Below are 229,141 nucleotides of genomic sequence, written 5' to 3'. Positions count from 1 at the left end.
CGCCTCGCGAGCGAGCTCGGTGTCGACGCCATCGGCTTCGTCTTCGCACGGGGCAGCACGCGCCGGCTCCACGTCGCCGAGGCCCGCGTCCTGCGCGAGGCGCTGGCGCCGCTGGTCGATGCGATCGCCGTGTTCCGGGACAACTCCGCCGACGAGGTCCGCGAGGTGGTGAAGCAGGTGCGGCCGAGCCTGCTGCAGTTCCACGGCGATGAAGACGATGCCTTCTGCCGCCGCTTCGGGCTGCCCTACCTCAAGGCGGTGGGCATGGGCGCCGGGACCCCGGTGGAGGGGCCGGCCCTGGCGGCCGCGTTCCCGGGCGCGTCGGCGTTCCTGTTCGACAGCCATGGCGGCGGCCATGACGGCGGCAGCGGGCGCGCATTCGACTGGTCGGCCCTGCCGCGCACGCTGACCCGGCCGCTGCTGTTGTCCGGTGGGCTTTCGCCCGGCAACGTCCATGATGCCGTGGCCGCGACCATGCCGTGGGGCGTGGACGTGAGCAGTGGCATCGAGTCCGCCCCCGGTCAGAAGGACGGTGACCTGATGCGCGCCTTCGTGGCCGAGGTGCGCCGCAGCGATTGCCGTACGGATGATGATGAAGCAGCAGTTCTGGAGGAGATGCGCGATGAGTGACATGCCGGCCGATTTCCACGCCTTCCCCGACGCCCGCGGCCACTTCGGTCGCCACGGCGGCCGCTTCGTCGCCGAGACCCTGGCCGGGCCGCTTCAGGAGCTGGCCGCGGCCTACGACGCGGCGCGCGGCGATCCGGCCTTCATCGCCGCGTTCGAAGCCGACCTCGCCGACTACGTCGGCCGGCCGAGCCCGATCTACGAGGCCGTGGGCCTGTCGCGCCACGTCGGTGGCGCGCGCATCCTGCTCAAGCGCGAGGACCTGAACCACACCGGCGCGCACAAGATCAACAACACCATCGGCCAGGCGCTGCTCGCCAGCCGCATGGGCAAGACCCGGATCATCGCCGAGACCGGCGCCGGCCAGCACGGCGTGGCCAGCGCCACGGTCGCAGCGCGGCTGGGCCTGGAGTGCGTGGTCTACATGGGCGCGACCGACATCGAGCGCCAGAAGATCAACGTCTACCGCATGAAACTGCTGGGCGCGACGGTGGTGCCGGTGACCAGCGGTTCGGCGACGCTCAAGGACGCGCTCAACGAGGCGATGCGCGACTGGGTGACCAACGTCCGCGACACCTTCTACATCATCGGCACGGTGGCGGGCCCGGATCCGTATCCGCGCATGGTGCGCGACTTCAACGCGGTGGTCGGCAAGGAGGCGCGCGCGCAGATGCTGAAGCGCCACGGCCGCCTGCCGGACGTGGTCACCGCCTGCGTCGGCGGCGGCAGCAACGCGATCGGCATCTTCCACGCCTTCCTCAACGACCGCGACGTGGGCCTGGTCGGCGCCGAGGCCGCGGGGGAGGGCATGGACAGCGGCCGGCACGCGGCCTCGATCTCGGCCGGGCGCGTGGGCGTGCTGCACGGCAACCGTACCTATGTGCTCTGCGACGACGATGGCCAGGTGATCGAAACCCACTCCGTCTCCGCCGGCCTGGACTATCCCGGCGTCGGTCCTGAACACGCTTTCCTCGCCGATACCGGCCGCGCCACGTACGTCGGCGTGAGCGACGACGAGGCGCTGGAGGCATTCCATCTGCTGGCGCGCACCGAAGGCATCCTCGCCGCGCTGGAATCCAGCCACGCGGTGGCGCAGGCGATCAAGCTCGCACGCGACATGCCGAAGGACGCGCTGGTGCTGTGCAACCTGTCGGGTCGCGGCGACAAGGACGTGCACACCATCGCCGCGCGCGAAGGAGTGGAGGTATGAGCGCCGTCGAGGTCGCGCCGCGAATCGCGCGCCGCTTCGCCGCGTTGCGCACAGTCGGACGCAAGGCCCTGGTGCCCTTCATCACCGCAGGCGATCCGGGGCTGAAGGACACGGTGCCGGTGATGCACGCGATGGTCGAGGCCGGTGCCGATGCGATTGAGCTCGGCGTGCCGTTCTCCGACCCGATGGCGGACGGCCCGACCATCCAGCGCAGCTCCGAGCGCGCGCTGGCGCGCGGCGCCGGCATGGCCTGGGTGCTGGAGCGCGTGCGCGAGTTCCGCGAGCGCGACGACGACACCCCCGTAACGCTGATGGGTTATCTGAACCCGGTGGAGATCCGCGGTGCCGCGGCCTTTGCCGCCGCCGCCGCCGATGCCGGGGTGGACGGCGTGCTGCTGGTCGACCTGCCCCCGGAGGAGGCCGCGGAGTTCCGCGATGCGTTCTCCGCCCGCGGCGTGGCGCTGGTGCTCCTGGCATCGCCCACCACGGATCCCGAGCGCGTGGAGATGCTCTGCTCACTCGCGCAGGGCTATCTGTACTACGTCAGCTTTGCCGGCGTGACCGGCGATTCCGCACGCCTGGACTCTGCTGCCGCGGCCGCGCACCTGCGCGCCATCCGCGCCCGCAGTCCGGTGCCGGTGGTGGCCGGCTTCGGCATCCACGACGCCGCCAGCGCCGCGGCCATGGCAGTGGATGCCGACGGCGTCGTGGTCGGCAGCGCCCTGGTCAAGGTGATGGAGGCTGCCGGCAGCGGCGCGGCCGCGGCGGCGGCGGCCGCCTTCCTGGCGCCCCTGCGCCGGGCCCTGGATGCCGGCGCCGGCGGGGCAGTGGGCTAAACTCCACGGGTTCGCGGCCCAGTCCGCAAAGGATCACAGCAAACGCATGTCCTGGCTGAAGAAAATCATGCCCGCCCGCATCCGCACCGAGGGCAGCCCCGCACGCAAGCGCAGCGTGCCCGAGGGGCTGTGGGAGAAGTGCGACAGCTGCGGGGTGGTGCTTTACCGCCCGGAGCTCGAGGAAAACCTCGAGGTCTGTCCGAAGTGCGCCCACCACATGCCGATCCGCGCCCGTGCGCGCCTGGCGGCCTTCCTCGATGCCGGCAGCGGCCGCGAGATCGGCGCCGCGCTCGGCCCGGTCGACGTGCTCCGCTTCCGTGACCAGAAGCGCTATGCCGACCGCATCAAGGCCGCGCAGAAATCCACCGGCGAGCGCGACGCGCTGATCGCGATGGAAGGCCGGCTGAAAGGCAGCCCGATCGTTGCCAGCGCATTCGACTTCGCCTACATGGGCGGCTCGATGGGTTCGGTCGTGGGCGAGCGCTTCACGCTGGCTGCCGAACGCGCGCTCGAGATCGGCTCGCCCTTCGTGAACTTCTCAGCCAGCGGCGGCGCGCGCATGCAGGAAAGCCTGTTTTCGCTGATGCAGATGGCCAAGACCTCGGCCGCGCTCGGCCGCCTGCGCGCGGCGGGGCTGCCCTATATTTCGGTGATGACCCATCCGACCACCGGCGGCGTCTCGGCCTCGTTCGCGATGCTCGGCGACATCAACCTCGCCGAGCCCAAGGCCCTGATCGGCTTCGCCGGCCCGCGGGTGATCGAGCAGACCGTGCGCGAGACCCTGCCCGAAGGCTTCCAGCGCTCCGAGTTCCTGGTCGAGCACGGCGCCATCGACCAGATCTGCGACCGCCGCGAGCTGCGCGGACGCATCGCCTCGCTGCTGGCGATATTGATGCGCCAACCCGCGCCGCCCGCGGAGCAGGCCGGCGAGGTCGCGTCATGAGCACCCAGCGCAGCGCGACTGCCGGCGGCGTGCGCCGCTGGTTCGGCACCGACGGCATCCGCGGGCGGGTGGGCGAAGGCCCGATCTCGGCCGACTTCATGCTGCGCCTGGGCAATGCCTACGGCCACGCGCTGACCGCGCGCGTCAAGGACGGCGGCGAGTGGCGCAAGCCGATGGTGATCATCGGCAAGGACACCCGGATCTCGAACTACATGTTCGAGGCCGCGCTGGAGGCCGGCCTGGTCGCTGCAGGCGTCGACGTGCAGCTGATGGGACCGATGCCGACGCCGGCGGTCGCGCACCTCACGCACTCGATGCGGGCCGACGGCGGCATCGTGATCTCGGCATCGCACAATCCGCACCACGACAACGGCATCAAGTTCTTCTCGGCCATGGGCGAGAAGCTCGACGACGCCACCGAACTCGCCATCGAGTCGGCGCTTGACCAGCCCTTCCGCACCGTGGCTTCCGACAGGCTCGGCAAGGCGATCCGCACCCGCGATGCGGTCGGCCGCTATGTCGAGGCCTGCAAGGGTTCGGTGCCGCGCAGCTTCGATCTCGACGGCATGCGCATCGTGGTCGACTGCGCGCACGGAGCCACGTACCAGATCGGACCGATGGTGCTGCGCGAGTTGGGCGCGCGGGTCGAAGCCATCGGCGTCGACCCCAACGGCCTCAACATCAACGATGGCGTCGGCTCCACCTGGCCCGAAGGCTTGGCCGCACGCGTGCGCGAGTCCGGCGCCGAACTCGGCATCGCCTTCGATGGCGACGGCGACCGGGTGGTGTTCGTCGATGCCGACGGCCAGGTGCGCGACGGCGATGACCTGGTCTACCTGCTGGCCTGCGACTGGAAGGAAAGTGGCCGCTTGCGCGGCCCCGTGGCAGGCACGCTGATGACGAACTTCGCGCTTGAGCAGGCACTTGCCGCCCGCGACATCGGCTTCATCCGCACGAAGGTCGGCGACCGTTACGTCCACAAGGCGCTGGTGGAGCGCGGTGGCGTCCTGGGCGGCGAGGCGTCCGGCCACCTGCTGTGCCTGGACAGGTCCACCACCGGCGACGGCATCGTCAGCGCCCTGCAGGTGCTGGAAGTGCTGCACCGGCGCGGCATGTCCCTGGCCTATGCACTGCGCGAACTGCGCAAGGTGCCCCAGCGCACGATCAACGTGCGCGTCGCCAGCGGTTCGCGGCCGGTGGAGGTCGACAGCGTCAAGGCGGCGCTGGCAGAGGCCCAGCGCGCGGTGGAGGGGCGGGGCAGGGCATTCCTGCGCCCCTCGGGCACCGAGCCCGTGGTCCGCGTGACCGTCGAGGCCGACGACGAGGCGCTGGTGACGGCGACCCTGGAACAGCTCGCCGCCGCGGTGCGCGCCGTCGCCTGAGCAGTGCACATGTGGGAACAGCTATAGCTGCGACCGATCACTCCACAACCGCCTCCCAACCGCGCATGACCGCGCCCACGCCCGCCCGATCCGCTACTGCGTGCGCGGGCGCTATCATGCCCGTCCAGCATCCCCGCCCCGGGGACAATGCGCTTCCGAGTGAGCCATGGCACCGCGAATCCCGACCCTCGACATCCGCCGCTTCACAGATCCCGCCAGCCCCGAAGACCGCCAGGCCTTCGTTGACGAGCTGGGCGCCTCGTACCGCGAGTGGGGTTTCGCCGGAATCCGCAACCACGGCATCCCGCAGGGCTTGATCGAAGAGGCCTACGAGGCCTTCAAGGCCTTCTTCGCGCTGCCCGAGGAGGCCAAGAAGGCCTACCACGTGCCAGGCGGCGGCGGCGCCCGCGGCTACACGCCCTTTGGCGTGGAGACGGCGAAGGACTCGAAGCACTTCGACCTGAAGGAGTTCTGGCACATCGGCCGCGAGATCGCCGACGACTCCGGCTACCGCGACGTGATGCCGCCCAACCAGTGGCCGGCCGAAGTGCCGACGTTCCGCGAGAAAGGCTATGCGCTCTACCAGGCGCTGGACGGCCTGGGCTCGCAGGTGCTGCGCGCGCTGGCCCTGCACATCGACCTGCCCGAGCACTGGTTCGCCGACAAGACCGATTTCGGCAATTCGATCCTGCGCCCGATCCACTATCCGCCGATTACCGCCGACGACATCCCCAACGTGCGCGCCGGCGCCCATGGCGACATCAATTTGATCACGCTGCTGGTCGGGGCCAGCGCCGCCGGGCTCGAGGTGCGTTCGCACGAGGGCGAGTGGGTGCCGTTCACCGCCGACGCCGACACCATCGTGGTCAACATCGGCGACATGCTGCAACGCCTGACCAACCACGTGTATCCGTCCACGATCCACCGCGTGGTCAATCCTCCGGGCGAGCTCGCGCGCCAGCCGCGCTATTCGGTGCCGTTCTTCCTGCATCCGAACCCGGACTTCCTGATCGACGTGCTGCCTTCCTGCGTGACCGCCGACAATCCCAGCCGCTACCCGGAGCCGATCACCGCCCACGGCTACCTGGAAGAGCGGCTGCGCGAGATCAAACTGGCCTGAGTGCGGGCGCTGCGCGCGCATGCAGGAACGCGCGCGAACGCCTAGACTCTGCGGCCCCGCCATATCCCGAGGTTTGAAAATGCGCGCACGCATCGTCGCCGGCAACTGGAAGCTCAACGGCAGTCGCAGCTCCGCCGCAACCCTGCTGGCCGACATGGCCGCGGGCCTGCCGGCCGCTGGCGTGGATGTGGTGGTGCTGCCGCCGGCGACCCATCTGGAAGGCCTCGTGTCCGCCTGGGGCGCGCGTGGCATCGGCTTCGGCGGACAGGACGTGAGTGCCCATGCCGAAGGCGCATACACCGGCGAAATCTCGGCCGCGATGCTGGCCGACGTCGGCGCGCGCTTCGCGCTGGTCGGCCATTCCGAGCGCCGCCAGTACCACGCCGAAGACAGCGCGCTGGTAGCGCGCAAATTCGCCGCGGCGCTGGCTGCCGGCCTGCGCCCGATCCTTTGCGTCGGCGAGTCGCGCGAGGACCGCGAAGGCGGCTCGACCGAGTCGGTGATCGCCGGCCAGCTGCGCCCGGTGCTCGATCTCGTGGGCGCGGAAGGCTTCGAGACCGCCGTGGTCGCCTACGAGCCGGTGTGGGCCATCGGCACCGGCCTGACCGCCACGCCGCAGCAGGCGCAGGATGTCCATGCGTTCATCCGTAGCGAGGTTGCCGCGCGGGGTGCTACCATTGGAAATTCACTGCCGATCCTCTACGGCGGCAGTGTGAAGCCCGCCAACGCCGCCGAGCTGTTCGCCATGGCCGACGTCGATGGAGGCCTTATCGGCGGAGCCTCGCTGGTGGCCACGGACTTCATGGCCATCGTAGCCGCGGCGGCGCACTGACCGCCCGGCTCAAGAGAACGGAACCATGCTGCAACTCATCCTCAACATCGCCTTCGTGCTCGTTGCCCTCTCGCTGATCGCGCTGATCCTCATGCAGCGCGGTGCGGGCGCACAGGCCGGATCGGGTTTCGGCGGCGGCGCATCCGCCACCGTCTTCGGCGCGCGTGGCGCGTCCAACTTCCTCAGCAAGTCCACCAAGTGGCTGGCCATCGTGTTCTTTGCGCTGACCCTGTTCATGGCCTGGCAGGCCACGAACATGGCACGCGAGGTCGGTCCATCCGCGGTGGACCTGGGCGTGATGTCCGAAATCCCGGCCGCGCCCGCGGCCCCCGGCGAAGTGCCTGCGGCTCCGGGCACGGCGCCCGCGGCGCCCGGCTCCGCGGTCCCGGCTGCGCCCGAGGCCCAACCGCCCGCCGCACCGCCCCCCGCACAGGGGGAAACGGGGCAGGAAGTCCCGCAGGGCGGCTGATAGCGATTACAATGTCGCGCCTTCGTACAAGCGTACGGAGAGAGTGTAAAAATTTGCCCAGGTGGCGGAATTGGTAGACGCACTACCTTGAGGTGGTAGCGGCTTAGGTCGTGGGGGTTCGAGTCCCCCCTTGGGCACCATACAAGCGTCAGGCGCGGCCGGTGACGGTCGCGCCTGGCACCAGCTAGCAAAGGGGCGTGCATGTGCCCCGTAGCCGAGGGAACACCGTGCTGGCCGAATATCTGCCGACCCTGCTGTTTCTGTTTGTCGCAACCGGAATCGGCATTGCCCTGGTCGTAATAGGCAATGCCCTGGGCCCGAAGTTCTACAACGCCGAGAAGCTCACGGCCTACGAATGCGGCTTCGCCCCGTTCGAAAATTCGCGGATGCAGTTCGACATCCGCTACTACCTCATCGCCATCCAGTTCATCGTCTTCGACCTGGAGATCATCTTCATCGTCCCGTGGGCCACCGTGTTCCGCGAGCTGGGCGTGCTCGGCCTGGTCGAGATGGGCATCTTCGTCGGCATGTTGCTGATCGGCTTCATTTACGTGTGGAAGAAGGGAGCGCTCGAATGGGAGTGATCCAGGCGGCCCGCAGCCTTGCGAATGCCGCAAGCAACCCGCTGCCCGAGGGGCGCGTCGACGACATCCTGCGTCCGGAAGGCGACAACCCGCTGCTGGAACAGGGCTTCGTCACCACAAGCTCGGACATCCTGCTCAACTGGGCGCGTACCGGCTCGATGTGGCCGGTGACCTTCGGCCTGGCCTGCTGCGCGGTGGAGATGATGCACGCCGGTGCGGCGCGCATGGACCTCGACCGCTACGGCGTGGTATTCCGCCCGTCGCCGCGCCAGTCGGACGTGATGATCGTGGCCGGCACCCTGGTCAACAAGATGGCCCCGGCGCTGCGCAAGGTCTACGACCAGATGCCCAACCCCAAGTGGGTGATCTCCATGGGCAGCTGCGCCAACGGCGGCGGCTATTACCACTACTCGTACGCGGTGGTGCGCGGCTGCGACCGCGTGGTGCCGGTCGACATCTACGTGCCGGGCTGCCCGCCGACGGCCGAGGCCCTGGTGCACGGCATCCTGCAGCTGCAGCGCAAGATCCGCCGTTCCAGCAACTTCGGCGATGAAAAGACGGGACAGCGCAATGTCTGAGTCCGCGACGGCGTTTGCCACGCGCCTGCACGCGCGCTTCCCGCAGGGTTTCGTCGAGGTCGCGCTGCCGCGCGGCGAAGTCGGGCTGGTGCTGGGTGCCGCCGAATGGCGCGAAGGCTGCCGCGTGCTGCGCGACGAGTTCGGCTTCGAGGTCCTGATCGACCTCTGCGGCGTCGACCACCTGGGCTACGGCACCGACGAGTGGGACACCAACGCCTCGTCGGAGGGCTTCAGCCGCGGCGTCGAGGGCAAGGGTCCCGGCCGCTTCCGCTACGGCGAGACGCCCAGCCAGCAGCTCGACGACCCCGATGGCGTTGGCGCGATCCCGCTGCCCGAGAATCGCTTTTCGGTCGTGGTACAGCTGCTTTCGATCGCCAACAACCGCCGCCTGCGCGTGACCTGCCATGCGCCGGATGATGCGCTGCCGATCGTCGATTCGCTGTGCGATGTCTGGGAGGGCGTGAACTGGTTCGAACGCGAGACCTTCGACCTGTTCGGCATCGTGTTCCCCGGCCACCCGGACCTGCGCCGGCTGCTCACCGACTACGGCTTCATCGGCCACCCGTTCCGCAAGGATTTCCCGCTGATCGGCAATGTCGAAGTCCGCTACGACGCCGAGAAGCAGCGCGTGATCTATGAGCCGGTGACCTCGGTCGAGCCGCGCGTGCTGGTGCCCCGCGTCATCCGCGACGACGCCCATCTTGCGACCGCGCGCGGCGAGGCGCGCGACCTGAAGGTCGGTCCCGTGCGCGGTGTCGCGCCGGCAGGAGACGCCAAGTGAGCATGCAGCCCCCAAGCGAACTGCTGGCCAGCAACCAGGCGGAAGCGCGCCAGGAAATCCGCAACTACACGCTGAACTTCGGTCCCCAGCACCCGGCCGCGCACGGCGTGCTGCGCCTGATCCTGGAAATGGACGGCGAAGTCGTGCAGCGCGTCGATCCGCACGTGGGCCTGCTCCACCGCGGCACGGAGAAGCTGGCGGAGTCCAAGCCGTTCAACCAGTCGATCGGCTACATGGATCGCCTCGACTACGTGTCGATGATGTGCAACGAGCACGCCTACGTGCTCGCGATCGAGAACCTCCTCGGCATCCAGGCGCCCGAGCGCGCGCAGTGGATCCGCACGATGTTCGACGAGATCACGCGGCTGCTGAACCACCTGATGTGGATCGGTTCCAACGGCCTCGACCTCGGCGCGATGGCGGTGATGCTGTACTCGTTCCGCGAGCGCGAAGAGCTGATGGACGTCTACGAGGCGGTCAGCGGCGCGCGCATGCACGCGACCTATTACCGCCCCGGCGGCGTGTACCGGGACCTGCCCGACCAGATGCCGAAGTACCGCGAGTCGCCGTGGCGCAAGGGCAACAAGCTCAAGCGCTTCAACGAGTGGCGCGAAGGTTCGATGCTGGACTTCCTGGAAGCCTTCACCAGGGACTTCCCGTCGCGCATCGACGAATACGAGACCCTGCTGACCGAGAACCGCATCTGGAAGCAGCGCACGGTCGGCATCGGCGTGGTTCCGCCGGAGCAGGCCATGGCCCTGGGCATGTCGGGCGTGATGCTGCGCGGCTCGGGCATTGAGTGGGACCTGCGCAAGAAGCAGCCCTACGCGAAGTACGACCAGGTCGATTTCAAGATCCCCGTGGGCACCAACGGTGACTGCTACGACCGGTATCTCGTGCGTGTTGCCGAGATGCGCGAGTCCAACCGGATCATCGCCCAGTGCGTGGACTGGCTGCGCGCCAACCCCGGCCTGGTCATGGTCGACAATTTCAAGGTCGCGCCTCCCTCCCGCGAGGAGATGAAGGACGACATGGAAGCCCTGATCCATCACTTCAAGCTGTTCTCGGAAGGGTATTGCGTGCCCGCCGGGCAGACCTACCAGGCCGTCGAGGCGCCCAAGGGCGAGTTCGGCTGCTACCTGGTCTCGGACGGTGCCAACAAGCCCTTCCGCGTCCACCTGCGCGCACCCGGCTTCGCGCACCTGTCGTCGATGGATGCAGTGGTGAAGGGACACATGCTGTCCGACGTGGTGGCGATGGTTGGCACCTATGACCTCGTCTTCGGAGAAGTGGACCGATGAAAGCAACCGGCAACTTCGAGAACGCGCGCAATGTCGACCCGATGGTCGTGCTCAGCGACGAGACGCGCGCGCACATCGACCATTGGGTGGCCAAGTTCCCGCCTGATCGCAAGCGTTCGGCCGTGATCCAGGGCCTGTTCGCCACCCAGCAGCAGAACGGCGGTTTCCTGACCGACGAGCTGATCGCCGGCGTGGCCGGTTACCTCGGCATCCCGCCGGTGTGGGCGTACGAGGTCGCGACCTTTTACTCGATGTTCGAGACGAAGGAAGTCGGCCGCCACAACGTCGCCTTCTGCACCAACATCAGCTGCTGGCTGAACGGCGCCGAGGACCTGGTCGCGCACGCCGAGAAGAAACTCGGCTGCAAGGTGGGTGAATCCACCGCCGACGGCCGCGTCTACCTCAAGCGCGAGGAAGAGTGCGTGGCCGCGTGCTGCGGCGCTCCCGTGGTCGTGATCAACGGCCATTACCACGAGAAGCTGGACACCGCGAAGGTGGACGAGCTGCTCGACGGATTGAAGTGAGGCTGGACGCAGGCATGGCGCATCACAACACCCACGTCTCGGAAGGCTACGGCCCCGTCGGCCCTGCGCCGAAGGAACACCAGGCCGTCTACACCACGTTGCATTTCGACAAGCCGTGGTCGTACGAGAACTACCTGAAGACCGGCGGCTACCAGGCGCTGCGCAAGGTCCTGGGCGAGAAGATCCCGCCGGCCGATGTCGTCGAGATGGTCAAGCAGTCGGGCCTTCGCGGCCGCGGCGGCGCGGGCTTCCCGACCGGCCTGAAGTGGAGCTTCATGCCCAAGGGCGACGTGCAGAAGTACATCCTCTGCAACTCCGACGAGTCGGAGCCGGGCACCTGCAAGGATCGCGACATCCTGCGCTACAACCCGCATTCGGTGATCGAGGGCATGGCAATCGCCTGCTACGCCACCGGGTCCACGGTCGCTTACAACTACCTGCGCGGCGAGTTCCACCACGAGCCCTTCGAGCACCTCGAGGAAGCGCTGGCCGAGGCCTATGCGCACGGCTGGCTGGGCCGTGACATCCTCGGCAGCGGCGTCGACATCGACATCCACAACGCGCTGGGCGCCGGAGCCTACATCTGCGGCGAAGAGACCGCGCTGATGGAGTCGCTGGAAGGCAAGAAGGGCCAGCCGCGCTACAAGCCGCCGTTCCCGGCCAACTTCGGCCTGTACGGCAAGCCGACCACGATCAACAATACCGAGACCTATGCCTCGGTGCCGGCGATCATCCGCAACGGCCCCGAGTGGTTCGCGGGCCTGGGCAAGCCGAACAACGGCGGCTGCAAGATCTTTTCGGTGTCCGGCCACGTGATGAAGCCGGGCAACTACGAAGTCCGCCTTGGAACCTCGTTCGCGGACCTGCTTGAGATGGCCGGCGGCCTGCGGCCGGGGCGCACGCTCAAGGGCGTGATCCCGGGCGGCTCGTCGATGCCGGTGCTTCCGGGCTACACCATGATGGGCCTGACCATGGACTATGACGCGCTGCAGAAGGCGGGTTCCGGACTGGGTTCGGGTGCCGTGATCGTGATGGACGACAGCACCTGCATGGTCCGCGCCTGCCAGCGCATCTCGCGCTTCTACTGGCAGGAATCCTGCGGCCAGTGCACGCCCTGCCGCGAAGGCACGGGCTGGATGTACCGCATGGTGTCGCGCATGGTCGAGGGCAAGGCCACGATGGCCGACGTCGAGATGCTGCGCGAGTCCGCCGGCCAGATCGAAGGCCACACCATCTGCGCCTTCGGTGAAGCGGCCGCATGGCCGGTGCAGGGCTTCCTGCGCCACTTCTGGCACGAATTCGAATACTTCATCGAGCACGGCCGCTCGATCGTCGACGCCACCCCGGAGATCGCCGCATGAGCGCGCAGCCGGTGAACCCGAACCTGCCGCCCGACCACGTCACCGTCTTCATCGACGACGTGGAAATGGCCGCGCCCAAGGGCTCGATGATCATCCAGGCCGCCGACAAGGCCGGCATCCCGATCCCGCGCTTCTGCTACCACGACAAGCTCGCGATCGCGGCGAACTGCCGCATGTGCCTGGTCGACGTGGAGAAGATGGGCAAGCCCGCGCCGGCCTGCGCCACGCCGGTGATGGACGGCATGCGCGTGCAGACGCGCAGCGAGAAGGCGCTGAGGTCGCAGCGCAACGTGATGGAGTTCCTGCTGATCAACCATCCGCTCGACTGCCCGGTCTGCGACCAGGGAGGCGAGTGCGAGCTGCAGGACCTGTCGCTGGGCTATGGCCGCTCGGTGAGCCGCTTCGTCGAGCGCAAGCGTTCGGTCGCCGACGAGGACCTCGGCCCGCTGGTGGCCACCGAGATGACCCGCTGCATCCACTGCACGCGCTGCATCCGCGTCACCGCGGAAATCGCCGGCACCTACGAACTGGGCGGCATGCAGCGCGGCGAAAGCCTCGAAATCGGCACCTACGATGGCAAGCCGCTGACCACCGAGCTCTCGGGCAACGTGATCGACGTCTGCCCGGTGGGCGCGCTGACCAACAAGGTGTTCCGCTTCCGCGCGCGTCCCTGGGAGCTGATCGCGCGCGAGTCGCTGGGCTACCACGACGCGCTCGGCAGCAACCTGTTCCTGCACACCCGCCGCGGCGAAGTGATGCGCACCGTGCCGCGCGACAACGAGGCGGTCAACGAGTGCTGGCTGTCCGACCGCGACCGCTATTCGCACCAGGGCCTGTACGCCGAGGATCGCGCGATGCGTCCACTGCTGCGCGTTGCAGGCAACGGTGACGACGCCGACTGGCGCGAGGCGAGCTGGGACGAAGCGCTGGCGAAGGCCGCGCAGATCCTGCGCGACAACGCCGCCGACGACCTCGGCATCCTGGTACACCCGGCGACCTCGAACGAGGAGGGTGCCCTTGTCGCCCGCCTGGCCGAGGCCCTGGGCACCGGCAACCTCGACCATCGCATCGCCCAGCACGACCTTTCCGACGGCGCAGTGGCCGAGGTCTTCGGCATGCCGGTTGAAGACATCGAGAAGGCCGACGCCATCGTCATTGTCGGCAGCAACCTGCGCACCGAGCTGCCGCTGGTCAACCAGCGCGTGCGCAAGGCCTGGCTCGCGGGCGCGAAGGTGCACGTGGTCAATCCGGTGGACTTCGAGTTCACCTTCGACATCAGCCACAGGTCGATCGTCGCGCCGTCGAAGATCGCCGATGCGCTGGCGTCCGCCGAGCTGGCCGATGCGCTGCAGGGCGCTTCGCGGCCGGTCGTCATCGTGGGCGCGGTTGCCGAGTGCGGCATTCACGCCGCGGCGATCCGCGCCGCCGCAGCCGGTTTCGCCGGTCGCATCAACGCCGCGCTGTGCCGCGTGCCGCAGGGCGCGAACGCGGTCGGGCTTGCCCGCCACGGCGTGCTGCCGGCCTCGCGTGACGCCGCTGCCATGCTGGCCCAGCCGCGCGCCGGCTACGTCATCTACGGCATCGAGCCGGGGCTGGACTTCGCCGACCAGGCGAAGGCGATGCAGGCTCTGGGTGGTGCGCAGGTGGTGGCCTTCAGCCACTTCGCGTGCGAATCCACGCGTCGCGTTGCCGACGTGATCCTGCCGATCGGCCTGCTGCCCGAGCTCGACGCCACCCTGACCAACCTCGACGGCCGCGACCAGCGCACCGTCGCCGGCGGCAAGCTCCCGGGCGAAGCACGCCCGGGCTGGAAGGCGCTGCGCGCGCTTGGCGGGCTCCTCGGCCTCGAGGGCTTCGACTTCACCGATTTCGCCGGTGCACGTGCGCTGATGGTGCCACGCCAGGTCGACGTCGCGCGCAGCGAAGCCGTTGCAATCGCGGGCGAAGGCCTCGAGCTGGCGGTGTCGCAGGCGATCTACCGCGTCGACGGCGTGACCCGCCGTGCGGCCGCCCTGCAGGCGCACCCGCTCACGGTCGGCCCGCGTATCACGCTCAACGCCGACGACGCTTCCGCCGCCGGCCTGCGCGAAGGCGCCATGGCGCGCGTATCCAACGGCGCCGGCACGGGAACCCTGCTGGTGGCCGTCAGCACGGGCGTGGCCCGCGGCGCCGCCCTGATCGAATCCGGCTATGGCGCCACCGCGGCGCTCGGCGCCGGCGCGGTGCGGGTGGAGGCCGCATGAGCACGACGACGACCAATACGAGCACCGTGCTCCTCGGCTGGCTCGAGCCCTTCCGCGCCTGGCTGGACTCGCTTGGCCCCATCGGCACGGTCATCTGGCTGGTGTTGCTGATCCTGACGATCGCGATGCCGGTGATCATCACCGTCGCCTTCTACGTGGTCTGGGAGCGCAAGCTGATCGCCTGGATGCACGTGCGCCACGGGCCGATGTACGTCGGCTTCGGCGTACTGCAGGCCTTCGCCGACGTCTTCAAGCTGCTGTTCAAGGAAGTCATCCGGCCAAGCGCCGCGCACAAGGTGCTGTACTTCCTGGCACCGCTGATCACCCTGGCCCCCGCGTTCGCGGCCTGGGCGGTCGTGCCCTTCGATGCACAGCTGGTGCTCTCCAATGCCAACGCCGGCATCCTGTACCTGCTGGCCATGGTTTCGCTGGGCGTGTACGGCGTGATCATCGCCGGCTGGGCCTCGAACTCGAAGTACGCGTTCCTGGGCGCGATGCGTTCGGCAGCGCAGGTGGTGAGCTACGAGATCGCGATGGGCTTCGCCCTGGTCGGTGTGATGGTTGCCGCCGGCAGCCTCAACCTCAGCGAGATCGTGATGGCGCAGTCGGGCAACTCGGGCTTCCTCGAGTGGTTCTGGCTGCCGCTGCTGCCGCTGTTCATCATCTACTTCGTATCCGGCGTGGCCGAGACCAACCGCGCGCCCTTCGACGTGGTCGAGGGCGAGAGCGAGATCGTCGCGGGCCACATGGTGGAATACTCGGGTGCGGTGTTCGCGCTGTTCTTCCTGGCCGAGTACGCGAACATGCTGCTGGTCAGCATCCTCACCGCGACCTTCTTCCTCGGTGGCTGGCTGTCGCCGATCCCGGCGGCGTGGATCCCGGACATCCCGGTGCTTTCGGTGCTGCTGGGGGACGGCTGGTGGTGGCTGTTGGCCAAGACGTTCTTCTTCGCCAGCTGCTTCGTCTGGTCCCGGGCGACATTCCCGCGCTACCGCTATGACCAGATCATGCGCCTCGGCTGGAAGGTGTTCATTCCGCTGTCCATCGCCTGGATTGCGGTGACGGCATTGATGGCGTACTTCGGCGTCTTCGAGGCAGGTGCGTGATGGGCAAATTCGTTTCCTGGGCCAGGAGCCTGCTGCTGATCGAGATCATCAGCGGCCTGAAGCTGACGTTCCAGTACCTCTGGCGTCCGAAGTACACGATGATGTACCCGATGGAGAAGATCCCGCAGTCGGCGCGCTTCCGCGGGCTGCACGCGCTGCGCCGCTACCCCAACGGCGAAGAGCGCTGCATCGCGTGCAAGCTGTGCGAGGCGGTGTGCCCGGCGCTGGCGATCACCATCGACTCCGAGCAGCGCGAGGACAACACGCGGCGCACCACGCGCTACGAGATCGACCTGTTCAAGTGCATTTTTTGCGGCTTCTGCGAGGAGTCGTGTCCCGTGGACTCCATCGTCGAGACCCACATCCACGAATACCACTTCGAGAACCGTGGCGAGAACATCGTCACCAAGCCGCAGCTGCTGGCGCTGGGCGATCGCCTCGAGGCGGAAATCGCAGAGCGTCGCGCCGCCGACGCCGCATACAGGTAAGCCATGGACTTCGTACAGCTCGCATTCCTTGCATTCGCGGCCGTCGCGGTGGCCGCCGCGGTCGGCGTGATCGGCGCGCGCAACCCGGTGCATTCGGCCCTGTTCCTGGTGCTGACCTTCTTCAGCGTGGCGGTCACCTGGATCATCGCCGGTGCCGAGTTCCTGGGCGTGGCGCTGGTGCTGGTCTACGTCGGCGCGGTGATGGTCCTGTTCCTGTTCGTGGTGATGATGATCGACGTCGACCTGGCGCCGATCAACGAGGGCTACGTGCGTTACCTGCCGGTCGGACTGCTCGTGGCGGTGGTGATGCTGCTGGAGCTGCTGTCGCTGATCGGGATCATGGCCTTCGTGGAGACTCCGTTCGCGGCGGATCCGATCGACGCCGAGGGCGCGTCCAACACCGCATGGATCGCGCGACGGCTGTTCACCGATTTCCTGCTGCCGTTCGAGGTTGCTGCGGTGATCCTGACCGTGGCCGTCATCGCCGCGGTCACGCTGACCCTGCGCCGTCGCGAGGGCACCAAGCACCAGGTTCCCGGTGAGCAGGTGCGCACGCGCCCCGGCGACCGCCTGCGCATGGTGGACATGCCGAGTTCGGTGCACGTCGCCGACGACGCACCGGCTGCCGGTGCCAGCACCGACGGGGAGGAGAAGTAATGGAGTTCCTCGGCCAGGGCCTCGCCCTCGGACACTATCTCGCGCTCGCCGCCGCGCTGTTCTGCATCAGCGTCGCGGGCATCTTCCTCAACCGCAAGAACGTGATCATCCTGTTGATGTGCATCGAACTGATGCTGCTCTCGGTGAACATCAACTTCGTCGCGTTCTCGCGCGAGTTCGGCGACGCCGCCGGGCAGGTGTTCGTGTTCTTCATCCTCACGGTGGCAGCGGCCGAGGCCGCGATCGGCCTCGCGATCCTGGTCACCCTGTTCCGTAACCGGCGCACGATCAACGTCGCCGAACTCGACACGCTGAAGGGCTGACGGAATGCCTGGCATGGAAATCGTTCTCTCCAAGACCGTACTGCTCGCGATCGTCCTGGCGCCGCTGCTGGGCGCCATCGTCGCCGGCCTGTTCGGCCGCCAGGTGGGGCGCGTCGGGGCGCAGTCGGTCACGATCCTCGGCGTGGCGATCAGCTGCGCGCTGTCGTGCTACGTGCTCTGGCAGCTGATGGCGCAGGGCGCATCGCCCTTCAACGAAAACCTCTACACCTGGTTCCAGGTCGCGGGCTACGAGATCCACATCGGATTCCTGGTCGACCGGCTGACGGCGATGATGATGGTGGTGGTGACCTTCGTGTCGCTGCTGGTGCACATCTACACCATCGGCTACATGGCCGACGACCCGGGCTACCAGCGCTTCTTCAGCTACATCAGCCTGTTCACCTTCTCGATGCTGGCGCTGGTGATGGCCAACAACTTCCTGCAGCTGTTTTTCGGCTGGGAAGCGGTGGGCGTGGTGTCGTACCTGCTGATCGGCTTCTGGTTCAAGCGCCCGACCGCGGTGGTCGCCAACCTCAAGGCCTTCCTGGTAAACCGCGTCGGCGATTTCGGCATGCTGCTGGGCATCGCCGGCGTCGCGTACTGGTTCGGCACGCTCGACTACGCGACCGTGTTCGCCAATGCCGGCCCCACCATCGGCGGCGGCCAGGTGGTCGAGGTCTTCGAAGGCCATGCCTGGTCGGTCGCGACCCTGATCTGCATCTGCCTGTTCGTGGGCGCCATGGGCAAGTCGGCGCAGGTGCCGCTGCACGTGTGGCTGCCGGACTCGATGGAAGGCCCGACCCCGATTTCGGCGCTGATCCACGCCGCGACCATGGTCACCGCCGGCATCTTCATGGTGGCGCGCATGTCGCCGCTGTTCGAACTCAGCCAGACCACGCTGCAGTTCATCCTGTTCATCGGCGCCACGACGGCCTTCTTCACCGGCCTGATCGGCATCGTGCAGAACGACATCAAGCGCGTGGTCGCGTACTCCACGCTGTCGCAGCTGGGCTACATGACCGTGGCCCTGGGCGTGTCGGCTTACTCGGCGGCCGTGTTCCACCTGATGACCCATGCCTTCTTCAAGGCGCTGCTGTTCCTGGGCGCGGGCTCGGTGATCATCGCCATGCACCACGAGCAGGACATGCGCCGCATGGGTGGCCTGCGCAAGTACATGCCGGTGACCTTCATCACCATGCTGGTCGGCACCCTGGCCCTGGTGGCGACGCCGTTCTTCAGCGGCTTCTACTCCAAGGACACGATCATCGAGGCGGCGAAGTTCGGTGCCGAGGGCATGGGCTGGGTCGGCACCTACGGCTATTGGGCCGTGCTGCTGGGCGCGTTCGTGACCTCGTTCTACAGCTTCCGCCTGCTGTACATGACGTTCTTCGGGCGCGAGCGTTTCCGCGAGGAGGCGCATGGCGAAGCTGCGCATGGCAGCCACGCGCACGACCATGGCGCGCACGAGCCGAAGGAGTCGCCCTGGGTGGTGACCCTGCCGCTGGTGCTGCTGGCGATCCCGTCGATCGCGATCGGCTTCTTCACCGCCGGCCCGATGCTGTTCGGCACGAGCTGGAGCGGCAGCGGGCAGGTGATGCCGTTCTTCACCGGCGCGATCGACCTGCTGCCGGAGAACGATACGCTCGCGCGCGTTGCTTCCGAGCTGTGGCATGGCCCGGTCGCGTTCGCACTGCACGGTTTCCTGACGCCTGCCTTCTGGCTGACCTTCGCCGGCTTCGTGCTCGCGACCGTCATGTACTGGTGGCGTCCGGAGCTGGCCACCAGGGCCCGCCGCTTGTTCGCGCTGCCGGTGAAGGTGTTGGAAAACAAGTATTGGGCCGACGATTTCTGGATCGGCGGCCTCGCAGGCGGCAGCCTGCAGCTTGGCAAGGCGTCGAGCGTGGTCGACAACCGCGTGATCGATGGCGTTGCGGTGAACGGTACTGCCGGCTTCGTCGGTCTGCTGTCGGGCGTTGTCCGCCGCCTGCAGTCCGGCCGCATGTACGACTATGCATTCGCGATGATTCTCGGCCTGATCGTGCTCCTGGCCGTGCTCATCCACTACTGGACCTGACGGAAGACGATACGTGTCGAATTTGCCTCTCCTCAGCATCCTCATCTGGCTGCCGATCTTCGGCGGCGCGCTGGTGCTCGCGCTTGGTAACCGTGCCGGCGCCGCGCGCTGGCTGTCGCTGGCGATCGCCCTGGTGGTGTTCGTCATCAGCATCCCGCTGCTCACCGGCTACGACGCTTCGGCGGCGGTGGCAACGATGCAGTTCGTCGAGGCCAGGGAGTGGATCCCGGCCTATGACATCCAGTACCACCTGGGTGCCGACGGCATCTCGGTCGCGCTGATCCTGCTCACCACGCTGGTCACCACGCTGGTGGTCATCAGTTCCTGGACCTCGATCGACAAGCGCGTCAGCCAGTACTACGCGGCGATGCTGATCCTCGAAGGCCTGATGATCGGCGTGTTCTCGGCGATGGACGCGATGCTTTTCTATGTCTTCTTCGAAGGCATGCTGATCCCGATGTTCATCATCATTGGCGTCTGGGGCGGCCCGCGGCGCGTATACGCCTCGGTGAAATTCTTCCTGTACACCTTCCTCGGCTCGGTGTTCATGCTGGTCGGCCTGGTCTACCTGTACCTGCAGGCCGGCAGCTGGCAGCTGGCCGACCTGTACGCGCTGCCGCTCAATGCCACCGAGCAGATGTGGCTGTTCTTCGCCTTCCTGATCGCGTTCGCGGTCAAGGTGCCGATGTTCCCGGTGCACACGTGGCTCCCGGACGCGCACGTCGAGGCGCCGACCGGCGGCTCGGTGATCCTGGCGGCGATCATGCTGAAGATCGGCGGTTACGGCTTCCTGCGCTTCAGCCTGCCGATCGTCCCCGACGCCGGCCACGAGTGGGCATGGCTGGTGATCGCGCTGTCGCTGGTGGCGGTGATCTACGTCGGCCTGGTGGCACTGGTCCAGCAGGACATGAAGAAGCTGATCGCCTATTCGTCGGTCTCGCATATGGGCTTCGTTACCCTGGGCATCTTCATTGCTTTCGCGCTGGTGCGTGACAGCAACCCGGAGGCCGCGCGACTCGGCCTGCAGGGCGCGATGGTGCAGATGGTTTCGCATGGTTTTGTTTCAGGCGCCATGTTCACCTGCGTGGGCGTGCTGTACGACCGCATGCACACGCGCAGGATCAGCGACTACGGCGGCGTGGCCAACGTGATGCCCTGGTTTGCAGCGTTCTTCGTGCTGTTTGCCTTCGCCAACTCGGGCCTGCCGGGTACCTCGGGCTTTGTTGGCGAGTTCATGGTCATCCTGGCCTCGTTCCAGAGCCATCCGTTGATCGCCTTCGTGGCCGCCCTGACCCTGATCCTGGGTGCCGGCTATACGCTGTGGCTGGTCAAGCGCGTGCTGTACGGCGAGGTCGGCAACTCGCACGTCGCCGCGATGAAGGACATCACCGGCCGCGAGGCCCTGGTACTGGGCGTGTTTGCCGCCGGCGTGCTCCTTGTCGGCCTCTGGCCCAGGCCCCTGACCGACCTGATGGAACCGTCCATCGCGCAGCTGGCGGGCATGCTCGCCAACAGCAAGCTTTGAGGAACACGACGCGATGATGCCTGGAGCTATGACCCCTCCCGTCCGGACACTGGCCGACCTCGCGCCGCTGGCGCCCGAGTTCGTGGTGGTGATCGGCGCGTTCGCGCTGCTGATGCTGGACCTGTTCATGGGCGAGCGCCGCCGCGTGGTGACCCACGGCCTTGCCGTGGTGGTGCTGCTTGGCGCCGCGGCGATGATCGTGATGGGCGTGGGCGGCCACGGCATGGTGCTGGCCGACATGTTCGTGCGCGACACGATGGCCGATGTGCTGAAGGTGCTGATCCTGGTGCTGACGGCCGTGGCGCTGGGCTATGCCTGGCCGTTCATGCGCGAGCGCGGCCTGTACAAGGGCGAGTTGCCGGTGCTGATGCTGTTCGCCACGCTGGGCATGATGCTGCTGGTCTCGGCGCCGAACCTGACCACGATCTACGTCGGCCTCGAGCTGCTGGCGCTGTGCCAGTACGCACTGGTCGCCTTCGACCGCGACAACGCGACCGGCTCCGAAGCCGCGATGAAGTACTTCGTGCTCGGCTCGCTGGCCTCGGGTCTGCTGCTGTTCGGCATGTCGCTGGTTTACGGCGCCACCGGCAGCCTCGACCTGGCCACGATCAGCAGCGCTGCGACCGTCGTCGACGGCGGCACCCGCACCCTGTTGCTGACGGGCACGGTGTTCCTGGTGGTGGGCGTGTGCTTCAAGTTCGGCGCCGCGCCGTTCCACATGTGGCTGCCCGACGCCTACCACGGCGCGCCCACGCCGATGACCCTGTTCATCGGCTCCGCGCCCAAGCTTGCCGTGTTCGGCATGGCCTACCGGCTGCTCGAATCCGGGCTTGGTCCGCTGCAGGACCAGTGGCAGGTGATGCTGGCCCTGCTTGCGGCGCTGTCGCTGGTGGTCGGCAACGTGTTCGCGATCGCGCAGACCAACCTCAAGCGCATGCTCGCGTATTCGACGGTGTCGCACGTCGGCTTCCTGCTGCTCGGCCTGGCCGGTGGCGGCGCCGAAGGCTATGCCGCTGCGATGTTCTACGCCATCAGCTACGCGATCATGGCGACCGCGGGCTTCGGCGCGATCGTGATGCTGTCCAGGCGCGGCTTCGAAGCCGATCGCATCAGCGACTTCAAGGGCCTCAACGCCCGCAGCCCGTGGATGGCGGCGATGGTGCTGGTGATCATGGCCTCGCTGGCGGGCGTTCCGCCATTCCTCGGCTTCTGGGCGAAGCTGGTGGTGCTGCGCGCGGCGATCGGCGGCGACATGCTGTGGCTGGCGATCGTCGGCATCGTGTTCGCGGTGGTTGGCGCGTTCTACTACCTGCGCGTGATCAAGGTGATGTACTTCGACGAGCCCGAGGGCGTGGCCATCGAAGTGCGTGACAACGGCCCGCTGAAGCTTCTGTTCGGTGCCAATGCGATCGCGTTGCTGGTGCTGGGCATTGCCTGGAACCCGCTCATGGCGTGGTGCCAGGCGGCGTTTGCCTGATCGAACGCAGGGCCCTGCCGCGAAGTGCGGCAAGGCTTGCAAGTAATCCGACTCTGCTCCATAATAGTCGGCTCTGGTGCGGGGTGGAGCAGTCTGGCAGCTCGTCGGGCTCATAACCCGAAGGTCGCAGGTTCAAATCCTGCCCCCGCTACCATTTACACCTGCGGCGGCGTTCCTGGAAACAGGGACGCCGTTTGCTTTTGTGCGTCCCGGTCCCTGCTGGAAGCCTCAGGCTTCCAGCACCATCCGCTGTCCGCGACCCTCGCCGACGATGGCATGGGGTACGAAGCGCGCGCTGTCGCGCGTGATCGGTGAGTCGTCTTCGCGGATACCCATGCCGCAGGCAAGGTCGCCAACCACCCAGCTGCCGACCAGCGGATACGCAGCGCCGTGTTCGGGCAGTGGATGCAGCGCCTGGCGGATCGAAGGACCTCCGTAGGGTCCCGGCTGCTGCAGGGTGCGGCCGTCGGCGTAGTGCATCTCGATGTTCGCGCCCTCGCGCGAGAACAGCGGTTTGCGAACCCAGCCCGGCGGCAACGCGCCGCCGTCGTCGAATTCCGCCGGCAGCAGGTTGGGGTGGCCGCGATGGCGTTCCCACAACAGCGGCAGCGCGCCCTTGTTGCTGAGCAGCAGCTTCCACGCCGGCTCCAGCAGCCGCAGGCCGGAGCCCGGCAGGGCCTGCGCGAACTCGTCGGCGAACAGGTCCTCGAGCGGATACAGCTTGAACAGGCTGGCGATCAGCACGTCGTCACCGGCGGTGAAGCGCCCGTCGGCGGAAAGGCCGATGTCCTCCATCGCCACCGAGCCGGATTCGATCCCGGCCTGGGCGGCGCAGTCGCGCAGGTAATCGACGGTGCCCTGGTCCTCGGGGCTGCCCTGCGAGGCCGCGAAGTACAGCGGCCTTGGAAGGCGGTCGCCGACCTCGATGAAACGCGCGACCAGCGCTTCATGGATCGCATTGAACTGGTCGGCACCGGGGGGCAGGGCGCCGGTCTCGCGCTGGTGCTCCAGCCAGTCCCACTGGAAGAACGCGGCCTCGAACAGGGATGTCGGCGTGTCGTAGTTGAGTTCGTACAGCTTTGCCGGCCCGCGGCCGTCGTACGCGAGGTCGATCCTGCCGTAGAGGTGCGGATCGCGCTGTCGCCAGCTTTCGGCGACCTGGTCCTGCGCGTCGGCGGGAATCGCGAGCCGCTCCATCAGTTCCTGGCTCCCGGCGGCTTCACCGGCGAGGTCCATCGCCATCGCGTGCAGCTCGGCGGTGGGATCCTCGATATCGTCCTCGACCTGTTGCAGGGTGAAGGCGTAGTACACGCTCTCGTCCCAGTAGGCGGCGCCGTCGATGGTGTGGAAGGCGAAGCCGCAGTCCTCCGCGCGCCGCCGCCACTCCGGGCGCGGCTCGATTGCGACGCGGCGCATCAGCCGCCGGCGCTGCGGCCGGCGCCGGCGCGACCGAAGCCGCCGCGGCGCACGGTGGGCGCACGGTTGGGCTGGAGCTCGGTGCGGGCCAGTGCGGTGGCGCCGCCGGCACCGGGCTGCGGGCGCAGCCATCCGGACTGGTTGGAGAGGAACGCGGGCGACGTGCGCGCGGCACCGGCCGTGGCCGCAGCCGGACCTGCGCCGGGTGCCGGTGCCATGGCGCCGCCGCGGCTGTTCAGCATCTGCGAGAGCACGAAGCCGGCCATCATCGGGCCGACGAAGCTGCCGCCGCCGGCCTGCTGCCGGGTGGCGCACTGTCCTTCTCCGAACTCGGCCTCGCACTCGGCGGTCGAGGCATAGCGCGGTGCCACCGCGTCGGCCTGCGCCTGCGCCTGGTCGAAGGCCTGGCGGCACATCGACGGGTTCATGGTTTCGGTGGCGCAGGCCTCGACGGACGTGAACAGCCCTTCCGACGTCTGCACTTCGGGCTGCTGCGCGCAGGCGACCAGGAGCAGCGGTGCCGAGCCCATCAGCACAAGGGCGGTCTTTCTGGAGCGTTTCATCAAGCCTGGTACCTGTTGCGGGAGACTGCGGCAAGATTACCCGATGCGCAGCCGGGCCGGACCCGCCGCTCAGGGCTGGAGGCGGCGCCCGGCTTGCGATACGCCGGGCCTGGGCATATACTCCAGCGGCTCAGCGGAACCTGCAGGACCATCGCATGCGCCTTCGGCGCCGGTCCGGCACCGCTGCAAGCTTTTCGCGGTCGACGGAGAGCCTCCCAGGAGGCTTTTTTCGATTGCGGGAATCGGGCTCGCGCGGTGCGCAACGAGGCGCGCCGGCACCGGATCCAGCAGCATCGGACAAGGGGCCCGCCGGGCCCTTTTTTATTTTTTGCGCCCGGCGCGGCAGGCAATGGACCAGGACAGAGGAGGCATCGTGGCCGACAAGTCGACCGACATCGCGGATCTCCTTTCGCCGACCGTTGCCGCCCTCGGCCTGGAGCTGCTGGGCGTGGAATACCTGCCGTCGCCCGGCGGCGGCGCGATGCTGCGCCTGTACATCGACCGTCCGGGTGCGGATCCGGCCGCCGATGGCCAGGGCGTCGGCATCGAGGACTGCGAGGCGGTCAGCCGCGAGGTCTCCGCCCAGCTCGACGTCGAGGATCCGATCAGCAGCAACTACACCCTCGAGGTGTCGTCGCCCGGCGTCGACCGGATGCTGTTCACGCTGGCGCACTTCGAGCGCTTCATCGGCGAGCAGGCGAAGGTCGGCCTGAAACTGCCGCAGGACGGCCGGCGCAGGCTGCTGGGGCGGATCGTCGCGGTGGAGGGCGAAACAGTCACGTTCGACATCGACGGCCGGCCGTTCACGGTCGCTGGCGACAACATCGACAAGGCGCGCCTGGTGCCCGACTGGGTGGCGCTTGGCTACGGGCCGGCGAAGGACGCCTCCGGGCGCGATGCGCGCCCGGGCAAGGGCAAGCCCGGTGGCAAACAAACAACCAACAACAAGCCGGCGGCGTCGAAGCCGTCCCGTGCGGAGTAATAGAGAAGATGAGCAAGGAACTGTTGCTGGTCGTCGATGCGGTCGCCCATGAGAAGGGCGTGCCGGAGTCGGTGATCCTTGAAGCCCTCGAGGCGGCCCTGGCCACCGCGGCCAAGAAGCGCTATCTCGAGCAGGACGTGCTGACCCGCGTTGCCATCGATTCCAAGGACGGCAATTACGAGACCTTCCGCCGCTGGGAGGTCGTGGCCGACGACGTGGTGATGGAGTCGCCGGACCGCCAGATCCGCATGATGGACGCGGTCGACGAGGCCGAAGGCGTCGAGATCGGCGACTACATCGAAGAGCAGATCGAGAACGTCGACTTCGGCCGCATCGCCGCCCAGGCCGCCAAGCAGGTGATCGTGCAGCGCGTGCGCGAGGCCGAGCGCCAGCAGGTCGTGGACGCGTGGAAGGACCGCGTGGGCGAGCTGGTCACCGGCGTGGTCAAGCGCGTCGAGCGCGGCAACGTCTTCGTCGACCTCGGCGGCAACGCAGAAGCTTTCATCCCCAAGGACAAGGCGATCCCGCGCGACGTCGTGCGCGCCGGCGACCGCATCCGCGGCTATCTCTATGACGTGCGCACCGAGCCGCGTGGCCCGCAGTTGTTCATCAGCCGCGCCGCGCCGGAGTTCATGGTCGAACTGTTCAAGCTCGAAGTGCCGGAAGTCGGCCAGGGCCTGGTCGAGATCAAGGCCTGTGCGCGTGATCCGGGCGACCGCGCCAAGATCGCCGTGGTCGCCTACGACACCCGCACCGATCCGATCGGCGCCTGCATCGGCATGCGTGGTTCGCGCGTGCAGGCGGTGTCGAACGAGCTCAACGGCGAGCGCGTCGACATCGTGCTGTGGTCGGACAACCCGGCGCAGTTCGTGATCAACGCGATGGCGCCGGCCGAGGTGCAGTCGATCGTGGTCGACGAGGACAAGCACTCGATGGATCTCGCGGTCGCCGAGGACCGCCTGGCGCAGGCGATCGGCAAGGGCGGCCAGAACGTGCGCCTCGCCAGCCGCCTCTCGGGCTGGCAGCTCAACGTCATGACCCAGGACCAGGTCACCGCGAAGTCGGACGCCGAGCAGGCCACGGCGCGCGCCCTGTTCCAGGAGAAGCTGGAGGTCGACGATGAGATTGCCGGCATCCTGGTGGCCGAGGGCTTCAGCACGGTCGAGGAAATCGCCTACGTGCCGGTTGGCGAGCTGCTGGCGGTGGAGGGCTTCGACGAGGACATCGTCGAGGAACTTCGCGCCCGCGCCCGCGATGCGCTGCTCAACGACGCGCTCGCGGTCGAAGAGGAGCTCGGTGACAACGTTCCGGCCGACGACATGCTGGCGCTTGAAGGCATGGATGACGAAACCGCCTTCGCGCTGGCCGCCAACGGCGTGTGCACCGCCGAGGACCTGTCGGACCTCGCGGTCGACGAGGTGCTGGAGTTCGGCATCGAAGGCCTTGACCAGGAGCGTGCCGCAGCCCTCGTGCTGGCCGCGCGCGCGGGTGAGATCGCGCGCCTGGAAAGCGAAGGCTGACAGGCTGGGGCCATCACGGCCCCCGAGCATGGCAAGCACCCAGAATTGATCCATCCATAGCGCGGCATGTGCCGACGCCAGAGGAACCGGAATCCGAATGTCGCAGCAAACCACCATCCGCAAGCTGGCCGCACTGGTGAACACGCCGGTCGAGAAACTGCTTGAACAGCTGTCCGAAGCGGGCATGCCGTTCAACGATCCCGACCAGGTCGTGACCAGTACCGAAAAGGTGAAGCTCCTGGGCTTCCTGCGCCGCACCCATGGCCGTGCCGAGAAGGGCGCCGTGGATCCGGTCGCACCCAAGAAGATCACCCTCCAGCGCAAGAGCACGCTCACCGTGGGCGGCGGCCGCAACAAGCCGACCGTCGACGTGGTCGTGCGCAAGAAGGTCACGCTGGTCAAGCCCCAGGCCGGCGGTGCCGTGGGCGGCGGAGAGGACGACGAGCGCGCCGAGATCCTGCGCAAGCTCGAGGAGTCGCGCCAGCGCAACCTCGACGAGCAGCAGCGCCTCGCCGACGTCGACCGTCGTCGCGTGGAGGAGGCCGAGGCAGCCAAGCGTCGCGAGGCCGAAGAGGCCGAGCGCGTGCGTACCGAGGCCGAGGCCGCGGTCGCCGCGGTCGCGACGGAAGAGGCTGCTCCGCGCAAGGCACACGGCCATGGCCATCCCAAGCCGGCTCCGGCGCGCGACGATCGCAGCGCGGCCAAGGGCAAGCACCGGGGTTCGCATGCGATGGCTGCCGGCCCCGAGGATGAGGAAGGCGCCGCCGCACGCTTCGCCGGGCAGATGCACCTGTCGCCCGCCGACCGCGCGCGCCGCAGCACCGCACGCCCCAAGCGTGGCGCGCAGCGTGGCCAGCAGCGCGACCAGTCGCGCACCGGCACCGGCTTCACCCGTCCGACCGCGCCTGTCGTGCGTGAGGTCGCGATCGGCGAGGCGATCACCGTCGCCGATCTTGCCCAGAAGCTGGCAATGAAGGGCGGCGACGTGGTCAAGGCGCTGTTCAAGATGGGCGTGATGGCCACCATCACCCAGTCCATCGACCACGACACCGCGGCGCTGGTCACCGAGGAACTCGGCCACCAGGCCGTGCGTGCCGATGCCGACGACGCCGAGAGCGAGCTGCTCGCACACGTCGAAGAGATCACCGGCGACCAGACGCCGCGTCCGCCGGTCGTGACCATCATGGGTCACGTCGACCACGGCAAGACTTCGCTGCTCGACTACATCCGCCGTACCAAGATCGCCACGGGCGAGGCCGGTGGCATCACCCAGCACATCGGCGCGTACCACGTCGAAACGCCCAAGGGTGTCATCAGCTTCCTCGACACCCCGGGCCACGCCGCATTCACTTCGATGCGTGCACGCGGCGCCAAGATCACCGACCTCGTGGTGCTGGTGGTGGCCGCCGATGACGGCGTGATGCCGCAGACGATCGAAGCGATCCAGCACGCGAAGGCGGCGAATGTGCCCCTGATCGTGGCGATCAACAAGATCGACAAGTCCGAGGCCGATCCTTCGCGGATCAAGAACGAATTGCTGTCCCATGACGTCGTGGCCGAAGAGTTCGGCGGTGACACGCAGATGGTCGAACTGTCCGCCAAGACCGGCGACGGCGTCGACGACCTGCTCGATGCGATCAACCTGCAGTCCGAAGTGCTGGAGCTCAAGGCGATCGGCGAAGGACGTGCCAGCGGCACGGTCATCGAGTCCTCGCTCGACAAGGGCCGCGGCCCGGTGGCCACGGTGCTGGTGCAGCAGGGCCTGCTCAACAAGGGTGACTTCCTGGTCTGCGGCGTGGAATACGGTCGCGTGCGCGCACTGTTCGACGAAACCGGTGGCCAGGTGCCTTCGGCGGGCCCATCCATTCCGGTGCAGGTGGTCGGCCTGTCGGGCGTGCCCGATGCCGGCGACGATTTCGTGGTCGTCGACGACGAGCGCCTGGCCAAGGAAGTTGCGCAGCAGCGCGAGTCCAAGCGTCGCGAGCTGCGCCTGGTGCAGGCCGCGGGCAACCGCATGGAAGACATCATGGCGCAGATGGGCGGCGGCCAGCAGCTCGAGCTGCCGCTGGTCATCAAGGCCGACGTCCAGGGTTCGGTGGAAGCACTGCGCCAAGCCCTGGTGGCGCTGTCCAACGACGACATCCGGGTGAACATCATCCGCTCGGGCGTGGGTGGCATCACCGAGTCCGATGCGAACTCCGCCGCCACCTCCAAGGCGACGATCATCGGCTTCAACGTCCGTGCCGACGCGTCGGCACGCAAGGTGATCGAAGGCAGCGGCCTCGACCTGCGCTACTTCTCGATCATCTATGACGTCATCGACCAGGTGAAGCAGGTCGCGTCCGGCATCCTTGGCGTGGAGATCCGTGAAGAGATCATCGGCACCGCCGAGGTCCGCGAGGTGTTCCGCAGCTCCAAGTTCGGTGCCGTCGCCGGCAGCATGGTCATCGAGGGCGTGGTCCGTCGCAACAAGCCGATCCGCGTGCTGCGCGACGAAGTCGTCATCTTCGAGGGCGAGCTGGAATCGCTGCGCCGCTTCAAGGAGAACGTCGATGAGGTGCGCGTCAACACCGAGTGCGGCATCGGCGTGAAGGCCTACAACGACATCAAGCCGGGCGACAAGATCGAGTGCTTCGAGCGCGTCGAAGTGCAGCGCACGCTCTGATGTCGCAGAAGACCTTCCATCGCACCGATCGCGTCTCCGCCCAGCTTCGCAGGGAGCTGGGCACCCTGGTGCGAGAGGCGGTGGCCGAGCACGGCCTGCCGTCGGTGAGCGTGTCCGACGTCGAGGTCACGCGCGACATGGCGCACGCCAAGGTGTTCGTGACCGCCCTGCAGTCCGAGCGCGCCGCCGAGGCGCTAAAGGGCCTGAAGGCGGTGGCACCGGAAATCCGCTACCGGCTCGCGCGCGCGGTGAAGATGCGCCACGTGCCCGAGCTGCATTTCCACTACGACGACTCGGTCGATCGCGGCGAACGCATCGACAACCTGCTGCGCGACCTGCCAGACGCCCCCAACGAAGACTGAGCGGCTTCCCGGCTTCTGTGGGAGCGGCTATAGCCGCGATCAATTTTCCAGACAGCGGCACAGTCGGGCGTAAGCGCAATCGCGGCTATAGCCGTTCCCACGAAAAAGGCTCTTCTCCCGATTGAGGGGGGCTTTCGGTCGATTGCTCCGGGAGGGAGTCCGGGAGGGTGCGCGCTACCCGCCGTGGACGCAGGGGCGGATGCCCAGCCGGATTATGCGCGTCCTGCTCCCAAATCCGGCCGCCGGCCATCCATGGCCGGCTTCGGGAATCCCCCTGCATCCACGGCGGGCCCGGACCTTCTTTGCGGTCGGGGGAGGGAGGCAGCGACGCCGACGTTGAAACCCGGTGGATCGTCCTGGATCAAGCGGCACAGCCACGCCAGGGCGACCCCTACGAGCGCGAGCGCGCCCGCTCTTGATCTCCGTCCCGAAGCCAAGAAACTCCACGGCCCGTCCCGTGCACAGGGGGGGGCGTACAGCCGGCCATGGATGGCCGGCGGCCGGCAGTGGTAGCAGGACGCGGAGACTGCCGGGGGAGCACACCCCCTGTGCACGGGACGGGCAACGCGCGCCACAACGGAGGCTCCCGTCGCAGGCTGTCCGCCGATCGCGGCTGTAGCCGCTCCCACGACGTGATCAGTCGCCGCCTTCTTCCTGTCCGCGCCAGTAATCGTTGGCTTCGGCGATCGTCCTGAACTCGATCGCGACAAGTTCGGCCGCACGCATGAGCATCATCGGATCCTCTTCGTACTTCTCGCGCACGCGCTGCTTGGCGTCGCCGTCCTTCTGGATGCTGCCGATGGTCTTCCTGACCAGGGTGATCGCCAGCTGCCGTCCCTGCAGCGGCGTGGCGGTGACCAGGCTGGGGACGTAGTCGGCGGCGGGTGCGGCCGCGGCGGCTTCCTGTGCATGGACGGGTACGGCCATCGCCGACAGCGCCAGTGCAAGGGCCAGGGTTTTCGTCTTCATTGAACGCTCCTGTTCGTGGTCGATCGGACGTGCAGCGGACGGATCCCTCAGGCTGCGCCGCGCATGGGCGGGCGGCCATGATCCACATCAAGTGCACGCCACCTACAATGGCGCGATGAAGCAACGATCGCGAACGAAGTTCCGCAGGCTTGACGGCATCCTGCTGCTCGACAAGCCCCGTGGACCGAGTTCCAACCAGGCGCTGCAGCGTGCGCGCCACCTGTTCCGCGCGGAAAAGGGTGGCCACACCGGCAGCCTGGATCCGCTGGCCACCGGCCTACTGCCGCTGTGCTTCGGCGAGGCCACCAAGATCGCCGGCGGGCTGCTCGGCGCGCGCAAGGCCTACGACACCGTCGCCCGCCTGGGCCAGGTCACCGATACCGATGACGCCGAAGGCCAGGTGCTGCGCGAGCGTCCGGTGCCGCTGCTGGACATCGCCACCATCGATGCCGCCCTTGCACGGCTTACCGGCGCCATCATGCAGCGGCCGCCGATCTATTCCGCGCTCAAGCGCGGCGGCGAGCCGCTGTATGCGAAGGCGCGCCGCGGCGAAGACGTCGAGATCGAGCCGCGCGCGGTCGACGTGCACGAATTCAGCCTGCTGTCTGCGGCCGACCTGCTGGATGCCGCCGACGGCGTGGCGCCCGGGAACATCCTGCGCCTGCGCGTGGAGTGCGGATCGGGAACCTATGTGCGCAGCCTTGTGCGCGATCTCGGCGAAGCCTTGGGCTGCGGTGCCCACGTCGCTGAATTGCGGAGGCTGTGGGTGGATCCGTTCAGGAACCCGAGGATGTGGACGTTCGCCGAGCTCGAGGCGCTGGCTGAACGGGGCGAGCGCAGCCTCGAGGCCTGCCTGTTGCCGGTCGAAGCGGGCATGGATGCCTGGCCGCGGGTCGAGGTGGATGCCGCCGGCGCCGCTCGCCTGGCGCATGGGCAGGGCGTGGATGGCGTATTCACGGGCGCAGGCGAAGTGGCCGTGTTTGGACCAGGGGCCCGGGTGCTGGGCCTGGGGACGACCGATGGCGAGGGCGGCCTGAAGCCGCGACGCATGTTCACATGGGCTTGTGCGCAGCCCGCTCCCGCCGCGGCGCCGGGCACGGACTGAAGGCCGCGCCTTGTCCGGGAGGCCTCCCGCGCGGTACAATTCCGCGGCTTTTTCCAAGCACTTCGGGTGCCCAATGACGGGCGCCAGACGTTCCCACAGCAAGCGGCGGTTCTCGTGGTGTGCGTCCGTGCCAACCGGCATGGGTGCGTTCCTGCGGTCCACGCATCACAGAAAGGCATGAAACGATGTCCATCGACACCAGCTCCATCATTGCAGACAACAAGCGCGGCGAAAACGACACCGGCTCCACCGAAGTCCAGGTCGCCCTGCTGACCGCACGCATCGTGCACCTCACCGAGCACTTCAAGATCCACAAGCAGGACCACCACAGCCGCCGCGGCCTGCTGAAGATGGTCAACACGCGCCGCAGCCTGCTTGACTACCTGCACCGCAAGGACATCGCGCGCTACAAGGCGCTGATCGGGAAGCTTGGCCTGCGTCGCTGATACATACCCCGCCGCGGCGCAGAAATGCGCCGCGGTTCTTTTTCCGGCGCGCCGCGGGCGCGCCACCCGGCAAGGGGCAAGGGTCCCGGCCGGTTCATCGCAAGAGACACCGAGGAATCACCAACGTGGCGAAAGTTACCAAGAGCTTCGAGTACGGCAGTCGCACGGTCACCATCGAGACCGGTGAGATCGCACGCCAGGCCGGCGGCGCGGTCATGATCTCGTGCGAGGGCACCATGCTGCTGGTCAGCGCGGTCGCCAACAAGACCGCACGCGAGGGGCAGGACTTCTTCCCGCTCACCGTCGACTACCAGGAGAAGTTCTACGCCGGTGGCCGCATCCCGGGCGGCTTCTTCAAGCGCGAGGGCCGCGCGACCGAGAAGGAGACGCTGACTTCGCGCCTGATCGACCGCCCGATCCGCCCGCTGTTCCCCGACGGCTTCCGCAACGAAGTGCAGATCATCGCCACGGTGATGTCGATGAACCCCGAGGTCGACGGCGACATCCTCGCCCTGATCGGCGCCTCGGCCGCGCTGTCGCTCTCGGGCGCGCCCTTCGACGGCCCGATCGGCGCCGCCAAGGTCGGCTACAAGGACGGCCAGTACCTGCTCAACCCGACCGTGTCGGAGCTGAAGGAGTCCGACCTTGAACTCGTCGTCGCCGGTACCGCGAACGCGGTGCTGATGGTCGAGTCCGAGGCCAACGAGCTGTCCGAGGACGTGATGCTCGGCGCGGTGATGTTCGGCCACCAGCAGATGCAGGTCGCGATCGACACCATCAACGAGCTCGTCGCCGAAGCCGGCAAGCCGAAGTGGACCTGGAGCAAGCCCGCCGCCGACGAAGGCATCGTCAGCGCGATCCGCACCGCGGTCGGCGAGAAGCTCGCCGAAGCCTTCCAGGTGCGCGACAAGCTCGAGCGCAAGGACGCGATCTCCAACCTCAAGAAGTCGATCCTCGCCGCCATCGCCCCGGAAGCGGAGACGAAGGCATGGGCGACCGGTGACCTGTCGAAGGAGTTCAGCGAGCAGGAATACCAGACCATGCGCAACTCGGTCCTCACGACCAAGGTCCGCATCGATGGCCGCGCGCCCGACACCGTGCGCCCGATCGCCTCGAAGGTCGGCGTGCTGCCGCGCGTCCACGGCTCCTCGCTGTTCACCCGCGGCGAGACCCAGGCGATCGTCGCCGTCACGCTGGGCACCGCCCGCGACGGCCAGATCATCGACGCGGTCTCCGGCGAGTACAAGGAGCACTTCCTGTTCCACTACAACTTCCCCCCGTACTCGGTGGGTGAAGCCGGCCGCATGATGGGCCCGAAGCGTCGCGAGATCGGCCACGGCCGCCTTGCCAAGCGCGGCGTGCTTGCCGTGATGCCGACGATGGAAGCGTTCCCGTACACGATCCGCGTGGTGTCGGAGATCACCGAGTCGAACGGTTCCTCGTCGATGGCCTCGGTCTGCGGTTCCTCGCTGGCGCTGATGGACGCGGGCGTGCCGATCAAGGCACCGGTCGCCGGCATCGCCATGGGCCTGGTGAAGGAAGGCGACGACTACGTCGTGCTGTCCGACATCCTCGGTGACGAAGACCACCTGGGCGACATGGACTTCAAGGTCGCCGGCACCGAGAAGGGTATTTCGGCGCTGCAGATGGACATCAAGATCCAGGGCATCACCGAAGAGATCATGAAGGTCGCGCTGGCGCAGGCGAAGCAGGGCCGCCTGCACATCCTCAAGGAGATGGAGTCCGCGCTGACCTCGCCGCGTTCGGAGCTGAGCGAGTTCGCTCCGCGCCTGATCACCATCAAGATCCACCCCGACAAGATCCGCGAAGTGATCGGCAAGGGCGGTTCGGTCATCCAGGCGATCACCAAGGAAACCGGCACCCAGATCGACATCCAGGACGACGGCACGATCACGATTGCATCCGTCGACGCCGCCGCCGGTCGCGCCGCCAAGGAGCGCATCGAGCAGATCACCTCCGACGTCGAGCCGGGCCGGATCTACGAGGGCAAGGTCGTCAAGCTGATGGACTTCGGTGCCTTCGTCACCATCTCCCCCGGCAAGGACGGCCTGGTGCACGTGTCGCAGATCTCCAACGACCGGGTCGAGAAGGTCAGCGACGTGCTCAAGGAAGGCGACGTGGTCAAGGTCAAGGTGCTGGAAGTCGACAAGCAGGGCCGCATCCGCCTGTCGATGAAGGCCGTCGAAGAAGGCGAGGGCACGCCGGCCGAGTAAGGGCTGACGGTACCCGACGCGCCTTCGGGCGCGTCACGTTTCATCAGGAAAGCGGGCTTCGGCCCGCTTTCCTGCGTTCGGCAGCAGCCCTTTGTCTGGTTCTCTCTCGTTGAGGGAGAGACGTACAGCCGGCACGGCGCTGTGGCTGGTTCTTGTCGAGGCTCAGCGGTGCTGACGTGACAGTTGGGGCCGGGAGCTGCTCCGTTGGGATGCGCGCTGCCCGTCCCGCACACAGGAGGTGTACTCCTCCCGCTGGCTGGCGGCCGGCCGGACTCAGGGAGCCGCGCGCGAAAGCAGGCGGTGCACGAGTTCCATGTGCCAGCGCACGACTCGCAGCGGAAGCGGCGGCGGGCGCCGCGGCCTTGCGGCCACGACCGGCGTGTCGGCAGTCGCAATGGTCGCCGGCGACGTGAAGCGGGACCCTGCTGTCGCTCCTGCGGGGCGGCGCGGCGGCAGCGACGACCCGTAAATCGGTTGTGGGTGCTGCGGCAGGGCTGCGACAGCCGCGGCGCCCGCCGCCTGCACGATCCCCAGCGGCGCGTGGCCCGTGTAGCCGGGGAAGACCGCCTGGGCGCTGGTGTGGCCCATGCGTTGCTGCAGGATGTCCCAAAGCACGCGCCGGAAATCGGTGGTCACCGGGACGTCGCCGAAGTGCGGCGACAGGATCTCCGGGTGCAGTCCGGCGAAGCTGCCATAGAACCGCCGGCCGTTGACCGGCCCGCCCAGCACGAGCATCGGATTGCCATAGCCGTGGTCGGTGCCGCCGCTGCCGTTCTGTCGCACGCGGCGCCCGAACTCGGACTGCACCACCACCGTCACCCGCGAGGCCTCGCCGCCGGCGTGCATCTCGGCGTAGAACGCCGACAGCGCCTGCGACAGCTCGGCGATCTTGTTCTGGTAGTAGTGGTAGCCGCTGCCTGCGGTGCCCTGGCCGTCGTGGGTGTCCCAGCCGCCGAGGTCCACGGTCGCATAGCGCAGGCCAAGGTTGAAGCGGATCGATTGTGCGACGGTCCACAGCTGGCGCGCGAAGGTGCTGGTGGGCCAGCTGGCCGGTGGCGTCGACTGGAAGTCCTGCTCGCGGATCAGGCGCAGCGACGCGTCGGCGCGCCTGCCACCCAGCTCCAGCGCGGTGGGCCCGTTCCACAGCAGCTCCAGGGTCTCGTTGACGCCGCGGGTGCCGGCCGGCATGCCCTCGCGCCAGGTCTGCCAGCTCCAGGCGCCCGAGTTGAGGCGGAACTCAGCGGGGCTGCCCATGGTCAGCGCCTGGGTGGCACCGAGCATGTTCGCCGGCGTGCGGCTGTTCACGGCAAGTGCCGGGATCGGCACCGAGTCACTGGCGCCGGGATGGTTGGCCCAGGCGCGTGCCAGCCAGCCGGTGCCGCCACCCTGCATCCCGGGCGTGCCCAGGTCGAGGTAGAGCTGCGCATCGAAATGGCTGCGGGTCACCGTGGTCTGCATGCCGCAGCCGTGCACGATGGCCAGGCGGCCTTCGTCCCAGAGTTCGTGCAGGCCGGACGCCGAAGGGTGCAGGCCGAAACCGGTGTTGCTGCCGTTTCCCAGGGTAAGTGGAAGGGCGCCGTAGGCACCGCTGGCCGCGATCGCCAGGTTCGGGCGAGCCTGCTCGTAGTGCGTGCGGTCGTCGCCGGAGACCGGCACCACCAGGTTGAGCCCGTCGAGGCCGCCGCGCAGGAACACGTGGACGATGGTGTCGTGGCTGTTTTCCGCGGCGCGCGCCACGGGTGAGAACAGCAGGCCGGGGCCGACGGCGCCGATGGCCGCGGTGGCGCAACATCCCTTGAGGAAGTTGCGGCGGTCGAATTCCATGGAGGGCATTCCGTGACTCCTCAACGCGCCAGAAATTCGGGTGACATCAGCAGCAGCGAGACCATGCTGCGCAGCCGCTGCTGGTTGTAGTGGCGCTTGAGGTCGCCCGTGGCCCACGCGTCGGTGTCGGTGATGACGTAGGTGTCGGGGTTTCCGTTCTGGGCCATGAATGCCACCAGCACCTGCAGGCGCGCAGGCTCGGGCAGATAGCCGAGGGTGCGCCTGGCCCAGAAGTCGACCAGTCGCCGCGCCGTCCACTGCGCCGCCGGCACCTGCGCGCGCGTGGTGGCAAGCACCGGCGCGACCGGCACGCTGTCGATGCCGGTCTCGGTAAGCCAGTTCACGAGATCCCAGGTCATCGCATAGCGGTTGCCACCCATCCATTCGCGGGCGGTGTCGGGATAGCCGTTTGGCGCCGGCCAGTCATAAGGCGAGTGCCCCGTGAAGCCCAGGCGCCACAGCAGTTCGTCGGAGCGCGCCTGTCCGACGCGCGGGGTCCAGTCGATGTCGAGGACGCGCATTGCGGCTGCCACGGCTTCGAAGGGGCGGCGCTGCTTGTATCCCCACGCGTTGCGGGCGAGGTCCGACAGCAGGATGTGGCGCAGGGTGCGTGCGATCTGGTCGGGTGCCTGCCAGTTCGCGCGGAACACCTCGGCTGCGCTGTCGACCAGGCCACTGGGTGGAGTGTCGGCGAAGAAGCGGCGGATGATCTTGCCGCAGATGAACTTCGCCACCCGCGGATGGCTGGCGATGCGGTCGAGGATGTCGCGGCCGTCCTTGAGCGCGGGCTGCTCGGGGTAGATGAAGCTGCCGAGCACGTACTTCGGCCCGGTGTCGTGCCAGGCGGCGCGATAGACGAAGGTGCCGTCATCCTCGGTCGGGTACTGCCAGTGCCCGTTGCGGACCGTCCAGCCGGTGAATGCGGCCGCGGTCTCGTAGACGTCGATGTCGGTATAGCCGATCGGGTAGGACGGATCTTCCGGGCAGGGCGGCACCTGGAAGGGATCCATGAAGCCCAGGTAGTTTTCGGCGCCGAAGGTGTGCAGCTCCAGCAGCTCGCGGGCGAAGTTCTCGTTCGGGCCGGAGCGGCTGTTGGAAAGGTTGTCGAGGTAGTACAGCATCGCCGTGCTGGTGGCGACGGACTCGAGCATGGCGCGGAAGTTGCCCGTCGCATGCTGGCGCATGACATCGCGGTGGTAGTGCACGTACACCGGGCCGGCGGAATAGTCACTCAGGGTGACGTTGAAGTGGTCGTGCCAGAAGGTGACCATCACTTCCAGCAGCTGGCGCTCCGAATGCACGGCGCGTACCAGGGCTGAAAGCTCCACCTCCCAGGCCGGCAGCATGCGCGTGTTGGAGCCGGTGGCGTTGATCACGTGGTCCTGCCAGAGCTGGGGCAGGCTCTTGCCCAGCGTCTGGTAGCCGGCTGCCGCCAAGCGGGCTTCGACCGCGCTGTCGTCGATGGTCGACCAGGCCAGCTGGCGGTCCACGTAGGCGGTGAGTCGGGCGGCATCGCTGCCGCCGAGCGCGTTGAACGCGGCGACCGACGCGGTGGTGGCCCCGTAGCCGAGGTTGTTGAGCACGCGGACCGCGAACGGTGGCTTCGCCATCTGCACGAAGCCCGGTCGCTGGTTGCCCCCCTTAGGCGGTGCGGCGCCGGCGCCGGTCGCGGCTGCGGCAGCTTGGGCAATGGCTGCAGGACCGTAGCGGGGCGGGCGTCGCAACTGGTAGCGGCGGGCGAACGCATCGCGGATGGCATCCGCCTGCGCGTGCTGCAACTTCGTGTTCATGCCGGGCTCCCCGGCGGCACGGATTGCCGCCAACCCCTGGGCTCAGGTTATCCGAACCCGTGGCGGCTTCCGTGACCGCATTCCCATATCCCGGGAAGGCTCAGCGCTGCGTGGTCGCATGTCGGCGCCAGTCACCGTTCGACGGCACGATCGGCGGATAACGGGCCTTCGGGTCCGCTTTTTTCGCGAGTGCGATGAGCATCCCTCGTGAACTGGCCGATGAGCAACGCTCATCGGAGCTGCAAAGTGCGGACCCGAGTGCAATCGCGCGCAACGAATCACAACTGATGCTCATATTGTTTTGTCTGCGAGCGGAAGTGACCGGTTTGACGCGTGAAGCGTGTGTTGACGTCTGCTGTCTCGTTTGGAGAAGGTTCGACCGCCAGTCCTGCTGGCCTGCTCCGACGACTGCCGGTACGCGTGCCGGCAAGCGGTGTGAGCGGATACGCGAGTGGATTCAATGCTCGGGGAACCGACGCTTCGAAGCCACCATCGACAATCAGACGAGAAGGAATTTGCGATGAACAACGACAAGATGAAGGTCCTGGGCCTGCAGGAGCTCGAGCAGGTCAGCGGCGGCCGCAAGGGCGACGTGGATGCGGCGGCGTGGAGCACGATGAGCCGTGACTGTGGCGGCGTCGGCGCCAGCGAGTGGAGCACGATCAGCGGTGGCTGTCCGAAGGAAGACTCCGCGAAGCAGCTGTAATCCATGCCGACCCCGGCTTGCCGGGCATGGGCGCCAGGGCCCGCCCAAGGGCCCTGGTGCTTGATACGGAACCAGCCCGTCGCCAGGAGCCGCCATGCGCGATCTGAACCTGCATCCGGATTTCTTCATCCCCTACAGTGCACGCAAGCCCTCGGACGATTATCTCCGGCGAGCACATGCCGCCCTGCCTCATGACTGGAGGCTCAGGCAGGACTACTTCTGGACACAGGCCATCCGCCCGGTTCCGACCACGACGGTGCAGGGCTGGAAGATCCACGTTTCGTCAACGGTCGACCAGGCCATGGACACCCTGGGGCTGGTGGCGCCGGTCTGCATCGCCCACGACACGGAGTTCAAGTTCGCCAGCGACCCCGGGATCCTGCGGCACTTGCTGGGCAAGAGCTGCAAGCGGTCCCAGTCGGGCAAGTTCATAACCATCTACCCGCAGGAGGAGTCGACGTTCGTCGCCATGCTGGAAGCACTCCACGCCGCGACGCACGGCATTGAGGGTCCCTATGTACTCTCCGACCGTCAATACCGGGATTCGACCGTCGTCTACTATCGCTACGGAGGGTTCATCGACATCTCCGGATTGAACGGTCGGGACGGGACGGCCTGCATCCTCAACGATCGCTTTCAGCTGATCGAGGATGTGCGCTCGGCACGCTTCACCCCGCCCGCGTTCGTCGGCCCGGTTCCGGGGATCGAAGACGAACCAGGCGCATGCACCGGGGAAGGCAGCCCGGTGGACCAGTCTACGCCGGACGTCTTTGGTTGCGCCTACAGGATTGATGCCGCGATCAAGTTCTCGAACTTCGGCGGCGTCTACATAGGGGAAACGTTCTCCGACGGTACCCCTGTCATCATCAAGGAAGCTCGCCCCTTCGTCGGCAGCGCCTCGGGCCCTTCGGCGGCCGACAGCCTGCGCAGGGAGTTCCGGTTGCTGACGCTCCTCGCCGGGAGCGGCATTGCACCCGAGCCCCTGGGGCTGTTCCAGGAGTGGACGCACCTGTTCCTCGCGCAGGAGCGGATCCCGGGACATACGCTCCGGGAGCATCAGGCCCGCACCAGCAAGCTGGTCCACTCCGGGACCACCGACGTGGCCATGCGAAATTGGATCCACCAGACCGCCACGATCGCACGGAACCTGATCGAGGTGGTCGCGAGGCTCCACGAACGGAGCATCGTTTTCGGGGATCTGTCCACGAACAACGTAATCGTCGATGCGGAAACGCAGCGCGTGCGCCTGATCGACTTCGAGGGCGCGTATGAGGTTGGCGTCGATCCCCCGGTTAACCTGTTTACGCCCGGCTTCGGTCGCCCCGAGCGGCTCGACCAGCCCGGAGCCGGTTTTGTCGACGACGTCTATGCCGTCGGATGCATCCTGGTGGCGATGATGATGCCGAACACGGCTGTCATGGCGCTCAAGCCCAGCTACGCACGCGAGCTGCTCGACGAGCTGCGTCGCGACATCGGGCTGCCGACCGGCTATGCCGAATGTGCACTCGGCCTGCTGTCCGGAAGCCTGTCTCTCGATGAGGCCGCAGGCCTGCTCGAACACCTATCCACGGACGGTGTCGTGGGATTCGAGCGGCCGCCACAGGTCGCGGCGGCCGGACTGGCGCACTTCTGCACGGTTGCCGCATCCGGTGTTGCCAGCTACTGCCTTGCGCACATGGACCTCTCGCGCAGCGAGCGTGTCTTTCCTGCGGGCTCCAGAATGGATGATGCGTTCGCGCTGGATCAGGGCATGGCCGGAATCGCCAGGGCCGTGTCCAGGATCACCGGCGCAGCGCCGTCGGGTTTCGAAGAGTGGTATCTGGGGAAAATGTCCGCGGGCGGTGGCAAGCGACGCGTCGGGCTATTGGACGGCGCCAGTGGAACGGCATGGGTCCTTGCCGAGTTCGGGCGTGATGCAGAGGCCAAGCGCGAGCTTCGCAAGGTTGGCCACCACCGGTCGCTGTTCGAGGACATGTCTTTAGGTCACGGCACGGCAGGTTACGGATATACCTGCCTGAAGTTCTGGCTGAGGTACGGCGAGGCATCCTGGCTGGCGGAGGCCGAGAAAATGGGTGAGGTCCTTTGTAGCCGCGCGATGGAGGTCGACTCCGGCGTCTGTTGGACGTCGCCGGATGACGACGATGGTGCGCCCATCGGCCTCCACGAAGGTGGGGCCGGAATCGCACTCTTCCTGCTCTACCTGCACTGCGTGACCGGAAAGCAGGCGTATCTGGACACGGGTGCCTCGGCGCTCGCATTCGATGTCGCCGCGGGCCGGATTTCAGAAGAATCTTTGGGCTTTCCTCGCACCAGCAAGGGGTCGATCCTGTATCCGTACATCGCGTTCGGCAGTGCAGGGGTCGGGACCGTGGCGCTGCGCTATTACGCTGTGACCGGGCGCACGGACTATGCGGATCTGGTGCGCCGCACGTTGCCGGCGGTGTCCAACAAGTACGCCGTCGGGGCAGGCCTCTATCTGGGCCTCGCGGGACTGGGCAACTACCTGCTCGACGCCGCCGAGTTCCTTGGAGACCCGTCGCTGGTGGACCGTGCGCACCGCTGCGCCTCTGGAATCCGGGTTTTTGCCGTGGAGCGGGAGGATGGGATCGCGTTCCCCGATGCCAACGGGCTGAAGCTCAACTGTGACTACGCAAGCGGCTCGGCTGGTATCGCGATGTTCCTCCATCGCCTCGCCAATGGCGGCGGCAACTTCGACCTGATGATCGACGAGGCATTGCGCTGTGATTCCCCCCGGCCAGCCGGGGACAGCGCCACGTCGATGACTGTCGCGCCAACGCCACGGCCGGCCCTGACCAGCCAGGTCTAGGAGGAGGCGTGGGCGAACTGTTCCGCAAGGAGGTCCAGCGTGCGCGGACGCCCGGGCTGGAGGGAAACGTCCTGCTGGCCCGTCCACTTCCGTTTGTCTGGGCCGCTTGGTCGATGTTCGTGGTCATCGCCTTGGCCGTGACGTTCCTGTCGATCTCGGAGTATTCACGGAAGGAGCGGGTGCGGGGAGTGATCGAGCCAGTCAAGGGGCTGATCCAGGTGCGCACGCAGGGGAGCGGGGTCGTGGAACGGGTGGCAGTGAGGGAAGGCGACCTGGTTGCCGCCGGGCAGACGCTCATGCTGACGCGTTCCGACAGCTTCGTACCGGGCGTGGGAGACATGAACCAGTCGATCGTGGCGGAGCTCGAGCGCATGCAGGCCGGGTTCGAGGAGCAGATCGACAACGAGCGGGGGCGCCACGTCATGCAGGTCGAGGCGATCACCGGTCGGCAGGCCCTCATCGAGAGGCAGCTTGACTCCATCGGCGGACAGCTGGCGACGAGCGATCGCAGGATCGTGATCAACCAGGACCTGCTGGCGAAGCTGACCTCGCTCGGGAGAGAGGGCTACGCGTCCCAGCTGGAGATCCGCCGACAGGAGGATGTCACGCTGGCACTGTCGCAGCAGCGCGAGGAGCTCGTGACCCGTGAAATCGATTTGCGCCACCAGCGGCAGGCCATTGCCGACGAGTACGCTGCGCTCCCGGGCGATCACCGCGATGCGGTTGCGCGCCTGGAGGCGCAGAAAGCGGATACCGCCAACCAGTTGGTACGCGTGCGCGGTGATCATGCGAGCGAACTGAAGGCCTCGGTTTCGGGGCGCGTGAGCGGCATCGTCGCACGCGAAGGCCAGCATCTCGCGATTGCCCAGGTCGTGATGAATATCGTTCCGGAGGACAGCTCGTTGCATGCGGTCCTCCACCTGCCCGAGAGCGCGGTGGGTTTCGTCGAATCCGGCCAACAGGTCCGGATCCGGCTCGACGCCTTCCCGTACCAGCGCTTTGGATCGCAAACCGCACGAGTGGTCCAGGTAGGGGACACGCTGGTCTATCCCGAAGCAGCCGAACGCCCGGGGCATGCAGGACAGACGGAGCCGTCGTACAGGGTCTTTGCCGAACTCACCGACGCGTCGGTCCGTGGATACGGGCGGAGTTTCACGGTCCGGCCCGGGATGGAGTTTGAAGCGGACATCATTACCGAGAAGCGGTCGCTGGTGCGCTGGCTCTTCGACCCTGTCTTCAGCATCAAGGGTCGATTCCAATGAGCGCGGCCGTGCCCGGGATCGGCTTCTTCGCGCGGCGAGAGGTCAGGCTCCTGCAGCAGTCGGAAGCGGCCGAATGCGGGATTGCCTGCCTGGGCATGGTGGCCGGATTCCACGGTCATCACGTCAGCCTGGTTGAACTCCGGCGGCTGTTCTCCGTGTCCATGGCGGGGACCACCCTCGCTGACCTGGTGGATTTCGCCGACAGGCTCGGCCTTGCCGCACGCGCACTCCGGCTCGAGCTTGACCAGGTTGCCTTGTTGTCCAGACCGGCGATCCTGCACTGGGACCTCAACCATTTCGTGGTTCTGGCCAAAGTGTCGCGGCGTGGCTTTCTTGTATTCGACCCGGCTTCGGGCCACAGGTGGATCAGCCGCGAGGAGCTGTCTGCGCGATTCACGGGCGTTGCATTGGAACTGACGCCGACCCGTGACTTTTCCGTCAAGGCACCGGGCCAAGCGTTGGGGCTGGCAGACTTCTGCGCCAACGTCGTGGGGTTGAAGCGCTACCTGGCGCTGGTGCTGTGCCTCTCGATCGTGTTGCAGACGCTCATGATCGCGGGACCCTATTACATGCAGCTGGTCGTGGACGATGTCCTCATGACGTCCGACATGCAGCTGTTGCTCGTACTCGCGCTAGGGTTCTCGATGCTGCTTGTCTTCGAGGTGATCGCCGAAGGACTTCGCGGCCTTGCACTGCTCCATCTTGGAAGCCTCATGAGCCTCCAGATGACCGTTAATCTGTTCCACCACCTGGTCCGGCTTCCGCTCGCATACTTCGAGAAGCGCCACATGGGTGACATTGTCTCGCGCTTCGGATCGCTGTCATACGTCAAGGACCTGCTGACCAAGGGCTTGGTGGAGGCGCTGATCGATGGAGTGATGGTGGTTGCGGTTGTGGTCGTGCTCTTCATTTACAGCCGTTTGCTCGCCTCCATCGTGGTCGTTGCCGCGATTCTCTATGCGCTGGTTCGCCTCATCATGTATCGCTCGCTGCGCGATGCCTCGATGGCTGAAATCATGGCCCGCGCGAACGAGAACACCAGTTTCATGGAAACCGTACGTGGTATCCAGACGATCAAGCTGTTCGGTGCTGAAGCGAAGCGCGAAGGGCTGTGGCGTAACCTCCTCACCAACGCGACCAACAAGAAGCTCAGGCTCGGCGTGTTCAACGTGTCCTATCGCGGAATCAACCGGCTGCTCTTCGGCGTGGAGAACATCGTGGTCGTGTATGTCGCGGCGAAGCTCGTCGTGGCCGGTGGATTCAGCGTCGGAATGCTGTTCGCGTTCATCGCCTACAAGACCCAGTTCATGGGCAAGTTCTCCTCGCTGGTGGAGAAGGGCATCGAATTCAGGATGCTCTCGCTCCATTTCGATCGCGTGGGCGACGTGGCCCTGTCCAAGCGGGAAGATGTTGGTGGTGGCGCCGCAGCCAATCATCGGGTCGAGGGTGCGCTGGAGCTGCGGAACATCGCTTTTCGCTACGCGGAGGCGGGCCGGGACCTTGTGTCTGGACTGTCGCTCGACATCCGACCGGGGGAGTTCGTCGCGATTGTAGGACCGTCAGGCTACGGCAAGACGACGGTCATGAAGCTCATGCTCGGTCTCCTCGATCCGACGGAAGGCGAGGTCCTCGTGGACGGTGTTCCGCTCCGCCAGGTCGGGCTTGACCGGTACCGGCGGCAGGTCGCGGCGGTGATGCAGGAGGACCAGCTGCTGTCAGGCTCGATCGTGGACAACATCGCTTTCTTCGATGAAAAAGTCGATATGGCGAGGACGGTGTCGTGCGCACGGATGGCGGCCATGGATGAGGCGATCCGGGCGATGCCAATGGGCTACAACAGTCTGATCGGTGACATGGGCTCTTCTCTTTCGGGGGGGCAGAAGCAGCGGCTGCTCCTCGCTCGCGCCCTGTACCGGCAGCCTTCGATCCTGTTCCTCGATGAAGCAACGAGCCATCTCGATGCGCGGACCGAAGCCGGTATCAACGTTGCACTCCGGCAACTCCGTATTACACGAGTGGTCATCGCACACCGCAGTGAAACCATCGCATGCGCGGACCGCGTCATCGACCTCTCGACCATCGACATCGCCGCGCGAGGGCGACTGGTGCATGAATTCGCGACTTGAACCGAGCTGGGAGCGTCCCGTTCCGTGACGGCTCTCGCGAAAGTGCAGCTTCCCCGTACTTGGCCCTGCCGCGGCAGCTGCCTAGGATGTCAGCAGGTGTTACGGACGACACTGGGGGAAACATGAGGGGAACACTGCCGGACCGGATCCGCTCGGCAAGGCGACGCAAGGGTTGGAGCCAATCCGAGTTGGGCGCGAGGCTCGGGGTGACAGCCAGCGCCGTCGGACACTGGGAGCGTCCCGCGGGACACGCACCTTGCCTCTCGCGGGTGATGCAGCTCGCCGGGACACTTGGGGTAGGCATCGAATGGCTGATCAGCGGACGGGCGGATGGGGGCGTCCACGCGCGCCTTGAGGGTGTGCCTCACACTGAGGTTCCGGACCAGCAGTTCGTTTTGGAGGCTTTGGCTACGCTCTCTCCGGACGCACGCCGGCTCGTGCTCGGGATGATGCGTGCGATCTGCACTTCGATGACCGAGCAGGCGTGTGGTTCGCGCGAACAGGCGGCTGGTGCGATGGCGCGCTACCTGGGCTTTGGATAGCTGACGGCGCCAGGATGGGCGCAATAGCGCGCAGGGCGCTGCTCAGACCAGCCCGGTCGCGTAGAACACGCCGATGATCACGAATACAGCGATGGTCTTGATGATCGTGATTGCGAAGATGTCCTTGTAGGCCTGGCGGTGGGTCAGGCCGGTGACCGCAAGCAACGTGATCACCGCGCCGTTGTGGGGCAGGGTGTCCATGCCGCCGGAGGCCATGGATGCCACGCGGTGCAGCACTTCCATCGGGATCCCGGCGGCGTTGGCGTTGGCGATGAAGGTGTCGGCCATGGCGGCCAGCGCGATCGACATGCCGCCCGAAGCCGAACCGGTGATGCCGGCCAGCGCGGTCACCGTGACTGCTTCGTTGACCAGGGGGTCGGGGATGGCTCCGAGGGCGTCGGCAACCAGCAGGAAGCCGGGCAGCGCGGCGATCACGGCGCCGAAGCCGTATTCGGACGCGGTGTTCATCGATGCCAGCAGCGCGCCGCCGATCGCGGACTTCGTGCCTTCGGCGAAGTGCTTGAACACCGTCTTCCAGGCAAACACCAGCACCGTCACGATGCCGATCAGCAGTGCGCCCATGACCGCCCAGATCGCGGCGATCTTCGCCACTTCCTGCACCACCGGCGCCGGGTTGCCGACCACCGCGGGGATGAAGCTGTGGCTGTCGCCGTACCAGCCCGGGATCAGCCGGGTCAGCACCAGGTTCGCAACGCCCACCATCACCAGCGGCAGCAGCGCGATCAGCGGGTGTGCGAGCCGGTCGCCGACGAAGGGCGCAGGTTCGTTGAGCAGGGTGGCCGGGTCGCCGTAGCCCTCGCCGGCGCGCTGCGCCACGCGTCGGCGCCAGTCGAGGTAGGACAGGCCGACGATGATGATGAAGACGCCGCCGATCGTGCCCAGTATCGGTGCGGCCCAGGTGTTGGTGCCGAAGAACGCGGTCGGGATGATGTTCTGGATCTGCGGCGTGCCGGGCAGCGCGTCCATGGTGAAGGTGAAGGCGCCCAGCGCGATGGTGCCCGGGATCAGACGCTTCGGGATGTCGCTCTGGCGGAACAGTTCGGCGGCGAACGGATACACCGCGAACACCACCACGAACAGCGAGACGCCGCCGTAGGTGAGCAGCGCACAGACGATCACGATCGACAGCATCGCCCGCTGCGCGCCGACCACCTTGATCGTGGCGGCGACGATCGACTTGGAGAAGCCGGAGATCTCGATCAGCTTGCCGAATACCGCGCCCAGCAGGAAGACCGGGAAGTACAGCTTCAGGAAGCCGACCATCTTGTCCATGAACAGGCCGGTGAACATCGGCGCCACCAGCGAGGGGTCGGTCAGCAATACCGCGCCCAGGGCCGCGATCGGCGCGAACAGGATCACGCTGTGGCCGCGGTAGGCGACGTACATCAGGAAGACCAGCGCAGCGAGCACGATCAGGAACGACATCGGCAACCCTTCGATCGTGCGGCGCACGACTCCACGGGCGACAGTGTTCCCGCCAGCCGCGGTCGCGGCCCATTGTCCGAAGGTACGATGCCGCCGCGTGCGCCGCCTCCCTAGTCTTGGCACCACGCGGCAATCGGCCGCGCGCTACCAGCATTTCCCGGGGACCCCATGAAGCCTGCCAAGATCCGCGCCACCTCACTCAGCCTGGCGATCGTCGTGGCCCTGGCCGCGCCCACCCTGCATGCGCAGGACGCCGTTCCGGCCCAGGCCCAGCCCGCGAGCAGCGCCACCGACCTCGACACCATCACCGTCACCGCCCGCCGCCGCGTCGAGTCCATCCAGGACGTGCCGGTCGCGGTCAGCGCGTTCGGCGAGGAAGAGCTGAAGGACCTCCAGGCCAGCGACGTCAGCGGCCTGCAGGGCGCGGTGCCCAACCTCAACATCGTCCAGGGCCGCGGCTCGGCGAACAGCGTCAACGTCTTCATCCGCGGCATCGGCCAGCCCGACGCGCTGCAGAGCTTCGACCCGGGCGTGGGCATGTACGTCGACGACGTCTACTACTCGCGCATCAACGGCTCGATGTTCTCGCTGTTCGACGTCCAGCAGGTCGAAGTGCTGCGCGGCCCCCAGGGCACGCTGTACGGCAAGAACTCCACCGGCGGCGCGATCAAGATCACCACCCGTGATCCCTTCGAGCACAGCGGCGGCGCGGCCGAGCTGACGATCGGCGACTACGGCCGCCAGGAAGTGCGTGGTTACGCCAGCGGCCAGCTGAGCGACACCGTCGCCGCGAGCGTCGCCGTGGCCTCGATCCGCAACGACGGCTACGTGCGCGACACGGTCACCGGCCGCCACTACAACAACGACGACACCCAGGCCATCCGCGCAAAGATCGCGTTCCAGCCCAGCGACACCTTCCGCGCCACGCTGTCGTTCGACCACACCGAGCAGGACGCCGCGCCGACCATGGGCCGGCCGATGGCACCGCTGCTGCAGACCGACCTGGGCTACCCGCTCATCGGTCTCCCGGGCACCGTGGTGCTGCAGCCGGGCGAGACCGGCGAATGGAACCACCGTTCGCAGACCTCGTTCCTGCCGCCCGGCCACGGCCAGAAACTTGAGCATTCGGGCGCCTCGCTGTCGATGGAATGGGATGTCAGCGAGCAGTGGCTGCTCAAGAGCATCACCTCGCATCGCCGCCTGAAGACCGACTCGTTCATCGACATCGACGCCAGCGAGTTCGAGCTGGGCGACGTGCTGGTGTCGCTCGACCAGGAGCAGACCAGCCAGGAATTCCAGCTGCAGTACGACAACGGTGGCAATCTGCAGGCGACGTTTGGTGCCTATTACATGCGCGAGGACGTGCCGTCCTACCAGGAAGCCTACGCCGACGACCTGTTCGCGCTGTTCGGCGCGCCGGTTCCCTTCCTGCGCACCATCGACGATGACCTGACCACCACCAGCGTCGCCGCGTTCGCCCATGCCAACTGGGAGTTCGCGCCGACCTGGAACCTCGCCGGTGGCGTGCGCTGGACGCGCGACGAGAAGGAATACGACCGCACGACCAGCACCTTCTGGGGCGGAGGCTTCGAGGGCATCAACGAGACCGTGGCATTCAAGGCCAAGGCCAACTGGACCGCGGTGACGCCGTCGGTGAGCCTGCAGAAGGCTTTCAGCGACAACCTGATGGGCTATGTGTCCGCCAACCGCGGCTTCAAGTCCGGCGGCTTCAACGGCCGCGCCAACACCGTCTATGACACCCAGAACGCGAAGTTCGATCCCGAGTACGTCTGGACCTACGAGCTCGGCCTGAAGGCGAGCTCCAGTGACGGCCGCCTGCGCGGCAGCGTCGCGGCGTTCAAGAGCGACTACAGCGACTTCCAGGCGCGCGTCTCGCAAGACGTCGGCACCTTCCCGGTGCTCAACGCGGCCGAGCTCGACATCATGGGCATCGAGTTCGAGGGCAGTGCGCGCTTCGGCGAAGCCACCGTGCTCAGCGCGCAAGTCGGCTGGCTGGATGCCGAGTACGACCGCTTCGACGATTTCCGCCTTGATCCGACGTATCCCGGCTTCGATCCCAACCTCAACCACGACCACGTGCCGTTCTCGCCTGACATGACGGCCCGCATCGCGCTGCAGCAGGGCTTCTCGCTGGGCGATGGCGGCCACCTCGGCGTCGGCGTGGATGCCTCCTACCGCAGCAAGACCTGGCTGTCGGTGGACAACCGCGCCGTGCTGAGCCAGGGCGCGTACACGCTGCTTGGTGCGTTCGGCGTGTGGGACTCGCCGCAGTACGTGTGGCAGGTCCGCGCCGGCGTGCGCAACCTGACCGACGAGGTCTACAAGACCGAAGGCCAGGAGTTCGCCAGCGTGGGCAACATCCAGACCGCCTACTACGGCCTGCCGCGCAACTGGTACATGTCGGTGCGTTACAACTTCTGATCGCCCTGTATCCAGGCGGTGATCACGGCGGCGGGCTTCGGCCCGCCGCTGCGTTATTCTGGGTCCGGTTGAGCGGGGACAGGCGCTTTGGGGACACAGGCTTGAGAGGCTGGCGGCAATGCTGAGCGTCGGCGTGGTGGTCGCGGCCGCGGTGCTGTGGCTTGCGCTGCTGTTCGGCGTCGCGGTCTATGCGGAGCGCCGGCCGGGAACGCTGGCGCGGCACTGGCGCCACGTCTATGCACTGTCGCTGGCGGTGCACTGCACCTCGTGGACCTTCTACGGCACGGTCACCCAGGCCGCGCGCTACGGCTGGCCGCTGCCGCCGACCTTCCTCGGCGCGATCGTGTTCTACATCGTGGCCTTCGCATTCATGCTGCGCCTGGTGCGACTGGCGCGCGAAAGCAATGCGACGTCGATCGCCGACCTGATCGCCACCCGCCTGGGCAAGGATCCGTGGCTTGCCGCGGTGGTCACCCTGGTTGCATTGCTGGGCATGGTTCCGTACATCGCGCTGCAGCTGAAGGCGGTGACGATGAGCTTCGCCACGCTGACCACGGGCGGCGAAGTCGGTACGGCGATCGCGCCCTGGCGCGACGGCGCGCTGTACGTGGCGCTGGCGATGGCAGTGTTCGCGATGGCCTTCGGCACCCGGCGCGCAAGCGCGGCCGAGCACAACCGCGGCCTGGTGCTGGCGATGGCTTTCGAATCGCTGTTCAAGCTGGTGGCGATGCTGGCGCTGGGTGCGCTGGTCTGGTTCGGCCTGGGCGAGATCGAAGTCGCGAAGGTGCCTTCGCCGCCGGCGCCGGTGGGAGGTTTCATCCCGCTGGTGCTGCTGGGCGCGCTGGCGATGTTCATCCTTCCGCACCAGTTCCACGTCGGCGTGGTCGAATGTCGCGACGAGCGCCACGTACTCACCGCACGCTGGCAGTTTCCGCTGTATCTGGTGTTGATCGCGCTGCCGACGCTGCCGCTGGCGCGAGCGGGCACGGCGTTGCTGGGCGACAGCGTGCCGCCGGACATGTACGCGCTGGCGCTGCCGGCCGCGCTGGGCCACCACGGGCTGGCGCTGTTCGCGTTCCTTGGCGGTCTGAGTGCGGCCACCGGCATGGTGGTGGTGAGTACGCTGGCGCTGAGCCTGATGATCGGCAACCACTTGTTCACGCCCGGCCTGCTGCGCGGCGCGTGGTCGGCCGGGCGCGGAGGCGACGACCGCCGCGGCGCGGTGCTGGCGTTGCGCCGCGCAGGCATCCTGGGCGTGATGCTGCTGGCCTGGGCCTACAGCCGGGTGATCGGCGGCAACCAGTCGCTCGCCGACGTCGGCGCGGTCTCGTTCTCGGCGCTGGCGACGCTGGCACCTGCGCTGTTCTGCGCCGTCTGGCGCACGCGCACGCCGGCGGTCGCGGCAACGTGGGGAGTGCTGGCCGGCTTCCTGGCCTGGGCCTGGGTGACGCTGGCGCCGATGCAGGTCGAGCTCGCCGGTGGCAGTGGCGACTGGCTGGCGGCCGGTCCCTTTGGAATTGCATGGCTGGCCCCGGACACGCTGTTCGGGCTGACCGGCTGGAGCCGGCTGGGGCGGGCGGTGGGCGCCAGCCTGTTCGTGGGTGCGGCGACCATGCTGGTGCTGTCGGCCTGGCTGTCCTCGCCGGATCGCGACGTGGCGCGCGGCTCCGACCTGCGTACGCTGCGCCAGGCCGGGCGGCGCTTCCTGCCAGTGCGTGCGGTGGATGAGTTGCTGCGCGGCGCGCCGCACAGCGGCCCGGTGCCGGTGCTGATCGAGGCGCGCTTCGAGCGCGAGCTGGCCGCGGTGCTGGGCAGCGCCTCGGCGCGATTGCTGCTTGACGCCGCGCGTCGCGAGGCTGGCCCCGACCTCGACACCGTGGCCGAGATCGTCGGTGAAGCCTCGCAGGACCTGCGCTTCAACCAGCGCGTGCTGCAGGCGGCGCTGGAGAACATGAGCCAGGGCATCAGCGTGGTCGATCGTGAGCTGCGGCTGGTGGCATGGAACCGGCCGTATGCGGAGCTGTTCGGCTATCCACCGGGGCTGCTGCGCATCGGAGTGCCCGTGGCGGAGCTGGTCTCGCACAACCTGGGCCGCGGACTTGTCGGCGATGTCGGTGCGCGTGTCGAGGGCGAGTCCGCAAAGCGCCTGGGGCACATGCAGGCCGGCACGCCCTATGTCAGCGAACGCGTGTTCCCGCACGGTGGCATGGTCGAGATCCGCGGCAACCCGATGCCGGGCGGCGGCTTCGTCGCCACCTTCACCGACGTCACCGCCTTCCGCCGCACCGAGGCCGAGCTCAAGCGCAGCAACGAGACGCTGGAGCAGCGCGTCGAGGAGCGCACCGCCAGCCTCGACCAGGCGCGGCGCGAAGCCGAGCGCGCCAACGAGGCCAAGAGCCGCTTCCTGACCGCGGTCGGGCATGACCTGCTGCAGCCGCTGCACGCGGCGCAGCTGTTCACCGACGCGCTGGCCGAGCAGGTGCAAGGTCGGCAGAAGGCTTCGCTGGGGCAGATCCGTGGCGCACTGGACTCCACCACCGACCTGCTCACCGGCCTGTTCGACATGGCACGCCTGGAGGCCGGCGGGCTGGTGCCGCAGCCGCGCGACTTCCCGTTGGCCGAAGTGCTGGAGCCGCTGGCCTCGGAGTTCCGCGCGCTGGCCGAAGACCGCGGCCTGCGCTTCGACCACGTCGCCAGCGATGCATGGACGCACAGCGATCCGCAGCTGTTGCGCCGCGTGCTGCAGAACTTCCTTGCCAACGCGGTGCGCTACACCGGGCAGGGCCGCGTGCTGCTGGGCGTGCGCCACGCGGGCGGCCAATTGCGGATCGAAGTGCACGACACCGGTCCGGGCATCGACATCGGGCAGCAGGCGCTGATTTTCGAGGAGTTCCGCCGTGGCGAAGGCGCGGGCGGGCAGGGGCTTGGTCTGGGCCTGGCGATCGCCGAACGCATTGCGCGGCTGCTGGGTTCGAGCGTCGAGCTGCGCAGCCGTCCAGGCGTCGGCACGGTCTTCGCCATCGCGCTGCCAACGGTCGCCACGCCGGCCGAAGCCGCCGCTGTCCCGGCCACGCGGGCGGGACTGGGCGGCGCCCACGTGCTGCTGCTCGACAACGACCCGATGGCGCTGGAATCGCTGGCAGCCCTGCTGCGCGGCTGGGGCTGCAGCGTCGACCTCGCCGCCGATGCAGGGGCGGCGCTCGCCGCGCATGCCGCGCGTCCCGCCGACCTGTGGCTGCTTGACTACCACCTCGATGACGGCCAGACCGGCATCGGCGCCTGGCTGCAGCTGTCGGCGCGCCATGGTGCCGTGCCCACCCTGGTACTCAGCGCCGACGCCACCGATGCGGTGCGCCGCGAAGTCGCCGAGCATGCCCTGGGCCTGCTGCAGAAGCCGGTGCGGCCGTTGGCGCTGAAATCGATGCTCGGCCGCATGCGGGTCAGGCCCGGGTCTGCGGGCTGAGCGCCTACAATCACCGGCTGTCCACAGTCCACAGCGCGCATTCCGCAGTCCGATGCCCTATACCCCGATCCTGGCCACGCTTGGCTACGTGCTTTCGCCCGACCGCCGCCGGGTGCTGATGGTCCATCGCAACGCGCGTCCCGGCGATCAGCATCTGGGCAAGTACAACGGGCTGGGCGGCAAGATCGAAGCCGACGAGGACGCGCTTTCCGGCATGCGTCGCGAGATCCGCGAGGAGGCCGCGATCGAATGCACGCAGCTGCAGCTGCGCGGCACCATCAGCTGGCCGGGCTTCGGCAAGCACGGCGAGGACTGGTTCGCCTTCGTCTTCCTGGTCACCGGGTTCACCGGCACGCCGCCGGCGTCGAACCCGGAAGGCACGCTGGAATGGATCGACATCGACCGCGTGCTCGAGCTGCCGCTGTGGGAGGGCGATCGCCACTTCGTGCCGCTGGTGTTCGACAACGACCCGCGCGCCTTCCACGGCGTCATGCCCTATCGCGAAGGACGCATGCAGTCCTGGGCGTTTTCCCGCATCTGAGCGCGCAGCTCAGTCGGCGCGTTCGACCTGGCGCGACGGGTCGCTGAGCTCGAGTTCGCGCAGTATCACGCCGGCCTGGGTGCGGTTGCGCACGCCGAGCTTCTCGAAGATCGCCGACAGGTGCGCCTTCACCGTGCGCTCCTGCACATCCAGGCGGTCCGCGACCTGCTTGTTGAGCAGGCCCTGGGCGACCAGTGCCAGCACCCGGAACTGCTGTGCGGTGAGGCTGGCCAGGCGCGCGGCAAGGTCCGTATCGCCAGGCGTGGATTGCGCGCGCGCAACAGCACCGCGCAGCGCCGGCGGCAGCCATTCCTCGCAGGCCAGCACGCTGCGGATCGCGTCGCGCATTTCGTCCAGGCCGGCGCTCTTGGGGATGTAGCCGGCGGCGCCGTGGTCGAGCGCGCGGCGCACCACGCGCGGGTCTTCGTTGGCCGAGACCAGCACCACCGCGACAGCCGGGAACTGCGCCCTGATCGCGGCCAGGCCGGCCAGCCCGTGGTTGCCGGGCATGTGCAGGTCCAGCAGCACCAGGTCGATGTCGGGGCGCGATTCCAGCGCCGCCAGGGTGGCGTCAAGCGTTCCGGCCTCGATGGTTTCGGTGCCGGCCTCGGCCTCGACCGCGGCGCCACGCATGGCGGCGCGGAACAGCGGGTGGTCGTCGGCGATGAGCAGGGTGGCCATGGGGCGCGGGTTCCGGGTCTGCTACTGCGCCGTCCAGCCCCCGTCGACCGGGAACGAGGCGCCGGTGACGTTGTGCGCCTCGCGGCGACACAGCCAGGTGGCGAGCGCGCCGATCTCGGCGGGCAGGGTCATGCGCAGGCTGGGCTGCTTCTCGGACAGCAGCGCGCGCACGCCTTCGTCGCGGCTGCCGCCGTTCCGGCGCGCCTCGATCTGCGGCTCGATCAGCGGCGTCTCCACCCAGCCCGGGCAGATGCAGTTCACGGTCACGCCGCCGCTGTCGCGGCTGCCGGTCGCGGCGTATTCCAGCGCCGCCACCTTCGACAGGCCGACGATGCCGTGCTTGCTGGCGACGTACGGCGCCTTGTCCTTCGAGGCCACCAGGCCGTGCACGGAGGCGATGTTCACCACCCGCCCGAAGCCGCGCGCCGCCATCCCCGGCATGGCCAGGCGCATGGTGTGGAAGGCGGCGCTGAGGTTGATCGCGATGATCGCGTCCCACTTGCCGATCGGCATGTCGGCCAGCGGCACCGCATGCTGGATGCCGGCGTTGTTGACCAGCACGTCGATGGGCGACCAGGCGTCGATGTCGGCCATCATCGTGGCGATGGCTTCGGGATCGAGGAGATTGGCGTCGAAGTGGCGGACGTCGCTGCCACCGGCGGCCTGCACGGCGTCGAGCGCCGCTTTGACCTGGGCGTCGTCGCCGAGGCCGTTGATCGCCACCCGCGCCCCGGCTTCGGCCAGCGAACAGGCGATGGCAAGGCCGATGCCCGAGGTGCTGCCGGTCACGAGCGCCGTGCGCCCGGAAAGAAAGGTGTCGGTCATGTCGGCGTGGCCTGGGGGAAGGATGTCCACGGTAGCAAATCCATGTGCCGCTCCACTGCGTACGAAAGTACGATGCCGGTCGGACCGGGCGCTGCTACGGTGCCTGCATTCCCTGCTCAAGAAGGTGGCGCGCGTGCGCAAGACTACGGACCCGACCCCGACCGCATCCGGGACGCGCCTGCTCGCGCTGGCGGCGCTGGCCGCCGCCGTGATCACCGCCGGCTGCGCTTCCACCGGCACGCGCGACATGGCCGGCGACGCGACCACGGAGACCCTGATGTTCGAACACCAGCGCAGCAGCACCCATCGTGACGGCGACGACCTGCTCACCGCCGGGCTGGGCATCGACGGCCTGCGCCAGATGGTGCCTCCGGCCTTTGCCGACGCCGAAGCGCCGACCGTCGCCGAGCTCCGTCGCCGCGCGCTGTGGAGCAACTGGCGCGGCATTGCCGACCTGGGGCCATCCGGTGGTTATGGCGAGCTCTACGGCAGCGTCGCGGCGGTGCCCGGGCGCGAGTTCTCGGGCTACGCCACCGTTCCGGGCGCGAAGCATCCGCACCGCGTCCTAGTGCAGCTGCCCGATGCCTTCGATGCCGCCAAGCGCTGCGTGGTGGTGACAGCCTCCTCGGGATCGCGCGGCATCTACGGCTCGATTGCCGTCGCCGGCGCCTGGGCCCTGCCGCGTGGCTGCGCGGTGGCCTACACCGACAAGGGCGCGGGCAGCGACTACTTCGACCTCGACGCCGGCATCGGCTTCGGCGCTGATGGTCGCGCGGTGGCCATCGGCACGGCCGATGACATCGCCTTCGTGCCCGATGCCGCGGGCGCCGCCACCGGCGTCGCCTTCAAGCACGCGCATTCGAAGGACAATCCGGAGGCCGACTGGGGCCGGCACGTGAAGCAGGCCGCCGAGTTCGCGCTGCAGTCCCTGGACGAGGCCCTGCCGGCGCAGGCGCCCTTCACCTTCGACAACACGCGGGTGATCGCGGTCGGTATCTCGAATGGCGGCGGCGCGGTGCTGCGCGCGGCCGAGATCGAGGGCGACTGGCTCGACGCCGTGGTGGCGGGCGAGCCCAACGTCCACGTCGATGCGCCCGGCGCGCGCACTCTGTACGACTACACCACCGAGGCCGCGCTGCTGATGCCCTGCGCGCTGCTGGATATGGAGAACCTGCCGCAGCCGCCGCTGCTCGACCAGGTCCGGCCGCTGTACGCGGCGCGCTGCGCATCGCTGGCGGCCGAGGGCCTGCTGCCGGGTGCCGATACCGCGAGCCAGGCGCGTGCGGCGCATGACGCGCTGCGCGACGCCGGCTGGAGTGATGAAGCGCTCCGCGCCGGCGCGCTGTCGGCGGGCTTCGACCTGTGGCGCGCGGTGGCTGCGACCTACGCCAGCGCCTACGGCCGCTACGGCGTGGGCGAGGGTCCATGCGGCTTCTCGTTCGCGGCCCAGGGCGCCGATTTCATGCCGCGCGCGGCCACGGCCGCCGAGCGCGCCGCCTGGTGGCCCGAGGCCAGCGGCATTCCCCCGGGTTCGGGCGTGGGCCTGGTCGACGCCGGCCTGGCGCCGCCCGACCTCACGCTCAAGGGCTTGCAGTGCCTGCGCGCGCTGTGGACGGGTGATGGCGCGGACGCCGAACGGGTCCGCTCCGGCATCGCGGCGACCCGTGCCGCGCCACCGCGTGCCGGGCTGCCGGTGATCGTGGTGCACGGCCTCGACGACGGCCTGATCCCGGTCGCGTTCAGCAGCGCACCCTACGTCGCCCAGGCCCGCGCCGCCGGCCGCGACGTGCGCTACTGGCAGGTGCGCAACGTGCAGCACTTCGACGGCTTCCTGCCGCTGCCCGACTACGGCGCGCGCTACCTGCCGCTCTTGCCCTATGTGTACGCGGCGCTGGACCGCGTCGACGCCCACCTCGATGGCGCGCCGCTGCCGGTGGATGCGGTGGTCGAGGCGATGCCGCGTGGGGCAGGGGTGTTGGAGGCTTCGCACCTGGCGGTTCCGCGCTGAGATTGATCGGGGGCAGGACGCACGACGGGGTGCGGTCACGGTGAATGAGCGGACCGGTCATACGATGGGGTGTCGGGCACACGATGCAGATGCCGGTCGCAGCTATAGCTGCTCCTACACAGCGCCCTGTGCCGGTGTGGGAGCGGCTATAGCCGCGACTCGGGGCTTCCGGTTGCGACTACTCCACGCCAACGGCGGATTTGGCATGCTGGCAGTCCTTTTCCCCGCGACGGAGCGGCGATGACCCGGCAGCGCCATTTCTCGATGATCCGCGACTTCCACCTCGCCGACTGGTTCACCCTTGCCAACGCCGTCTGCGGCACCGGTGCGATCTTCGCGGCCATGCGCTACCTGCAGGAGGGCGCGGGGGCGAACGGCATCCGTGACCTGATGCTGGGCATGGCGCTGATCCCGCTGGCCTTCGTGTTCGACGCGCTGGACGGCCGCGTCGCGCGCTGGCGCAAGGTCGCGTCCACCCTGGGCCGCGAGCTGGACTCGCTGGCCGACGTGATCTCCTTCGGCGTCGCCCCGGCCGCGCTCGGCTACGCCTGCGGCCTGCAGGGCGGCTGGGACTGGGTGATCCTGAGCTACTTCGTCGGCTGCGGTGTCAGCCGGCTGGCACGCTACAACGTCACCGCCGAGACTCTGGCCGATGGCGGCGACAAGGTGAAGTACTTCGAAGGTGCGCCGATTCCGAGCAGCGTCGGCATCGTACTGCTGCTGGCCGTGGCCGCCTGGCAGGGCGCACTGGGCAGCGATGTGTGGTTTGGGCAATGGCAGCTTGGTCCGTGGCAGCTGCACCCGCTGGTGCTGGTGTACGCGCTGTCGGGCTCGCTGATGATCAGCAAGACCATTCGCATCCCGAAACCCTGACCGCGCAGGCACCGCCATCCGCGGTTGCTATGATCGGAGCGAACAGACGGAGGCGCGTGATGTCGGGGAATCCACGGGACGATTTCGAATCACTGGCACGGCGCTATTGGGCCGCGTTGGGCGACGCGTTGCGGAATGCGGTGCCTGGTCCCGGTGGAGTGCCGGGCATGGGAGGAATCCCGGGCATCGGCGGCATCCAGGGCATGGGCGGCATGCCCGGCATGGGCGGTCCGCAGGTCGTGCCCCCGGGCGCGGAAGCGTGGCAGGAATCGCTGGACTGGTGGACGCGGCTGGCACATGGCGACCACACCGGGACCAACGATGCCCTCGCGCATTTCAACAGCCAGGCGCGGCAGTGGTATGCGCGGATGCAGGAAGTCGCGGCGCGCTTTTCCGGCCAGGAATCGAGCGCGGCCGACGTGGCCCGTGCCTGGAAGGAGGCGCTGGGAGCGGCCGGTGGGAACCCGTTCCCGGAGATGCTGCGCACGCTGCGCGGCAACGGCTTGCAGGGCCTTGAGCAGTGGATGGAGGACGCGTCGCCGTGGCTGGATTCGCTCCGCGACGAAGGCCTCTCCTGGCTGCGGATGCCGGCCTTCGGCGCCGACCGGGAAAAGCAGGAGCGCGCACAGGCGCTCGCGGCCCACGTGGCCGAATACCAGCAAGCGTCCAACGCTTACAGCGCGTTGATGCTCAAGGCCCAGCAGGAAGCGTTCGCCATCTTCGAGTCGAAGCTGATCGAACGCGAAGAGCCCGGCCGCCAGCTGCAGACCGCGCGCGCGCTGTTCGACCTGTGGATCGACGCCGCCGAGGAGGCTTATGCCGTGATCGCGCTGTCGCCCGAATTCCGCGAGGTCTACGGGCGCCTGGTCAACGCGCAGATGCGCGTGCGCGCCGGGGTGCAGCGCATGGTCGAGGAAGCCTGCGCGCAGTGGGGCATGCCCACGCGCAGCGAGCTTGATGGTGCGCACCGCAAGCTCGCACAGCTCGAGCGCGAGGTGCGGAAGCTGCGTGATGCGGTGGCACAGGGGCAGGGCAGCGGCGCACCGGCAGGCACTGTGAAGCAAGCTGCCAGGAGCGCGGCGTCGCCGGTCGTGAAGCGCGCGGCGGACAGCGTTGTCAGGAGTGCGGCGACGCCCGTGGCCAAGCGGGCTGCCAAGCGCACGAAGCCCAAGGTCGGGAAACGTCCCGCGGCCGCCGCCCCCGCGAAGGGCGCGAAGAAGGCGTCCCGGTCATCTGCCGGTAGCTTCGGCGGCGCGATAGCCGGTGCGGTGCCGCGCGCGCCGGAACCGATCGGATCGAAGCCGGAGTCAAAGTCGACGGCGACGGTCTCGAAGAAGGCGGCGAAGAAGGCCGTTAAGAAGGCGGAAAAAAAGGCGGCAAAAAAGGCGGCGAAGAAGTCCGCGAAAAAAGTCGCCAGGAAAACAGTGACCGGCACTGCGAAGAAGGGGAAGCGCTGACATGTACGGTCCGCTCAACATCACCCCGGCGGGACTCGCCGAAGAAGCGATGCGGCTGCAGCAGAAGCTCGCCGCCGGCCTGCAGGTGCTGCGCGAGGTCGATGACGTCGACTTCGGCGCCACCGAAAAACAGGAGGTCTGGCGCGACGGCAAGGTCGTGCTCTACCGCTTCATCGGTGATCGCGTACCCACCGCGAAGGTGCCGTTGCTCATTGCCTATGCGCTGGTCAACCGCCCCTACATGGTCGACCTGCAGGACAACAAGTCGCTGGTTCGACAGCTGCTCGCGCGCGGCGAGGACGTCTACATCATCGACTGGGGCTACCCGGACCGCTCCGACCGCTTCCTCACCTTGGAGGACTACATCGAGCGCTTCATCGGTGGCGCGGTGGACCACCTGCGCGCGGAGTACGGCCTGGATGGGGTCAACCTGCTCGGGATCTGCCAGGGCGGCGCGTTCTCGCTCAGCTATGCCGCGCTCAATCCCGGCAAGGTGCGCAACCTGATCACCATGGTCACGCCGGTGGATTTCCACACGCCGGACAACATGCTGTCCAACTGGACCCGCGGGATGGATGTCGACCTGTTCGTCGACACCCTGGGCAACGTGCCCGCCGACCTCATGAACATGTGCTACCTGACGCTGAAACCTTGGCGGCTGTTCGTCCAGAAGTACGTGGGCATGGCCGACATCCTCGACGACAAGGCGGCGATGGAGGACTTCCTGCGCATGGAGAAGTGGATCTTCGATTCGCCCGACCAGGCCGGCGAAGCCTTCCGCCAGTTCATCAAGCAGTTCTACCAGGGCAACGGGTTCGTCAAAGGCGGCATCGATATCGGCGGCCGTGAGGTACACCTCGGGCTGATAGACATGCCGGTGCTCAACATCTATGCCGAACAGGACCACCTGGTGCCGCCGTCGGCGTCCAGGCCGCTCGGCGGGCTGGTCGGCACCAGCGACTATTCCGAACTTTCTTTCCGCGGTGGCCACATCGGCATCTACGTTTCCGGCCGCGCGCAGAAGGAAGTCCCGGGCGCGATCCACGAGTGGCTGGGGCAGCGATGAGCGCGGACCGGCCCAGTCTCAGCCGTCCGCTTGACGACCGCGTGCTCGCCGGCGTGATCGGCGGCCTTGCGCGCAGGTTCGGGTTGAACTCTACCCTGCTGCGCGTGCTTTACGTGGTGTTTTCGGCGCTGTCGATCGCATTCCCGGGCATCCTCGTGTACCTGGTGCTGTGGCTGTTGATGCCCGAGGACGGCTAGCCGGCCCCGCAATGCGCGCGCTACGGCTGGTCGTGGGCGCAGTGGGCATGGCGTGGACGCTGCCTAATACCATGATCGGCTTGCTGGTCGGGATCGCCGCGCTTCCATTCGGCGCGCGCGGCAGCCTGCGCAGTCGCGATTTGGCGCTGGTCTTCGATGGCGTGCCGTGGGGCCCCGGCGGTGCGATGACCCTGGGCAACGTGATCCTGCATACCGGTGACAGCATCGACTGCGATTGCATGACCTACGCGCATCGTGCGGGACTGTGCGAGCAGCCCGCGGTGCGGCTCGCCGATCACGAGCGCGCCCATGTGCTGCAATACATGGTGCTGGGCCCGCTGTTCCTGCCGCTGTACTTCGCGTGCGGCGGGATTGGCGTGCGCAACCGCTTCGAGCGCGCGGCCGACCGCTATGCGCTCAGCGGCCGCGGCTGGTGGCCTTGGCCGGCACCGCCGACGAACGGTCGCCTCGATTGACGTTCCCATAACAGGAGCTGCGCTATCGTCGCAGGCGTCGAAGAAAAAGCGGAAAGGCTCCGGCCCGTACGCAATCGCTTCGACGACGAAAGGCTCAGCCGACCAGGGAAACCTGGACGACTGAGCCTTTCACATGTACGTCCCATACGGGTTTTCCCGAGGCGCGTCCGGGATGGTTGAAGCGCTAGTCTGGTGGCAATGGGATCTGGCCGCACGACTGGCCGGCCTGGCGAACCCGGAGAGCGAACGCCCATGAGTCCTGCCCGCCTGCGCGCCGACGTCACGCCCTGGTCGTTCCTGCTGCCGATGCTGCTCGCGGTGGCGGGCGGCATCCTGCTTGCCGACATCGTTCGTCACGTCACCGGTGCCGCCTTCGGTCCCGAGGAGCGGCAGCAGCCGACGGTCGCCGCCGTTGCAAAGCCGGATCAAGGCGACGGTGATGACCAGGACGACATGCATTCCGAAGAAACCGGGCGGGTCGAGGTCGGTGCCTCCAGCGGCGGTGGCGTGGTGCTGCTGCCCGGGCCGTCGACCGCGATGCGCGAAGGGGCCGATCGCGCCTGCATCAACGACACCATCGCCATGCGCCGGCCGAATGGTTGGGAACAGGGCCTGGAAGACAATGCGCCGCTGCGCTGCCGCGCAAGCTCGCCCTGACGCGCCAGGCCTTCAAGACCGCGGTCGCGGCACGAAGGCAAGGCTGCTGCCCAGCACGATCGCCCTGGGTCCGAAGCGGCGCTCCGCGAACACGAAGCCATCCTCGCCGGCCAGCACCAGCGTGCTGCAGCGCGTCCCGTAGTCGTCGCTGCTGACGAAGGGCGGCGACAGCCTCCGTTCCAGTTCCAGGCCGATGCCGGTGTCGGGCAGGGCATCGTCGGGCGCCAGCGTGGTATCGGCGAGCGCGGTGAACAGCGGTTCCAGCGACTCGGGGGCGGACAGCGGATCGAGCTTCGACAGTCCGGATTCCAGCCACGACGCCAGCGCGTGCGTGGCCAGCCCGCTCTTGGGCCAGGCGGCGTCGAAGGGACCGTTGGACATGGCGTGCAGGCCCGGTTCCACCAGCGCATGGGCGGCCGCCGGCCGGTTGCTCGCAAAGGCCAGGCGGGTGCCGTCGAATGCCAGCAGGTTGAATGGCCCGAACTCGTCCGCGCGTTCATCGAGCCCGGCGGTGAACTCCGGTGCGCCCGCGGTTCCACGTACGAAGTCGCGCACCAGCCAGCCGCGCGAGCGCGGCGCCGCTTCTGTTTGCAGGCCGTTGCGGACATTGGTGACCGCCGCCAGGCGGCCGGAGGTGGAGACCTGCAGCCAGCCGCCGCCCTGCACCAGGTCGCGGCCACCGTAGACCGCGGGATCGCCAGGGTCGAGGCCTGCGGCCGCAGTCGGCCGCGCGTGGGCCTCGTCGCGGTTGGCGGCGATGGCCAGCGGATAGCGGGGATGCTGGCGCCATGCGAGCGCAATCAGGCACATGCGGCCATGGTAGCGGCCTGGCGGATGCCGCGCCGGGCGCGTGGCCACGGGAGGCATGAAAAGAGGCGCCGGCCCAGCACCGTGGCCAATGGCCACGGCCGTAACTCCGTGTAGGCGGCGCTCCATCCGTTGGTGCGCTGTGCTGCCGGTCAGCACAGGATCGCCGCAAGCAAGGTTTGCCGGTATCGGCGTGCGTCCCGAATCAGGGTAGGAAAATTCCTACCCCTCCCTGGAGGCCGTGGGCTGCACCTCGTGGAACGCGCACAAGCAGTATCTGGTGCCGAAGGTGGGACTCGAACCCACACGGTTTTAAGGCCGGCGGATTTTGAATCCGCTGCGTCTACCGATTCCGCCACTTCGGCGCGGGCGGCAAGTATAGCGGCTGCGTGCCGCCTGCCGGTACGCCTGCGTCGCTCAGGCGGCCACGTCGGTGTGCAGCGCATTGTCGCGGCGCGCGTACCACTCGCCGGCGACAGGCTCGAAGCGCGAGCACAGCTCCAGCGGCGCCTCGTAGACGTGCAGGGAAATCGCGATCGCATCCGGATCGGCGTTGCGGATGGTGTGGTATTCGTGCGGCGGAATGAGGCTGCCGGCGCTGCCCGGGCCAGCCTGGATCCCGCCCGCGGAGCGGAAGCGGAAGCGTTCGCCGTCGCGCTCGAGCAGCTCGTACTGGTTGATCTCCAGCTGGCCTGTCCAGACGCCCTCCACGCACCAGCAGCCGGCATGGTCATGGATCGGCGTGCCCTGGCCCGGCCCCCAGGTCATTGCGACCACGCTGTAGCCGTGCCTGGCGCTGCGGTACAGCTCGCGGCGGGCGTAGTGGTCGGTGACCGGTTCATGGATGAAGGCGGGCAGGCGCACCGCGGGATCGCGGATCACCCCGCACATGAACTTGCGCAGCGCGGCAGTGACCGCATGGCCGTCGCCCGCGCCGACTGCTTCGTCGATGCCGGCGACCAGCAGCTCGCGGCCGGGGAAATCGATGTCGGGCAGCGCGTCGGGGGCGCGTTCGCTGGGCTGGGTCATGGCCCGAGTGTACGACGCCCGGGGCTGGCGGGTCGCCGCGCTGCAGCATGCGCGGCGTGTTCCGCAGGCGCGGTGCGCGGGCTCAGAGCCCACCCAGGAAGTCGCCGATCGCCGGGGAGAAACGCGCGAAGTCGACCAGGAAGGCGTCGTGACCCTGCGGCGACTCCAGCGGCAACAGGGTCGAATCGGCGCCGCCGGCGCGCAGGCCGTCGGCGATCTCTTCCTGTTGCTGCAGGGGGAACAGGATGTCGGTGTGGACGCCGATCGCCAGCGCGCGCTCGACGCGGATGCGCGCAAGCCCTTCCGCCGTGGTGCCGCCACAGGATTCGCCGATATCGAACCAGTCCATGCAGCGGCTGAGGTACAGATAGCAGTTGGGATCGAAGTTGCGCACGAAGCGTCGCGCATGCGCTTCCAGGTAGCTTTCGACCTCGAACTCGAGGCCGAAGGGGTCTTCGTCGTCGCGGCGGTCGGAATCCAGGCGCACGCGCCCGAAGCGGCCGTCCCATTCCAGCGCCGAACGGTAGGTGATCACGCCGAGCTTGCGCGCCATGCGCATGCCGCTGTCGGGATAGCGTTCTTCGCTGTAGTCGCCGTTGTTCCAGTGCGGGTCCAGGCGGATGGCCTCGCGCTGCAGGGAGCGGATCGCGATCGAAAACGGCAGCGCGCGCGCGGCGCCGGAGACGTTGACGTGGCTGCGGGCGATGCCCGGGTGGCGCGCAAGCAGCGCCAGCGACGCCATGCCGCCCATGGAGTTGCCGATTACGCAGGCCAGGCGCTCGATGCCGAGCGCATGCACCACGTGCGCGGCGCTGTCGGCAATGTCCTCGATGGCGACGTCGGGGAACGAGAGGCCATGGGCCCGACCGGTGGCGGGATCGATCGACGCGGGGCCGCTTGAACCTTTGCAACTGCCGAGCGCGTTGATGCAGACCACGTGCCAGCGGTTGGTGTCGATCGCCTTGCCCGGCCCAAGCATGGCCTCCCACCAGCCGGGCGCCGGGTTGTCGGCACTGGCGGCTGCGTGCGCGTCCGGCGACAGGCCGGCGAGGATGAGGATCGAGTTGTCGCCCGCGGCGTTGCGGGTGCCCCAGGTCTCGCAGGCGATGCGTCCGTGCAACAGCTCGCCCCCACGCTTCATGGCGAATGGCGAGGGGAGGTCGATGAAGCGCGTGCCGGGCGGGATGAATTCGGTCATGGCCGCAAGTTTAACGGCCGCCGCCGCGCGTGTCGGGCGGTACGGGTCCCATCCAGGGATGTCCGGCACGTCAAGCGCGGGTCACTCCGCGCCGAGAACCAGCTCGATCACCGCGGCATTTGGCAGGGAGACGCGGACGGGCGCGGATTCGATGTCGCCGGCACTGCGTTCGACGGTGCCGGACGCGGAGATGCGCGCTGAAACCAGGGCGGCGTCGAGCTGCGACAGAAGCTGCGTCGGCATCGGGCTGTCGGCGTCGTCGAGCACGATGTCCAGCGGCAGCGCAGACACGGGATGGCGTTCGGCGGCCACCGGCATCGGCGGACCATCGGGGTCACGCGCCATGACGAACACGATGCCTTGGCCGCCGAGCCGTTCCGCGAGCCCAGGGGCGAGCGAAATGCGCACGCGCAGGCCGCCGGATGATGCCCCCTCCGAGCCTTGGCCCGCAGCAGTTGCGACTGGCGGCGTGGCGGCGGCCGCGGTTGCCGGGGGCAGGCCCGCCGCCGCGCGCGCATCGGCGATCTGCGTGCGCAGGCTGGCGGCGGTGGCGGGGTCGACTTCGTCCAGCATGGCTTCCCAGGTTGCGACCGCTTCCGCATCCATGCCGCGCTGGCGCTGGGCAACGCCTATGAACCAGCGTGCGCGCTGGTTGGATGGCTGCAGCGTTGCGGCGCGCTGCAGCAGGACCAGCGCATCGTCTTCGAACAGGTGCTGCGGATGGGCCTGGGCGCTGGCCTGCGCGAACTCGACCATCAGCGCCGGCTCGTCGGGGACCAGCTCGAGCGCCTTTGCATACGCGTCGCGCGCGCCGGCCGCATCGCCCTGCACCGACAGCGAGCGGGCGAGGAGCGCCCAGCCTTCCGGCTGTCGGGGATTGCGTTCGAGCTCGGCGCGCAGCTGGTTCACGGCTTCGGCGAATTCGGCGGGATCGGCGTGGGCCGCGTCGCCGCCGGCCATCGCCACCGGCGCACGCGCGGCCGGATCAAGCGCGGCGGGCGTGCCCAGGAGCTGGTACAGGCCGACTGAAAGCAGGGGAACCACGGCCAGCACGGTGAGCCAGGTGCGCGGCGAATCGCGGCGCAGCGGCGCGGCGACCATTGTGGTGGCCACGAGTGACCCGAACAGCACGACAAGCATGAAGACAACGGTCATTACCACTCCTGTCCGTCGTCGACGGGATCCAGCGCGACGCGGTTGCGGGCCGCGCGCTTGCGCACCACCACCACCAGGACCACGGCACCGCCAAGCAGCACGATCCCCGGTCCCAGCCACAGCAGCAGCGTGCCGCCGCCGAACTGCGGGCGATAGAGCACGAACTCGCCGTAGCGATCGACCAGGAAGGTCTTGATCTCGGCGTCGCTGCGGCCTTCGCGCATCAGGTTGAAGACTTCGCGGCGCAGGTCGTGCGCGATCGGCGCGTCGGAGTCGGCCAGCGACTGGTTCTGGCACATCACGCAGCGCAGCTCGAGGGTCAGCTCGTGGAAGCGCCGTTCTTCGGCGCGATCGCGGAACTCGAGGGGCTGCGCAGAGCGCGTGGCCTGCGCCGAAACGGGTACGGGCACCAGTGCCAGCGACAGTGCGACCAGCAGCAGCGCCAGCAGCCCGCCGGCAAGCGTCATGCGCATGTTCATCCGCCGGCCTCCATGGCTTCGACCATCGGTGCAACCACGGTGTCGATGATTTCGTCGGTCACAGGGCCCACGTGCTTCCAGCGCACGATGCCGTCGGCGTCGACCAGGAAGGTCTCGGGCGCACCATAGATGCCCCATTCGATCGCAGCGTTGCTTTCGTAATCGGTGACCACGACCCAGTACGGGTTGCCGAACTGCTCCAGCCAGCGCAGCGCGTCCTCGGGCTCGTCCTTCCAGTTGTAGCCGACCACGCGGATCCTCTTTGTTTCCGCGTAGCGCGCCAGCACCGGGTGCTCGACCTGGCAGGCCGGGCACCAGCTGCCCCAGACGTTCATCAGATAGGGCTTGCCCTGCAGCTCCGCGGTACCGACGCGGTAGCTGGGGTCGTGCAGCACCGGCAGCGAGAACTCGGGCGCGGGCTTGCCGATCAGCGGCGAGGGCAGGGATTCGCGATCGGGGCGATCGGAGCGGCTCACGCCCCAGCCCAGCAACACCAGCAGCAGCAGGAATCCGCCGAACAGGGCCACGGTCAGGAGCTTGCGGCTACCGCCGTCGGCATCGGCACCGGGAGGCAGCGGCGCGTTCATCGCGCCTCTTCCTTCTTCAACGGCAGTCGGAAACGTCGGTCGCAGGCGGTGACCAGGCCGCCCAATGCCATCAGCAGCGCTCCCGCCCAGATCCAGCGGATGAAGGGCTTGATGTGCAGGCGGACTGCCCAGGCGTCGCCGCCCAGCGGCTCACCCAGGGCAACGAAGATGTCGGCGCGGACGCCGGCGTGGATGCCGGCATCGGTCATCACCTGGCCGCCGCTGGCGTAGGCGCGCTTCTCGGGATGCAGGAGCACCAGGGGCTTGTCGTCGCGGAATACCTGCACCAGGCCGCGGTCGGCCATGTAGTTCGGTCCCGGCACCTGCTCGACGCCGTCGAAGCGGAACGCATAGCGGCCGATGGTCTGGGTCTCGCCCGGCGACATCGGCACTTCGCGCAGCACGTTCTGCGCCTCGACCAGCATCGCGCCCAGCACGAACACCGCTACGCCGAGGTGGCCCAGCACCATGCCCAGCATTTCCGGAGTGAAGCTGCGGCCCTTGGCACGCACGCGCGTCCACGCGAAGCGCAGAGTGCCCAGTGCGACCCAGGCCGCGGCGCCCACGCCGAGGCCGGTCTTGAGAGCGCCCTGCGGCGCCTTGAACCAGGCGATGACGCCCAGAAGCACGGCCAGGCCGAGCCAGGGCGCAAGCATCGCCAGTGGCTTCGAGGCCTGTTCCTGCTGCCAGCGCGTCAGCGGCCCGAACGGCACCAGCATCACCAGCGGAGCCATCAACACCAGGAACAGGGTGCCGAAGTAGGGCGGCCCGACCGAAACCTTGCCCAAGTCCAGCGCGTCGGCGATCAGCGGGTACAGGGTGCCCAGCAGCACCATCGCGCAGGCGGATGCCAGCAGCAGGTTGTTCACCAGCAGAAGGGTCTCGCGGGAGGAGGCCGCGAAGGGCTTGCCCTGCGCCAGGCGCGGCGCGCGGGTCACGTAGACCAGCAGCGCGCCGCCGATCACCACGCCAAGGAACACGAGGATGAAGAGGCCGCGCGAAGGGTCGGCGGCGAAGGAGTGCACGCTGGTCAGCACGCCCGAGCGCACCAGGAACGCGCCCAGCAGCGACAGCGAGAACGCCGCGATCGCAAGCAGCATCGTCCAGCTGCCGAAGCTGCCGCGCTTCTCGGTGACCGCCTGCGAATGGATCAGCGCCGCGCCCACAAGCCAGGGCATGAAGCTGGCGTTCTCGACCGGATCCCAGAACCACCAGCCGCCCCAGCCGAGTTCGTAATAGGCCCACCAGCTGCCCATGGCGATGCCGACGGTGAGGAAGGCCCAGGCGACGTTGGTCCACGGCCGCGACCAGCGCAGCCAGCGTGCGTCCACCGCGCCTTCCAGCAGCGCCGCGATCGCGAACGCAAAGGGCACCACGAAGCCGATGTAGCCGATGTACAGCAGGGGCGGGTGGATGATCATCCCCGGGTCCTGCAGCAGCGGGTTGAGGTCGTGCCCCTCGGCGACCGCCGGCAGCAGGCGCTCGAACGGATTGGAAGTGAAGACCATGAACGACAGGAAGCCGACCGCGACCAGGCCGATCACGCCGAGCGCGCGCGCCCGGAAGCTCCACGGGATGCGGCCCGATGCCATGGCGACCGCCGCGTTCCATACCGCCAGCATCAGCGCCCACAGCAGCAGCGAGCCTTCGTGAGCGCCCCAGACCGCGGTATAGCGATAGACCAGCGGCAGCAGCGAGTTGGAGTTGTCGGCCACGTACTTGACCGAGAAATCCTGCATTACGAAGGCCAGGGTCAGCAGCACATACCCGGCCAGGACCAGCACCAGCTGCGCGAGCGCCGCCGGCCGCGTGACCGCGGCCAGGTCCTCGCGTCCGCGGGCCGCGCCGACGAGGCCGGTAATGCCCTGGAGGACCGCGAGTACCAGCGCCAGCGCGAGAACCGCCTGGCCGATCTCGGGCAGCACCTAGAGGGCGCCTTCGGGCTGCTGCGCGGGCACGTCGACGTTGTGCTTCTCGTGCGCCAGACCCATTTTGTCGGCCACTTCCTTGGGCACGTAGGTCTCATCGTGCTTGGCGAGCACGTCTTCGGCGACGAACGTGCCGTCGGCGCGCATGCGGCCGGTGGCGACCACCGATTGGTTCTCGCGGAACAGGTCCGGGAGGATCCCCGAATACACCACCGGCATCAGCGCATCGCCGTCGCTGACCATGAAGCGCGCTTCCATCGAGCCGGGCGTGCGTTCGAGGGAGCCGTCGGCAACCATGCCGCCGAGGCGGAAGCGGGCCTGCCCCGAGGCCACGTCGGTGCCGGCGCGGCCGTCGAGGATTTCGGCCGGAGTGAACAGGTAGGCGACATTGCGCTGCAGGGCCATGGCCACCAGCACCGCGACCAGCGTGGAGGCGGCGACGATAGCGAGCACGAACCAGAGGCGTCGGCGGCGGGTGGGGTTCATCGGCCAAGCTCCGTGGAACGGTCGGGTCGGGTGGGGCGCGCGGCCTTGCGCGCGGCAAGCCGACGCGCGGCGCGCAGCTGGCGTGCGATGGCGAGGCGCGGGGCAATGAAGTCCCAGGCCAGCATCAGGGCGAACACCGCGTAGGCGGCGATGACATATTCTCGATAGCTCATGCGTGCGCCCCGGCCTTGGCCGCCGCGGCGAGCCGGCGGACCCAGTCCTTGCCGCCCTCGCGCTGCAGGTTGTCGGCGCGTGCGCGCGCCAGCAGCGAACCGGCGAACCAGAGCTTGGTGCCGATCAGCATCCACACCAGCGGCGGCATCATGCTCGGGTCCATCGAGGACTCGCCGAACACGCGGATGGTCTGGCCCTGGTGCAGCGAGTTCCACCACACCACCGAGTAGCGGATGATCGGAAGCATCACCACGCCGACCAGGGCCAGCAGGCCCGCGGCGCGCGCGGCGGTGCGGCGGTCGTCGATGGCCTGGTAGAGCCCGATCACGCCCAGGTAGAGGAATAGCAGCACCAACTGGCTGGTCAGCCGCGGATCCCAGTCCCACCAGGTACCCCACATGGGCTTGCCCCAGATCGAACCGGTCACAAGGGTGACGACGGTGAAGGCGGCGCCGATCGGCGCGCAGGCCATGGCCAGGATCTCGCAGAGCTTGATCCGCCAGATCAGCGCGATCGCGGAGTAGAGCGCCATCAGCCCGAACACGAGCAGGCTCATCCAGGCCGCGGGCACATGGATGTACAGGATGCGGAAGCTGTCGCCCTGCTGGTAGTCGGCGGGCACCTGGAACAGCGCTCCGTACACGCCCCAGGCCATCACCAGTGCGCCCAGCGCGTAGCCCCAGGGAGACCATCTGGCGGCAAAGCGGTCAAAAGAGGGTGGTGAGCCGAGTTGATGGAACCAGCGGATCACCGGATTCATGTCGGACATCGTTTCCGCTGGGAGGAGGTGGGGCTGGCCCGCGATTCGCCGGCTCAAAGGGCCTGCCGGGTCTTCGCCAGACAGGCCATTCTTTCAGGTTTGGCCCCCCGGGCCAAGCACGCGGAACGGCATCGCGTCGTTCCGCGAAGGTACCCGGCGGCGCCTTATTTCAGGGTAATGGTGCCCTTCATGAGCGCCGAGTGGCCGGGGAAGCTGCAGAAGAACGAATTCGGGCCGGCGCCGAGCTTGGCGACCGGGAAGGTCACCGAAGTGCTTTCGCCACCGCCGATGAGCTTCGAGTGCGCAATGACGCGGCTGTCGCCGGCCTTGACGTAGTCCGCGGCCGCGCCGGCCTTGATGCCGTCGGCGTCGATGCCCTTCATGTCCGACGTGGCGGCGATCACCACGTTGTGGCCCATGGCGACCTTCGGCAGCTGGCCGGTGTGCTTGAGGTTGATGGTGAAGTCCTTGCAGCTCTTGCTGACGTCGATGTTGGCGACGTTGAACTTCATTGCGTCGTTGCCTTCGATATCGACCGCACAGGTCGCGGCCATGGCAGCGGGGGCGCCGAGGAGGAGGGCGGAAGCGAAGAGGATCTTGCGAAGCATGGTGAGACTCCAGGGAGTGCGGGGATGGTGTGTAACTGCCATTACATGATACCCCCGGACACCGAACGCGCCCTGACCTGGGTCAGCGCGGAAGCGATGACAGCCATGCCGCCACGGCCTGCACGCTGTCCTGGTCGAGGTGGTGGGCGGCGCCGCTCATGATGAAATCGGTGGTCAGGCTGGTGTGCTTGCCTTCCTGGTATTCGGCAATGCGCGCCATCAGGTAGGCGTTGCGCTGGCCGCGCAGGGACGGGTAGGCGGCATAGGGCGTAAAGCCTGCGGCGTCGACCTTGTAGGCGTCCGGATGCCCGCGTGCGTCCTCGCCATGGCAGGCCTGGCACGGCGGAATACCGGCCGCCGGGTCGCCGGAAAGGTAGAGTCGCTCGCCCCGCGCGAGCAGGGCGGGATCAGGCACTTCGGCGTCAGGCCCGGGTTCGGGTCCTTCGGTCGCGGCCGCAGGCGGGCCTGCCGCAGGGAGCCCGGCGTAGTAGATCGAGAGGTCACGCATGTCCTCTTCGCCGAGTTCGGCCACGATCGCCGCCATCACGCTGTCGCCGAAACCGGTGTCCTTGAATTTGACGAGCTGCCAGTACATGTAGTCGGCACGCTGGCCGGCGATGTCGGGGTACAGGGGCACGACGGAAATGCCGTCCGGTCCGTGGCAGGCGGCGCACAGCTCCGAACGGGCCTGGCCGCGCGCCGGGTCGCCGCTGATCGGTGTGATCCGCCGCAGGTCGAAATAATGCGGTGTCACGGCTTCCGGCATGCTCTCCACGGCGGCGGCCACCGCTTCCGGTGCGGGTTCGTCCGCCACCGGTTCCGCCGGCGCCGATGCGGTTGGCGCAGACGCATCCTGTGCCAGGGCGCCGGCCGCGGTGGCCATCACCACCGCCGCTGCAAGCATCAGTCCGCCCATCCTCGCGCGCGCGTTCACAGCTTCACCTCCAGCAGGGCTCCGACCATGTTCACGGAATAGCTTGAGGGGCCGCTGTCGAGGTAGACGCGGTTCGCGCTCACAAGGCTCTGGTCAAGGCCAAAGTAGTGCCAGTCCGCCATGCGCCCGGTCTCGTAGGTGTCGAACAGGCGCAGGCCGACCCGTTCGCTGATCGGGATCGCCCACGACAGGGTGAAGGTGTTGGTCCGATGCACCATCGGCGCGAAGCCGTTGCCCGCGGCCGCGGCCATGGCCGGGTAGGCCAGTGCATCGGGGGAGTTGAAGCGATAGCCGGTCTGGCCGCGTGAATCGGCGTAGTTCCAGCCGAGTTCGAGGTGGCTGCGGTCGAATTGGCGGCTGAAGTTGATGCCGGCGTAGTAGTTGCGCTGGTCGTCGTCGACCCACCAGCGGCCGGCGTCGATGTAGGTGTCGCCTCCAAGATCCGGGTCGTTGCCGAATGCCGCGATCTCGTTGATGTTGGCCATGCCAAGCTCGGAACGGTCGTAGCCGAGGAAGACGTTCGCCGTGGTGCGCTCGTCGGGCTGCCAGTCCCAGGACAGGCTGGCGCCGAGGCTGTCGTAGTCCTGGCGGCCGAATTCGGCGTCGTAATCGTTCCAGTCGCCGCGCAGCGTGCCTGACAGCGTGTGGTTGCGCGGCAGGGCCAGGGTGGTGATCAGGGTCGCCTTGTGCTGCTTGCGGCCGCCGACGTCGTACTTGCGCAGTTCGGAAAGGGTATGCGGCCAGATGTTGCCGTCGTCGATGAATCCGGGCAGGTCCATCGAATAGGTGAAATGGTAGGGGTCGTAGTTGTAGTCGCGCCCCTCGCGATCAAGATAGGAATAGTTGGCGCGCAGGGTCACGTCCTCGATCGCGCGGCTGCTCCAGGTGAGTTTGACCAGCATGTCCTCCTGGCGCTCGACCTCGCGGTGATCGCGGTCCGTGCGCGTGAAGCCGAGTGAGGCGCCCAGGGTGTTCTTGTCGTTCACCCGCCAGTCGACGCCGAAGCTGCCCTCGAGGATGTCCTTGTCCAGCGGCAGGTTGCGGATCCGCGTGATCACGCTCGGGAACAACACCGGGTCCCAGACGCCCATTTCCAGCGGCACCGAGCTGCCCTGGGCGCCGTTTTCCGCGATGTAGCCGTACTGGCCGGTCAGCGGGTTGTAGGCGAAATAGTCGCCCTTGTAATCCTGGCGGTGGAACTTGAGGTTGCCCTGCATGGTCACGCGTTCGGCCGGCTGCATCACCAGGCGCGCGTTGACGAGGGTGCTGTCGATGCTGAGGTCGGCGCTGCGCTGCGACAGCGCCGCGGTCGTGTTCCAGTCGGAGCAGTTGAAGGCGAACGGCGGCACGGTCAGGCCGAACTGGTCACCGCTGGCGCAGTTCATCGGCGGCAGCAGCTGGTCGTCCTGCCGCGAGGTCGAGAACGAGGCGGTCACGGAGAACTGGCCGTTGCCCTCGAGTTTGCGCGTCGCGGTTGCCTTGAGGTTGTGGTAGTCGTTCTCCGGCTCGTAGGCGAACTCCCCCACGGTCAGCGGGTAATTGCCGAAGCCCGGGACCAGCGACGGGAACGCGAACGGCACTTCATAGCTGAAGCGGCGGTTGCCGGTGCGGAACATCGAGCCGCTGTAGCCGACGTCGAAGTTCCATTCGTTGCTGGCGTAGCGCAGGCCGGCGTTGACGTTGAAGGTGCTGTCGTCGATCGGGCGCGGGGTTTCGTACACGCCACCGGAACCAGGGAAGATGAAGGCGAAGAAGAACGCGCCGCCGAACGGGCGCGCGCCCTCCCGCTGCTCGTGGCTGGCGCCGAAATAGGCGGTGAGCTGGCGGCTGAACATGTAACTGCCGGACATGCCGAACTTGTCGCGCACCACCTTGAGCACCTGCGGCATGGCAGCTGCGGAGACCGCGTCAACTTCGGCATGGGTGCTGCCCGCCGGCGTCAGGCCGGGTTTCAGCGCCAGGTAATCGCTGCCAACGCCGTCCCAGATCGAACGCGCCGCGCCGCTGGTGACGTTGGGCTGGCTGCGTGCAAAAGCTTCGAGGCGGTAGTGGCCGGCGCGGCCCCAGGTCGCCTTGATGAACTGGTTGTCGGAGTTGACGCGGGCGCCGCGGATTTCGGCGTGGCTGCCGTCGGTCGGGCGGGTATACGCCAGTGCCAGGCGGGCGACCAGTCCGTCGGACCAGTTGTTGAAGCGCAGCCAGTTGGTGTTGCGCTCGTCATTGATGTCGATGTAGCCGATGCCGAGGGTGCCGGAGAACAGCCAGCCGCCGGAAAGCTCTCGCGGCTGGCCGAAGTCGGGGACGCAGGGATACAGGTGGCCGCTCGGCGTACGCTTGCGCTCGGCGCTGAGCCAGCTCATGCCGTCGGCGTTGCAGCCGTACTGCGCCATACCGTCGGGATCGATGGCGTTGCCGAGCTGCAGGTCGACGCCGACGCCGCTGTCCTGGGCAAGCGCAGGGAAGACAAGCGCGCCGAGCAGGGCAAGCCATAGCGGGTGGTGACGTGCGATGCGGCGGTTACCTGGGTTCATGTCGGACCTCCTGCGCGTCGATGCCGTTATTTGTGCAGCCGTGGACCCGAGGGATGGTTGGATCCGTGGACCTGGGAATGGCAGCTGATGCAACCGCGCGCAATCAGGCGCTCATCCGCTCCGGGCTGGCCGGCCAGCGAGGTGCCGGTGTGCAGGTCGTTCGGATGGCGCACGTGCGAGTGGCACTGCTGGCACAGGAAGGGCACCGGTGCCACCAGCAGCGCCTGCTGGTTGGAGCCGTGCGGGGTGTGGCAGTTCAGGCAGCTGTCGCGCACCGGCGCGTGCTCGAACAACATCGGCCCGCGCTTTTCGGCATGGCACTGGTAGCAGGTCTCGTTGACCGTATCGGTCTTGAGCAGGCTGGCATTGATGGTGCCGTGCGGGTTGTGGCAGTCGGCGCAGCTCATCTGGCCTTCGGGCAGCGGCATGTGCGAGCGGCGGTTGAACTGCTGGCGCACGTCCTGGTGGCAGCCGGCGCAGGTCTCGCTGATCGATGGCTTGGCCAGCAGCCCTTCGGATGAGAACTTCGCCATGGGGTTGTGGCAGTCGCTGCACGACAGATCGTTGCGCTGGTGCACCGAGCCCGCCCACTGGTCGCGCTGGCCGCCGGAGTGGCAGCCGAGGCAGCTGGTGGCCTGGGTGTCGACGTCGGTGCCTCCGTCCTTGGTGAAGGCGATGATCGAGCCCGGCGTGGTGGGCGATTCGATGTGGCGCGAGCCGCCGCCATGGCAGGACTCGCAGGTCGCCGTGCCGGGATCGGCAGCCAGGGCCGCGCTCATGCCCAAGGCGTGGACGGTATGCGCGAAGTTCGCGGTCTCCTGCGTGTGGCAGGCGGTGCAGACCGTCTCGCCCACGGCACGCGCATCCGGGCTGTCCGGATTGTGCGCGACCGGGGCGTTGGCGAAGCCCGGGGCGGCGTTGAAGCCGTGCGGCGATACCGGCTGCTCGCTTCCGAAATGCGTCGAAGGCAGGCTGCTTTTGGGAGCCTGTTGTGCCGCGACCGGTGCCAGGAAACCGGCGCCTAGCAGGACGGCCGCAGCGAGTGCCAACAGACTTCCGATGAAAACCCGCATCGCCCTCTCTCTCCCTTTGGCTGGCCCGACGTGAAATCGGCTGGCGTGTAACCGGCGTTACAGGAGTGTTGTCTGGCGTTCAGCTTTCGTCAAGCTGCACTGCACACCAACTCAGCGGGGGAGGGCGCCGCGAAGGAACATATGGGCAGCGGACCGCGCCTCGGCACGCACCGTCGAGTGATCCGCGGGCGTGCGCATGCCGTTGATGCTGCGGATGATCGTGCCGCCGAAGACCATCATGTAGAACTGGTTCGCAGCTTCCTCGGGGCATTCGACCGCCAGCGTTCCCGCCTTCGCCTGGCGGGCGAAATAATCCGCCAGGCGAGCATGCGCCGGCTCCACGCCATGCTCGAAGAACCAGTCGCGAAGCTCCGGGAAGGCGAGGCCCTCGCCGATGATGATGCGATGGCTGACGGTGCGTTCCGGCGAAAGCATTTCCACGGCGAGGCGCTCGGCGGCAGCCGGCAGCGCGTCGGCAGGCGTGAGAGCGGGATCGTCGAGGATGTCGAGGCCTTCGCCGAACGAGCGGATGCTGCGCTCCATGACCGCGTGTGCCAGGCCCTCCTTGTCGCCGAAGGCACCATAGAGCGTTGACAGCGAACCACCTGCGCGGGCCACGATGTCCGACAGGCGGGCGTTGCGGTAGCCCTTTTCCATGAAGACTTCGGTGCCCACTTCGAGGAAGCGGTCCGCGCGTACCTTCGCGCGTCCCGTCGGCCGGTCCGGCCGGGGCTTGCGGCCCGGGACCTGCGCCACATCGTCGGATGGCGGGGGCGGTGGATTCACCATGGCCTGGTTCCGGTCGCCATGCCTAGGCCAGTGCGATCCGTATCGCCGCGGCGGCGGCGAGTGGGGCCAGAACGATCGCTGCGACGAGCCCCGCGGCAAGCAGCAACAGGCCGCCCACGGGATCGAAGCCCTGGGCGGCGGCAGTGACGCTGCCGGCGCCGAACACCAGCACCGGCACGTACAGCGGCAGCGCCAGCAGCGCGACCAGGATCCCGGAGCGACGCATGCCCACGGTGAGCGCTGCGACCACCGCGCCCAGCAGCGCCAGCAATGGCGTACCCAGCGCGAGCGCGGCGAACAGCACGGGCCAGTGCGCGCGCGGCAGCGCCATGAGCTCGGCCAGCAGCGGCATCGCCAGCAGCAGAGGCAGGGCCGTGGTAAGCCAGTGCGTGGCCACGCGAACCAGAACCAGCCAGGCCAGCGGCACCGGCGCCAGCAGCCATTGTTCAAGCGAACCATCCTCGGCGTCGCTGCGGAACAGGGTGTCCAGTGCGAGCAGCCCGGAGAGCAGTACCGCCACCCACAGCGCGCCCGGTGCCACCCGCGCCAGCATTGCCCGGTCGTTGCCCAGCGCCAGCGCAAACAGCACCAGCACCAGCAGCGCGAACAGCGCCGGCTGCAGGGCATCGCCGCGCCTGCGCCACAGCAGCTGCAGGTCGCGGCTGGCAAGCGCGCGCGCGGCCGACCACATCACGACGGCCGCTCCAGCTGCAGCAGCCGGGTGCGTACGGGAGGCGCGGCATAGGCACCGTGGGTGGTGACCATGGCGCCGCCGCCTTCGCGCAGGTGGGCCTGCACCATCCGGTTCACCAGTTCGATGCCCTCGAGGTCGAGGTTGGCGTAGGGCTCGTCCATCAGCCACAGCGGCGCCGGCGACAGCCACAGCCGCGCCAGCGACAGGCGTTTGCGCTGTCCGGCCGACATCTGGCGTGCGAGTGCGTCCTCGTAACCGGCCAGGCCGACGGTCGCCATCGCATCTTCAAGCGACATGCCGGGGCGGCTGCCATGCAGGCCGCACAGGAACCGCAGGTTTTCCAGCGCGCTGAGATCGGCCTTCTGCCCGGGCAGGTGCCCGAGATAGCCGATCACCCGCGCGCGCAGCGCCGGCAGCGCGGGCTGGCCCTGGAAGCGGATCGCGCCGCCGTCGGCACGCAGCAGCCCTGCCAGCACCTTGAGCAGCGTGGTCTTGCCGGCGCCGTTCTCGCCCTGGACCAGGAGTGCCTCACCGACACCAACCTCGAAATCGACCGGGCCGAACACCGGCATCTCATTGCGCGTGAAACGCAGGGCTTGGGCGGAGAGCAGGGCGGGTGCTGGGCTGGCGGCTGGGGGCATCGTGCGGCACGGGCCGCGACGGCGACCGGAGGGTCGCTATTCTAGCCAGTCGGCCGCGGCTGCGGGCCCGGGCTGTGCCGGCCGTTTCGCCTGCATGCGCAGGCGCACCGGATCGCCGCGCAGCCACCACAGGGCGCCGAGCTGGCCGAAGCGCTGGGCGAGGGCGTCGAGTTCGTCGCTGCCGATGTCGAAGATCACCCAGCCGGGTTCGCGCCAGCTGCGGTTGGTCGCGGAGGAGAATGCGGGGAGGTGTTCCAGGCCACGCCCGGTGAGTTCGGCCTCGAGTGCGGCATCCTCGAACCGGTTGGAGGCTTCGGCGCGCGGCTGCGAAAACGGATTCCAGGCCGACAGCAGCCCGAAGCTCCGCACCTGGGGGTGGAGCAGCTCCAGCCCCGGGGCCGGCAGGCCGACGCGGATGTCGTGCCAGTCACCATCGCGCGCCCAGCGGTATTCCGCCTGCAGGTACGCGACGGCAAGGCGCTCGGCGTCGGCGTCGGAGACGGGGGGCAGGGGCTTCGACATATCCGGGATTTAACGCGAGTCGGAGGCCTGCGTAAACTCACGGCTCCACCGGCAGGCGGCCGGATGCGGAGGATGCGATGCCGGGCACCAAACTCCCGAAGGTGGGGACGACCATTTTCACTTTGATGTCGCAGCTCGCGGCGGAACACGGTGCCGTGAATCTCGGGCAGGGCTTCCCCGATTTCGAGGTCCCGGCGCGCCTGGTCGATGCCGTCGACCGCGCGATGCGCGCCGGCCACAACCAGTATCCGCCCATGACCGGCGTGGCCGCGCTGCGCGAGGCGATCGCCGACAAGACCGCGGCGCTGTACGGGTATCGCCCGGACCCGGACGCCGAGGTCACCGTGACCAGCGGCGCCACCGAGGCGATCTTCAACGCCGTCCACGCGGTGGTCCGCGCCGGCGACGAAGTGGTGGTGCTGGACCCGGCCTACGACTGCTACGAGCCGGCGATCGACCTGGCCGGTGGACGCGCCGTGCACGTGCCGCTTGATCCGGCCACGTTCGCCCCCGACTGGGCGCGGGTGCGGGCCGCGATCGGCCCGAAGACGCGCATGCTGATCGTCAACTCGCCGCACAATCCTTCCGGCGCGATGCTGACTGCCGACGACATGGCCGAGCTTGCGGCCATCGTCGAGGACAGCGGCGTCTGGCTCATTTCCGACGAGGTCTACGAGCACATCGTCTTCGACGGCGCACGCCATGAGTCCGCGCTGCGCTATCCGGCGCTGCGCGAGCGCGCCTTCGTGGTATCGAGCTTCGGCAAGACCTACCACTGCACCGGCTGGAAGCTCGGCTACTGCATCGCGCCGCCGGGGCTGTCGCTCGAGTTCCGCAAGGTGCACCAATACAACGTGTTCTGCAGCTTCGCGCCGGCGCAGCATGCGTTCGCGGAGATGCTGAGCGAGGAACCGGAGCACCACCTCGGACTGGGCGATTTCTATCAGGCCAAGCGCGACGCGTTCCGCGAACAGCTGCTGGGCACGCGTCTGCGGCCGCTGCCGGTGCCCGGCGGTTACTTCCAGTTGGTCGACTACTCCGAAGTCAGCGATCTTGCGGACGTCGAATTCTGTCGCTGGCTGACGATCGAGCACGGCGTGGCATCGATCCCGCTGTCGCCGTTCTATGAAACCCCGCCGCCCGGGCAGCGCTTGGCGCGACTGTGCTTCGCCAAGGTGCAGCCGACGCTGGATGCGGCCATCGAACGCCTCACCCAGCTGTAGGAGCAGCTATAGCTGCGACCACGACGCCGCTCTACGGCCATCACGGCCTCACAGCGCCGCCATCTCTTGCGGCGGATATCCCAGTGGGCTGTATGGCATTTGGGGAAAGAGGCTGGGGATAGGTTCATGGAACCTGGGATCGGTCGCACGCGTCATCTGGGCGCGGCATTGTTGCTCGCTGTGTGCGCGTGCCTGCTTGTTCCATCGGGCGGACCTCTGACGAACGTCAAAGCGTCCATGTATGCCGCCGGTGACGGTGTCGGGCGCACTTCCACAATTCCCCTCGACCCGATCTCGGATTCGGTGGGTGCCACCGCCGCGGAATTTCGCGTCGATGAATCAGGGGCGGCGACGTATTCCGTGCCGCTGTACGCGGTACCGGGCACGGCAGGAGTCGTGCCGATGCTGTCGCTTGAGTGTCCAATACTCCGGCGTGTGCTGCCGTAGCCGGCATGACTGTTGTGCAACTGCGCACCGAGATCGAATCGTTTCAGCGCGTGTGTTCCTATACGCCATCCGGCGGCGCCAACGGTCCGGCGTTCTTTACCGTGGAGCGCAAGGGCGGCTCAATTTGGGAAGTTCAAGTTGGTCGACATAACGCGAGGATCGGCGACAAGGATAAATATTCCCGGAAACGCTCTTACGATCTATGACGTACATGCCCATCCAGTAGGCGGCGGCTCATTCAGCGGCACATTGTTCTACAAGAACGGCGAGCTTTCTGCCCCAGCCGATGGCGATTATGGTCAAAGCTGGAAGAATGGCGGACTGTCGTTTCAGTACAGAGGCAGTAAGCTACACGTCGCCGGAGCGAATCAGAGTTGGTCGTTCGACTTTATCGGCTTTCGAGGCGCGGGGGGCATTGCAAGGGCGTCCGGGGGGAACATTGGCGCGCGACAATTCACACGGAGAGTCAAATGACCAAGGCAATGTTCTGCGTAATTTTATTGATGTCCTTAACCGCCTGCTTGGGCGATATTGACTCCCCGGATCAACACAAGAGTGTGTGTTAACTCGTCGGCCAATGTCTGCATCGTGCCAGTTTTCGCGCTATTCACCCATTCACGTATCTTCGATGGGGAGAATGTGGCGACACAGGGGTACCTGAAGATCCAGGAAGATGGTATTTACCTTTACCCAACACTCGAGTCGATGAAATATCGCGAGATAGAGGCTTCGATAGAAATTCTTAGTTCCGAAGAGTATGTCCAAGGGATTGAACGCGAGGACGGCCGGCGAGTCTTGGTGGTCGGGAGATATGGGATCACCGCGCCAAGATCATGGGGGGCATTGACACTGGCGAACATACCCCATGAGGTTCCGATCGCATTGGATGAGAAAACCGAAGCATTGGATAATTGATTGCGAAGAGGGTGTCAGGAATTCCGCGTGAGGCATGCCATGATGCTGCCAAGGAGCATGTATGCCACGCGAGAAGACGCCGGCGGTGCTCGCCAGCCGCGGGATCAAGAAGCCGACCACGGATGCCGTCAACGCAAACTTGTAGTGGAGCGGCCGCGTCTGGCGGCCCACCGTCCGCACGATCCGCACCGCCACGGGCGTGATCGAGTCGCAGACCACCTTCATCTTCGACACCGCCGCCAATGGCCTGGGCCGTCCGGCCTCGGAAACCATCACAGGCACCTACGATGGGCTGGCAGGGCCTGTCGGGCGTGGCGCATGCCTTCAGCCGCAGTCACACGTATGACGTGCTCGGGCGTCCGAAATCCACGACCACCCTGATCGATGGAGTGAGCTACCCGGGCGAGATCATCTACGATGCGCTCGGCCGCGCCGCCCGCGTGCGCGATGCGACGGGCCAGTGGAGCAAGACGACGTACGACACCCGCGGCTTCGCCCGTGGCCTTTGCTACAGCAGCGCCGTAGACGCCGATCCGGCCTGCGCCACACCGTGGCTGACGACGGAGGAGGCCGACGCCTGGGGCAACGTCACGCGCGAGATCCGCAGTTGGACCGGCCAACTGCCGGTGACGCGCACCTACAACGCCCTGACTGGCCGCCTGGAGCGAATCTGCGAGGACAAGCCCGGCTCAGGTGGCGCCTGCGACCTGGTGGACGAAGGATATGCCTGGGACAAGGCCGGCAACCTGCATACGCGGCAGAAGGACACCCGCTACATCGAGAGCTTCCAGTACGACTGGCTCAATCGACTCTCGCACGGATATGCCTCGGTCGCCGGCGGGGCAGAACAGTTGACGCACTGGGCCCAGTACGACCGTTTGGGGAACACGTGCGCGCGGTTGTCCGACGATGCCGGCTATGGGGTGGCATTCGGCTATGTGGGCCGCGCCGGTTGCGGTGCCGAAACGCCCAACGGTGATGGCGGCGCCGGTGATATCGGCGCCCACCAGGTCAGCCAGGTCTACAGCGGCCCGCTGGCCGGCAGCTACCACTACGACAACCGCGGCAACCACACCCTGCGCGACGTCGCGGGAACGGCCAAGGACCGTCGCATCCGCTACTCCGCCGACGACCGGCCCTACGAGATCAGCCTGGGCAGCGCCGCGGCACCGAGCCAGCGTGCACGGTTCTGGTACGGCCCCGACGGCCAGCGCTACAAGCGCGAAGACCTGGGCGGGAAGCGGACGCTGTACCTGGGCAACGTGGAGGTGGTGACCCAGGGCGCGCAGACCACGATGCGTCGGATGATCGGTGGCAGCCTGCTGCAGTTGGTGGTGAACGGGGGCAACGAAAACCGGTTCCTGTTCCACGATCAGCTGGGGAGCCTGGTGAAGGCGACCGACTCCCTGGGCACCGTGGTGCATGCGCTGGACTACATGCCCAATGGCACGCGAAGGAACACCGGCAACCCGCAGCAGCCGGTGGACAACTCGCCGGCGCTGACGCCGCGGGGGTTCACCGGGCACGAGCACGTGGACGGGTTCGACGTGATCCACATGAACGGGCGGATCTACGACCCGACGCTGGGGCGGTTCCTGCAGCCGGATCCTGTCGTCCAGGCGCCGATGGGATCCCAGGGGTGGAATGCGTATACGTATGTGTTCAACAATCCGTTGGCGTATACGGATCCGACGGGGCTGTTCAGTTGGAAAAAGATATGGCGACCACTGGTTGCGATTGTGGCGTCGGTGGTGACATACGGGGCCGCAACCGGGTGGGCCACTGCATGGCTGGCGGGAACATCACTAGCGACGAATGCAGTAGCTATTGGGGCGATTGCAGGAGGTATCGCAGGATTTGCGGGCGGTGCTATTGCGACGGGCACATTCAAAGGTGGGGTCCAAGGCGCGTTCAGCGGATTGATCTTTGGCGGGATCGCTGGACACTTCGGCGGTGGGTTCAGTTGGGGGAATGTCACCGCCTCCGGTGTAGCCGGCGGTGTCTTGGCCGACCTGCAGGGCGGCAAGTTCGGGCACGGGTTCCTGTCGGCGGGCGTGGTGGCTGCGGCAGGGCCGGGGCTGAACAAAATCGATAACGGAGCGCTTCGGGCCACTACGGCTGCAATCGTGGGCGGCACTGTCTCAGAGCTGACGGGCGGGAAGTTTGCCAACGGCGCGGCAACGGCTGCGCTCATGGTCGCGGCAGCGTCGTATTACCAGGAAAACGTTGGTGGTCGTGCGACCTTGCGTCCCGGGGAAATCAGAGAGGGGCAGGCATCATACGAGCTTGATCGAATGACTGGACAACAGCGCGAGGCAGACCGATCAATGCTTGTAATTGGCCTGAACAGGGACATGGATGGCGGTGTGAAGGACTTCTTTGCCCAAGGTGGTCCGTTGAGCAGGGCCATGAACCGGATTCCCGGTATGAACTCGCTGGCACGTACGCATGACTACTGGTTGCGGGGGCCCGAACTCGGTGGGATGAGTTTCAACTCGATCACCAACTTTGGGACGATGCTCCCGGCTGCGGGGGGCAGCTACGGCGCGCTTTTGGGGCAGGTATTCCAACCGCTGAGCTATCAGCAAATTCTGGGCATCGCCATATCAAGCAGCCACGACCGAGATGGCCGCCGCAGCTATGCCTATCTTGGTGCGATGCTGGGAGGTGACTGAGATGAAGAGGCTGTCTGCACTACTGGTGGCCCTGCTCATTTCCGGATGCGCGAGTTGGGCGGAGTGGCCACATGAGAACTTCAAGCACAATTACGGAGGACAGGTTGGTAAGCGTGCGGATGATCCTTCCACGTCGATAGCTCGTTACCCCGAGGACATCGTTGCAAAGCGATCATTGCCGAATGGAAACGTCGAGTTCGAGTTGCTGAAAGTGGTCTCACAGATTCGCGATGCGAAGTGTTTGGTCTTCTACGAGGTCGATTCAACAACGAATGTGATCGTGGCGTGGCGATTCGAGGGGGACGAGAAGATCTGCGTGTGGACGCCGTGATTTATTTCTCATGAGAATCTGCGGCGCAGGAGTGAAGGTTTCCTTGACCGCCTACCACAACCTCACCACCGGCACGCGCGATGCGCGCAACAACTTCACCAACACCTTCCGCAACGGCGCCGGCGAGGTTGTCCAGGTGGTGGAAATCACCGGTCTCGGGACGTCCTGCGAGAACTCGAATATCGAACACTATATCGACAGCTGCATGTTCGAACCCGCCCCCTGGCGGTGGGCCTGTAATCAAAACCTACTCACGAAATGCGGAATTTTCGAATAGCACCTGTTGGAGGTAGGAGTATCTGCTTGGGGCTATATTGGAGAATCGACTGTGCCAAGTTTGCACCCCATGATGACAGTTGCAAGATTGACCGTGTTCGTTTCCATAATTCCGATGCTATATTTCGTGTCTATTGATATAGGCGCTGCCCGCGGTTTCGCCTGTGACCTCTGCTACAGCAGCGCGGCCGACGACGTCCCCAGTTTTGAGTAGCACGCCGATCTGGAGTCCAGTCCCCAGGCAGAAGGAGATTGGACGTGACGAAACGCTTAAGATCGGGCCATGGACAACCTGCGCATTTCCCTGGTCCAGGGCGAAACGCTCTGGCACGACCCCGCCGGCAATCGCGACTATTACGGCGGCCTGATCGCATCGCTGCGCGGCATCACCGACCTGGTGCTGCTGCCGGAAACCTTCACCAGCGGCTTCAGCAACGACGCCATCGACCAGGCCGAAGGCATGGACGGGCCGACCGTGCAGTGGATGCGCGACCAGGCTCAGGCGCTGGGCGCGGTGGTGTCGGGAAGCGTGCAGCTGCGCGACGGCGACAGCGTCTACAACCGCATGCTCTGGGCCACGCCCGACGGCGGGCTGCAGCATTACGACAAGCGCCACCTCTTCACCTACGCGCGCGAACACGAGCGCTATGCCGCGGGTCGCGAACGCCTGGTGGTTGAACTCAGAGGCTGGAGGATCAATCCGCTGGTCTGCTACGACCTGCGCTTTCCGGTGTTTGCGCGCAACACGCTGGATGCCGAGGGTCGGCCCGCGTTCGACCTGCAGCTGTACGTGGCGAACTGGCCGGCGGCGCGCGCCTATGCCTGGAAGACGCTGCTGCGCGCGCGCGCGATCGAGAACCTGTGCTACGTGGCCGGCCTGAACCGCGTGGGGCGTGACGGCAACGGCCTGGCCTACAGCGGCGACAGCGCGGTAATCGACTTCCTAGGCGCGCCGCTCAGCGAATGCGCGGACGAGGAGGTCGTGGTGACCACGACCCTCCTTGCCGACACGCTGGCTGCCCATCGCGAACACTTCCCGGCGCTGCTTGACGGCGACGCCTTCAGCCTCGCGACCGGCTGACCTTTCTCAGGCGCCGCGTCGCCCGCCGCCACCGCCGCCGCCGCGGGGGCCGCGATTGCCGCCAGGACCCGCGCCTGCGGGGCGACCGCCGCCCGGGCGTCCACCCGCCGGCCGTCCAGCGCCCGGCTTGCCGCCACCGGGCCTGCCAGGGCCGCCAGGCCTGCCCGCACCGGCAGCCCCGCCGGGACGTCCAGCGCGACCTGCGCCCGGGCCACGAGGGCCGGCGCCTGGCGTTGCGTGATCGGAGGGGAACGACGGTGCCTTGCCATAGGGATTCCCCGCGCGTGCTGGTCTGCCCGCGCCACCCGGGCGTCCGCCGCCGGCCGGCTTGCGGCCGGCAGGCTTGCCTGCGCCCGGACCGGCGTTGCGGTGCCCGGTCGGGCCGGTGTCGACGCCATCGGGCACGTACCAGCTGCGGAACGCGGCCGGGTTGCCCTCGGGCAGGGCGCGCTTGTCCTTGCGCTGCTTGAGCGGATTGTTCGACTGTCGCGCGGCTGCCTCGCCCGTGACCGTGAGGCCGCCGGATGGCTTGCGCGGTCCGCCGCCACGACGGCCGCGGTCCTCGCGCACGTTGTCGAAACGCCGCAGCTCGCGGCCTTCGTCGGCCGTGCTGTGGCCGCCGACATAGCCCTGGCTGCGGTGCTCGCCACCCACTTGGACGGTGGACTTGGCCGCCCGGCGCTGGCCGATCACCGGCAGCAGGGTCAGTGCGGCCGGTGCGCCGTCCTCGAGTCCGAGCTTGCTGCGCAGGGCCTGGACCTTGTCATCCACCAGCTCCTGCGACTGCCCGCGCAGCAGCGGCTGCGGCAGCTCGACAGGTCCGTAGCGGACGCGCTTGAGGCGGCTGACCTGGCAGCCCTGCGATTCCCACAGGCGGCGCACTTCGCGGTTGCGGCCTTCCTTCAGCAGCACCTGGAACCACTCGTTGGAGTCGGTGCCGCCGATGCGCTTGATGTCATCGAACTTCGCCGGGCCGTCCTCCAGCGCGACGCCGCGCCGCAGCTGGTCGACGCTGCTTTCCGGCACGGTCTCCTGGCCTTCGGGCGCACGCACACGGCAGACGTACTCGCGCTCGATCTCGAACGAGGGATGCATCATCGCGTTGGCCAGCTCGCCGTCGGTGGTGAGCAGCAGCAGGCCGGTGGTGTTGATGTCCAAGCGGCCGATCGCGATCCAGCGCGCGCCCTTCAGCGCGGGCAGCGAATCGAAGATCGTGGGCCGGCCCTCGGGATCCTCACGCGTGGTGACTTCGCCCTCGGGCTTGTTGTAGAGCAGCACGCGCGCCGGCTCGGTCAGCGCGCTGGCAACGAAGCTGCGGCCGTCGAGGTCGACGCGGTCACCGCCGCCGATGCTCATGCCGACTTGGGCAACCTCGCCATTGACCTTGACCAGGCCCTCGGCGATTCGCTGTTCCAGCGCGCGGCGCGAGCCCAGGCCCGCCTGTGCGAGCACCTTGTGCAGGCGCTCCTCCATGCGGGGGGCTTCGGCTCCGGTGGCCGTGTCGGTGGTGCGCTTGAGCGACAGCTTGCGGCCGCCCGTCTTGTCTTCGGTCATTCCTGTTCCACTCCGATGCTGTCGCCGTCAACGGCGAGGGCATCTTCTTGTTGCGCCGCGTCTTGCGGCAGGGAGGATGCAGATTCGGTGGGGTCCACGGCGTCTGCGTCTGGTTCGGTTGGTGTTTCTGCTTCTTGTTCTTTCGTTGCTTCCGCGCCGGCACCATCGTGCCCCGCGTTGATGTCGCCGACCGGCATCGCGCCGTCTTCGTCGTTTGCTTGCGGCTCGAAGCGGAGCTGCGGCTCGAGTTCGCCGAAATCCTTCAGCTCCGACAGCGGCGGCAGTTCGTCCAGGCGCTTGAGGCCGAAGTAGTCGAGGAAGCCCTTGGTGGTGCCGAGGAGCTCGGGCCGGCCCGGCATGTCGCGGTGGCCGACCACGCGGATCCATTCGCGCTCTTCCAGCGCCTTGATGATATTGCTGTTGGTGGCCACGCCGCGGACCTGTTCGATCTCGCCGCGGGTGATCGGCTGGCGGTAGGCGATCAGCGCCAGGGTCTCGAGCGTGGCGCGGGTGTATTTCACCTGGCGCTCGGTCCACAGCCGCGCGACCCAGGCGTGGACGTCGGCCTGCACCTGGTAGCGCCAACCCGAAGCGACCTCGACCAGTTCCACGCCGCGCATCGCGGACTCTTCCCGCAGCGCCTCGAGCGCCTGTGCCACGCCACCATCCGGTGCGGGCTCGTCCAGCGGGAACAGGCCGTTGAGCTGCACCACGGTGAGTGGCTGGCTGCTGGCCAGCAGCGCGGCCTCGACGATGCGTTTGATCAGTTGTGGATCCATGTGCGTCCTGTTGCGGAATGCGGCGTGTCAGCGTGCCGCGTCGTCATTGTTCGCGGCGATGCCGTCGTCGTCGAACTCGCTGGAGAACTCCAGCGGCCGGTCGTCCTCGCGGACCAGGGCCAGCGATTTGACGTAGATCGGCCCGAGGGCTTCCTCCTGCACCACCTCGAGCAACTGCTCCTTGGCGAGCTCGAGGATCGACAGGAAGGTGACCACCACGCCCAGCCGGCCTTCGCGCGCTTCGAACAGTTGCTCGAAACGGTGGAAGGCCCCGTCCTCCAGGCGGGCGAGCAGCTCGCCCATGCGCTGGCGGACGCTCAGCGCCTCGCGCTTGATGGCGTGGCCGGTGAACAGCTCGGCGCGCTTGAGCACGTCGTGCAGGGCCATCAGCATCTCGCGCAGGTCCACCGCTGGCGGTAGCCGCACTTCGGCGCGCTCGGGGACGTGGGCGCTGGCAACGCTGGTGTCCCGGTCCAGGCGGGGAAGGGTGTCGATGTCCTCGGCCGCCTGCTTGAAGCGCTCGTATTCCTGCAGCCGGCGGACCAGGTCCGCGCGCGGGTCGTCCTCCAGGCCTTCATCCGCCGGAGGCCGCGGCAGCAGCATCCGCGACTTGATCTCGGCCAGGATCGCGGCCATGACCAGGTATTCGGCGGCCAGTTCGAATCGCAGCTCCTGCATCACGTCGATGTAGGCGACGTACTGGCGGGTGATCTCGGCCACCGGGATGTCGAGGATCTCGAGGTTCTGGCGGCGAATCAGGTACAGCAGCAGGTCGAGCGGGCCCTCGAAGGCTTCGAGGATGACCTCGAGCGCGTCCGGCGGGATGTACAGGTCCTGCGGCACCTGCAGCACTGGCTGGCCATGCACCATCGCCAGCGGCATTTCCTGCTGCAGCGGTCGGCTCCCGGACGCGGGGGCGTCGGGCGCGGATATGGCGGCGGTGTCTGAACCGGCTTGGGTCATCGGGTCGCGGCCCCCTCCGGGCCACTGGAACTGTGGGACGTCACGCACCCGGCCCCGATATGGAACCGCGGAATACGTCTGTGCAGCGAAAGCCGCGGGTAGTGCAGCCCGACCACTCCGCCCGGGCGCGACGGCAGGGCCGTGGCGGCGCGTGGTGGCAGTGAAGTCGTGGGCGGGCCGGTGGGGGCAGGACGGGCAGGGACCGCACCGCCCCTGCGTTCCGGCATCCGGAACCGCGGCTCAGGGTACGGGCAGGGAATATCGATTGTCCAGCCCGCCGATGCCGTGGCTTCATCGCCGGTTGCGGCTAGGATGGCGGCCATTGCCGCGAGTGGAGCCGGATTGATGTGGTATGCGATCGAAGGGCGTGACGGTCCCGGCGTGCTGGACAGGCGCGCCACCGCGCGCGAAGCGCACCTTGCGCGCCTGCACGCGCTGCGTGACGAAGGCCGCCTGCTCGTGGCCGGCCCGTGCCCGGCGATCGATTCCGAAGATCCGGGTCCCGCCGGCTTCAGCGGCAGCATCGTGATCGCGGGCTTCGAGTCGCTCGAGGAGGCCCGGGCCTGGGCCGATGCCGATCCCTATGTCGCCGCCGGGGTCTACGAAAGCGTCGAAGTGCGCCCGTTCCGGCGCGTGCTGCCCTGAACAACGGCCGCGTGCGCACGGTTCGCTGCGCGGGCGGCCGGATTGGAAAACTGCCGTGGCGCAGCATGCGCGGCCTTTGCGGCGAGCGGATGTAAACGTTTACATTTGATCCCGTCCAGGAAAGAGTGAGGATCGATGGCGGTCACGATCAAGGACGTCGCGCGCGAATCCGGGGTGTCGGTGGCCACCGTGTCGCGCGCCATCAATGGCCACGGCAACGTTGCCGCGGCGGTGCGCGAGCGCGTGCTCCGGGTGGCGCGAGAGCTCGACTATGCCCCGCACCAGGCCGCGCGTGCCCTCAGCAGCCGGCGCACGCACACCGTGGGCGTGGTGCTTCCCGACCTGCACGGGGAGTTCTTCTCCGAGCTGATCCGCGGCATTGGCCAGGTGGCGCGCGCCAACGGCCTGCACCTGCTGGTATCCAGCGACCATGGCGACCCGACGGAGCAGGGCGCGGCGCTGCAGGCGATGCGTGGCCGCGTCGACGGCGTGCTGGTGATGGCGCCGACCGACGAAGGCTCGCGATTCCTGGCCGGTCACCTCACGCCGGCGCTGCCCGCCGTGTTGATCAACACCGTAGACCCCGGAGGCACGCGGCCGGGCGTGGGCGTGGACGGCTATGGCGGCGCGCGCACCATGGTCCGGCACCTGGTTGCCGGCGGCCGTCGCCGGATCGCCTTCGTTTCCGGCCCCGCGGACAACCATGATGCCCGCGAACGCCGGCGCGGCTACGAGGAGGAGCTGGCCGCCAGCCTTCCCGGCAGCACGCCCCACGTGCTGGCAGGGGACTTCAGTGAGGCGTCCGGGCTCCGTGCTTCCGGCCAACTGCTCGCCGGAGGCTGCCGTCCCGACGCCGTGTTCGCAGCCAATGACGCAATGGCGGTCGGCTGCATGCGCGGACTCGTCGATGCCGGGGTGGAGGTGCCTGCTGACATTGCGCTTGCAGGCTTCGACGATATCCCGTTGGCACGCCATGTCCAGCCCGCGCTCACCACGATGCGGGTGGACATCGCCGAACTTGGGGGCAGGGCGCTGGAGACGCTGATCGGGCGTCTGCAGGCGGGTTCCGCGGCCACGGCTGCGGCACCGCCACCGGCAGCGCTCTCGCCCAGCCTCGTAGTGCGCGCGTCCACCGGCACCACGCGTATTCACACCGCTGCCCGTGACAGTTCCTGAACATCCGGAGACGGCCGCGATCCCCGGCCGCCCATCGTGAGACCGCCCTGGGAGGGGACACGCATGAAATCGAACCACAACCATCCGCGGAGCCGACACCCGGTCCTTTCACCGAGGCGCAGCCTGCTGTGCTGCGCGCTTGCGGCCGCGATGTTGCTGTCCGCGCCGGCCATGGCCCAATCGACCGGCGCCACGCTGCGCGGCCAGGTCCTGGTCGATTCGGCTCCCGCGACCGAAGCCACGGTGACGGCCACCAGTACCGCGACGGGCCTGACGCGCAGCGTGCAGGCCAGCAACGGCAGCTACAGCCTGGCCGGCCTGCCGCCGGGCACGTACCGGGTCGACGTGGTCGCCGGTGGCGAGGCCAGCAGCCAGGAAGTGTCCCTGCGCATTGGCCAGACAGCGACGCTGGACCTGCGCGCCGGTGGCCTGGCCGAAGCCGCCCCCTCCGGCGAGGCGACGGAGTTCGACACCGTCGTCGTCACCGCCCCGCCCATGATTGAAACGCGCACCTCCGAAGTCGCGACCTACGTCTCGCAGCGGCAGATCGAGGCGCTCCCCCAGGCGTCGCGCAACTTCCTCGCCTTTGCCGACACCGTGCCGGGCATGATTTTCGAAACCGGCTCCGATGGCTCCAGCAAGTTGCGCGGCGGATCCCAGAGTTCGAATGGCATCAACGTCTTCATCGACGGCGTGGGCCAGAAAAACTATGTGCTGAAGGGCGGTGTCAGCGGCCAGGATTCCACCAGCGGCAACCCGTTCCCGCAGCTTGCGATCGGCGAGTACAAGGTCATCACCTCGAACTACAAGGCCGAGTACGACCAGATCAGCAGCGCCGCCATCACCGCGGTGACGCGCTCGGGCGGCAACGAGTTCGAAGGCAGCTTCTTCCGGGACTACACCTCCGACACCTGGCGCTCGAAGACCCTGCGCGAGGAGGCGGACGGCGCGAAGGTTCCCTCGAGCGAGGAGCAGTACGGCGTCGCGTTCAGCGGTCCGATCATCCAGGACCGGCTGTTCTTCTTCGTCACCTACGAAGCCAAGGAAATCGATCGCCCGCGCGACGTGCGCATCGGGGACACGGCGTTCAATCCCGCGCACCTGACGCCGGAGCTCGCGGCCAACCTCGGGTCGTACACCGCCCCGTTCCAGCAGGACATGTACTTCGGCAAGCTCACCTGGTACGTCAACGACGACCACATGGTCGACCTGTCGGTCAGGCGCCGCGACGAAGAGGAGCTGCAGGGGATCGGCGACGGCCCGAACACACCTTCGTACGGCACCAGCAAGACCAACGACAGCACCCGCATCGACTTGCGCTGGCAGTGGACCGGTGACAGCTGGATCAACGATTTCCACCTGACGTCCGAGGATGATTTCTGGAGTCCGCGCCCGATCACCATCGGCCCGGGCCTGGACATCCGCAACACACTGGTCAACGAGGACGGCAGCACCATCCTCAACCTTGGGGGCGGCCGCGATTACCAGAACAAGGGACAGAAGGGCTATTCGCTGCAGAACGATTTCACGTTCACCGGATTCGAGGCGCACACGCTCAAGGCAGGCATCAAGCTGAAGTCGGTGGATGTCGAATCACTGGAGCAGCTGCCCTACAACGCCCAGTACCGGATGGACTACTACGAAAACCTGGAGGCGGGACGCACCAGTGTCGATGCGTTCGTGCCCTGGCAAGTGGAATTTGGCGCGCCACTTGGCGGCGAGGACCGCGCGGTGAGGTCGAACAACAGGCAGTTCGGCATCTACCTGCAGGACGACTGGCAGGTGAACGACAAGCTGATACTCAACATGGGCCTCCGCTACGACTACGAGGAAACGCCGGCGTTCGAGGACTTCGTCACTCCCGCGGATCTTGCGGCCGCGCTCAGGGCATGGCCCAATCTGCAGGGCCCGAACGTGGATTACGACATCGAGGATTACATCAGCAACGGCCGCAACCGGAAGCCGGACAAGGACAACTGGGCGCCGCGGCTGGGATTCTCGTATGACCTCTTTGCCGACCAGCGCCACGTGCTGTTCGGCGGTGTCGGGCGGTCCTATGACCGCACTCTGTTCGACTACCTCGCGCTGGAACAGACCAAGAACACCTTTCCCGGCTACACCTATTTCTTCAATACCCCGGACCATGACTGCTCGGCAGCCGGACCGACCTGCCTGGAATGGGATCCGTCCTACTACGATATCCAGAACCTCTACGCCTTGGTCGCGGACAGTCCCAACCTGGGCGCCGAGGTCAACCTGATCAACAACGATCTGGAGACGCCGTACTCGGACCAGCTCAGCGTCGGCATCCGCAACAGCTTCACGCTGGGCGGCCATGACTGGAACACGTCGACCACGTTGTCCCATGTGCGCAGCTACGAGGGCATCCTGTTCACCCTGGGCAACCGCTGGCCGGACGGCAGCTTCCGCGACCCCGCCAATCCGGATGCGACCTGGGGCGGCCAGCCCTGGGGCCAGCCGATCCCGGGCTACGGCACGCTGGTCATCGCCGACAACGGCATCGAGACGAAGTTGAACTCGCTGCTGTTCTCGCTCGACAAACCATTCAGCCGTGATTCGCCCTGGGGCGTGACCGTTGCGTACACCTACAGCGACGCGAAGGAGAACCGCTTCAATACGGCCAATGGGGACGAGCACTACCTTTTCGATGGTCCCGGCCTGGACGGCCAGCGGTTCCTGACGGCGGTCGGCGTGCCCAGGCACCGCCTGGTCGCGACCGGCATCGCGGAGTGGGCCGGAGTCACCTTCTCCAGCAAGCTGACGTTGGCGAGCCCGTCGCCAAAGGATTCGGTCAACTGCTACAACGTCGACGCTCCCGGCAACTGCTACTTCGACGAGTTCATCCCGGATGGTTCGATCGGCTTCAAGCAGTTCGATGTCGCCATACAGAAGGTGTGGGAGACCGGGACCGACATCAGGTTCCGTGTCCGTGGCGACTTCATCAACGTGTTCAACTGGCAGAACTACCTCGACTACAACACGAGCCGCGGCGACCCGGGGAATCCGAACCCGGAATTCGGTCGGCGCAGCGGCAACGGCACCGTGTGGCCGCCGAGGATGTTCAAGCTGTCCCTTGGCTTCGACTGGTAGGAGCCAATCAAGGCAATGCGATCCGTTTCATTCCATCGTTTGAAGTACGTCGGGCCCTTGCTCGCCGTCCTTTTGTTCGCAGGCTGCGGGCGGGACGCGCCGGAGCCCGAGGTATCACCGCCGCGGCCGGGGCCGATCGAGGAGGTGGTGGTGACCGCACCACCACCCGATGCCGTGGCGCCGGCGGCGGCCGGACAGCTGCCGCCGTTGTTCGACGACATCGAGAAGCGCACCTTCCAGTTCTTCTGGGATACCACCGACGAGCGCAACGGCATGACGCCCGACCGCTTCCCGTCGCGGCCGTTCGCCAGCGTGGCGGCGATCGGCTTCGCGCTGACGGCGTATCCGATCGGGATCGAGAACGGCTGGATCAGCCGGCGGCAGGCAGTGGACCGGACCCTGCTGACGCTGGAGTTCCTGCTTGAATCGCCGCAGGGGCCGGAAGAGACCGGCACCATCGGGCACCGCGGGTTCTTCTACCACTTCCTCGACATGCGTACCGGCCATCGCTACGAGCCCTGGGTGGAACTGTCGAGCGTCGACACCGGCTTGATGATGCTGGGCGTGCTGTTCGCGCAAAGCTATTACGACGGCGACGATCCGCGCGAGCAGCGGATCCGCGAGGTCGCCGACGAGCTTTACCGGCGCATCGAGTGGCCCTGGCTGCAGCAGCGCCCGCCGTTGATCTCGATGGGCTGGTATCCCGAACGTGGCTTCATCGAGCACGACTGGACCGGCTACGACGAGGCGATGCTGGTCTACATCCTGGCGCTGGCCTCGCCCACGCATCCGATCGGGCCGGAGGCCTGGGAGGCATGGACCCGCACCTACGACGACAGCTGGGGCATCTTCCAGGGCCAGGAGTACCTCAGCTTCGCGCCGCAGTTCGGCCACCAGTACACGCATGCCTGGATCGACTTCCGCGGCATCCGCGACGCCTACATGCGCGGCCGCGGCATCGACTATTTCGAGAATTCGCGGCGCGCGACCTACGCCCAGCGCTCGTACGCGATCGAGAACCCGATGGGCTGGAAGGGCTACGGCGCCGACATCTGGGGCCTGACGGCGAGCGACGGGCCGCAGCGCACCGACCAGGAATACGAGGGCGTGATGCGCGAGTTCCGCCATTACAGTGCCCGCGGGGCGGGCATCGCGGTCGCCTTCGACGACGGCACCATCGCGCCCACCGCGGCGATCGCCTCGCTGCCCTTCGCGCCCGAGCTGGTGATCCCGGCCACGCAGGCGCTGGTCGAGCAGCATGGTGAGTACCTCTATTCCAGCTACGGCTTCCTGGACTCGTTCAATCCGAGCTTCGATTACGACATCCCGCTCAAGACCGGGCGCATCGTCCCCGGCAAGGGCTGGGTGGCCAGCGATTACATCGGCATCGACCAGGGCCCGATCCTGATCGGCATCGCCAACCACAGGCGCGAATTCGTCTGGAACGTGATGAAGCGCAATCCCTATATCCGCGCCGGACTGGAGCGCGCGGGCTTCACCGGTGGCTGGCTGGCGGAGCAGCAGGCGCAGGATGAGGCCGAGGCCCGGAAGGACGCGCAGGCGCAGACGCCTGAAGCGGCCGCCGGGGACAGCGCGGGCGCCACCGGCGGGGACGCGGTGGGCGACAGCACTTCGGATGCCGGTGCGCCAGCGGAAGGCCGCCGCGATGTGCCGGCGCGTGCGCCGTCTCCGTCGCTCGCGGACTGACCGGGGATGCCACGCCTTCGCGCCGGCCTTGCCATCGTCCTGTCGTTGGCGGCAGTGGCCAGCCTGGTGACGGGCTGCGCGCGCCCGGCCGACGGGGACACGACCACGATCCGCTTCTGGGCGATGGGCCGTGAGGCAGAGCTGGTCGCGGAACTGCTGCCCGGCTTCCGGCGTGAGCATCCGCACGTACGCGTGGAGCTGCAGGCGATTCCCTGGAGCGCGGCGCACGAAAAGCTGTTGACCGCCTATGCCGCCGACGCCATGCCCGACCTGCTGCAGCTGGGCAACACCTGGATCCCGGAGTTCGCGGCGCTCGACGCGCTGGAGCCCCTGCAGGCGCGTATCGACGCCTCCGATGCAATCGTCACTGACGATTACTTCCCGGGTATCTGGGACACCAACGTGGTCGACGACCGCGTGTTCGGCGTGCCGTGGTACGTCGATACCCGGTTGTTGTTCTACCGCAAGGACATCCTGCGCGAGGCGGGTGTCGCCGCCTTGCCACGCAACTGGGATGAATGGGCCGCGGCGATGGCCGCAGTGAAGCGCCACGTCGGCCCGGGGCGCTACGCGATCCTGCTGCCGCTCAACGAGTTCGAGCCGCAGCTGTCGCTTGCCCTGCAGCAGCCCGACCCGCTGCTGCGCGAGCAGGGCACCCGCGGCAACTTCGACAGCCCGGGTTTCCGCAGCGCGCTGGCGTTCTATGTGCGGATGTTCGATGAGGGCTGGGCGCCGGTGCTGTCGGAAACCCAGATCTCCAACGTCTGGGACGAGTTCTTCCGCGGCTTCAACGCCTTCTACCTGTCGGGGCCATGGAACATCCGCGAGTTCCGCAGGCGCGCGCCGGAGGAGCTTGCCGACCAATGGGGGACGATGCCGCTGCCGGGCCCCGATGGCCCCGGTGCCGGAATCGCGGGCGGAACCAGCCTGGTGCTGCCGCGCGGCGGCACGCATGGCGATGCCGCGTGGCTGCTGGTGGAATACCTCTCGCGGCCCGACGTGCAGCGCCGCTTCCACGCCCTCAGCGGCAACCTGCCGCCGCGCCGCAGCGCCTGGGAGCATCCCGATCTCGCCGGCGATCCGCTGGCGGCCGCCTTCCGCGACCAGCTCGAACGCGTGCGGCCCACGCCCAAGGTGCTGGAGTGGGAGCGCATCGCGCAGGAAATGCGCCTGGTGACCGAACGCGTGGTGCGTGGCGGGCTGGCGCAGGACCAGGCCGTGCGCGAGCTGGATGCCAGCGTCGACGCCATCCTCGCCAAGCGCCGCTGGATCCTGGCGCAGGAGGGCGGCGATGCGCGCTGACGCTGCGGGCTGGATCTTCGTGGCGCCGGCGCTGCTGGTGCTGGGCCTGTTCTTCGCGCTGCCGGTGGCTTCGGCACTGCTGCTGAGCCTGACCGACTTCGACCTTTACGCACTGGCCGACCCGGCGAACCTGCGCTTCGTCGCGCTCGACAACTACATCGACCTGCTGCGCACGCCGATATTCTGGAAGGCGCTGTGGAACACGACGTACTTCGTGGTGGTCGGCGTCCCCCTGTCGATCGCGGTGTCGCTTGCCGCGGCCCTGCTGCTCGACTCGCAGTTCGCGCGCGGCAAAGCGTTCTTCCGCACCGCGCTGTTCGCCCCGGTGGTGACCACCCTGGTCGCGGTGGCGGTGATCTGGCGCTACCTGTTCCACACCAGCTACGGCCTGGTGAACTGGGCGCTCGGGCACATCGGCATCGGTCCGGTCGACTGGCTGGGCGACCCGCTGTGGGCGATGCCGACGATCATCGGCTTCGCGGTCTGGAAGAACTTCGGCTACAACATGGTGATCCTGCTCGCCGGCCTGCAGGCGATCCCGCGCGAGCTCTACGAGGCCGCGCGCATCGACGGCGCCTCCACCTGGCGGCAGCTGGTGCACATCACGCTGCCATCGCTGGGGCCGGTGCTGCTGGTGGTGGCGGTGATCACGGTGTCGGGCTATTTCCAGCTCTTCGCCGAGCCTTATGTGATGACCCGTGGCGACCCGCTGCAGTCGACCGTAAGCGTGCTCTACCTCATGTTCGAGGAAGGCTTCAAATGGTGGAACCTCGGGCGCGCCTCGGCGGTGGCGTTCATGCTGTTCCTGGTGATCCTGGGGGTGACCACGCTGCTGCTGCGCGCCGGGCGCCGCCGGGACCTGGTATGAGCCGGCCGGTCGGCGGCACGCGCCTGGACACGCTGGTGGTCAACGGCGCGCTGGTGCTGTTCGCGCTGCTCGCGCTGGCGCCGCTGGCGTGGATGGTCTCGGTGTCGTTCATGCCGATGGGCGAAGCCAGCCGCTTCCCGCCGCCGCTGCTGCCCACCGCGACCACGCTCGACAACTACCGCGAGCTGTTCGCGCGCACCGGCTTCGGCCGCGCCTTCGCCAACAGCCTGGCGGTGTCGCTGGCGATCACGCTCGGCTCGCTGGTGGTGAACACCGCGGCCGGCTATGCCTTCGCCAAGCTCCGCTTCCGCGGCCGCGAGCGCCTGTTCCAGGTACTGCTGGCGGCGCTGGTGGTGCCGGCGCAGGTGGCGATGCTGCCGCTGTTCCTGCTGATGAAGGAGCTCGGCCTGGTGAACAGCCTGGGCGGGGTGGTGGTGCCGGCCCTGGCGGGCGTGTTCGGTATTTTCCTGGTGCGGCAGTACGCACGCTCGATTCCCGATGCACTGGTCGAGGCCGCGCGCATCGACGGCGCCGGCGAGATGCGCATCTTCGTGCAGGTGGTCCTGCCGATGCTGAAGCCGGTGCTGGTGACGCTTGCGATCTTCACCTTCATGGCGGCGTGGAACGACTTCATGTGGCCGCTGATCGTGCTGGCCGAGCAGCAGCAGTACACGCTGCCGGTGGCGCTCGCAGCGCTGTCGCGCGAGCACATCATGGACGTGGAGATGATGATGGCCGGTGCCGTGGTCACGGTGCTGCCGGTGCTGCTGCTGTTCCTGGGGCTGCAGCGCTGGTACATGCAGGGGCTGCTCATGGGTAGCGTAAAGGGATGAGGAAGATGTGCGCGATGGCGGTGCGGAGCGGAAATCGGCGGCCTTGGTGGGGCACGGCCGGAGCAGTGCTGATGGCGCTGGCGGCGTTGGCAGGCGGGTCCATGGCGACGCCGGCGTTTGCCCAGGAAGCGTTGACCACGCGCCTGCTCGACGGCTTCGACGAGCCGCGGGCATGGAGCGTGGTGGCATCCGACCAGGTCGACGCGGAGATCCGCGCCATCGATGGCGAAGAAGGTCGTGGGCTGTGTCTTGACTACGACTTCAACGGCGTCTCCGGCCACGCCGGCATCCAGCGCGCGCTGCCGCTGGAGTATCCCGGCAACTACCGCTTCGACCTGCGCCTGCGTGGGGACGCGCCCGCCAACGACCTGCAATTCAAGCTCGTCGATGCCAGTGGTGACAACGTGTGGTGGGTAAACCGCAGCGGGCAGGAACCGCCGTCGGACTGGACGCCGGTGCACTACAAGGCGCGGCACATCGTGAAAGCCTGGGGCCCGGATCCGGATCCCGTGCTGCGCGCCAGCGCCAAGCTGGAGTTCGTGGTCTACAACCGCGTCGGCGGCCGCGGCTCGGTGTGCTTCGACGAACTCGTCTTCAGCGAGCTGGCACCAAACGACGACAGCCCCCTGGCCGCGACTGCGCTCAGCACCGCGGGAGACGCCGCTGCCACGGTCGACGGCGATCCCGCCAGCGCCTGGCGCGCCCCGGTGGTCACCGGCGGGCAGCGCCTGGTGCTCGATCTCGGCAGCGTCCGCGAGTTGGGCGGCCTGGTTCTGGACTGGCTGCCTGCGGCGCAGGCTTCGCGCTACCGCATCCAGATGTCTGCCGACGGCATGGCCTGGCACGAAGCGCGCGAGGTGAGCGGCAGCGATGGCGGCCGGGACTGGATCGCGCTGCCGGAGTCCGAAGCGCGCTATGTCGCCCTGGATTTCCTGGCCGGGGCCGGCCAGGAATTCGGGCTGGCCGAAGCCACGCTCAAGCCGCTCGACTTCAGCGCCCATCCGAACGATTTCGTGCGCGCGGTGGCCGCCGACCTGCCGCGCGGCCGCTATCCGCGCGGCTTCAGCGGCGAGCAGCCGTACTGGACCATCCTCGGCCTCGACGGCGGACTGCAGCAGGGGCTCATCGGCGAAGACGGGGCGGTGGAAGTGGCCCGCGCCGGCTTCAGCATCGAGCCCTTCGTGATCGCCGACGGCCGCCTGGTCTCCTGGGCGGACGCCACGCCACGGCAGTCGCTGCAGGACGGCTACCTGCCGATCCCGAGCGTGGACTGGCGGCACGATGGTTTTTCGCTGCGGGTCACCGCGTTCGCCGCCGGCGATGCGGCGCGCTCGCAGCTGGTGCTGCGCTACCACCTGGCCAACACCACGGGGCGTGCGCAGGAGCTTCAGCTCGCGCTCGCCGCGCGACCACTGCAGGTGAACCCGCCGACGCAATTCCTCAACACCCTCGGTGGCGTCAGCCGGATCAGCGGCATCGCGGTGGACGGCGGAATGGTGTCGGTGGCCGGCGTGCCGCGGGTGTTCGCCAAACAGGTGCCCACGGTTTCCTTCGCCTCGGCCTTCGACGCCGGCGATGTCGTGCAGCACCTCGCCGCCGGCAAGCTGCCGTCAACCATGCGCGTCGTCGACGACCCGACGGGCCTTGCCTCGGCGGCGCTGGTCTACCGCATGAAGCTGGGCCCGGGCGAAGTCGGCAGCGTCGACGTGATGGTGCCGATGACCGGCGGCAGCGGCCCGGCGCGGCGCTGGTGGGATGCGGAGGAGCTGCAGCACCGGGTCGCGGCGGACTGGCGCGGCAGGCTCGACCAGGTGCAGCTGGAGCTGCCGCCGCAGGGGCGGGCGCTGGCGGACAGCCTGCGCACCGCGCTCGCGCACATGCTCATTTCGCGCGTGGGTCCGCGGCTGCAGCCGGGAACGCGCTCGTACTCGCGCAGCTGGATCCGCGACGGCGCGATGATTTCCGAAGGGCTGCTGCGGATGGGGCGCGCCGACGCCGTGCGGGATTACGTGGAGTGGTATGCACCCTTCCAGTTCGACAACGGCAAGGTGCCCTGCTGCGTCGACGACCGCGGCAGCGACCCGGTCCCGGAGAACGACAGCCACGGCGAGCTGATCTTCAACATCGCCGAGTACTGGCGCTACACCGGCGACCACGCCTTCCTCGAACGCATGTGGCCGCATGTGCTGGCCGCCTACGAATACATGGAGGTGCTGGCCCTGAGCGAACGCACCGAAGCCAACCGCGCCCTCGATCCCGCGTTCTTCGGAATGATGCCGGCCTCGATCAGCCACGAAGGCTATTCGGCCAAGCCGATGCACTCGTACTGGGACAATTTCTGGGCGCTGCGTGGCTACAAGGACGCGGTGCAGGTAGCCCAGGCGCTGGGCAAGGATACCGACGCGGCGCGCATGGCGGCGTCGCGCGACCGTTTCCGCGCTGACCTGCTGGCGTCACTGGACGCCGCCGCGACCCGCCATGGCATCGATTTCCTGCCTGGTGCGGCCGAACTTGGCGACTTCGATGCCACCTCGACCACGATCGCGCTGGCGCCCGGCGGCGAGCTCGCCAACCTGCCCGCCGATCGGGTGCGCAACACCTTCGGACGCTACTGGCGCGAATTCGTCCAGCGCCGCGACGGCGATCGCGAATGGAAGGACTACACGCCCTACGAATGGCGCAACGTCGGCGCCTTCGTGCGCCTGGGCTGGCGCGAACGTGCCTGGGAAGCTGCGCAGTGGTTCCTTGACGATCGCGCGCCGCCGGCCTGGAACCAGTGGGCCGAAGTGGTGACGCCGACGCCGCGCAAGCCGTTCTTCCTTGGCGACCTGCCGCATGCGTGGGTGGCGTCCGACTTCGTGCGTTCGGCGCTGGACATGTTCGCCTATGCGCGTGAGTCGGATGACAGCCTGGTGCTTGCTGCCGGCGTGCCCGCGGAATGGCTGGACCAGGGCGTCGCCGTGCGCGGCCTGCGCACGCCGCAGGGCACGCTCGCCTATTCGCTGCGACGCGCGGAGGACGTGCTGGTGCTGGAGGTGGAGGACGGGCTCGAGCTGCCGCCTGGCGGGCTGGTGCTGCCCTGGCCGTGGGCCGATGGCGCGCCGGGAGCCACCGCGATTGATGGACGCCCGGCCACGTGGGAGGCCGGCGAACTGCGCATCATGCAGGTCCCGGCGCGGATCGAGATCAGCGGCGCAGGTAGCGGGTCCTGAAGCGGCCCGGCATCGGCAGGGCCCGACGTTTCACGGACACCAGAGGATCCGCAGCGTCGCGCCGGGCGTGAGGAAGGCCATGCGTACCGGAAATTCCATCGGGTCGTCGCCGGCCAGCACGCGGTCGAGGAGCTCGCGCTTGCGGGCACCGCGGATCAGCAACAGCCGCGTGTGCGCCGGGGCCAGCCCCGCGGGCGTCAGGCTCACCCGGCGCGTCCATGGACCGGCGCCCGGGCAGCCGGTGGCATCGACGGCAACGTAGGATCGGGGCGAGGCGAGGGCGTCGGCAAGCCCGATCATGTTCGGGAACAGCGAGCCGACGTGGCCGTCCTCGCCCATGCCCAGCACGACGATGCCGGCCGGATGCGCGGCATGCATGTTCGCGATCGTCACCGCTTCCTCGATGCTTCGCCCGGGCCGGGTGATCGACTCGAAGCGCGCGGCCTCGGCGTGATCGACGAGCAGCGACTCCCGGACCAGGCGCGCGTTGCTGGCGGGTTCGTCGGGCAGCAGCCAGCGTTCATCGACCAGGGCGACATCGACCCGGTCCCAGTCCAGCGGCGCGCGAGCGAGCGCGGCGTAGGCCGGTCCCGGCGTGCGGCCACCGGAAAGCAGCAGCCGCGTCCTGGGTTCGGATTCCAGGCTGCGGCGCAGGGCCGCGGCAAGGGTCACGGCCGCAGCCCACGCCCACTGCGTGCTGTCCTGGAATGCCTGGAACTCGACCCCGGCGCGCAGCTGGATACCTCCGTTGGCGCCGGTCGCACTCATCCCGCGGCTCCGTGGCGCTGGCTGGAAAATGCATGCATGCCGGGCGCCAGGGTCGTCTAGTAAGGGAGCGGATCGGAGAGCGTGCGCCCGTTGCTGGCGATCACGTCGGAATACCAGCGCGCACTGTCCTTGGGCGTGCGTTCCTGCGTGCCGTAGTTCACATGCACGATGCCGAAGCGTTTCGAATACCCGAGCGACCACTCCAGGTTGTCCAGCAGCGACCACGCCATGTAGCCGCGCACGTCCACTCCGGCGTCGATCGCTTCGCGGATCGCGGTGATGTGCTTGCGCAGGTAGTCGATGCGCAACGGGTCGCGGATGCGCCCGCCCTCGGCCACCGTCTGGTCGAAGAAGGCGGCGCCGTTTTCGGTGATGTAGACGGGCAGGTCGCCGTAGGTCTGTTTGAACCACAGCAGCAGGTCGGTCAGGCCTTGGGGGAACACTTCCCAGCCGGTCTCGGTATAGGTGCCCAGCGGCTGCCGCACCACGTCGGTCTTCAGCGGGTAGCTGTCGCCGGCGGCGGTGACGCTGCGGGTGTAGTAGTTGATGCCGACGAAGTCCAGCGGCTGCCGGATCAGCTCGAAGTCCTCAGCCGGCCAGTCCGGCCAGGCGTCGCCGAAGATCTCCTTCAGCTCCGGCGGGTAATGGCCGAGCAGGGCGGGATGCAGGAACTGCTCGTTCATGTAGGCATGCGCGCGGCGCACGGCGGCGGCGTCCTCGGCCGAATCGCTGGCCGGATACTTGGGCTCGATGTTCACCACCAGGCCGATCTCGTGCTTGCCTTCGGCGCGATAGGCCTGCACCGCGGCACCGTGCGCGCGCATCAGGTTGTGCGCGGCGATCGGTGCTTCGTAGCGGCTGCGGTGGCCGGGCGCCAACGCGCCGTGCAGGTAGCCGCCGTCGGTGACCACCCAGGGCTCGTTGATCGTGGCCCACTTCTTCACCCGGCCGTCGAGCGCGCGGTAGAGCGTCGTGCCGTATTCGGCGAACCAGTCGGCGCAGTCGCGATTGAGCCAGCCGCCGCGATCGTCGAGCGCCGCCGGCAGGTCCCAGTGGAACAGCGTGGCCAGCGGCTCGATGTCGTTGGCCAGCAATTCGTCGACCAGGCGCGAATAGAAATCCACGCCCTTCCGGTTGACGCGGCCCATGCCCTCGGGATGGATGCGCGACCACGACACGCTGAAGCGATAGGCCTTGAGCCCGAGTTCGCGCATCAGCGCGACGTCGTCCTTCCAGCGGTTGTAATGGTCGCAGGCGACGTCGCCGGTATCACCGTTGAGGGTCATGCCCGGCGTGTGCGCGAAGCGCGTCCAGATGCTGGCGCCGGCGCCGTCGGCCAGCGGCGAGCCTTCGATCTGGTGGGCCGCGGTGGCGGCACCCCAGAGGAAGCCTTCGGGGAAAACGAGGTCTCTTGCAGGACCAGTGGAGTCGGACATGGACAAGGGGCTCCGGGCGGATCGGCGCGCAGGAATGCGTTGAAAACGGTTACATTGCGAGGATAACGCACAGGCCCCGCAGCCGCATGACGGGGAAACCCGGAGTGACGATGGCGCAGGTCAGGCTCGAACACGTCCGCAAGGTCTATCCCGACGGCTTCATCGCCGTCCACGACGCAAGCTTCGAGGCCGGCGACGGCGAGCTGCTTGTGCTGGTCGGACCTTCCGGCTGTGGCAAGTCGACCCTGTTGCGGATGATCGCCGGCCTGGAGACGGTCGACGGCGGAACGATCACCATCGGCGAGCGGGTGGTCAACGACGTCGCGCCGCGCGACCGCGACATCGCCATGGTGTTCCAGAACTACGCCCTGTACCCGCACATGAGCGTGGCCGGGAACCTGGCCTTCGGCCTGAAGCTGCGCGGCATGGACAAGGCGGCGATCGCGGAGCGGGTTGCGGGCGCGGCGAAGACGCTGGGGCTGGAGGACATGCTGGAGCGCAAGCCGGCGGCGCTTTCCGGCGGCCAGCGCCAGCGCGTGGCACTCGGGCGCGCACTGGTCCGGCAGCCGCAGGTATTCCTGCTCGACGAGCCGCTGTCCAACCTCGACGCCCGCCTGCGCGCGGCGATGCGGGTGGAGATCGCGCGGCTGCACCGCAGCCTCGGCACCACCATGGTCTACGTCACCCATGACCAGGTGGAGGCGATGACCCTGGGCCAGCGCATCGTGGTGCTCGACGGCGGCCGCATCCAGCAGGTCGACACGCCGATGTCCCTGTACGAGCGGCCGGCGAACCTGTTCGTGGCCACGTTCCTGGGCAGTCCGGCGATGAACGTCATTCGCGGTCGGCTGGTGTCGGTTGGCGACGCGCCCGCGCTGCTGGCCGATGGCGAGCTGCGCGTACCGCTGCCCGGGCTGCAGGTGCCCGGCGATTGGGAGGGCCGCGAACTGGACATGGGCCTGCGGCCCGAGCACCTGATGCGGGCGGACGCCCCGGCCGGCGTGGAAGCCGTTGGGAGTGGCGACGCCAATTTCGAAGCGCTGGTGGAAGTGGTCGAGCCGGTGGGCAGCGAGGTGTTCGTGAACCTGGACCTGGGCGGGCATGCGCTGGTGGCGCGGCTGCCGCCCGGCGACCTGCCACGTCCGGGCGAGTCACTGTCCCTCCGGGTCGCAGTCGCCCACCTGCACTTCTTCGATATCGGCGACGGACGCCGATTGCAGCGCTAATCCAGTCGAGGGAGGGCGCCTGCCTGGCGCTCGGGGCCGGCATCGGGCGGCGGCTCGCGCAGCCGCATGAAGCGTGCGAAGCGCGGCAATCCATTGATGGTCAGGCCGTTGTAGCGATAGGTCACCAGGCTGCCGAGTGGCGGCGGCACGTCGCGCTCGGCGTCGCTGAGGCCGCTGCCGAGGCGGAAACGCGCGCCGTCTTCGCGCTCCACCAGCAGGGCACCGACCATGCCGGCGTACTTGCCGCGGCCTGGCAGATGCGCGACCACGCGCGCTTCGGCATCGTCGTGCGGCTTGAGCTTCAGCAGGCCGTCGCTGCGGCCGGGCATGTAGTGGACGTCACGGTGCTGCAGCATCAGGCCCTCGCCGCCGGCGTCGAGCACAGCGCGCAGGCGGGCCTGCAGCTGCTTGTCGTCAGTGACCCTTGACTGCGCCACCGGCCGCAGCCAAGGGGGAGTGTCCGGGCCGGCGAGCGCGCGCATGGCCTGGACCCGCTGCTCGAAGGGACCGGCGTGGGCCGGCAGGTCGAACACGAGGAAGCGCATCGCGCGCCACGGCGCGTCATCGGCCGGCGGATTGCGTACCAGGCTGCTGGCCTCGTCGAAGCGGCCGCGGCCCAGCCACAGTTCGCCGTCCATCGGCTCCTCTGGCCAGCCCGCGGTGAACCAGGGCGGCGCGTCCACCGGCAGGCCACCGCGCGTCCACAGCCGCCGACCGTCCCAGCGCCCGCGGACGCCGTCGAGCTTTTCGCTCAGCCAATAGTCCGCAATGGGCCCGGCAGGTATCGCGCCGGGCGCAAGCACCGCGGGCGCGGCGTGCATGAGATCGGCTGGCTGCGCGTGAATGGCCGTGGGGGCGAAGGCCGGTGCGGACATGCATGCGCAGGCGAGCGCGCCGCGAAGGAACACGCCTGTTCCAAGTGCCGGAGCCGTGGTCATCGGTATGGTCCATCCTCGGGAAAGGCAGGCCAGCCTCCCGCCTCGTGCCCACCCTGCCTATCGGCGCGACGGCCAAGCCTGCATCGGTGAGTTGCCCGTGACGATGCCGGGTACTGCGCCGGGATCCGGCCAAGGGGCGTCGAATCGGCGATCATCGCAGCGTGCAGATCCGATCGAACCCATGAGCCCGCGCTACCGCTTCGGGCGCCACTTGCTGGACACGGCCACGCGCGAACTTCGGCGCGACGGAGAGCCGGTGGTGCTGCAGGCGCGCGTGTACGAGTGCCTGCTGTGCCTCATCGCCCACCGCGACCGCGCGGTGTCGCGCGACGAACTGGTGCGGGCGGCGTTCCGCCGCGCCGACGTGTCCGATGCCCAGCTCGGGCAGGTGATGGTGCGCACGCGGCGGGCGGTCGGCGACGACGGCCAGTCCCAGCACACCGTGCGCACGGTGCCGCGCTACGGTTTCCGCTGGATGATGCAGGTGGACGTCGAACAGGGCACGCCGACACCGGCCCCCGTTCCCGTTCCCGTTCCCGTTCCCGTTCCCGTTCCGGCCAGCATGGAGCCGCCCCCTCGACCTCCGCCGCCGGACCCGCCCCGCCCGGGCGATTCCGGCCGGCTACGCCAACGGTGGGCTGTCGGATCGTTCGCGCTCCTCCTGTTGGCGGTCTTCGCGGCCACGGCATGGTGGGCGACGCGCCAGCGACCTCATGCAGGACCGCTGGACGCGGTTGTCGCCGGCAGTGGGGCGACGGTGCCGGTGCAGGACGCGCTGCTGGTGCTGCCGACCCGCGTGGAGGACGGCGACGATGTCGCCTGGGTGCGGCTTGGCCTGATGGACTACCTCGGCGACCGGCTGCGGCGCAGCGGCCTCGTGGTGCTGTCGAGTGAGTCGGCGCTGGCGGCGGACGCACGCGAGGGGGGCGACGGGCCCGCCCAGTTCCGCGCCATGATGGGACGCGGCTGGCGGGTGGAAAGCGAGGTGGCGCGGAACGGCGCGGCGTGGCGTGTCCGCCTGACTGCAGGGGACGGCGGGGGCATGACCCACGCCGCGGCCGGAGAGGCCGGCGACCTGCTCGAAGCCGCGCGCCTGGCGGTCGACCGCTTGGCCCCGAGGCTCGGCGGAACGGCGCTGGCGGATGCCGAGGCCACGGACCTGGCCGAGCGCCTGCAGCGTGCGCGAGCGGCGATGCTGGCCAACGAGCTCGAGGCCGCACGCGGCATCCTGCTTGCCGCGCCCGAGCTGCAGCGCGCACAGCCGCGGCTGCAGTACCAGCTGGCGCGGGTGGATTTCCGCGCCGGCGAACACGCGCGGGGCCTGGCGCGCCTGGAGCGCCTGGAGCGCCTGCTGGAAGAGGATGCCGTGCCCGATCCGGTGTTCCGCGCGCAGGTGTTCAACGCGCGCGGCGCGATGCTGCTGCGCCTGGAGCGGCTTGACGAGGCGGAGGCGGCGTATGACACCGCGATCGCGCTGGCCGCGGAGTACCCGGCCGAGCTCGGCCAGGCCCTCAGCGGGCGCGCGGTGGTGTACGCGATGGACGAACGCTTCGACGCGGCCCTGGCCGACTTCGGCCGTGCCCGAGTGACGCTGCAGCGGACCGGCGATGCCCTGGCGGTCGCGAGGGTCGACGCCAACATGGGCATCCTCGAAGCCGATCGCGGCCGGCCGGCCCAGGCCCTGGCCTTCCTGGACGAAGCCGAACAGGCGTTTTCGGCAATGGGGGCGGTGAACGAACTGGCGACCGTGCTGGCAGCGCGCACCGACGCCGAACTCGGCCTGCTGCGGGTGGAGCAGGCGCTGGCGGCAAGCGGGCGCGGCCTGGCGCTGCGCGACCGCGTCGCCGACCCGGCGCAGGCGCGGGCGCTGCTGCAGGCGCGGGCGGGGGCGCTGCGGGTCGCCGGCCGGCTGGACGAGGCGGCGGACATCCTCGCGAGCCGTGGCCCGCCAGGCCCCGGTCTCACGCTGCAGCTCGAGGCGGCGCGGCACGAGGTTGCGCTGGCCCTCGACCGCGAACGGCCGGACGAGGCCCTTGCGTTGGCTGATGCGGCCCTCGCCGCCGTTCCCGTCGGCGTGCATCCGGAGGCCCGCGCCTGGCTGCTGCTGCGCCGCGAGCAGGCCGCGCTGCGCCTCGATCGGCCGGTGCGCATGGCGGCGGAGGCCGATCTGGGGGCGTTCGTGCCCGACCGGCTGCGGCGCGCACTGGGCGTGCAGCAGGCGGGACGGCCAGCAGCCGAGGTGGACGCCGCATTTGCCGACGCCCTGTCACTGGCCGAGCGCGAGGGCGTGCCGTCCGACATCGCCGACGTCGTACTCGCCTACGCCGACTGGCTGCTGGAGCAGGGGCGGCAGGCCGAGGCCGCGGCGCTCGCGGGGCGCGTGGCGATCTGGGCGCCCGCCGTCCCGTCGCTGGCGGAGCTGCAGGTGCGGGTCGCTGCCGCGATCGCCGGATGACGGTGGATTTCGCCCGCAAGTGTCTGATTTCAAGCGCAATGATCATGTAACAGTCATGCGTCTGGAGTGTCCGGCAGCAGGTCGGGTCCCAAGGTCGGTGATCCACCCCAGCAAGACAGAGGATCCGTACGTGAAGCCGAACCCGTTTCTCACTGCCGCGCTTGCGGCTGCCATGGCCTGCACCCTTGCCGCGGGCGCCGAAGCCGCCGAGCCGCTCACGCTCAACCTGCTGCGCGGCGGCGGGATCGCGGCTGCCCCGGTCGTTTCCGGCGCGCTTGCCTACGTCCCGACCGGCCGCGTGATCGCGACCTGGGACTACGCCCGACCTGATCGACCGGTGCGGCTGGACACCTCGGACGCCGTGGGTGGCCCCATCAACGGCCTGGTGCGCGTGGGCGACCACCTTTATGCCAGCTGGCGCGGCGACAACGGTCGCAGCGGCGTCGCCACCTGGTCACTGGCCGACCCGCGGGTCCCGCGACTGGTGCGCGATGACGAGGCCTACCTCGACAGCGATCGCACGCTGCGCGCCCTCGGCCTGACCACGGCCAACGACCATCTCTATCTGTTCGACGATGGCCACGGGCTGCTGGTCGGCAAGCTCGACGATCCGGAGGCGCCGGTCTTCGCGGCCAGCGCCGTGGGCAGCCTCCCGGCCGAATTCACGGACCTGGCGGTCCACGGCGACACGATCCACGCCAGCGGTCGTGGCTGGCTGGGCAATACGGTCTACACCCTGTACGACGTGTCCGCGCCTGGAGCCCCGGTGGTGGCGTCGAGCCACGGCCTGGACGGCCTCGACACATTCCGGGTCGTCAGCGGCCCGGAGACCGCGGTCGGCATCGGCAACAACCTGTCGGTCTTCGACACGGCCGCGGGCATGGCCCAGCGTGGCTCGATCGAGATTCCCGCCGCCACCGCCGGCGCCCGCCTGGGCGACCATGTCTACAGCTTCGGCTACGGGCCCGGGATGGGGATCTGGAACGTGGCCGACCCGGACGCGCCGCAGGCGGTGGCACAGTCCACGATCGATGCCTTCGCCGGCAGGCGGGCCGTGCCGCTGGGCGAACAGGGCATGTTGCTGCAGACCGGCACCGATCTCATGCATGCGCTGGACGTCGGCCAGCCCGGCAAGCCGCAGCTGGTGGCCACCGGCTGGCTCCCCGGCGGCGTCCGCGCCGTGGACGCCGCGATCCATGACGGAAAGACGGTGCTGCTGCAGGCGAACTACGGCCTGACGGTCAACGACCCGGATACGCTGGCGCCGCTGGCGCGCGTGGAGGCCGGCCTGCCGAAATTGCTGGAGGGCCGCAGTTTCGAACAGATGGCCATGGCGGGCGACATCGCCTGGATGGCGGCCTGGGGCTACGGGCTGGTGGCGGTGGATCTCGGCGCGCAGGGTGGGCCGAAGGAGGTCTCGCGGCTTCCGTACCAGTTCGCCGCGACCATCGCCATCGAAGGAACCCGTGCCTGGGTCGGCCGCTGGACCAATGAAGGCGGGCTGGCGACGGTCGACATCGCGAAGCCCGGCGCGCCGGCGCTGCTGTCGGAGATCCCGCTCGCCAACCAGCCGTACCGCCTGCATGCCGGCAATGGCTACCTCTACATGGCCCAGGGCGCGCAAATCGAATCCGGATACTCGGGCGGCATGATCGTCTTCGACGTGTCCGGCAGTGGGGCGCCGCGGCAGCTTGCCCACGTCGACGACGGCTGCGGCGCGGCCTTCGATCTCGCCGTCGACGAGGCCATGGACCTCGCCTACCTCGCCTGCGGAGAGGGCCTGCGCGTGGTCGACATCGCCAATCCGGCGGCGCCCGAGGTGATCGGGCGCTACTCCCCGGGCAGCGGCTTGGGGGACTACACCCGCGTGGCCCAGGCCGGCGAACTGGTGTGGTTCGCGGACGCGGAAGGCCTGCACGAGCTTGACGTCAGCGATCCCACCAGCCCGGAGCTGCGGAAGCTGACGTCCTTGGGCGGTGCCGCGCCGCAGCGCCTGCTGGCCACCGGAGACCAGCGCCTCCTGGCCCTGGGCGGCGACACCGGCGTCCACGTGCTGGGTCCGGATGCCCAGCTGCTGCGCGCCGGGGAAACGGTGCGGGGCCTGTCCGGTGCGGAAGGCGATTCGTTCCTGTTCGCCGTCCGGGTGCCGGCCGGCGTGCGCAACCTGACGGTGCTCAGGGGCGGTGGTGGTGGCAGTGGTCAGCTGCGCATCGAGTCCCGCCACCAGGCGGTGCCGGAGGATGGCGCCGCCGATGGTTCGACCAGCGGCCGTGGCCTGCGCATCCAGGCGCCGGAGCCGGGCCTCCACTACATCCGTGTCACCGGACTGCAGGCGTTCGCCGGGGTCAGCCTGTACGTCGTCTTCTGAGGCTTGGGGGTAGCGGCATCCGGCCCAGCCGGGTGCCGCTATACTGCGGTGCTGCTGCCTCCGGGCCGCATTCCCGCTGCATTTCCCCGAAACCGACCGCCGCCACGGCCCGCCCGTGTGCCGCCGAGGCAACCGACCGCCGCATGCGCCTGTCCACGATCAAGCTCTCCGGCTTCAAGTCATTCGTCGATCCGACCACGCTCCATCTGCCGACCAACATGACCGGCGTGGTGGGCCCCAACGGCTGCGGCAAGTCGAACATCATCGACGCCGTGCGCTGGGTGATGGGCGAGAGTTCGGCCAGCCGCCTGCGCGGCGATTCGCTGACCGACGTGATCTTCTCCGGCTCGACCTCGCGCAAGCCGGTCTCGCAGGCCACCGTCGAGCTGATCTTCGACAACAGCGACCACACCATCACCGGCGAGTTCGCGGCCTTCAACGAGATCTCGGTCAAGCGCCTGGTCTCGCGCGATGGCCAGAGCAACTACTACCTCAACGGCGCCAAGTGCCGCCGGCGCGACATCACCGACCTGTTCCTGGGCACGGGCCTGGGGCCACGCAGCTATTCGATCATCGAGCAGGGGATGATCAGCCAGATCATCGAGGCCCGGCCCGAGGATCTGCGCGTGTACCTGGAGGAGGCCGCCGGCATCTCCAAGTACAAGGAGCGGCGCAAGGAAACCGAGACCCGGATCCGCCACACCCGCGAAAACCTCGATCGTCTCAATGACCTGCGCGAGGAGGTCGGCAAGCAGCTGGGTCATCTCGCGCGGCAGGCGCGGCAGGCCGAGCAGTACACCGCCATCCAGGCCGAACGCCGGATCCGCGAGGCCGAGTGGAAGGCGCTGGAATTCCGGGCGCTGGATGCGAAGCTGTCGCGGCTGCGCGAGGGGCTGTCGCAGGAAGAAACCCGCCTGCAGCAGCTGATCGCCGAGCAGCGCGAGGCCGAGCGCGCGCTTGAAGAAGGCCGCGTGGAGCGCGAGGACGCGATGGAGGCCCTCAACCGCGCCCAGGCCGCGGGCTACGAGGTCGGCGGCACGCTGGCGCGCATCGAGCAGCAGATCGCCCACCAGCGCGAGCTGTCGCAGCGCCTGCTTCGCGCCCGCGAAGAGGCCGAGGATGCGATCGCCGAGCTGGCGCAGCACATCAGCGGTGACGAGGAGCGCCTGGCGATCCTGGAAGAGTCGGTGGCCGAGGCCGAGCCCGCGCTGGAAGCCCTGCGCGAGAGCGACGAAGCCCGCCAGGACGCCCTGCGCGAGGCCGAGGCCGCGCTGGCCGACTGGCAGGAGCGCTGGGACGCCCACAGCCGCGAATCCGCCGAGGCCGCGCGCGCGGCCGATGTCGAGCGCACCCGCGTCGACTACCTCGACCGCCAGTCGCTCGACGACGACCGCCGCCGCGGCGTGCTGTCCGCCGAGCGCGCGGGCCTGGACCTCGACGCGCTGGCGGAAGCCTTCGCCGGCGTTGCCGAAGAACACGAGACGCAGAAGCTCGGGCTGGAAGGCCTCAACGAAGGCCTGGACGTGCGCAAGCAGGCCGCGCTCGACCTGCAGGACCAGCAGCGCGCCAGCCAGCAGGAGATCTCCGACGTCCGCAAGCAGGCGCAGGAAGCCCGCGGCCGGCTGTCCTCGCTTGAGACCCTGCAGAACGCCGCGCTTGGGCAGGAGCAGGGCGCGGCCATGGCCTGGCTGCGCCAGCACGGCTTGGATTCCGCCACCCGCGTGGGCGAAGCGCTGGAGGTCGAGGCCGGCTGGGAGAACGCGGTCGAGGGCGCGCTGGGACAGATGATCGAAGGCGTGCTGGTCGAGAGTCCGGAGGCGCTGGTCGACGCGCTGGCGGATCTCGGCGATGGCCGCATCGCTCTGGTGTCGTCCGCGCATGCCGATGAAGGCGGGGCTACGTTCGCGCCGACTTCGCTGGCCGCGCGCGTGCGCGGGCCGCTGGCGATCCGCCGGCTGCTGTCGCGGCTGCACGTGGCAGATTCACTGGCCGAGGCGCGCGCGCTGCAGGCGCGGCTGGAGCCCGGCGACTCGGTGATCACTCCGGACGGCGAGAGGCTCGGCGCCGGCTGGCTGCGGGTGCTGCGCTCGGACGCGGCGCGCCAGGGCGCGCTGTTGCGCGAGCGTGAGATCCAGGCCCTGCGCGAAAGCATTGAAACGCTGCAGGCGCGCGAGGCCGAACTTGAAGAGGCGCTGGCCAACGGCCGCGAGCGCCTGCTGGCGGCCGAACAGGCGCGCGAGGACACCCAGCGCCAGCTTTACCACGCGCATCGCAGCGTGTCGGAGCTTGCCGGCCGGCTCCAGGGCCAACAGGGCCGGCTGGACGCCGCACGCAACCGCATCGAGCGCATCGATGCCGAACTCGCCCAGCTTGGCGAGTCCATCGCCGGCGGCGGCGAGCAGGCGCGCGAGGCGCGCGGCCGGCTCGAGGACGCCGTGTCGCGCATGGCCGAGCTCGAAGGCGTGCGCCGCGAGTTCGAGGCCGAGCGCGCGCGCCTGGCCGCCGCCCGCGACCAGGCGCGCACCGCGGCGCGTGAATCGCGCGAACAGGCCCATGCCCTGGCGCTGCAGCTGGAAGCCCAGCGCACGCAGGCGAACGGACTGCGCCAGGCCCTGCAGCGGATGGGCGGCCAGCGCGGCCAGCTCGACAGCCGCCTGGGCGAGATCAGCGCGCAGCTCGCCACTGGCGATACGCCGGTCGATGAGCTCGAACAGCAGCGCCAGGCCGCGCTTGCCCAGCGTGTCCAGGCCGAACAGGTCCTGGCGCAGGCGCGCACCGCGCTCGACGGGGTCGATGCCGCGATGCGCGGCAACGAACAGGTGCGCCACCAGCGCGACGAGCAGGCCATCGCCCAGCGCGAAACCATCGCCCAGCGCCGCCTCGACCAGCAGGCGCTGGTGATCCACGCCGAACAGCTCGCCGCCGCGGTGAACGAGGCCGGCTTCGTGCTCGACGAGGTGGTCGCCGGCCTGGCCGACGAGGCCGAGGCCGCCGCCTGGGGCCGCATGGTCACCGACTTCGACGCCAAGCTGCGCCGCCTGGAGCCGGTCAACCTGGCCGCGATCCAGGAGCATGCCGAAGCCGCCCAGCGCAAGGAATACCTCGACAGCCAGGACGCCGACCTCACCTCGGCGCTGGACACGCTGGAGGACGCCATCCGCAAGATCGACCGCGAGACCCGCGGCCGCTTCAAGGACACCTTCGACCGCGTCAACTCGGGCGTGCAGGAGATCTATCCGCGCCTGTTCGGCGGCGGCCATGCGTATCTCGAACTCACCGGCGAGGACCTGCTCGACACCGGCGTCGCGATCATGGCGCGCCCGCCGGGCAAGCGCGTGTCCAACATCTCGCTGCTGTCCGGCGGTGAGAAGGCGATGACCGCGGTGGCGCTGGTCTTCGCGATCTTCCAGCTCAACCCGGCGCCGTTCTGCCTGCTCGACGAGGTCGACGCGCCGCTGGACGAGGCCAATGTCGGCCGCTTCAGCGCGCTGGTCACCGAGATGAGCGAGAAGGTGCAGTTCCTGTTCGTGACCCACAACAAGTCGACGATGGAAGCCGCGAAGCAGCTTTCGGGCGTTACCATGCGCGAGCCCGGCGTCAGCCGACTGGTGTCGGTCGACCTTGCGGAAGCCGCACGCCTGGTCGGCGCCGCCTGAACCAACAAGGGAGAACACGATGAGCGACGTTTGGCTGCTGCGGATCGGGATCCTGGTCGCGGGCGTGCTGCTGTTTGGCGCGATCTGGTACTTCGGCACCAGGCCGCGCAGTCCGCAGGGACGCCGCGTGCCGGCCAGGTCCACCCCGGCCGCGCGCGAGGAGCGCTTGGAGCCGACCCTGGGCGCGCAGCTTGAGCGCGAACTGGGCGAGGGTGGCGAGACGCCGGTCGATGACGCCATGCAGGCCGAGATGGACCTGCTCGACGGCGCTGTCGGCGGCACTGCGGGCGCCACGGTCAGCCAGTACGGTCAGCGCGTCAGCGACGACTTCGACAAGATCGTCACCCTCTACATCGCGGCACGCGCGGGCCACGTGCTGCGCGGCCCGGACATCGTGGTCGCTGCCGAAAAGGCGGGGCTGACCTACGGCCACCTCAACGTCTTCCATCGTCTGGTGGCCGGCCATCCCGAGCGCGGCCCGGTGTTCAGCGTCGCCAACATCCGCCGCCCCGGCAGCTTCGAGATGGCCGAGATCCAGGCGCTGGAAACCCCGGCCATCGCCTTCTTCCTGACCCTGCCGGCGCCGGTGTCCGCGCTCGACGCCTGGGACGCGATGCTGCCCACCGCCGAACGCATGGCCGAGCTGCTCGACGGCGTGCTGCTCGACGAGCAGCGCAACGCGCTGGGCCGGCAGCGCATCTCGCACCTGCGCGAAGAGCTGCGCACCTACGACCGCGAGCAGGACGTCCCGATCACCCGCAGCCCCGACTGGTAAGCCCCCCCGGATCCCCCCCCCCGTAGGAGCAGCTACAGCTGCGACCTGGATCCGGCGCCATCTGCCGACGCAGCCGCGACCGCAGCTGCAATCGCCGCTATAGCGGCTCCCACAAAAGCCGCGACACGCAGCAGCCAGCTGCGATCCCTCACAGGAGCCATCGGCTGCGATCCCGCATTGTGGGAGCGGCTATAGCCGCGATCGCCGCCATGGCGGCTCCCACGTCAGCGGCTCCTCCAGTAGCGGCTCCCACAGCTTCCGGGGGACAATCCGGCCATGCCCGAAACTGCCCAGCAGCGCGCCGCTGAACTGCGCCACCTGATCGACGACGCCAACCACCGCTACCACGTACTCGACGACCCGGCACTTCCGGACGCCGAGTACGACCGCCTCATGCTCGAACTGACCGCGCTGGAGGCCGCCGACCCGTCGCTGCAGAGCCCCGATTCGCCGACGCTGCGCGTGGGCGGGCTGCCGTCGGGAAAATTCGCCGAGGTGCGGCACGCGGTGCCGATGCTGTCGCTGGGCAACGCCTTCAGCGACGACGAGGTCGCCGAGTTCGTCGCCCGCATCGTGCGCGAGACCGGGGAGGACGCGCCGGCATTTTCGGTCGAGCCGAAGTTCGACGGCCTCGCGATCAGCCTGCGCTACGAGGATGGCCTGTTCGTGCGCGGCGCCACCCGCGGCGACGGCGCCACCGGCGAGGACGTCACCGCCAATCTGCGCACGGTGAAGGCGATCCCGCTGCGGCTGCGGGATGCGGGCGGCCCTGATACGGGCGAAGCCGGCGCCGCCACCATCAGCCCCGGCGTTCCCGAAGTGCTGGAAGTGCGCGGCGAGGTCTACATGCCGCGCGCCGGCTTCAAGGCCTACAACGACCGGGCGCTCGCGCACGGCGCCAAGCCGCTGGCCAATCCGCGCAACGGCGCCGCCGGCTCGCTGCGCCAGCTCGATCCCTCGATCACCGCGAGGCGCCCGCTGGCGTTCTTCGCCTATTCGCTCGGCGAGGTCGCGGGCGTGCGCGTCCCGGCCACCCATTCCGGCGTGCTGGCCTGGCTCCGGGCCCTCGGCCTGCCGGTGTCGCCGCTGGTCGAATGCGCGACCGGCCTGGACGGCGTGCTCGATTACTACCGCCGCATCGGCGACGCTCGCGACGACCTGCCGTACGACATCGACGGCGTGGTCTACAAGCTCGACAGCCACGAGCTGCAGGCCGACCTCGGCTTCGTCTCGCGCGCCCCGCGCTGGGCGATCGCACACAAGTTCCCGGCGCAGGAGGAGGCCACGATCGTCGAGGCGATCGAGGTCAACGTCGGCCGCACCGGCGCGGTGACGCCGTGGGTGCTGATGCAGCCGGTACACGTGGGCGGCGTGACCGTCACCCGCGCCACCCTGCACAACGCCGACCAGGTCGCGCGCCTGGACGTGCGCGTGGGCGATTCGGTGATCGTGCGCCGCGCCGGCGACGTGATCCCCGAAGTGCTGCGGGTGATCCCGGAGCGCCGACCGGAAGGGACCACGGCCTGGAGCATGCCGGTGAACTGCCCGGTGTGCGGCTCGGAGATCGTGCGCGAGGAGGGCGAGGTGGTCGCCCGCTGCAGCGGCGAACTGGTGTGCCCGGCGCAGCGCGTGCAGGGCCTGTTCCACTTCGCCTCGCGACGCGCGATGGACATCGAAGGCCTGGGCGAGCGGCTGATCCAGGCGCTGGTGGACTTCGACTGCGCGAAGAGCGTCGCCGACCTCTATCGCCTGGGCGTCGACGACTTCGTCGAGATGAAGCGCCGCGCCGACGAACGCGACGGCACCACGCCGGAGACGGTGAAGTCGGGCAAGGTCGCCACCAAGTGGGCGGAGAACCTGGTGGCCGCGATCGACCGCAGCCGCGAAACCACGCTGGAGCGCCTCCTGTTCGCGCTCGGCATCGAGAACGTGGGCGAGAGCACGGCCAAGGCGCTGGCCGCATGGTTTGGTGATCTCGACCGCATCCGGCGCACGCCCTGGCCGCTGTTCAAGCGCGTGCCCGACATCGGCGACGAGGTCGCGCGCGCGCTTGGGCACTTCCTCGACCAGCCCGGCAACCAGGCGGTGATCGATGCGCTGCTGGACGCCGGCGTGCGCATCACCGACGCACACCCGCCTTCGCCGAAGCTGCGCGAAGGGCTGGTGCTCGCCACGCTGCTTGCCGATCTCGGCGTTCCAAAGCTGACGCCGCTGCGCGCGAAGCAGCTGGCCGACAGTTTTGCGGATGCCGCGACGCTGCTCGACCAGGAGCGGCACAATTTCGTGATCGCCGGGCTGCCCGACGAGACCGCGTACGCAGTGGCGGAGTGGCTGTCCGACGCGGCCAACGCGCGCACGCTGCTCGCCGCCGCGGCGATGCAGGCCGAGCTGCTGGCGGCGCTGCCCGAAAGCGGTGCGGCGAGCGCCGGTCCGCTCGACGGCGTGACGGTGGTGATCACTGGCACGCTCGACGTCATGGGTCGCGACGAAGCCAAGGCGAAGCTGGAGGCGCTCGGCGCCAAGGTCTCGGGCAGCGTTTCGAAGAAGACCGGTTTCCTGGTCGCCGGCGCCGAGGCGGGCTCCAAGCTGGCCAAGGCTACCGAACTCGGCATCGAAGTCTGGGACGAGGCGCGGCTGTTGGCGTTCCTGGGAGAGCATTCGTGAGCGAGGCGGCCGCGGGGACGCTGGCACTGCGCCCGGTCGGACGCGACGAACTGCCGGCGTTGCTTGGCATGCTGCGCTGTTTCTATGCCGAGGACCGGATCCCGCTCGACGAGCCGCGCGTGCGTCGTGGACTCGAACAGTTGGTGGCCGATGCCTCGCTCGGCGCTGCGCTGTTCGCCGAGGTCGGGGGCGATCGCGTGGGCTACCTCGTGCTGGGCTGGTGCTTCAGCATCGAGCAGGGCGGTCGCCACGTGCTGGTCGACGAGCTGTACCTGGAGCCGGCTGCCCGCGGTCGCGGCCTGGGTGGCGCGCTGCTGGCGGCGGCCTGCGACTGGGCGCGCGGGCAGGGCGCCGAGGTCGCGCGGCTGGAGGTGAACCGCCACAACCCACGCGCGAAGGCGCTCTATCTTCGCCACGGTTTCCGCGACGACGACCGCGACATCCTCAGCCTCGCAATCGCCGGAGGGGGCGCATGAGCCACGAGGCACTGCGCCTGCGCGCGCGGCTCAATCGCCTGGTGCGCGACTTCTTCGACGCCCGCGGCGTGCTCGAAGTCGAAACGCCGGTGATGTCGCGTGCCGGCAATGCCGATCCCAACATCGACTCGTTCACCGTCGCGTTCAGCGGCCGCACCGGGGGCGCGCCGCGCACGCGCTGGCTGCGCACCTCGGCCGAATATCCGATGAAACGCCTGCTCGCCGAGGGCATCGGCGACTGCTACGAACTTGGCCGCGTGTTCCGCGACGGCGAGGCCGGCGGCCGCCACAATCCCGAGTTCACCATGCTCGAGTGGTACCGCGTGGGTTGGGCGCTGGACCCGCTGATCGACGAAACCGCGGAGATCGTGCGCGCCGCACTCGCCCTGGTCGGACGCGACGCGACCCTGCGCAAGGCCTCGTTCCGCGAGGTCTACCAGGAGGCGCTCGACCTTGATCCGTTGACCGCGCCCATCGACCGGCTGCAGGCCGCGTTCCCGGGCCAGGTCGATCCGGAAGGCCTGACCCGCGACGACTGGCTCGACCTGCTGATGACCCACCGCATCCAGCCGGCGTTCCCGCCGGGGCAGCTGCTGGCGATGCATGACTATCCCGCCTCGCAGTGCGCGCTGGCGAAGGTCGTGCGCCGCGACGACGTCGACGTCGCCGAGCGCTTCGAACTCTATCTCGGCCCGCTCGAACTGGCCAACGGCTACCATGAGCTGACCGATGCCGCAGAGCAGCGCGCACGCTTCGAGCGTGATCGCGCCGTTCGCTCGCTGCGCGGTGCGGCGCTGCCTCCGGTTGACGAAGCCCTTCTTGATGCACTTGGCGCCGGCTTGCCCGAGTGTTCGGGCGTGGCCTTGGGCATCGACCGGCTGTTGATGGCCATGCTCGGCAGCGGCGCGATTGCCGACGTCCTCGCCTTCGATTTCGCCGGGGCTTGATCCGGCCATCGGCCGCGCTGGTCAGCGCTGCGCTCGGCGGGTCCAGGAAAAGCCGGGCGCACGGATCGCGAGCACGCTGCCGATCGCGGCCGAGGGCAGCAGTGCAAAGGCGATGAACTGCAGGGCTTGGAGGCCTTCGACCACGACGAGCCCGTAGCCCGGCGACATGGCCTGCGTCGTGGTCATCCAGGCCGCATGCACGCCCATCGGGACCCAGACGCTGCCGCCGACAGCACGGGCATAGCCAAGGATCAGCGCGAACCCGGGAAGCAGCATCTGTTGCGACGGCGTCGACATCGCGCCCAGCGCCCAGGCGAAGCCGAGGAACAGGGCGGCCTGCAGCAGCAGGGCCACCCATGGCGGGAACCGGGTCCCGAGCATGCCCTGCACGTAGCCGCGCATGGCGAGTTCCTCGGGGAAGGCTTCCACCAGAAATACCGCCAGGCCCACCAGTGCGAGCGTGCCCAGGCACTCCGCGGGCGATGCGCGCAGCGACACGGTGGCCCAGCCCAGTGCCACGCACAGGCCGATGCCGATCAGGGCGGGCACCAGCCAGAGGGCCACACCAAGCAGGAACGCGCGGGCATTGGCCGCCGCTCCGTGATGGCCCAGAACTGCGCGCGGCAGGCGGTCGAAGCGCGCCAGCAGCAGCACGGTGATCAGTACCGCGCAGGAGAGGCCGGCGCCGAGCGCGATGCGCGATTCCGGCGCGCTGCCGGGGAGTACCGTCACTCCGATGCGCCAGCAGGTCAGGACAACGACCATGAGTACGGCCAGGCGCAGTGCCAGCGACGCCAGGGACAGGGTTTTGCGCTGCGCTTGCATGACCGCATTGTTCTCGACAGGGGCGGCTTGGGGATAGTGACAACTGTCAGGGTTCGCGGATGGCGCTTCGCGGCAACAATGCACAGGCTGCGCCGGCTGCGGATATCCAAGTGGCCGCCGGTAGAATCCGGTGCATGACCGACACCATCGACTATGCCCGCTACGACCGCATCCGCCCGATCCGCTGGACCGGCGACGCGCTGGAACTGCTGGACCAGCGCAAGCTTCCCTTCACCACCGAATACGTCACCTGCGCCGACAGCGGCGCGGTGGCCGCGGCGATCCATGCGCTTGCGGTGCGCGGTGCGCCGGCGATCGGCATCGCCGCGGCCTGGGGCGCGGTGCTCGCTTCGCACGACATCGAAGCCGATGATGCCGCGCAGGCGGCCGAGCGGCTCGAACCCGCGCTGCAGCGGCTCAACGCGGCGCGGCCCACGGCGGTCAACCTGGCCTGGGCGCTGGGGCGCATGCGCGCCGCGCTGTTTCGCGCGCAGGCCGGCGAGGGCAGCGACTGGGGCGCCGCGCTCGAGGCCGAGGCACGCGCCATCGAGACCGAAGACCTGGCGGCCAACCGTGCGATGGGCGTCCTGGGCGCCTCGCTCATCCAAGCCGGCAGCGGCGTGCTCACCCATTGCAACACCGGCTCGCTGGCCACCGCCGGCTTCGGCACCGCGCTGGGCGTGATCCGCGCCGGCGTTGCCCAGGGCCGCGTCGGGCGTGTGTTCGCGGGTGAGACCAGGCCATGGAACCAGGGTGCGCGGCTGACGGTGTGGGAGCTGCAGCAGGACGGCATCGACGCCACCCTGATTGCCGACGCCGCAGCTTCGCACCTGATGCTTGGCGGCAAGGTGCAGTGGGTGGTGGTCGGCGCAGACCGCATCTGTGCCAACGGCGATGTCGCCAACAAGATCGGCACCTACCAGTTGGCGATTTCCGCGCGCCACCACGGGGTGAAGTTCATGGTGGTGGCGCCGTCATCGACGGTCGACATGGCCACCGCGTCGGGTGATCTGATCGACATCGAAGAGCGCGACCCCGGCGAACTGCTTGGCGCGGGCGGCAGCCGCACCGTCGCCGAGGGCGTGCAGGCATGGAACCCGGTGTTCGACGTCACGCCGGCCGCGCTCATCGACGCCATCGTGACCGAGAAGGGCATCGTCGAGCGCCCGGACGAAGCATCGATGCGCGCGCTCTTCGGGAACTGAGCGTGCGGCTCCCACAAGCCGTCTTCGTCTCCCCTCCGCGACACCCCATGTGTAGGAGCAGCTATAGCTGCGACCGCACCCAGGCAAAAAAGCCAAGAGCATCTTTGGCCACGGATTTACGCGGATCAGGCGGATCAGGCCGGGGCAAGCTTGTTGCCAGAAGCCACTCTGAAAGACTAGCCGGATCGGAGCGGACTGTAGGCATGGCCTCGGCGTAATCCGCGTGATTCGCCTGATCCGTGTAAATCCGTGGCTGAAAGGCTTTTCCCTGTCTTTGCGCTATCGCAGCTTTAGCTGCTCCTACAAAAGCGTCGGCGATGGCGGACGTGTCCGGTACGTTCGCAAACCATGCCCGATATCCTCGCAAGCCATTGATTTTCTGCGATATCGGCCGGGCAGGGAACGGTCCAGTGTGATAGAATCCCGAGGTTCTGCCGAGACATGCGCGCGGACTCCGGCGCAGCGTTTGGAGGCAGTCTTCCGAACCATTCTGAAGGGTCGCAATGGCTGAGCTCGCCAAGGAAATCATCCCGATCAATCTCGAGGACGAGATGCGTCGCAGCTATCTCGATTACGCCATGAGCGTGATCGTGGGCCGCGCGCTCCCCGACGTCCGCGACGGGCTCAAGCCGGTGCACCGCCGCGTGCTGTTCGCGATGCACGAGCTCGGCGCGCACAGCAACAAGCCCTACTACAAGTCGGCGCGAATCGTCGGTGACGTGATCGGTAAATACCATCCGCACGGCGACCAGTCGGTATACGACACCCTGGTGCGCATGGCGCAGCCGTTCTCGCTGCGCTACATGCTGGTCGACGGGCAGGGCAACTTCGGTTCCGTCGACGGCGACCCCGCCGCGGCGATGCGCTACACCGAGGCGCGCATGTCGCGCATGGCGCACGAGCTGATGGCCGACATCGACAAGGACACCGTCGATTTCCAGCCCAACTACGACGAGAAGGAACACGAACCGACGGTCATGCCGACCCGGTTCCCGAACCTGCTGGTCAACGGCTCGGCCGGCATCGCGGTCGGCATGGCCACCAACATCCCGCCGCACAACCTGGGCGAGGTGATCGATGCGCTGATCGCGCTCATCGCCGATCCGGACATCGACATCGATGGCCTGATGGAATATATCCCCGGTCCGGACTTCCCCACCGGTGGCATCATCAACGGCGTCGGCGGCATCCACCTGGGTTACCGCACCGGCCGCGGCCGCGTTCGCATGCGCGCGAAGGCGGATATCGAGATCGCCGACAACGGCCGCGAATCGATCATCGTCACCGAGCTTCCCTACCAGGTGAACAAGGCGCGGATGATCGAGAAGATCGCCGAGCTGGTGAAGGAGAAGAAGCTCGAGGGCATCAGCGAGCTGCGCGACGAGTCCGACAAGGACGGCATGCGCGTCTACATCGAGATCAAGCGCAGCGACTCCGCCGACGTGGTGCTGAACAACCTGTACCAGCAGACCCAGATGGAGTCGGTGTTCGGCATCAACATGGTGGCGCTGGTCGATGGCCGCCCGCGTCTGCTGAACCTCAAGGAGTTCCTCGAAGCCTTCCTGCGCCACCGCCGCGAAGTGGTCACGCGCCGGACGATCTTCGAGCTGCGCAAGGCGCGCAGCCGCGCCCATATCCTCGAAGGCCTGACTGTCGCGCTCGCCAACATCGACGAGATGATCGAGCTGATCAAGACCTCGGACAATCCGCAGGAGGCGAAGGAACGCATGCTCGCGCGCCTGTGGCAGCCGGGCCTTGTCGGCAGCCTGCTGGCCGCGGCCGGCGCCGAGGCGTCGCGCCCCGAAGACCTGCCCGGCGGCGTCGGCCTGCTCGAGGGCGGCTACCAGCTGACCGACGTCCAGGCGCAGCAGATCCTCGAGATGCGCCTGCACCGCCTGACCGGGCTGGAGCAGGAAAAGCTCACCGAGGAATACCGCCAGCTGCTCGAAGCCATCCGCGCCCTGATCGAGATCCTGGAAGATCCGGAAGTGTTGCTGGAAGTGATCCGCACCGAGCTGCGCAACGTCAAGGAAGAGTACGGCGACCCGCGCCGCAGCGAGATCCGCGCCAGCGAGGAAGACCTCGACATCCTCGACCTGATCGAACCCGAGGACGTGGTGGTCACCGTGTCCCAGGCCGGCTACGCCAAGCGCCAGCCGGTCAGCGCCTATCGCGCGCAGAAGCGCGGCGGCCGCGGCCGCAACGCCGCGGCCACGAAGGACGAGGACTTCATCGCGCAGCTCTGGCTGGTCAATACCCATGACACGCTGCTGGCCTTTACCAGCAGTGGGCGCGTGTTCTGGCTGCCCGTGCACCAGCTGCCCGAGGCCGGCGCCAACGCGCGCGGCCGCCCGCTGGTCAACTGGATGCCGCTGGAAGAGGGCGAGAAGGTGCAGGCCGTGCAGCCGGTGCGCGAGTACCGCGAGGACCAGTACGTGTTCTTCGCCACGCGCCGCGGCACGGTCAAGAAGACCCCGCTCACCGAGTTCGCCTACCGCCTGCAGCGCGGCAAGATCGCGATCAACCTCGAGGATGGCGATGCCCTGGTCGGGGCCGAGCTGACCGACGGCAGCCGCGACATCATGCTGTTCGCCAGCAACGGCAAGGCCGTGCGCTTCGACGAGTCCGCGGTGCGCGCCATGGGCCGCACCGCCACCGGCGTGCGCGGCATCCGCCTGGCCGGGGGCGAATGCGTGGTCGGCCTGATCGTGGCCGATCCCGCTGACAACGTGATCGAGCTCGACGACGAGGACGTGGCCGCCGAGGGCGTCGAGGGCGAGGTCGAGGGCGAGCGCGAGGGCGAGCCGGATGCCTACATCCTCACCGCCACCGCCAACGGCTACGGCAAGCGCACGCGCCTGGCGGAATACCCGCGCAAGGGCCGTGGCACCCAGGGCGTGATCGGCATCCAGACCACCGAGCGCAACGGCGCCCTGGTGGCAGCGGTGCTGCTCAGCCGCGACGACGAGGTGCTGCTGATCTCCGACGGCGGCACCCTGGTCCGCACCCGCGCCGCGGAGATCTCGGTGGTCAGCCGCAACACCCAGGGCGTGACCCTGATCCGGCTGGGCGAGGGCGAGCGCCTGCAGGCGATCGAGCGCGTGGATGGCTCGATCGTAGATGGCGACGGCGATATCGAAGTCGATCCTGATGCAGGCGTTGGCGTCGATGCAGTCGGGAGCGTTGAATCCCCGGTTGTGTCCGAAGAAGGCGGTGACGACACCAGCGACGCCGGCTGATACGGCGACGGCGGAACCCCGTTTCGCGCCCTGATGCGTTGCCGTCGGGACTGCCGGCGCTTCTATACTGCCGGTGACTCCTGAGGATGGACCGGCAATGAAGGGAAGCAACCGTTCGATCGAGCTGCGGCTTTGCGTCGCGGCCATGGTGCTGCTGGCGCTGCTGGCCGTGGGCTGCACGCGCAATGAAGGCGGCCAGCTTCCCGCGCCCAGCGGCGAGGCCATCGTCGCCGAGCGCGCGGAGGTGCAGGGCTTCGGGCTGGTACGGGCCTGGCCGGACCAGGCCGAAGGATCGCTCGCGCTGGCGGTCGAGTTCTCGCAGCCGCTGGTCGGCACCCAGGACTTCGACACGCTGCTGACCTTCGCCGAACCCGTGGCCGCAGACAGCGGCTGGAGCCTGGACGAAGAAGGCCGCGTGCTGCGCTTCCCCTTCGTCCAGGCCGATCGCGACTACACGCTGCGCATCTCTGCCGCGCTCACCGCCGCCGACGGCAGCACGCTTGGCCGCGACATCGAGCAGAAGGTCCATACCGGGGAGCTGGACCCCGCGGCCGGCTTCGCCTCTCAGGGCAGCGTCCTGCCCGCGCGCGAATCGCGCGGTCTGCCCGTGGTGTCGGTGAACGTGGAGGAAGTCGACGTCGAGTTCCTGCGCGTGCGCGACTCCGAGCTGGCGCGCTTCTTCTCCGAGTACCAGCGTGGTGGCCGGCGCAGCGGCTGGGAACTGGACAACCGCTACAACGGTGATCGCAGCGTGGCGCGGATGGCGGAGCCGGTGTACGTCAATCGCTTCGTGCTGGGCGGCGAGCGCAATGAGCGCGCGGTCACCTACCTGCCGCTGCAGGACATCACCGAGCTGCAGCAGCCCGGCCTCTACTTCGCCACCATGAAGCGCGCCGGCAGCTTCGAGGGCATGTACGACACCGCCTTCTTCACCGTGAGTGACATCGGCCTGCACGTGCGCGCGTACGCCGACCAGCTGTTCGTGCACACCGCTTCACTGCAGGGCGGCGGGGCGCTGGGTGGCGTTGAGCTGCGCGTGCTCGACGGCAACGGCGAAACCGTGTTCAAGGCCGAGACCGACGGCAACGGCAACGCCGTGCTGAAGCACAAGCTCGATGCCGCCCAGGTCCTGGTGGCAACGCGCGGCAACGATGTCTCGCTGCTGCCTTTCAACCAGCCCGCGCTGGATCTTTCCGAGTTCGCGGTGGCCGGCCGCAGGCAGGCCTGGTTCGAGGTCTTCGCATGGTCGGGCCGTGACCTGTACCGCCCGGGCGAAACCGTGCGCGTCTCGGCCCTGTTGCGCGACGCCGACGGCAAGCCGGTGCCCGCTGCGGCCGATGGCAAGGCGCAGCCGCTGTTCGCGCGCCTGAAGCAGCCCGACGGCAAGACCTTCGTGGAGTCGCGGCTGGACGCCGGTGCGCAGGGCTACTACCGCTTCGAGCGGGAGATCCCCGTCGAGGCGCCCACCGGGCGCTGGCAGGTCGAGTTCCGCACCGACCCCGCGGAGAAGGACGCGGTGCAGGGCATGGCGCTGCGGATCGAGGAATTCCTGCCCGAACGCATGAAGCTCGAGCTCGACAGCGCGCAGGCGCGCCTGGCCAAGGGTGACGCGTTGCGGCTGGAGGCCGCCGGTGCCTATCTGTACGGTGCGCCGGCCGCGGGCAACCGCTTCACGGCACGCCTCGCGGTCGCGGTGGAACAGCACCCGGTGGAGTCGCTGCCCGGATACTTCTTCGGCGACCCCACCGTGTCGCTGCCGCGCGAGGCGCGCGACGTGATCGATGCCACGCTCGATGATGCAGGCAAGCTCACGCAGGCGCTGCCGCTGCCCGCCGAGGTGCGCGGTGACACGCCGGTGTCGGTTGTGCTGGCCGGCAGCCTGTACGAGAGCGGCGGTCGCACGGTCAACCGCAGCCTGCAGCGCGTGCTCTGGCCGGCCGACGCCCTGGTCGGCGTGCGCCCGCTGTTCGACGACGAGGACGGCAGCGATGCCAACGCGCGGGCCGGCTTCGAGATCCTCCGCGTCGACGCGGAGGGCACGCCGCGCCCGCTCGCCGGACTCGAACTGAAGCTGGTGCGCGAGCATCGTGACTATCACTGGAATTTCGACGACGACGCTGGCTGGGACTACAGCCACACCAGCCGCTTCGAGGTGGTGGAAACGCGGGCCATCGATGCCGGGCAATCCGCCGTCCGCGTCGATCTGCCGGTGGAGTGGGGCGGCTACCGCGTCGAGATCCGCGACCCGGAGACGGGGCTGGTCACGCGCTATCCCTTCAACGCCGGCTGGAGCTGGAACGACGACAATCGCGGCCTGGATGCGCGGCCCGACAAGGTCAAGCTGGCGCTGGACCGCACCGGATATCGCGCCGGCGACACCATGGAGGTCACGGTCACGCCGCCGCATGCCGGCAAGGGCCTGCTGCTGGTGGAAAGCGACAGCCTGCTGTACGTGCAGGCGATCGACGCCAAGGCCGGAAGCAAGTACAGCATCCCGGTGACCGCCGACTGGGAGCGCCACGATGTCTATGTGACCGCTCTGGTGTTCCGTGGCGGCAGCGCGGCAAGCAAGGTGACGCCGGCCCGCGCGGTCGGCGTGGCCCACGTGCCGATGGAGCGTGGCGACCGGCGCGTGGCGGTGGGCCTGTCCTTGCCGAAGCAGGCGAAGCCCGATGACACCCTGCGCGTGACGCTCGCGGTGCCCGCGCTGGCCGGCAAGGCCGCGCATGCGACGGTCTCCGCGGTCGATGTCGGCATCCTCAACATCACCCGCTATCCGGTGCCGGACGCCAACCGCCACTTCTTCACCCAGCGCAGGCTGGGCGTGGACGCCTACGACATCTACGGGCGCGTAATCGAAAGCCTGGAGGGCGGCACCGCGCGCCTGCGCTTCGGCGGCGACCAGGGCCTGGAGGCGCTGCCGCAGGCGCGCCGGCCAACCGCGCGCGTGCAGACCGTTGACCTGTTTTCGGGACCGGTGACGCTCGACGGCAAGGGCAATGCGATCGTCGAGTTCAGGCTGCCGGACTTCAATGGCAGCCTGCGCGTGTCGGCGCTGGTGTTCAGCGACGAGGCATACGGCAACCGTGATGCGGAGCTGCTGGTGCGCGCACCGCTGGTCGCGGAAGCCGGCATGCCGCGGGTGATGGCGCCCGGTGACCGCGGCACGGTGACGCTGGACCTGGCCAACTTCACCGGCAAACCCGGCGACTTCCGCGTGCGCGTGGAGGGCGTCGGGCCCCTGGACGTGGATGAAGGCGTGCGCAACGCGAAGCTTGCCGCCGACGGACGCTCGACCCTGTCGTTCCCGCTGCGTGCGTTGGACGGGCATGGGGTCGGCAAGGTCCGCGTGCGGGTCGACGGACCGGGCGTGGCGGTCGACCGCAGCTACGACCTGCCGGTGCGAGCGCCCTGGCCGCAGGTGCTGCGTTCGCGCAGCCTGGTGCTCGATCCATTGGCGCCGGTGCTGCTTGATGCCGCGCTGGCCGAGGGCATGCTGCCTTCATCGGTGAACGCACGCCTGGCCCTCGGCGCCACGCCGCCGATCGCATTTGCCGCGGCGCTCGAGGGCGTGCTGCGCTATCCCTACGGCTGCGCGGAACAGACTGCCAGCAAGGGCTATGCGGCGCTGATGCTGGATGCGCCCACCGCCAGGGCCTACGGCATGTCGCCGCTTCCCGGCGACGACCGCCTGCGGCGAATGGAGGGCGCGCTGGGACGACTGGCCGCGCTGCAGTCCAGTTCGGGGCACTTCGCGATGTGGGGCGGCAGCGGCGGCACCGAGCCGATGTTGACGCCGTACATCGCCGAGTTCCTGCTGGATGCGCGCGACGAGGGCTTCCAGGTGCCCGACGCGATGCTGCAGAAGGCGCTTTCGCGCATGTCTGAAGACCTGCTCTCCGACGGCCAGCAGTTCTACGGCCGCGACAACCGCGACCATCTGCGTCTGGCCTACAAGGCACACGCCGGCTATGTGCTCGCACGCGTGAACCGCGCGCCGCTGGGGACGCTCCGCGCGCTGTACGACGGTGACCGCGACGCGGCGCGCAGCGCCATGCCGCTGGCGCATCTGGGGCTTGCACTGTCGCTGCAGGGCGACGCCGCCCGTGGTGGCAAGGCGCTGGATGCCGCCTTCGCCTGGAAGGGCGACCGGCCCGGATGGCTGGGCGACTACGGCACGCCACTGCGCGACGCCGCGCTGATGCAGGCCCTGGTGCGCGAGCACGACCTGGCCACCGCGAAGCGCAGCGCCGGCCTGCGCACGCTCGGGCTTGAGCTCGATGCCCGCCGCAAGGCGCGCTGGTTCCATTTGAGCACCCAGGAGCAGTCGGCACTGGCGCGGCTTGGCCGCGCGCTGGCGGGCACGCCCGGACGCACGTTCTCCGGCACCCTGGTCGAGGCCGGCGTGGAGGAGGCGCTGGAACCGATGCGCCGCTTCTCGCGGAGCTACGACCACCAGGCCCTGGCCGCGGGCGTGCGCCTGGTACCCGAAGGCGAAGCGCCGCTGTACGCGAGCATGGATGTCGCCGGCATTCCCCGCGCCGCCCCGGAGCCCGACGACAGCGTGCTGCGCGTCGAGCGCCGGTGGTACACCACCGATGGCAAGGCATGGACGCCGCGCGCGCTGCGCGAGGGCGAGGCGCTGGTGGTGCGCGTCACCGTCACCGCCGATCGCGACATGCCGGACGCCCTGGTCACCGATCTGCTGCCGGCGGGCCTCGAGGTCGAGAACATGAACCTGGGCGACGCGTCGGCGTGGGCCGACGTGGTGGTCGGCGGCATCCGCCTGGACGAACGCGGCAGCGCCGCCGAGCTGCTGCACGAGGAGTTCCGCGACGACCGCTACGTGGCCGCCATCAAGCTCGATGCCGGGCGCAGCGCGGACGTGTTCTACCTGGTGCGCGCGGTCACGCCGGGCGAGTACACCGTGCCGCCGCCGCTGGTCGAGGACATGTACCGGCCGGAGCTGCGCGGCGTGGGCCGCGCGCAGCCGGCGCGGATGAGCGTGGTGCAGCCGTGAGCGGGACCCCTGCGGCATGCCGCGATGCCGGGGCTGCGGCTGCAGGTGCGAACGCAGCGGCGCAGGGCGCGGCATAGCGCACGAGGATCCGACCAGTGAACGGGGTGCCATCGCCGAGGCCCGTCGGCGCGAGGGTCCGATTGTTGGCGGTACTGCGCTGGGGCACGGTGGCGTTGCTGTTGTCGCTGCTGGCGCTCGACTTCGCGTTCCCGCCGCCGCTGCCCGAGGCACGTGACCATGCCACCCTGGTCACCGCGCGCGATGGCACGCCGCTGCGCGCCTTCGCAGACGCCGACGGCGTGTGGCGCTACCCGGCGTCCGAAGCCACCGTCTCGCCGCTGTACGTCGATGCGCTGCTCACCTACGAGGATCGCTGGTTCCGCCGCCATCCAGGCGTGAATCCGGTGGCCCTGCTGCGCGCCGCCTGGCAGGCCGCGGGCAGCGGCCGCATCGTGTCCGGTGGCTCCACGCTGACCATGCAGGTGGCGCGTATCCTCGAGCCGCATCGGCGCACGCTGCCGGGCAAGACGCGGCAGATGCTGCGTGCGATCCAGCTCGAGGCGCACCTTTCGAAGGACCAGATCCTCAGCCTGTACCTGGAGCGCGCGCCCTTCGGCGGCACCATCGAGGGCGTAGAGGCGGCGAGCTGGGCCTACCTCGGCAAGCCCGCTGCGCGGCTGTCGCACGCCGAAGCGGCGCTGCTGGCGGTGCTGCCGCAGGCGCCCACGCGCCTGCGTCCCGACCGGGAGCCCGAGGCGGCACGTCGCGCCCGCGACAAGGTGCTTGAACGAATGGCCGCCAGTGGACGCTGGGGCCGCGCCGAAGTCGATGACGCGAAGGTCGAACCGGTGGTCGCGCGCGCCCTGCAGCCGCCGCTGTCCGCGGCGCTGTTGGCCCAGCGCCTGCGTTCGCGTGATCCGCACGCCGATCGCATCGAGTCGACCATCGACGCCGCCCTGCAGCGCACGCTGGAGGAGCGCCTTGGAAACTACGTCGGCCAGCTGCCGGAACGCACCTCGGCGGCGCTGCTGGTGGTCGAAAACGACACCATGCAAGCGCGCGCCTACCTCGGCACGGCCGCGTTCGGCGACGCCGCGCGCCTGGGTCACGTCGACATGGTGCGCGCGTGGCGCTCGCCGGGCTCCACGCTCAAGCCCTTTGTCTACGGCATGGCGATCGATGACGGCCTGGTGCATTCGCAGAGCCTGCTGGTCGACGCGCCGGAGTCGTTCGGCGGCTATCGACCGGGCAATTTCGATGCCGCATTCAACGGGCCGGTGTCGGTGGCCGATGCCCTGCGCCTGTCGCTCAACGTGCCGGCGGTGGACATGCTCGACCGCGTCGGGCCGGCGCGCTTCGCCGCGCGGCTGGACCACGCCGGGATCGGCCTGCGCTTCCCTCGCGGTGCGCAGCCGAACCTCACGCTGATCCTCGGCGGAACCGGCGCGCGGCTGGAGGACCTGGTCGGCGCGCAGGCCGCGCTTTCGCGCGGCGGGATCGCCGGGCGCGTGCGTTACGCCGCAGGCGAGCCGCTGGTCGAGCGCCGCCTGCTGTCGCCGGGCGCGGCCTGGATCGTGCACGAAATCCTCGCCGCCAACCCGCGTCCGGGCGAGCGCGCCGACACCTTCGACACCGGCCGGCGTCCGCGGGTGGCCTGGAAAACCGGGACCAGCTACGGCTATCGCGATGCCTGGGCGCTGGGCACCACGCGCCGGTATACGGTGGGCGTCTGGGTCGGGCGTCCCGACGGCACGCCGCTACCGGGCCAGTACGGCGCCGTGACCGCGCTGCCCCTGCTGTTCGAGGTGGTGGACAGCCTGCCGCAGCGGCCTGGCGACGGCGCGCGCATGCCGCCGCCGGCCAACGTCACCGGGCGCGAGACGTGTTGGCCGCTTGGCACTGCGGCGGAGGCCCAGCCCGAAGGCGCGTGCCATCGGCGGATGCAGACCTGGGTGCTTGATGGCGCCGTGCCGCCCACGCTGCCCGAGCGCGACGCGCGCAGCTGGGCACCGGTGCTCGAGCGGATCGAAGTGGATGCCGCCAGTGGCCGCCGGCTTACCGCCGGTTGTGCCGGGACGCACGAGCGACGCACGCGCCACGTCGCGCGCTGGCCGGCGCTGGCGTCACCGTGGCTTGGCGCTGCGGAACGCGAGGCCTCGCGCTTGCCGCCACTGGCGCCAGGCTGCAGCGACGATGGCCGCGGCCAGGCGGTGGCGATGCGCATCGAGGGTGTCAACGATGGCGCGCTGCTGCTGCGTGCCCCCGGCTCGGCCAAGCCGCCGCGGCTTGCCCTGCGCGCGGTGGGCATCGACGGCGACGTGCAGTGGCTGCTCAACGGCCGCTGGGTCGGTGAGACCCGCGGCCGCCAGCTGCTGTGGCGCGAATTCGGCGAACCCGGCCGCCAGCAGCTGACCGCGCTGGCCGAAGGCGGCGCCTGGGCCAGCCTGGCCTTCGACGTCGGCGGCTGAGGCCTCAGATCGCGCCGAGCACGTGCTCCGCGGACGACACCTTGAACTCGCCCGGGGCCTCGACGAACAGTTGCTTGACCACGCCGTCCTCGGCGTAGAGCGCGAAGCGCTTGCTGCGCATGCCCATGCCGAAGGCGGTGCCATCCATTTCGAGGCCGAGCGCGCGGGCGAAGTCGCCGTTGCCGTCGGACAGCATGCGCAGGCCCGCCGGAACGCCCTGGCTCTCGCCCCAGGCCTGCATCACGAAGGGATCGTTGACGGCCATGCACGCAACTTCGATCCCGCGCTCGCGAAATTCGTCGAAGCGTTCGACGAAGCCCGGCAGGTGGCGCTCCGAGCAGGTCGGCGTGAACGCGCCCGGCACCGCGAACAGCACCACGTTCTTGTGCGCGAACAGGGTGGGCGTGTCGATGGTCTGCACGCCGTCGTCGATGTGCTTCAGCGTGACCTCGGGGATGGCGTCGCCGGTCTGGATGGTCATGGGGATGGCTCCGTGTTCGCGCGGGTGGCGGGGAATCGCCGCCGCTCGCACCATGGTGCCACGCCGCGGCGGCACGGGCTTGTGTCACGGCCGGTCGCCCCGATATTGCTACCCTGCCGCGGCCGGCACGAAGGTCGCGCACGTGGAGATCGCATGCAGTTCAAGGATTACTACGCCGTGCTCGGCGTCGAGGCCAGCGCCGGCGAGGCCGAGATCAAGACGGCCTACCGTCGGCTGGCGCGCAAGTACCACCCCGACGTCAGCAAGGAGGCCGGGGCCGAGGACAAGTTCAAGGCCGTCAACGAGGCCTACGAGGCGCTGCGCGACCCCGAACGCCGCAAGGCCTACGACCAACTGCGCGGGCGTGGCTACCGGCCGGGCGACGAGATCCATCCGCCGCCGGGCGGCTTCCGCGGCAACGGCGGCGGCGGCCCGGACGTCGACTACGAGGACGTCTTCGGCGGTGGCGGCAACGGCGGCTTCAGTGACTTCTTCGAGAGCCTGTTCCGCCGCCAGGCGCAGCAGCAGCGCGGCGGGCCGGGCTTCGGCAACCCGCCGCGCGGCGATACCCGCGCGCGCCTGGCCGTGCCGCTGGAAACCGTGTACGGCGGCGGCGCGATGCGCATCGCGGTCAACGGCCGCACGCTCGAGGTCAAGGTGCCGCGCGGGATCCGGCCGGGGCAGGTGATCCGCCTGGCCGGGCAGGGCGGCCAGGGCAGCAACCTGCTGCTCGAGGTCGAGTACGCCACCCACGCCCGTTTCGAGGTCGACGGCCGCAACATCATCTACGCCCTGCAGGTCGCGCCCTGGGAAGCGGCGCTGGGCGCGGCCGTCAGCGTGCCGACGCTGGGCGGGCTGGTCGAGCTCAAGGTGCCGGCCGGCTCCGAGGCCGGGCGCCGGCTGCGCCTTCGGGGCCGCGGCCTGCCGGGAACGGGCGGGCAGGCCGATGGCGACCAGATCGTGGAGCTGGAGGTGCAGGCCCCGGTTCCGCGGGACGATGCGCAGCAGGCGGCCTACGAGGCCCTGCGCGAGGCGTTCTCGGGGGAATGGAAGCGCGAGTAGCGCCCGCGTGGCGGAGTGCGGCCCCGGCGCGAGCCGGCGTCCAGCGGCAGAGCCGGGGATCCGGCGCGCGGGCTCAGGCTGCGGCGGGCGGCGTCGGTTCGGTCGCGATCGCCTTGATGATCGTCGCCGACAGCTCGGTGTCGCTGAAGGGCTTGGTGAGATAGGCGCGCGCGCCCTGGCGCATGCCCCAGACCTTGTCGGTCTCCTGGTCCTTGGTGGTCACCAGGATTACCGGGATGTGCTTCGTGGTCGGGTCGCGGGTGATCGAGCGCGTGGCCTGGAAGCCGTTGAGGTTCGGCATCACGACGTCCATCAGGATCAGGTCGGGCAGTTCGCGCTTGGCGGCTTCCACGCCGGCGGCGCCGTCTTCCGCGGTCAGCGCCTCGTGGCCGAGGCTTTCGACGATGCGGCGGATGCCCATCAGCTGTGACGGCGAGTCGTCGACGATCAGGATGCGCGCCATGGTGTTCCCCGTTCAGTTCCCGCGATTGTAGCCCGCGGCGGCGGGCCTGCAAGCAGGGGCCGCCGCGCGGCCCGCGTCTTCAGAGCGTGACCAGCGTCCGCCCGCGGGAACCGCCGGCAAGCATGCCCTCGAATACTCCCGGCAGCCCGTCGAGCGCGACTTCGCGAGTGCAGATCCGCTCGAGGTGGCGCGGCTTCCAGTCGCAGGCCAGGCGGCGCCAGACCTCGTCGCGGATGTCGCGCGCCGTGCCGGCGGAAGCGACGCCCAGGAGCGAGACGCCGCGGATGATGAAGGGCATGACCGTGGCCGACAGCTCGTGGCTTGCGGCCAGGCCTGCGCTTGCGACGTTGCCGTAGGGCGCGGTCTGCGCGAGCAGGCTGGTGAGCATGGCGCCGCCGACGTTGTCGAGGCCGCCGCCGAAGCGGGCGGACTCCATCGGCCGCGTGGTCGCGAGCGCGTCGCGCCCGAGGACCTCGCTGGCGCCGATCTCCTTCAGGTATTCGACCTGGTCCGGCTTGCCGCTGATCGCGTGCACTTCGTAGCCCGCGCTGGAAAAGATGTCGACCGCAAGTGAACCGACGCCGCCGGTGGCGCCGGTGACCGCCAGCGGGCCGAGCGCGGGCTGCTGCCGGTTCTCGCCCATGCGCAGCAGCGCCAGTGCCGCGGTGAAGCCGGCCGTACCGAGGATCATCGACTCGCGCAGCGACAGGCCCGCCGGCAGCGGGATCGCCCACTTCGATTCCACGCGCGCGTACTCGGAGTAGCCACCGTCGCGGGTTTCGCTCAGGCCGCAGCCGGTGACCAGCACCTGGTCGCCTTCGCGGATGGCGGGGTCGGTGGAGGCGACCACGTGGCCGGCGACGTCGATGCCGCCGATCAGCGGGAAGCGGCGCAGGATCTTGCCCTGGCCCGTGCCGGCCAGCGCATCCTTGAAGTTGACCGATGAAAACGCGGTCTTCAGCACGACCTCGCCGGGCGCAAGCTGCTCGATGCCGACCTGCTCGATGCCGCTGCGGTAGCCGGCGTCATCGCTGTGGATGCGGAAGGCGCGGAAGGTGCTGGGAATGCTCATGCCGTCTCCTTGAAACGCCGCCAGGACTGCGGCCCGTTTCGATTATCGGCGATGCAGCTCGTGACAGACCGGCTGTCGCTCAACCGGCCGTTGCAGGACCGGCTTTCGTGGAAGCCGCTATAGCGGCGAAAGCCCTGGCAGCGCGATCGCCGCTATAGCGGCTCCCACAAGAGCAGTGGCGCTGCAGGAACGCTGGCGGCGACCAGGGGCGCGGCCAGTGGGGGCGGCCAGAGTGGGCGGCCGCGGGAGAGGGTCCGCGCTCAGCGCAGTTCGCGGCTTCGCTTCTCGTCGAGCCACTTCGAGGCCTGTGCGGGCTGGTAGCCGCGCATCCATTCGAACATCGCGTCGATGTCGTCGCCGGTCCACATGTCTTCGCGCTGGCCGGGATGCAGGAAGCGCTCTTCGACCATGCGGTCCATCATCGCGACCAGCGGCCGGTAGTAGCCGTTGATGTCGAGCAGGGCGCAGGGCTTCTCGCTGATGCCGAGCTGCCGCCAGGTGAACATCTCCACGATTTCCTCGAGCGTGCCGAAGCCGCCGGGCATCGCCACGAAGGCGTCGGCGAGGTCGAACATGCGCGACTTGCGCTGGTGCATCGAATCGACGACCTCGAGCTCGGTGAGGCCGCGGTGCGCGACCTCCATGTCGACCAGGTGCTTCGGGATCACGCCCACCACCTCGCCGCCCGCAGCCAGCACCGCGTCGGCGATCGTGCCCATCAGGCCGATGTTGCCGCCGCCGTAGACCAGGCGGATGCCGTCCCGCGCCATGCGCGTGCCGAGCGCGATCGCGCCCTCGATGTAGGCGGGATGGGCACCGCTGTTGGAGCCGCAGTAGACGCACAGGCTTTTCATGGGCAGCACTTCTTCCAGGATTGGAAAGGACGGCGCCGGGCAGGGCCCGGCGCTTTGCAGCAGCGTGAAGTCGCGGGCCGGGAAGATGCGCCGGCCCGCGCCTTCAGTTCGCCTTGTGGATCGCGCGCTTGTCGACCGCCATCGCGGCGTCGTGGATCGCCTCCGAAAGGCTCGGGTGCGCGTGGCAGATGCGCGCCAGGTCGTCGGCGGAGCCCTTGAACTCCATCGTCAGCACGCCCTCGTGCACCAGCTCGGAGACGTTGGCGCCGACCAGGTGCATGCCGAGCACGCGGTCGGTTTCCGCATGCGCCAGCACCTTCACGAAGCCCGCCGGCTCGACCATCGCCACCGCGCGACCGTTGGCGGCGAAGGGGAAGCTGCCCGCCTTGTACGGAATGCCTTCTTCCTTCAGCTGCTGCTCGGTCTTGCCGACCCAGGCCAGCTCCGGCTCGGTGTAGATGACCCAAGGGATGGTGTCGAAGTTGACGTGGCCCGGGAGGCCGGCGATCAGCTCGGCCACCGCGATGCCTTCCTCGAAGCCCTTGTGCGCCAGCATCGGCCCACGCACGCAGTCGCCCACGGCCCAGACACCATCGACGCCGGTGTGGCAGTGCTCGTCGACCTCGATCTGGCCGCGCTCGGTCAGCTTCACGCCGCTGCCCTCGGCCAGCAGGCCCTTGGACGCGGCCTTGCGGCCCACGGCGACCAGCAGCTTGTCGACGGTGATCGTCTCCTCGCCCTTCTTGTCGGCGAAGGTGACCTGCACTTCCTTCTTCTTGCCCTTGCCGGTGACCTCGGCCTTCGAGACCTTGGCGCCCAGGCGGATGTCCAGGCCCTGCTTCTTGAACTCGCGCGCGGCGAGCTTCGACACTTCGGCGTCGGCCGCGGCCAGGAAGTCGGGCAGGGCCTCGAGGATCACGACCTCGGCGCCCAGGCGCTTCCACACGCTGCCCAGCTCCAGGCCGATGACGCCGGCGCCGATCACGGCCATGCGCTTGGGCACTTCGGCGAAGTCGAGCGCGCCGACGTTGTCGACGATGGCGTCGCCGTCGAACTTCGCGAACGGCAGTTCGATCGAATCCGAACCCGCGGCGATGATGACGTTGGTGCCGGTCAGCTCGATCTCGCCGCCTTCGTGCTGCGCGACCTTCACCAGCCGGTCGGCGTGCAGGGTGGCGAAGCCGTAGTACGGCGTGACCTTGTTGGCCTTGAACAGCTGCGCGATGCCGCCGGTGAACTGCTTCACGATGGCGTCCTTGCGGCCGACCATCGTGCCGACGTCGATCTTCGCGTCCTTGGCGGTGATGCCGTGCTGGCCGAACACGTGCTGCAGGTTGTGGAACTGGCGCGAGCTGTCGAGCAGCGCCTTCGACGGGATGCAGCCCACGCGCAGGCAGGTGCCGCCCAGCGCCGGCTTGCCGTCCTTGCCCACGCCGGCGTCGATGCAGGCGACCTTCATGCCCAGCTGGGCGGCGCGGATCGCGGCGTGGTAGCCGGCGGGGCCGGCACCGATCACGACAACGTCAAATTGTTCTGCCATGTCTGTTCCTCTCCTTACATGCCCAGCAGCATGCGGTGCGGGTTCTCGAGCTGGTCCTTGATGTCGACCAGGAACTGCACCGCGTCCTTGCCGTCAATGATGCGGTGGTCGTAGCTGAGCGCGATGTACATCATCGGCGCGGCGACCACGGCGCCGTTCTCGACGATCGGGCGCTCCTTGATGGTGTGCATGCCCAGGATCGCGGACTGCGGCGGGTTGACGATCGGCGTCGACATCAGCGAGCCGAAGGTGCCGCCGTTGGTGATGGTGAAGGTGCCGCCCTGCAGGTCGTCGAGCGACAGCTTGCCGTCGCGCGCCTTGGTGGCGTAGTCGCCGATCGCCTTCTCGACGTCGGCGAAGCCCATCCGCTCGACGTTGCGCAGCACCGGCGTCACCAGGCCGCGGTCGGTGGAGACCGCGATCGAGATGTCGGCATAGCCGTGGTAGATGATGTCGTCGCCGTCGACCGAGGCATTGACCACCGGGTACTTCTGCAGCGCGTTGGCCGCGGCCTTGGCGAAGAAGCTCATGAAGCCGAGCTTGACGCCGTGCTGCTTCTGGAAGCTCTCGCCGAGCTCCTTGCGCATGGCCATGACCTTGCCCAGGTTGACCTCGTTGAACGAGGTCAGCATCGCGATCGATTCCTTCGACTGCATCAGGCGCTCGGCGATGCGCTTGCGGATGCGGGTCATCGGCACGCGCTCTTCCGGGCGTGCGCCGCCGGACACGCCCGGGGTCTTGCCCGAGGCGTAGTTGACCAGGTCTTCCTTGGTCACCGCGCCGCGGCGACCGGTGCCTTCGACCTGCGACGGGTCGATGCCGTCCTTGACGGCCGTGAAGCGCGCGCCCGGGGGCAGCTCGCCGGCGCCGCCCGAGGCGGGCGAGGGGCGGGTCGACGAAGGCGCCTTGGCCTCGGCCTTCGCGGCGTCGGCCTTCGGCTGCACTTCCTGGGCGCCCGCGGCCGGCTCGGCCTTGGCCTTGCCCGCGTCGCCATCGTCGGTCTTCGCCGGCGCGGCGCCTTCCTCGATCACCGCCAGCACCTGCTGGCTGGTGACGGTGTCACCTTCGGCGTATTTCAGTTCCTTGATCACGCCGTCGACGAGCGAGGGCACTTCGAGCACGACCTTGTCGGTCTCGAGGTCGACGATGTTCTCGTCGCGCGCGACGCTGTCGCCCACCTTCTTGTGCCAGGTGGCGATGGTGGCGTCGGAAACGGATTCGGGAAGTACCGGTACCTTGATCTCGGTGGCCATGTCTTGAGGCGTCCTGGTCGTTGCTGTAAGCGGTGTGGGGGTCAGTCGGCTGCGAAAACGCTGCCGGCCTTGGAAGTGAGGGCGTCGGCGACCAGCTGCTGCTGCTCGACGACATGGTCGGCGAAGTGGCCGACGGCGGGCGAGGGCGAGCGCGACCGGCCGGCGTAGTGGAGCTCCAGCCCGGCCGGCACGCAGGCCTGCAGATGGTGGCGGATCTGGTACCAGGCGCCCTGGTTCTGCGGCTCTTCCTGGCACCAGACCACCGACGTGGCCTTGCCGTACTTGCCGAGCTCGGCGACCAGCGCCTCGCGCGGGAAGGGATAGAGCTGCTCGACGCGCACCAGCGCCACGTCGTCCTGTCCGCGCTTCTCCTTGTCCTCCAGCAGGTCGTAGTAGACCTTGCCCGAGCACAGCACCACGCGCTTGACCTTCTTCGCGTCGGCCGATGCGTCGCCGATCAGGTGCTGGAATTCGCCATTGGCGAGTTCGTCCAGCGTCGAGACCGCAAGCTTGTGGCGCAGCAGCGACTTCGGCGACATCACCACCAGCGGCTTGCGGGTGGTCATGCGCATCTGCCGGCGCAGCATGTGGAAGGCCTGGGCGGGCGTGGACGGCACGCAGACCAGCATGTTGTCGAGCGCGCACAGCTGCAGGAAGCGCTCCAGGCGCGCCGAACTGTGCTCGGGGCCCTGGCCTTCGTAGCCGTGCGGCAGCAGCAGGGTCAGGCCGTTGATGCGGCCCCACTTGGCTTCGCCGGAGGCGATGAACTGGTCGATCACCACCTGGGCGCCGTTGGCGAAATCGCCGAACTGGCCTTCCCAGATGCACAGGGTGTTGGGATCGGTGGTGGAGAAGCCGTACTCATAGGCCATCACCGCTTCCTCGCTGAGCAGCGAGTCGATGATGGTGGCCCGCTCCGGCGAGTCGACCAGCTGCTGCAGCGGCAGGTAGTAGTTGTCGGTCTTCTGATCGTGCAGGATCGCGTGGCGGTGGGTGAAGGTGCCACGCCCCACGTCCTGGCCCACCAGGCGCAGGCCGAAGCCTTCGTCGAGCACGGTCGCGTAGGCGAGGTTCTCGGCAAAGCCCCAGTCGGCGGGGATTTCACCGGCCGCCATCCTGCGGCGGTCCTCGTAGACCTTGGACACGCGCGAGTGCAGCTGCACGTCTTCGGGAATGGTGGTGATGGCCTTGGCCAGTGCCTTGAGCTTCGCCGGCTCGACCAAGGTGCTGGCCTTGTCGGTCAGCCTGCCGGCCACGAGGGAGCCCCAGTCGACGAACAGGCGGCTCTCCGGCGACGTCTTTCCGACCTCGGCCAGCTCGGTCGTGACCTCGCCCGCGTCAAGCCGGTCGCGATGGCGGTCGACCAGCGCCTGGCCGCCCTTTGCGGGCAGCACGCCGGCCGATTCCAGCTGGTTGGCGTAGAGCTCGCGGGTGGTCTTGTGCTTGCGGATCACCTGGTACATCACCGGCTGGGTGATCGCCGGCTCGTCGGCCTCGTTGTGGCCGTGGCGGCGGTAGCAGACCAGGTCGATCACCACGTCCTTGTTGAATTCCTGGCGGAAGTCGTAGGCCAGGCGCGCGGCGAAGGCCACGGCCTCCGGATCGTCCGCGTTCACGTGCAGCACCGGCGCGCCGATCATCTTGGCCACGTCGGTGCAGTACAGGGTGGAGCGTGCGTCCTCGCGGGCGCTGGTGGTGAAGCCCACCTGGTTGTTGACGACCACGTGCAGCGTGCCGCCGACGGCGAAGCCGCGCGCCTGCGACATCTGGAACAGCTCCATCACCACGCCCTGGCCGGCAAACGCGGCGTCGCCGTGGATCAGGATCGGCATCACCTGGCGGCGGGCCGTGTCCTGGCGACGCTCCTGGCGCGAGCGCACGGAGCCGGCGACCACCGGGTCGACGATCTCCAGGTGCGACGGGTTGAAGGCCAGCGCCAGGTGCACCGGGCCGCCATCGGTGGCGACGTCGGCGGAGAAACCCATGTGGTACTTCACGTCGCCGGCGTGGGCGAGGTCGTTGTGCTCGAACTTGCCCTCGAACTCGTCGAACAGCCGGCGCGGGCTTTTGCCCAGCGTATTGACCAGCACGTTCAGGCGGCCGCGGTGGGCCATGCCGATCACGATGTCCTTGACGCCGTCGCTGCCGGCACTGCGGATCACGGTATCGAGCAGCGGAATCAGCGAATCGCCGCCTTCCAGCGAGAAGCGCTTCTGGCCGACGTACTTGGTGTGCAGGTAGCGCTCCAGGCCCTCGGCCGCGGTCAGGCGTTCGAGGATGCGGCGCTGCTCGTCGGCGGTGTGGCTGTAACGCCCACCTGCGGTTTCCATGCGCTCGTACATCCAGCGGCGCTGCTCGGCCTGCGGGATGTGCATGAACTCGGCGCCGATGGGGCCGGCGTAGGTCGCGCGCAGCAGCGCGAGCAGGTCGCGCAGGCGCATGCGCGGAGCACCGCCAAAGGTGCTGGTGCCGCCAGCGGCAGGCCCGGTGGCGAACTCGGTGTCGAGGTCGGCGTCGGACAGGCCGTGGAAAGGCAGGTCCAGGTCCGGGGCATCGATCTTGTCGGCCATGCTCAACGGATCGGTATCCGCCTGCAGGTGGCCGCGCGAGCGGTAGGCGGTGATCAGCTTCAGCACCGAGCCCTGCTTGCGCTGGGCCTCGAGGTCACCGCCACCGGAGGCCACCACCACGCCGGCCTTGGCTTCCCGGCCGGCGCGGGCGACCGCGTCCATGACCACCGAGTGCGGGACGTCGCCGGCCTCCCGGCCCTGGAAGCCGTCGAACCAGGCCTTCCACTTGTCGCCGACACTGTCGGGGTCAACGAGATACTGCTCGTACAGGTCCTCGATGAAGGCGGCATTGGCGCCGAGCTGGGAGGACTGCGCAAACTGCTTCAATAGATTGGCCACGATGGCGTCGGAAAACTCAGGAAATGAGGGGATGGTCCGCATATGCGGGACGAGTGCCTGTTCAGGCACTCGATCCGGGCAATTATAGCCCTCTGCGCGGGATTGAGGCGCCAGCATCCCGGTTCGAAACGCATTGTTGCCCAGGGGCGAAGGTCGGGCGCCGCGGCAGCGGCCTCGGGTCCCGGCGCGGGGCCAGCCCCTCAGATGCCGAGGGCGCGGTATTCCGTGCAGGGGCGGGCGCGCTCCCAGAAGGGGTCGAACACTCCGCGCAGGTGGCGCGCGCGGCCGGCGCCATCGAGCCGCGTCTCGCCCTCCCAGCGCTGGCCCAGAGGCCGGAAGAAATGGCCGCCGCCATCGTTGGCGACGAAGGCAGAGGCATAGGCGCGGTCGACCTGTTCCTCCACCGCGCGGAAGGCGATCGCGCTGGGCAGCCGCTGGCCAAGGGCGATCAGCGGTGCAAGCGCACGCTGCGGCACCGCCGGCTCCTGCAGCAGGATGCGGATCGCGCACTCGCCGCCGGTGGCGCAGCGGCGGATCGCGGCGACGATTTCCAGCTGGTCGAACAGGCCCGGATCGAGCTCGCGGCTGTAGATGTCGAGATGGCGGCGGGCGCCCGCGATGACGGCCCACGTGGCGGCGATCGCCGCGTCGCGCGAGTCGACCAGGTTGAGTGCGCCCGGCCGCAGGCGCATGGCCTGGTGCTCGATGCCGGCTTCCTGGAAGCGCTCGCCGACGGGCAGGAAGCCGGCGCGCGCATAGAAGCCGACCGCCGCGGCCTGGGCGTGGAGGGTGACTTCGGGCCAGCCCAGCGTCCGCGCCTGCTCCAGCAGCGCCTGCAGCAGCGCGTCGCCGACCCCGCGGCCGCGCCACGTGGGCAGGACCGCCATCCGGCCGATGCCGCGCGCGGGCGTGAGCCGGCCGGTGCCGATGGCATTGCCGGCGTTGTCGCGCGCGATGACGTGGTGGCACGCCGGGTCGAATTCGTCCCATTCGAGCGCCAGCGGCACGCCCTGTTCCTGGACGAACACCGCCTCGCGCACGCTGCGCAGGTCCGGCAGGCCTTCTTCGTAGCCGACCGCGTGGAGGGTGAATGCCTGCGCCGGGGCCATGCGCCTACTCCCCGTCGTCGCTGTCGTCGTCCCCGTCGTCTTCCAGCACCAGCTGGTAATGGCCGGCTTCCAGCAGGGCCAGCACGCAGCCACGCGCAGGCGGGGCCAGGGTGGCATAGGCCTTGTCGCCAAGCACGGGCGCATTGGCGATGGTCGCGGCGTCACCGGCAGGCATCGCGTGGGCCTCGCCGTTGACGTAGAGCCGCGCTTCGTCGCCGGACCGGCGCCAGGCCATGCGCGAATACGGATGGCGGTGGAGCTCGGCGCCGTGCTCGAGGTCCCACTCGACCTCGATGCGCGAGCGCGGCGCGGCGTCGCCCTCGTCGGGAGCGGCGACTTCGCCGCCGTTGCGATACATGGTGATGAAGCGGCCGAACCAGTCGGCCATGCGCTGCGGATCGTCGCTGCGCAGCAGGTCCAGGGCATGGACCACGCGCGCCATCGCGGCGTCGTCGATTTCCGCCGGATCGCCGGGCAGCAGGAGGTCGGGATCCGCGTAGCGCAGGTTGTCGTCGGCGTCGGCCAGCAGGCTGTCGGCAAGGTCACCGAGCAGTTCGGCCGCGGAGGGCGCGCGCATGCCGACCGAGAACGTCAGGCAGGCATCCTCGGCCACGCCGTGGTGCGGCACGTTGGGCGGCAGGTACAGCATGTCGCCGGGGCCGAGCACCCAGTCGTGGGTGACCTTGAACTCGCGCAGCAGCTTGATATCCACGTCGTCGCGGAAGGCGAGCGGCGGCTCCTCGCCGCCCATGGCCACGCTGGCGTCGATCATCCAGCGGCGGTGGCCGAGTGCCTGCAGCAGGAACACGTCGTACTGGTCGACGTGCGCGCCGACCGAGCCGCCCGGTGCCGCGAACGAGACCATGATGTCGTCCAGGCGCCAGCGCGGCAGGAAGCCGAAGTGCTGCAGCAGGCCGGCAATGTCCGGATCCCACTTGTCCACGTCCTGGACAAGCAGCGTCCAGTCCTGCCGTGGCATCGCCGGGAAGACTTCCTCGGCGAATGGACCCTGGCGCACGTTCCATGCGTCGGCGGCACGGTCGTGTTCGATGATGCGGGCCAGCACGCCTTCCTCGCAGGCCAGGCCGGCGAGGTCTTCCGGTGCGATCGGCGAGACGTAGCCGGGGATCGCGTTGCGGATCAGCAGCGGACGCTTCTGCCAGTAGTCACGCAGGAAGTCGGCCGGCGGCATGCCCAGCAGGCCTTTGCCGGTGGCGTCGATCTCGAGCGGCAGGTCGTGGGTGGCGGCCGGGGGCGTCGCGCCGGCGGGCTGCGATGCATCGGCAGCGCGGGGCGCAGCACGGCTGGCGGGCGCCTTCCCGCTGCTGGAGGCTTTGCGTCCGGAGGGTGCCTTGCGGGTGGTCATGGTGCGGGTCTCGTGCGGTTCGCGAGTGCGTGGAGAGGGCGTGGATCCGGCGATATGTGTGAGAGCGGCGATCTTTGTGGGAGCGGCTATAGCCGCGATTGAATCGGCTCAGACCTCGCGGGCAAGGGTGCCCGCGTGGCCCGTGTAGCTGCCGGGCGTCATGTGGAGGAGGCGCTGCTTCGCGTCGTCCGGCAGGTCCAGCCCGCCGATGAACGCGCGCATGGAGTCCGCGGTGATGCCCTGGCCACGGGTCAGCGCCTTGAGCTGCTCGTAGGGACTCGGCAGGCCATGGCGGCGCATCACCGTCTGCACCGCTTCGGCCAGCACTTCCCAGGACGCGTCGAGGTCGGCGGCCAGGCGCTCCGGGTTTGCGCTGAGTTTCCCCAGGCCACGCGCCAGCGCGTCAAAGCCGACCAGCGCGTGGCCGAAGGCGGTGCCGAGTGCGCGCAGCACGGTGGAGTCGGTGAGGTCGCGCTGCCAGCGGCTGATCGGCAGCTTGGTCGCGAAGTGCTCGAACAGGGCGACGCTGATGCCGAAGTTGCCCTCGGCGTTCTCGAAGTCGATCGGGTTGACCTTGTGCGGCATGGTCGAGCTGCCGACTTCGCCGGCCTTCACCGCCTGCTTGAAATAGCCCAGCGAGATATAGCCCCAGACGTCGCGCGACAGGTCGATGAGGATGGTCGCGATGCGCTTCTGCACGTCGGCGATCTCGGCGATGCAGTCGTGCGGCTCGATCTGGGTGGTGTAGGGATTGAAGTCCAGCCCCAGCGATTCGACGAAGCGGCGCGAGAACGCAGGCCAGTCGACGTCGGGATAGGCGGCCAGGTGCGCGTTGTAGTTGCCGACCGCGCCGTTGGCCTTGCCGGTGAGCGATACCGCGACCAGCTGCGCGCGCTGGCGCTCCAGTCGCGCGACCACGTTGGCGAGCTCCTTGCCGACCGTGGTCGGTGAGGCGGTCTGGCCATGGGTGCGCGAGAGCATCGGCAGCGCGGCAAACTCGTGCGCCATGCCGCGCAGGGTGGCCGTGACGCCGTCCAGCGCGGGCAGCATCACGTCGCGACGGGCGGCGTCGAGCATCAGGCCGTAGGAGAGGTTGTTGATGTCCTCGCTGGTGCAGGCGAAGTGCACGAACTCCAGCGCCGGACCCAGTTCGGCGTCGTCGGCCAGGCGTTCCTTGATGAAGTACTCGACCGCCTTGACGTCGTGGTTGGTGGTGCGTTCGATCTCTTTGACGCGGGCGGCGTCGGCGGGTGAGAAGCCATCGGCCAGGGCGCGGAGGCTGGCGGTGGCGCCTTCGTCGAAGGGGGCCAGCTCGGGAATGCCGGGTTCGGCGGCCAGCGCCAGCAGCCATTCCACTTCAACCCGCACGCGGGCGTGGATCAGTCCGAACTCGGAGAACACCGGCCGCAGCGCCTCCACCTTGCCGGCGTAGCGGCCGTCGAGGGGGGAGAGGGCGAGCAGCGGGTTGAGGGCGGGCATGGGCGGTGTCTGGATGCGGGCGGCCGGTCATTCTACCCGGCGTGTGCTGGGGGTGACGGGTGGTGGAGTCGCTTTCGGACACCGTGTGTTGCGGGTTGCGGGGTGTGGGCCGCGGGCTTCGTGGAGGAGCGTGCCCCTGCAAGGGGGGGCTGGACCGCCGCCTCAGCCATCCATGGCTGAAGCGGCTACCGCGCACGTCCATGTGCGCTGTCCATACCCACCCCGCAGTGTCCCGCGGCGCGGACCATCCAGATGGCATCTCTTTGGTGGCATCCCGTAGCCCCATCCATCATCAGGGAGCCAACGATCGCGGGCGTATCCTTCCAGCATCACCGAGTGGAGGACGTCATGGCTGCCAGGGATTTCCGGATCGAACACGACAGCATGGGCGAGCTTGAGGTGCCAGCCGATGCGCTCTGGGGCGCCTCGACGCAGCGCGCGGTGGAGAATTTCCCGGTCAGCGGGCGGCCGATGCCACGGGGTTTCATCCGGGCGCTGGGGCTGGTCAAGGCCGCGGCGGCCGAGGCCAACGCGGGCTTCGGGCTGCTGCCCAAGGGCCTGGCGGCATCGATCCGCAAGGCTGCCAACGAGGTCGCGGCCGGCGACCATGACGCGCACTTTCCGGTGGACATCTACCAGACGGGTTCGGGGACGTCCTCGAACATGAACGCCAACGAAGTGATCGCGACGCTCGCGACGCGCGCGGGCAAGCGGGCGGTGCATCCGAATGACCACGTCAATCTCGGCCAGAGTTCCAACGACGTGGTGCCGACGGCGCTGCGGGTGTCGGCGCAGCTGGCGGTGGTGGAGGAGCTGCTGCCGGCGCTGAAGCAGCTGCGCAAGAGCATCGACCGGAAGGGGCGCTCGCTGCGCAAGGTGGTGAAGACCGGGCGTACGCACCTCATGGATGCGATGCCGCTGACGTTCGCGCAGGAGTTCGGTGCCTGGTCCTCGCAGCTGGCCTCGGCCGAGGCGCGGCTGGGCGATGCGCTCAAGCGCCTGCGGCGGCTGCCGATCGGGGGCACGGCGATCGGTACCGGCATCAACGCCGATCCGCGCTTCGGCAAGGCGGTGGCCCGGGCGCTGTCGGCGGCGAGTGGAACGCGCTTCGACTCGGCCGATGACAAGTTCGAGGGCATCGCCTCGCAGGACGATGCGGTGGAGATGTCGGGCCAGCTCAACGTGCTGGCGGTGGCGCTGATGAAGATCGCCAACGATCTGCGCTGGATGAATTCGGGGCCGCTGGCCGGGCTCGGCGAGGTGGAACTGCCGGCGCTGCAGCCGGGCAGTTCGATCATGCCGGGCAAGGTCAATCCGGTGATCCCGGAGGCGACGGTGATGGCCTGCGCACAGGTGATGGGCCACCACGTGGCGGTGACGGTGGCGGGGCAGAGCGGCAATTTCCAGCTCAACGTGGCGCTGCCGCTGATCGCGGCCAACCTGCTGGAGTCGGTGGGGCTGCTGTCGGCGGTGTCGCGGCTGCTGGCGGAGCGGGTGATCGACGGCCTGGAGGTGCGCCGCGACGTGGTCGGGACGGCGCTGGAACGCAATCCGATCCTGGTGACCGCGCTCAATCCGGTGATCGGCTACGAGAAGGCGGCGGCGATCGCCAAGCAGGCCTATCGCGAGGGGCGGCCGGTGCTTGAGGTGGCGGTGGAGGCCACGGGAATGCCGGAGGCGAAGCTGCGCGCGCTGCTCGATCCGCTGGCGCTGACCCGCGGCGGGATCCACGACGGCGGTTGATGCGCTCGCTGCAGGAGCCACCCTCGCCTTTGTAGGAGCCGCTTTAGCGGCGATCGCCGCTACGGCTGTCCACGCGCATTCGCAAAGGCGATGGTGCGGGCGGTCGCGGCTAGCGCCCTTGCGGCGCCTGGTCCGTTGTTTCGGCGCGCGCCCTGGGTTCGGGAACCAGCAGGGTGTCGCAGGGGCTGGCGTCGAGGACTTCGCGGGCGACGCTGCCGATGAGCAGGTGGAACAGGGCGCCGCGGCCGTGCGTGGCCACGACCACCAGTCCGGCATCGATCGCCAGGGCGTGTTCGGCCATGCGGCGCGCGGCGTCGCCGTGCGCGGCGGCGACCGGCAGGCCGGCGTGGCCGTGGGCCACGACGAAATCGCGGGCCTTTTGCAGGACCGCTTCGTGCATGTCGCCCACGCCGCGTTCGCGGTCGCCGTCGCGCAGCCCGAGGTAGGGCGGTTCGAAGGCGGTGAACAGGCTGGTGGCGATTTCCGGGAAGAAGCCGCGCCCGACGTCGAGCGCATGCGCCGAGGACGTCGAGAAATCGCTGGCCACGACCATCCGTGCGTAGGGTGCGTGGACGCGGTCGCGCACGACCAGCAGCGGCAAGTGCCCGTGGCGCGACAGCCAGGTGACCGTCGAGCCCAGCAGGTGGCGTCCGAACAGGGCGTCGTGGGCGATGCCGGTCACCACCAGGCTGCAGCCGGCTTCGGTGGCCACGGATTCGACGCAGCTGCCGACCCGGCCTTCGCGCACCAGCAGTTCCAGCCGGACGTCGTCGGCGACCGGGCCGACGTCGCGGCGCAGGCGCGCGGCGGCGCGCAGCGCGGCCGGGCTTGCATGTGGCGACGGCGGCTGGTCGCGGCGCGGCGGCGGTTCGGGCGCGGGCTCGACCACGGTCAGCACGACGAGCCTGGCCTCCCATTCGCGCGCAAGCGCAACGGCGCGGTCCAGGGCGCGGTCGCAGCGCCCGTCCAGGTCGGTGGCGAGCAGGATGGCGCGCGGCGCATCGGGCTTCCAGACGATGTCGCTCATGTGGCTGAGGCCTCGCTCCGCGTGGCTGCGGCGTGGTCCATCCGAGTCTAGCCGCAAGCCGCCGCGGCGTCCGGCGGCCGCGGTTCAGCGCTTGCGGGGGATATCGACCTTGCCGGCCACGCCCTGGTGGTCGACCGAGCCGCTGCCCAGCGAACGCACGCGCAGGTCGCCGCCGATCACGCGGGCTTCTATGTCGCCCGAGCCGACCGAGCCCACTTCGACGCCGCCGCCGATGCGCTCGAGGCCGGCATCGCCGGAGCCGACCGAACCGATGTCGACCCCGCCGCCCACGTCGCGCAGCTCCAGGTCGCCGGAGCCGATGCTGCCCATGCGCGCGTCACCGCGGACCTTCCGGGCCGAGAGGTCGCCGGAGCCGATCGATCCGCCGTCCAGGCTGCCGATGTCCTGCAGCGTGATGTCGCCCGAACCGACGGTCGCCCTGACCTCGCCGCGGATGCCACGCGCCTCGGCATCGCCGGAACCCACGGTGAGGCCGAGCCGGGACAGGCCGTTCAGCCAGGCATCGCCGGAGCCGACCGTCACTTCGACCGGGATGCCGTCGGGCACGCTGCCGGACAGGTCGAACCAGGCGTAGTGGTCGCCGAAGAACGACCAGCCGCTGCGCTCCTCGCGGTTGAGGCGCACCACCAGGCGGTCGCCCTCGCGGGCCTGCTCCAGCTTCAGTCGCGCGAGCTCGTCCGCGCTCGAGGCGCAGGCGCGGCCCTGCAGGCTGCCGGCGCGCCCGGGCGTGCCGTCCAGGCGCAGCTTGCTGGCGCCAACGCGGAACTCCACCAGGCGTGCATCGCCGATGTCGAGCGCGAGCGACTGCGGTGCGCTGTGCTTGCAGGCGCGGTCGCCGTCGGCCAGGGCCGGGGTCGGCGCTGTCGCCAGGCAGAGGAGGGCGAGGGAGAACGTGGTGGCTGGAATGCGCATGGATAGCCTCGTGTCTTGGAGGGGCCGGAAGGCCCGGTTCGCGCCATGGGCGCGGCTGGCGGACCGGTCAGGCCGCGATGGTCTCGCCTGCGCCTGTACCGGGAGCGGCGTCGCCGGCGTGGTTCCCGCAGTCCTCGATATCTTCGGGCGTCATCGTCGCGTAGGGGGCGAAGGCCGGCAGCGCGCCGGCCAGCGACTGCTGGCTGTCGTACAGCGCCGGCAGCAGCGCGCAGAGCTTGAGCGCCTCGTCCTTGATCCTGTCCGCCTCGGCTTCGATCCGCGCTTCGTAGGCCTGGCGCCCCTCGTCGCCGCCAAACAGCGCCTCGCCGATCCCGGTCAGCGCGGTGCCCGCGACGTCCGCGCCCTGGGCGCCAATCGCCAGCCCGGCCAGCGCCACGTCCTCCAGCTGGCGGCGATGTGCAAGCAGCAGGGCGCGCTGTTCCGGAGTGGCCGGGACCGCCTCGCCTTCGATCAGCAGTTCGCCGTCGGGCGTGAGTTCGGCCTTGGGCAGCCCTTCGGCACCGTGCCCGCCGCCATAGCTGCGCCCGTTGATGGTGATCGCGAAGTCGTCGCCGATGCTCAGGTTCTTGGCCTTCAGGGCCTGGCTCGCCTTGGCGATCGCCTTGGCGGCCTGGCGACCGATGAAGGTCTTCCCGGCATCGGCATCGGCATCGGCGGCGCCTGGTGCGTCCGCGGCGGGCGGTGGGTCCGTTGCCGGGCTGCAGCCGGCGGCCAGCACGCAGAGCAGGGCGGCTGAAAGGGCGTGGGACGCGCGCATCCTGATGGTCATCGGTGTTCCTCCCGGGGTGGTCACGTGGGTCAGCCTTCGTCGCGCCAGCGGCGCAGGCGGGTGGCGATGAACAGCATGGCGATGCCGACCGCGGCGCCGATCCACAGCTCCGGCTGCAGCAGGTTGGAATAGATCGAGGAAGGCTCGATCAGGTGCAGCACTCCCTGCGATTCGATGTTGGCGTTGCCCAGGCGGCCGATGTCATCCCGGGTCAGCGGCACCACGCCAAGCAGCATGCGCGCGACGATGTTGCTCCAGAACCAACCGGCTTCCAGGCCGAGCATCCGCATCACGCTGAACATGCTGACGAAGACGCCGGCCAGCAGCGGGACCAGCACCGCCCAGAGGAAGGGCACGCTGCGTGCCCAGGCCGAGCACAGCATCAGCCAGCCGATGGTGGGCAGGGCCCAGAGCGCGTAGACCGGGATCGCCGCCAGCATCGACAGCGAGATCGCCAGTGGATTGCCCGGACCCCAGATCAGCTCCCAGGGGTTGCCGCCGTGGATCATCACAGTGACGCTCAGCAGGATCAGGAAGCCGAACATGGTGGCGATTGCGGCCAGGGTCGCCAGCAGCGGTATCACCACGATCGCGCTGAGCACCTTCGACAGCACGGTTTCGCCATCCGACAGCGGCAGCGACTTCCAGAACAGCACGCTGCGGTCCTTGCGCTCGTCATACAGCGCGCCCAGGCAGTAGAAGAACATCACGAAGACCATGACGATGTAGGGCCAGGCCGAGGACAGCATCATGGTCAGATCGATGCCACTGGCGAGCTGGGCCTTGTCGTCCGCGCTCATCTGCGCGGCAAGCAGGCCCAGGTCGAGGCCGTTGATCGACATCGAGCTGCCGTCGTTGAGGACGATGCCATCGCCGGTATCGGCATTGCGCATGCCGACCAGGGCGATGACGAGGAGCAGCGCGGTGAGCAACAGCGAAATCGCTCCGGCGATGAACGGTGCCCAGAAGAATCCTCCCCTGTGCTCCCAGTATTCGCGCCTGAGCAGCAGGCTGAAGCGCTGCGTATGGTTCGCCGGGGACTTGGCCACCGGCAGGCTGTCGGTCATGGCGTTCATCAGTAGGTTCCCTTCATGGTGGCGACGAAGAGGTCGGCGAGCCCCGGGGTGCGGGTTTCGCCGAAGGCGGCCAGCGCGCTGCGATCGGCGCGGTCGAAGAGCATCACGGTCTTGCCGAAGGGCAGGGCGCGTTCGTCCAGCGGACCGAGCGCGCGCGCGGCCTCGGCACGGCCGGCATCGACCAGCACTTCGGTGAAGCGTTCGGCGAGTTCGTCCATCGGTGCGTCCAGCACGATCCGGCCGTCGCGGATGAACAGGGCGTCGGTGAGGATGTGCTCGACCTCCTCGACCTGGTGGGTGGTGATGAGGATGGTCTTGTCCTCATCGAAATAGTCCTCCAGCAGGCGCTGGTAGAACTGTTTGCGATAAAGCACGTCGAGCCCGAGCGTGGGCTCGTCAAGCACCAGCAGGCGGGCGTCGATCGCCATCACCAGCGCCAGGTGCAGCTGCACGATCATGCCCTTGGACATCTCCCGTACCCGCATCTTCGGGGTCAGCTTGGTGTTGGCCAGGAAGCGCTCGCAGCGGGCGCGGTCGAAGCGCGGATGCACGCCTTCAACGAAGGCGATCGCCTCGCGCACCCGCATCCAGCGCGGCAGCACGGCGACGTCGGCGATGAAGCAGACGTCATTCATCAGCAGGTTGCGTTCGCTGCGCGGGTCGCGGCCGAGCACCGACAGCTCGCCCTGGAACGGGATCAGCCCGAGGATGGCCTTCAGCGCCGTGGTCTTGCCGGCGCCATTGGGGCCGACCAGGCCGACGATGCGGCCGCGTTCGATGCGGAAGCTGGTGCCATCGAGGGCACGCTTGCCCTTGTAGGCCTTGACCAGGCCGCGGGCGTCGATGACTGCGGATTCGTGTGCGTTCATGCGGAGTGTCCTTCGCGCAGCAGGTCTTCGGGCGAGAGGCCGAGCAGCCGGATACGCTCCAGCACCTGCGGCCATTCTTCGGTGAGGAATCGGTCGCGTTCGTTTCCGAGCAGCTTTTTGGACGCCTCCTCGGTGACGAACATGCCCAGGCCACGGCGCTTTTCGACCAGGGCCTCGTCGGCCAGCTCCTGGTAGGCGCGCGATACCGTGATCGGGTTGAGCTGGTATTCGGCGGCGACCTGGCGCACGGAGGGCAGGGCGTCGCCCGGCTTGAGCTGGCCATCGAGCATCATCGCGATGACCCGCTCCTTCAGTTGTCGGTAGATGGGAGCGCCATCGCTCCACTGGATGCCGGACATGGCTCAGCCTCCGATACGGCGCATGCCGTGCGCGAAAGAGAAATAGGGAAGCGCCAGTCCGCGGCGTGCACCCTTGGAGGCGCGAGGCCCGGAGAGGCCGGACGCGGAGTCATCGGCCGGCGCGTCGATGGCGGCCGCGGAAGGACCCGTTGTCCGGCTGTCGCTTTCGGCCGGGCTTGAGGCCAACAGGGCGGCGGCCAGGCATATGCCGGTGACGGACAATGCGATCAGGCTGTGGCTGAGCTTGCGGTCCATGGCGGAAGTCCTGCTCTGGATGACTGGTGTGGTATGAAACTATAACACCACCACACGCGTCGTCAAGCGTCTTCCCGCCCCAACTGATGGCAGGGGTTGCCGGCGATTGCCGGCGCCGGCCTCGCCCGCGACAATAGGCAGCTTGATGCCGCGGACCGCGGCCGGAGTCCAGGAGCATCCCCCGATGAAATCCACTCTGCGCGGCCTTGCCGCGCTGTCCCTCGCCGCGGCCCTGTCGCTGGCCCCCGCAATCGCACAGGAGAACGCCGTGCCGTCAACGGAACGTGAGAAGAACAGCTACATGATCGGCATGGACGTGGGACAGTCGATCGAGGCTGTCGGCCCGGACATCGACCGTGACGCATTCATGCGCGCGGTGACCCACGCGCTCGACGGCGGTGAGCCGCTCGTCACCGAGGCCGAGGCGGCAACGATCGCTCCGGCGCTGATGCAGCGGATTGCCGCCCGCAGCGGCCAGCAGGTTCCCGGCATGGCGCCGGGCAGCGAGCCGGCGGCGGTGGATCGCGACAAGGTCGGCCTGATCGTGGGCGCCGATGTCGGGCGGTCGCTGGCGCCGGTGAAGGACGAGCTCGACCTGGCGATGTTCGCCCGCGGCGTCGGCACGATGTTCGACGGTGGCACGCCGCTGCTGGCCGAAGCCGAGCTGGCAACGATCCGCGAGGCCTTCGGCAAGCGCATGCAGGAGCGCGCCCGCGCCGAGAGCGAGGCGGCCGCGCAGACGAACAGCGCCGCAGGCACCGAATTCCTCGCCGGCAACAAGACCGCCAAGGGCGTGGTGACCACGGGCTCGGGCCTGCAGTACATGGTGCTGCGCCAGGGGTCGGGTCCGCGGCCGACCGCTGATTCGCGGGTGCGCGTGCACTACGAGGGCAAGCTGCTCGACGGCAGCATCTTCGACAGCTCCTACGAGCGCAACGATCCGGCGACCTTCGGCCTCGGCCAGGTGATCGCAGGTTGGACCGAGGGCCTGCAGCTGATGCCGGTGGGCGCCAAGTACCGCTTCTGGATCCCGTCCGAACTCGCCTACGGACGCAATGGTTCCCCGGGTGGCATTCCCCCGAATTCCACCCTGGTCTTCGACGTCGAACTCCTGCAGCTGCACTGATCGCGGCTCTCCGCCCCCCTTTTCCCGAGGTACACCGATGAACACCGCCGTCCGCACCATCGCGACCAGCCTGCTGGCCGCATCGCTCCTCGTCGCCCTTGGCGCCTGCAAGAAGATCGAGCCCGAGGCCGACAAGGCAGAAGCCGCCGAGGGGACTCCCGCCGAGCTCGACATCAAGGGCCTGCCGACCGAGAAGCACCAGGCGGGCTATGCCATCGGCCTGCAGGTCGGTGCCACGCTTTCCGAGATCAAGGACGAGGTCGATTTCGATGCCCTGGTCAAGGCCATGCGTACGGCGATGAACGGCGAGGAGCCGCTGATGGACGAAGCGCAGGCGCGGCAGGCCTTCGAAGCCTTCGGCCAGCGCATGCAGACGAAGATGGCGTCGGGCAACCGCGAGGCCTCCGAGGCATTCCTCGCCGCAAACGCAGGTCAGGAAGGCGTCGAGGTCACCGCGTCCGGCCTGCAGTACAAGGTGCTGGAGCAGGGCGATGGTCCCAAGCCCGGCCCCGAAAGCCGGGTGAGCGTGCATTACAAGGGCACGCTGGTCGACGGCACCGTGTTCGACAGCTCCTACGATCGCGGCGAGCCCGCCGTGTTCACCCTGTCCAGCGTGGTCCCGGGCTGGCAGGAAGGCCTGCAGCTGATGCCGGCCGGCAGCAAGTACATGCTGTGGCTGCCCAGCGATCTCGGCTATGGCGACATGGGCACCCCGGGCGGCCCGATCGCCCCGGGCAGCGCACTGGTGTTCGAGGTCGAGCTGCTCGAAATCCTGGATTCCCCGACGGAGTAAGCGCATGCGCGTCAGCATCTTCGGCACCGGCTACGTTGGCCTGGTGACCGGCACCTGCCTGGCCGAGGTCGGCCATGAGGTGATCTGCGTCGATGTCGACGCGGGCAAGATCGAGCGCCTCGGCCAGGGGATCATCCCGATCTACGAGCCGGGCCTCGAGCCGATGGTGAAGTCCAACCATGCTGCCGGCCGGCTGGATTTCACCACCGATGCCGCGCGCGCCATCGCCCATGGCGAGGTGGTGTTCATCGCCGTGGGCACGCCGCCCGACGAGGACGGCAGCGCCGACCTGCAGTACGTGCTGACGGTGGCGCGCACCATTGGCGAACACCTCGAGCGCCCGGCGATCGTGGTCGACAAGTCCACGGTGCCGGTGGGCACCGCCGACCGCGTGCGCGAAACCATCGCCGCGGCTTTGGCCGCGCGTGGCGTCGACATCGCGTTCGACGTGGTGTCCAACCCCGAGTTCCTGAAGGAGGGCGCCGCGGTCGAGGACTGCATGCGCCCCGACCGCATCGTGCTCGGTGCCGACAATCCGGCGGCGGTGGAGCGGCTCAAGCGCCTGTATGCACCGTTCAACCGCAACCATGATCGTTTCGTGGTCATGGACGTGCGGTCGGCGGAGCTCACCAAGTACGCGGCCAACGCGATGCTCGCGACCAAGATCAGCTTCATGAACGAGATCGCCAACATCGCCGAGAAAGTCGGCGCCGACGTCGAGATGGTGCGCAAGGGCATCGGCTCGGATCCACGCATCGGCTGGCATTTCATCTATCCCGGCGCCGGCTACGGCGGCTCGTGCTTCCCCAAGGACGTGCAGGCACTGGCGCGCACCGCGCAGCAGGTCGGCCACGAGCCGCTGCTGCTGGACGCCGTGGAAGCGGTCAACGAGCGCCAGAAGGGCCACCTGCACGAGCTGGTGCAGCGCCACTATGGCGAGGCGGGCATCGCGGGCAAGACCTTTGCCGTCTGGGGCCTGGCGTTCAAGCCGGATACCGACGACATGCGCGATGCCTCCAGCCGTCGCCTGCTGGCGCAGCTCTGGGAGTCGGGTGCGTGCGTTCGCGCCTACGATCCCGAGGCCGCCAACGAGGCCCGGCGGATCTTCGGCGAGCGTGACGATCTGGAACTCAGCGAATCGGCGCAGAAGGCGCTCGAAGGTGCGGACGCGCTGGTCGTGGTCACGGAGTGGAAGGAGTTCCGCAGCGTCGACCTCGCGCAGCTGCGCTCGCAGCTCGCCGATGCGGTGGTCTTCGACGGCCGCAACATCTACCGTCCCGAAGACGCCGAGGGCGCCGGCCTGGCGTACTACGGCATCGGCCGCGGACGCTCGGTGCGGGCCGCCTGATCCATGTCCAGCGGGCTTGAATCACGCGTGGTGGAACTGGAGACGCGCCTGGCGTTCCAGGAGCACGCGCTGTCCGAACTCAGCGATGCCCTGGCCGACGCCCGGCGCGAGCTGAGCCGCAACGACGCGCTGCTGCGCCGAGCGCTCGACGAACTGCACGCCAACCGCCCCGGGGTGACCGGCGATCCCGCCGATGAACCACCTCCGCCGCATTACTGAAGAACGATGAGCGATTCGCTGAAAGACCAGTTGCTGGGACTTGGCTTCAAGCCGGCCCCGGCTCCAGACAGGCCCAAGGGCCCCCGCGGCAAGGACGGCCCGGGTGCCAAGGGTGGCGCTGCAGCCGCGCCTGGCGCGCATCACCGGAACCGGCGGGGGCCACAAAGTGGCAAGGGCCCGCAGGACGAGCGGGGCCCGCGTGACGGCAAGGGTCCGCAGCGTGCGAAGGGCCCGCAGGGCGGCAGGGGACCGGGCGATGGCGGGCGCCGTCGCGCCGCGGGTCCCGAGGGTGACATCGACCTCGCCAAGGCTTTCGCGATCCGTGCCCAGCGCGAGAAGGACGATCGCATCCGCGCCGAGCGCGAGAAGCAGGAAGCCGCGCGCCAGCGCCGCGAAGCCCAGGCAAAGCTGGCCTCGCTGCTCGAGGGCAAGGGCCTGAACGCCGCCGACGCGGAACACGTCCGCCACTTCGAATACGGCGGCAAGATCAAGCGCGTCCACGTGACCGCCGACCAGCTTCGCGCGCTCAACGCCGGCGAACTCGGCCTGGTGCAGCTCAACGGCCGCTACCTGGTGGTGACCACGGCCGTCCTCGCGGAAGCCGAAGCCGTGTATCCGCAGGCCGTTGCGCTGAAGGTCGACCCGGACGCACCGGTTTCCGACGACCCGTACTCCGATCCCCAGTACCAGGTGCCTGACGATCTGATCTGGTAGGGGCGTAGAGCTTTTTGCCACGGATTTACGCGGATATTCGCGGATGGAGCAAAAGCGTTTCATGTAGGAGCAGCTATAGCTGCGACCTGGAGACCTCCCCGGCTCAGATGGATCGGATCGCAGCTATAGCTGCTCCTACAAACGCATGTGGCTTTTGCCCTATCCGCGAATATCCGCGTAAATCCGTGGCAAAAGGCATTTGCTCTATCCAGCTCCGGCACGGCCTCTCCGCGGCACGACCCAGACCCAGGCGATCACGCAGCCGAGCAGGGCGAAGCCGCCGGCGGCGAGGAAGGCCACGCGGCCGTCGCCGTGGGGCCAGAGCTGGCCGGCGATGAGGGCGCCCAGCACGCCGCCGAGTCCTGACGAGAAGCCGTAGAACAGGCCCTGTGCGTGGCCGTTGAGCGCGCCGGGGAAGTGGCGCGCGAGCAGCTGCATCGCCGCCGCGAAGAAGGCCGCGAAGCTCAGCGCGTGCGTGGCCTGGGCGACCAGCATCACCGGCATGCTCTCCGGCCACAGCGCGGTCGCCCACCAGCGCAGCACGGCGCTGGCCATCGAACCCAGCAGCAGCCAGCTCGGGTCCCATCGCCTGAAGACGGTCGAGATAGTGAAGAACACCGCGACCTCGAACACCACGCCCACGGTCCACATCAGACCCAGGGTCGAAGTCGCATAGCCGAGGCTGTCCATGTAGACCGAGAAGAAGGTGTAGTACGGGCCGAAGGACAGCTGCTCCAGGAAGCAGGCGACCAGGAAGGCCGCCACCTGCGGCTGGCGCACGATCCTCCAGAAGCCCGGACCCGCGGGTCCCCTCGGACCGACATGGCCTGCGTCCGAGTTCGCGAAGGCGCTCACCGCCATCAGGACGAACAGGGGCAGCATCGCCCAGGGCAGGATCGCGGCGCCGTGGCGTTCGATCAGCCAGCCGAAGCTGGTGGTGACGATGATGAAGCCGATCGAACCCCAGACCCGGATCGCTCCGTAGCGATGGGCCTCGGCGCCGAGGTGGCCGAGCGTGATCGCCTCGAACTGCGGCATCACCGCGTTGTAGAAGAAGCAGAACGCGACCATCACCGCGAACAGCGTCCATTCCGGCTGCCCGGGCAGGAAGCAGGCGAAGCTCAACGCGGTCAGCACGCTGCCGATGCGCAGCCAGCGGATCGGGCGCGGCGAGGTGGCGGCAAGCGTTGCCCACGCGGTGGGCGCAACCACGCGTGTCGCGTACCACAGGCTCATCATCACGCTGATGGCGGTGATGGACATGCCACGCGACTGCAGGTGCATCGCCCAGTACGGCGTGAACGCGCCGAGCGCCGCGTAATAGGTGAAGTAGAAGCTCGACAGCCGTACGGCCGGTACGGTCGCGGTCGTGCGTGGATCCGGGGTCATCGCGCTGCCGTGGGGCCGGGTTATTCCGGATCGTAGTCGAGGTTGGAGGCCAGCCAGCGTTCGGCGTCGGCCAGGGGCACGCCGCGGCGGCGGGCGTAGTCGGCCGCCTGGTCCTTGCCGACGCGCCCGACCACGAAGTACTTGCTGCCGGGGTGGCTGAAGTAGTAGCCGGAAACGGCCGCGGTGGGCAGCATCGCGAAGCCGTGGGTCAGCTCCATGCCGGCGTTGCCGGTGGCATCGAGCACGCGGAACAGCTGCTCCTTGGGGCTGTGGTCCGGGCAGGCCGGGTAGCCGGGCGCGGGGCGGATGCCACGATACGCTTCGGCAATCAGCGCAGCGTTGTCCAGCGTTTCATCGGGCGCGTAGCCCCAGTACACGGTGCGCACGCGGCGGTGCAGGTGCTCGGCGAGGGCTTCGGCCAGGCGGTCGGCCAGGGCCTTGAGCAGGATGCTGCGGTAGTCGTCATGGTCGGCGCGGAAGCGTTCCAGGTGCGGCTCGATGCCGATGCCGGCGGTGACCGCGAACATGCCCATCCAGTCGCGCAGGCCGGTGTCCTTCGGCGCGATGAAGTCGGCCAGGCAAAAGTCCGGACGTTCGACGGGCTTGTCGACCTGCTGGCGGAGGAAGGGGACGGTGATGACTTCTTCTCCCGCGAACTTGCCCCCATCCGCCCTTTGGACACCTTGCAGATACAGTTCGACGTCGTCGCCAACGCTGTTGGCGGGGAAGAGGCCGAACACCGCCTTCGCGGTCAGCCACTTCTCGCTGATGATGGTGTCGAGCATTTCGCGGGCGTCGCGATACAGCTCGCTGGCGGCGGTGCCAACGACCTCGTCGGTCAGGATCGCCGGATAGCGGCCGGCCAGCTCCCAGGCCTGGAAGAAGGGCGTCCAATCGATGGTGTCGACCAGGTCGGCGATTGGATAGTCGTCGAACGAGGTGATGCCGGGTCTGGCAGGCTGCGGTGGGGAATAATCGCTCCAGCCACCGTCGAAGCGCTGCCCGCGCGCCTTCTCCAGCGAAACCAGCCGCTTGGCGTCGCCGCGGTTGCGGTGGCGCTGGCGGATCTCGGCGTAGTCGGCTTCGCTCGCGGCAACAAACGGCGCGCGCAGCTCCGGCGACACCAGCGACTGCGCCACGCCGACCGCGCGCGAGGCGTCCTTGACCCAGATCGTCGGCGACCTGTAGTGCGGATCGATCTTGAGCGCGGTGTGCGCGCGCGACGTGGTGGCGCCGCCGATCATCAGCGGGATGGTCATGCCCTGGCGCTGCATCTCGCGCGCCACGTGGCCCATCTCCTCGAGCGACGGCGTGATCAGGCCCGACACGCCGATCATGTCGGCGTTTTCGGCGATCGCGGTGTCGATGATCTTCTGTGCCGGCACCATCACCCCGAGGTCGATCACCTCGAAGTTGTTGCAGGCCAGCACCACGCCGACGATGTTCTTGCCGATGTCGTGGACGTCGCCCTTGACGGTCGCCATCACGATCTTGCCGTTGTTCTTGCCAGTGTCGCCGGTGCGCAGCTTCTCGGCCTCGATGAAGGGCAGCAGGTGGGCCACGGCCTTCTTCATCACCCGCGCCGACTTCACCACCTGCGGCAGGAACATCTTGCCGGCGCCGAACAGGTCGCCGACCACGTTCATGCCGTCCATCAGCGGGCCTTCGATCACGTCCAGCGGGCGCGTCGACAGCAGGCGGGCCTCTTCGGTGTCCTCGACCACGTACTGGTCGAGGCCATGCACCAGGGCGTGGCTGAGGCGCGCGCGCACGTCCCGCTCGCGCCAGGCGAGGTCCTCTTCCTGCTTCCTGCCCTTGCTGCCCTTGTAGCGCTCGGCCAATGCCAGCAGGCGCTCGGTGCTGTCGGGGCGGCGGTTGAGAACGACGTCCTCGACGTGCTCGCGCAGCTCGGGATCGATGTCGTCGTAGATCGTCATCGCGCCGGCGTTGACGATGCCCATGTCCATGCCCGCGGCAATGGCGTGGTAGAGGAACACAGAATGGATCGCCTGGCGCACGGTCTCGTTGCCGCGGAACGCGAACGAAACGTTGGAAACGCCGCCGGAGACGTGGCAGTGCGGCAGCGTCGCCCTGATGATGCGGGTCGCCTCGATGAAGTCGACGGCGTAGTTGTTGTGCTCGTCCAGGCCGGTGGCGATCGCGAAGATGTTCGGGTCGAAGATGATGTCCTCGGGCGGAAACCCGACTTCGTCCACCAGGATCCGGTAGGCGCGGGTGCAGATCGCGACCTTGCGCTCGGCGGTGTCGGCCTGGCCGTCCTCGTCGAAGGCCATGACCACCGCCGCGGCGCCGTAGCGCAGCACCTTGCGCGCCTGCTCGACGAACTGCGCCTCGCCCTCCTTGAGCGAGATCGAGTTCACCACGCCCTTGCCTTGCAGGCACTTCAGCCCGGCCTCGATCACCTCCCACTTCGAGGAGTCGACCATCACCGGGATGCGCGCGATGTCGGGCTCGGACGCGATCAGGGTGAGGAAGCGCGTCATCGCCTTCGCAGAGTCGATCAGCCCCTCGTCCATGTTGACGTCGAGGATCTGCGCGCCGCTCGCCACCTGCTGCCGCGCGACCTCGACGGCCTCTTCGAAGCGGTCCTCCTTGATCAGCTTCTTGAACTTCGCGCTGCCGGTGACATTGGTGCGCTCGCCGACGTTGACGAACAGCAGCTCGGGCGTGATCACCAGCGGCTCGAGGCCCGAGAGCCGCGTGTACCTGGGCGTGCTCATCGGGACACCTCGCAGTTTTTTTGCCACGGATTTACGCGGATGGGGCGCGGATTTGCACGGATAGGACAAGTGCTGTTTTTTGCCGCGGATTTACGCGGATGAACGCGGATAGAGCAAGAGCTGTTCTTTGCCACGGATTGACGCGGATAAACGCGGATAGAGCAAAGAGTTGCCGGGATAAAGCTAGAGGGCCGTCCGGATAAGGCCACCCCACCAGAATCAAAACCACTCAAAGCGCTTTCCGCTCTATCCGCGTTCATCCGCGCAAATCCGTGGCAAAAAGTCTTTTCCGCTCTTTCCGCTCTATCTGCGTAGATCCGCCCTGATCCGCGCAGATCCGTGGCAAAAATCTTCATGCCGCATCCTCCAACGACCCCGGCAGCCGGCGCGGCGGAAGCCCCCGGACGGCCTCGGCGATGGCGCGGATATGGGCAGGCGTCGTGCCGCAGCAGCCGCCGACGAGGTTCAGCAGCCCGGAGCGGGCGAATTCTTCCAGCGTGGCCGCGGTCTCTTCCGGGGTTTCGTCGTACTCGGCGAAGGCATTCGGCAGGCCGGCGTTGGGATGGGCGCTGACGAAGCAGTCGGCGACCCGGGCCAGGGTTTCGACGTGCGGGCGCAGGTCCTTCGCGCCCAGCGCGCAATTGAGCCCCACCGCCAGCGGGCGCGAATGCGAGACCGAGATGTGGAAGGCCTCGGCGGTCTGGCCGGAGAGCGTGCGCCCCGAGGCGTCGGTGATGGTGCCCGAGACCATCACCGGCAGGCGGGCGCCGCGGGCGTCGAAGGCTTCTTCGATCGCGAACAGCGCGGCCTTGGCGTTGAGGGTGTCGAAGACGGTCTCGACCATCAGCACGTCGGCGCCGCCGTCGATCAGGCCGTCGATGGCCACGCGGTAGTCCTCGCGCAGGGCGTCGAAGCTGGTGTTGCGGAAGCCGGGGTCGCCCACGTCCGGGCTGATCGAGGCGGTGCGGCTGGTCGGCCCGACGACGCCGATCACGAAGCGGGGCTTTCCGGGCGTCATGGCTTCCGCGGCGTCGCAGCAGGCGCGGGCCAGGCGCGCGCCTTCCAGGTTGAGCTCGCGCACCAGGTGCGGAAGGCGGTAGTCGGCCTGGCTGACCGCGGTCGCGTTGAAGGTGTTGGTTTCGACCAGGTCGGCACCGGCGTCCAGGTAGGCATCGTGCACGGCGGCGATGATGTCCGGGCGGGTGAGGGTCAGGAGGTCGTTGTTGCCCTTGAGGTCATGGCCGGCGCCATCGCCGGGATGCAGGCTGTCGAAGCCTCCGGCGAAGCGCTCGCCGCGGTAGTCGCTCTCTTCCAGCCGGTGGCGCTGGATCATGGTGCCCATCGCGCCGTCGATGACCAGGATGCGCTCGGCCAGCGCGGCGTCGAGCAGCGCGACGCGCGCGGGATGGAGCCAAGGAGGCCGGCTCATGGCTTGCCCGCGATCAGGGAGACGACTTCGAAGTGCGGTGGGCGCTTTTCGCGGGTGACCGTCTCCGAGGACTGCAGCACGAGCCCGGCCTTGTCGACGAAGCGGCGCAGCTCCTTCTCGGTGAAGCCGAGGTTGATGTGCCCAAAGGCCTCGACTGCGGCGCGGTGGCCGTGGCGGGCCAGGCTGCTGAGCAGCAGGCGCCCGCCAGGGCGCAGCACGCGCGCCGCCTCGGCGACCGACAGCGCGGGCTTGGCCGCATAGGTCAGCGCGTGCATCAGCACCACCAGGTCGAAGCCGCCGTCGGCGAAGGGCAGGGCATGCATGTCGGCCTCGCGGACTTCGACGTTGCGGTAGCGCTTCAGCCGCTCCTGCGCCGCGGCGACCACGCGGGGACTGGTGTCGATGCAGACGTAGCGCTGCGCATGGGGTGCCAGCAGTTCGGCCAGCACGCCGTCGCCGGAGGCGATGTCGAGCACGTCACCGGTTTCCAGCAGCGGCAGCGCTGAGCGCGCCATCGCCTCCCAGGTGCGGCCGGGGGAATAATGGCGCTCCATGTCGCCTGCGACCGAGTCGGCCCAGTTCTGGTCGGCGGCCCGCATCGCCAGCACCCCGGCCACGCGTTCGGCGTCCTGGCGCAGCAGTGGATCGTCGCTGCCCTCGCGCAGGGTCTGCCACAACGCCCGCTGCGCCGGGTCCAGGCGGTCTTCGTCGAAACGGTAATAGGCGGAAACGCCGGCGCGCCGGTCGCGGACGAGGCCGGCTTCCTTGAGTCGCGCCAGGTGGGTGGAGACGCGCGGCTGGGCCAGGCGGGTGATGGCCGAGAGCTCGGCGACCGTGAGTTCCTCGCCGTCGAGCAGCGCCAGCAGGCGCACCCGCGTGGCATCGGCCAGCACCTTGAGGTGGCTCGACCAGGCTTCCAGATCCATATATATCTTCCCATCGCGATATAGAGATGCATTGTCCGACGGGATCCGGGCAGGGTCAAGCAGGTCCGGGCCGCCACCCGGGTGGCGTCGCGCCGGCGTTCAACGGGTGGACTCTCGAAGCCGCGCGGCGGGCAGGCTAGAATAGTGGCCTTGCCAACAGCGGCCGCGCGCATGCGCGGCACGACCAGGAGCAGCGCGTGGATTTCAGCTTTACCGAAGAACAGTTGATGCTTCAGGACGTGGCCCGGCGGATCGCGCAGGAGAAGATCGCGCCGAGTGCCGAACACCACGACCAGACCGGTGAATTCCCCCTCGAGAACATCCGCCTGCTGGGCGAGAACGGGCTCATGGGCATCGAGGTGCCCGAAGAGTACGGCGGCGCGGGCATGGACCCGGTGGCCTACGTGCTGGCGATGGTCGAGATCGCCGCGGCCGACGCCGCGCACTCCACCATCATGTCGGTCAACAACTCGCTGTTCTGCAACGGCATCCTGACCCACGGCACCGAGGAGCAGAAGCAGCTCTATGTGAGCGCGATCGCCGAGGGGCGCGAGATCGGTGCCTTCGCGCTGACCGAGCCGCAGTCGGGCTCCGACGCCACCGCCATGCGCTGCCGCGCCGTGAAGCAGGCCGACGGCAGCTTCGTGGTCAACGGCAAGAAAAGCTGGATCACGTCCGGCCCGGTGGCGAAGTACATCGTGCTGTTCGCGATGACCGACCCGGACAAGGGCGCGCGCGGCATCACCGCCTTCATCATCGATTCCACCCGCGACGGCTTCAGCCGGGGCAAGACCGAGCCCAAGCTCGGCATCCGCGCTTCGGCCACCTGCGAGATCGAGTTCAACGACTACGTGGCCCGCGCCGAAGACGTGCTGGGTGACGAGGGCCAGGGCTTCAAGATCGCGATGGGCGTGCTCGACGCCGGTCGCATCGGCATCGCCAGCCAGGCCATCGGCATCGCCCGCGCCGCGTACGAAGCCACGCTGGAGTACGTGAAAGAGCGCAAGGCCTTCGGCCAGCCGATCGGCGCGTTCCAGATGACCCAGGCCAAGATCGCCGACATGAAGTGCAAGCTCGACGCGTCGCTGCTGCTGACCCTGCGCGCGGCGTGGGTGAAGGGCCAGGGCCAGCGCTTCAGCAACGAGGCCGCGATTGCCAAGCTCACCGCCTCCGAGGCCGCGATGTGGATTGCCCACCAGGCGCTGCAGATCCACGGCGGCATGGGCTATTCCAAGGAAATGCCGATCGAGCGTTATTTCCGTGACGCCAAGATCACCGAGATCTATGAAGGCACCAGCGAGATCCAGCGCCTGGTGATTGCCCGGAACGAGACCGGGCTGCGCTGACGCAAAGCGACCTGCAGCCCGTGGCGACCGCCTGCCATTGCCCGCGTACCGAGCCGATCGCCCCCACGGGTGGCGGCGCGGTGGCGGAACCCTGAAAACCTCCCGGCCCGTGCCTCGTGCGCGGGCCTCATTGCATCCGGATGACGACATGACTGTTCGCAAGAAGGCCCCCGCAATCTCCAAGACCGCCGAAGACACCAGGTCCGGCAAGGTGACCAGGGTCGGCAAGGCTGCCGGCAACGACACCGAGCGCCGCGGTCGGCCGCGTGACGGCAAGCTGCTCGACCCGGTCCTCGCCGCCGTGCGCAAGCGGGTGGGCAAGGCCGGCGGTGACGACGCGAGCGCATTCGCGGCGGCGTTCTACGAGCGCATGGGCGATGACGAGGTCGGCATGCACGAGGCCGACGGCTGGGCCGCGCTGGCGGCCGACTTCCTCGACTTCCTCGGCAAGCGCAAGCCTGGCACGGCCAGCGTCCGCCTGTTCAACCCGACCCTGGCCACGCACGGCTGGGAGACGCAGCACACCGTGCTGCAGATCGCCAACGACGACATGCCCTTCCTTGTCGACTCGGTGACCATGGCGCTCGCCGAGCTTGGGGTTGGCGTGCACGTGCTGGGCCATCCGGTGGTGTCGCTCAAGCGCGACCGCGGCGGCAAGCTGCAGGGCGTGGGCGAGGGCACGACCGAATCGCTGATGCACATGGAAATCGACCGCCAGTCGCCGGAAGGCTGCGCCCGCGTCGAGGCCGCCGTGCGCGGCGTGCTGGAGGACGTGCGCAGCATCGTCGGCGACTGGACCGCGATGCGTGCGCGCATGGAGGAGGTGGCCGAAGGCCTGTCCGACGGCCCGCTGCCGGTGTCCGACGCCGAGCGCGCCGAGATCCAGGCGTTCCTGCGCTGGGCCGCGGACAACCACTTCACCTTCTTCGGCTATCGCGAGTACGAAGTGGTCCGCAAGGGCCGCGACGACGTGTTGCAGGCGATCGACGGCAGCGGGCTGGGCCTGCTGCGCGGCCGCGACGTCGGCAAGCCGCGCCTGCTGCGCACGGTGGGCGCGCAGCGCACCGACCGCACCGTCGAGCCGTTGATCCTGACCAAGACCAACGCGCGCTCCACGATCCACCGCCCGGGCTACATGGACTACATCGGCGTGCTCGGCTTCGACCGCAGCGGCAGCAAGGCCATCAGCGAAAAGCGCTTCCTCGGCCTGTACACGTCCAGCGCCTACAACCGCCGGCCCTGGGATATCCCGATCGTGCGCGACCGCCACGAGCAGGTCATGGGCGCGTCCGGCCTGGCCGACACCGGCCACAGCGGCAAGGCGCTCAAGCACATCCTCGAGACCCTGCCGCGCGACGAGCTCTTCCAGGCCTCCAGCGGCGAGCTGCAGCGGGTCGCCAGCGGGATCCTCGGCCTGCAGGAGCGCGTGCGCAGCCGCCTGTTCCTGCGCCGCGACCACTATGGCCGCTACTACTCCGTGCTCGCCTACGTGCCGCGCGACCGCTACAACACCGAGGTCCGCCTGCGCGTCGAGGCCATGCTCAAGGACGCACTGGGTGCCGATCATGTCGACGCCAACGTCACCCTGGGCGAGTCGCCGCTTGCGCAGCTGCACATGCTGGTCCGCCCGCGCACCGGCGAGGCCATCGAGGTCGACGAGGCCGCGCTGCAGGCGCAGCTGGCGTCGATCGTGCGCAACTGGCAGGACGACCTGCGCGAGGCCCTGATCAGCGAGCACGGCGAGGCCAAGGGCCTGGCGCTGGCTTCCGGCTGGGGGCGGGCGCTGCCTGCGCCCTATATCGAACGCGCGACCCCGGCGGTCGCCGCCGCCGATGTTGCCCAGCTCGATGCCCTGGCCGGTGCCGACGACCTGCGCCTGAGCCTGCGGCGTTCCGCGCTCCAGCAGCCCGGCGAGAGCGCGCTGCGGCTCAAGCTGTATCGCGCGGACCACGACGTGCCGCTGTCGGACGTGCTGCCGATGATGGAGAACATGGGCCTGCGCGTGATCGCCGAGCACCCGCACCGGCTGCTGGGCCCGGCCACCGGCGACGCCGGCCAGCGGGTCGTGTACATCCAGGACTTCGAGGTTGAAGTGCTCGGCGGCGCCGAGCCGGACCCGGCCGCGTTCGAAGAGGCGTTCGTGCGCATCTGGCACGGCGATGCCGAAAACGACGGCTTCAATCGCCTGGTCGCCGCCGCCGGCCTCGGCTGGCGCGAGGTGTCGATGCTGCGCGGCTACTGCAAGTACCTGCTGCAGCTGGGCGTGCCGTTCTCGCAGAGCTACGTCGAAGAGACCCTGGTCCGCTATCCGCTGCTCGCGCGCGGCCTGGTGGAACTGTTCCAGGCCCGCTTCGATCCCGCCGCCGACAAGGGCCGGACGGCCGCGATGGCCGCGGCCAACGCCGCGATCAAGGGCATGCTGGAAGGCGTGGCCAGCCTCGACGAGGACCGCATCCTGCGCGGCTTTGTGGGCGTGATCGAAGCCACGCTGCGCACCAACTACTACCAGGCCGGTGCAGACGGTGCGCCGAAGGACTACATCGCCTTCAAGTTCGACTCGGCGGCCGTCCCGGACCTGCCGAAGCCGCGCCCCTACCGCGAGATCTTCGTCTGCGGCCCGCACGTCGAAGGCACCCACCTGCGCTTCGGCCCGGTGGCGCGCGGCGGCCTGCGCTGGTCGGATCGCCGCGAGGACTTCCGCACCGAGGTGCTGGGCCTGGTCAAGGCGCAGATGGTGAAGAACACCGTGATCGTGCCGGTCGGCTCCAAGGGCGGCTTCATCGTCAAGCGCCCGCCGGTGGGCGGCGACCGCGACGCCGTGCAGGCCGAAGGCATCGCCTGCTACAGGCGCTTCATCAGCGGCCTGCTGGACGTCACCGACAACCTGTCCATCGGCGGTGACATCCTGCCGCCGGCCGACGTGGTGCGCCACGACGATCCGGATCCGTACATGGTGGTCGCCGCCGACAAGGGCACCGCGACCTTCTCCGACATCGCCAACGGCATTTCCCGCGACTACGGCTACTGGCTCGACGATGCCTTCGCGTCCGGCGGCTCGGTCGGCTATGACCACAAGGGCATGGGCATCACCGCGCGCGGCGCATGGGAGTCGGTCAAGCGCCACTTCCGCGCGCTCGGCCACGACAGCCAGAAGCAGGACTTCACCGCGGTCGGCATCGGCGACATGTCCGGCGACGTGTTCGGCAACGGCATGCTGCTGTCGAAGCACATCCGCCTGGTCGCGGCCATGGACCACCGCCACGTCTTCGTCGACCCGAACCCGGATTCGGCGGTGTCGTACAAGGAGCGCCAGCGCCTGTTCAAGGTGCCGCGCTCGAGCTGGGACGACTACGACAAGGCGCTCATCAGCAAGGGCGGCGGCGTGTTCGCGCGCAGCCTGAAGTCGATCCCGGTCTCGCCGGAGATGCGCGAAGCGCTGGGCCTTGAGGAGGGCACCACGGCGATGACCCCGAACGAGCTGATGTCGGCGGTGCTGAAGGCGCCGGTCGACCTGCTGTGGAACGGCGGCATCGGCACCTACGTCAAGGGCGCGGGCGAGACCCACGCCGACGTCGGCGACCGCGGCAACAACGCCATCCGCGTCAACGGCGGCGAGCTGCGCTGCCGCATCGTGGGCGAGGGCGGCAACCTCGGCATGACCCAGCGCGGGCGCATCGAGGCCGCGCAGGCGGGCGTGCTTCTCAACACCGACTTCATCGACAACTCCGCGGGCGTGGACACCTCCGATCACGAGGTGAACATCAAGATCCTGCTGAACGCGCAGGTGCAGGCCGGCAAGCTCAAGCTCGCCGACCGCAACAAGCTGCTCAAGGCCATGACCGACGAGGTCGCCGGCCTGGTGCTCAACGACAACTACCGCCAGAACCAGGCGATCAGCCTGATGGAGCGGATGAGCGTGCCGCGCCTGGGCTCCAAGCAGCACTTCATCCGCACCCTCGAGTCGCAGGGCCTGCTCGACCGCCAGATCGAGTACCTGCCCAGCGACGCCGAAATCGCCGACCGCAAGACGCGCAACCAGGGCCTCACCCGGCCGGAGCTGGCGGTGCTGCTGTCGTACTCGAAGCTCGTGGCCTTCGAGCAGCTGCTCAATTCCGACATCCCCGAAGATCCGTACCTGTCGCGCGAGCTGCAGCGCTACTTCCCGCAGCCGCTGCAGGCGAAGTACGCCAAGGCCATGGAGCAGCACCGCCTGAAGCGCGAGATCATCGCCACCGCGGTCACCAACTCCACCATCAACCGGATGGGCGCAACCTTCCTGCTGCGCATGCAGGAGGACAGCGGGCGTACGCCGGCCGAGGTTGCCAAGGCCTATACGGTCACGCGCGAGACGCTCGAGGCGCGCTCGCTGTGGGCGCAGATCGACGCGCTCGACGGCAAGGTCCACGAGTCGGTGCAGATCGACGCCCTGCAGGTGATCTGGGCGCTGCAGCGGTCGTTCACCCGCTGGCTGCTGGCGCGGCCGGGCGCGCTGCCGACCATCACCAGCGCGGTCGACCGCTACCACGACGGCTTCCAGGCGATCCACGCCGGCGAGGACATCCTCACCGCCGCGCAGCGCCCGGCCTACGAGCAGTCGCTGGCCGACTGGCGCGCCAAGGGCGTGCCGGACGCGCTGGGCGGCCAGCTCGCGGCGCTGCCCTACCTCGAGGCCAGCCCGGACATCATCGAGCTGGCGCGCGAGCGTAAGCGCAAGCCGGTGGACGTGGCACGCGTGCATTTCCGCCTGGCCGACGCGCTCAACCTGCCGTGGCTGGTCCAGCAGATCGATTCGCTGGCGGTCGACGGCCGCTGGCACGCGGTCGCCCACGGTGCGCTGCGCGACGAACTTGCCGCCCAGCACCGCGCGCTGGTCGCGCAGGTGCTGTCGATGCCGGGGCGCGACGCCGACGCCAAGGTCGCGCAGTGGATCGGTCGCGACGACGCGGCGCTGAAGTTCACCCTGGGCATGCTCGATGAGCTGGCCGCGCAGAAGACGCTCGACTATCCGACGGCGTCGGTGGCGGTGCGCCGGCTGGGGCAGCTGGCCAGCGGCAGCTGAGGCCGTGGGCCCCTTGCCGGGGCCCCGTCCTGCCCTCCTTCCCCGCGCAGCGGGGCAGGGGGGGCGATCGATGGACCTGTCTGCGCGATGGGCGCGCGGACAGGCTTCACCGCGGGCGCCCGCGGGGTATGCTCCGGGCATGACCGGATCGCCGCGCATCGCCTTCCTTGCCAGCAACGCCCCGGAGGCACAGGCCGCGCTTGCGCAGTTCACCGCGCGCCACGGCCAGTGCGCGCCGGACGAGGCCGACATGATCTGTCCGCTCGGCGGCGACGGCTTCATGCTGCAGACGCTGCACCGGCACGGTGCGCTGGGCAAGCCGGTGTACGGCCTGAAGCTTGGCAGCGTCGGCTTCCTGATGAACCACTACCAGCGCGACGACGTGCTGCCCGACCTGATGGCACGGCTCGAGGCCGCCGAGCCGGCGGTGCTGCGGCCACTCGAGATGGTCGTCGCCACCGAGTCCGGCGCCAGCGTCGGTTCGCTGGCCTACAACGAAGTCTCCCTGCTGCGGCAGACGCGGCAGGCCGCGCACGTGTCGATCGAACTCAACGGGCAGGTGCGCCTGGCCGAGCTGGTCTGCGACGGCGTGATGCTGGCCACCCCGGCCGGCAGCACCGCCTACAACTATTCCGCGCACGGGCCGATCCTGCCCCTGGGCTCCAGCGTGGTCGCATTGACGCCGATCGCGCCGTTCCGCCCGCGGCGCTGGCGCGGTGCGCTGCTCAAGGCCGATACGGTGGTCCGCTTCCGCGTGCTTGATCCGTACAAGCGCCCGGTCAGTGCCACCGCCGACTCGCACGAGGTGCGCGACGTGGTCGAGGTCACCATCCAGGAGTCGCGCGAGCGCACGGTGACCCTGCTTTTCGATCCCGAGCACAACCTCGAGGAACGCATCCTGAGCGAGCAGTTCGAGACCTGAGCCGCGGCCCGGCCCGGCCCGGCTCTGCGCGCGTCTCGCGCCCTGCGACCGCCATCGCGCATACTCGCTGCATGCCTTCCGACCTGCTGCCGCCGCTGACCGTCGCCATTTCGTCCCGGGCACTGTTCGACCTGGAGGACAGCCACGCGCTGTTCGAGAGCGACGGCATCGACGCCTACGCCGAGCACCAGCGCGCCAAGGAGGACGAGATCCTCGAACCCGGCATCGCCTTCCCGCTGGTGCGCAAACTGCTGGCGTTGAACGAAGGCGCGGCCGCCGATGCGCCCAAGGTCGAGGTGATCCTGCTGTCGCGCAATTCGGCCGATACCGGCCTGCGGATCTTCAATTCCATCCAGCACCATGCGCTGTCGATCTCGCGCGCGACCTTCACCTCCGGCGAGCCGACCTGGCCTTACATCCGGCCCTTCGGCGCGCAGCTGTTCCTGTCGGCCAACCCGGATTCGGTGCGCGCAGCGCTTGAGAACGGCGTGGCCGCGGCGACCATCCTGCCGGCGAAGGCACCCGCGCACCGCCACGACCAGCTGCGCATCGCCTTCGATGGCGATGCGGTGATCTTCGGTGACGAGGGCGAGCGGGTCTCGCGCGAATCCGGCATCGAGGCCTTCCACCTCCACGAGGTCGAGCGCGCGCGCGAGCCGCTTTCTGGCGGCCCGTTCCGCGGCTTCCTCGACGCGCTGCACCACCTGCAGGCGGCGTATCCGCCGGGCGAGGCCTCGCCGATCCGCACCGCCCTGGTCACCGCGCGCTCCGCCCCGGCGCACGAACGCGTGATCCGCACGCTGCGCGAATGGGGCGTGCGCCTGGACGAGGCGCTGTTCCTCGGCGGGCGCGCCAAGGGCCCGTTCCTGGACGTGTTCGGCGCCGACATCTTCTTCGACGACTCACTGCACAACATCGACTCGGCACGCATGCACGTAACCACCGGGCACGTGCCGCACGGGGTCTCGAACGCCGGCTGATCAGCCGGCCGACGCCGCCGGCTTCGCATCATCCGGTGCCGGCAGGCGGATCTCGGACAGCCGCCAGCGCGTGCCCTGGCGCGTCAGCACCAGCACCAGTTCGCTGTGGTCATCCAGCGTGACCGTGGCCGACATGCGCGAGACCGATTCAAAGCGCAGGCGCGGGTCCGGGATCGGTTCCGGCTGCGCGCTGGTATCGGCGCGCGATGGCGGAGGGATGCCGCCGACCCGGTTCCAGACCTTGCGGCCTTCCATCAGCGCACCCAGGCCGACCGGCGTCACCATCGCGTCCACCAGTCCGCCCGCCAGGCCGGTGGCCACGGTCAGGCCAAAGGCGGCGAATGGGCCCGACTGCGCCTCGGCGCCGGCTGCGCGGACGATCCGGTCCTGCACCTGGGGCTTGAGGCTGGCGCGCAGCGCGGGGAAGTCGACGTGCCGCGCCAAGGCCCGCGCATCCTCGGTCTTCACCGCCTGGCGGATGCCTTCGATGGTGCGCCATGGACCACTGCCGACCCAGGCCAGCAGTGCCACCAGCAGCGCGGCGGTGGCCCAGGGCAGCCAGCGCAGGTCGCGTCGGGGCGCCATCGTCAGAACTCCAGGTCCAGCGCGGCGCAGAGATAGTCGATGAAGGGTGCGAGGTCGCGCAGGTCCTTCGCCAGCGTCTGCCGCAGGCGTGGTCCGGTCACGGTGGCGTCGTCGAGCGCGCGCCACGCAACGAAGCTGCGGTGCCGCAGGTCGTCGATGAATTCGAAATCGGCCGGGAAGCCGCGCGGCGGGCGCACCAGCATGTCCTCGTCGTCGAGGGCATAGCGGCGCTGGAACGCGGGCGCGTGCGCGGCGGCCTTCCAGCCGGCGGGGTTGTCGACGATGAACTGGCGGAGCTGGCGAAGCACGGGCGACTCCGGCCGCCAGATGCCGGCGCCGACAAAGCAGCCGCCCGGCTCGATGTGCAGGTAGTACAGCGGCGACGCCAGCTCCTTGCGCCGGGCATGGAACAGCCGCGCGCCCTGCCAGGTCTTGTAGGGCCGCTTGTCGTTGGCGAAGCGCGTGTCGCGCTGGATGCGGTACAGCGATCCACCCACCGTGCGCGGATCGGCGCGGAACTGCAGGCTCACTTCGGCCAGGTGGGGCTGCAGGTCGGTGATCAGCTGCTGCAGGGGCGCGCGCACGTGCGTTTCGTAGTCCTGCTTGTGCTCATGGAACCAGGGGCGCGCGTTGTTGCGCGCCAGCGCGCGCAAAAAGCGGAAGGTCTTGTCGCTGAAGTAGGCGCTCATCGGTCTGCAGCGGGGCTGTCGGGTGTCGTGAAGCGGTTGCGGCTGTCGTTGCCGTTGCCGTTGCCGTTGTCGTTGCCGGCCCCGGCGAGCGTGCCCGTGGGCGCCAGGTCGGCCGCGAGCTCGCGGCCCCAGCGCTCGAGCCGGTCGAGCAGGGCCAGGCGTCCGCCGCTGCCGGCATGTTCGCCGCGCAGGCGCGCGATGTCGGCGGCATAGGCATCGAAGTCGCATTCGGACAGCCCGCTGTCGCTGCACAGGCGCCGGCGGCGGTAGTCGTCCCAGCGCAGCTGTTCGGTGGCATCAAGGGTGTCCGGCCAGTTGCGGGCGCGGTAGCGGAACAGCAGCTCCGGAAGCCGGGGGTCCTGGAAGCCGAAATCGCGCGTGCCGAGCTCCGCGGGCGGGGTGGCGCGGACCGTCGCCAGACGAGCCTTGTCGCCGTCGCCGATGAAGCCGTCGTAGAGCGCGGCGTCGACGTCGGGACGGGGTCGCTCGCCGTCGCGATCGCGGGCGAACACGCGGCGCACCTTCTCGGCAAGCGCCGGGCCGTGGGCGCGGATGCGCTCGGCACGTGCCTCGGCGATCCCGCGATCAATCCCCAGGCGTTCGAAATCCGCCGGCCGCAGGTGGTCCCACTGCACCAGCGCCGGGCACTTGTTGGTGTGGATTTCCTTCAGCGGCACGCGCGACACGCCCTCCGGCAGGTCCGCGGCGCGCACGTACAGGCGCGCTGCGATCTCCTCGGGCGACAGCGCCAAGAGATCGTCCGGTTCGGTGTCGAGGTCGTAGACGATCATCCGGCTGCCGATCTGCGGATGCAGCGCGATCGGCAGCACCGCGGCCGCGCACATCCGCGCCGCCGGGTAGCGCTGCGAGACGTGCAGCAGCGGCGTCATCGCGATCGGGTCGAGCATGCCGGCGACGTGGCGCTTGTTGCGCAGCGCCAGCGCGTATTGCCACAGCCGCGGCTGCGCCTGGCGGAACAGCCGCGCCAGCCCGATCAGCGCGCGCACGTCGGACAGCGCCTCGTGGGCGTCGCCGGTGCGCACGCCATTGGCCTCGGCCAGGTGTTCGAGCTTGAAGGAGGTCGCGCCGTCCTCGCGCACGGGCCAGGTGATGCCGTCGGGGCGCAGCGCGTGCGCCAGGCGCATCACGTCGAGCAGGTCCCAGCGGCAGTTGCCGTTGCGCCATTCGCGCTCATAGGGGTCGTGGAAATTGCGAAACAGGCCGTGGCGGACGAACTCGTCGTCGAAGCGCAGCGAGTTGTAGCCCAGCGTGCAGGTTCCGGGGCGCCCCATCTCGTCGACGATGCGGGCGAAGGCTTCAGCCTCGCCCAGCCCCGCGGCCAGCGTGTCCTGCGGCGCCAGCCCGGTGACCATCGAAGCGCCGGGCGAGGGCAGCAGGTCGCTGGCGGGACGCACCAGGAATTCGATCGGCTCGCCCAGCTCGCGCAGCTCCACGTCGGTGCGGATGGCGGCGAACTGCGCGATCCGCGTCCGCCGCGGATCGGTGCCCCAGGTTTCGAGGTCGTAGAACAGGAAGCTGTCGCTCACGCGGTCGCCCTCCGCCCCACCACAAGTTCCCTTTCACGGCCGGTCGCAGCTATAGCTGCTCCTGCAGGTCCGGTGTTGTGCGCAGGGAAAATCATGGGGTGTCCTCCAGCAGCGGCAGGAGACGCAGGATCTCGCGATCAGTCGCCTCCAGGTCCACGTCGTCCACGCGCACCAGCCCGCGGGTCGCGGCTTCGAGGATGCCGCGCTGCACCTCGCTGCGCTCCAGCGCCACCGAGTAGGGGATGCGCATGAAGGTGACCATCGCGTAGTGCGGGATGAAGCGGGTCGGGTGGCGGGCCTGCAGCGTCAGCTCCAGCTCGCGCTGCAGCAGATAGTCGGCGTCGTCGACCAGGTCGCGCATCTCTATGTAGTTGTCGAGCGCCATGCGCTGGATAGCGGTGGCGTCGGGCATTCGCTCGGCCTCGAAGGCGGCGTAGGCCGCTGCGAGGTCCGGTGAGGCATCAAGCTGCGTCGCAAGCGCCACGCAGTCCTCGAAGGCGCAGTTCATGCCCTGGCCGTGGAAGGGCACCATCGCGTGCGCGGCATCGCCGATCAGCACCGCGTCACCGCCCACGTGCCAACGGTCCAGGTACAGGGTGCCCAGGCTTCCGATCGGGTTGGCTTCGAAGTCGTGGCCGAGCTCGGGGATCAGGGGCAGGGTGTCGGCGAAGTCGCGCTCGAACAGGGCGCGCGCGCCGGCGGCATCGACCACGGTCTCGAAGCTCGGATCGCCGTGGCCTTCGTCCTCCATTGCCATGAACAGGGTGACGGTGAACGTGCGTTCGTCGTTGGGCAGGGCGATGCACATGTAGCGGCCGCGCGGCCAGATGTGGAGCGCGTTGGGCTCGATGCGGAAGTCGCCGCCAGTGGAGGGCGGGATCTCCAGCTCCTTGTAGCCGTGGCCGAGCCATTCGGTGCGCTCGCCGAGGTCGCCGTGCTGCTGCATCTGGGCACGCAGCGTGGAGCCGGCGCCGTCGCATCCGATCAGGGTGTTGAATCCCACGCGATGCAGTTCGCCGCCGCCGCGGTAGAAGGCGCGTCGCGCAGTGAAATCCACGGCCTCGAGGCGGCGGTCGAAGTGCAGCCTGGCGCCGGCGGCCTCGGCCGCGTTGATCAGGGTGATGTTGAGCTCGCCGCGGCTGACCGACCAGATCACTTCGCTGTCGTCGCGGCCATAGCGCTGCAGCTGCGGCGTTCCCTCGAGCGGATGCACCATGCGTCCGCGCATCATCACCGCCTGCGCGAGCACGTCGCGGTCGGCGTCGGCGGCGCGCAGCGCGTGCAGGCCGCGCTCGGCCAGGGCCAGGTTGATCGAACGCCCGCCGGCAAAGCCGTGCACGCGCGGGTCGCCGCGGCTTTCGTAGACCTCGACCTTCCAGCCGCGCTGGGCGAGCAGGGTGGCCATCAGCGCGCCGGCGAGCCCGGCGCCGACGATGGTGGCTTCGCGCGTGTCCCCGCTCATGCCTTGCCCTCGCGCCAGGCCTCGGCGGCGCGCACGAAGCGCAGCACGTCGGCGTGGCTGTTGTACATCGGCGCTGGCGAGATCCGGATCACGTCGGGCTCGCGCCAGTCACCCAGCACGCCCTGCGTCGACAGCGACTCGAACAGCGAGCGCCCGGCCTCGCGACCTCGCAGTCCGCGACCCTCGAGCACCCGCAGGGAAAGCTGGGCGCCGCGCTGCACGGGATCCCGCGGGGTGACGATATCCAGCGATCCGGCCAGCCGCTGCTCGATCAGCGTTTCCAGGTAGCCGGTCAGCGACCGCGACTTCGTGCGCAGCGCATCCATCCCGATGCGGTCGAACAGCTCCAGCGAGCCGCGCAGCGGCGCCAGGCCGAGGATCGGCGGATTGCTCAGCTGCCAGCCGTCGGCGCCGGGCGTCGGCTCGAAATTCGGCTCCATGCGAAAGCGCGTGGCCTCCTCGTGTCCCCACCAGCCGGCGAAGCGCGGGCGCGCGGTGCGCGCGTGCCGCGCATGAACGAAGCAGCCGGCCACCGCGCCGGGACCGGCGTTCATGTATTTGTAGTGGCACCAGACCGCGAAGTCCGGGCCGTCGTCGTGCAGGCGCAGCGCCAGGTTGCCGGCGGCATGCGCGTGGTCGAAGCCCACCATCGCGCCGGCGGCATGCCCCAGGCGCGTGATCTCCGCGACGTCGAAGGCCTGGCCGCTGCGGTACTGCACGCCCGGCCACAGCACCAGCGCCAGCCGCGGCCCGTGCGCCTCGATGGCGCGCGCGATCGCCTCCATCGAGAACGTGCCTTCGGGCTGGTCGGCCTCGAGTTCGATCAGGTCCGTCGCCGGATCGAAGCCGTGGAAGCGGACCTGCGATTCCAGCGCATAGCGGTCGGACGGGAACGCACCGGCCTCCATCAGGATCGCCGGCCGCTCGCGCGTGGGCCGGTAGAAGCTGACCATCATGAAATGCAGGTTGGCGGTCAGCGAGTTCATCGCCACCACTTCTTCCGGCTCCGCGCCCACCACCCGCGCCAGCGGCTCGCGCAGCAGCGCGTGGTAGGGCATCCACTGCGTGGTCCCGGTGAAATGCGCCTCCACCGCTTCCGCCGCCCACTTGTCGAGCACATCGACCACGTGCGCCCGCGCCGAACGCGGCTGCAGCCCCAACGAGTTGCCGCAGAAATACGCCTGCTCGCGACCTTCGTGATGTGGGAGGTGGTACTCCGCGCGCAGCCCGCGGAGCGGGTCAGTCTCGTCGAGCGCGGCGGCGTGTTGGTCGGTGTGCTGGTCGGTCATGGGAAAGCCTTTTTTGCCACGGATCTACGCGGATGAACGCGGATAGGGCAAAAGCAGATGGATGGAAGGCGCATTTCAAAAAGTCTTTTCGCTTGATCCGCGTTTATCCGCGTAGATCCGTGGCCAAAAACGCTCTTCATGCAAACCTGGACCGTGACAAGCCCAGCCACTCCAGCGCGGTGCCGTTGTAGAGGCGGGCCTGGCCGGCATCGTCGAGGTCGAGGGCGTCGATGCCGGCGCCGGGTTGCTGCTCGCCGAGCGGGAAGGGGTAGTCGGTGCCCAGCATCACACGGTCGACGCCGCAGGTTTCGATCAGGTATTCGAGCGCGCGGCGGTCGGCGACCCAGGAGTCGAAGTACAGGCGCGAGAGGTATTCGCGCGGGTTGCGCGGGTTGTCGGTGGCCACCAGGTCCGGGCGCATGTTGAAGCCGTGCTCGATGCGGCCGATGGTGTAGGGGAAGCTGCCGCCGCCGTGCGCCATGCAGATCTTCAGCTTCGGCAGGCGTTCCAGCACGCCGCCGAACACCAGCGAACACGCCGCGCGCGACTGTTCGGCGGGCATGCCCACCAGCCACGGCAGCCAGTATTTGGGCATGGTGTCGGTGCCCATCATGTCCCAGGGGTGCACCAAAATCGCGGCGCCAAGTTCGGCGGCGGCTTCGAAGAACGGGAACAGCTCCGGCGCGTCGAGGTTCCAGTGGCGGCCATCCGACAGCTGGATGTGCGAGCCGATCTGCACGCCCTGCAGGCCGAGTTCGTCCATGCAGCGTTCAAGCTCCTGCACCGCCAGCCGCGGCGACTGCAGCGGCACTGTGCCGATGCCGGCGTAGTGGCGTGGATGCGCGCGGCAGGTTTCGGCCATGTGGTCGTTGAGCGCCTGGTGCAGCTCCAGCGCCTGGTTGGGTTTGGCCCAGTAGCTGAACATGACGGGCACGGTGCTGATCACCTGAACCTGCACGCCAAAGCGCGCGTAGTCGTCGATGCGCTCCTGCGCGTCCCAGGTCTTCGACCAGATCTCGCGGAAGAAGCGCCCGTCCTTGTAGATGCGGTGGCGGCCGTCGTCGGTGTGGTGGATCACCGGGAAGCGGTCGTCGCCGTACTTGCGGGCGAGGTCCGGCCAGTCGCGGGGAAGGTAATGGGCGTGGATGTCGATCTTGAGCATTCAGACACTCTCCGGTGCGATCAGCTTCACCGTCGGGAAATGGTCGCGGTATCGGCGCACGTCGCGGGTGAGGATGCCGCAGCCCGCGACTGCGGCATGGGCACCGATGAAGAAATCGGCCAGCACATTGTGCCGCGAGCCGCCGCGACGCCGATAGCGGACGAAGGCCCTGCCGGCGAGGAACAGCGCCGGCCGCGGGATCTCCTGCAGTGCGACGCCCAAGCCGGCAATTGCCGCGTCGAGCGCGTCGGGTGATTCGAAGGCCAGCGAAAGCTCGGCGTAGATGACGGGGTTGATGGTGAGCGTACGCAACTGGGACTGCGCCCGAAGCTGGCCGACAGACCAGTCCGCCCAATCAGGATCATCCTCGAGGACGTCGATCAGGACATTGGTGTCGACCAGGATCACGCGGCTCAGTCGCGCAGCAGGGCCATGAGCTCGTCGGTGCGCCACTTCACCTGTGCCGTGCCGCGAGCCGCTTCGAAGCGATCGGGTCGCGTTCGCCGGCCCGGCCGGTCGCCACCGGCTTTGCGCACCACGACTTCGCCGTCGCGGTTGACCACGAACTCCACCTGGCTTCCAGGCGTGAGATCAAGGGCGTCGCGCAGGCGCTTGGGGATGGTGACCTGGCCCTTGACGGTGATCGTGGTGTCCATGGCTGGCTCGGTATTACTTTGATTGCGAAGGTAATACCATGCTGGATGGCGGTGGCGCAAGCCGCGGGGCCAGCATGGACCGGGGTCAGCTACTTGTCCGAAGTTCAGGTGATGTCCGCTTGCGAGTCCGCCTGCATCTCATACCGCGTCGGCCTCGGGTTGAGATGGCCGCAGGCCTTGCAGGTGCGCAGTGCATCGCTGCGGTAGAAATTCTCGAATACGCGGAAGAAGTCCTGTTCGATGTCCTCGAGGTGGAAGAACTCCTCGTAGACCTTCTCGTTGCAGGCCTCGCAGAACCACATCAGGCCGTCGTCCTCGTGCGCCAGGCGGCGGCGCTCGATCACCAGACCGATGGACCCTTCGGCGCGCTGCGGCGAGTGCGGCACGCGCGGCGGCAGCAGGAAGGTCTCGCCGGCGCGGATCGGCACGTCGCGCACCTTCCCGTCCTCCTGGATGCGCAGCACCATCTCGCCTTCGAGCTGGTGGAACCACTCCGGGCCTTCTTCCCAGTGGTAGTCGGTGCGCGCGTTCGGGCCGCCGACCACCATCACGATGAAGTCGCCGTCGTAGATGCACTTGTTGCCCACCGGCGGCTTCAGCAGGTGGCGGTTGTCATCGATCCATTTCTGGAAGTTCAGCGGTGCGGGAATCATGGTCGGTCTCCCGTGGAGGCTTCAGTCGCGCAGTGGCGGCAGGGCCGCCACGCACTTCAGCTCGATCGCGATCGGCGTCGGCAGCGCGGTGATGCCCAGCGTGGTGCGGCAGGGCGCGCTGGCGAGGTCCGGGAAGTGTTCGGCCCAGGCCGCGTTGTAGGCCTTGAAGTCGCGCGCCATGTCGGTGAGGTAGACGGTCACGTCGACCAGGTCCTCCCAGCGCGCGCCGCTGGCCTCGAGCACCGCGCGGACGTTGGCGAACACGGCGCGGGCCTGTGCGGTGATGTCGTAGTCGCGCACGCGACCGTCGGCGAAGTAGTCGTTGCCGGGGATCGCGTCGGTGGCCGGGTCGCGCGGACCGATGCCGGACAGGAACAGCAGCCCGCCCACGCGGCGTGCGTGCGGGTAGGCGCCGACCGGCTTCGGCGCGGTGTCGGTACGAACGACGCGCTCGCCCACCTCAGCGGTCCTCCCGGTCGTCGCGGATGCGCTCCAGCGCCGGCTCGTATTGCTCCGGCAACGCCGCGGCCGAGTCGATCGACAGGCCGAGGTCGTGCACCCGGCCGTTGCGCAGCGAGTACACCCAGGCGTGCACCGCGAGCTTCTGCCCGCGCGCCCAGGCCTCGCGGACCACGGTCGATTCGCAGACGTTGATCATCTGCTCCAGCGCGTTGAGTTCGCACAGGCGGTCGTGGCGGATGCCGTCGTCGTCGATCGCCTCGACGATGGCGCGGTGCTTGTGCTTGACGTCCTTGACGTGGCGGATCCAGTTGTCGGCCAGGCCCACGCGCTCGCTTGTGAGCGCTGCACCCACGCCGGCACAGCCGTAGTGGCCGACGATCAGGATGTGCTCGACCTCGAGCACGTCGATGGCGTACTGGATCACCGACAGGCAGTTGAGATCGGTGTGCACCACGACGTTGGCGACGTTGCGGTGCACGAACACTTCGCCCGGGGCCATGTCGATGATCTGGTTGGCCGGCACGCGCGAATCGGAGCAGCCGATCCAGAGGTACTTCGGCTTCTGGATCTTCGACAGGCGCGTGAAGAAGCCGGGATCCTCGGCCTCGACGCGTTCTGCCCAGATGCGGTTGCGTTCAAGGAGGTCGTGCATTCGGTGCATGGGATTCCGTCGTGCTGGGGGGAAGGAGGGGCGGGCGCTCAGGTCGCGATGCAGATGTTGCGCGGTTCGGTGAAGAAGCGCATGGCGTCCAGGCCGCCTTCGCGGCCGAGGCCGGACTGGCCCATGCCGCCGAACGGCGTGCGCAGGTCGCGCACCAGCCAGGCGTTGATCCAGACGATGCCCGCACGCAGCTGCGCGCCGAAGCGGTGCGCGCGGGCCAGGTCGCGGGTCCAGACCGAGGCCGCCAGGCCGTAGTCGCCGGCATTGGCCAGCGCCAGTGCGTGGTCGTCGTCGTCGAAGGGCTGCAGGGTGGCGACGGGCCCGAAGATCTCTTCGCGGTTGCTGGCGCAGCCGGGACCCAGGCCTTCGATCACCGTGGGCGCCACGAACCAGCCCGGACGCTCCAGCGCCACCCCGCCACACAGCAGCTGGCCGCCCTCGTCCCGGGCGCGCGCGATCGCGGCGACCACCTTGTCGAAGTGCACCTGCGAAACCAGCGGCCCGAAGTCTGCGTCGCTGTCCATGGGATCACCCGGTCGCAGCGCCAGCGCGCGCGCCACGAAGGCTTCGCGGAACTCGGCGTACACCTTGCGTTCGACCAGGATGCGGGAGCCGCACAGGCAGATCTGGCCACTGTTCTGGAACGCGGAGCGGACCATGGTGTCGAGGTGGTCGCGCCAGTCGCTGTCGGCGAAGACCAGGGTCGGGTTCTTGCCTCCGAGCTCCAGCGACACCTTCTTCAGCAGCGGCCCGGCGATACCGGCGATGCGCTTGCCGACCGCAGTGCTGCCGGTGAAGGAGATCGCCTTGACCGCGGCGTGGCGGACGATCGCTTCGCCGACTTCGGGGCCGCCGCCGTGGACCACGTTGAGCACGCCGGGCGGCAACCCGACTTCGAGCGCCAGTTCGCCGAGCATGGTCGCGGTCGCCGGCGTGACCTCGGACGGCTTTGCGACCACGGTGTTGCCCGCGGCCAGCGCCGGCGCGATCTTCCAGGTGAAGAGGTACAGCGGCAGGTTCCAGGGCGAGATCGTCCCGACCACGCCCAAGGCCTGGCGCAGGGTGTAGTTCAGGCCGGCTTCGCCGTGGTGCGATTCGCTGGAGAACTGCGTGGCCGCGTGGGCGAAGAAGCGCAGGTTGGACACTGCTCGCGGGATCTCCGCGTCGCGGGCCAAGGCGAAGGGCTTGCCGCCATCGCGGGCCTCGGCATGGGCGAAGTCGTCGGTGCGCGCCTCAAGGGCCGCCGCCAGACGTTCCAGGTGCTGCGAACGTTCGCTGTTGCGTAGCCCGGACCAGGCGGGGAAGGCCTCCATCGCCGCGTCAACCGCCGCGTCTACATCGCCTGAATCACCGTCCGCTACTTCGGCATACGCCTGTCCGGTGGCTGGATCGAATACGTCGCGCCAGCGGCCGCTGGCGGCGTCTCGGGTCCTGCCGCCTATGACGTGTGGATAGCGTCGCATCCCGCAAGCTTACCTGCGGCGGCCCGGGTCGTCAGGCCTGGCAGGCTTGGCAGAGGTAGAGCCGGCGCGATCCCGCGCTCATACGTTCGATCGCGGCGCCGCAGGCGGGACAGGGCTGGCCGTCGCGGCCGAAGACCTGGAAGCGATAGGCGTCCGGCGTATCGGTGAGGTAGTCGTCGCGCATGCGGTCGGCCGGTGCGATGCCGCGGGTGGCGTAGCTCAGCCGCGGGATCTCGATCAGCGCCTGTGCCAGGCGTGCGCTGGTCGTGGCGTCGAGATCCTTCGGCCGTCGCTCCGGCCGCAGCCCGGCGACGAACAGCACCTCCGAGCGCAGGTAGTTGCCCATGCCGGCAAGGAAGCCCTGGTCGAGCAGCAGCCCACCCAGCGCACGGCCGCGGAAGGCCGGCGACCGCAGGCGGGCGGCCACCGCGGCGGCGTCCAGCGCAGGGTCGAGCACGTCGGGGCCGAGCCCCTGCAGGAAGGGATGCGATTCGACCTCGTCGCTGCGCCACATCGAGACGTCGGATGCGGAGTACAGCAGGATCGCGCTCCCGGCCGTTTCCAGGGCCACGCGCAGGGAGCGCTTGCCCTCCGGGCGCTCGCCTGCGTTTGCGACTTTCCAGACGCCGTACAGCTGGTTGTGGCTGTACAGCGTCCAGCCGTGATCGAAGCGGGTGAGCAGTGCCTTGCCGCGCGCCGTGATCGACTCGATGCGATGGCCGACCAGTTCGCGCTCGAAGCGCTTCAGCTCGGGGAACGCGAACTCAACGCGGACCAGCGGTTCACCGACCGCCGCCGCGGCGAGGCGGTCGGCGGCACGGCGGATCTCCGGGCCTTCGGGCACGGCCTCAGATCGAGGCCATGCGCCCGCCGTCCACCGCCAGGCTGACGCCGTTGACGTAGGCCGCGGCCGGCGAGCACAGGAAGGCGATGACGCCGCCGGTCTCGTCGGCGGTGGCGAAGCGGCGAGCCGGGATCGCGGCCTCCATGTCGCGGCGGATGTCGTCCTCGCTGCGGCCTTCCTTGCCCGCGCGGTCGCTGATGATCTGGCGGATGCGCCCGGTTTCGGTGAAGCCCGGCAGCACGTTGTTGACGGTGATGCCGTCGGGCGCGAGTTCGCGCGACAGGGTCTTGGCCCAGGAAGCCACCGCGCCGCGGGTCGTGTTGGACACGCCCAGGCCCGCGATCGGCTCGCGCACCGAGGTCGAGACGACGTTGACGATGCGCCCCCAGCGCGCCCCGCGCATGCCCGGCAGCACCGCCTGCAGCAGCACCTGGTTGGCGAGCAGGTGGCGACGGAAGGCCTCCTCGAAGGCCGCCAGCGACGCGTCGGCCAGCGGGCCGCCCGGCGGGCCACCGGTGTTGTTGACCAGGATGTGCACCGGGCGCCGGGCGACCACCGAGGCCACGGCCTTTTGCAGGCCGTCGGTGTCCGCGCTGTCGGCCACGACCAGGCGGTGTTCGCGGCCGTCGCCCGCGGCGAGCCCGTCGATCACCTCGCGCAGCGCTTCTTCGCGGCGGGACAGCACGGTGACACTCGCGCCAAGCGCGGCCAGTTCAAGCGCGGTGGCGCGGCCGATGCCTTCCGAAGCGCCGCAGACCAGGGCATGACGCCCCTTGAGATCGAGATCCATGCTGTCCTCCATTGAAGCCGTGGGGTTGTGCTGGTCAGGCCTTTCCGCCGCGCAGCGTCTGCACCATGCCGGCCTGCAGGACGGTGTCGTCATCGCCCTTCGGTGGCGCGAGTTCGTCGAGCATGAAGCCGCGTTCGGCCGCGTCGGCCTCGTCGATGCCCTCCAGAGCCACGAACTCGGCGTCGAGCAGCATCGCGCGCGCAGTGTCCTCGCTTTCATAGACCAGGGTGTTGCCGTCGCTGTCGAGGACTTCGGCGGTGCCGGCCTCGCGCACGCGCAGCCGCGCCCAGATCACGATCCGGCCGAGGCTCGCCAGCCACCATTCGTCGCGCTGCGCCGTGTCCATCGGGCCGGTCATGACAGCGCCACCGACCACAGCCACATGATGGCGGCGCCGCCCAGGCCGAAGATCACCGTCGACAGCGCGATGCGCGCCGGCGTGGCCAGGCCGGTGAAGGTCGGGTCGCGGGTGTCGCGGTACCCGCCTCCCAGCAGCCACCACATCACGGCAGGTTTCAGGAAAGCGCCGTCGCCGAGGCGTTCGCGCACGTCCGGGTGGCGATCGCGCAGGTGCACCAGCGACAGCGGCCAGAAGATGATGTACGCGCAGGCGCCGGCGATGGCGATGCCGACGAAGCACAGGGCAAGGAACAGCAGCACGGCCTCAGTACTCCGCGGTGCCGGGCGCGCGCGGGTAGGGGATCGCGTCGCGGATGTTGGACAGGCCGCAGACGTAGACCACCAGGCGCTCGAAGCCGAGGCCGAAGCCGGCGTGCGGCACGGTGCCGTAGCGGCGGAAGTCGCGGTACCAGTCGTACAGCTCACGGTCGAGGCCGAACTGGTCCATGCGCGCGTCGAGCACGTCCAGGCGCTCCTCGCGCTGCGAGCCGCCGATGATCTCGCCGATGCCCGGCGCCAGCACGTCCAGCGCGGCGACGGTTTTCCCGTCGTCGTTGAGGCGCATGTAGAAGGCCTTGATGTGCTCGGGGTAGTTGGTGACCACCACCGGGCGGCCGACGTGTTGCTCGGTCAGCCAGCGTTCGTGCTCGGTCTGCAGGTCCAGGCCCCATTCGACCGGGAAGTCGAACTTGTGGCCGGACTTCTGCAAGAGGGTGATCGCGTCGCCGTATTCGATGCGTTCGAACGGCGCGTTGACGAAACCCTCCAGGCGCGTGATCGCGTCCTTCTGCACGCGCTCGGCAATGAAGGCCATGTCGTCGCCGCGTTCGTCGAGCACGGCGCGGAACAGGTATTTCAGGAACTCTTCGGAGATGCGCGCGGTGTCGTCGAGGTCGGCGAAGGCGATCTCCGGCTCGATCATCCAGAACTCGGCCAGGTGGCGGGTGGTGTGGCTGTTCTCGGCGCGGAAGGTCGGGCCGAATGTGTAGACCTTGCTCATCGCCAGGGCGAAGGCTTCGACGTTGAGCTGGCCGGAGACGGTAAGGAAGGTCTCCTTGCCGAAGAAGTCGCGGCTGAAGTCGACCGCGCCGTCCTTGCCGCGCGGCAGGTTGGCCATGTCCAGGGTGGACACGCGGAACATCTGCCCGGCGCCTTCGGCGTCGGAGGTGGTGATGATCGGGGTGTTGACCCAGAAATAGCCGTTCTCGTGGAAGTAGCGGTGCGCGGCCTGCGCCAGGCAGTGGCGGATCCGGGTGACGGCGCCGAACAGGTTGGTGCGCGGGCGCAGGTGGGCGACTTCGCGCAGGAATTCCAGCGAGTGCGCCTTGGGCTGGATCGGATAGGTTTCCGGGTCGTCCACCCAGCCGACCACTTCGATCGCGGTGGCCTGGATCTCGAAGCCCTGGCCCTGCCCCTGGGAGGGCACCAGGACGCCGGTCGCGATGACCGCGCAGCCGGCGGTCAGGCGCTTCACTTCGTCCTCGTAGTTGGGCAGCGCGCTGGGCGCGACCACCTGCACGGGGGCGAAGCAGGAGCCGTCGCTGACGTTGACGAAGCTCAGGCCTGCCTTGGAGTCCCTGCGGGTGCGCACCCAGCCGCGGACCGTGACTTCGCCGCCGGCGGGCAGTTTGCCCGAGAGCGCATGTTCGACGCTGACCACCGTCATGCCTTGAATCCTTGGGGAGGGGACCGATACTTGTTGTGCAGTTTACCGGACGCATCCCGGGCGTACCTGCCCCTTCGGAGTACAATCGACGCCATGGCCATCACTCTTGCTCCCGCCGCCCTTGAACGCGTGAAGGGCTATCTCGCTTCGGCACCCGACGCCCTCGGGCTGCGCTTCGGCGTGCGCCGCACGGGCTGCTCCGGCTGGGGCTATGCGGTCGACCTGGCGCGTGATGAACAGGCCGGGGATACGGTGTTCGAGCAGGACGGGGTGCGCATCTTTGTCGATGCCGACAGCCTGGAGTTGGTCGACGGGACGCAGATGGACTTCCTGAAGCAGGGCCTGAACGAGCAGTTCACGTTCAGCAACCCGAAGGCGGCTGCGGCATGTGGCTGTGGCGAGAGCTTTACTACGGACGCTGACAAGGCGGCCTGACGCAGTTGGGGAGCGGTCTCAGGCGCAGCCGCAGTGTTTGATCGTAGTCCGCGGGGGCGGAGGATGGGCGGGTACTCCGCCGGCGTCGCGGTGGAGCTGCCCTTGATTGCCGGCGGAATACCCGCCCACCCTCCGCTGCCAGCGCTGAGGTGAATCGGTGGAAGAGCCAAGAGCGCAGCGCCTTTTCGACGTTTCCACGGCGGGGAGCAGCGAGAAGAGCGCAGCGCTTTTGCTTTTTTGGCGACTCGCGGCCAAGCGCCGCGAGGCGGCTGGGGGGTGCGTAGTGGGCATAAAGGCCCGCGCAGCGGGACAGCCCACGGAGTACCCACCAGTCGCCGTATCGCGCGCCTCCAGGAGCCCGTCCAAATGTCCCCGTCGAAGGGGTGGATGGGGATAGTGGTAGGGCGGGCGGGTCGCAGCTGTAGCTGCTCCTACAGAGTTGCCGAGGGCTCGTGGCAGTGCCATACTGTTCGGCTCCCGTTTTGCGGGAGACCCTTGCCCCACGGCGTCCGCCTGGACCGTCCCGGGGGCTATCCGGGCCCGCGGCATGCCGCGCGGCCGATATCCACAAGGAACAACACATGCGTCACTACGAAATCGTGTTCCTGGTCCATCCGGACCAGAGCGAGCAGGTGCCGGCCATGGTCGAGCGCTACAAGACCCTGATCGAAGGTGCCGAAGGCAAGATCCATCGCCTCGAGGACTGGGGCCGCCGCCAGTTGGCGTATCCGATCGACAACCTGGTCAAGGCCCACTACGTGATGCTCAACATCGAGGTCGGCCAGTCCGTGCTCGACGAGCTGATCGAAGGCTTCCGCTTCAATGACGCCGTCCTGCGCCACCTCGTGGTCCGCCGCGAAGAGGCCGAGACCGAGCAGTCCCTGATCATGAAGAACAAGGACGAGAAGCCGGAGAAGACCGACCGTCCGGAGCGCGGCGAACGCCGTCGCCGTGACGACGAGGGTGAGAGCGAGGGCGAGGGCGAGAAGGAAAAGCCCGCCGCCGAGCCTGCCGACAACTCCGAAGCCGACTGAGGATCACGCACATGTCCAAATTCTTCCGCCGCCGCAAGTTCTGCAAGTTCACCGCCGAGGGTGTCAAGGAGATCGATTACAAGGATCTCAACACCCTGCGCCAGAACGTGACCGAGAACGGCAAGATCGTCCCCAGCCGCATCACCGGCACCAAGGCGAAGTACCAGCGCCAGCTCGCCACCGCCGTCAAGCGCGCGCGCTTCCTGGCCCTGATCCCGTACACCGACAACCACAACATCTGATCCCGAGGCCGCCCGTCATGGGCGGCCCGGCCACCGTCCGTTCGGACAGCACCGGTTGCGGCGCGCCTGCGCGCCGCTAACGAATACGGAGATACCCCATGGATCTGATCCTTCTCGAGAAGGTCATCAACCTCGGCAACCTTGGCGACAAGGTCAGCGTGAAGCCGGGCTACGGCCGCAACTTCCTGATGCCGCAGGGCAAGGCCGTGCCGGCCACCGCCGCCAACATGGCCGGGTTCGAGGCGCGCCGCGCCGAGTACGAGGCCAAGGCCGCAGGCCAGCTGGACGACGCCAACAAGCGCCTGGCCGCGCTCGAGGACGCCAGCGTCACGATCTACGCCAACGCCTCCACCGAGGGCAAGCTGTACGGTTCGGTCGGCCCGCGCGATATCGCCGAGGCGCTGACCAAGGCCGGCACGCCGGTCAACAAGTCCGAGGTGGTGATGGGCGAGGGTGCGTTCCGCACCATCGGCGAGTTCGAGGTCATCGTGCACCTGCACGCCGACGTCGAGACCACCGTCAAGGTGGTGATCGAGCCTGAAGCCAACTGATACGGCCTCACCGCCGGAATCACGCGACGGGCGCCGAAGGGCGCCCGTCGTCGTTTCAGGGTGCCTGCGGTCTCGCCTGCTGCGATGCCCACCGGTTATCCACAGGGTTGTCTGCAACGCTTCGGGCGCGGAGGCGACTACGATGTCAGTCCGATACAGAACAAGGGGCCGCACTGACGGCCCCCGCAGGGGAGTCCCGATACCGATGAGCGCACGAGCCGGCTTCCAGCCGAAGGACCGGGACTTCCAGGGTCGCGGCGAAGCCCGGATCGAGCAGTTGCGCGTGCCGCCGCAGTCGGTCGAAGCCGAGCAGGCGGTGCTCGGTGGCCTGATGCTGTCGCCCGAGGCCTACGATCGCGTCGGCGACCAGCTTGTCGAGGATGACTTCTACCGTCGCGACCACCAGCTGATCTTCCGCGCCATCAAGGAGCTCGCCGATCGCAGCCGGCCCTTCGACGCGGTGACGCTGGGCGAGTGGTTCGAGTCCCAGGGCCATTCGGAGCTCGTCGCCGGTGGCGCCTACCTGGTCGAGCTCGCCACCACCACGCCGTCCGCCGCCAACATCGTCGCCTATGCCGAGATCGTGCGCGACAAGGCCGTGCTGCGGCAGCTGATCGAGGTCGGCACGGAAATCGTCAACGACGGGTTCCAGCCCGAAGGCCGCGAGAGCGCGGAGCTGCTGGCCAAGGCCGAGCAGGAAGTGTTCGCCATCGCCGAAGCCGGCAATCGCGGCCGCAGCGACTTCACCGCGGTCAACCAGGCCATGGCCGAGGCCTTCGACGTCCTGCAGACGCGCTATGCCAACGGCGGCGGCATCACCGGCCTGCCCACCGGCTACGTCGAGTTCGACGAGATGACCGCCGGCCTGCAGCCGACCGACCTCCTGATCCTCGCGGCGCGCCCGGCCATGGGCAAGACCACGCTGGCGCTCAACATCGCCGAGTACGCGGCGATGAAGACCAAGAAGCCGGTCGCGGTGTTCTCGATGGAAATGTCGGCCAGCCAGCTTGCGCTGCGCCTGATTTCGTCGGTGGGTCGGGTCAACGCCACCCGCCTGCGCACCGGCCAGCTGGAGGACGAGGACTGGAGCCGTATTTCCAGCGCGATCCGGCTGCTGAAGGAAACCAGGATCTTCATCGACGACACCCCGGCGCTGTCGCCCGACGTGCTGCGCGCCAAGGCGCGGCGGCTCAAGCGCGAGCACGGCCTGGGCCTGATCGTGATCGACTACCTGCAGCTGATGGCGGTGCCCGGCAACAAGGAGAACCGCGCCACCGAGATCTCGGAAATCTCGCGCTCGCTCAAGGGGCTGGCGAAGGAGCTCAACGTTCCGGTGCTGGCGCTGTCGCAGCTCAACCGCTCGCTGGAAACGCGTACCGACAAACGCCCGGTGATGGCCGACCTGCGCGAGTCCGGCGCGATCGAACAGGACGCCGACGTGATCGTCTTCATCTACCGCGACGACTACTACAACAAGGAAAACTCGCCGGACAAGGGCCTGGCCGAAGTGATCATCGGCAAGCAGCGCAACGGCCCCACGGGGTCGGTGAAGCTGAAGTTCTTCGGCGAATACACCCGCTTCGACAACCTTTCCCACGATTCGGTCGGCAGCTTCGAGTAGCCGCGCGTGAGCCTGCACGCGGCCGAGCGCCCGACGCGGATCCTGGTCGACCTCGACCGCATCGCCGGCAACCTGCAGGCGATCCGCGCCCACGCCGGCGTGCCGGTGATGGCCATCGTCAAGGCCAACGCCTACGGCCACGGCCTGGTTCCTGTGGCGCGGCACCTGCAGGAACAGGGCGTGGAGCAGCTCGGCGTCGCGTTCCCGGAAGAGGGCATCGCGCTGCGCCGCGCGGGTATCACCGTGCCGATCCTGGTGCTGGGCGGGATCTTCGGCCCGCAGGTTGCGCAGTACATCGCTCACGACCTGGCCATCACGGTGTCGTCGCTGGAGAAGCTGCGCCAGGTCGAGGCCGCCGCTGAGGCGCTGGGGCGTCGCGCGACGGTGCACCTCAAGGTCGATACCGGCATGGAGCGCATCGGGGTACACGCCTGGAGCGCCGGGCCCTTCATCCAGGCCGCGGTGGCCTCGCAGTGGATTGGACTGGCCGGGATCTACTCGCATCTCGCCAGCTCGGATGAACCCGATTCGCCGATGACCGCACTGCAACTGGCACGTTTCGACGAGGCCTGCGCGCACTTCGCGCGCATCGGTGCGCCGACGCCGCCGCGACACATCGCCAACTCCGGCGGCATCCTCCATTTCCCGGAAACGCGGCTCGACATGGTGCGCCCCGGCATCCTGCTGTACGGCGTGCTGCCGGGCGCCGGCGCCCGTCCCGCCGTGCCGGTCGAGCCTGCGATGTCCCTGGTTTCGCGGGTGGTGTACTTCAAGGTGGTCCGGGCAGGCCACACGGTGAGCTACGGCGCAACCTGGGCGCCCGGCGACGACACGCGCGTGGTGACGGTACCCATCGGCTACGGCGATGGCTTCCCGCGGGCGCTTTCGTCCCGCGGCCGGGTGCTGATAGGCGGCCGGCGATATCCGATCGTGGGGCGGGTGTGCATGGATCAGTTCATGGTCGATATCGGCCAGGACAGCGCCTGGAACGAGGACGAGGTGGTGCTGCTCGGGCGCCAGGGTGATGCAGAGCTGCGCGTGGAAGGGGTGGCCGAAGCTGCCGGGATGATTCCCTACGAAATCCTGGTCGGACTCAACGACCGCATACCGCGCGTCTATCGCGGCGCCGGCTATACGAAAACTGAATAGGCTCAGGGCCATCACTCCGCCGGGACGCGGACGCGGGTAGCTTGGCCGCGTTCACTTATCCGGGCGCCGAGCGCCCCTACAGGAGCCTCCCATGCGCAATTCGCCCCGAATCCTGCTTGTCAGTCTTGCCACCAGCGCAGTCATGCTCACCAGCTGCGCGACCTACACGGGCCAGACCAGCGATCCGAACGATCCGAACAGGACCCGCACGGGTGCCCTGGTCGGCGCGGGCATCGGTGCGGTTGCCGGTTTGCTGAGCGGTTCCGACGCCACCGAGCGCCGCCAGCGCGCCCTGGTCGGTGCCGGCGTCGGTGGATTGGCCGGTGGTGCCGTGGGCGTCTACCAGGACCGACAGGAGGCCGAGCTGCGTCGCCAGACCGCAGGCACGGGCATCGTCGTCGACCGCGAGGGCGACGTGATCAAGCTCAACCTGCCCGACGGCGTGACCTTCGATTTCAACAAGACCGAACTGAAGCCGCAGTTCTACCCGGCGCTCAACAACGTCGCCGCGACGCTTGCCGACTACAACCAGACCATCGTCGAGGTCGCCGGCCATACCGACAACGTCGGCGGTGACGCGGTCAACCAGCGCATCTCCGAGCAGCGTGCGAACTCGGTGGGCAACTACCTGATCGGGCAGGGCCTGCAGCGCGAGCGCTTCGAGATCGTGGGCTTCGGCAAGACCATGCCGATCGCCGACAACTCGACCGAGCAGGGCCGCGCGCAGAATCGCCGCGTCGAGATCCGCGTGGTGCCGCTGCGGGGCTGATCTCCGGATCCATCACCCAGGCAAACGAAGGGCCGCAGCGATGCGGCCCTTTTTTTTGCGTTGTCCGGCCACGCCGACGTGGCGCTGGCCTCCACCAATCCGGCGCATTCAAGAATGCGGACGCCGGCGTGCGGCACGCTCCAGCCACCACAGCGCTGCGGCGGCCAGCAGCCAGGCCAGGAACCAGGGCCAGCGCGGGCCGGCGTCGGTGAACGGCGTGGGCCTGTCTCCGGCGCCGACGTCCGGGGGCGGAGCGGTCACGGCCAGGCGCAGCGTGGCGTCCCGCCGCGTTCGCGCAGCGAGGCCCGGCAGTGCATCGGACGCGTGCACGTACAGCATGGGTGCGGCCTCGCCTTGGCCCGCGCGGTGCCAGCCGCTGTCGCGCGGCCATACCGCGGCGCAGCCGGCGGCAAGGGGATCGGCCTGCGGATGCAGGCGGCTGCCATCCGGGGCGACCAGGTCGGAACCGGGCGCGAAGTCGCAGAGCGTGGCACGCCGGCCGGCGCGAGCGATGCCGTCGAAGCGCGGCGCCCTGGCGGCGCCGGCGCGGGCGAGCGTGGCCGTCGCTTCGCTCCACAGGCGGGCGTGTCGCCGGCCGTGCCCGGTGAGCACGAGGCGGAAGCTCTGGTCGAGGTTCCAGATCGCGATCCGGCCGCGTCCCGACGGGCGCCAGCGCGCAAGCGACGTGCCGGAGGCGTCGTCGAGCAGGGACACCGAGCCGTCGGCGAGGATCGGATGCGGCTGGCGTGCGAGCGGAGGGGGGGCTTCGTTCGTGGCGTCGCTGGCGGGTAGGGGACTGGCCGCGGTAGCGGTAGTGGTGGCATCGGCCGTGGACGCATCGCCTGCCTCCAGGAACACATTGGCATCCAGCGCGGGATCAACCGGTCCGAGCGTGAAGCCGAGTTGGCGCAGGGCATCGCGCGTGGCGGCGGGCGCGGCGCTGATGCGAAGCATCAGGCCCAAGCCTTGCCCGACCGCGGCAAGCAGGGCGCGGCGCGCGGGTGCTCCCAGGCCGTTCCAGCCGCGCTCGTCGACGATGACCAGGTCGAAGTCCGACAGGCTGTCCGGGTCGAAGGCGGGCGGCGGGTCGCCCAGGGCTACGCCGCCGCCCAGTGCCATGCGGCTGTGCAGGGACAGGCCGGCGTCACTGGCCCAGCGCCGCAGGTATTTCAACTCCGGACTGGGTGCGCCCGAGAGCAGCAGCAGGCGTGCGCCGTCGCCAGGGCGCGGGTCGACGGGAATTTCGGCTTCGGCTTCGACCTCGCCCTCGAGCCGCAGCCTGTAGATGGCGGGGCCGGATGCCCGTACGGGCGCCAGCAGCCGGAAGCGGCCCTCGTCGTCCGGTGTGGCGCGGTCCTGGACGGTGCCGGCGGGGTCGAGCAGTTCCACGCGGCGCGCTGCCGCATCCTGCACGCGGCCGGCGACGCGCAGCACGCCTCCGCTGGCCACGCGCGCCGGCGCATGCAGTTCGACGAGGCCCGGCGGCAGCGGTGGCGGGTCGAACGTGACCGGCAGGCCCTGCGTGGCCTCGCGATCGCGCGCTTCCAGTCCGCTCCCCAGGACGTGCAGGCGATCCGCCTGCGGATGCAGGCGCAGCGCCGTGGCGAGGTCGGGCACGCGCCGCGCCACCGCGGCGTCGATCGCATCGCTGCCTGCTTCGGGCAGGGCGACGAGGAGGGCGCCATCACGCGCCGCTTGGCGCGCCTGCGCCGCGTCCGTCCCGGCGGTCATGAGCACCAGGCTCGCCTGTCCGATCGGGCGCGCGGGCGGCAGCAGGGTTGCATACAGCAGAGCCGCGCAGGCGCACTGCAGGAGCAGGATGGCGGCGAGATGCCCGGCGCCGGGTCGCAGCTGCGCGGGCAGGTGGCGCCAGCGCAGGGCGCGGCGCAGCGAGCCGGCCACTGCCGCCAGTGCCAGCACCAGCGCGATGGTCGTGGCGAGGCTCATTCGCCGTCTTCCCCGTGCAGCGCATCCAGATAGGCCTTGCCGACGGCATCGGGACCGCGGCGCTGGAGCGGCGCCGCCGTCGGTGGCCGGGTCAGCGGCCAGAGCAGGGCGCGGAGGCGTTGACGGCAATCTTCGCAGGCGGGGTCGCGCTGCACGGCATCGACCGCGGCCATCACCGCCAGCGGATCGCTGCCCTGCTCGCCGTTGGCGGCCAGCCAGGCCGACAGCGCGCCCAGGTCGATGCTGGCCTCGCCAGGCGGCGTGGCGAGGGCGCGCCAGAGCCTGGTGGGCAGGTCTTCGTCCAGGCGGGCGGGCGCCAGCGGGGCGCGCCGACTGGCGATGCCCGCGCGATCGCCCGAGAGCCGCCGGCCGAAGTCGACCGGCGGCAGTCCGGTGCCGGTACGTGCGAGATGGATGCGGTCGGTCTGCTGGATCTCCTTGACCAGGACCAGGGCGCGGTTCGCAGGCGGCAGCGCGTCGCGCGGGCGTGCCTGGCGCAGGGCGAGTTCGGACTGCCACATCTCGCCCAGCGCGCGGCGCAGCAGGGCGCGCGTCTTCGGGTCGAGCAGGGTCGCGGCCTCGGGGATGTCGTGGACGTGGCCGAATTCCTCGAGCACGTCGCCGGCCTCGCCGAATCCGCTGCGGCCGGGTTCGCCCGGCGGAGGGGCATCGCCGGAGGCATGGTCGTGTCCGTCGCCCGTCGCCGCGGGTCCGCCATGCCCGCTGTCGCTCTCGTCGCCGTGTTCGCGGGCCTCGTCCCGGGCGGCGGACACCATCTCGCGCCATGCGTCGGCCTCGTCCTCGGCGTCGCTGGTCGGCAGCAGGATCGGCGGTGGCGGCAGGTCGTCGGCATCGACCTGTCCGCGGGAAGGCAGCGTCGGGGCGCCCTCGCTTTCCTCGCCCAGGAACTGTCCGTAGCGCAGCCGCAGCAGGCGCTGGTCCACCGCGATCGCATCCGAGCGCGCGCCGAAGGCCTCGTCCTGCAGCCGCGGGCGCTCGGCGATCAGGGCCTCGGCATCGATGATGATCCGGCGCTGGCTGGCGAAGTAGGCGGGCAACACCTTCTGCAGCACGCCATCCATGCCGCTGTCCCCGCGCGCCTGCGGCGGCGGCCAGCGGAGGATGTGGCTGGCACTGCGCGCGGACTGCGCGCGCCCGGGGCGATTGTCGTGCACGACGAAGTACACGATCAGGTCATCGCCTTCGGCGAGGCCGAGCGCATCGAGATCAAGCTGCTCCGAAAACCGCCGGCCGTGCCGGTCGCCGCGCCCGCTGAGCTGGCGGACGTCGTCGCGGAACCGGATGTTCTCGCCGCTGCCTTCGGTCATGGTGAGGTGCATCGTGGCGCTGGCGGCAAGTCCGTGGTCGTCCCCGGCTGCGAAGGCCAGCGTCCAGCGTCGCTGTCCTGGCGTGCGCAGGCTGAGGGTCTGTGCCGGTGCGGTGACCCGGATCGATGGCGGGAGGTCGCGGATCACGTCGATGCGGTGCAGGACCTCGTCACGCCAGGGCCGGGCAGCGCTGGCGACGATGCGATAGAGGCCGGGCTGCCCGGCGACGTCTTCGGCGCGCCAGTGCTCGCCATCGCGTTCGAGCGCGATCCGCCGGCCGTCGACGAACTCCAGCGCCACCGCGTCGGGCGGAGTGTTGAAGCGCAGCGTCCAGGCCAGCGTCGTGCCCTCGGGGACCTTCGCGTCCAGGACTGCTTCCTCACGCGCGGGCAGGCGGGTATAGGCGGGCGGGGTGATGCCGAGGCGGTGTTCGAGCAGTTCGATCGCGACCGGCGTGGCGGCCGTGGCGGTGCGGGTGCTGCCCGTGCCTGGCGAAGTGCCGGGGGACGATGCGGCCGGCCACAGCAGGATGGCTGCGATCAGCAGGGCGGCGGTCGCGGCGCTGGCCAGGATGCGGGCCAGCGGCCAGGGTGCGCGGACGCCGGCGGCCTCGGCGGAAGGCAGTCGCTGCAGGATGCGATCGCGCTGCAGCCGCGCCAGCGGCGGCAGGCGTGACCCATCGACGGCGAGCAGGGCGCTGCTGTCTTCGAGCCGTGGATGGCGGGCGTCGAGATGGCGCTGCAGCCAGCCGTGATCGAGCGCCCGGGAAGACCACCGGGCCAGCGCCAAGACGAGGAGCAGGGCGGCAAACGCGATGCCCACGATCAGCGCCGGGCGTCCATCGCCGAGGCGCCAGGCGATGACGGTCGCGACGGCCACCCAGGGCAGGGCGGGTGCCAGCGTGGCCGCGAACCGGCGACGCCGCGCGGCGCGCAGCAGCTGCCCGAAGGCGTCGCTGCTCATGCCCCGCGCTCCCGGCGCGGTCCCGCCGCGAGCCAGCGCTCGAACAGGAACAGCAGGCCGATGGCCAGCGCCAGCCAGGGTGAAAGCTCGCGCAGCGCCTGCGGCCAGGGGCCGACATCCGCCGGCAGCGGCGCATGTTCGGCGGCGAGCACGCGCGAGGGCGCGGGCGGCGGCTCGATGGCGACGTGGAGCCGGTGCGGGAAGTCGGCGTCCAGCAGGATCGGGAGCGCCTCGGGGGCCAGCGGTCGCGTCCACTGCAGGACGCGACCGCTGCCGAGCGCGGCCGCGCGCAGCAGCGGTCGGCCCTGTTCGTCTTCCCACAAAGACGCGGCGTCTTCCAGCGCCGGCAGCCGCGTGTCGTGGGCGAGCAGCGCAGTGCCGCCGGCCTCGATCCATGCAATCGCCTCCGGTGGCAGCGCCCCCGGCGTGAGCCACGCGCGCACGTCCAAGCCGTCGCCGCCGAGAGTTGCCCGCCAGGCGGCAGCCACGGCTTGCAGGTAGCGCGCGCCGGTGCCGTTCCCGGCGTCTTCGATGAGGAGCCGCGGTGCGGGCGATGCCGGGGCGCCTCCCTCCCGGGCGACGGGCGACGACGCGCCGGCCGCGGGAATCACGCGCCAGTCCACCGGACGCGACAGCCGCGGACGATCGGCATCGACGCCGTCCAGCACGGGTGGCACCAGCACGACCAGCGGGGCACCGGTTGCCATGTGCATGTCGAGTTGGCGCAGCAGGCTGATGGTCATCCGGGCGTCGGTTGGTGGCGGAGCTTCGTCCAGCGATGGGAAGCCCGGGGCCAACCAGCGGCGCTGGATGTCCGTGGAACCACCATCGTCGTTGCTGCCGTGATCGCCGCCCGCATCCGCTGCAGCAGCTTCCGCACTGGAATACGCGGCGTCGCGAAGCGAGTCCGCGCCAACGCCCGGCGCCGCGACGATCCACGGCGTTCCGCCGCCCGCAAGCGGCAGCACCGGCCGCGCCATCAGCAGGGCCAGCAGAACGATGAGCAGCAGCCGCAGGATGAGCAGCAGGCGCTCCTCGAAGCGCAGCCGCTGGCGCGGCCGCAGTCGTGCCGTGAGCCAGCGCAGCGCTGCGAAGTCGACCGGCTGCTGCTCTTCCCGCCGCGCCAGGTGCAGCAGCAGCGGCACGGCGAGCGCGACCAGTGCGGCAAGGCCGGCGGGCAGGAGCAGGGCCGGACTCACGCTGCCCCGCCTCCGGCACCGGCGCCGCCGTCGAACAGGCGCCGCAGCGGCAGGTCGAGCGGTTCGTCGAGCATGTATTCCACCTGGCGGATGCCGGCGGCGGCCAGGTGCGCGGCCTGCTCGCGCCGTGCGGCGCCAAAGCGCTGCAGGAAGTCCGCGCGCATGGCGCCGCCGTCACCGCGGAGTTCCGTGCCGGCCTCGACGTCGCGGAAGACGTGTCCGCGTTCGAAGGGGAAGTCGCGCTCCTCGACGGACAGGAGGCGGATCGCAAGGACCTCGCGCTGCGCCGCCGCCAGGCGCCCGGCCAGCGCCAGCGCCTGCGCATCGAAGCCGTCGGTCAGCAGCAGCACCAGGTCCCGTGGGGCGATGCGTCCGTGCAGCGGCGCAAGCGCGCCCGTGGCCGGCCAGCTGCCATCGGCCTGCAGGCGATCGAGTGCGAGCAGGCAGCGGTCGCGGTGTCGCGCTCCGCCCGAGGCCGCCTGCATCGCCAACCCGTCGCCGTTCACCATGGCCAGTCCGAAGCGGTCGCCCTGGCGCAGCGCGATGTCCATGGTCGCGGCGGCGAGTCCACGGGCGGCATCCAGCCTTGACCAGTCGGGACGCGCACGATCGGCCTGCGCCATCGACGCGCTGGCATCGACGAGGATCCAGATCGCCAACGGGCTGTCGCGCTCGGCTTCGCGCACGAACCAGCGGTCGGAGCGCGCGTAGAGTTTCCAGTCGACCTGGCGCGGCTCGTCGCCGGGCTCGTAGGCGCGGTACTGGGCGAACTCGATGCCGGCGCCGCGGGTGCGGCTGGCGTGCAGGCCGAAGCCGCGGTCGCCCTGGGCCCGTCGCGGGGTGATCGCGATCCGCCGCAGGCGCGCGCGGACATCGGCCGGCAGGAAACCGGGCGTGGACATCGCGCGGCCGCTCAGGCGGCCGGTGCGGGCACGGCCTGCAGCAGGGCCGCGACCACGTCGTCGGCGTCCTTCTGCTCGGCTTCGGCGGCGAAGGACAGGAGCAGGCGGTGGCGCATCACCGGTGCGGCCATCGCATGCACGTCCTCGCGCGTGGCCGCGTAGCGCCCCTGCAGCAGTGCCCGCGCCTTCGCCGCCAGGACCAGCGACTGGCCGGCGCGCGGGCCGGCGCCCCAGCGCACCCAGTCGCGCACCGCCTGCGGCGCATCCGGGCCGGGGCGGCTGGCGCGCACCAGGCGCGTGATCCAGGCCAGCAGGTCCTCGCCCAGGTGCACCTCGCGCACCAGCGCCTGCAGTGCCAGCACGTCGTCGCCGTCCATCACCTTCGGGACGAGCGGGCGGGCGCTGCCGGTGGTCTGCAGCAGGATCTCGCGCTCCTCGGCCTCGTCTGGATACTCCACCCGCACGTGCAGCAGGAAGCGGTCCAGCTGCGCCTCGGGCAGCGGATAGGTCCCGGCCTGCTCGAGCGGGTTCTGGGTGGCGAGCACGAAGAAGGGCGCGGGCAGGGCGTGGGTAGTGCCGGCGTAGCTGACGGTGCGTTCCTGCATCGCTTCCAGCAGGGCGGCCTGGGTGCGCGGCGGGGTGCGGTTGAGCTCGTCGGCCAGCAGCAGGTGGGTGAACACCGGGCCGCGCTGGAACGTGAAGCTGCGCCGGCCGGTGCCGTGCTCCTCTTCCAGGATCTCGGTGCCGAGGATGTCGCTGGGCATGAGGTCCGGGGTGAACTGGATGCGGCGGAAGCCGAGGTCGAGCGCCTGGCCAAGCGAGCGCACGAGCAGGGTCTTGCCGAGGCCGGGGACGCCCTCGAGCAGGCAGTGGCCGCCGGCGAGCAGGGCGACCAGCATCTGCTCGACTACCGCGTCCTGGCCGACCACGGCCTGGGCGATGGCGGCGCGCAGGGCGCCGATGCGGTCGAGCTGTTCGCGGATGCGGGATTCGTCGAGTGTGGGGTTCATTGGCAAGCGATACCGATTGTTCTCTGTTGGGGCAGGCTTCATGCGCTCAGGGCGTAGACGACGATGTTGACCGCGAACTTCGTGTTGTCCTCGGCCAGGAAGCGCTTGTTGCGCCAGTCGTAGTCCCACTCGCAGCCGTAGTCCTTGTTGCTGTAGAGCACGCCCAGGCGGCCGTCGACCTCGATGCCCTTGAGGTAGTCGTGCACCAGGTCGTCGCCCCAGCCGTTGAGCTCGTAGCTGGTCGCGGGTGGGCCGTCGGGGAAGCGGAAGAAGCTGGAATAGAGCGGATGGGTGTTCGGCAGCTTGCCCAGGGCGTCGCCGCCGAAGATGTCCGCCATCTGCCGTTCGAAGGACTTCGCGAACAGACCGTCGATGTCGTGGTTGCAGTCGTCGACGAAGACGAAGCCGCCGTTGCGCACGTAGCGCTCGAAGTTGCGCCGCTCGGCCGGGCTGAACTCCACCAGCTTGTGGCCGGCCAGATAGCAGAACGGCGCCAGCAGCATCTTCGGATCGGCCAGCGCGACCACGTGCTCCTTCGGATCCACGCGCAGGCTGGTGTAGTCGACCAGCGCGGTGGCCAGGTTGGCCGGCATGCGCTGGTCGACGTCCCAGTTCCCGGAGTCGTACTTCAGGCGGGTGAACCAGAAGTCATGGCCGGTGTTGGCGCGCGCGGTCGCCGGGAGCACGGAGGCCGCGAATGCGGCGGCAAAGAGGCGCAGCGCGCCGCGGCGGTCCACGTCGCCCCGGCCCCCGCCCTCAGACCGCGTCCGAGAGCGAGGTGAAGGTGAAGTCGCGCAGGCGCATCGGCGGGATCATCATGCTGAAGCGCGATTCGTCGCCGCTCACGCGCACGGGCTTGCCGAGTTCGTCGATGTTGTTGAGCATGATCACCGGCGACTCGTTGAAGCGGAAGTTCTTCAGCGGGTACTTGATCTCGCCGTCCTCGATGTAGAAGGTGCCGTCGCGGGTCAGGCCGGTCAGCAGCACGGTCTGCGGGTCGACCATGCGGATGTACCAGGTGCGGGTGACCAGGATGCCGCGCTCGGTGCCGCGCACCAGGTCGGACGTGGACGCATCGCCGCCGGCCATGATCAGGTTGCCCGGTCGCGCGACTTCCTCCCGGCCCTGCTGCTTGGCCCAGTAGCGCGAGTACAGCAGGTTGGCGACCTTGCCCTGGTCGATGACCGGGATCCGCGTGCGCGGCAGGCCTTCGCCATCCCAGGGCATGACCGGCGCATCCTGGTCCCAGGGATCGGCGTGGATGCTGACGCGCGGGTCGAAGACCTGTTCGCCCAGCTTGTTGCCGCCGCCCTTCTTCGACAGGAAGCTGCGGCCTTCATCGGCCTGGCGGGCGTCGAAGAAGTTCATCATGAACGAGATCAGGCCGGCTGCCGCGTGCGGCTCCAGGACCACGGTGTACTTGCCCGGCTCCAGTGCGCGCGCGTTGGCCGAGGCGCTGGCCTTGCGGATCGCGGTGCGCACGTCGCGGCCGGCGTTGAACGGGCCGATGGCGGTGACGTTGCGGCCGACCCAGCCCGAACCCGTGCCGTCTTCGGTGCGCACGGTGCAGGTGTAGTCGGCGCTGGTGGAGGTCTGGTAGCCGAAGTTGCCGTTGCTGTTGGCGAACGCGGTGAAGCCGCGGCTGTCCTCGAGGAAGCCGGCGGCGATCAGCTTGTCGGCGCGGCTGGGGACGATGGAGTCCGCGGCGACCTGCGCGCGGTACTCGGGCGTGATCGCCGCGGTGGCGTCGTCCCAGGTGGCGCTGGGCCGGTAGTCCTGCTTGCCGATGGCCGGCATGAACTCCGGGTTCTCCGGCGCCAGGCGGGCGAGGTCCTCGGCGCGGCGCACCACGCGCTCCAGCGCGGCGTCGTCGAATTCGTTGATGCTGGCGGTGCCGACGCGCTTGCCGAAGGCGACCTGCACGGCCAGCTCGGTGTTGTCGACGATGCCGCTGGTGGAGACGTTGTTGAGCGCGAAGCGGATGTTGCCGGCGGTCGTGCCGGCGAGCGTGGCCGTGCACTCGTCGGCGGTCGACAGCGCGACCACCTTGTCGAGGATGGCCTTGGCCTGGGCTTCGGTGAGGATGGGCATGTTATGGGTTCCTGTGTCCGGTCAGCCGAGGTTTCGGGCGGTGTTGATGACGTTGATGCCGTTGAAGCGCGCGGTGCTGGAGCCGTGCGAGACCGCCGACACCTGCGAGGGCTGGCCCTTGCCGTCGAAGAACGAGCCGCCGAGGCGGTAGTCGGACTCGTCGCAGACCGCGACGCAGGCGTTCCAGAACTCCGGCGTGCGGATCTGGTAGGCCACGTCCTCGACCATGCCGGTGATCGCGCCGTCCTTGATCTCGTAGAACAGCTGGCCGCCGAACTGGGCGTTGTAGCGCTGCTGGTCGATCGAGAACGAACCGTCGCCGACGATGTAGATGCCGTCCTCGACGTCCTTGACCATGTCGGCGACCGAGAGCTTGGCCTTGCCCGGCGCAAGTGACACGTTGGCCATGCGCTGGAACTGCACGGTGGACCAGGAGTCGGCATAACAGCAGCCGTCGGACTCGGTCTTGCCGACGATATGCGCCTGGTCGCGGATGGTCTGGTAATCGACCAGGATGCCGTCGCGGATCAGGTCCCAGCGCTTGCACTTCACGCCTTCGTCGTCGTACGCCACGGCGCCGAGGCTGCCGGGCTGGGTCTTGTCGGCAAAGATCGTGACTTCGTCGCTGCCGTAGCGGAAGCCTTCCTCGCGCTTGTCGATCGTGGCGAAGCTGGTGCCGGCGTAGTTGGCCTCGTAGCCGAGCACGCGGTCGAGCTCCAGCGGATGGCCGACCGATTCGTGGATGGTCAGCCAGGTGTGCGAGGGGTCGAGCACCAGGTCGTAGCGGCCCGGCTTCACGGTCGGCGCCGACAGCTTCTCGCGCGCCTGCTTCGCCGCGGCCACGGCGTCCTCGACCATGTCGTAGGAATGGCCGTAGTTGACCACGCCGTTGGGCGAGACGTATTTCTGCGAGGCGTCGCCGGCGAAGTACTCGTAGCCCAGGCCCATCGGCGAGGACAGCCCGGAGCGCGAGCGGAACTTGCCGCTGGACTTGTCGATCGCGGTGACGTTCATCGGCGCCCAGATGCGGTGCACGTCCTGGTCGATGTACGAGCCGTCGGTGGAGGCGAAGTATTTCTGCTCGTTGACCGCGAACAGGGTGGAGTTGACGAAGTCGGCCCCGGCATTCGTGGCCGCGGCGTTCACCGACAGCAGCAGCTCGACCTTCTCCTTCACCGGCACTTCCATCGCATTGCGGCCGATGGGCGTGCGCCAGGAGACTTCGCCGTACCCGGGCGCGGCGGCGAACTGCACCGGCGCGGTCTGGATCCTGGCGTTGGCGTGGGCGATCGCCGCGGCCTGGCGCGCGGCGCCGGCCACGCCGTCGGCGCTGAGGTCGTTGGTGGCCGCGAAGCCCCAGGCACCGCCCGCGATCACGCGCACGCCGACGCCGGTGGACTCGGTGTTGACCACGTTCTGCACCTTGTCCTCGCGGGTGACCACGAACTGGCGCAGGTAGCGGCCGATGCGCACGTCGGCGTAGGTCGCGCCGGACTCGCGCGCCGCCGACAGCGCGGCATCGGCAAGCGCCTTCTTGCGCACGACATCGATGGAGGTGGCGAGCTCCTCCGCGGCGATCGCGCGGGTGAACAGCGAAGGCACCATCAGGCCGCCCAGGCCGATGCTGCTGAAAGTCAGGAAATCACGTCTGTCCAAGGCTCGCTCCCCGGTGTGTGCGCATGGATTGGAAGTACCGGCGGCGCGCACGCGTGCGTACCCGCCGGACCCGCCGATTCTTGCGGTGTCCGCGGTGGGGGGTCAATGAACTAATGGCACGGTCGCCGCGCTCAACCCAGGTTGCGCGCGGTGTTGATGATGTTCACGCCGTCGAAGCGCGTCGTGCTGGAGCCGTGCGACACCGCCGAAACCTGCGACGGCTGTCCCTTTCCGTCGAAGAACGAACCGCCATGCCTGAAATCCCGGGCGTCGCAGATCGCGCTGCAGGCGTTCCAGAACTCGGGCGTGCGGATCTGGTAGGCGACGTCCTCGACCATGCCGGTGATGGCGCCGTCCTTGATCGCGTAGTAAAGCTGGCCGCCGAACTGGGCGTTGTAGCGCTGCTGGTCGATCGAGTACGAGCCGCGGCCGTGGATGTAGATGCCGTTCTCCACGTCCTTGACCATGTCCGCCACCGACAGCCCGTCGCGCCCCGCTTCGAGCGACACGTTGGGCATGCGCTGGAACTGCACGCTCGACCAGGAGTCGGCGTAGCAGCAGCCGTCGGATTCGTCCTTGCCCAGGATGTGCGCCTGGTCGCGGGTGGCCTGGTAGTCGACCAGGACGCCGTCGCGCACCAGGTCCCAGCGCTTGGCGGGCACACCCTCGTCGTCGTAGCCCACCGCGCCGAGCGTGCCCGGCGTGGTGCGTTCAGCGATGAAGTTCACCCGCTCGCTGCCGAAGCGGAAGCCCGCGTCGCGCTTGTCGACGGTGGCGAAGCTGGTGCCCGCGTAGTTGGCCTCGTAGCCGAGCACCCGGTCGAGCTCCAGTGGGTGGCCGACCGACTCGTGGATGGTCAGGAACAGGTTGGAGGGGTCCAGCACCAGGTCGTAGCGACCCGGCTTGACCGACGGCGCGCGCAGCTTCTCGCGCGCCTGGCCGGCCGCGGCCACCGCGTCCTCGCGCATGTCGTAGGAGTCGCGGTACTGGACCACGCCGCCGGGCAGGTGCAGCTTGCCCGAGGCCTCGCCGTCGAGGTACTCGTAGCCCATGCCGACCGGTGCGCCCAGCCCCTGGCGGGTGCGGAAGCGGCCGCTGGCCTTGTCCACCGCGGTGACCGTGAACGGTGCCCAGATCCTGTGGATGTCCTGGTCGACATGGCTGCCGTCGGTGGAGGCGAAGTACTTCTGCTCGTTGACCAGGAACAGGTTGGATTCGACGAAGTCGGCGCCTGCGGCCATGGCCGCTGCGTTGACGCCCAGCAGCAGTTCGATCTTTTCCTGCACCGGCACGTCCATGCCGTTGCGCCGCAGCGGCGTACGCCAGCTGCGCTCGCCCAGGGCGGGTGCGGGCGCCAGTCGGACGGGGCGGTCCTGGATGCCGGCGTTGGCGCGCGCGATCGCCGTCGCCTGCCGGGTGGCCTGGGCCACGGCGTCGGGCAGCAGCGCGTTGGTCGCGGCAAAGCCCCAGGCCCCGTCGGCAAGCACGCGGATGCCGACGCCGGTGGATTCGCCGTTGACCACGTTCTGCACCCGCGACTCGCGCGTGGACAGCGACTGCCTGAGATAACGGCCGATGCGCACGTCGCAGTAGCTCGCACCGGCGTCGCGCGCGGCCTGGAGCGCGACGTCGGCCAGGGCGCGCTTGAGCGCGGGATCCAGCGTGGAAGCGAGCTCGGCGGCGGCGATGGCGCGCCAGCCGGGCAGGGCGAGCGCGAAGGTGGTGGTTCCTGCAAGGACAAGGAAGTCGCGGCGTTGCATCGGTCTCTCCGGCGGGCGTTGCGACGGAGCTTGACGCAAGTCCGCACGGGTCGCCAAGCCGGACCGGTGGCCCCGCCGGCCGCGCGGTTACATTCTGTTACCAACCGTTACCACCGGCTGCCCGTTCGCGGCAGCTGGCTGAATAGAGTGGGGACATCGCGGAATCGGAGGTCCCCCATGTTCCAGAACGCCCTGTCCAGCCACGTCACCAACCCGGTCCGGACCGGTGACTGGGCGGATGGCCGGCAGCTGCATGCGGCGCCGGCGCTTGAGTCGCTGCTGCTGCGCTGGCCGCCGCGCGTGAATCGCGTGGATCCGCGCCAGGCCCTGTTCCATGCGGGGCAGCCGCGCGGCTCGCTGTTCTACATCCGCTCGGGCTGCTTCAAGACCAGCGTGCTGAGCGAGGACGGGCGCGAGAAGATCACCGGTTTCCGCATGCGTGGCGACCTGCTTGGACTCGACGCCGTCGACATGCCCGCGCACGCCTGCGACGCGGTCGCGCTGGATGCCGCCGAGGTCTGGGAGCTGCCCTGCGCGAACCTGCAGGACATGCTGCCCGAGATCCAGGTCCGGGTGACCGCGATGCTTGCCGGCGAGATCCGCCGCGACTGGCGCTGGATGCTGGCGCTGGGCACGCTTGGCGCCGACCAGCGCGTGGTGGCCTTCCTGCTCGACCTGTCGGCGCGCTTCGCGACCATGGGGCTGGACCAGGAGCTGTTGCTGCTGCGCATGACCCGCGCCGAGCTCGGCAACTTCCTCGCGCTGACCCTGGAGACCGTGACCCGGGCGCTGTCGCGCATGCAGGCGCGCGGCATGATCGAGGTCAGCGGCCGCCGCATCCGCATCGTCGACGAGGCCGGGCTGCGCGCGGTGCTCGCAGGCGACGGGGAACGCTGCCACTGACGGTCCCGCAGCCGAACCGGCTCGACCGGGCGGCGGATCAGGTTCGCCGGGCGAGCTCCCTGCGCACCGCCTCGACCAGGTCCTCGCGCCGCCACGGCTTGCGCAGCAGCGGAAGTCCCGACGTGCCCTCAGCGTCGGCTACGTGCTTTTCGTCGCCGGATGTCAAAAGCACCGGAAGTCCGGGATGCAGTTCGCGCGCGCTGCGCGCCAGCGTCTTGCCGTCCATGCCCGGGCCCAGCATGACGTCGGTGAACAGGAGCGCGAAGCCGGTATCGCCGGCAAGGCGTTCCAGCGCCTGCCCGGCGTCCGGCACTGCGTCCACGGCGTAACCCGCGGCCCGCAGGAAGGCCACGCTGATCGTGCGCACCGCAGGGTCGTCCTCGACCACCAGTACGCGCTCACCGCGGCCGGCCGCATCGACGGGTCCGGCATCGGCATCGGCATCGTCCACGGTCTTCGGCACTGCGTCCGCGGCGACCGGCAGGTACAGGCGTACCTCGGTGCCGGCACCCGGGCTGCTGTCGATCTCGAGGTCGCCGCCGCTCTGGCGCGCGAAACCATAGACCATGCTCAGGCCCAGGCCGTTGCCGTGCTCGCCCTCCCTGGTGGTGAAGAATGGCTCCATCGCCCGGGCGAGGACGTCGGCTGACATGCCGCGGCCGTTGTCGCGCACCGACAGGCGAAGATAGTTGCCCGGGACAAGGCCGGCGCGGGCGCGGACGACCCGCTCCCCGTCGGCGGCGACCACGATCCCACCGCCGTGGAACAGGGCGTCGCGGGCGTTGAGCACGAGGTTCAACAGGGCGGCCTCGAGCTGGCCGGCATCGACATAGGCCGTGGACAGGCCGTCGGCAACGTCCAGGCGCAGGCGCACGGAATCGCCAAGCGTGCGCTGCAGCACCCGCTCTACGTCATGCAGCAGCGCCGCCACATCGACGTCGCGTGGAAGCAGCCGCTGTCGTCGTGCGAAGGCGAGGAGCTTGGCCGTGAGCTCGGCACCCCGGCCCACCGAGCGCAGGGCGCTGGCGAGCAACTCGCGACCCTGGTCGGAGTCCACTTCCGTTTCCAGGAGTTGCAGGCTGCCCGACATCACCGTCAGCAGGTTGTTGAAGTCATGCGCGATGCCGCCGGTGAGCTGGCCGATCGCGTCCAGGCGGTGTGCGTGCGCGAGCGCTTCCTCGGTGCGCCGCTGTCGCACGAAGGCCGAAAGCGTGCCGGCGGCGGATTGCAGCAGGTGGCGGGCGTCATGGTCGAAGCGGCGCGGCTCGCGGGCGGTGGCGAGCAGCGCACCGAAGACCTGGTGGCGTTCCAGCACCGGCACCATTGCCGCGCTTCCGGAGCGCGGCAATGGCAGTGGGAACAGCGCCGCCGCCGACGGGTCGGCGGCAATGTCATCGATGGTCCAGGCATCCCGGTGCTGGCCCGCGAACGGCCGCGGCGGCGTGCCGCCGACCTGCCAGGCAGGCCCGGCCGCCGCGCGCACTTCGGCGCGCTGCGATTCGTGCACGGTCGCGATGATCGCAACCGATTCCACGCCCAGGGTTTCGGCAAGCAGCGGCGGCAGCGTCTGCAGCAGGTCCGATTCGGCGCTGGTCTCCAGCGCCAGCTGGCCGATGCGCGCGGCGATCGCGTCATAGCGTGCGCGCGCCAGCGCCTGCCGCACGCGTTGGGTGCCGGAGATGTCGCGCACCGACGCCAGGTAACGGGGGCCCTCGGCCGACTGCAGCGGACTGAGCGCGATCTCGATGGGGAACTCGCTGCCGTCACTGCGCAGGCCCAGCAACGCCTGCCCGCTCGCGCCCATGGGGCGCACGTGCGGCTGCTCCATGTAGCGGTCGCGGTAGGCGCGGTGGCGCGCGCGCGCTGCGGCCGGCACCAGGTCTTCGATCTCGCGCCCTTCCAGGCTGCCGCGCGGGTAGCCGAACAGCACTTCGGTGTGCGCGTTGGCATGGACGATCCGGCCATCCGCGTCGATCACCACCAGCGCATCGGGCACGGCTTCGAACAGGCCGGGGATGCCGAGCGGCGGAAGCCTGTCGCCGGTCATGCCGGCTGCACGTCCGTTGCCAGCAGGTAGCCCATGCCGCGCACCGAGCGGATCAGCTCGGGAGCCGCCGGCTCGAGCTCGATCCTGCGCCGCAGGCGGGCGATGCCGACGTCGATGGCGCGGTCGAAGGGACCGGCCTCGCGGCCGTGCAGGGTGTTCATGAGCTCGTCGCGGCTGCGGACTTCATTCGGACGTTCGAGCAGGGCGCGCAGGAGATCGAACTCGCCGGTGGTCAGCGGGATCTCGGTGCCGTCGGCGTCGTGCAGCCTGCGGGCGCCAAGGTCGATCACGAGATGCGCGAAGGCGAGGCGGCGCGGTGGCGCCGGTGCCGTTGGCGGCTCCACAGGCGCTGCCCGGCGCAGCACCGAGCGGATGCGCGCCAGCAGCTCGCGGAAGTCGAAGGGCTTGGCGACGTAGTCGTCGGCGCCGAGCTCCAGCCCGATGACCCGCTCGACCGCTTCGCCACGGCCGCTGACCACGATCACCGGGCCCTGCCAGTGCGTGCGCAGGTGCTGCAGCAGCGACAGGCCGTCGGCGTCGGGCAGGCCGAGGTCGAGCAGCACGACGTCGGGGTCGTATCCGGCAAGTGCCTGGTGCATCGCCGCCCCGCTGTGTGCCGCGCGGACCTGGAAGCCGTGGCCGCCGAGGTAGCGTTCGATCAGGGCGACGATCTCGGTGTCGTCGTCGACCACCAGCACGTTGGGACCGGATGGAGCGGCGGTGGAGGCGGTGGCGTTGCTGTTCATTCCGGTGCAGCGTCGGGGCAGGATCGCGGCCGACAGCATCGCACAGCGGGCCCGGCTGCGACCCTCGCTGCGCTTACGGCGGAAGGGTATCGAGCAACTGCCGACCGGCGTCGGTCAGCAGCACCAGGCTGCGCGCGCCATCCGGTTGCACGCGGACCCAGCCCGGCCCCGCGACCCCTCCGATCGTGTCTTCGCCCATCCATGCCAGCGTTCGCGCCAGCACGCTCATGCGCAGGCCCAGGCGCTTGCACAGCCGCGCGGTCGACACCCCTCCGGGCTGCGTCGCCAACTCGGCCAGCAGTGAGTGGAGCAGGACGGCATCAACCGGCAACGGGGCTCAGCCGGCAAGGGTGGCGGGAATGTCGCGCTGGCGGGGCGCGGTCGCGTCGGGCAGGTGCGCGGTCACCACCACCGGCACCGATTTCGAGGTCGGCGTGCGCGACTCGTCGGCGAAGCTCGACAGCGGCACCAGCGGATTGGTCTCCGGGTAGTAGGCCGCCAGGCAGCCCCGCGGGATGTCGTATTCGACCAGCAGGAAGCGCTTCACCTGCCGCCGCACGCCGTCCTCGCCGAGGCTTTCCAGGTCGACCCAGTCCCCGGGCCGCATGTCGAGCGCGGTGATGTCGCCGGCGTTGATGAACAGCACGCGGCGCTCGCCGAACACGCCCCGGTAGCGGTCGTCCAGCCCGTAGACGGTGGTGTTGTACTGGTCGTGCGAGCGCATGGTGGTCAGCGTGAACACCGGCTGCGTCCCGTGCGTGCCGCGGGCGCGGTGGATGGGGGTGTCGACGGGCACTGCGGCGGCGATGAAGCGGGCCTTGCCCGTAGCGGTCGCCCAGACACGGTCACGGGCGCCGTTCGACAGGCGGAAGCCGCCGGGCACGCGCACGCGCGCGTTGAAGTCGTGGAAGTCATCGAACACCCGCGCGATGAGGTCGCGAATGCGGTCGTAGTCCTCGACCAGCCGGGCCCACTGGATGTTCGACCGCGCCCCCAGCGTGGCCTGCGCCAGCCGTGCCACGATCGCCGGCTCCGACAGCAGCGTGTCCGACGCCGGTGGATGGATGCCGGCCGACATGTGCACCATGCTCATTGAATCCTCGACGGTCACGCCCTGCGGGCCCGAGGCCTGGATGTCGATCTCGGTGCGCCCGAGGCAGGGCAGGATCAGCGCCTCCCTGCCATGGATGAGGTGGCTGCGGTTGAGCTTGGTGGCGACGTGGACGGTGAGCGCGCAGTTGCGCAGGCCGCGCGCGGTGGCCTCGCTGTCCGGCGTGGCAACGGCGAAGTTTCCGCCCATGCCGAAGAACACCTTCGCGCGGCCATCGATCATCGCCTCGATCGCGCCGATGGTGTCGTAGCCTTCCTCGCGCGGCGGCTGGAAGCCGAAGACATCCTGCAAGCGGTCGAGGAAGGCGGCCGGCGGCCGCTCCCAGATCATCATCGTGCGGTCGCCCTGCACATTGCTGTGCCCGCGCACGGGGCACAGGCCCGCGCCGGGTCGTCCGATATTTCCGCGCAGCAGCATCAGGTTGGCGATCATGTGGATGGTCGCCACCGAGTGCTTGTGCTGGGTGATGCCCATGCCCCAGCAGGCGATGACGCGGTCCGAGCGCAGGTAGATCTCGCCGGCGCGGCGCAGCTGGGCTTCGTCCAGGCCGGACTCGGCGATGATCGTGTCCCACGATTCGCCATGAACGTCGGCGGCGAACGCATCGAAATCCACGGTGTGCGCGGCAATGAAGGCTTCGTCAAGCAGCGTCGCTTCGCCCTTGGCTATCACCTCGGCGTTGCGCTCAAGCACGTGCTTGACCATGCCCTTGACCGCCGCCAGGTCGCCGCCGATCTTCAGCTGGAAATAATCCGAGGCGATCTTCGTCGATCCGCCGCGTGCCATTTCCAGCGTGTCCTTGGGATCGGCGAAGCGCTCCAGGCCGCGCTCGCGCAGCGGGTTGAAGGCGACGATCCTGCAGCCGCGCTTCGCGGCGTCGCGCAGCTCGCCGAGCATGCGCGGGTGGTTGGTGCCCGGGTTCTGGCCGAACACCAGGATGCAGTCGGCCTGTTCGAAATCGTCCAGTGACACCGTGCCCTTGCCGACGCCGATCTGCTTGCCCAGCGCCGTGCCGGACGACTCGTGGCACATGTTCGAACAATCGGGGAAGTTGTTGGTGCCGAGCTCGCGCACGAACAGCTGGTACAGGAACGCGGCCTCGTTCGAGGTCCGCCCCGAGGTGTAGAAAATCGCCTCGTCGGGCGAGGGCAGGGCGTTGAGGTGCTTCGCGATGAGCGCGAAGGCCTCGTCCCAGGTCGCCGGCACGTAGTGGTCGCTGGCCGCGTCGTAGCGCATCGGCGTGGTCAGCCGGCCTTGGCCTTCGAGCCAGTGGTCGCTGTACCCGGCCAGCTGCGCGACGCTGTAGCGCGCGAACAGCTCGGGGCCTGCACGGTGTCGCGTGGCCTCCGCGGCAACGGCCTTGGCGCCGTTCTCGCAGAATTCGAAGGTGGAGCCGTGGTCGCGGTCGGGCCAGGCGCAGCCGGGGCAGTCGAAGCCATCGGGCTGGTTGGTACGCAGCAGGGTGCGCGCGCCGCCGACGCCCACGTCTTCCTTCACCAGTTGGCGTGCAACGCTCTTCAGCGCGTCCCAGCCGCCGGCGGGGCCGTCATATTTCCGGATCGGGCCGTCGCTGCTCATGCCGCGTCGTTCCCGCCGGCGCGTGCGCCATCGTGGATTGCATCAATATCCGTACCTGCATCCGTATCGCCAGCCGCCGGCTTCGCCAGCAGGCGCCGCCCATGCGTGTAAACCGCATGTCCATCCTCGCGTGCGAACCCGATGAGGGTGAGGTTCGCCCGCTCCGCAAGCGAGATCGCCAGCGCCGTCGGCGCCGAGATCGCCGCCATCAGCGCGATGCCGGTGCTGGCCGCCTTCATCGCCATTTCGTAGCTGGCGCGACTGGTGACCACGAGGAAGCCATCCGCGGACGCGTGCCCCGATGCATGCATCGCGCCGATCAGCTTGTCGAGCGCGTTGTGGCGGCCCACATCCTCGCGCGCCAGCAGCAGCGCACCCTCGAGCGACGCCCAGCCCGCGGCATGGACGGCGCCGGTGAGCGCATTGATCGCCTGCGCCGCGCGCAGTTCACGCATGGCGCGGCGCAGCGCCGGCGTCGAAACCCGTACGTCAGTCGTGACCGGGGGCGGATAGCGCAGCGCGGCTTCCAGCAGCTCGCTGCCGCAGACCCCGCAGCCGCTGCGTCCACTCATGCTGCGCCGGCGCAGGGCCAGCGCCTCGGCGCGCGCAACCGGGATGCGCAGGCGGATCTCGATGCCTTCGATGAACTCCTCGATGCGCTCGATCTTGACCTCTGGCGCGGCCTGGACGATGCCCTCGCTGAGCGCAAACCCGATGGCGAATTCGGCCAGATCCGCCGGCGTGGCCATCATCACCGCGAAGGGCTCGTCGTTGTAGACGAAGGCCACGGGTACCTCTTCGGCGACGTGGTCGTCGAGCAGCCGCATGCCGCCATCGCGCCAGCGCGCGACGGGGCGCAGGACGCTGCCGGCAGCGGCAACAGGCTTGGCGGGTTCGGCGCGGATGCTGGACATGTGCCTAGGATGCCGCAACTGGCGGCACCGGACAGCGATGCCGCGCTCCAGACGGCAAGAAACCCGCATTTCTGCGGGTTTCCTGGTGTTGCATTGGTGGAGGTGGGCGGAATCGAACCGCCGTCCGAAGGCACTCCATCCCCGGTCCTACATGCTTAGCTCGCCGTTGGATCTCGTTCCCCGACAGCACGGCGTGCGAAGCGCACCGGGGAACCAGCCTGTTAGTTCAACCGTGGCAGACAGGCGGCCGCCGCGGCTGGATTCCCGTAATGATGACCCTACATCCACGAGTACGGGCACAAGTGGGTTCGGGGCTTACGCCTTAAGCGGCGAGAGCGTAGTTGTCGTCGTTGGCAACTAAAAGTTGCTGCTGGATTAACGAGGAAAGCGGCCCCCTCGGCATGCACCAGGCGATTTCGCGACCCCCGTCGAAGCCAGTGCACCCCCGTGTTCCGGGAAACCTGGCGCCTGCCGGTGGCAGTGAACGCGCGTGACCGGGGCAGTATAGGCGCGTTGGCCGCAACGGCAAGGGTACGCGGCCTGTACCGGCACCGTCCGTTCAGCAGGCGCGCGCCTGCCGCTGAACGGCATCCGGCCGCCAGGCGTTATGCTCGTCGCCCATGGCCATGGCAGACGACACGCCCCCCGGCGAACCCCTACCGGTACGCCAGGGTTACATGCTTGCCGTGCTGGTGCTGGTGGCCGCGCTGACCCTGGTCGCGATCTACGCGACCGGCGCCGGCACCAGGGAGCGCGCGATGTCCGAAGCGCGGCTCGCCGCCGAAGCCGACCAGGTCGTGGCGCGCCTGCGCCAGCAACTGCTGACCTATGAGCTGGTCACCCGCGGCGGCGTTTCCCTGCTGGCCGCGATCCAGCGGCCGAACGAACGCCAATGGCGCAACTACACCGATGGCCTCGACCTGTCGCAGCGGTTCCCGGCGATGCTGGGGCTCTGCTATGCGGCGGCCATGTCCCCGGCGGAGCTGCAGGAATTCCAGCTCGAACAGCGCGCGGCGTCACGCCAGCTGTTCCGCGTGGATCCGCCGGGCGCGCGCGCGGAGTACGGACCCGTCATCCTGCTTGAACCCCGGACCGTGGCCAGCGCCGACGTCGTCGGCTTCGACATGCTGACCGAGCCGGTGCAGGCGGTGGCGATGGACGCCGCGCGCACCAGCGCAGCCGCGCGGATCACGGCACCACTGCCGACGATGCAGGAGGGTGCCGGGCCGGGCCTGGTGATCTACGCGCCGGTCTACCGGTCGGGCATCGTGCCCAGGAGCCAGGCGGCACGCGCGGCCGCACTGTCGGGCTGGGTCTGCGCACCCTTCAGCATCGATCTGTTCGTCGCCACCGCGGTGCCGGCCGACGGCGACGGGCTGTCGGTGCGCATCGTCGACATGGGCGAGGACGATGCCGAAGGCGATGACCTGCCGGTGTTTCCGCACGACGCCGCGGCGTTCCCCGATGCCGACGCCGATGGCGTGCGGCACAGCCTGGTCGAGCAGGTGTATGGCCGCCGCTGGCGCCTCGACTTCCACCAGGCGCGGACAAATGGCGGCGGTGGCCTGCTCGGCCCGGCGGGGACGATCGGCCTGGGGGTGCTCGCCTCGCTGCTGTTGTTCGCGCTGGCCATGATCCTGGCCCGCACCCAGTCGCGTGCCCAGGACATCGCGGCGCGGATGAGCGACTCCTACCGGCGCAGCGAACTCCGCTTCCGCAACGCGATCCGGTTCTCGGCCATCGGCAAGGCCCTGCTCGACCGCGACGGCAGGATCATCGACGCCAACCTGGCCCTGGCCGACGTCGTGCGCACGTCACCGGAGGAATTGATGGGGCGCATGTTCGGCAGCCTGTTCACGGGGGGCGACAACGCCGCCGAAGCGCGCGCGCGCGCGGCATCGGGCAGCGTGTACCGGGTGACCCGCGACCTCCACCGCGACGACGGCGACATCCGCCACGTGCACCTGACCTATGCCCAGGTGCCGGGTGAGCATGGGCAGGACGTGGCCAGCCTGGTCCAGGTGGAGGACATCACCGACCGCCTGCGTGCCCAGGCCCAAGTGCTGGCGCTCAACCGCACCCTGGAGAGCCGGGTCGCGCTGCGCACGCGCGAACTCACCCGCGCCAACGAAGAGCTGGAGTCCTTCGCCTACACCATCTCCCACGACCTGCGCGCGCCGCTGCGCGCGATCGACGGCTTCAGCCGCATGGCCGCCGAACGCCATGCCGACGCCTTTGACGATGTCGGCCGCGGCTACGTGGCACGGGTGCGCGCGGCCACGCTGCGCATGGGCGAGCTGATCGACGCGCTGCTGAAGATGAGCCGGGTCTCGCGCAGCGAACTCAAGCGCGAGCCGCTGGACCTGTCGGCGATGGCCCACGACATCCTTTCCGAGCTCGCGCAGGGTGATCCGGGGCGCGAGGTGGAGGTGGTGATCGAGGCCGGCATGGCCGCGTCGGGGGACAGCACCCTGGTGCGCAACCTCTTGGGCAACCTGCTCGGTAACGCCTGGAAATACACCCGGGACACCAGTCCGGCGCGGGTCGGGTTCCGGCGGGTCGAGCACGGAGGGGAAGAGTGGTTCGAGGTCTCGGACAACGGCATCGGCTTCGACCAGGCCTACGCCGGCAAGCTGTTCCGGCCGTTCCAGCGCCTGCATGCCGCCGACGAGTTCGCCGGTGAAGGCATCGGCCTGGCCTCGGTGAAGCGCATCATCGAGCGCCATGGCGGCACGATCAGCGGCGAAGGCGTTCCCGGCGAAGGCGCGCGGTTCCGCTTCACCCTGCCGGACGAGCCGGCCAGCGCCTGATCAGGCGTTCGGGTTGTGGCGGCGCATCGCGCGCTGCTTGTCGCGCTGCCAGTCACGGTCCTTGGCGGCGTCGCGCTTGTCGTGCGACTGCTTGCCCTTGGCCAGCGCGAGTTCGATCTTCACCTTGTTGGCCTTCCAGTACAGCGCGGTGGGCACGATGGTGAAGCCGTCGCGCTGCACCAGGCCGACCAGCTTGTCGATCTCGTGCCGGTGCAGCAGCAGCTTGCGGGTGCGGCGCTCGTCGGCGACAACGTGGCTCGACGCCTGGATCAGCGGCGTGACCTGGGCACCGAACAGGAACAGTTCGCCGCCACGGACCACCGCGTAGCTCTCGCCGATGTTGGCGCGACCGGCGCGGATCGACTTCAGTTCCCAGCCCTGCAGGGCAAGCCCGGCCTCATAGCGGTCACCCAGGTGGTATTCGTGGCGCGCGCGCTTGTTCAGCGCGATCGTGCCCCCGGCCTTGGCCTTTCCCTTATCCTTTGCGCTCTTGCCCATCCCGCCATTGTCCCACGGCGCCGGGCGCGATAGGAACGGATGCACGCAGCCCATGCCCACGATCACACGGTCCGCACTGGTGCAACACTCCGCGACCAGGATGTTTTCGCTGGTCAACGACGTTGCCGCCTACCCGCGGCGCTTTGCCTGGTGCAGCGGAGCGCGGGTACTGGAAGCCGATGACGGCCGCATGCTGGCCCGGCTCGAACTCGGCATCGGCGGCATCAGCACCTGGTTCACCACCGAGAACATGCTGGTCCCGCCGCAGCGCATCGACATGGAGCTGCGTGACGGCCCGTTCCGCAAGCTGGCCGGGCGCTGGGAGTTCCACGCGCTGGACGAATCCGCCTGCAAGGTCACCCTCCAGCTCGACTTCGAGCCGCGCAGCCGGCTGCTGCTGCCGGCGATGAAGCTCGGGCTGCAGGGATTGGCCGACCGCATGGTCGATGATTTCGTGCGCGTCGCCGACGCCGGGAACTGAGCGGTGCGGGTGGAAGTGGTCCTGGCGCTGCCGCAAGCGTGCCACGCGGTGGTGCTGGAACTGGCGGCTCCGGCGACGGTTGCCGATGCGGTGGCGGCCAGCGGCCTGCCGCAGGAGGGCATCGATGCCTATGCGGTGTACGGGGTGCGTGTCGCCGGCAGCGCCGCGCTGCACGACGGAGACCGCGTCGAACTGCTGCGGCCGCTGCTGGTGGACCCCAAGGAAGCGCGCCGCCGCCGCGCGGCCAGGGCCGCGAAAGGCTGAGCGCGCAACAAGGTGCTCAGCGGCGCTTGGACTCCTGGCGCGGCAGGTTCGGGCCGAACTGACGGCGCACGTTGCCGATCAGCTCCTTGTCGCGGTCGGGGAAGTAATCGCCCTCCCAGCGCTGCAGCGTGTCGCCCTCGAAGAACAGCACGAGGTTGTGTACTTCGGTCTTGCCGGTGCGCCCGACGCGCTCGGTGGAGGTGTAATCCCAGCGCTCGTGGTGGAACGGATCCTGGATCGAGGGCGAGCCAAGCAGCGCCGACACCTGCTGGCGATTCATTCCCGCCTGCAGCTGGGCGACGTTGCCGGGCTGGACCAGGCTGCCCTGGTAGACGGGTTGCTTGTATACGAAGCTGCAGCCGGCGCAGAGGCACGCGGCAAGGACGGGGACGATCAGGTTGCGCATCGGTGGCCAGGTCGGGACGGACATGGGGCGATGATACACTCGCCGCGCCGCCGCGACCGGTCCACGGCAGCTGGCGCTGCAATCGCCAATGAACGGGAATCGCATGGAAACCAACGAGCTGCGCAAGGCCGGACTGAAGGTCACGCATCCGCGCATGCGCATCCTCCAGCTGCTCGAGCAGAAGACCTCGCACCACCACATGTCCGCCGAGGACATCTACCGCCAGCTGCTGGACGGCGGCGACGAGATCGGCCTGGCCACCGTCTACCGCGTGCTCACCCAGTTCGAAGCGGCGGGCCTGGTGCTCAAGCACAACTTCGAGGGCGGCACCGCGGTCTACGAGATCGACCGCGGCGGCCATCACGACCACATGGTCGATGTCGACAGCGGCAAGATCATCGAGTTCGAGAGCCCGGAGATCGAAGCCTTGCAGCACGAGGTTGCCGACAAGTACGGCTACATCCTGGAAGAGCACTCGCTGGTGCTCTACGTGCGCAAGAAGCGCTGAGCCGGGCGGTCAGCCGGCGGTGGGTTCCCCGGCCTCGCGCAGCAGGCGCCTGGCCGCCGCCCGCGCCTCGCGGCTGACCTCGATCCCGCCGAGCATCCGCGCCAGCTCTTCCTGGCGGCCGGCGTCGTCGAGCAGGCGCACGGCGCTCTGGGTCATGCCCTCGCTTTCAGCCTTGCTGACCCGGTAATGGGCGTGGCCCTGGGCCGCGACCTGGGGCAGGTGGGTCACGCAGAGCACCTGGCGACGGCTGCCGAGGTCGCGCAGCTTGCGCCCCACGATCCCGGCCACGCCGCCGCCGATGCCCGAGTCCACCTCGTCGAAGACCATGGTCTGGACCGCGTCCAGGCCCAGGGCCGCGACCTCGATGGCCAGCGAGATGCGCGACAGTTCGCCGCCCGACGCCACCTTGCGCAGCGGCCGTGGCGGCTGTCCGGCGTTGGCGGTGACCAGGAATTCGACGCGCTCGGCGCCCTGCGCATCCGGCGCGTCGCCGGACGTGGGTTCCAGTGCCACCTCGAAGCGCCCGCCGCCCATGCCCAACTCGCCGATCAGCGTGGTGGTCGCCTTGCCCAGTGCGGTTGCGGCCTTCGCGCGGGCCTTGCCCAGGCGCGCGGCGGCGCTGCGCCATGCGCCGGCGGCCGTCCCGATCTCGCCTTCCAGCCCGGCCAGCCGCTTCGCCGAGCCGGCAAGCGACTCCAGCTCCGCCGCCAGCGCGTCGCGGTGCGCGGCCAGCTCCTCCGGCGGCACGCGGTGCTTGCGCGAGAGCTCGTGCAGGCGCGAGAGGCGGTGTTCCTGCGTTTGCAGATGGTCGGGATCGATGTCGAGATCGGCACGGACACGATCCAGCAGCACCGCGGCCTCGTCGAGCTGGATGGCGGCGCCCTCGAGCATGGCGTCCACTTCGCCCAGGCGTGGTTCGTGCACCTGCATCCGCGCAAGCAGGCCACGCAGCTGCTGGACTACGGTCGGCAGCGCCCCGGCGTCACCGCCCAGGCGCTCGAGCGCGGTATCGCAGGCCTCGACCAGCTCGGTGGCGTGGGCCTGGCGCCGGTGCGCGGCCACCAGCTCTTCGATGGCGTCGGGTTCGAGCACCTCGCGCTCGAGCTCGGCGTGCTGGTGCTCGAGGAAGTCGATGCGGTCGGAGACGTCGCCGGCCGCGCTGAGCCGTGCGCGCTCCTGCAGCAGCGACGACCAGGCATGCGTCGCCGTGGCCACCGCGGCCAGTTCGGCCTCGTGGCGCCCGAAGGCGTCGAGCAGGGCCAGCTGGCTGCTGCGCGACAGCAGTGCCTGGTGTTCGTGCTGGCCGTGGATCTCGACCAGCAGCGCCGCCAGCGCGCCCAGCTGCGACAGCGTGGCCGGGCGGCCGTTGACCCACGCCCGCGAGCCGCCGTCGGCGCGAAGGGTGCGCCGCAGCTGGCAGGCCTGGCCGTCGTCGAACTCCTGTTCGCGCAGCCAGTCCAGCGCCAGCGGCGAGTCGCCGAGGTCGAATTCGGCGTCGAGCTCGGCGCGCTTGGCGCCGTGGCGGACCATGCCGGCGTCGGCGCGCAGCCCGGACAGGAAGCCGAGCGCATCGACGATGAGCGACTTGCCGGCGCCGGTTTCGCCCGAAACGACGGTCAGCCCCGGCCCGAATTCGAGTTCGGTGGCGGAGACAACGGCGAAATCCTTGATCGACAGTCGCTTGAGCATGGTGCGCGGATTGTGCCGTGGAGACGCGCAGCCTGTCATCGTCGATCTTGCCGATTGTGAGCCCGCGGCTTGCGACAAGTGCCCTTCGGACGTATACCCGCGGCATGTCCCGACGCCGTTCCGATCCCCTCGACCCGCGCGCGCGCCAGCTGTTGCGCACCCTGATCGCGCGCCATATCCGCGACGGCGAGCCGGTCGGTTCGCAGACCCTGGTCCGCCACGCCGGTCTCGACGTCAGCGCGGCGACGGTGCGCAACATCCTGTCCGACCTGGAGGAAGTGGGCCTGCTGTCGGCGCCGCACACCTCGGCCGGGCGCGTGCCCACGGCCCGCGGCTACCGCGTGTTCGTCGACTCGCTGCTCCAGCTCAGTCCGCTGGAGGAGGAGGAATTCATGCGCATGCGCGGCAGCCTGGCGACCAGCGCCGGCACCCAGACGCTGCTGGGCAGCGCCTCGGAGCTGGTTTCGGCGATGACCCGCTTCGTCGGCGTGGTCAGCGTGCCCGGGCGCGAGCAGTTCGCATTCCGCCAGATCGACTTCGTGCCGCTGGACGGGCAGCGGGTGATGGCGATCGTGGTGTTCGCCGATCACGAGGTCCAGAACCGGATCGTCCACACCCGGCGCCCCTACGACGCCGCCGAGCTGGAGCGGGTGGCCAACTACCTCAATGCCCACTTTGCCGGCCAGCCGCTGGCGCGGATCCGCGCGGCGCTGGTCGAAGAGCTGCGCAGCGCGCGCAGCGAGATGGAAGGCCTGCTGCGCGCCACCACCGACCTTGCCGAACAGGTGCTGGTACCGGGGGGCGACGACATGGTTGTTGCCGGACAGGCGCGCCTGCTGGGGGTCCAGGACCTCGCCGACCTTGACCGCCTGCGCGGCCTGTTCGATGCGTTCGCGGAGAAGCGCGAGATCCTGCAGCTGCTCGAGCGCACGGTGAAGGCCCAGGGCGTACGCGTGTTCTTCGGCGAGGAAACCGGGGTCGCGCCGCTGGCCGGGATGTCGCTGGTGACCGCGCCCTATGGCGCCGGAGGTCGCGTCCTGGGGGTGTTGGGGGTGATCGGCCCCACGCGGATGGCCTATGAGCGGGTGATCCCGGTGGTGCAGGCGACCGCCGAGGTCCTCGGCGCCGCCTTGAATCCCGACGCGGCATCCCCACTCAGTGCGGACCGAGACACTCCGGACCCAGGACAGCGATGACCACCGAACAGACGCCCGACCACGCCGCCGAGGCGCCCGCAGACGACCTTCCGCTGGAAGACGTGATCGAAACCCTCCGCGCCGAGCTGGAGCAGGTGCGCGCGCAGTCGCTGGTCGACCGCGCCGACCTCGAGAACCAGCGCCGGCGCATGGAGCGCGATGTCCAGAACGCCTGCCGCTTCGCCAACAAGCAGATCCTCGGCGACCTGCTGCCGGTGTTCGACAGCCTGGACGCGGCGCTGGTCGCCGGGGCCGCCGGCCCGCTGCACGACGGCGTCGAGCTGACCCTGCGCGAGCTGCGCCGGGTGGCCGGCAACCACGGCCTGTTCGAGATCGCGCCTGCCGCCGGGGAGGGCTTCAATCCCGACCTGCACCAGGCGATGAGCGTGGTGGACGCCCCCGGCGTCGACGCCGGCGCCGTGGCACAGCTGTTCCAGAAGGGCTACCGCCTCAACGAGCAGCTGCTGCGCCCGGCCCTGGTCGCGGTGTCGAACACCGATTGAGCGTCGATTGGACCACCGCCGGTTGATTCCGGCTGCCGCTGGCGCTTGAAGGCGTCGCGGCCAATCCCCAGATAGCAGTCATCGGCGGCATCGCCGCCCCCCGAATCCAGACACAGAGGCATATTCCCATGGCAAAGATCATCGGCATCGATCTCGGCACGACCAATTCGTGCGTGGCGATCATGGACGGCGGCAAGGCCCGCGTCATCGAAAACAGCGAAGGCGATCGCACGACCCCCTCGGTCGTCGCCTACACCAAGGACGGCGAAGTGCTGGTCGGCGCGTCCGCCAAGCGCCAGGCCGTCACCAACCCCAAGAACACCTTCTACGCGGTGAAGCGCCTGATCGGCCGCAAGTTCACCGACGCCGAAGTCAAGAAGGATCTCGACCTGGTGCCGTATGCCATCGTCGGGCACGACAACGGCGACGCCTGGGTGCAGACCAGCGACGGCAAGAAGCTGTCGGCGCAGGAAGTCTCCGCGCGCATCCTCGAAAAGATGAAGAAGACCGCCGAGGACTACCTGGGCGAGAAGGTCACCGAAGCCGTCATCACCGTTCCGGCGTACTTCAACGACTCGCAGCGCCAGGCGACCAAGGACGCCGGCCGCATCGCCGGCCTCGACGTCAAGCGCATCATCAACGAGCCGACCGCGGCCGCGCTGGCCTACGGCCTGGACAAGGACGGCGGCGACCGCAAGATCGCCGTGTACGACCTCGGCGGCGGCACCTTCGACATGTCGATCATCGAGATCGCGGAAGTCGACGGCGAGAAGCAGTTCGAGGTGCTGGCCACCAACGGCGACACCTTCCTTGGCGGCGAGGACTTCGACAAGCGCGTCATCGACTACCTGGTCGAGGAATTCAACAAGGACCAGGGCATCGACCTGCGCAAGGACCCGCTGGCCCTGCAGCGCCTGAAGGACGCCGCCGAGCGCGCCAAGATCGAGCTCTCGACCGCGCAGCAGACCGAGGTCAACCTGCCGTACGTGACCGCCGACGCGTCGGGTCCGAAGCACCTCAACATCAAGCTGACCCGGGCCAAGCTCGAGGCGCTGGTGGAGGACCTGGTCAAGAAGACGATCGAGCCCTGCCGCGTGGCGCTCAACGACGCCGGCCTGCGCGCCAGCGACATCAACGAGGTGATCCTGGTTGGCGGCCAGACCCGCATGCCCAAGGTGCAGCAGGCCGTGGCCGAGTTCTTCGGCAAGGACCCGCGCAAGGACGTCAACCCGGACGAGGCCGTCGCCATCGGTGCGGCGGTGCAGGGCGGCGTGCTCGCCGGCGACGTCAAGGACGTGCTGCTGCTCGACGTGACCCCGCTGTCGCTGGGCATCGAGACCCTGGGTGGCGTGTTCACCAAGATCATCGAGAAGAACACCACCATCCCGACCAAGGCCTCGCAGACCTTCTCCACCGCCGAGGACAACCAGTCCGCGGTGACCGTGCACGTGCTGCAGGGCGAGCGCGAGCAGGCCCGCTACAACAAGTCGCTGGCCAAGTTCGACCTGTCGGGCATCGATGCGGCGCCGCGCGGCATGCCGCAGGTGGAGGTGTCGTTCGACATCGACGCCAACGGCATCGTCCACGTGACCGCCAAGGACAAGAAGACCGGCAAGGAGCAGAAGGTCGAGATCAAGGCCGGCTCGGGCCTGTCGGACGACGAGATCCAGCGGATGGTCGCCGACGCCGAGGCGCACCGCGAGGACGACAAGAAGTTCCACGAACTGGTCGGCGCCCGCAACCAGGCCGATGCCCTGGTGCACGGCACCCGCAGCGCGATCAAGGACAACGGCGACAAGGTCCCGGGCGACGTGATCGGCCGCGTCGAGTCGGCGATCGCCGAGGTCGAGACGGCGATGAAGGGTGACGACAAGGGTCAGATCGAGGCCAAGACCAAGGCGCTGGAGGAAGCGGCCCAGGCGCTGTTCGCCGCGGCCGGGGCCGCCGGCCAGGGCGGCGACGCCCAGGGCGATGCGGGCCAGGATCCGGCCGGCCAGGCAGCGGACGACGTCGTCGACGCCGAGTTCACCGAGGTCAAGGACGACGACAGCAAGGCCTGACCGCCCCTGGCGTCGTGGACGCGGCCACGGCCGCGATGGCCACGCCCATGGCGGGGACCGGATGACCTCCGGTTCCCGCTGCGTATCCGGACCCCGCCCCGTCGGGTCCACCAGGCAGCACGGACCTGATCGATGAGCAAACGCGATTATTACGAAGTCCTCGGCGTCGGCCGCAACGCCACCGAGGAGGAGTTGAAAAAGGCCTATCGCCGCAGCGCGATGAAGCACCACCCTGACCGCAACCCAGGCGACCACGCCGCCGAGGCTGCGTTCAAGGAGTGCAAGGAGGCCTACGAGGTGTTGTCCGACGGCGGCAAGCGCCGGATGTACGACCAGCATGGCCACGCCGCGTTCGAGCACGGCATGGGCGGCGGCAACGCCGGCCCCGGCTTCGGTGGCGGTCCGGACGTGGGCGACATCTTCGGCGACATCTTCGGAAATATCTTCGGTGGTGGTGGCGCCCGCGGTCCACGCCGCGGCGCCGACATCGGCTATGTGATGGAGCTCGACCTGGAGGACGCCGTCGCCGGCGTCGAGCGCCGCATCGACCTGCCTACCCTCGTCGAATGCGAGCCCTGCAAGGGCAGCGGTTCCGAGGATGGCAAGCTCGAGACCTGCGACACCTGCCACGGCAACGGCCAGGTGCGCTTCCAGCGCGGAATCTTCTCGATGCAGCAGCCGTGCCCGTCCTGCCATGGCCGTGGCAAGACCTTCAAGAGCCCGTGTCCGTCCTGCCGCGGCAACGGCCGCGTCGAAGAGGAAAAGGTGCTGTCGGTCAAGGTGCCGGCCGGCGTCGACAGTGGTGACCGCATCCGCCTTTCCGGCGAGGGCGAGGCCGGGCCCGCAGGCACCCAGCCCGGCGATCTGTATGTCGAAGTGCGCGTGCGTCCGCACGACATCTTCGAGCGCGACGGCGACGACCTGCACTGCGAAGTGCCGATCCGCCTGTCGCAGGCGGCGCTTGGCGACACCGTGCGCGTGCCGACCCTCGGCGGCGAAGCCGAGATCCGCATCCCCGCCGAAACCCAGACCGGCAAGGTCTTCCGCCTGCGCGACAAGGGCGTCAAGTCGGTGCGCAGCCGCGCGCCGGGCGACCTGTACTGCAAGGTGGTGGTGGAAACCCCGGTCAACCTGACCCCCGAACAGCGCACGCTGCTGGACCAGTTCGAGGCCACGTTCTCCGGCGAAGGCGCACGTCGCCATTCGCCACGGTCGAGCACCTTCGTCGACGGGGTCAAGGGCTTCTGGGAACGGATGACGTCCTGACACGGTGGCGACGGGGTGGCGGAGGCCGCTGCGCTGCTTGTCGGGGCCCCCGGGCGTCGCTAGCCTAGCGGCATGGGCGATCCAGTCAGGTTTCTGATCCACGGCGGCAGTGGCCGCATGGGGCGCGCGCTGCTGCGCCTTTGCGCCCAGGGCGTGCCGGAAGATTGCAGCGTCGTCGCGGCGGTGTCGCGACGCCCGCCGCAGCGCGTGGTGGATGGCGTGCCGCAGTTCGCCACCAGTGAGCTCCCCGGCGTTCCCGCCTTCGACGTCGCGATCGATTTCAGCCTGCCCGAGGGCTTCGATCCGCTGCTGGCCTTGTGCCGGCAGCGCGGCGCGGCCCTTGTGTCGGGCACCACCGGGCTCTCGGATGCGCAGCGGCAGGCGATGGCCGCGGCCGCGGCGGACATTCCACTGCTGTGGGCGGCCAACTTCAGCCTCGGCGTCGCCGTGCTGGAAGAACTGGTGGAACGCGCCGCCGGGACCCTGGCCGGCTGGGATTGCGACATCGTCGAGACCCACCACGTGCACAAGAAGGACGCGCCCTCGGGCACCGCGCTGGCCCTCGGGGCCGTGGCGGAGCGGGGTGGGGCGGAGCCGCGCTACGCCAGCCTCCGCGCCGGCGACGTGGTCGGCGAGCACCTGGTCCAGTTCACGGGCATGGGCGAGCGCATCGAGCTGGTGCACCGGGCCACCAGCCGCGACGTGTTCGCGCGCGGCGCGCTGCTGGCCGCGAGCCGCCTGCACGGCCGCGAAGCCGGGGCCTGGCGCCTGCGCGACCTGCTCTAGACGCCCGGGTTCATCTTCCGCGCTGGCGCGGCAGGCCGCGCGCCGGTAACATTCCCGCTCGCCTGAACCACTTGCCTCCGGGCCGGCCAATGCCGGGCCGGTGGCGTCCTGCAACCCCACGTAGGCGACCGCCAGTGACCCCACCCGCAATCCTCGCGCTCGAAGACGGCACGGTCTTCGAAGGCGTATCCGTCGGCGCGCCCGGCCTTTCCGTCGGCGAAGTCGTGTTCAACACGGCGATGACCGGCTACCAGGAAGTCCTGACCGACCCCTCGTACGCGCGCCAGATCGTCACCCTGACCTATCCGCACATCGGTAACACCGGCTGCACCTCCCAGGACGACGAGTCCGGGCAGGTCTGGTCGGCGGGCCTGGTGGTGCGCGACGTCCCGCGCCGGCCGAGCAGCTGGCGCAGCCGCGCGGCGCTGCCGGAATGGCTGGCCGACCGCGGCGTGGTCGCGATCGCCGGGATCGACACCCGCCGCCTGACCCGCCTGCTGCGCGCGCGCGGTTCGCAGAACGGCGCGGTGATGGCCGGCGAGATCGATATCGACCGTGCCGTCGAAGCCGCGCGCAAGTTTCCCGGCCTCAAGGGCATGGACCTGGCCAGCGTGGTCAGCACCGACAGCCGCTATGACTGGAACGAGGGCGACCTCGACCTCGATGCTGGGACCTTCCGCAAGGTGGCGCCGCGCTTCCGCGTCGTGGCCTGGGACTACGGCGTGAAGCGCAACATCCTGCGCATGCTCGCCGACCGCGGCTGCGACGTGACCGTGGTGCCGGCGCGCACCACCGCCGCCGAGGCGCTGGCGCTGAAGCCCGACGGCGTGTTCCTGTCGAACGGCCCCGGCGATCCCGAGCCCTGCGACTACGCGGTCGCGGCCATCCGCGAGGTGCTGGCCGCGGGCGTGCCCACCTTCGGCATCTGCCTGGGCCACCAGCTGCTGGCGCTGGCGGTCGGCGCCAAGACGCTGAAGATGGCCAACGGCCACCACGGCGCCAACCACCCGGTGCAGGACCTCGAGTCGGGCAGGGTGATGATCACTTCGCAGAACCACGGCTTCGCGGTCGACGAAGCCACGCTGCCCGGCAACGTCCGCGTCACCCACCGCTCGCTCTTCGACGGCAGCAACCAGGGCATCGCGCTCACCGACGCGCCGGCCTTCAGCTTCCAGGGACATCCCGAAGCCGCCCCCGGCCCGCAGGACGTGACCCCGCTCTTCGACCGTTTCATCGCGCTGATGGAGGCGCACTGATGCCCAGGCGCACCGACCTCAAGACCATCCTCATCATCGGCGCCGGCCCGATCGTCATCGGCCAGGCCTGCGAGTTCGACTACTCCGGCGCCCAGGCCTGCAAGGCCCTGCGCGAAGAGGGCTACCGCGTGGTGCTGGTGAACTCCAACCCGGCCACGATCATGACCGACCCGGAGATGGCCGATGCGGTCTACATTGAACCGATCACCTGGCAGATGGTCGAGAAGATCATCGCCAAGGAGCGCCCGGACGCGCTGCTGCCGACCATGGGCGGCCAGACCGCGCTCAACTGCGCGCTGGACCTCGCCGACAACGGCGTGCTCGAGAAGTACGGCGTCGAGCTGATCGGCGCCAGGCGCGAGGCCATCATGATGGCCGAGGACCGCGAGCTGTTCCGCGTGGCCATGGGCGAGATCGGCCTGGAGTGCCCGAAGGCGGCGGTCGCGAAGACCTTCGAGCAGGCGGTCGAGATCCAGGCGACCGTCGGCTATCCGACCATCATCCGGCCCAGCTTCACCCTCGGCGGCAGCGGCGGCGGCATCGCCTACAACCGCGAGGAGTTCGAGGACATCGTCAAGCGCGGCCTCGAGCTGTCGCCGACCAACGAGGTGCTGGTCGAGGAGTCAGTGCTCGGCTGGAAGGAGTTCGAGATGGAAGTGGTCCGCGACACCGCGGACAACTGCATCATCGTCTGCTCGATCGAGAACCTTGATGCGATGGGCGTGCACACGGGTGACTCGATCACCGTGGCGCCCGCGCAGACCCTCACCGACCGCGAGTACCAGCGCCTGCGCCAGGCGTCCATCGACGTGCTGCGCAAGATCGGCGTCGACACCGGTGGCTCGAACGTGCAGTTCGGCATCAACGCCGAGACCGGGCGCGTGGTGGTGATCGAGATGAACCCGCGCGTGTCGCGCTCGTCCGCGCTGGCGTCGAAGGCCACCGGCTTCCCGATCGCCAAGGTCGCGGCCAAGCTGGCCGTGGGCTACACGCTCGACGAGCTGAAGAACGAAATCACCGGCGGCAAGACCCCGGCCTCGTTCGAACCGACGATCGACTACGTGGTCACCAAGATCCCGCGCTTCGCGTTCGAGAAGTTCCCGCAGGCCGATTCGCGCCTGACCACGCAGATGAAGTCGGTGGGCGAGGTGATGGCCATGGGCCGCACCTTCCAGGAATCATTGCAGAAGGCGCTGCGCGGGCTCGAGACCGGCAAGGTCGGCCTGGATCCCACCGGCCTTGACCTGGAGAGCGGGGAAGGCCAGGCCGCGCTGCGCCGCGAACTGCGCGAGCCCGGTCCGGAGCGCCTGTTCCACGTCGCCGACGCCTTCCGTGCCGGCATGACGGTGGACGAAGTGTTCGGCCTGTCCTGGATCGACCCCTGGTTCCTGGACCAGATCGAAGACATCGTGGTCGCCGAACGCGAGGTCGAGTCCGGTGGCGTCGAGGCGCTGGACGCGTTGCGCCTGCGCGCGATGAAGCGCATGGGCTTTTCGGACGCCCGCCTGGCGCAACTGGTCGGCGTCGAGGAAAAGGCCGTGCGCGCCCTGCGCCGCGCCTTCGGCATCAAGCCGGTCTACAAGCGTGTGGACTCCTGCGCCGCGGAGTTCGCGACCACCACCGCCTACCTGTACTCCACCTACGAGGAAGAGTGCGAGGCGGAGCCCACCGGCCGCGACAAGATCATGGTGCTCGGTGGCGGTCCCAACCGCATCGGCCAGGGCATCGAGTTCGACTATTGCTGCGTGCACGCCGCGCTTGCCCTGCGCGAGGACGGGTACGAGACCATCATGGTCAACTGCAACCCGGAGACGGTCTCGACCGACTTCGACACCTCCGACCGCCTGTACTTCGAGCCGGTGACGCTCGAGGACGTGCTCGAGATCGTCGAACTGGAGAAGCCCAAGGGCGTGATCGTGCAGTACGGCGGGCAGACGCCGCTGAAGCTTGCGCGCGCGCTGGAGGCCAATGGCGTGCCGATCATCGGCACCTCGCCGGATTCCATCGACCTGGCCGAGGACCGCGAGCGCTTCCAGCACCTGGTCGACGAACTCGGCCTGAAGCAACCGCCCAACCGCACAGCGCGCAGCGCCGAGCAGGCCCTGGTGCTGGCACGCGAGATCGGCTACCCGCTGGTCGTGCGCCCGAGCTACGTGCTCGGCGGCCGCGCGATGGAAGTGGTGCACGCCGAAGCCGACCTCGAGCGCTACATGCGCGAGGCGGTGAAGGTGTCCAACGACTCGCCGGTGCTGCTCGACCGCTTCCTCGACAACGCGGTGGAAGTCGACATCGACGTGATCGCCGATGCCGACGGCCAGGTGCTGATCGGCGGGGTGATGGAACACATCGAAGAGGCGGGCGTGCACTCGGGTGACTCGTCCTGCTCGCTGCCGCCGTATTCGCTGTCGGCCGACACCAAGGCCCGCCTGCGCGAGCAGGTCACGGCGATGGCGCGCGCGCTCAACGTGGTCGGTCTGATGAACACCCAGTTCGCCGTGCAGACCGACGACGAAGGCGAGGACACGATCTTCCTGCTCGAGGTCAATCCGCGCGCCTCGCGCACGGTGCCCTTCGTGTCCAAGGCCACCGGCGTGCCGCTGGCCAAGATCGCCGCGCGCTGCATGGCGGGTCGAACGCTGGCCGACCAGGGCGTGACCGAGGAAGTCGTGCCCGGCTACTACTCGGTCAAGGAGGCGATCTTCCCCTTCGCCAAGTTCCAGGGCGTGGATCCGATCCTCGGCCCGGAGATGCGCTCGACCGGCGAGGTGATGGGCGTAGGCCAGAGTTTCGGCGCCGCGTTCGCGCGCGCGCAGGAAGCGGCCGGCATCAGGGCGCCCGAGCCGGGCAAGGCCTTTGTCTCGGTGCGCGACCCGGACAAGCGGCGGCTGCTGCCCGTGGCCCACGCACTCGTGGAACGCGGCTTCAGCCTGGTCGCGACCGCGGGCACGGCCGCCTGGCTGAGCGAGCACGGCGTCGACTGCGAGCAGGTGAACAAGGTCGCCGAGGGTCGCCCGCACATCGTCGACCTGATCAAGAATGGCGATATCGCCTACATCGTCAACACCACCGAAGGGCGCCAGGCGATCGCGGACTCGTTCTCGATCCGCCGCGAGGCGCTGCAGCAGCGGGTGACCTATTCGACCACCATTGCCGGTGCGAAGGCCTTGCTGCATTCTCTGGAATATCGCGGCAGCGGCCCGGTGTGGGCCCTGCACGAACTGCATGAGGAGTTGAAGAAGACATGAGACCACCGATCACGGCACAGGGTGCGCAGCGTCTGCGCGCGGAGCTGGAAGAGCTGAAGAGCGTCCAGCGGCCTGCCGTCATCAATTCGATCGCCGAGGCACGCGCCCACGGCGACCTGAAGGAAAACGCCGAATACCACGCCGCGCGCGAGCAGCAGGGCTTCATCGAAGGCCGCATCAAGCAGCTCGAGGGCGAGCTTTCGCACGCGCAGGTGATCGACGTGTCGACGCTCAAGGTCGGCGACAAGGTCGTGTTCGGCGCCAACGTGCTGCTGGCCGACGAAGAGACCGGTGCGGAAAAGCGCTACCAGATCGTTGGCGACCTCGAAGCCGACATCAAGCGGGGCCTGATCGCCATCTCGTCACCGGTGGCGCGCGCGTTGATC

At 68.9% G+C, this 229,141-nt stretch carries 189 protein-coding genes, 3 tRNA genes, 1 other RNA gene and 2 pseudogenes (2 of these 195 only partly in view); 104 read left to right on the top strand and 91 right to left on the bottom strand.

Features of this window, described 5'->3' with window-relative positions; translation table 11 throughout:
- The 24 genes from ACW7GZ_RS05175 to ACW7GZ_RS05060 form a co-directional block, all read left to right on the top strand.
- A protein-coding gene (locus ACW7GZ_RS05175; protein WP_457003532.1) for a phosphoribosylanthranilate isomerase crosses the window boundary here: on the top strand, window positions 1-630 show its 3' portion. Its footprint begins 63 nt before the window's first position; 630 of the gene's 693 nt are visible here — the last part of the coding sequence; the start codon falls outside the window, past its left edge; the stop codon is at window positions 628-630.
- Entirely contained in the window at window positions 623-1,837 is a 1,215-nt protein-coding gene (gene trpB / locus ACW7GZ_RS05170; protein WP_457003534.1) for a tryptophan synthase subunit beta, read from the top strand. Before ACW7GZ_RS05175 ends, trpB begins: the two co-directional genes overlap by 8 nt.
- Window positions 1,834-2,673 carry a tryptophan synthase subunit alpha gene (gene trpA / locus ACW7GZ_RS05165; protein ID WP_457008204.1) on the top strand — a complete coding sequence of 280 codons (840 nt, stop codon included), beginning with the start codon at window positions 1,834-1,836 and terminating at the stop codon, window positions 2,671-2,673. Before trpB ends, trpA begins: the two co-directional genes overlap by 4 nt.
- A 46-nt stretch (window positions 2,674-2,719) precedes the next feature.
- Window positions 2,720-3,616 (top strand): acetyl-CoA carboxylase, carboxyltransferase subunit beta, encoded by an 897-nt coding sequence (accD, locus tag ACW7GZ_RS05160; RefSeq protein WP_457008202.1) that lies wholly within the window; start codon window positions 2,720-2,722, stop codon window positions 3,614-3,616.
- Window positions 3,613-4,998: a phosphoglucosamine mutase gene (gene glmM / locus ACW7GZ_RS05155; protein WP_457003539.1), complete on the top strand. Its 1,386-nt coding sequence runs from the start codon at window positions 3,613-3,615 to the stop codon at window positions 4,996-4,998. Before accD ends, glmM begins: the two co-directional genes overlap by 4 nt.
- A 166-nt stretch (window positions 4,999-5,164) precedes the next feature.
- Window positions 5,165-6,118, top strand: coding sequence for an isopenicillin N synthase family dioxygenase (locus tag ACW7GZ_RS05150; RefSeq protein ID WP_457008200.1), 954 nt, complete (start codon window positions 5,165-5,167; stop codon window positions 6,116-6,118).
- A gap of 79 nt (window positions 6,119-6,197) precedes the next feature.
- Window positions 6,198-6,950: a triose-phosphate isomerase gene (gene tpiA, locus ACW7GZ_RS05145; protein ID WP_457003543.1), complete on the top strand. Its 753-nt coding sequence runs from the start codon at window positions 6,198-6,200 to the stop codon at window positions 6,948-6,950.
- Between the two features lie 25 nt (window positions 6,951-6,975).
- Entirely contained in the window at window positions 6,976-7,419 is a 444-nt protein-coding gene (gene secG / locus ACW7GZ_RS05140; protein WP_457003544.1) for a preprotein translocase subunit SecG, read from the top strand.
- Window positions 7,420-7,474: 55 nt separating this feature from the next.
- A tRNA-Leu gene (locus ACW7GZ_RS05135) sits at window positions 7,475-7,559 on the top strand.
- A gap of 87 nt (window positions 7,560-7,646) precedes the next feature.
- A complete protein-coding gene (locus tag ACW7GZ_RS05130) occupies window positions 7,647-8,003 on the top strand; it encodes an NADH-quinone oxidoreductase subunit A (protein WP_457008617.1) in 357 nt (118 codons plus the stop codon).
- Window positions 7,994-8,581: a NuoB/complex I 20 kDa subunit family protein gene (locus ACW7GZ_RS05125; RefSeq protein ID WP_343278365.1), complete on the top strand. Its 588-nt coding sequence runs from the start codon at window positions 7,994-7,996 to the stop codon at window positions 8,579-8,581. The genes ACW7GZ_RS05130 and ACW7GZ_RS05125 overlap by 10 nt, the downstream gene beginning before the upstream one ends.
- Complete coding sequence (locus tag ACW7GZ_RS05120; RefSeq protein WP_457003547.1) at window positions 8,574-9,362, top strand: NADH-quinone oxidoreductase subunit C; 789 nt, start codon at window positions 8,574-8,576, stop codon at window positions 9,360-9,362. Before ACW7GZ_RS05125 ends, ACW7GZ_RS05120 begins: the two co-directional genes overlap by 8 nt.
- A 2-nt stretch (window positions 9,363-9,364) precedes the next feature.
- Window positions 9,365-10,663 carry an NADH-quinone oxidoreductase subunit D gene (locus tag ACW7GZ_RS05115; protein WP_457003980.1) on the top strand — a complete coding sequence of 433 codons (1,299 nt, stop codon included), beginning with the start codon at window positions 9,365-9,367 and terminating at the stop codon, window positions 10,661-10,663.
- Complete coding sequence (nuoE, locus tag ACW7GZ_RS05110) at window positions 10,660-11,187, top strand: NADH-quinone oxidoreductase subunit NuoE (RefSeq protein ID WP_457003549.1); 528 nt, start codon at window positions 10,660-10,662, stop codon at window positions 11,185-11,187. The genes ACW7GZ_RS05115 and nuoE overlap by 4 nt, the downstream gene beginning before the upstream one ends.
- Before the next feature lie 14 nt (window positions 11,188-11,201).
- Complete coding sequence (gene nuoF / locus ACW7GZ_RS05105; protein ID WP_457008198.1) at window positions 11,202-12,548, top strand: NADH-quinone oxidoreductase subunit NuoF; 1,347 nt, start codon at window positions 11,202-11,204, stop codon at window positions 12,546-12,548.
- Window positions 12,545-14,791, top strand: coding sequence for an NADH-quinone oxidoreductase subunit NuoG (gene nuoG / locus ACW7GZ_RS05100; protein ID WP_457003553.1), 2,247 nt, complete (start codon window positions 12,545-12,547; stop codon window positions 14,789-14,791). Before nuoF ends, nuoG begins: the two co-directional genes overlap by 4 nt.
- A complete protein-coding gene (nuoH, locus tag ACW7GZ_RS05095; protein ID WP_457003555.1) occupies window positions 14,788-15,897 on the top strand; it encodes an NADH-quinone oxidoreductase subunit NuoH in 1,110 nt (369 codons plus the stop codon). The genes nuoG and nuoH overlap by 4 nt, the downstream gene beginning before the upstream one ends.
- Window positions 15,897-16,385, top strand: coding sequence for an NADH-quinone oxidoreductase subunit NuoI (nuoI, locus tag ACW7GZ_RS05090; RefSeq protein ID WP_457003557.1), 489 nt, complete (start codon window positions 15,897-15,899; stop codon window positions 16,383-16,385). The genes nuoH and nuoI overlap by 1 nt, the downstream gene beginning before the upstream one ends.
- A gap of 3 nt (window positions 16,386-16,388) precedes the next feature.
- The gene (locus ACW7GZ_RS05085; RefSeq protein ID WP_457008196.1) at window positions 16,389-17,042 is read left to right on the top strand and encodes an NADH-quinone oxidoreductase subunit J; all 654 of its coding nucleotides are present in this window, start codon (window positions 16,389-16,391) and stop codon (window positions 17,040-17,042) included.
- Complete coding sequence (nuoK, locus tag ACW7GZ_RS05080; protein WP_343255756.1) at window positions 17,042-17,365, top strand: NADH-quinone oxidoreductase subunit NuoK; 324 nt, start codon at window positions 17,042-17,044, stop codon at window positions 17,363-17,365. The genes ACW7GZ_RS05085 and nuoK overlap by 1 nt, the downstream gene beginning before the upstream one ends.
- A 13-nt stretch (window positions 17,366-17,378) precedes the next feature.
- Window positions 17,379-19,439: an NADH-quinone oxidoreductase subunit L gene (gene nuoL, locus ACW7GZ_RS05075; protein WP_457008194.1), complete on the top strand. Its 2,061-nt coding sequence runs from the start codon at window positions 17,379-17,381 to the stop codon at window positions 19,437-19,439.
- 13 nt (window positions 19,440-19,452) lie between these two features.
- Complete coding sequence (locus ACW7GZ_RS05070) at window positions 19,453-20,964, top strand: NADH-quinone oxidoreductase subunit M (RefSeq protein ID WP_457008190.1); 1,512 nt, start codon at window positions 19,453-19,455, stop codon at window positions 20,962-20,964.
- A gap of 28 nt (window positions 20,965-20,992) precedes the next feature.
- On the top strand, window positions 20,993-22,441 hold the full coding sequence (nuoN, locus tag ACW7GZ_RS05065; RefSeq protein ID WP_457003564.1) for an NADH-quinone oxidoreductase subunit NuoN: 1,449 nt from the start codon (window positions 20,993-20,995) through the stop codon (window positions 22,439-22,441).
- 77 nt (window positions 22,442-22,518) lie between these two features.
- Window positions 22,519-22,595: transfer RNA gene (locus ACW7GZ_RS05060), tRNA-Met, on the top strand.
- 74 nt (window positions 22,596-22,669) lie between these two features.
- On the opposite strand, the gene ACW7GZ_RS05055 is transcribed toward ACW7GZ_RS05060, so the two are convergent.
- Window positions 22,670-23,857, bottom strand: a complete 1,188-nt coding sequence (locus ACW7GZ_RS05055) for a glutathionylspermidine synthase family protein (RefSeq protein WP_457008188.1) — start codon at window positions 23,855-23,857, stop codon at window positions 22,670-22,672.
- Window positions 23,857-24,420 carry a DUF1190 domain-containing protein gene (locus ACW7GZ_RS05050; RefSeq protein ID WP_457003568.1) on the bottom strand — a complete coding sequence of 188 codons (564 nt, stop codon included), beginning with the start codon at window positions 24,418-24,420 and terminating at the stop codon, window positions 23,857-23,859. The genes ACW7GZ_RS05055 and ACW7GZ_RS05050 overlap by 1 nt, the downstream gene beginning before the upstream one ends.
- A 373-nt stretch (window positions 24,421-24,793) precedes the next feature.
- Between ACW7GZ_RS05050 and ACW7GZ_RS05045 the strand changes: the two genes are divergently transcribed.
- From ACW7GZ_RS05045 to rbfA, 4 genes are all read left to right on the top strand, one after another.
- Window positions 24,794-25,402, top strand: coding sequence for a ribosome maturation factor RimP (locus tag ACW7GZ_RS05045; RefSeq protein WP_457008615.1), 609 nt, complete (start codon window positions 24,794-24,796; stop codon window positions 25,400-25,402).
- Window positions 25,403-25,410: 8 nt separating this feature from the next.
- Window positions 25,411-26,922 carry a transcription termination factor NusA gene (gene nusA / locus ACW7GZ_RS05040; protein ID WP_457003570.1) on the top strand — a complete coding sequence of 504 codons (1,512 nt, stop codon included), beginning with the start codon at window positions 25,411-25,413 and terminating at the stop codon, window positions 26,920-26,922.
- Between the two features lie 97 nt (window positions 26,923-27,019).
- Window positions 27,020-29,587, top strand: coding sequence for a translation initiation factor IF-2 (gene infB, locus ACW7GZ_RS05035; protein ID WP_457008186.1), 2,568 nt, complete (start codon window positions 27,020-27,022; stop codon window positions 29,585-29,587).
- Window positions 29,587-29,949 (top strand): 30S ribosome-binding factor RbfA, encoded by a 363-nt coding sequence (gene rbfA, locus ACW7GZ_RS05030; RefSeq protein WP_457003573.1) that lies wholly within the window; start codon window positions 29,587-29,589, stop codon window positions 29,947-29,949. Before infB ends, rbfA begins: the two co-directional genes overlap by 1 nt.
- A 636-nt stretch (window positions 29,950-30,585) precedes the next feature.
- Here rbfA and ACW7GZ_RS05025 read toward each other — a convergent pair.
- Window positions 30,586-30,918: a hexameric tyrosine-coordinated heme protein gene (locus ACW7GZ_RS05025; protein ID WP_457003575.1), complete on the bottom strand. Its 333-nt coding sequence runs from the start codon at window positions 30,916-30,918 to the stop codon at window positions 30,586-30,588.
- A gap of 115 nt (window positions 30,919-31,033) precedes the next feature.
- On the opposite strand from ACW7GZ_RS05025, the gene truB reads away from it, so the two are divergent.
- The 3 genes from truB to pnp all read left to right on the top strand — a co-directional run bounded on the left by truB (window position 31,034) and on the right by pnp (window position 34,703).
- On the top strand, window positions 31,034-32,023 hold the full coding sequence (truB, locus tag ACW7GZ_RS05020) for a tRNA pseudouridine(55) synthase TruB (RefSeq protein ID WP_457003576.1): 990 nt from the start codon (window positions 31,034-31,036) through the stop codon (window positions 32,021-32,023).
- 185 nt (window positions 32,024-32,208) lie between these two features.
- Window positions 32,209-32,469 carry a 30S ribosomal protein S15 gene (gene rpsO / locus ACW7GZ_RS05015; RefSeq protein ID WP_457003578.1) on the top strand — a complete coding sequence of 87 codons (261 nt, stop codon included), beginning with the start codon at window positions 32,209-32,211 and terminating at the stop codon, window positions 32,467-32,469.
- Window positions 32,470-32,594: 125 nt separating this feature from the next.
- Complete coding sequence (gene pnp / locus ACW7GZ_RS05010) at window positions 32,595-34,703, top strand: polyribonucleotide nucleotidyltransferase (RefSeq protein ID WP_457003580.1); 2,109 nt, start codon at window positions 32,595-32,597, stop codon at window positions 34,701-34,703.
- 273 nt (window positions 34,704-34,976) lie between these two features.
- Here the strand turns inward: pnp and ACW7GZ_RS05005 are convergent, their stop codons facing one another.
- Together ACW7GZ_RS05005 and ACW7GZ_RS05000 are read right to left on the bottom strand one after the other, a co-directional pair.
- The gene (locus ACW7GZ_RS05005) at window positions 34,977-36,536 is read right to left on the bottom strand and encodes a DUF1501 domain-containing protein (RefSeq protein WP_457008184.1); all 1,560 of its coding nucleotides are present in this window, start codon (window positions 36,534-36,536) and stop codon (window positions 34,977-34,979) included.
- 11 nt (window positions 36,537-36,547) lie between these two features.
- Window positions 36,548-38,317, bottom strand: a complete 1,770-nt coding sequence (locus ACW7GZ_RS05000; RefSeq protein WP_457008182.1) for a DUF1800 domain-containing protein — start codon at window positions 38,315-38,317, stop codon at window positions 36,548-36,550.
- 520 nt (window positions 38,318-38,837) lie between these two features.
- On the opposite strand from ACW7GZ_RS05000, the gene ACW7GZ_RS04995 reads away from it, so the two are divergent.
- The 5 genes from ACW7GZ_RS04995 (at window position 38,838) to ACW7GZ_RS04975 (ending at window position 45,780) form a co-directional block, all read left to right on the top strand.
- A complete protein-coding gene (locus ACW7GZ_RS04995; RefSeq protein ID WP_457003586.1) occupies window positions 38,838-39,023 on the top strand; it encodes a hypothetical protein in 186 nt (61 codons plus the stop codon).
- 94 nt (window positions 39,024-39,117) lie between these two features.
- Window positions 39,118-41,850 (top strand): class III lanthionine synthetase LanKC, encoded by a 2,733-nt coding sequence (lanKC, locus tag ACW7GZ_RS04990; protein WP_457008180.1) that lies wholly within the window; start codon window positions 39,118-39,120, stop codon window positions 41,848-41,850.
- An 8-nt stretch (window positions 41,851-41,858) separates the two neighbouring features.
- Window positions 41,859-43,112, top strand: a complete 1,254-nt coding sequence (locus ACW7GZ_RS04985; protein ID WP_457008178.1) for an HlyD family secretion protein — start codon at window positions 41,859-41,861, stop codon at window positions 43,110-43,112.
- Window positions 43,109-45,238 (top strand): peptidase domain-containing ABC transporter, encoded by a 2,130-nt coding sequence (locus ACW7GZ_RS04980; RefSeq protein ID WP_457003591.1) that lies wholly within the window; start codon window positions 43,109-43,111, stop codon window positions 45,236-45,238. Before ACW7GZ_RS04985 ends, ACW7GZ_RS04980 begins: the two co-directional genes overlap by 4 nt.
- An 86-nt stretch (window positions 45,239-45,324) precedes the next feature.
- Complete coding sequence (locus ACW7GZ_RS04975; protein ID WP_457008176.1) at window positions 45,325-45,780, top strand: helix-turn-helix domain-containing protein; 456 nt, start codon at window positions 45,325-45,327, stop codon at window positions 45,778-45,780.
- Window positions 45,781-45,822: 42 nt separating this feature from the next.
- Here ACW7GZ_RS04975 and ACW7GZ_RS04970 read toward each other — a convergent pair whose 3' ends face one another.
- Entirely contained in the window at window positions 45,823-47,226 is a 1,404-nt protein-coding gene (locus tag ACW7GZ_RS04970) for a GntP family permease (RefSeq protein WP_457003595.1), read from the bottom strand.
- A gap of 168 nt (window positions 47,227-47,394) precedes the next feature.
- On the opposite strand from ACW7GZ_RS04970, the gene ACW7GZ_RS04965 reads away from it, so the two are divergent.
- The 3 genes from ACW7GZ_RS04965 to ACW7GZ_RS04955 all read left to right on the top strand — a co-directional run bounded on the left by ACW7GZ_RS04965 (window position 47,395) and on the right by ACW7GZ_RS04955 (window position 53,672).
- Window positions 47,395-49,668 carry a TonB-dependent receptor gene (locus tag ACW7GZ_RS04965; RefSeq protein WP_457003597.1) on the top strand — a complete coding sequence of 758 codons (2,274 nt, stop codon included), beginning with the start codon at window positions 47,395-47,397 and terminating at the stop codon, window positions 49,666-49,668.
- 118 nt (window positions 49,669-49,786) lie between these two features.
- On the top strand, window positions 49,787-53,131 hold the full coding sequence (locus ACW7GZ_RS04960) for a hybrid sensor histidine kinase/response regulator (protein WP_457008174.1): 3,345 nt from the start codon (window positions 49,787-49,789) through the stop codon (window positions 53,129-53,131).
- Window positions 53,132-53,183: 52 nt separating this feature from the next.
- On the top strand, window positions 53,184-53,672 hold the full coding sequence (locus ACW7GZ_RS04955) for an NUDIX hydrolase (protein ID WP_457003601.1): 489 nt from the start codon (window positions 53,184-53,186) through the stop codon (window positions 53,670-53,672).
- 9 nt (window positions 53,673-53,681) lie between these two features.
- On the opposite strand, the gene ACW7GZ_RS04950 is transcribed toward ACW7GZ_RS04955, so the two are convergent.
- Together ACW7GZ_RS04950 and ACW7GZ_RS04945 are read right to left on the bottom strand one after the other, a co-directional pair.
- A complete protein-coding gene (locus tag ACW7GZ_RS04950; RefSeq protein WP_457003603.1) occupies window positions 53,682-54,353 on the bottom strand; it encodes a response regulator in 672 nt (223 codons plus the stop codon).
- A gap of 21 nt (window positions 54,354-54,374) precedes the next feature.
- Window positions 54,375-55,208 (bottom strand): 3-hydroxybutyrate dehydrogenase, encoded by an 834-nt coding sequence (locus ACW7GZ_RS04945; RefSeq protein ID WP_457003604.1) that lies wholly within the window; start codon window positions 55,206-55,208, stop codon window positions 54,375-54,377.
- Between the two features lie 103 nt (window positions 55,209-55,311).
- Here ACW7GZ_RS04945 and ACW7GZ_RS04940 point away from each other — a divergent pair, with 103 nt between their 5' ends.
- The 7 genes from ACW7GZ_RS04940 (at window position 55,312) to ACW7GZ_RS04910 (ending at window position 61,912) form a co-directional block, all read left to right on the top strand.
- Window positions 55,312-57,186 (top strand): 3-hydroxybutyrate oligomer hydrolase family protein, encoded by a 1,875-nt coding sequence (locus ACW7GZ_RS04940; protein WP_457003606.1) that lies wholly within the window; start codon window positions 55,312-55,314, stop codon window positions 57,184-57,186.
- 240 nt (window positions 57,187-57,426) lie between these two features.
- Window positions 57,427-58,059: a CDP-alcohol phosphatidyltransferase family protein gene (locus ACW7GZ_RS04935; RefSeq protein ID WP_457003608.1), complete on the top strand. Its 633-nt coding sequence runs from the start codon at window positions 57,427-57,429 to the stop codon at window positions 58,057-58,059.
- A complete protein-coding gene (gene phaE, locus ACW7GZ_RS04930) occupies window positions 57,960-59,516 on the top strand; it encodes a class III poly(R)-hydroxyalkanoic acid synthase subunit PhaE (protein WP_457008613.1) in 1,557 nt (518 codons plus the stop codon). The genes ACW7GZ_RS04935 and phaE overlap by 100 nt, the downstream gene beginning before the upstream one ends.
- Before the next feature lies 1 nt (window position 59,517).
- Window positions 59,518-60,582, top strand: coding sequence for a class III poly(R)-hydroxyalkanoic acid synthase subunit PhaC (gene phaC / locus ACW7GZ_RS04925; RefSeq protein WP_457008172.1), 1,065 nt, complete (start codon window positions 59,518-59,520; stop codon window positions 60,580-60,582).
- A complete protein-coding gene (locus tag ACW7GZ_RS04920) occupies window positions 60,579-60,779 on the top strand; it encodes a PspC domain-containing protein (RefSeq protein ID WP_457008170.1) in 201 nt (66 codons plus the stop codon). The genes phaC and ACW7GZ_RS04920 overlap by 4 nt, the downstream gene beginning before the upstream one ends.
- Window positions 60,780-60,790: 11 nt before the next feature.
- Window positions 60,791-61,255: a hypothetical protein gene (locus tag ACW7GZ_RS04915; RefSeq protein WP_457008168.1), complete on the top strand. Its 465-nt coding sequence runs from the start codon at window positions 60,791-60,793 to the stop codon at window positions 61,253-61,255.
- A 252-nt stretch (window positions 61,256-61,507) separates the two neighbouring features.
- Window positions 61,508-61,912: a hypothetical protein gene (locus tag ACW7GZ_RS04910; RefSeq protein ID WP_457003615.1), complete on the top strand. Its 405-nt coding sequence runs from the start codon at window positions 61,508-61,510 to the stop codon at window positions 61,910-61,912.
- A 12-nt stretch (window positions 61,913-61,924) separates the two neighbouring features.
- On the opposite strand, the gene ACW7GZ_RS04905 is transcribed toward ACW7GZ_RS04910, so the two are convergent.
- The 19 genes from ACW7GZ_RS04905 to ACW7GZ_RS04815 all read right to left on the bottom strand — a co-directional run bounded on the left by ACW7GZ_RS04905 (window position 61,925) and on the right by ACW7GZ_RS04815 (window position 78,307).
- Window positions 61,925-62,722, bottom strand: coding sequence for an NRDE family protein (locus tag ACW7GZ_RS04905; RefSeq protein WP_457008166.1), 798 nt, complete (start codon window positions 62,720-62,722; stop codon window positions 61,925-61,927).
- Between the two features lie 275 nt (window positions 62,723-62,997).
- Window positions 62,998-63,084, bottom strand: a tRNA-Leu gene (locus tag ACW7GZ_RS04900).
- 52 nt (window positions 63,085-63,136) lie between these two features.
- Window positions 63,137-63,748 carry a cysteine dioxygenase gene (locus ACW7GZ_RS04895; RefSeq protein ID WP_457008164.1) on the bottom strand — a complete coding sequence of 204 codons (612 nt, stop codon included), beginning with the start codon at window positions 63,746-63,748 and terminating at the stop codon, window positions 63,137-63,139.
- A gap of 82 nt (window positions 63,749-63,830) precedes the next feature.
- A complete protein-coding gene (gene metX, locus ACW7GZ_RS04890) occupies window positions 63,831-64,946 on the bottom strand; it encodes a homoserine O-acetyltransferase MetX (RefSeq protein WP_457003621.1) in 1,116 nt (371 codons plus the stop codon).
- Window positions 64,947-65,027: 81 nt separating this feature from the next.
- Window positions 65,028-66,101: a tetratricopeptide repeat protein gene (locus ACW7GZ_RS04885; RefSeq protein WP_457008162.1), complete on the bottom strand. Its 1,074-nt coding sequence runs from the start codon at window positions 66,099-66,101 to the stop codon at window positions 65,028-65,030.
- Window positions 66,101-66,580 carry a cytochrome c-type biogenesis protein gene (locus ACW7GZ_RS04880; protein WP_457003625.1) on the bottom strand — a complete coding sequence of 160 codons (480 nt, stop codon included), beginning with the start codon at window positions 66,578-66,580 and terminating at the stop codon, window positions 66,101-66,103. The genes ACW7GZ_RS04885 and ACW7GZ_RS04880 overlap by 1 nt, the downstream gene beginning before the upstream one ends.
- The gene (locus tag ACW7GZ_RS04875) at window positions 66,577-67,167 is read right to left on the bottom strand and encodes a DsbE family thiol:disulfide interchange protein (RefSeq protein WP_457003627.1); all 591 of its coding nucleotides are present in this window, start codon (window positions 67,165-67,167) and stop codon (window positions 66,577-66,579) included. Before ACW7GZ_RS04875 ends, ACW7GZ_RS04880 begins: the two co-directional genes overlap by 4 nt.
- On the bottom strand, window positions 67,164-69,092 hold the full coding sequence (locus tag ACW7GZ_RS04870) for a heme lyase CcmF/NrfE family subunit (protein WP_457003629.1): 1,929 nt from the start codon (window positions 69,090-69,092) through the stop codon (window positions 67,164-67,166). Before ACW7GZ_RS04870 ends, ACW7GZ_RS04875 begins: the two co-directional genes overlap by 4 nt.
- Window positions 69,093-69,581 (bottom strand): cytochrome c maturation protein CcmE, encoded by a 489-nt coding sequence (gene ccmE / locus ACW7GZ_RS04865; protein WP_457003631.1) that lies wholly within the window; start codon window positions 69,579-69,581, stop codon window positions 69,093-69,095. It lies immediately after the preceding gene.
- Window positions 69,578-69,754 carry a heme exporter protein CcmD gene (ccmD, locus tag ACW7GZ_RS04860; RefSeq protein ID WP_457003633.1) on the bottom strand — a complete coding sequence of 59 codons (177 nt, stop codon included), beginning with the start codon at window positions 69,752-69,754 and terminating at the stop codon, window positions 69,578-69,580. The genes ccmE and ccmD overlap by 4 nt, the downstream gene beginning before the upstream one ends.
- Window positions 69,751-70,515: a heme ABC transporter permease gene (locus tag ACW7GZ_RS04855; RefSeq protein WP_457003635.1), complete on the bottom strand. Its 765-nt coding sequence runs from the start codon at window positions 70,513-70,515 to the stop codon at window positions 69,751-69,753. Before ACW7GZ_RS04855 ends, ccmD begins: the two co-directional genes overlap by 4 nt.
- Window positions 70,516-70,679: 164 nt before the next feature.
- A complete protein-coding gene (gene azu, locus ACW7GZ_RS04850; protein WP_457003637.1) occupies window positions 70,680-71,123 on the bottom strand; it encodes an azurin in 444 nt (147 codons plus the stop codon).
- A gap of 82 nt (window positions 71,124-71,205) precedes the next feature.
- Window positions 71,206-72,027 (bottom strand): c-type cytochrome, encoded by an 822-nt coding sequence (locus ACW7GZ_RS04845; protein ID WP_457003639.1) that lies wholly within the window; start codon window positions 72,025-72,027, stop codon window positions 71,206-71,208.
- A gap of 26 nt (window positions 72,028-72,053) precedes the next feature.
- Complete coding sequence (locus ACW7GZ_RS04840) at window positions 72,054-74,588, bottom strand: MtrB/PioB family outer membrane beta-barrel protein (RefSeq protein WP_457008160.1); 2,535 nt, start codon at window positions 74,586-74,588, stop codon at window positions 72,054-72,056.
- Between the two features lie 26 nt (window positions 74,589-74,614).
- Complete coding sequence (locus ACW7GZ_RS04835) at window positions 74,615-75,661, bottom strand: DmsE family decaheme c-type cytochrome (RefSeq protein WP_457008158.1); 1,047 nt, start codon at window positions 75,659-75,661, stop codon at window positions 74,615-74,617.
- 111 nt (window positions 75,662-75,772) lie between these two features.
- Window positions 75,773-76,450: a TetR/AcrR family transcriptional regulator C-terminal domain-containing protein gene (locus ACW7GZ_RS04830; RefSeq protein ID WP_457008156.1), complete on the bottom strand. Its 678-nt coding sequence runs from the start codon at window positions 76,448-76,450 to the stop codon at window positions 75,773-75,775.
- Between the two features lie 22 nt (window positions 76,451-76,472).
- Entirely contained in the window at window positions 76,473-77,141 is a 669-nt protein-coding gene (ccmB, locus tag ACW7GZ_RS04825) for a heme exporter protein CcmB (RefSeq protein ID WP_457003986.1), read from the bottom strand.
- Window positions 77,141-77,785: a heme ABC exporter ATP-binding protein CcmA gene (gene ccmA, locus ACW7GZ_RS04820; RefSeq protein WP_457003647.1), complete on the bottom strand. Its 645-nt coding sequence runs from the start codon at window positions 77,783-77,785 to the stop codon at window positions 77,141-77,143. Before ccmA ends, ccmB begins: the two co-directional genes overlap by 1 nt.
- A gap of 36 nt (window positions 77,786-77,821) precedes the next feature.
- A complete protein-coding gene (locus ACW7GZ_RS04815; protein ID WP_457003649.1) occupies window positions 77,822-78,307 on the bottom strand; it encodes a DUF3293 domain-containing protein in 486 nt (161 codons plus the stop codon).
- Window positions 78,308-78,384: 77 nt separating this feature from the next.
- Between ACW7GZ_RS04815 and ACW7GZ_RS04810 the strand changes: the two genes are divergently transcribed.
- The 7 genes from ACW7GZ_RS04810 (at window position 78,385) to ACW7GZ_RS04780 (ending at window position 85,255) form a co-directional block, all read left to right on the top strand.
- On the top strand, window positions 78,385-79,530 hold the full coding sequence (locus ACW7GZ_RS04810; protein WP_457008154.1) for a pyridoxal phosphate-dependent aminotransferase: 1,146 nt from the start codon (window positions 78,385-78,387) through the stop codon (window positions 79,528-79,530).
- A gap of 416 nt (window positions 79,531-79,946) precedes the next feature.
- Window positions 79,947-80,183, top strand: a complete 237-nt coding sequence (locus ACW7GZ_RS04805) for a hypothetical protein (protein WP_457008152.1) — start codon at window positions 79,947-79,949, stop codon at window positions 80,181-80,183.
- A gap of 382 nt (window positions 80,184-80,565) precedes the next feature.
- Complete coding sequence (locus ACW7GZ_RS04800) at window positions 80,566-80,892, top strand: hypothetical protein (protein ID WP_457008150.1); 327 nt, start codon at window positions 80,566-80,568, stop codon at window positions 80,890-80,892.
- 287 nt (window positions 80,893-81,179) lie between these two features.
- Complete coding sequence (locus tag ACW7GZ_RS04795) at window positions 81,180-83,567, top strand: RHS repeat domain-containing protein (protein WP_457008148.1); 2,388 nt, start codon at window positions 81,180-81,182, stop codon at window positions 83,565-83,567.
- A gap of 1 nt (window position 83,568) precedes the next feature.
- Window positions 83,569-83,898, top strand: coding sequence for a hypothetical protein (locus ACW7GZ_RS04790; protein ID WP_457008146.1), 330 nt, complete (start codon window positions 83,569-83,571; stop codon window positions 83,896-83,898).
- Between the two features lie 43 nt (window positions 83,899-83,941).
- Window positions 83,942-84,175 carry a hypothetical protein gene (locus ACW7GZ_RS04785; RefSeq protein WP_457008144.1) on the top strand — a complete coding sequence of 78 codons (234 nt, stop codon included), beginning with the start codon at window positions 83,942-83,944 and terminating at the stop codon, window positions 84,173-84,175.
- 282 nt (window positions 84,176-84,457) lie between these two features.
- Window positions 84,458-85,255: an amidohydrolase gene (locus ACW7GZ_RS04780; RefSeq protein ID WP_457008142.1), complete on the top strand. Its 798-nt coding sequence runs from the start codon at window positions 84,458-84,460 to the stop codon at window positions 85,253-85,255.
- Window positions 85,256-85,261: 6 nt separating this feature from the next.
- On the opposite strand, the gene ACW7GZ_RS04775 is transcribed toward ACW7GZ_RS04780, so the two are convergent.
- The 3 genes and pseudogenes from ACW7GZ_RS04775 to ACW7GZ_RS04765 form a co-directional block, all read right to left on the bottom strand.
- Complete coding sequence (locus ACW7GZ_RS04775) at window positions 85,262-86,809, bottom strand: pseudouridine synthase (RefSeq protein ID WP_457008140.1); 1,548 nt, start codon at window positions 86,807-86,809, stop codon at window positions 85,262-85,264.
- Window positions 86,810-86,847: 38 nt separating this feature from the next.
- Window positions 86,848-87,588, bottom strand: a pseudogene (scpB, locus tag ACW7GZ_RS04770) (SMC-Scp complex subunit ScpB); the annotation flags it as partial.
- A 27-nt stretch (window positions 87,589-87,615) separates the two neighbouring features.
- Complete coding sequence (locus ACW7GZ_RS04765; RefSeq protein WP_457003657.1) at window positions 87,616-88,470, bottom strand: segregation and condensation protein A; 855 nt, start codon at window positions 88,468-88,470, stop codon at window positions 87,616-87,618.
- A gap of 426 nt (window positions 88,471-88,896) precedes the next feature.
- Between ACW7GZ_RS04765 and ACW7GZ_RS04760 the strand changes: the two genes are divergently transcribed.
- From ACW7GZ_RS04760 to ACW7GZ_RS04725, 8 genes are all read left to right on the top strand, one after another.
- On the top strand, window positions 88,897-89,196 hold the full coding sequence (locus ACW7GZ_RS04760; protein WP_457008138.1) for a YciI family protein: 300 nt from the start codon (window positions 88,897-88,899) through the stop codon (window positions 89,194-89,196).
- 135 nt (window positions 89,197-89,331) lie between these two features.
- Entirely contained in the window at window positions 89,332-90,372 is a 1,041-nt protein-coding gene (locus ACW7GZ_RS04755) for a LacI family DNA-binding transcriptional regulator (protein WP_457008136.1), read from the top strand.
- A 63-nt stretch (window positions 90,373-90,435) separates the two neighbouring features.
- Window positions 90,436-93,483 carry a TonB-dependent receptor gene (locus ACW7GZ_RS04750; RefSeq protein ID WP_457008134.1) on the top strand — a complete coding sequence of 1,016 codons (3,048 nt, stop codon included), beginning with the start codon at window positions 90,436-90,438 and terminating at the stop codon, window positions 93,481-93,483.
- A gap of 15 nt (window positions 93,484-93,498) precedes the next feature.
- Window positions 93,499-95,190 carry a glucoamylase family protein gene (locus ACW7GZ_RS04745; RefSeq protein WP_457003665.1) on the top strand — a complete coding sequence of 564 codons (1,692 nt, stop codon included), beginning with the start codon at window positions 93,499-93,501 and terminating at the stop codon, window positions 95,188-95,190.
- Between the two features lie 6 nt (window positions 95,191-95,196).
- Window positions 95,197-96,492 (top strand): sugar ABC transporter substrate-binding protein, encoded by a 1,296-nt coding sequence (locus ACW7GZ_RS04740; protein WP_457008132.1) that lies wholly within the window; start codon window positions 95,197-95,199, stop codon window positions 96,490-96,492.
- A complete protein-coding gene (locus tag ACW7GZ_RS04735) occupies window positions 96,482-97,360 on the top strand; it encodes a carbohydrate ABC transporter permease (RefSeq protein WP_457008130.1) in 879 nt (292 codons plus the stop codon). Before ACW7GZ_RS04740 ends, ACW7GZ_RS04735 begins: the two co-directional genes overlap by 11 nt.
- Window positions 97,357-98,193 carry a carbohydrate ABC transporter permease gene (locus ACW7GZ_RS04730; RefSeq protein WP_457008128.1) on the top strand — a complete coding sequence of 279 codons (837 nt, stop codon included), beginning with the start codon at window positions 97,357-97,359 and terminating at the stop codon, window positions 98,191-98,193. The genes ACW7GZ_RS04735 and ACW7GZ_RS04730 overlap by 4 nt, the downstream gene beginning before the upstream one ends.
- Window positions 98,194-98,264: 71 nt before the next feature.
- Entirely contained in the window at window positions 98,265-101,405 is a 3,141-nt protein-coding gene (locus tag ACW7GZ_RS04725; RefSeq protein ID WP_457008126.1) for a discoidin domain-containing protein, read from the top strand.
- Window positions 101,406-101,435: 30 nt separating this feature from the next.
- On the opposite strand, the gene pgl is transcribed toward ACW7GZ_RS04725, so the two are convergent.
- Window positions 101,436-102,173: a 6-phosphogluconolactonase gene (gene pgl / locus ACW7GZ_RS04720; protein WP_457003674.1), complete on the bottom strand. Its 738-nt coding sequence runs from the start codon at window positions 102,171-102,173 to the stop codon at window positions 101,436-101,438.
- Window positions 102,174-102,229: 56 nt separating this feature from the next.
- The gene (locus tag ACW7GZ_RS04715; protein WP_457008124.1) at window positions 102,230-103,609 is read right to left on the bottom strand and encodes a GH1 family beta-glucosidase; all 1,380 of its coding nucleotides are present in this window, start codon (window positions 103,607-103,609) and stop codon (window positions 102,230-102,232) included.
- 110 nt (window positions 103,610-103,719) lie between these two features.
- On the opposite strand from ACW7GZ_RS04715, the gene ACW7GZ_RS04710 reads away from it, so the two are divergent.
- Window positions 103,720-104,835: an ABC transporter ATP-binding protein gene (locus ACW7GZ_RS04710; RefSeq protein WP_457008122.1), complete on the top strand. Its 1,116-nt coding sequence runs from the start codon at window positions 103,720-103,722 to the stop codon at window positions 104,833-104,835.
- Here ACW7GZ_RS04710 and ACW7GZ_RS04705 read toward each other — a convergent pair.
- A complete protein-coding gene (locus tag ACW7GZ_RS04705; protein WP_457008120.1) occupies window positions 104,832-105,773 on the bottom strand; it encodes a DNA ligase in 942 nt (313 codons plus the stop codon). The two genes, ACW7GZ_RS04710 and ACW7GZ_RS04705, sit on opposite strands and share 4 nt — an antisense overlap.
- Window positions 105,774-105,954: 181 nt before the next feature.
- Here ACW7GZ_RS04705 and ACW7GZ_RS04700 point away from each other — a divergent pair, with 181 nt between their 5' ends.
- From ACW7GZ_RS04700 to epmA, 7 genes are all read left to right on the top strand, one after another.
- Window positions 105,955-108,228 (top strand): winged helix-turn-helix domain-containing protein, encoded by a 2,274-nt coding sequence (locus tag ACW7GZ_RS04700; protein WP_457008118.1) that lies wholly within the window; start codon window positions 105,955-105,957, stop codon window positions 108,226-108,228.
- A 130-nt stretch (window positions 108,229-108,358) separates the two neighbouring features.
- Window positions 108,359-110,596, top strand: coding sequence for an LVIVD repeat-containing protein (locus ACW7GZ_RS04695; protein WP_457008116.1), 2,238 nt, complete (start codon window positions 108,359-108,361; stop codon window positions 110,594-110,596).
- A gap of 143 nt (window positions 110,597-110,739) precedes the next feature.
- The gene (gene smc / locus ACW7GZ_RS04690; protein WP_457008114.1) at window positions 110,740-114,252 is read left to right on the top strand and encodes a chromosome segregation protein SMC; all 3,513 of its coding nucleotides are present in this window, start codon (window positions 110,740-110,742) and stop codon (window positions 114,250-114,252) included.
- A gap of 19 nt (window positions 114,253-114,271) precedes the next feature.
- Window positions 114,272-115,027 carry a cell division protein ZipA gene (zipA, locus tag ACW7GZ_RS04685; RefSeq protein ID WP_457003687.1) on the top strand — a complete coding sequence of 252 codons (756 nt, stop codon included), beginning with the start codon at window positions 114,272-114,274 and terminating at the stop codon, window positions 115,025-115,027.
- A gap of 276 nt (window positions 115,028-115,303) precedes the next feature.
- Entirely contained in the window at window positions 115,304-117,691 is a 2,388-nt protein-coding gene (gene ligA, locus ACW7GZ_RS04680) for an NAD-dependent DNA ligase LigA (protein ID WP_457008112.1), read from the top strand.
- A complete protein-coding gene (locus tag ACW7GZ_RS04675; RefSeq protein ID WP_457008110.1) occupies window positions 117,688-118,167 on the top strand; it encodes an N-acetyltransferase family protein in 480 nt (159 codons plus the stop codon). Before ligA ends, ACW7GZ_RS04675 begins: the two co-directional genes overlap by 4 nt.
- A complete protein-coding gene (gene epmA / locus ACW7GZ_RS04670) occupies window positions 118,164-119,114 on the top strand; it encodes an EF-P lysine aminoacylase EpmA (RefSeq protein ID WP_457008108.1) in 951 nt (316 codons plus the stop codon). The genes ACW7GZ_RS04675 and epmA overlap by 4 nt, the downstream gene beginning before the upstream one ends.
- A 21-nt stretch (window positions 119,115-119,135) precedes the next feature.
- On the opposite strand, the gene ACW7GZ_RS04665 is transcribed toward epmA, so the two are convergent.
- Window positions 119,136-119,939 carry a CPBP family intramembrane glutamic endopeptidase gene (locus ACW7GZ_RS04665; RefSeq protein ID WP_457008106.1) on the bottom strand — a complete coding sequence of 268 codons (804 nt, stop codon included), beginning with the start codon at window positions 119,937-119,939 and terminating at the stop codon, window positions 119,136-119,138.
- 134 nt (window positions 119,940-120,073) lie between these two features.
- Here ACW7GZ_RS04665 and mtnA point away from each other — a divergent pair, with 134 nt between their 5' ends.
- The 4 genes from mtnA to pbpC all read left to right on the top strand — a co-directional run bounded on the left by mtnA (window position 120,074) and on the right by pbpC (window position 131,871).
- Window positions 120,074-121,144 (top strand): S-methyl-5-thioribose-1-phosphate isomerase, encoded by a 1,071-nt coding sequence (gene mtnA, locus ACW7GZ_RS04660; RefSeq protein WP_457008104.1) that lies wholly within the window; start codon window positions 120,074-120,076, stop codon window positions 121,142-121,144.
- A gap of 503 nt (window positions 121,145-121,647) precedes the next feature.
- Window positions 121,648-124,383: a DNA gyrase subunit A gene (gene gyrA / locus ACW7GZ_RS04655; protein WP_457008102.1), complete on the top strand. Its 2,736-nt coding sequence runs from the start codon at window positions 121,648-121,650 to the stop codon at window positions 124,381-124,383.
- Between the two features lie 97 nt (window positions 124,384-124,480).
- Complete coding sequence (locus ACW7GZ_RS04650; RefSeq protein WP_457008100.1) at window positions 124,481-129,403, top strand: alpha-2-macroglobulin family protein; 4,923 nt, start codon at window positions 124,481-124,483, stop codon at window positions 129,401-129,403.
- Between the two features lie 95 nt (window positions 129,404-129,498).
- Window positions 129,499-131,871 carry a penicillin-binding protein 1C gene (gene pbpC, locus ACW7GZ_RS04645; RefSeq protein ID WP_457008098.1) on the top strand — a complete coding sequence of 791 codons (2,373 nt, stop codon included), beginning with the start codon at window positions 129,499-129,501 and terminating at the stop codon, window positions 131,869-131,871.
- A 4-nt stretch (window positions 131,872-131,875) separates the two neighbouring features.
- Here the strand turns inward: pbpC and ACW7GZ_RS04640 are convergent, their stop codons facing one another.
- Complete coding sequence (locus tag ACW7GZ_RS04640) at window positions 131,876-132,352, bottom strand: redoxin family protein (protein ID WP_457003701.1); 477 nt, start codon at window positions 132,350-132,352, stop codon at window positions 131,876-131,878.
- Between the two features lie 153 nt (window positions 132,353-132,505).
- Between ACW7GZ_RS04640 and ACW7GZ_RS04635 the strand changes: the two genes are divergently transcribed.
- Entirely contained in the window at window positions 132,506-133,414 is a 909-nt protein-coding gene (locus ACW7GZ_RS04635; RefSeq protein ID WP_457008096.1) for a DnaJ C-terminal domain-containing protein, read from the top strand.
- Window positions 133,415-133,487: 73 nt separating this feature from the next.
- Here the strand turns inward: ACW7GZ_RS04635 and pilH are convergent, their stop codons facing one another.
- From pilH to purB, 9 genes are all read right to left on the bottom strand, one after another.
- Window positions 133,488-133,877 (bottom strand): twitching motility response regulator PilH, encoded by a 390-nt coding sequence (gene pilH / locus ACW7GZ_RS04630; RefSeq protein ID WP_457003704.1) that lies wholly within the window; start codon window positions 133,875-133,877, stop codon window positions 133,488-133,490.
- Between the two features lie 79 nt (window positions 133,878-133,956).
- Window positions 133,957-134,949 carry a YhdH/YhfP family quinone oxidoreductase gene (locus ACW7GZ_RS04625; protein ID WP_457008094.1) on the bottom strand — a complete coding sequence of 331 codons (993 nt, stop codon included), beginning with the start codon at window positions 134,947-134,949 and terminating at the stop codon, window positions 133,957-133,959.
- Between the two features lie 260 nt (window positions 134,950-135,209).
- Complete coding sequence (locus tag ACW7GZ_RS04620; RefSeq protein WP_457003707.1) at window positions 135,210-135,803, bottom strand: LOG family protein; 594 nt, start codon at window positions 135,801-135,803, stop codon at window positions 135,210-135,212.
- 103 nt (window positions 135,804-135,906) lie between these two features.
- Window positions 135,907-137,343 carry a dihydrolipoyl dehydrogenase gene (gene lpdA / locus ACW7GZ_RS04615; RefSeq protein WP_457008092.1) on the bottom strand — a complete coding sequence of 479 codons (1,437 nt, stop codon included), beginning with the start codon at window positions 137,341-137,343 and terminating at the stop codon, window positions 135,907-135,909.
- Between the two features lie 14 nt (window positions 137,344-137,357).
- Window positions 137,358-138,596 carry a dihydrolipoyllysine-residue succinyltransferase gene (gene sucB, locus ACW7GZ_RS04610; RefSeq protein ID WP_457003710.1) on the bottom strand — a complete coding sequence of 413 codons (1,239 nt, stop codon included), beginning with the start codon at window positions 138,594-138,596 and terminating at the stop codon, window positions 137,358-137,360.
- 41 nt (window positions 138,597-138,637) lie between these two features.
- Window positions 138,638-141,505 (bottom strand): 2-oxoglutarate dehydrogenase E1 component, encoded by a 2,868-nt coding sequence (locus ACW7GZ_RS04605; RefSeq protein ID WP_457008090.1) that lies wholly within the window; start codon window positions 141,503-141,505, stop codon window positions 138,638-138,640.
- Window positions 141,506-141,705: 200 nt separating this feature from the next.
- Entirely contained in the window at window positions 141,706-142,614 is a 909-nt protein-coding gene (locus ACW7GZ_RS04600; protein WP_457003714.1) for a GNAT family N-acetyltransferase, read from the bottom strand.
- 4 nt (window positions 142,615-142,618) lie between these two features.
- Window positions 142,619-143,980 (bottom strand): JmjC domain-containing protein, encoded by a 1,362-nt coding sequence (locus ACW7GZ_RS04595; RefSeq protein ID WP_457008088.1) that lies wholly within the window; start codon window positions 143,978-143,980, stop codon window positions 142,619-142,621.
- Window positions 143,981-144,088: 108 nt separating this feature from the next.
- Window positions 144,089-145,459 (bottom strand): adenylosuccinate lyase, encoded by a 1,371-nt coding sequence (gene purB / locus ACW7GZ_RS04590; protein ID WP_457003717.1) that lies wholly within the window; start codon window positions 145,457-145,459, stop codon window positions 144,089-144,091.
- Between the two features lie 348 nt (window positions 145,460-145,807).
- Here purB and ACW7GZ_RS04585 point away from each other — a divergent pair, with 348 nt between their 5' ends.
- Window positions 145,808-147,202 (top strand): class II fumarate hydratase, encoded by a 1,395-nt coding sequence (locus ACW7GZ_RS04585; RefSeq protein WP_457008086.1) that lies wholly within the window; start codon window positions 145,808-145,810, stop codon window positions 147,200-147,202.
- Window positions 147,203-147,311: 109 nt separating this feature from the next.
- Here ACW7GZ_RS04585 and ACW7GZ_RS04580 read toward each other — a convergent pair whose 3' ends face one another.
- The 7 genes from ACW7GZ_RS04580 to ACW7GZ_RS04550 all read right to left on the bottom strand — a co-directional run bounded on the left by ACW7GZ_RS04580 (window position 147,312) and on the right by ACW7GZ_RS04550 (window position 152,511).
- Window positions 147,312-148,229, bottom strand: coding sequence for a universal stress protein (locus tag ACW7GZ_RS04580; protein ID WP_457003720.1), 918 nt, complete (start codon window positions 148,227-148,229; stop codon window positions 147,312-147,314).
- 84 nt (window positions 148,230-148,313) lie between these two features.
- Window positions 148,314-149,162 (bottom strand): hypothetical protein, encoded by an 849-nt coding sequence (locus ACW7GZ_RS04575; RefSeq protein ID WP_457008084.1) that lies wholly within the window; start codon window positions 149,160-149,162, stop codon window positions 148,314-148,316.
- A 67-nt stretch (window positions 149,163-149,229) separates the two neighbouring features.
- Window positions 149,230-149,952: a hypothetical protein gene (locus ACW7GZ_RS04570; RefSeq protein ID WP_457008082.1), complete on the bottom strand. Its 723-nt coding sequence runs from the start codon at window positions 149,950-149,952 to the stop codon at window positions 149,230-149,232.
- Window positions 149,953-149,981: 29 nt separating this feature from the next.
- Complete coding sequence (locus ACW7GZ_RS04565) at window positions 149,982-151,019, bottom strand: hypothetical protein (RefSeq protein ID WP_457008611.1); 1,038 nt, start codon at window positions 151,017-151,019, stop codon at window positions 149,982-149,984.
- An 8-nt stretch (window positions 151,020-151,027) separates the two neighbouring features.
- Window positions 151,028-151,897 carry an ABC transporter ATP-binding protein gene (locus ACW7GZ_RS04560; RefSeq protein ID WP_457003726.1) on the bottom strand — a complete coding sequence of 290 codons (870 nt, stop codon included), beginning with the start codon at window positions 151,895-151,897 and terminating at the stop codon, window positions 151,028-151,030.
- Entirely contained in the window at window positions 151,894-152,256 is a 363-nt protein-coding gene (locus ACW7GZ_RS04555; RefSeq protein ID WP_457003728.1) for a GntR family transcriptional regulator, read from the bottom strand. The genes ACW7GZ_RS04560 and ACW7GZ_RS04555 overlap by 4 nt, the downstream gene beginning before the upstream one ends.
- A gap of 3 nt (window positions 152,257-152,259) precedes the next feature.
- Window positions 152,260-152,511, bottom strand: a complete 252-nt coding sequence (locus ACW7GZ_RS04550; protein WP_457003729.1) for a hypothetical protein — start codon at window positions 152,509-152,511, stop codon at window positions 152,260-152,262.
- A 184-nt stretch (window positions 152,512-152,695) separates the two neighbouring features.
- Here ACW7GZ_RS04550 and ACW7GZ_RS04545 point away from each other — a divergent pair, with 184 nt between their 5' ends.
- Genes ACW7GZ_RS04545 through ACW7GZ_RS04525 form a run of 5 tightly spaced genes read left to right on the top strand, consistent with a single transcriptional unit; the run spans window position 152,696 to window position 156,711 of the window.
- Window positions 152,696-153,637: an FKBP-type peptidyl-prolyl cis-trans isomerase N-terminal domain-containing protein gene (locus ACW7GZ_RS04545; protein WP_457003731.1), complete on the top strand. Its 942-nt coding sequence runs from the start codon at window positions 152,696-152,698 to the stop codon at window positions 153,635-153,637.
- Window positions 153,638-153,674: 37 nt separating this feature from the next.
- Window positions 153,675-154,430, top strand: coding sequence for an FKBP-type peptidyl-prolyl cis-trans isomerase (locus tag ACW7GZ_RS04540; RefSeq protein WP_457003732.1), 756 nt, complete (start codon window positions 153,675-153,677; stop codon window positions 154,428-154,430).
- 4 nt (window positions 154,431-154,434) lie between these two features.
- Entirely contained in the window at window positions 154,435-155,778 is a 1,344-nt protein-coding gene (locus ACW7GZ_RS04535) for a UDP-glucose dehydrogenase family protein (RefSeq protein ID WP_457008080.1), read from the top strand.
- 3 nt (window positions 155,779-155,781) lie between these two features.
- Window positions 155,782-155,997 carry a SlyX family protein gene (locus tag ACW7GZ_RS04530; protein ID WP_457003736.1) on the top strand — a complete coding sequence of 72 codons (216 nt, stop codon included), beginning with the start codon at window positions 155,782-155,784 and terminating at the stop codon, window positions 155,995-155,997.
- A gap of 6 nt (window positions 155,998-156,003) precedes the next feature.
- Window positions 156,004-156,711, top strand: a complete 708-nt coding sequence (locus ACW7GZ_RS04525; RefSeq protein WP_457008077.1) for a DUF2058 domain-containing protein — start codon at window positions 156,004-156,006, stop codon at window positions 156,709-156,711.
- A 204-nt stretch (window positions 156,712-156,915) separates the two neighbouring features.
- On the opposite strand, the gene ACW7GZ_RS04520 is transcribed toward ACW7GZ_RS04525, so the two are convergent.
- The 5 genes from ACW7GZ_RS04520 to ACW7GZ_RS04500 are packed head-to-tail and all read right to left on the bottom strand — an operon-like array spanning window position 156,916 to window position 163,196.
- Complete coding sequence (locus ACW7GZ_RS04520) at window positions 156,916-158,100, bottom strand: MFS transporter (protein WP_457008075.1); 1,185 nt, start codon at window positions 158,098-158,100, stop codon at window positions 156,916-156,918.
- Between the two features lie 20 nt (window positions 158,101-158,120).
- Entirely contained in the window at window positions 158,121-160,841 is a 2,721-nt protein-coding gene (gene metH, locus ACW7GZ_RS04515; protein WP_457008073.1) for a methionine synthase, read from the bottom strand.
- Window positions 160,838-161,197, bottom strand: a complete 360-nt coding sequence (locus tag ACW7GZ_RS04510; protein WP_457008071.1) for a hypothetical protein — start codon at window positions 161,195-161,197, stop codon at window positions 160,838-160,840. The genes metH and ACW7GZ_RS04510 overlap by 4 nt, the downstream gene beginning before the upstream one ends.
- Window positions 161,194-162,270, bottom strand: a complete 1,077-nt coding sequence (locus ACW7GZ_RS04505) for a homocysteine S-methyltransferase family protein (protein ID WP_457008069.1) — start codon at window positions 162,268-162,270, stop codon at window positions 161,194-161,196. The genes ACW7GZ_RS04510 and ACW7GZ_RS04505 overlap by 4 nt, the downstream gene beginning before the upstream one ends.
- A complete protein-coding gene (locus tag ACW7GZ_RS04500; protein WP_457003747.1) occupies window positions 162,267-163,196 on the bottom strand; it encodes an ArsR/SmtB family transcription factor in 930 nt (309 codons plus the stop codon). Before ACW7GZ_RS04500 ends, ACW7GZ_RS04505 begins: the two co-directional genes overlap by 4 nt.
- Before the next feature lie 197 nt (window positions 163,197-163,393).
- Between ACW7GZ_RS04500 and ACW7GZ_RS04495 the strand changes: the two genes are divergently transcribed.
- The 4 genes from ACW7GZ_RS04495 (at window position 163,394) to ACW7GZ_RS04480 (ending at window position 171,503) form a co-directional block, all read left to right on the top strand.
- On the top strand, window positions 163,394-164,542 hold the full coding sequence (locus tag ACW7GZ_RS04495) for an acyl-CoA dehydrogenase family protein (protein WP_457003749.1): 1,149 nt from the start codon (window positions 163,394-163,396) through the stop codon (window positions 164,540-164,542).
- Window positions 164,543-164,690: 148 nt separating this feature from the next.
- Window positions 164,691-169,601, top strand: coding sequence for an NAD-glutamate dehydrogenase (locus tag ACW7GZ_RS04490; RefSeq protein ID WP_457008067.1), 4,911 nt, complete (start codon window positions 164,691-164,693; stop codon window positions 169,599-169,601).
- A 139-nt stretch (window positions 169,602-169,740) separates the two neighbouring features.
- Entirely contained in the window at window positions 169,741-170,523 is a 783-nt protein-coding gene (locus ACW7GZ_RS04485) for an NAD kinase (protein WP_457003752.1), read from the top strand.
- A 71-nt stretch (window positions 170,524-170,594) separates the two neighbouring features.
- Window positions 170,595-171,503, top strand: a complete 909-nt coding sequence (locus ACW7GZ_RS04480) for a 5'-nucleotidase (protein ID WP_457003754.1) — start codon at window positions 170,595-170,597, stop codon at window positions 171,501-171,503.
- Here ACW7GZ_RS04480 and ACW7GZ_RS04475 read toward each other — a convergent pair whose 3' ends face one another.
- From ACW7GZ_RS04475 to asnS, 17 genes and pseudogenes are all read right to left on the bottom strand, one after another.
- Complete coding sequence (locus tag ACW7GZ_RS04475; RefSeq protein ID WP_457003756.1) at window positions 171,504-172,088, bottom strand: DUF2939 domain-containing protein; 585 nt, start codon at window positions 172,086-172,088, stop codon at window positions 171,504-171,506. It abuts the gene before it with no gap.
- Between the two features lie 2 nt (window positions 172,089-172,090).
- Window positions 172,091-172,777 (bottom strand): DUF2461 domain-containing protein, encoded by a 687-nt coding sequence (locus ACW7GZ_RS04470; RefSeq protein ID WP_457008065.1) that lies wholly within the window; start codon window positions 172,775-172,777, stop codon window positions 172,091-172,093.
- 104 nt (window positions 172,778-172,881) lie between these two features.
- Window positions 172,882-174,324: pseudogene (gene sbcB, locus ACW7GZ_RS04465) on the bottom strand (exodeoxyribonuclease I); the annotation flags it as partial.
- 91 nt (window positions 174,325-174,415) lie between these two features.
- A complete protein-coding gene (locus ACW7GZ_RS04460; RefSeq protein ID WP_457008063.1) occupies window positions 174,416-175,786 on the bottom strand; it encodes an FAD-dependent oxidoreductase in 1,371 nt (456 codons plus the stop codon).
- Window positions 175,783-177,075, bottom strand: a complete 1,293-nt coding sequence (gene kynU / locus ACW7GZ_RS04455; RefSeq protein WP_457008061.1) for a kynureninase — start codon at window positions 177,073-177,075, stop codon at window positions 175,783-175,785. The genes ACW7GZ_RS04460 and kynU overlap by 4 nt, the downstream gene beginning before the upstream one ends.
- A gap of 136 nt (window positions 177,076-177,211) precedes the next feature.
- A complete protein-coding gene (locus tag ACW7GZ_RS04450; protein WP_457003764.1) occupies window positions 177,212-178,237 on the bottom strand; it encodes an amidohydrolase family protein in 1,026 nt (341 codons plus the stop codon).
- Complete coding sequence (locus tag ACW7GZ_RS04445) at window positions 178,238-178,645, bottom strand: type II toxin-antitoxin system VapC family toxin (protein ID WP_457003766.1); 408 nt, start codon at window positions 178,643-178,645, stop codon at window positions 178,238-178,240.
- A gap of 5 nt (window positions 178,646-178,650) precedes the next feature.
- Window positions 178,651-178,893 (bottom strand): AbrB/MazE/SpoVT family DNA-binding domain-containing protein, encoded by a 243-nt coding sequence (locus tag ACW7GZ_RS04440; RefSeq protein ID WP_457003767.1) that lies wholly within the window; start codon window positions 178,891-178,893, stop codon window positions 178,651-178,653.
- Window positions 178,894-178,997: 104 nt separating this feature from the next.
- On the bottom strand, window positions 178,998-179,546 hold the full coding sequence (locus ACW7GZ_RS04435; protein ID WP_457003769.1) for a 3-hydroxyanthranilate 3,4-dioxygenase: 549 nt from the start codon (window positions 179,544-179,546) through the stop codon (window positions 178,998-179,000).
- 21 nt (window positions 179,547-179,567) lie between these two features.
- Window positions 179,568-180,005: a RidA family protein gene (locus ACW7GZ_RS04430; RefSeq protein WP_457003771.1), complete on the bottom strand. Its 438-nt coding sequence runs from the start codon at window positions 180,003-180,005 to the stop codon at window positions 179,568-179,570.
- 1 nt (window position 180,006) lies between these two features.
- A complete protein-coding gene (gene can / locus ACW7GZ_RS04425) occupies window positions 180,007-180,669 on the bottom strand; it encodes a carbonate dehydratase (RefSeq protein WP_457008059.1) in 663 nt (220 codons plus the stop codon).
- A 38-nt stretch (window positions 180,670-180,707) separates the two neighbouring features.
- Window positions 180,708-182,132 (bottom strand): aldehyde dehydrogenase, encoded by a 1,425-nt coding sequence (locus ACW7GZ_RS04420; RefSeq protein ID WP_457008057.1) that lies wholly within the window; start codon window positions 182,130-182,132, stop codon window positions 180,708-180,710.
- 31 nt (window positions 182,133-182,163) lie between these two features.
- Window positions 182,164-182,976 (bottom strand): endonuclease VIII, encoded by an 813-nt coding sequence (gene nei / locus ACW7GZ_RS04415; protein WP_457003776.1) that lies wholly within the window; start codon window positions 182,974-182,976, stop codon window positions 182,164-182,166.
- Window positions 182,977-182,980: 4 nt separating this feature from the next.
- Window positions 182,981-183,766 carry an SDR family oxidoreductase gene (locus ACW7GZ_RS04410; protein WP_457003777.1) on the bottom strand — a complete coding sequence of 262 codons (786 nt, stop codon included), beginning with the start codon at window positions 183,764-183,766 and terminating at the stop codon, window positions 182,981-182,983.
- 34 nt (window positions 183,767-183,800) lie between these two features.
- Window positions 183,801-184,124, bottom strand: coding sequence for a hypothetical protein (locus tag ACW7GZ_RS04405; protein WP_457003779.1), 324 nt, complete (start codon window positions 184,122-184,124; stop codon window positions 183,801-183,803).
- Entirely contained in the window at window positions 184,121-184,426 is a 306-nt protein-coding gene (locus ACW7GZ_RS04400; protein WP_457003781.1) for a hypothetical protein, read from the bottom strand. Before ACW7GZ_RS04400 ends, ACW7GZ_RS04405 begins: the two co-directional genes overlap by 4 nt.
- 4 nt (window positions 184,427-184,430) lie before the next feature.
- Window positions 184,431-185,831 carry an asparagine--tRNA ligase gene (asnS, locus tag ACW7GZ_RS04395; RefSeq protein ID WP_457003783.1) on the bottom strand — a complete coding sequence of 467 codons (1,401 nt, stop codon included), beginning with the start codon at window positions 185,829-185,831 and terminating at the stop codon, window positions 184,431-184,433.
- A 93-nt stretch (window positions 185,832-185,924) separates the two neighbouring features.
- On the opposite strand from asnS, the gene ACW7GZ_RS04390 reads away from it, so the two are divergent.
- The 7 genes from ACW7GZ_RS04390 to ACW7GZ_RS04360 all read left to right on the top strand — a co-directional run bounded on the left by ACW7GZ_RS04390 (window position 185,925) and on the right by ACW7GZ_RS04360 (window position 191,632).
- Complete coding sequence (locus tag ACW7GZ_RS04390) at window positions 185,925-186,266, top strand: HesB/IscA family protein (protein WP_457003785.1); 342 nt, start codon at window positions 185,925-185,927, stop codon at window positions 186,264-186,266.
- Between the two features lie 581 nt (window positions 186,267-186,847).
- The gene (gene rpsF / locus ACW7GZ_RS04385) at window positions 186,848-187,300 is read left to right on the top strand and encodes a 30S ribosomal protein S6 (protein ID WP_457003787.1); all 453 of its coding nucleotides are present in this window, start codon (window positions 186,848-186,850) and stop codon (window positions 187,298-187,300) included.
- Window positions 187,301-187,311: 11 nt separating this feature from the next.
- The gene (gene rpsR, locus ACW7GZ_RS04380; RefSeq protein ID WP_343254345.1) at window positions 187,312-187,542 is read left to right on the top strand and encodes a 30S ribosomal protein S18; all 231 of its coding nucleotides are present in this window, start codon (window positions 187,312-187,314) and stop codon (window positions 187,540-187,542) included.
- Between the two features lie 98 nt (window positions 187,543-187,640).
- Window positions 187,641-188,093, top strand: coding sequence for a 50S ribosomal protein L9 (gene rplI, locus ACW7GZ_RS04375; protein WP_457003789.1), 453 nt, complete (start codon window positions 187,641-187,643; stop codon window positions 188,091-188,093).
- Window positions 188,094-188,298: 205 nt separating this feature from the next.
- The gene (locus ACW7GZ_RS04370; RefSeq protein WP_457003791.1) at window positions 188,299-189,714 is read left to right on the top strand and encodes a replicative DNA helicase; all 1,416 of its coding nucleotides are present in this window, start codon (window positions 188,299-188,301) and stop codon (window positions 189,712-189,714) included.
- A gap of 6 nt (window positions 189,715-189,720) precedes the next feature.
- The gene (alr, locus tag ACW7GZ_RS04365) at window positions 189,721-190,863 is read left to right on the top strand and encodes an alanine racemase (protein WP_457008055.1); all 1,143 of its coding nucleotides are present in this window, start codon (window positions 189,721-189,723) and stop codon (window positions 190,861-190,863) included.
- A 91-nt stretch (window positions 190,864-190,954) separates the two neighbouring features.
- A complete protein-coding gene (locus ACW7GZ_RS04360) occupies window positions 190,955-191,632 on the top strand; it encodes an OmpA family protein (RefSeq protein ID WP_457003794.1) in 678 nt (225 codons plus the stop codon).
- A 108-nt stretch (window positions 191,633-191,740) separates the two neighbouring features.
- Here the strand turns inward: ACW7GZ_RS04360 and ACW7GZ_RS04355 are convergent, their stop codons facing one another.
- The 9 genes from ACW7GZ_RS04355 to ACW7GZ_RS04315 all read right to left on the bottom strand — a co-directional run bounded on the left by ACW7GZ_RS04355 (window position 191,741) and on the right by ACW7GZ_RS04315 (window position 204,488).
- Window positions 191,741-193,579, bottom strand: a complete 1,839-nt coding sequence (locus tag ACW7GZ_RS04355) for a carboxypeptidase regulatory-like domain-containing protein (protein WP_457008053.1) — start codon at window positions 193,577-193,579, stop codon at window positions 191,741-191,743.
- The gene (locus ACW7GZ_RS04350; protein WP_457008052.1) at window positions 193,576-195,870 is read right to left on the bottom strand and encodes a hypothetical protein; all 2,295 of its coding nucleotides are present in this window, start codon (window positions 195,868-195,870) and stop codon (window positions 193,576-193,578) included. The genes ACW7GZ_RS04355 and ACW7GZ_RS04350 overlap by 4 nt, the downstream gene beginning before the upstream one ends.
- Entirely contained in the window at window positions 195,867-197,069 is a 1,203-nt protein-coding gene (locus ACW7GZ_RS04345; protein ID WP_457008050.1) for a BatA domain-containing protein, read from the bottom strand. The genes ACW7GZ_RS04350 and ACW7GZ_RS04345 overlap by 4 nt, the downstream gene beginning before the upstream one ends.
- Window positions 197,066-197,971, bottom strand: coding sequence for a DUF58 domain-containing protein (locus tag ACW7GZ_RS04340; RefSeq protein WP_457008048.1), 906 nt, complete (start codon window positions 197,969-197,971; stop codon window positions 197,066-197,068). Before ACW7GZ_RS04340 ends, ACW7GZ_RS04345 begins: the two co-directional genes overlap by 4 nt.
- 11 nt (window positions 197,972-197,982) lie before the next feature.
- Window positions 197,983-198,981, bottom strand: a complete 999-nt coding sequence (locus tag ACW7GZ_RS04335; protein WP_457003801.1) for an AAA family ATPase — start codon at window positions 198,979-198,981, stop codon at window positions 197,983-197,985.
- 38 nt (window positions 198,982-199,019) lie between these two features.
- Window positions 199,020-199,718, bottom strand: a complete 699-nt coding sequence (locus ACW7GZ_RS04330) for a DUF4159 domain-containing protein (RefSeq protein WP_457003803.1) — start codon at window positions 199,716-199,718, stop codon at window positions 199,020-199,022.
- Between the two features lie 19 nt (window positions 199,719-199,737).
- Window positions 199,738-201,072, bottom strand: coding sequence for a TldD/PmbA family protein (locus ACW7GZ_RS04325; protein WP_457008046.1), 1,335 nt, complete (start codon window positions 201,070-201,072; stop codon window positions 199,738-199,740).
- A 21-nt stretch (window positions 201,073-201,093) separates the two neighbouring features.
- Window positions 201,094-202,728, bottom strand: a complete 1,635-nt coding sequence (locus tag ACW7GZ_RS04320; protein WP_457008044.1) for a TldD/PmbA family protein — start codon at window positions 202,726-202,728, stop codon at window positions 201,094-201,096.
- 131 nt (window positions 202,729-202,859) lie between these two features.
- Window positions 202,860-204,488 (bottom strand): TldD/PmbA family protein, encoded by a 1,629-nt coding sequence (locus ACW7GZ_RS04315; protein ID WP_457003809.1) that lies wholly within the window; start codon window positions 204,486-204,488, stop codon window positions 202,860-202,862.
- Window positions 204,489-204,665: 177 nt separating this feature from the next.
- On the opposite strand from ACW7GZ_RS04315, the gene ACW7GZ_RS04310 reads away from it, so the two are divergent.
- A complete protein-coding gene (locus tag ACW7GZ_RS04310) occupies window positions 204,666-205,391 on the top strand; it encodes a helix-turn-helix domain-containing protein (RefSeq protein ID WP_457003811.1) in 726 nt (241 codons plus the stop codon).
- 37 nt (window positions 205,392-205,428) lie between these two features.
- On the opposite strand, the gene ACW7GZ_RS04305 is transcribed toward ACW7GZ_RS04310, so the two are convergent.
- The 6 genes from ACW7GZ_RS04305 to ssrA form a co-directional block, all read right to left on the bottom strand.
- Window positions 205,429-207,438, bottom strand: coding sequence for an ATP-binding protein (locus tag ACW7GZ_RS04305; protein ID WP_457008042.1), 2,010 nt, complete (start codon window positions 207,436-207,438; stop codon window positions 205,429-205,431).
- The gene (locus ACW7GZ_RS04300) at window positions 207,435-208,184 is read right to left on the bottom strand and encodes a response regulator (RefSeq protein WP_457003815.1); all 750 of its coding nucleotides are present in this window, start codon (window positions 208,182-208,184) and stop codon (window positions 207,435-207,437) included. Before ACW7GZ_RS04300 ends, ACW7GZ_RS04305 begins: the two co-directional genes overlap by 4 nt.
- Window positions 208,185-208,257: 73 nt before the next feature.
- The gene (locus ACW7GZ_RS04295; RefSeq protein ID WP_457003817.1) at window positions 208,258-208,515 is read right to left on the bottom strand and encodes a hypothetical protein; all 258 of its coding nucleotides are present in this window, start codon (window positions 208,513-208,515) and stop codon (window positions 208,258-208,260) included.
- A 6-nt stretch (window positions 208,516-208,521) separates the two neighbouring features.
- Window positions 208,522-210,873 (bottom strand): FdhF/YdeP family oxidoreductase, encoded by a 2,352-nt coding sequence (locus ACW7GZ_RS04290; RefSeq protein ID WP_457008040.1) that lies wholly within the window; start codon window positions 210,871-210,873, stop codon window positions 208,522-208,524.
- Window positions 210,870-211,787 carry a formate dehydrogenase accessory sulfurtransferase FdhD gene (fdhD, locus tag ACW7GZ_RS04285; protein ID WP_457008038.1) on the bottom strand — a complete coding sequence of 306 codons (918 nt, stop codon included), beginning with the start codon at window positions 211,785-211,787 and terminating at the stop codon, window positions 210,870-210,872. Before fdhD ends, ACW7GZ_RS04290 begins: the two co-directional genes overlap by 4 nt.
- Window positions 211,788-211,881: 94 nt before the next feature.
- Window positions 211,882-212,234, bottom strand: a transfer-messenger RNA (tmRNA) gene (gene ssrA, locus ACW7GZ_RS04280).
- 173 nt (window positions 212,235-212,407) lie between these two features.
- Between ssrA and ACW7GZ_RS04275 the strand changes: the two genes are divergently transcribed.
- Window positions 212,408-214,597 carry a CHASE domain-containing protein gene (locus ACW7GZ_RS04275; RefSeq protein ID WP_457003823.1) on the top strand — a complete coding sequence of 730 codons (2,190 nt, stop codon included), beginning with the start codon at window positions 212,408-212,410 and terminating at the stop codon, window positions 214,595-214,597.
- Here the strand turns inward: ACW7GZ_RS04275 and smpB are convergent, their stop codons facing one another.
- Entirely contained in the window at window positions 214,598-215,095 is a 498-nt protein-coding gene (gene smpB, locus ACW7GZ_RS04270; protein ID WP_343275674.1) for an SsrA-binding protein SmpB, read from the bottom strand.
- A gap of 52 nt (window positions 215,096-215,147) precedes the next feature.
- Here smpB and ACW7GZ_RS04265 point away from each other — a divergent pair, with 52 nt between their 5' ends.
- Window positions 215,148-215,576, top strand: a complete 429-nt coding sequence (locus ACW7GZ_RS04265) for a type II toxin-antitoxin system RatA family toxin (RefSeq protein ID WP_457003825.1) — start codon at window positions 215,148-215,150, stop codon at window positions 215,574-215,576.
- 3 nt (window positions 215,577-215,579) lie between these two features.
- The gene (locus ACW7GZ_RS04260) at window positions 215,580-215,840 is read left to right on the top strand and encodes an RnfH family protein (protein ID WP_457003827.1); all 261 of its coding nucleotides are present in this window, start codon (window positions 215,580-215,582) and stop codon (window positions 215,838-215,840) included.
- A 16-nt stretch (window positions 215,841-215,856) separates the two neighbouring features.
- Here the strand turns inward: ACW7GZ_RS04260 and ACW7GZ_RS04255 are convergent, their stop codons facing one another.
- Entirely contained in the window at window positions 215,857-216,246 is a 390-nt protein-coding gene (locus tag ACW7GZ_RS04255; protein WP_457003989.1) for an outer membrane protein assembly factor BamE, read from the bottom strand.
- A gap of 103 nt (window positions 216,247-216,349) precedes the next feature.
- Here ACW7GZ_RS04255 and fur point away from each other — a divergent pair, with 103 nt between their 5' ends.
- Window positions 216,350-216,754 carry a ferric iron uptake transcriptional regulator gene (gene fur / locus ACW7GZ_RS04250; RefSeq protein WP_457003991.1) on the top strand — a complete coding sequence of 135 codons (405 nt, stop codon included), beginning with the start codon at window positions 216,350-216,352 and terminating at the stop codon, window positions 216,752-216,754.
- A 9-nt stretch (window positions 216,755-216,763) separates the two neighbouring features.
- Here fur and recN read toward each other — a convergent pair whose 3' ends face one another.
- Complete coding sequence (gene recN, locus ACW7GZ_RS04245) at window positions 216,764-218,443, bottom strand: DNA repair protein RecN (protein ID WP_457008036.1); 1,680 nt, start codon at window positions 218,441-218,443, stop codon at window positions 216,764-216,766.
- A gap of 104 nt (window positions 218,444-218,547) precedes the next feature.
- On the opposite strand from recN, the gene hrcA reads away from it, so the two are divergent.
- The 8 genes from hrcA to greA all read left to right on the top strand — a co-directional run.
- On the top strand, window positions 218,548-219,639 hold the full coding sequence (gene hrcA, locus ACW7GZ_RS04240) for a heat-inducible transcriptional repressor HrcA (protein ID WP_457003831.1): 1,092 nt from the start codon (window positions 218,548-218,550) through the stop codon (window positions 219,637-219,639).
- Window positions 219,636-220,142 carry a nucleotide exchange factor GrpE gene (gene grpE / locus ACW7GZ_RS04235; RefSeq protein WP_457008034.1) on the top strand — a complete coding sequence of 169 codons (507 nt, stop codon included), beginning with the start codon at window positions 219,636-219,638 and terminating at the stop codon, window positions 220,140-220,142. The genes hrcA and grpE overlap by 4 nt, the downstream gene beginning before the upstream one ends.
- A gap of 128 nt (window positions 220,143-220,270) precedes the next feature.
- A complete protein-coding gene (gene dnaK / locus ACW7GZ_RS04230; RefSeq protein ID WP_457003834.1) occupies window positions 220,271-222,202 on the top strand; it encodes a molecular chaperone DnaK in 1,932 nt (643 codons plus the stop codon).
- A 132-nt stretch (window positions 222,203-222,334) separates the two neighbouring features.
- Window positions 222,335-223,468, top strand: a complete 1,134-nt coding sequence (gene dnaJ / locus ACW7GZ_RS04225) for a molecular chaperone DnaJ (protein WP_457008032.1) — start codon at window positions 222,335-222,337, stop codon at window positions 223,466-223,468.
- A gap of 72 nt (window positions 223,469-223,540) precedes the next feature.
- Window positions 223,541-224,254 (top strand): 4-hydroxy-tetrahydrodipicolinate reductase, encoded by a 714-nt coding sequence (dapB, locus tag ACW7GZ_RS04220; RefSeq protein WP_457008030.1) that lies wholly within the window; start codon window positions 223,541-223,543, stop codon window positions 224,252-224,254.
- Between the two features lie 134 nt (window positions 224,255-224,388).
- On the top strand, window positions 224,389-225,510 hold the full coding sequence (carA, locus tag ACW7GZ_RS04215) for a glutamine-hydrolyzing carbamoyl-phosphate synthase small subunit (RefSeq protein ID WP_457003838.1): 1,122 nt from the start codon (window positions 224,389-224,391) through the stop codon (window positions 225,508-225,510).
- Window positions 225,510-228,755 carry a carbamoyl-phosphate synthase large subunit gene (carB, locus tag ACW7GZ_RS04210; RefSeq protein ID WP_457008028.1) on the top strand — a complete coding sequence of 1,082 codons (3,246 nt, stop codon included), beginning with the start codon at window positions 225,510-225,512 and terminating at the stop codon, window positions 228,753-228,755. Before carA ends, carB begins: the two co-directional genes overlap by 1 nt.
- On the top strand, window positions 228,752-229,141 hold the 5' portion of the coding sequence (gene greA / locus ACW7GZ_RS04205; protein ID WP_457008026.1) for a transcription elongation factor GreA. Its footprint extends 84 nt past the window's final position; 390 of the gene's 474 nt are visible here — the first part of the coding sequence; the start codon lies at window positions 228,752-228,754; its stop codon lies beyond the right edge, outside the window. Before carB ends, greA begins: the two co-directional genes overlap by 4 nt.

This window comes from Luteimonas sp. A537, from assembly GCF_054052065.1.
Note: the sequence above shows the minus strand (reverse complement) of the source record. Positions and strands in the feature narration are given on the sequence as shown.

What these genes read in the sequence shown, in the direction of transcription:
- trpB (WP_457003534.1), top strand. Translation starts at nt 623, where the DNA reads ATGAGTGACATGCCGGCCGATTTCCACGCCTTCCCCGACGCCCGCGGC.
- trpA (WP_457008204.1), top strand. Translation starts at nt 1,834, where the DNA reads ATGAGCGCCGTCGAGGTCGCGCCGCGAATCGCGCGCCGCTTCGCCGCG.
- accD (WP_457008202.1), top strand. Translation starts at nt 2,720, where the DNA reads ATGTCCTGGCTGAAGAAAATCATGCCCGCCCGCATCCGCACCGAGGGC.
- glmM (WP_457003539.1), top strand. Translation starts at nt 3,613, where the DNA reads ATGAGCACCCAGCGCAGCGCGACTGCCGGCGGCGTGCGCCGCTGGTTC.
- ACW7GZ_RS05150 (WP_457008200.1), top strand. Translation starts at nt 5,165, where the DNA reads ATGGCACCGCGAATCCCGACCCTCGACATCCGCCGCTTCACAGATCCC.
- tpiA (WP_457003543.1), top strand. Translation starts at nt 6,198, where the DNA reads ATGCGCGCACGCATCGTCGCCGGCAACTGGAAGCTCAACGGCAGTCGC.
- secG (WP_457003544.1), top strand. Translation starts at nt 6,976, where the DNA reads ATGCTGCAACTCATCCTCAACATCGCCTTCGTGCTCGTTGCCCTCTCG.
- ACW7GZ_RS05125 (WP_343278365.1), top strand. Translation starts at nt 7,994, where the DNA reads ATGGGAGTGATCCAGGCGGCCCGCAGCCTTGCGAATGCCGCAAGCAAC.
- ACW7GZ_RS05120 (WP_457003547.1), top strand. Translation starts at nt 8,574, where the DNA reads ATGTCTGAGTCCGCGACGGCGTTTGCCACGCGCCTGCACGCGCGCTTC.
- ACW7GZ_RS05115 (WP_457003980.1), top strand. Translation starts at nt 9,365, where the DNA reads ATGCAGCCCCCAAGCGAACTGCTGGCCAGCAACCAGGCGGAAGCGCGC.
- nuoE (WP_457003549.1), top strand. Translation starts at nt 10,660, where the DNA reads ATGAAAGCAACCGGCAACTTCGAGAACGCGCGCAATGTCGACCCGATG.
- nuoF (WP_457008198.1), top strand. Translation starts at nt 11,202, where the DNA reads ATGGCGCATCACAACACCCACGTCTCGGAAGGCTACGGCCCCGTCGGC.
- nuoG (WP_457003553.1), top strand. Translation starts at nt 12,545, where the DNA reads ATGAGCGCGCAGCCGGTGAACCCGAACCTGCCGCCCGACCACGTCACC.
- nuoH (WP_457003555.1), top strand. Translation starts at nt 14,788, where the DNA reads ATGAGCACGACGACGACCAATACGAGCACCGTGCTCCTCGGCTGGCTC.
- nuoI (WP_457003557.1), top strand. Translation starts at nt 15,897, where the DNA reads ATGGGCAAATTCGTTTCCTGGGCCAGGAGCCTGCTGCTGATCGAGATC.
- ACW7GZ_RS05085 (WP_457008196.1), top strand. Translation starts at nt 16,389, where the DNA reads ATGGACTTCGTACAGCTCGCATTCCTTGCATTCGCGGCCGTCGCGGTG.
- nuoK (WP_343255756.1), top strand. Translation starts at nt 17,042, where the DNA reads ATGGAGTTCCTCGGCCAGGGCCTCGCCCTCGGACACTATCTCGCGCTC.
- nuoL (WP_457008194.1), top strand. Translation starts at nt 17,379, where the DNA reads ATGGAAATCGTTCTCTCCAAGACCGTACTGCTCGCGATCGTCCTGGCG.
- nuoN (WP_457003564.1), top strand. Translation starts at nt 20,993, where the DNA reads ATGACCCCTCCCGTCCGGACACTGGCCGACCTCGCGCCGCTGGCGCCC.
- ACW7GZ_RS05055 (WP_457008188.1), bottom strand. Translation starts at nt 23,857, where the DNA reads ATGCGCCGCGTCGCAATCGAGCCGCGCCCGGAGTGGCGGCGGCGCGCG.
- ACW7GZ_RS05050 (WP_457003568.1), bottom strand. Translation starts at nt 24,420, where the DNA reads ATGAAACGCTCCAGAAAGACCGCCCTTGTGCTGATGGGCTCGGCACCG.
- nusA (WP_457003570.1), top strand. Translation starts at nt 25,411, where the DNA reads ATGAGCAAGGAACTGTTGCTGGTCGTCGATGCGGTCGCCCATGAGAAG.
- infB (WP_457008186.1), top strand. Translation starts at nt 27,020, where the DNA reads ATGTCGCAGCAAACCACCATCCGCAAGCTGGCCGCACTGGTGAACACG.
- rbfA (WP_457003573.1), top strand. Translation starts at nt 29,587, where the DNA reads ATGTCGCAGAAGACCTTCCATCGCACCGATCGCGTCTCCGCCCAGCTT.
- ACW7GZ_RS05025 (WP_457003575.1), bottom strand. Translation starts at nt 30,918, where the DNA reads ATGAAGACGAAAACCCTGGCCCTTGCACTGGCGCTGTCGGCGATGGCC.
- truB (WP_457003576.1), top strand. Translation starts at nt 31,034, where the DNA reads ATGAAGCAACGATCGCGAACGAAGTTCCGCAGGCTTGACGGCATCCTG.
- rpsO (WP_457003578.1), top strand. Translation starts at nt 32,209, where the DNA reads ATGTCCATCGACACCAGCTCCATCATTGCAGACAACAAGCGCGGCGAA.
- ACW7GZ_RS05005 (WP_457008184.1), bottom strand. Translation starts at nt 36,536, where the DNA reads ATGCCCTCCATGGAATTCGACCGCCGCAACTTCCTCAAGGGATGTTGC.
- ACW7GZ_RS05000 (WP_457008182.1), bottom strand. Translation starts at nt 38,317, where the DNA reads ATGAACACGAAGTTGCAGCACGCGCAGGCGGATGCCATCCGCGATGCG.
- ACW7GZ_RS04995 (WP_457003586.1), top strand. Translation starts at nt 38,838, where the DNA reads ATGAACAACGACAAGATGAAGGTCCTGGGCCTGCAGGAGCTCGAGCAG.
- lanKC (WP_457008180.1), top strand. Translation starts at nt 39,118, where the DNA reads ATGCGCGATCTGAACCTGCATCCGGATTTCTTCATCCCCTACAGTGCA.
- ACW7GZ_RS04980 (WP_457003591.1), top strand. Translation starts at nt 43,109, where the DNA reads ATGAGCGCGGCCGTGCCCGGGATCGGCTTCTTCGCGCGGCGAGAGGTC.
- ACW7GZ_RS04975 (WP_457008176.1), top strand. Translation starts at nt 45,325, where the DNA reads ATGTCAGCAGGTGTTACGGACGACACTGGGGGAAACATGAGGGGAACA.
- ACW7GZ_RS04970 (WP_457003595.1), bottom strand. Translation starts at nt 47,226, where the DNA reads ATGTCGTTCCTGATCGTGCTCGCTGCGCTGGTCTTCCTGATGTACGTC.
- ACW7GZ_RS04965 (WP_457003597.1), top strand. Translation starts at nt 47,395, where the DNA reads ATGAAGCCTGCCAAGATCCGCGCCACCTCACTCAGCCTGGCGATCGTC.
- ACW7GZ_RS04960 (WP_457008174.1), top strand. Translation starts at nt 49,787, where the DNA reads ATGCTGAGCGTCGGCGTGGTGGTCGCGGCCGCGGTGCTGTGGCTTGCG.
- ACW7GZ_RS04955 (WP_457003601.1), top strand. Translation starts at nt 53,184, where the DNA reads ATGCCCTATACCCCGATCCTGGCCACGCTTGGCTACGTGCTTTCGCCC.
- ACW7GZ_RS04950 (WP_457003603.1), bottom strand. Translation starts at nt 54,353, where the DNA reads ATGGCCACCCTGCTCATCGCCGACGACCACCCGCTGTTCCGCGCCGCC.
- ACW7GZ_RS04935 (WP_457003608.1), top strand. Translation starts at nt 57,427, where the DNA reads ATGACCCGGCAGCGCCATTTCTCGATGATCCGCGACTTCCACCTCGCC.
- phaE (WP_457008613.1), top strand. Translation starts at nt 57,960, where the DNA reads ATGGCAGCTTGGTCCGTGGCAGCTGCACCCGCTGGTGCTGGTGTACGC.
- phaC (WP_457008172.1), top strand. Translation starts at nt 59,518, where the DNA reads ATGTACGGTCCGCTCAACATCACCCCGGCGGGACTCGCCGAAGAAGCG.
- ACW7GZ_RS04920 (WP_457008170.1), top strand. Translation starts at nt 60,579, where the DNA reads ATGAGCGCGGACCGGCCCAGTCTCAGCCGTCCGCTTGACGACCGCGTG.
- ACW7GZ_RS04915 (WP_457008168.1), top strand. Translation starts at nt 60,791, where the DNA reads ATGCGCGCGCTACGGCTGGTCGTGGGCGCAGTGGGCATGGCGTGGACG.
- ACW7GZ_RS04910 (WP_457003615.1), top strand. Translation starts at nt 61,508, where the DNA reads ATGAGTCCTGCCCGCCTGCGCGCCGACGTCACGCCCTGGTCGTTCCTG.
- ACW7GZ_RS04905 (WP_457008166.1), bottom strand. Translation starts at nt 62,722, where the DNA reads ATGTGCCTGATTGCGCTCGCATGGCGCCAGCATCCCCGCTATCCGCTG.
- ACW7GZ_RS04895 (WP_457008164.1), bottom strand. Translation starts at nt 63,748, where the DNA reads ATGACCCAGCCCAGCGAACGCGCCCCCGACGCGCTGCCCGACATCGAT.
- metX (WP_457003621.1), bottom strand. Translation starts at nt 64,946, where the DNA reads ATGACCGAATTCATCCCGCCCGGCACGCGCTTCATCGACCTCCCCTCG.
- ACW7GZ_RS04885 (WP_457008162.1), bottom strand. Translation starts at nt 66,101, where the DNA reads ATGACCGTTGTCTTCATGCTTGTCGTGCTGTTCGGGTCACTCGTGGCC.
- ACW7GZ_RS04880 (WP_457003625.1), bottom strand. Translation starts at nt 66,580, where the DNA reads ATGAACATGCGCATGACGCTTGCCGGCGGGCTGCTGGCGCTGCTGCTG.
- ACW7GZ_RS04875 (WP_457003627.1), bottom strand. Translation starts at nt 67,167, where the DNA reads ATGAACGCGCCGCTGCCTCCCGGTGCCGATGCCGACGGCGGTAGCCGC.
- ccmE (WP_457003631.1), bottom strand. Translation starts at nt 69,581, where the DNA reads ATGAACCCCACCCGCCGCCGACGCCTCTGGTTCGTGCTCGCTATCGTC.
- ccmD (WP_457003633.1), bottom strand. Translation starts at nt 69,754, where the DNA reads ATGAGCTATCGAGAATATGTCATCGCCGCCTACGCGGTGTTCGCCCTG.
- ACW7GZ_RS04855 (WP_457003635.1), bottom strand. Translation starts at nt 70,515, where the DNA reads ATGAATCCGGTGATCCGCTGGTTCCATCAACTCGGCTCACCACCCTCT.
- azu (WP_457003637.1), bottom strand. Translation starts at nt 71,123, where the DNA reads ATGCTTCGCAAGATCCTCTTCGCTTCCGCCCTCCTCCTCGGCGCCCCC.
- ACW7GZ_RS04845 (WP_457003639.1), bottom strand. Translation starts at nt 72,027, where the DNA reads ATGCTTGCAGCGGCGGTGGTGATGGCCACCGCGGCCGGCGCCCTGGCA.
- ACW7GZ_RS04840 (WP_457008160.1), bottom strand. Translation starts at nt 74,588, where the DNA reads ATGAACCCAGGTAACCGCCGCATCGCACGTCACCACCCGCTATGGCTT.
- ACW7GZ_RS04835 (WP_457008158.1), bottom strand. Translation starts at nt 75,661, where the DNA reads ATGCGGGTTTTCATCGGAAGTCTGTTGGCACTCGCTGCGGCCGTCCTG.
- ACW7GZ_RS04830 (WP_457008156.1), bottom strand. Translation starts at nt 76,450, where the DNA reads ATGGTGAATCCACCGCCCCCGCCATCCGACGATGTGGCGCAGGTCCCG.
- ccmB (WP_457003986.1), bottom strand. Translation starts at nt 77,141, where the DNA reads ATGTGGTCGGCCGCGCGCGCGCTTGCCAGCCGCGACCTGCAGCTGCTG.
- ccmA (WP_457003647.1), bottom strand. Translation starts at nt 77,785, where the DNA reads ATGCCCCCAGCCGCCAGCCCAGCACCCGCCCTGCTCTCCGCCCAAGCC.
- ACW7GZ_RS04815 (WP_457003649.1), bottom strand. Translation starts at nt 78,307, where the DNA reads ATGTCGAAGCCCCTGCCCCCCGTCTCCGACGCCGACGCCGAGCGCCTT.
- ACW7GZ_RS04810 (WP_457008154.1), top strand. Translation starts at nt 78,385, where the DNA reads ATGCCGGGCACCAAACTCCCGAAGGTGGGGACGACCATTTTCACTTTG.
- ACW7GZ_RS04795 (WP_457008148.1), top strand. Translation starts at nt 81,180, where the DNA reads ATGGGCTGGCAGGGCCTGTCGGGCGTGGCGCATGCCTTCAGCCGCAGT.
- ACW7GZ_RS04790 (WP_457008146.1), top strand. Translation starts at nt 83,569, where the DNA reads ATGAAGAGGCTGTCTGCACTACTGGTGGCCCTGCTCATTTCCGGATGC.
- ACW7GZ_RS04780 (WP_457008142.1), top strand. Translation starts at nt 84,458, where the DNA reads ATGGACAACCTGCGCATTTCCCTGGTCCAGGGCGAAACGCTCTGGCAC.
- ACW7GZ_RS04775 (WP_457008140.1), bottom strand. Translation starts at nt 86,809, where the DNA reads ATGACCGAAGACAAGACGGGCGGCCGCAAGCTGTCGCTCAAGCGCACC.
- ACW7GZ_RS04765 (WP_457003657.1), bottom strand. Translation starts at nt 88,470, where the DNA reads ATGCCGCTGGCGATGGTGCATGGCCAGCCAGTGCTGCAGGTGCCGCAG.
- ACW7GZ_RS04760 (WP_457008138.1), top strand. Translation starts at nt 88,897, where the DNA reads ATGTGGTATGCGATCGAAGGGCGTGACGGTCCCGGCGTGCTGGACAGG.
- ACW7GZ_RS04755 (WP_457008136.1), top strand. Translation starts at nt 89,332, where the DNA reads ATGGCGGTCACGATCAAGGACGTCGCGCGCGAATCCGGGGTGTCGGTG.
- ACW7GZ_RS04750 (WP_457008134.1), top strand. Translation starts at nt 90,436, where the DNA reads ATGAAATCGAACCACAACCATCCGCGGAGCCGACACCCGGTCCTTTCA.
- ACW7GZ_RS04745 (WP_457003665.1), top strand. Translation starts at nt 93,499, where the DNA reads ATGCGATCCGTTTCATTCCATCGTTTGAAGTACGTCGGGCCCTTGCTC.
- ACW7GZ_RS04740 (WP_457008132.1), top strand. Translation starts at nt 95,197, where the DNA reads ATGCCACGCCTTCGCGCCGGCCTTGCCATCGTCCTGTCGTTGGCGGCA.
- ACW7GZ_RS04735 (WP_457008130.1), top strand. Translation starts at nt 96,482, where the DNA reads ATGCGCGCTGACGCTGCGGGCTGGATCTTCGTGGCGCCGGCGCTGCTG.
- ACW7GZ_RS04730 (WP_457008128.1), top strand. Translation starts at nt 97,357, where the DNA reads ATGAGCCGGCCGGTCGGCGGCACGCGCCTGGACACGCTGGTGGTCAAC.
- ACW7GZ_RS04725 (WP_457008126.1), top strand. Translation starts at nt 98,265, where the DNA reads ATGGCGCTGGCGGCGTTGGCAGGCGGGTCCATGGCGACGCCGGCGTTT.
- pgl (WP_457003674.1), bottom strand. Translation starts at nt 102,173, where the DNA reads ATGAGTGCGACCGGCGCCAACGGAGGTATCCAGCTGCGCGCCGGGGTC.
- ACW7GZ_RS04715 (WP_457008124.1), bottom strand. Translation starts at nt 103,609, where the DNA reads ATGTCCGACTCCACTGGTCCTGCAAGAGACCTCGTTTTCCCCGAAGGC.
- ACW7GZ_RS04710 (WP_457008122.1), top strand. Translation starts at nt 103,720, where the DNA reads ATGGCGCAGGTCAGGCTCGAACACGTCCGCAAGGTCTATCCCGACGGC.
- ACW7GZ_RS04705 (WP_457008120.1), bottom strand. Translation starts at nt 105,773, where the DNA reads ATGACCACGGCTCCGGCACTTGGAACAGGCGTGTTCCTTCGCGGCGCG.
- ACW7GZ_RS04700 (WP_457008118.1), top strand. Translation starts at nt 105,955, where the DNA reads ATGAGCCCGCGCTACCGCTTCGGGCGCCACTTGCTGGACACGGCCACG.
- smc (WP_457008114.1), top strand. Translation starts at nt 110,740, where the DNA reads ATGCGCCTGTCCACGATCAAGCTCTCCGGCTTCAAGTCATTCGTCGAT.
- zipA (WP_457003687.1), top strand. Translation starts at nt 114,272, where the DNA reads ATGAGCGACGTTTGGCTGCTGCGGATCGGGATCCTGGTCGCGGGCGTG.
- ligA (WP_457008112.1), top strand. Translation starts at nt 115,304, where the DNA reads ATGCCCGAAACTGCCCAGCAGCGCGCCGCTGAACTGCGCCACCTGATC.
- epmA (WP_457008108.1), top strand. Translation starts at nt 118,164, where the DNA reads ATGAGCCACGAGGCACTGCGCCTGCGCGCGCGGCTCAATCGCCTGGTG.
- ACW7GZ_RS04665 (WP_457008106.1), bottom strand. Translation starts at nt 119,939, where the DNA reads ATGCAAGCGCAGCGCAAAACCCTGTCCCTGGCGTCGCTGGCACTGCGC.
- mtnA (WP_457008104.1), top strand. Translation starts at nt 120,074, where the DNA reads ATGACCGACACCATCGACTATGCCCGCTACGACCGCATCCGCCCGATC.
- gyrA (WP_457008102.1), top strand. Translation starts at nt 121,648, where the DNA reads ATGGCTGAGCTCGCCAAGGAAATCATCCCGATCAATCTCGAGGACGAG.
- ACW7GZ_RS04650 (WP_457008100.1), top strand. Translation starts at nt 124,481, where the DNA reads ATGAAGGGAAGCAACCGTTCGATCGAGCTGCGGCTTTGCGTCGCGGCC.
- ACW7GZ_RS04640 (WP_457003701.1), bottom strand. Translation starts at nt 132,352, where the DNA reads ATGACCATCCAGACCGGCGACGCCATCCCCGAGGTCACGCTGAAGCAC.
- ACW7GZ_RS04635 (WP_457008096.1), top strand. Translation starts at nt 132,506, where the DNA reads ATGCAGTTCAAGGATTACTACGCCGTGCTCGGCGTCGAGGCCAGCGCC.
- pilH (WP_457003704.1), bottom strand. Translation starts at nt 133,877, where the DNA reads ATGGCGCGCATCCTGATCGTCGACGACTCGCCGTCACAGCTGATGGGC.
- ACW7GZ_RS04625 (WP_457008094.1), bottom strand. Translation starts at nt 134,949, where the DNA reads ATGAGCATTCCCAGCACCTTCCGCGCCTTCCGCATCCACAGCGATGAC.
- ACW7GZ_RS04620 (WP_457003707.1), bottom strand. Translation starts at nt 135,803, where the DNA reads ATGAAAAGCCTGTGCGTCTACTGCGGCTCCAACAGCGGTGCCCATCCC.
- lpdA (WP_457008092.1), bottom strand. Translation starts at nt 137,343, where the DNA reads ATGGCAGAACAATTTGACGTTGTCGTGATCGGTGCCGGCCCCGCCGGC.
- sucB (WP_457003710.1), bottom strand. Translation starts at nt 138,596, where the DNA reads ATGGCCACCGAGATCAAGGTACCGGTACTTCCCGAATCCGTTTCCGAC.
- ACW7GZ_RS04600 (WP_457003714.1), bottom strand. Translation starts at nt 142,614, where the DNA reads ATGGCCCCGGCGCAGGCATTCACCCTCCACGCGGTCGGCTACGAAGAA.
- ACW7GZ_RS04595 (WP_457008088.1), bottom strand. Translation starts at nt 143,980, where the DNA reads ATGACCACCCGCAAGGCACCCTCCGGACGCAAAGCCTCCAGCAGCGGG.
- purB (WP_457003717.1), bottom strand. Translation starts at nt 145,459, where the DNA reads ATGCCCGCCCTCAACCCGCTGCTCGCCCTCTCCCCCCTCGACGGCCGC.
- ACW7GZ_RS04585 (WP_457008086.1), top strand. Translation starts at nt 145,808, where the DNA reads ATGGCTGCCAGGGATTTCCGGATCGAACACGACAGCATGGGCGAGCTT.
- ACW7GZ_RS04580 (WP_457003720.1), bottom strand. Translation starts at nt 148,229, where the DNA reads ATGAGCGACATCGTCTGGAAGCCCGATGCGCCGCGCGCCATCCTGCTC.
- ACW7GZ_RS04575 (WP_457008084.1), bottom strand. Translation starts at nt 149,162, where the DNA reads ATGCGCATTCCAGCCACCACGTTCTCCCTCGCCCTCCTCTGCCTGGCG.
- ACW7GZ_RS04570 (WP_457008082.1), bottom strand. Translation starts at nt 149,952, where the DNA reads ATGACCATCAGGATGCGCGCGTCCCACGCCCTTTCAGCCGCCCTGCTC.
- ACW7GZ_RS04565 (WP_457008611.1), bottom strand. Translation starts at nt 151,019, where the DNA reads ATGACCGACAGCCTGCCGGTGGCCAAGTCCCCGGCGAACCATACGCAG.
- ACW7GZ_RS04560 (WP_457003726.1), bottom strand. Translation starts at nt 151,897, where the DNA reads ATGAACGCACACGAATCCGCAGTCATCGACGCCCGCGGCCTGGTCAAG.
- ACW7GZ_RS04555 (WP_457003728.1), bottom strand. Translation starts at nt 152,256, where the DNA reads ATGTCCGGCATCCAGTGGAGCGATGGCGCTCCCATCTACCGACAACTG.
- ACW7GZ_RS04550 (WP_457003729.1), bottom strand. Translation starts at nt 152,511, where the DNA reads ATGGACCGCAAGCTCAGCCACAGCCTGATCGCATTGTCCGTCACCGGC.
- ACW7GZ_RS04545 (WP_457003731.1), top strand. Translation starts at nt 152,696, where the DNA reads ATGAAATCCACTCTGCGCGGCCTTGCCGCGCTGTCCCTCGCCGCGGCC.
- ACW7GZ_RS04540 (WP_457003732.1), top strand. Translation starts at nt 153,675, where the DNA reads ATGAACACCGCCGTCCGCACCATCGCGACCAGCCTGCTGGCCGCATCG.
- ACW7GZ_RS04535 (WP_457008080.1), top strand. Translation starts at nt 154,435, where the DNA reads ATGCGCGTCAGCATCTTCGGCACCGGCTACGTTGGCCTGGTGACCGGC.
- ACW7GZ_RS04530 (WP_457003736.1), top strand. Translation starts at nt 155,782, where the DNA reads ATGTCCAGCGGGCTTGAATCACGCGTGGTGGAACTGGAGACGCGCCTG.
- ACW7GZ_RS04525 (WP_457008077.1), top strand. Translation starts at nt 156,004, where the DNA reads ATGAGCGATTCGCTGAAAGACCAGTTGCTGGGACTTGGCTTCAAGCCG.
- ACW7GZ_RS04520 (WP_457008075.1), bottom strand. Translation starts at nt 158,100, where the DNA reads ATGACCCCGGATCCACGCACGACCGCGACCGTACCGGCCGTACGGCTG.
- metH (WP_457008073.1), bottom strand. Translation starts at nt 160,841, where the DNA reads ATGAGCACGCCCAGGTACACGCGGCTCTCGGGCCTCGAGCCGCTGGTG.
- ACW7GZ_RS04510 (WP_457008071.1), bottom strand. Translation starts at nt 161,197, where the DNA reads ATGAAGATTTTTGCCACGGATCTGCGCGGATCAGGGCGGATCTACGCA.
- ACW7GZ_RS04505 (WP_457008069.1), bottom strand. Translation starts at nt 162,270, where the DNA reads ATGAGCCGGCCTCCTTGGCTCCATCCCGCGCGCGTCGCGCTGCTCGAC.
- ACW7GZ_RS04500 (WP_457003747.1), bottom strand. Translation starts at nt 163,196, where the DNA reads ATGGATCTGGAAGCCTGGTCGAGCCACCTCAAGGTGCTGGCCGATGCC.
- ACW7GZ_RS04490 (WP_457008067.1), top strand. Translation starts at nt 164,691, where the DNA reads ATGACTGTTCGCAAGAAGGCCCCCGCAATCTCCAAGACCGCCGAAGAC.
- ACW7GZ_RS04485 (WP_457003752.1), top strand. Translation starts at nt 169,741, where the DNA reads ATGACCGGATCGCCGCGCATCGCCTTCCTTGCCAGCAACGCCCCGGAG.
- ACW7GZ_RS04480 (WP_457003754.1), top strand. Translation starts at nt 170,595, where the DNA reads ATGCCTTCCGACCTGCTGCCGCCGCTGACCGTCGCCATTTCGTCCCGG.
- ACW7GZ_RS04475 (WP_457003756.1), bottom strand. Translation starts at nt 172,088, where the DNA reads ATGGCGCCCCGACGCGACCTGCGCTGGCTGCCCTGGGCCACCGCCGCG.
- ACW7GZ_RS04470 (WP_457008065.1), bottom strand. Translation starts at nt 172,777, where the DNA reads ATGAGCGCCTACTTCAGCGACAAGACCTTCCGCTTTTTGCGCGCGCTG.
- ACW7GZ_RS04460 (WP_457008063.1), bottom strand. Translation starts at nt 175,786, where the DNA reads ATGAGCGGGGACACGCGCGAAGCCACCATCGTCGGCGCCGGGCTCGCC.
- kynU (WP_457008061.1), bottom strand. Translation starts at nt 177,075, where the DNA reads ATGACCGACCAGCACACCGACCAACACGCCGCCGCGCTCGACGAGACT.
- ACW7GZ_RS04450 (WP_457003764.1), bottom strand. Translation starts at nt 178,237, where the DNA reads ATGCTCAAGATCGACATCCACGCCCATTACCTTCCCCGCGACTGGCCG.
- ACW7GZ_RS04440 (WP_457003767.1), bottom strand. Translation starts at nt 178,893, where the DNA reads ATGGACACCACGATCACCGTCAAGGGCCAGGTCACCATCCCCAAGCGC.
- ACW7GZ_RS04435 (WP_457003769.1), bottom strand. Translation starts at nt 179,546, where the DNA reads ATGATTCCCGCACCGCTGAACTTCCAGAAATGGATCGATGACAACCGC.
- can (WP_457008059.1), bottom strand. Translation starts at nt 180,669, where the DNA reads ATGCACCGAATGCACGACCTCCTTGAACGCAACCGCATCTGGGCAGAA.
- ACW7GZ_RS04420 (WP_457008057.1), bottom strand. Translation starts at nt 182,132, where the DNA reads ATGCGACGCTATCCACACGTCATAGGCGGCAGGACCCGAGACGCCGCC.
- ACW7GZ_RS04410 (WP_457003777.1), bottom strand. Translation starts at nt 183,766, where the DNA reads ATGGATCTCGATCTCAAGGGGCGTCATGCCCTGGTCTGCGGCGCTTCG.
- ACW7GZ_RS04405 (WP_457003779.1), bottom strand. Translation starts at nt 184,124, where the DNA reads ATGACCGGCCCGATGGACACGGCGCAGCGCGACGAATGGTGGCTGGCG.
- asnS (WP_457003783.1), bottom strand. Translation starts at nt 185,831, where the DNA reads ATGACGGTGGTCAGCGTCGAACATGCGCTCTCGGGCAAACTGCCCGCC.
- ACW7GZ_RS04390 (WP_457003785.1), top strand. Translation starts at nt 185,925, where the DNA reads ATGGCCATCACTCTTGCTCCCGCCGCCCTTGAACGCGTGAAGGGCTAT.
- rpsF (WP_457003787.1), top strand. Translation starts at nt 186,848, where the DNA reads ATGCGTCACTACGAAATCGTGTTCCTGGTCCATCCGGACCAGAGCGAG.
- rpsR (WP_343254345.1), top strand. Translation starts at nt 187,312, where the DNA reads ATGTCCAAATTCTTCCGCCGCCGCAAGTTCTGCAAGTTCACCGCCGAG.
- rplI (WP_457003789.1), top strand. Translation starts at nt 187,641, where the DNA reads ATGGATCTGATCCTTCTCGAGAAGGTCATCAACCTCGGCAACCTTGGC.
- ACW7GZ_RS04370 (WP_457003791.1), top strand. Translation starts at nt 188,299, where the DNA reads ATGAGCGCACGAGCCGGCTTCCAGCCGAAGGACCGGGACTTCCAGGGT.
- ACW7GZ_RS04360 (WP_457003794.1), top strand. Translation starts at nt 190,955, where the DNA reads ATGCGCAATTCGCCCCGAATCCTGCTTGTCAGTCTTGCCACCAGCGCA.
- ACW7GZ_RS04355 (WP_457008053.1), bottom strand. Translation starts at nt 193,579, where the DNA reads ATGAGCCTCGCCACGACCATCGCGCTGGTGCTGGCACTGGCGGCAGTG.
- ACW7GZ_RS04350 (WP_457008052.1), bottom strand. Translation starts at nt 195,870, where the DNA reads ATGAGCAGCGACGCCTTCGGGCAGCTGCTGCGCGCCGCGCGGCGTCGC.
- ACW7GZ_RS04340 (WP_457008048.1), bottom strand. Translation starts at nt 197,971, where the DNA reads ATGTCCACGCCCGGTTTCCTGCCGGCCGATGTCCGCGCGCGCCTGCGG.
- ACW7GZ_RS04335 (WP_457003801.1), bottom strand. Translation starts at nt 198,981, where the DNA reads ATGAACCCCACACTCGACGAATCCCGCATCCGCGAACAGCTCGACCGC.
- ACW7GZ_RS04325 (WP_457008046.1), bottom strand. Translation starts at nt 201,072, where the DNA reads ATGCCCATCCTCACCGAAGCCCAGGCCAAGGCCATCCTCGACAAGGTG.
- ACW7GZ_RS04315 (WP_457003809.1), bottom strand. Translation starts at nt 204,488, where the DNA reads ATGCAACGCCGCGACTTCCTTGTCCTTGCAGGAACCACCACCTTCGCG.
- ACW7GZ_RS04310 (WP_457003811.1), top strand. Translation starts at nt 204,666, where the DNA reads ATGTTCCAGAACGCCCTGTCCAGCCACGTCACCAACCCGGTCCGGACC.
- ACW7GZ_RS04305 (WP_457008042.1), bottom strand. Translation starts at nt 207,438, where the DNA reads ATGACCGGCGACAGGCTTCCGCCGCTCGGCATCCCCGGCCTGTTCGAA.
- ACW7GZ_RS04300 (WP_457003815.1), bottom strand. Translation starts at nt 208,184, where the DNA reads ATGAACAGCAACGCCACCGCCTCCACCGCCGCTCCATCCGGTCCCAAC.
- ACW7GZ_RS04290 (WP_457008040.1), bottom strand. Translation starts at nt 210,873, where the DNA reads ATGAGCAGCGACGGCCCGATCCGGAAATATGACGGCCCCGCCGGCGGC.
- fdhD (WP_457008038.1), bottom strand. Translation starts at nt 211,787, where the DNA reads ATGTCCAGCATCCGCGCCGAACCCGCCAAGCCTGTTGCCGCTGCCGGC.
- ACW7GZ_RS04275 (WP_457003823.1), top strand. Translation starts at nt 212,408, where the DNA reads ATGGCCATGGCAGACGACACGCCCCCCGGCGAACCCCTACCGGTACGC.
- smpB (WP_343275674.1), bottom strand. Translation starts at nt 215,095, where the DNA reads ATGGGCAAGAGCGCAAAGGATAAGGGAAAGGCCAAGGCCGGGGGCACG.
- ACW7GZ_RS04265 (WP_457003825.1), top strand. Translation starts at nt 215,148, where the DNA reads ATGCCCACGATCACACGGTCCGCACTGGTGCAACACTCCGCGACCAGG.
- ACW7GZ_RS04255 (WP_457003989.1), bottom strand. Translation starts at nt 216,246, where the DNA reads ATGCGCAACCTGATCGTCCCCGTCCTTGCCGCGTGCCTCTGCGCCGGC.
- fur (WP_457003991.1), top strand. Translation starts at nt 216,350, where the DNA reads ATGGAAACCAACGAGCTGCGCAAGGCCGGACTGAAGGTCACGCATCCG.
- recN (WP_457008036.1), bottom strand. Translation starts at nt 218,443, where the DNA reads ATGCTCAAGCGACTGTCGATCAAGGATTTCGCCGTTGTCTCCGCCACC.
- hrcA (WP_457003831.1), top strand. Translation starts at nt 218,548, where the DNA reads ATGTCCCGACGCCGTTCCGATCCCCTCGACCCGCGCGCGCGCCAGCTG.
- grpE (WP_457008034.1), top strand. Translation starts at nt 219,636, where the DNA reads ATGACCACCGAACAGACGCCCGACCACGCCGCCGAGGCGCCCGCAGAC.
- dnaK (WP_457003834.1), top strand. Translation starts at nt 220,271, where the DNA reads ATGGCAAAGATCATCGGCATCGATCTCGGCACGACCAATTCGTGCGTG.
- dnaJ (WP_457008032.1), top strand. Translation starts at nt 222,335, where the DNA reads ATGAGCAAACGCGATTATTACGAAGTCCTCGGCGTCGGCCGCAACGCC.
- dapB (WP_457008030.1), top strand. Translation starts at nt 223,541, where the DNA reads ATGGGCGATCCAGTCAGGTTTCTGATCCACGGCGGCAGTGGCCGCATG.
- carB (WP_457008028.1), top strand. Translation starts at nt 225,510, where the DNA reads ATGCCCAGGCGCACCGACCTCAAGACCATCCTCATCATCGGCGCCGGC.